Below are 221,413 nucleotides of genomic sequence, written 5' to 3' on the forward strand. Positions count from 1 at the left end.
GAAAGCCTCACCATGGTGGCGGCGCAGGTGATGGGCAACCACACCACCGTGACGGTGGCGGGCGCGCAGGGCCACTTCGAGCTGAACGTGTTCAAGCCGGTGATCGCCTACAACGTGCTGCAATCCATCCGCCTGCTGGCGGACGGGGCGCGCTCGTTCACCGACCGCTGCGTCGCCGGCATCGAGCCGAACCGGGAGCGCATCGACGCCATCATCAACGAAAGCCTGATGCTGGTGACGGCGCTCGCGCCCGAGATCGGCTACGACAACGCCGCAAAGATCGCCAAACACGCCCACCACAACGGCACCACCCTGCTGGAGGCCGGGCTGGCGCTGGGCCTGATCACCGAGGAACGCTTCCGCGCCGTGGTGCGGCCCGAGAAGATGCTCGGCCCCTCCGGGGCGTGAGGGCGGAGCGGTGTTTGAATGAGGTTTGATTGCAGGAGGGGCTTACCCCTCCTGCACCTTCCGTTCGATTCAAAGGGGCCGTGTCCTTCAAACCAGGGGCGCGGCCCTGTTCAAATGGGTTGATCGGGATGCACCCGGTCTTTCCCGCGCACGTCCCGAAAAAGGGAGGGAGTGCAGAGGGTCCGCGACCCTCTGCAAAACAAATCCCCGTGTCCTTCCTCATCCGTTGCGGCAACGATTCCCCTTTGCGTCCGGGGCGCAGTGCTGGCACACACGGGGGCATGGAAATAGCATTGCACAGCATGACGGGCTTTGCCCGCACGAGCGGCGAGGCCGAGGGGTGGTCCTGGGCCTGGGAAGTGAAATCGGTCAACGGCCGCAGTCTGGAGGTGCGGCTGCGCCTGCCGGGTGGTTTCGAGGCGCTGGAGCCTCAGGTCCGCGCGGTGTCGCAGGCGCGGCTGGCGCGCGGTTCGGTCAATGCGGCGCTGACGGTGACGCCCGCCGCGGGCACTGGCGGCCTTTCCCTCAATCGCGATTTGCTGGACCAGTATGCGCGGGCGGCGCTGGCGCTGGCGGAAACCTACGGCCTGCCGAAGCCCGGTCCGGCGGAACTCCTGGCCCTCAGGGGCGTGGTGGAGGGGGAGCCGGCGCTGGGCGAGGAGGCACGCGCCGCGCTTCATGCCGCCATTCTGGCGGATCTGGAAAAGGCGGTTGGCGAACTGAGGGCGCACCGGGCGCTGGAGGGTGAGAAGATCGCCGCGCTGCTGGCGTCGCTCCTTGACCGGATTTCCGTTCTGCACGGCGAGGCGGAAGCGGCGTCGCGCGAGCAGCCCGCCATGATCCGCCAGCGGCTGGAGGCGCAGATCGAGAGTCTGCTCGCCGGAGACAGGCGGGTGGACCCGGACCGGCTGGCGCAGGAGGTGGCGCTGATCGCGGTGAAGGCGGACGTGCGCGAGGAGCTGGACCGGCTCAAGGCCCATGTGGAGCAGGCGCAGGCGCTTTTGCGCGCGGGCGGGCCGGTGGGCCGCAAGTTCGACTTCCTGGCGCAGGAGCTGAACCGGGAGGCGACGACCCTGTGCAACAAGTCCGCCACCGTGGAGCTGAACCGGGTCGGCCTTGACCTGAAGGCGACGATCGATCAACTCCGCGAGCAGGTTCAGAATATCGAGTAGTTTGTGGAAGGCGGAAGTCTATGCCCTCGGTGGTTTCCTCCGGCGTGCGCCGTGGTTTGATGTTTGTGCTGTCGTCTCCGTCGGGGGCGGGCAAGTCGACCCTGTCGCGCCTGCTGCTCAAGGACGACAGCAACATCGTCATGTCCGTCTCGGCGACGACCCGCCCGCCGCGCCCCGGCGAGGCGCACGGCAAGGATTACTACTTCGTCAGCCACGCCGAGTTCGACGACATGGTGCGCGACGGCGCCTTTCTCGAATGGGCGACGGTGTTCTCCAACCGCTACGGCACGCCGCGCGGCCCGGTGGAGCAGGCGCTGGCCGAAGGCCGGGACGTGCTGTTCGACATTGACTGGCAGGGCACGCAGCAGCTGGCGCAGCAGGTGCAGGGGGATCTGGTGCGGGTGTTCATCCTGCCGCCCTCCATGCAGGCGCTGGAGCACCGGCTGCGCAGCCGGGCGCAGGATTCCGACGAAGTGATCGCGGGCCGCATGGCGCGCGCGGCGGACGAGATCAGCCACTGGGCCGAGTATGACTACGTGCTGGTCAACGACGATCTGGAACGCTGCTTGTCGCAGGTGAAAACCATTCTGGCGGCGGAGCGGCTCAAGCGGGCTCGACAAATCGGCCTGGCGGAGTTTGTGAAGGGTATGCTCGATACCTAAATAGGCTGGGATGTCATAACCATAAGAGGCTGCTCAATGCGATCACTGATGTGGCTAGGCACTGGATTGGTGGCGGGCCTCGGGCTCGCCTGGGGCGTCACCACCGGGCCGGACGGGACAAGCAACGGGTCGGTGGCGGAAGCGCAGACCGCCCAGACGAGCGAAACCCAGACCCAGCGGGTCACGCCCACATCGACCGCGCAGGTGCAGCTTTCCTACGCGCCGGTGGTGCAGCGGGTCTCCCCCTCGGTGGTGAACATCTACACCAAGAAGGTGATCCAGCGTCAGCCGCTGATGGATGACCCCTTCTTCCGCTTCTTCTTCGGCGGACGGCAGGCCCAGCCCCGGGTGCAGAACTCGCTGGGCAGCGGCGTGATCGTGCGCTCGGACGGCCTCATCGTCACCAACCGCCACGTGGTGGGCGACGCGGACGAGATCATCGTGGTGCTGGCGGACCGGCGCGAGTTCGAGGGCAAGGTGATCCTTCAGGACCAGCGTTCGGACCTGGCGCTGGTGCAGATCGACACCAAGGGCAAGGATCTGCCGGTGATGCTGCTGGGCGACAGCGACCGGTTGCAGGTGGGCGACATCACGCTCGCCATCGGCAACCCGTTCGGCGTGGGCCAGACCGTGACGCAGGGCATCGTCTCGGCGGTGCGCTCCGGCGGCGGGCCGACCGGCTACCAGTATTACATCCAGACGGACGCGGCCATTAACCCCGGCAACTCGGGCGGCGCGCTGGTCAACCTGGCGGGCGAGCTGATCGGCATCAACACCTTCATCGCCTCGCCCACCGGCGGGTCGGTCGGCGTCGGCTTTGCCGTGCCGGTGAACATGGTCAAGTCGATCATCGGCGCGGCGGGCACCGGCAAGCTGGTGCGCCCGTGGGTCGGCGTCGAGGGTCAGGCGGTCGATTCGGATATCGCGGCGGGGCTGGGCCTCGACCGGCCGCGCGGCGTGCTGGTCAACCGGCTGAGCGCCAAGTCTCCGGCGGCGGCGGCGGGCCTGCGGGCGGGCGACGTCATCACCGCCATCGACGGCAAGGAAGTGACCGACAGCTCCGAACTTCAGTTCCGCGTCGCGACCAAGAACATCGGCTCCACGGCCATCTTCACCGTGCTGCGCGACGGCAAGGCGCAGAACATCAAGGTCAAGATGTCCCCGCCGCCGGAGGTGCCGCCGCGCAACCTGACCGTGCTGCGCGGCAATCACCTGTTCTCCGGCGTGCAGGTGGGCAACCTCTCGCCCGCCTTCGCCATGGAACTGGGCGGCGGCCTGCCGGAGCAGGGCGTGGTGATCCTCGAAATGGCGGCCAACTCCCCGGCGGCGCGGCTGGGTGTGCTCCAGCCCGGCGACATCATCGAGGCGGTCAACGGCACCGCCATCGCGACGGTGGACCAGCTGCAATCGGTGCTGTCCAAGAGCGGATCGGGTGCCATCTCCTTCCGCTTCCAGCGCGGCAACCAGCGCGGCGAATGCGCGGTGCGCCCGCCCGCCTACATCACCTGCCGCCAGTAGGGGTTTTTTTGAGGGGATTTTTTGCAGGAGGGGCCCCGTGCGCGGAGGCGCACATTCAATGGCCCCTGCGCGGAGGCGCACAAACGATCACTCCCCTCCTGGCAACCTCCCAATCGATTCAAAGGGCCGTGTTCTTCATGAAGGGCGCGGCCCTTTTTTATGGGTTCATCGGGATGCACCCGGTCTTTCCCGCGCACGTCCCGAAAAACGAAGGGAGTGCAGAGGGTCCGTGACCCTCTGCAAAAATCCCCTGAAAAAATCAAAACAGGAAAATCAGACCGTCGGTTTCTGCACGAAGCCCTTCGGCGTGATGCCGGGCGAGGGCTCAAGGGCGATGTCGGTCACCCGGGCGTGTTCCGGCCCCTGCCAGCAGCGGCGGATCATCTCGTCGACGGTGGCTTCGGGGCCGACGAACAGGGCCTCGACCGTGCCGTCCTCCCGGTTGCGGACCCAGCCGTCCAGCCCCAGTTCGGTGGCGTTGAGGACGGTCCACTTGCGGTACCACACACCCTGCACCCGGCCGGAGATGCGGGCGCGCACGGCCTTGTGCCCGGAGGGGAGGGGGTTGGCGGGAAGGGAAGAGTCTTCGGTCATGTCGCTCGCTCCCTGTTCTCGGGGGGAAGGGGCTAGGCCGCGCGCAGCAGCGCGAGAAAGCGGGCGGCGGCCAGCAGGTCGGCGCGCCGGCTCTCGCGCGCCTTTTGCGCCAGCGAGTCCTCGCCCCATTTTTCCACCTGGTAGAGTTCGTCCAGTTGCCCGGCCTCGAAGGCGGCCTCGGGGCTGATTTCCCCCTCCCGCAGCGCCAGCGCGATCACCAGCGAGCCGGTGATGGTGGTGAGGGTGTGGAGGGGTGCCAGCTCCCAGTCCGACAGGCTGTCAACGGCGCGGGCGAGGCGCTGGAGCGCATCCTCCCCCTGCCGGCGGTGCATGATGCCGGCGGTCACGGTGAGGTTGACGTCGTAGCGACGGCGGGCCCAGTCCACCAGCGGGTTCCAGGTGCGGGCCTGCCGTTCGGCAAGGTCCGTGGGCCATTCGGCGCGGTAGCAGATCAGGTCGTTCTCGCCGTAGCGGCTGATTTCCCCGACCACCGCCGCGCGCTGGGGCGAGACCCGGTCGATGGCGGTGTTGGCGTGGCGGGTGAGCGGCATGGCGGCCGGATCGATGGTGTCGGTCTGCGCGTCCCACTCCGCGGCCATGGCCTCGGCCAGCGCCCCGGCGGGCACCACCAGCACCGCCTTGGAGGGGGTGCGCACCGGCCGCCCGTCCAGATGGATCTGGAAGCCGCCCTCCGTGGGGGCGACGGAGACCTGCTTGTAGAAGCGTTTCATTGCGTCATCGAATCCTTCAGCATGAGCCGCAAGCCCCACAGGCTGAGGGCGAACATCAGCGCCACGGAGGCGACGAGCATCTTGATGCCCAGCCGCCGGGTTTCGGCCTCGCCATAGCCGATGAGCGCGCCCAGCTCCAGCCGGGCCAGCACCGTGATGGCGAGCGCGAGCAGGACAACGCTGGCGATGCCGCCAAGGGCGAGCAGAATCTTGTGGGACCGGGTCACAGGTGGTGCTCCAGCACGTCGTGCAGTTCCTCATACCGTTCGATGACGGCGACGGCGCCGGCGGCGCGCAGCTCGTCCGGGTCGTGGTAGCCCCAGGCGACGCCCACGGGCAGGACGCCGGCCGCCACGGCCATCTGGATGTCGTAGACCGTGTCGCCCACCATGGCGGTACGCTGGGGGTCGGAGGCGGTCTCCGTCATGGCCGCGTGCAGCATGGAGGGGTGCGGCTTGGAGGGGTGCCGGTCCGCCGTTTGCAGCGTCACGAAGTGGCGTTCGATGCGGTGCTCGGCAAGGCACAGCTGCAAGCCGCGATCGGACTTGCCGGTGGCGATGCCCAGAAGCGAGCCCTGCGCTTCCAGCGTCTCCAGCACCTCGCGGGTGCCGTCGAACAGGGGCTCGTGGCTCAGCCCGCCCGTCGCCCGCAACTTCTGGAAGGCGAGCTTGTACTCCTCGGCCAGCACGAGGTGCAGGTCCGGCTCGGCGTCGGGCAGGATGGCCCGCATGGCCTCCACCAGCGACAGGCCGACGATGCGCCGGGCCGCCTGGGCGCAGGGTGCCTCCAGCCCGTGCTTGTCGAAGCACAGGGCGAGGGCCTGGACGATGTTGGCCTGGCTGTCCACCAGGGTGCCGTCGCAATCAAAGACGACGAGAAGGGGATCGCGGGTCATGCGCGGCGCTGCTCTGATCTGCTCTGTCCTGCTCCGGTGTTGCTCCACGCCCGGTCGCGTCCGCCTCAGGACGGGCGGCCCTTGGGCTTCTTCAGACGCCGTGCGCCGCGGCGGCTGTTGCGCTTGGCGAACTGGCGGGCCTTGACATAATCGTCGCCGGTGCGGGCCTTGAAGGCGGTGCGCTTGTGCGGGCCCTTGCGGCTGGCGGCCAGATCGCCTGCGGCAACGCCGCTCTCCGCCAGCGGGTCGAACAGCACGTCGTCCTCGCGCGGCGGGGCGTCGTCGGCGAAGCCGAACATCTCCCAGCTGTCCCGCATGTGCTGGGCCATGGGCGCGGTGATGGAGAGCGGCTTGCCCGACGGGTGCTCGATGGTGAGCGAGCGGGCGTGCAGGTGCAGCTTGCGGCTGACGCCGCCGGTGAGGAAGGCGTCGGCCCCGCCGTATTTGGCGTCGCCCACGATGGGGCAGCCGAGTGCTTCGGCGGCGTGCACGCGGATCTGGTGGGTGCGGCCGGTGAGCGGCTCGAACTCCACCCAGGCGGCGCGGGTGCCCGCGCGCTCGATGACGCGGTAGCGGGTCTTGGCGGGCAGGCCGTTCTTCTCGTCGATGGTCATCTTCTCGCCGCCGGTGCCCGGCATCTTGGCGAGCGGGGCGACGATCAGGCCCTCGTCCGGCTGGGGGTCACCCACCACCAGCGCCCAGTACCCCTTCTTGGCGGTGCGGCCCGCGAAGGCCTTGGAGAAGAAACCGGCGGCGTTGGCGGTGCGGGCGAGCAGCAGCACGCCGGAGGTGTCCTTGTCCAGCCGGTGGACGAGGCGCGGCTTGTCCGGGCGGCCGAACTTGAGGGCGTCCAGCAGCCGGTCCACGTGGTTTTTCGTCTTGGTGCCGCCCTGCGTCGCGAGACCCGGCGGCTTGTTGATGACGATGGCGTAATCGTCCCGGTGAATGACCAGGCTCTGGGCGTATTCGATCTCGTCCGGGGTCAGCTCGACGACCGGGCGGCTCCAGACGGCGGGGCGCTCCTCCACCTCCTCGACGGGCGGAATCCGCAGCACCTGCCCGGCCGCCAGCCGGTCGCCGGGGGTCACTTTCCGGCCGTCCAGCCGCAGCGCGCCGGTGCGCGCCCAGCGGGCGACGAGGGTGAAGGACACGTCCGGCCGGTTCCGCTTGAACCAGCGGTCCACGCGGATGCCGTCGTCCTCCTCCGATACCACCGCCTCGGTTACGTTACTCATGCCCAAACCGTCCTTACCAGCCACAGCCCAAGGAAAAGCGCCAGAAGCGAGGCAAGCACCGAGCCTGCCGCGTACAGCGCCGCCGTGGAAAACTGGCCCTTTTCCAACATTAATGCGAGTTCCAGACTGTAACTCGAAAAGGTCGTGAAACCGCCGAGCACGCCCACCGCCAGAAACAGGCGCAGGGCTTCGCTGCCGCCCCGCAGGGCCAGCACCTCAGTCAGGATGCCCATCAAGAGGCCTCCTAGCACATTTGCCGCCAGTGTGCCCCATGGAAAAGCGCCTCCGGCCAACGCGAAGAACGCCTTGCCGAGGAGATAGCGGCCGGTCGCGCCGATGCCGCCGCCGAGGGCGACAAGGCCGATGGCCTGAACGGGAGAAACCAGTGTCATGCTATGCCTTTTTGCTCAAGCGACGCCGAAAATCCATCCTTCGGTGCGGGCGATTATCGGCGTGAGGCCGTCAGGCTGCCAGACGCGCGGGTCTTCCGCCAGATGACGCAACCCGGCGCTGCTGACGAGCGCATCGGCGAGATGGTTGTCCGCCCTGGTGAGCGGGCGCGCCGGGTCGGCGGGATCAGCGCCGAGCTGGCCGAGCGCGCGGTTGAGGCTGTCCCGGCTGGCAATCTTGCCGTTGGCGCGCCCGCCATGGCCGGCAAGGGCGCGGCGGATGAACAGGCGCGGGAAAATCTCCACCACCACCGGGCCCCGGGCGGGCAGGGGATCGAACGGCCAGACCGCGATGCCGCTGGCCCGCAGCCGGTGGAGCAGGCGCATACCTGCAAGGCTCGCCTTGCCCACCTGACTGCTGCCGATGCACACGAAAAGGGACGAGGGCGTGCCGAGGCCGTGGCGCCGGACCTGCGCCTCGCACCGGCGCAGGCGCGCGAAGGGGGCGCGCGCGCCGCAGGAGGCGCCGAAGTAGAAATGCGGCCGCAACGCCGTCTCGATGAGGCGGGCAGCGCCCAGGTCTTCATCGGGCGCTTCGGCGTCCACGAAGGCCCAGAAGGCGGGGGCGGTCTGGTGGGGGCAGCCCGGCAGGTAATGGCCCCGGTCCAGATATGGCGGCGCGAAGGAAAAATCGAAACCGATGAGCGCGCGGGTGCCCGCCTGCGCTGTCACGAACGCCAGCACGGCCTCGCGTGACCAGCATCCCCCGGGCGGGGCGACCCGGACGGGGGCGTCGCGGCCGGGGGCACATTCGGCAACCTCGATGGCGCGATGGCGGCGGCCCGCCGCTCCCGACCAGTCGATGGCGATGAACCTGTCGAACGCGCGTTCCCGCAAACGGCGTCTCCTATTCCGATCGCCGCTTGCGCCGCAAACCCTCCCAGTAGTCGAGCCGCTTGCGGATGTCGCGCTCGAAGCCGCGCTCGTTGGGGCGGTAGAAGTCCGGCCGGTTGGGGCCGGCCAGCGGCTCGGGGAAGAATTCCTGCCCCGAGAAGGCGTCGGGGAAGTCGTGGTCGTACTTGTAGCCCTCGTGGTAGCCCAGCTCCTTCATCAGCCTGGTCGGGGCGTTTAGGATATGCTTGGGCGGGGCGAGCGAGCCGGTCTGCTTCGCCAGCGCCAGCGCTTCGTTGAACGCGGTGTAGGCGGCGTTGGACTTGGGGGCCGTCGCCACGTAGGCGATGGCCTGGGCGAGGAACAGCCGCCCCTCCGGCCAGCCCACCCGCTCGAACGCCTGCCAGGCGGTGATCACCTGCACCATCGCCTGCGGGTCGGCCATGCCCACGTCCTCCGACGCGGCGCAGGCGAGGCGGCGGAAAATGGTCGTCGGCTCCTCGCCGCCCGCGATCATCCGCGCCGCCCAGTACATGGCGGCGTTGACGTCGCTGCCGCGCAGGGATTTGTGGAAGCAGCTGAGCAGGTTGTAGTGGCCTTCCCGGTCCTTGTCGTAAACCGGCAGGCGGCGCGCCAGAACTTCCGAGAGGGCGGCCGTATCCATGGGGCCATCGACCGGCAGGCCCAGCAGCATCTCGGCGCTGTTGAGCAGGAAGCGCCCGTCCCCGTCCGCCATGCCGACGAGCGCGGCGCGGGCCTCCGGCGTGAGCGGGAGCGGTTTCCCGGTCGCCTCCTCGGCCCGGTCGAGCAGTTTCCCGAGCGCCGTCTCGTCCAGCCGGTTCAGCACCAGCACCTGCGTGCGCGAGAGCAGCGCCGCGTTCAGCTCGAACGAGGGGTTCTCCGTTGTCGCGCCGACGAGGGTGACGGTGCCGTCCTCCACGTAGGGGAGGAAGCCGTCCTGCTGGCTGCGGTTGAAGCGGTGAATTTCGTCCACGAACAGGAGCGTGCCCTCGCCCATGCGCGCGCGCTGGCGGGCCTGGTCGAACGCCTTCTTGAGGTCGGCAACGCCCGAGAACACGGCGGAGATCTGCACGAAATGCAAATTCACCCGGTCCGCCAGCAGGCGGGCGATGGTGGTCTTGCCGGTGCCGGGCGGGCCCCACAGGATGAGGCTCGGCAGCTTGCCGCCCGCCAGCATCCGGGTGAGAGCGCCGTTGGGGCCGGTCAGATGCTCCTGTCCCACCACATCCTCAAGCGCGCGGGGGCGCAGCCGCTCCGGCAGCGGCTGGCGCTCGGCCTTCACGGCGGACTCAGGCGGCGGGCTGTTTCCAAACAGGTCGGACATGGGCCCGTTCTATCGCGCCCGGTGCCGGGGGGAAATGTCTAAAAATCGGCGGGGTGCCAGGGGGGCGGTCCCCCGGGCGAGTCCCTATGACGCTGCCGGGGCGGGGGTGTCGGCGGGCAGGTCCGGCTCGGGGGCGGGCTCGCCGGCGGCCGCGTCCTCGGGGGGACGGGCGTAGACCTCCGCCAGCAGCTGGTCGATGAGCCCGGTGACGCGGCGCAGGCGCGGGCGCTCGGCGTTCAGGATTTCGAGGAAGGCGTCGCGCTTGAAGCGCGCCACGTCCTGCGGGGAGAGGCGCACGGCGGGTGCGGCGCTGGAGAGCACGATGTCGATGAGCCGCTCGGCGGCATGCAGGCGGCCCCACAGGTAGTCGTTCTCCCGATAGGCGCGGGAGAGGAAGGCGCCGAAGGTGGCGAACTGCACGCCCTTCAGCGTGGCCTCCGGGCCGCCGTCGCGCAGCGAGGTGGCGTCGGAGGGCGACAGGCGGTCCACCTTGATGCCTTCCATTTCCTCGGCGCCCGGATCGAGCATGGGCAGGGTCACCAGATCGAAGAACGGAAAGCCGAGGAAGGCGAGCAGCACCTGGCGGCCCACCTCCGGGTCGGGCATGGCGATGACACATTCGGCCATGCGCCGGTCCACCTCCTCGTCCAGCGCCACCAGCTTGAGGGCGTCGCCCAGCGCGGTGATGGCCGTGGAGGGGTCGAGGTGCAGGCGGGAGAGGCCTTCCAGATAGTGCAGCTCAGGGGCGGTGCCGGTCTGGCGCTGCAACAGCGGCGCGAGCGCGGCGTAGAGCTGCTGCTTGGCCACGTCGAGCGCCGGGTGGCTGACGAGCCCGAGGGAGCCGTACAGTTCGTTGACGCGGCGGATGACAAAGCGCAGGCGGCGGATGCGGAACCCGAGGTCGAACCGGCGCAGGAATTGCAGCCAGGGCAGGTGCTCGCCCAGGTGCTCGCTGAAGTGCGGGCCGAATTCCCCGAGCGGCAGGATCTTCGCCTCGTGCGCCCAGTGGCGGACAAGCTGGAGCATGTCGTGCTGGGCGGTGCTGCTTCTGCGGTTGCTGAGGGTGCAGAGCAGGGCGGCGATTTCCTCCAGCGTCCGCGCCACCTTCAGCTCGGCGTAGCCCTTGTAGGTGAAGCCGGAGCGGTCCGCCAGCCGCTGCTGGGCGAGGATGCGCCACTGGGCGATGGTCTCGGGCCGGGCGCGTTTCACATTGAGGCGCTCGCCGAAGGCATCCTCGATGGCGGCGTCGATATCGGGCGTAAGGCTGTTGATGATGGCGCGCACATTGGCCTGGTGGGCGCTCAGATCCTGCAACCGCTCCAGATCGTCGCGGATCGGCTGCTGGCGCGGGATGGTGGACAGGGCGCTGACGATGGCCCCGAAGAACGAGGCCTCCTCGTCGCGGCGGGATTGCAGATCCTTCGGATAGGGCTCGATGTAGACGATGCGGCGGTCCACCTCGCGGTGGGCGGTGCGGTTCTGGAGCGCCTGGATGGCGGCGTCGAACGGCTTGTTGTTGAGCACACTGCCGTCGATGAGCGGAATGGTGGCCGGGTCGCGCCCGTCCAGCGTCCAGGTGGGGAACAGCTGCTCGATGAAGGCGGAGCGGGCCCGCCACACCTGCCCGCGCGCGGCGAGAATGCCGTCGATCTCCGCCAGCCGCGCGGGCGGAAAGGCGCCGGGAAACGAGGCGGTGGCGCGGGCGGCGAAGGCGAGGCTGGCGTTCTCGGCCAGTTTGCGCTGGCCGAGCGGATGGGTGCCGGGATCGTGGAACGAGATGACCAGCCGGTGCTCGCGCTCGTTGATGCGCGGCGGGGAGTGGAGCCGCAGCGTCTGGTTGTGGCCGTGATAGTCGGTCACGGTGACCATGAGGTCGAGCGGGTGGCCCGGGGGCAGCAGCGAGCCGGAGCGCACCCGCGTCTGGTCCATGGCTTCCAGCCCCTCGTAGAGCAGTTCGGCGAAGCCCTGGCCGGAGAAGGGCGGCTCGAACCAGCGCGAGCGCACCAGCGCCGAGAACTTGGCGTGCACTTCCTCGGCGGTGTCGGTGTCGATGGCGCTGTTCTCCGCGACGCGGCGCGCGCGCCAGCGCTCGTAGAGCCAGAGCAGCGGGCGCATGTAGGCCTTGCTCCAGGGGGTCGCCGCCTGATGGGGATCGAGCAGCCTTTCCACATCGGCGTTGCGCATCCACAGGTCGGTCAGGGGTTCGAGCGACAGGTCCTCGGCGATGGCCTTGGCGAGAAACACGCCGTTGATGCCGCCGGCGGACGCACCGGCGATCACATCCACCAGCACGCGCAGCTCCACCGTTTCGGCAAGGCGGGCGAGCAGCGCGAAATAGACCTTTTCCGTGTCCAGAACCCGGGTGTCGCGATCGAGCGCCGCGCTGCGCTGGTCCGGGGGCAGCTCCCGCGTGTCCCGCCACGCCTTGGAGGCGCGTTGCAGCTTCCAGATCTCCTTGGTGATGCCGTGCATGTAGACAGCGAGCGAGACGCCGCCGTAGCACACCAGCGCCAGCCGGAGTTCCTTTTCCTTCATGCCCTTGCCTTGCTCCTGCGCCGGCACCCTATCGGAGGTGCGGCGTCTGCGCCAGGAGCGAAAGCCGAACAGATTCATTGGTCCCCACTCCCGTCATGCCTGTGGCACGATTGGCCATGCCGGCCAAGTGTACAACCCGGCGGGAGGAAGCGGAGCAAAAAATAACCCCACCCCCCGGCCGGGAGGCCAGAGGGGCGGGGTGAAGGACGGCTTGACCGCAGCGGGGGGCTGTGGCGTTCCGCCGGAGCCATGCGGGCAGGCTTTACCGGTCTTCGTCCCGCAGCTTGGAGCCCTGACCCGGTTGGCCGGTCTGACCTGTCCGACCTGTCTGGCCGGACTGGCTGGATTGGCCGGATTGGCCGGATTGGCCGGTCTGGCCCATACGGCCGCCCTGGCCGCTCTGACCGCTCTGGCCCTGCTGGCCGGTCTGGCCGCCCTGCTGGCCGATCTGGTCACTCTGGCCGAGGCCGGACTGGTCGCCGTAGCCGCCCTGCCGGCCCTGGTCGGACTGGCTGAACTGCTGGCCGCGCTGACCGGTCTGGCTCTGCTGGTCCGCCTGATCCTGCTGGCTGAACTGGCCCTGCTGGCCGCGCTGGCTCTCCTGGCCCTGCTGCTGACCACGCTGGCCCTGTTGGCTCTGCTGGCGTCCCTGCTGATCCTGCTGCTTCTGCTGGTTTTGCTGGCTCTGCTGACGCTGGTTCTGATCCTTGCGGTCCTGAGTCATGGTCATCTCCCCTATGGGTATCCTGGGCTTCTTGAAGACGGCAGGAGTCTGCCGGCTCAAAGCCAACGGATGGGGGAGGGGCAGGTTCCTGCCCGCCCTGCGGCAGAGCCCCAGTCATTTCGGCCTGCTCAGCCCTTCCGGTCATGTGGGGTTATCGAGGCTGAACAGGCTGGCGTTTTCGTCGTAGGCGAAGATTTCGGCGTAACGGCCCCACTGGATCACCGTGTTCAGCGTGCGGGTGGCCGACACCTCATCGAGGAAATCCTGAATTTCGTCGATAAAGCGGCTGGCCGGGGCGTGATGGCTGGCCCGGTCGTCCAGCACCCGGCGGATATGGGCGGCAAGGGGCACGCAGGCCAGCAGATGCCGGGCGAAAAGCTGCTTGCGCGCGTCCACGTCGGCGGCGGCGAAGCGCCGCCCGGCGGGCAGCAGCCGGAGGTCGCCGCCTTCCAGTTCGGCGAAGCGGAAGAGTTGCAGCACCTCGGCGATCGGGAACAGCTCGTCCACCTCGTAGTGAGTCTGGTCCGCCAGTTGCGGCAGGTCCGCCGTGCCGTTGTAGGGCTCCGCCGCCAGCGCCTCGATCAGGCCGGCCATGGCGTTGGTCGAGACCCGCGGCAGCGCCATGCCGAGCCCCGCGTCGGGGAACAGCCCCTCGCGCGGCTGGCCGGGCGCGGCCCGGGCGGTCATGCGCGCATAGATGTCCTCGACCATCGCCCGGAAGGCGGGGTCCTGCCGGTTGCGCGGGCGCGGCAGATCGACCCGGATCTCCGCCACCACCCGGCCGGGGTTGGAGGAGAAGATGAGGATGCGGTCGCACATCAGCACTGCCTCCTCGATGTTGTGCGTGACGAGCAGGATCGACTTGATCGGCATCCGCCCCTCGGACCAGAGGTCGAGCAGATCGGTGCGCAGCGTCTCGGCGGTAAGCACGTCGAGGGCGGAGAAGGGCTCGTCCATCAGCAGGATGTCCGGGTCCACAACCAGGGCGCGGGCAATGCCCACCCGCTGGCGCATGCCGCCGGACAGCTCCTTGGGATAGGCGCTCTCGAAGCCGTCGAGGCCGATGAGGTCGATCGCGGCCAGCGCGCGCCGGCGCCGTTCCTCGGGCGGGACGCGCTTGGCCTCCAGCCCCACCTCCACATTCTGGAGGACGGTGAGCCACGGAAACAGCGCAAAGCTCTGGAACACCATGCTGACGGTGGTCTGGCCCTGCGGGCGTGGGAAGGAAATGCTGCCCTCGGACGGCTGCACCAGCCCGGCGATCGAGCGCAGCAGCGTCGACTTGCCCGAGCCCGAGCGGCCCAGCAGGCCGACGATCTCGTTGTCGTGGAGGGTGAGGTTGACGTCATCGAGCACGGTGAGGCCCGGGCCGCTGCCCTTGCCATAGACGTGGCGGACATGGCGGACATCGACGAGCGGCAGGGTCTGCGCAAAGACAGGCGCGAAATTGTTCATGGGGATAGTCCTTTCCCGAAGTGTCGGGGACACGGAAATCAGGGGGGGGATGTCAGTCGAGGCGGAAGCGGCGCTCGGCGTAGCGGTAGAGCGGCCGCCAGAGGGCGGCGTTGAAGCCGATGACGAAGATCGACATGACCGCGATGCCAAGCGCGACGCGCGGAAAGTCACCGTCCTCGGTCACCGTCGCGATGAAGGCGCCAAGGCCGGTTGCCTCCAGATGCGTCTTCCCCCAGGAGACCGCCTCGGCAACGATGCTCGCGTTCCAGGAGCCGCCCGAGGCGGTGATGGCGCCGGTCACGTAGTAGGGGAAGATCGCGGGCAGGCCGATCTGCCGCCACCACTGCCAGCCCCGGATGCCGAAAATGCGCCCGGCCTCCTTCAGGTCGTTGGGAAGGGCGCTCGCCCCGGCAATGACGTTGAACAGGATGTACCACTGGGTGCCGAGCACCATCAGCAGCGACAACCAGATATCGGGATCGAGATCGAAGCGGACGATGGTGAGCACGGCGAAGGGGAACAGCAGATTGGCGGGGAAGGCCGCCAGGAACTGGGCCAGCGGCTGGAGCCGTTCGGCCCAGGCGGGGCGCAGGCCGATCCAGACGCCGACCGGCACCCAGATCAGGCTGGCAATGGCCATGAGCACGGCGACCCGGACCATGGTCGCCAGCCCGAGGCCGATGACCGCCGCCACGTCGCCCCAGCCGAGGTTCTGCGCGATGAAGCGGCCGAGGAGCCAGACCGCGCCCGCACACGCGGCGAGGACGAGGCCGAGCCAGAGGCCATCGAGCAGGCGCCCGCCCGCCCCGCCGGTTGCGGCGCGGCGGCGGCGGGGCCGCTCCGGCAGCCGGATGCGGGCGAGAAGGCCGAACGGGCGCATCGCCAACGCGAGCAGCCCCTTCAGCAGGCGCGCGCGCCGGGCAATGTCATAGACCCAGGACCGGGGCTGCGTCTGGGCGGCGGACTGCTCGACCCGGAACCGGTCGGCCCAGGCGACGATGGGGCGGAAAAACAGCTGGTCGTAGCTCAGGATCACCAGCGCCATTGCCCCGACCGCCAGCGCGACCGCGCGGAAATCCTCCTGCGCGATGGCGAGGGCCAGCCACGAGCCGATCCCCGGCAGGGTGACGGTCGTGTTGCCGACGGTGATCGCCTCCGAGGCGACGACGAAAAACCAGCCGCCCGACATGGACATCATCATGTTCCAGATGAGGCCTGGCGCGGCGAAGGGCAGCTCCAGCCGGATGAAGCGCCGCCAGGCGGAAAAGCCGAACTGCTGCGAGACTTCGGCGAGGTCGGCAGGCACCGTGCGCAGCGACTGGTAGAAGCTGAAGGCCATGTTCCAGGCCTGGCTGGTGAAGATCGCGAAAATCGCCGCGCATTCAACGCCGAGCTGCTGCCCCGGGAACAGGCCCATGAACAGCGTCACGGTGAAGGTCAGAAAGCCCAGCACCGGGACGGACTGGAGAATGTCCAGCGCGGGCAGGATGATCATCTCCGCCTTGCGGCTCTTGGCCGCGAGCGTGGCCACCGTGAAGGTGAAGATCAGGGACGCGGCCAGCGCCGCGAACATGCGCAGCGTGGTGCGCAGGGCATAGTCCGGCAGGTTGGCCGGATCGAGCGTGACAGGGGATGTGTTCAGCTGAGCAAGCGGCCTTGCCATCTGCCCGGCGCCATGCATGGCCAGAACGGCCACGCCGGCGAGAAGCAGAAAAGCCACCAGATCAGCCCAAAAGGACGCGCCGCCTTCGCGCACCATGCGCGCAAGCGGACGAGCGCCCCTGGTATCTTCGAAAAAGAAGACCATGGCTCACCTCGTGTTCAGCCGCGTCGGCCGCCACGAGAGAGCCCGTTCAGGAACTAGGCCCCGCCTGGCGACGTCCGCGGCGTGTTAGATCGACTACTGTCGCTTGGCATTGGGGTTGGAGTTCCTTGTTCAAAAGTTCGCATCGTTGCCACGCAACACACGCGAAGGCCGTTCAGATGACTCCGGCCGTTTCGGATGTCAACCGGTTTCCCTGGCCAAAAAGGGCCTGAAAATTCGAAAATCGGCACGGCGGCGCAAATTTTTCCTGCCCCGAGCGGAGCCTTGCGGCAGGTCCGGCCGTTCTGGTTACGGCTGCGCCGGATTCCCGCGCGGCCCGAGGTCCTGTGCAATTCTCATGGGCGAAGGGAAGGCGGCCATGGCAAGGGTTCTGGTTCTTTATTACAGCAGCTACGGTCATGTGGAGAAAATGGCGCACGCGGTTGCCGACGGCGCGCGGGAGGCGGGCGGCACGGTCACGGTGAAGCGCGTGCCCGAGCTGGTGCCGGAGGAGGTGGCGCGCAAGGCGGGCATGAAGCTGGAGCAGGACGCGCCCGTCGCGTCGCCGCAGGAGCTGGCGGATTACGACGCCCTCATTTTCGGCGCGCCCACCCGCTATGGCGTGATGGCGAGCCAGATGCGGAATTTCATCGACCAGACCGGCGGCCTGTGGGCGCGCGGCGCGCTGAACGGCAAGGTGGGCAGCGTCTTTACCTCCACCGCCACCCAGCATGGCGGTCAGGAGAGCACCGTTCTCTCCATGCACACCACACTGCTGCATCTGGGGCTGGTGATTGTGGGCCTGCCCTATGCGTTTGCCGGGCAGATGACCATGGACGAAATCACCGGCTGTTCGCCCTACGGCGCCTCGACCATCGCGGGCGGCGACGGCAAGCGCCAGCCGAGCGAGAACGAGCTGGCGGGCGCGCGTTTCCAGGGCCGCCATGTGGCGGACATCGCCGCCAGGCTGTTTCCGGGCTGAGGCCGGAAAAGCCGGGCAAAAAGACCGGGCAGAACGCGCAAGCGCGGGAGGGTGAAGGAGCGCCGCCGCGACCCGGCGGCGCCGAGGTTTATCCTGCCTGCTCCTCGGAGGAGTCTTCCATCCCCATCTGGGGCGCGGTGTCTTCCGGGGCCAGGTTTTCCAGTTCGTCGAGCTCGTCGACATTCAGGCCGGAGGGTTGCACGATGCTTGGGATCTGGCGTGCGCCGATGGGACCAAGCGCGCGTTTGCGACCCTTGCCGCGAGCATTTTCGCTCATGATGAGTCTCCCGTTCAGGCTTGAGCGTATTGGAGGCCGGAGCGCGCACACAGGGCAGTCCTGCAAGTGCGGGCGCTCCTGCAAGTGCAACGGCATAGGCTGAGGCAGGTTCCCTCCATTCCGCGCCCGGCTCGTTCCGCCTGTCGATTATTCTGCCGGTTATGCCGGTTATGCCGGTTATTCGGCGGGCTGGGGCGCGGCGCGGCTGCCCTCGAGGGCCGTCTCGGTCTCCGGCTCGCTGGCCGCCGCCTGCGCCTCCTGCTGCTGGGCTGCCCACATGGCGGCGTAGCGGCCCTGCTTCTCCAGCAGCTCGGCGTGGGTGCCCTGCTCGGCGATGCGGCCGTCCTCCAGCACCAGAATCCGGTCCGCACTGACCACGGTGGACAGGCGGTGCGCGATGATGAGCGTGGTGCGGTTGGCGGCGGCCGCGTCGAGCGCCGTCTGGATTTCCCGCTCGGTGCGGGTGTCGAGCGCGGAGGTGGCTTCGTCCAGAATGAGGATCGGCGGATTCTTCAGCAGCGTGCGGGCGATGGCCACGCGCTGCTTCTCACCGCCCGAGAGCTTGAGGCCGCGCTCGCCCACCACCGTGTCGTAGCCGTCGGGCAGGCTGAGGATGAAGTCGTGAATCTGGGCGCGGCGGGCGGCATCCTCGATTTCCGCCTGCGTCGCGCCCGGGCGGCCATAGCCGATGTTGTAGCGGATGGTGTCGTTGAACAGCACCGTATCCTGCGGCACGATGCCGATGGCCCGGCGCAGGCTGGTCTGCGTCACGTCGCGGATGTCCTGTCCATCGACGGTCACCTGACCCGAGGTGATGTCATAGAAGCGGAACAGGATGCGGGAGATGGTGGACTTGCCCGCGCCCGAGGGGCCGACGATCGCCAGCGTGTGCCCGGCCGGCACCTCGAAGGAAATGCCGTGCAGGATGGTGCGGCGCGGCTCGTAGGCGAAGACCACGTTGTCGAAGCGGATGTGCGCCCCGACGATGGCGATGTCCTTCGCCCCCGGCTTGTCGATCACCTCCCGCGGCTGGTCGAGCAGGCCGAACATGAATTCCATGTCGACGAGGCCCTGTTTGATCTCGCGGTAGATCCAGCCCAGAATGTCGAGCGGGCGGAACACCTGCAAAAGCATGGTGTTGACCAGCACCACGTCGCCGATCGTGGCCGTGCCGTTGCCCATGCGCACAGCGACCAGCGCCATGCAGCCGAACAGGCAGAGCGAGGTGAGAAAGCCCTGGCCGATGTTGAGCAGCGCGAGCGAGGAGTCCGATTTGGTGGCGGCGTCCTCGTAGCGGCGCAGCGCCCCGTCATACTGGCGGAACTCGTGCTCCTCGTTGTTGAAGTATTTCACCGTCTCGAAATTCAGCAGGCTGTCGATGGCGCGGGCGTTGGCCTTGGTGTCCCGGTCCACCATCTCGCGGCGCAGCTTGGCGCGCCACTCCGTCACCACGGCGGTGAAGACGATGTAGGAGCCGATGGAGCCCACCGTGATCGCCACCACCTCCCAGCCGAAATTGACGCCGAAGATGACGCACACGGCAATCAGCTCGATGATGGTCGGGCCGATGTTGAACACGAGGAAATAGAGCATCTCGTCGATGCTCTTGGTGCCGCGCTCGATCGCCTTGGAGAGGCCGCCGGTGCGCCGCTCCAGATGGAAGCGCAGGGACAGCGCGTGCAGGTGGCGGAACACGTCGAGCGCCAGCCCGCGAATGGCGCGCTGGCCCACGCGCACGTAAACCGCGTCGCGCGTGTACTGGAACACGCTGGAGGCAAAGCGCACGCCCGCGTAGCCGCCGATGAGGCCGACAGCCAGCGCGATGGCCGGGCCGCCCGGCGCGGTGAGCGCGTCCGTCGCCCACTTGAAGAAGAACGGCACCACCAGCACCGTCGCCTTCGCCAGCACCATGAGAATGGCCGCGATGATGATGCGGAGCTTCAGCCCGCGGTCATGCTTCGGCCACAGGTAGGGGCCGAAACGGCGGATGGTCGTCCAGGCGCTCCTGGCGGCGGGTGTCGTGTTGAGCGTCGGGGTGGTCGGCGCGGGGGCGGTCATGAGGGCTTTGTCCTCCACACAAGCAAAAACGGCCCGGCGCGCCGGGGCATATGCCTACCAGATAGGATCTTGCGCGCGCCCGCACCAGAGGCGCCGGATTTTCAGGATCGGGGATTTTGGGATGCAGGGGTTTATTTGCAGGGGTCGCGGACCCCTGCACCCCGTTCGTTTTCTCGGGCCGTGTTTCAGGTGTTCACTGGAAACACGGCCGTTTGAAAAGCCCGTTCACCGGACCGCACCCATCAGGACGCGCACGTCCCAAAAACGAAAGGGAGGTGCAGGAGGGTCCGAGACCCTCCTGCAATTCTCCCCCTGTACGAAGGACCTACACGCAGGACGGAAACGGCCCGGCCTTGGCCAGCATGGAGGCGGCGGGCTTGCCGCGCACGTCCTCGAACCACCGGGCGGTGGCGATGGTCTGGTCGAGGTCGAGGCCGGTTGCGACGCCCGAGCGGGCCAGCAGGTAGAGCAGGTCTTCGGTTGCGATGTTGCCGGTGGCGCGCGGGGCGAACGGGCAGCCGCCCAGCCCGCCGACGCTGCTGTCCAGCACTTCGGCGCCCGCCTCGAAGGCCGCCCAGGCGTTGGCGATGCCGGTGTTGCGGGTGTTGTGGAAGTGGGCGCGCAGGCGGATGGTGCGGGGCAGCGCCTCGCGCACGCGGCTGAACAGGTCGGTTACCTGGGCGGGCACGGCGGCGCCGATGGTGTCGGCGAGGGCGATTTCGTCCGGCTCGCTGTCCGCCAGCCGCCGCACGATGTCGAGCACGCGGGCGGGCGGCACATCGCCCTCGAACGGGCAGCCGAAGGCGACGGAGACCGTCACCTGCGGCACCAGCCCTTCCTGCCGGGCGAGGCGGAGGTTGTCGGAGGCTTCGCGGATGGCCTCCTCGATGGTCTGGCCCTGGTTGCGCTGGCCGAAGCTGTCGCTGGCGACGGCGACGCACCCTGCCTCATCGACGCCGCGCCGGCCGCCCTCGCGGGTGGCGAGCGCGCGCAGCAGGCCCCGCTTGTTGAGCACGAGGCCGATGTAGCTGGTGTCCTTCCGGTCCGGCAGGGCGGCGACCACCGCTTCGGCATCGGCCATTTGCGGCACCAGCTTGGGGTGGACGAAGCTGGCCACCTCCAGCCGCCTTGCGCCGGCGTCCATCATGCGGGTGAGCAGTTCCACCTTGGTTGCGGTGGAGAACACCTCCGGCTCGTTCTGGAGGCCGTCGCGCGCGCCCACCTCGACGATGGCGACGGATTTCGGATTTGTACGCATAGGCTGATGTTGTCTCCCCATGTGGTGCGCGGGTTCCTGTCAGCCCGGTCTGCCGCCGGTGTTGCGGGCCTTATAGCGGATATGGGCCCGGTGCAGCACCCCCGCAAAAGAAAACGGCACCCGTCCGGGCGGGACGGGTGCCGTCTTGAATGACGGGTGTGCCGGTCGGGCTCAGTCGAACAGGCTCGACACCGAGGCTTCCTCGGCGATGCGGTGCACGGCCTCGGCGATCAGCGGGGCGATGGTGAGGCGGCGGATGCGCTGGGAGACGCGCACGGCCTCGGTCGCCAGGATGCTGTCGGTGATGACCAGCTCGGTCAGCTGCGAGGAGCCGACGCGGGCCACCGCGCCGCCCGAGAGCACGCCGTGGCTGACATAGGCCACCACTTCCTTCGCGCCCTTTTCCTTGAGCGCGGCGGCGGCGTTGCACAGCGTGCCGGCGGAGTCAACGATGTCGTCAACGAGGATGCAGAAGCGGTCCTTCACGTCGCCGATGATGTTCATGACCTCGGATTCGCCCGGGCGCTCGCGGCGCTTGTCGACGATGGCGAGCGGGGCGTTGTTGAGGCGCTTGGCGAGGGCGCGGGCGCGCACCACGCCGCCCACGTCCGGCGAGACCACCATCAGGTTTTCCTTGCCGAAGCGCTGGGTGATGTCGGCGGACATCACGGGCGCCGCGAACAGGTTGTCCGTCGGGATGTCGAAGAAGCCCTGGATCTGCCCGGCGTGCAGGTCGATGGTCAGCACGCGGTTGGCCCCGGCGGTGGTGATGAGGTTGGCCACCAGCTTGGCGGAGATCGGCGTGCGCGGGCCGGGCTTGCGGTCCTGCCGGGCGTAGCCGAAGTAGGGGATCACGGCGGTGATGCGGCGGGCGGAGGCGCGGCGCAGCGCATCGATGGTGATCAGCAGCTCCATGAGGTTGTCATTGGCCGGTGCCGAGGTGGACTGGATGACGAACACGTCCTCGCCGCGCACGTTCTCGTGGATCTCGACGAACACCTCCTCGTCGCTGAAGCGGCGGATGCTCGCCTTGGTGAGCGGCATGTTGAGGTAGGCCGCAATCGCCTCGGCCAGGGGAGGGTTGGAATTACCGGCTACAAGCTTCATGGGAGCCCTCTGCAGGGAAGGAGATGGGAATCGGCACGCCTCTTAACGCCGGGGGGACGTGCTGGCAATCCACGCCTCCGCCAAAGTGTCCCGCCACGCGGCCCGGCGGGGACGCAAGCGGCGGTATATCAGGCATAGATGCGAGCGCGCGCCGGTTGTTCCCGCAGCCGCGCGGGAAGGCCGGAAGGCGCGCCCGGCCGCCCCGCGGGAAGCGACTCGGGGCAGAGCCGCCGTTTTCGCGCCACCCGATCTGGTAGGTGCCGCCGGGACATTAGACTCCGGGATCGTTAACTTGGACTAATTCTTGTTCCAGATTTCGCGGGTGGGAGAGTCGGGGTCGGGTTCGCATCTCCGGGGGCCTGCATGACATCTGATGCAAGACAATCGGGCAAGGGAACATCGGGGGGACTGGTGCTGGTCCTTGCCGGTGCGGTGGCGCTCTCCGGCTGCACCGCGACACGGCAGATGGCGGACGCGGGCTTCGTCCCGCCCGAGGGCAGCTACCGCCTGGTGGTGATGCGGCCGGACGTGTCCGTCGGCCTCCTGACGGCGGGCGGCGCGTTCGAAGTGCGCGAGGACTGGAGCGAGCAGGCCCGCTCCCATCTGGTGGCCGCCCTGCGGGCGCAGCAGGCGGGCCGGGGCGGGCAGGTGACGGTGGCCGCCACCCGCGAGGAAACGGGGGCGGACCCGGCGCTGGTGGCCGATCTGGAGCGGCTTCATGCGGCGGTGGGGCAGGCAATCGCGCAGCACAAGTATCTCGGCCAGACCCTGCCGACAAAAAAGGACCGGTTCGACTGGACCCTCGGTGCCGATGCCGTCGCCTTCGGCCGGGCGAGCGGCTTCGACTATGCCCTGTTTCTCCACGCGGAAGACAGCTTCTCCAGCTCCGGCCGGGTGGCATTGCAGGCGGTCAGTTTCCTTGGCTGCATGGTGGGCGTGTGCCTGATGCCGGAGGGCGGGCGGCGCACGGCCTATGTCTCGCTGGTGGACCTGAAAACCGGGCAGGTGGTGTGGTTCAACACCCTCGCCTCGGTCGCCGGGGACATCCGCACGCCGGAGGGGGCGCGGGATCTGGTGCATGATCTGCTCGGCGGGATGAAGCCGGGCGCACAGGTTCAGGCCGCCGGCCGGGCGGCCCCGAAAAAGGCGTGACGGAGGGAGGGGCGAGTCATGGACCTCATGCACCTGACGCGGCGGCGGTTCCTTGCGGCGGGCCTGTGCGGCTGCGCCCTGTGCCGGGGCGTCCCGGCGCTGGCCGGGGCGGCGGCGGATGCCCTGCCGTCGCTGCCCTCGCTCCCCTCGCTGCCCTCGCTGGTGGGGCCGGGCTACCGGCCCGAGGATGCGGACGAGAAGGGCCTGTGGCGGATGTGCGCCCGGCTGGAGGAGGACATCGCCGCCTCCGGCCTCCTGATGCGGACGCCCGACCTCCACCGCTACACGGTCGGCGTGGTGGAGCGGCTGATGGGGCCGCAGGCGCGGGACCTGCGGGTCTATCTGGTGCACGACGCCAGCTTCAACGCCGCCATGTACCCCAACGGCATGATGCTGGTGCACAGCGGGCTGCTCGCCCGCATGCGCAACGAGGCGCAGTTCGCGGCGGTGCTCGGCCACGAAAGCGGGCATTTCGCGCGCAAGCATTCGGTTGCCGGGTGGCGCACCCTCAAGTCCAGAACCGGCGCCATGGCGTTTGTGACGGCCGGAGGGGCGGTGGCGGCGGGCGCGTCCGCCGCCCGGGGCGGGGACACCGGCAGCTGGTTCGACCTCGCCTATTCCATCAACAAGGCGCTGGTGCTTTCGGTCTATTCCTTCAGCCGCGGGCAGGAGAGCGAGGCGGACATGTATGGCCTCCACCTGCTGCACCGGGCCGGTTACACGCCGGAGGCCGCCGCGCAGGTGTGGCGGCAGCTCATCGAGGAGCGCAAGGCCTCGGCCCGGGCGCGCGACAAGCGCTACCGGGACGGCGCGGTCTCCGCCTATTCGACGCACCCGCCGAGCGACGAGCGCATGGCGGCCCTGAGCGCGGCGGCGGCGGAGATGCGCCGGGCCGGCTCAGGCGGCCCGTCCGGCGAGCACCGGTTCGACGACGGGCACCGGTTCGACGATGGGCGCGAGGCGTGGCGGCGGGCCGTCGCGCCGCACCTGTTCACGCTGCTGGCGGAGCAGGTGGGGCTGAATGATCCGGGTGCCAGCCTCTACCTGCTGAAATCGCTGGCCGAGGACGGCTGGACCGGCCTCCTGCGGTATTTCGAGGGCGAGGTCTACCGCCTGCGGGACGAAGCGGGGGATGCCGAGCGCGCCGCCAGCGCCTACGCCGCCGCTGTCGCCTGCGCGGACGCGCCCCCTGAGGCGTGGCGGGCGCACGGCTATGCCCTGCTCAAGGCCGGGCGCGGCGAGGAGGGGCGGGCGGCGCTCGCCCGCTATCTCGACAGGAAGCCGGACGCAGAGGATGTGGCCATGGTCCGCTTTTCCTTGGCGCAATGAGGGGGGCGGATCTGGTGATGAGGCCCGGATCCGGGGGTGAGGAGGGAGACCATCCGATGAAACCGCTTCGCTGTCTCGCGGTCGCGGCGGCGCTTGGCCTTGCCGCCTGCACCCCGGCCTACACGCTGGTGCCGCCCGCGCCCACCGTCGCGGCCCAGGGGGCGATCCGGGTGCATCCCGCCCGGGCGTGGAACCGCCTGCCCCGCGCGGAGGATCAGCTTCCCTGGGAGGAGAACTGGACGCAGAACGGCCCGGTGCTCGACATGATTAGCTTCATCGGCGGCCTGCCCGATGGCGAGGCCCTCATCCGCCAGCGCCGGAAGGAAAACCGCAAGGTCCCGGTGTTTCGCGCGGGCATGACGCCACCGGATCTGGTCTCGATGATCGAGAGCTATTACCGGGTCAAGGCGGGGGTGACGCTCTTCAATGTCCTGAAGGTGGAGCCCGCCGCCTTTCTCGGCGTGCCCGGCTTGCAGCTCGACTATGGCTATGTGGGCGAGGACAACGTGAAGCGCCGGGGGCGCATGCGCTTCGCCGTCATCGGCCGGAAGCTCTACCTCATGGTGCTCGAAGCCTCGGCGCTGCACTACTTCGATGCCGCCCTGCCGGACTTCGAGGCCATGGCGCGCACCGCAACCCGGGGGTAGGGCGCAGGTCTTGTGCCAGCATCCGGGCCGAAGTCCGGAGTTGTGCGGTCAGATTTGTGCGCCTCTATCCTGTTTGAGGAAAGAATATTTTGCGGTATGCTCAACTCCCGATTGTAAATTTCCCCCCCTCTCTCCCGCAAAGGAACAGAACCATGAGGTACGCCCCCTCTCTGATCGGGCCTGCGCTGCTGGCCGCAGGTCTTGCCGCATGCAGCCCGGGCGACGCCACGGCGGAGAACACCGAAGCCGCCGAGACCAGTGAGGCCGCCGAGGCCGACGCCGCCGAGGCCGCCGATACCGCGGATACCGCCGAGACGACCGAAACCGCCGACGCTGGCACGGCAACCGGCGCTGCCGACGCGGCCCCGGCCCCGACCCCGACTTCCGCTTCCGCCGTGCAGACCCTGGCGGCGCTGCCGCTCAAGCGCGGCTACTATGTGTCGAGCGACACGCCGTGCGGCGAGGCCTCCAACGCGACGGTGGTGCTGGTGCACCGCAAGGGCATCAACAGCGCCCATGCCCAGTGCGCGTACAAGGCAATCGAGCCGACCGGGCCGAACGTCTACCGCGTGCGGGAATCCTGCACCGAACTGTGGGGCAATGCGCCGCCGGAGGAGCATGAGCGCACCTTCACGCTCACGGGGGATACGGCCTTCACCGCCGTCAGCCAGAGCGACGGCTGGGTGCAGAGCGCCCGCTATTGCGCGCAGTCGGCCATGCCGCCCCTGTGGCAGGAGAACGACATCAGCGCGGAGACGGACTGACCCCTGACGTCACATCCCCCGGGAGTGCTGGATCGTCCGCCTCAGCCCGGCAGGGCGATGAGGGAGATCTGGCGGCCGTAATCCGGCTCGCCCGCGTGGGTGGTGCGGCGATAGCTGAAGAAGCGGTCCGGCTGGCTGTAGGTGTCGATGCCCAGCGCCTCGATGGCGCGCACGCCCGCCTGGGCGAGGCGCAGGGCGACGAAGCCTTCCAGATCGAACTGGTAATGGCCCTCGCGGGTGCCGCTGGAGAAGAAGTGTTCGGCCTCCTCGCAGCTTTCGGCGAAACGGCGCAGGAAGCCTTCGTCCACCTCGTAGGAGCGGCGGCTGATGCAGGGGCCGATGGCGGCGCTGATGCGCTCCCGCTGCGCGCCGAGGGACTCCATGAGCGCCACGGTTGACTCCAGCACGCCGGTCAGCGCGCCCTTCCACCCGGCATGGGCCGCGCCGATGACGCCCGCCTCCCGGTCCGCCAGCAGCACGGGCCCGCAGTCGGCGGTGAGAATGCCGAGCACGAGGCCGGGCCGGTTGGTGACGAGGCCATCCGCCTCCGGGCGGGCATCGTCGGCCCAGGCGTCGGCGAGGACGGCGCGGTTGCTGTGCACCTGATGCAGGGTGACGAGGTGCGCGCCCGGCATCACCGCCTCCGCCGCGCGGCGGCGGTTCTCGCGCACCCGCGCCGGATCGTCCGACGAGCCCAGCCCCACGTTGAGGCTGGCGAAAATGCCCTCCGAGACGCCGCCGGTGCGGCCGAGGAAGCCGTGGGGCAGGTCGCCCAGCGCGCGGGCGGTGAGGCGGTGGATCGGGGTGCGGGTGTCGGTCATGCCGGGTCCTTGCGGGGGGTATCGAGGGTGTGGCGGATCATCAGGTGCATGATGAGTTCATCATCCGCCTGCTTGCCCACCATGAACTTGTAGTCGCCGATCACCACGAAGCCATGGCGATGGTAGAAGCGCTGGGCCCGGTAGTTCTCGGAATAGACGCTGAGGAAGACATGCTCGCAGCCGCGGGCGTGGGCGCGGTCCAGCGCCCAGGCCATCAGCGTGGCGGCGACGCCGGTGCCGTGGAAGGCGTGGTCCACGTAGAGCTGGCGCAGCTCGATGGAGCGGGGCGGAATGGTGCGCAGCGGCACCGTCACCGCGCCGATCTTGCAGAAGCCGATGATCTGCCGCCCGCGCTCGGCGAGGCGGAATTCGGTGCCGGGGATCGCCATGTCCGCCAGCATGGCGGCGGGGGTGTAGACCCGGTTGAGGTAGGTGTTCAGGTCTTCCGGCTTGTAGAGGTGGGCAAAGGTGGCGGTGAAGGTGCGCCGGCCGAAGGCGGCCAGCGCCTCCGAGTCGCTGCGGTCGGCGGTGCGGTAGGTGATCTCGGGTGCGGGCAAGCTCATGCGTCAAATCCTGCGGGGGCGGGCCATTCCGGGTGGCTGAGCGACAGCACCTTGAACAACGCGCCCATCTGGTCGGAGTCGGCGAGGCGGCGGGAGGCGGACACCAGCGCCTCGGCCTTCGGCGGGTTGGCCTTGGCCAGCACGGCGGTGCGGATGTCGAGTCCCAGCGCGCGCAGGAAGCGCCCCTGGCCGGCGGGCCCCAGCACGCGCAGCCCCGCGCCCGCCCGGGCCGCCACCTGCGCGAAGTCCACATGCACGGTGAGGTCCGCGTCGCCCGGTGCCGCGAACGGGTCGGCGTAGGCGTGGGCGCGCATGGCCTGGAGCGTGTCGCCCAGGCTGTGCCGGTCGTGGCCGTAGTCGATGATGAGCGCCGCGCCGCCGTCCTGCGTCAGGCGGCGGTTGAGCAGCGCCAGCTCCTCCGCCCCGCCCAGAACCTCGAAGACGCTGCCCTCGGGCGCGGCGCGCAGCGCGGGCGGCACCAGACTGTCGAGGCGCGGCGCATCCGCCGGCACCACCGGCACGAAGCGCCCGCCCTGCCAGTCCACATGACGCTCCTGCCAGCCGAGGGTGGTTTTCACCAGCTGGCGGGCGGGCAGGGCGTCGAAGAACTCGTTGGCGACCAGCAGCAGCGGCCGGCCCTCGGGCACGTCCGCCAGCCGGTCCGCCCAGCGGGCGTGCGGCACGCGGGATTTCTGCTCGGCCCGCAGCACCGGGCTCATCTCGACAAAGGTGATGTCGAGCGCGGCGTGGAAGCCGGGCACGCGGGCGGTGGCGCGCAGCAGATCCGCCATCAGCGTGCCGCGCCCCGGGCCCAGCTCCACCAGCTGCACCGGGGCCGGGCTGCCCGCGCGCAGCCACAGGTCGGCCAGGTGAAGGCCGATCAGCTCGCCGAACACCTGGGAGATTTCGGGCGCGGTGGTGAAGTCGCCCTCCCGCCCGAACGGCACCTGCTTCATGTAGTAGCCGTGGGTCTCGTGGCCGAGGCACAGGCCCATGAAGTCGGCAACCGGCAGGGGGCCGCTTGCCCGGATCCGCGCCGCCAGAATGTCCGCGAGGCTGCCCATGCTGTCCTGCCCGCTCATGCTGCCTGGCGCTTCGGCGCGGTGACGAACAGGTACAGCCCGCCGAGGATCATGGGCACGCACAGCCACTGGCCCATGTGCAGGCCGGTCGCCTGTGCGAATTCCACCAGCTGGCTGTCCGGCTCGCGCACGAATTCCACCGCGAAGCGGAACAGGCCGTAGAACAGCAGGAACGCGCCGGTCAGGCGGCCGGGCATGCGCCGGGCCTCGGTGCGGTAGAACAGCACCAGCAGGATCACCAGCAGCACCAGCCCTTCGAGGAAGGCTTCGTAAAGCTGGCTCGGGTGGCGCGGCAGCGGGCCGCCGGTGCGGAAGATCACGCCGACGGGCGAGGTGGTCACCCGGCCCCACAGTTCGCCGTTGATGAAGTTGGCGATGCGCCCGAGCCCCAGCCCGATGGGCACGACGCAGGCGACGTAATCCGCCACGCGCAGCCAGTCGAGCCGGTGTTTCCGGCAGAACCACAGGATGGCGACGCCCACGCCGATGACGCCGCCGTGGAAGGACATGCCGCCGTCCCACAGGCGGATGATGGCGAGCGGGTCCTCGATGTAATAGGGCAGGTTGTAGAACAGCACGTAGGCCAGCCGCCCACCCGCGATGATGCCGATCGTCACCCAGGTGATGAAATCGTCGATGTGGCGGCGGGTCCAGGGGGCGCCGGGCCGGTCCGCCATGCGGGTGGCGAGCCACCAGCCGCCGAGGATTCCGGCGATGTAGGCCAGCGCGTACCAGCGCACCACCAGGGGCCCGATCTCAAACGCAACAGGGTCGATGTTGCCCAGTTCCATGGAATTTCCACCCCCCGAAATAGGTTGTCCGTGCTCCGGCCCCGCCGTTGCCGGGCCCTCCCCCTTGCCGCATATTATTTCTCAAAACAACGCATAATGAGCCGGACCAGGCGCGGGGGGAGGACGGCCCGATGCTGACGGAAGCGGACACGCTCTACGACCGGATTTGCGCGAGTCTCGCCGGGCCGGGCGGCAGGCTGGAGGTGACGGAGGTCCCCGTTCGCGGCCAGTCGCTGCCGGTTTTCAAGGCCGCGCCGCCGAACCTGCGGGATTATTTTTTCGGGCTGGGCGCGGGCCATGGCGACCTGCCGTTCATCGTCTATGGCGACGAGCGGCTGAGCTTCACCGAGACACTGGCGCTTGCCCGCCGCTACGGCGCGGCGTTCCAGTCCCGCTACCATATCGCCAAGGGCGACCGGGTGGCGCTGGCGATGCGGAACTATCCCGAATGGTGCCTCGCCTTCATGGGGCTTGTGACCATCGGCGCGATCGTGGTGCCGCTGAATGCCTGGTGGACCGGGGAGGAGCTGGCGTTCGCCCTGCGTGACAGCGGCGCGCGGCTGGTGGTGGCCGATCCCCCGCGCGCCGAGCGGGTGGCGGAGGGGCTGGCGGAGGGGCTGGCCGGAGAGCAGACTCTCTCCCGCCTGCCGGTGGCCGTCGCCCGCAGCCGGGACGCGCTGACCGACGAGCAGATGGCCGCCTGCGGCTGGGACCGGCTGGAGGATGTGCTCGCCGCCGCCCCGGACGAGCCGTTCTATCTGCCGCCGCTCGACCCGGAGGATGACGCCACCATCCTCTACACCTCCGGCTCCACCGGCACGCCCAAGGGGGCGGTCTCCACCCACCGGGCGATCCTCACGGCGCTGTTCGGGCTGGCGCTCTATGGCCTTGCCATGAACGCGATGGACGAGGGCGAGGGCATCGCCTTCCAGCGCCAGACCGCGACCCTGCTGGCGGTGCCGCTGTTCCATGCCACCGGCTGCTTTGCGGTGTGGATGACCTGCTTCATCGTCGGCCGCAAGCTGGTGATGATGCACCGCTGGGACGCGGGCGAGGCGCTGCGGGTGATCGAGGCGGAGCAGGTGACGCACCTTGTGGGCGTGCCCACCATGACGCTGGAGCTGATGGAGCACCCGGACCGGGACAAATACGATCTCAGCAGCCTGCGCGACATGGGCGCGGGCGGCGCGGCCCGCCCGGCCGAGCATGTGCGGCGGCTGAAGGAGACCTTCCCGGACAAGCGGCCCACCATCGGCTACGGCCTCACCGAGACCAACGCGCTCAGCACCGTCGGCTACCGGGAGGGATATCTGGCCAAGCCGGGCTCGGCGGGCCGGCCCATTCCCTACATCATGGAGATCCGGATCGCGGCCGACGACAGCGGCACGCCCGCCGCCCCCGGCGAGGCGGGGGAGATCTGGTGGCGCACGGCGGCGCTGGCGCGGGGCTACTGGATGAACCCGGAGGCGACGCGGGAGGCCTTCACGGCGGACGGCTGGTTCCGCTCCGGCGACATCGGCCGGTTCGACGAGGACGGCTACCTGTTCATCGTCGATCGCAAGAAGGACATCATCATCCGGGGCGGGGAGAACGTCTCCTGCCTGGAGGTGGAGGCGGTGCTGCACGGCTTCCCGGGCGTTGCGGAGGTGAGCGTGTTCGGCCTGCCCGACGCGCGCCTGGGCGAGACCGTGGGCGCGGCGGTTTACGTGCGCCCCGGCGCGGCGGTGGACGAGGCGGCGCTGCTGGCCCACGCCGCCCGGCACCTGGCGCCCTACAAGGTGCCCGCCCGGCTGTGGCTTCTTGGCAACCCTCTGCCAAGATTGGGTTCGGGCAAGATCGACAAGCCGAAACTGCGGCGCTACTATAGTGCAATCGTCAAGGCGGAAAACGCAGCGGCGTAAGACCGCGCCCGCCTTGAAATGCCTGCACCGGGTAAATACCCGCACCGGGTAATGGGGAGAATCGCCGGTCGATTTTGCAGGGGCGCCAGGCCCCTCGGAACGCTGGCGCTGTGGCCGGGGGGATCGCGCAGATGCGGACCACCCGGCCGCTGCGGCGCAAGGCCGGACAACAAGCCCCGGATCTCCGATTTCCGATTTCTGCTTTCCAATCTCCGATTCATCCGGTCGCGCATTTCAGCGCCTGTCCGTTTGCGGCCGAGTCGCGGCTGGCGGGTGCGGCGGCGGGCGGCGGGTGCGCATTTGTCCGTACACTTTGGCTGAAATCCCGCTCGACCCGTGGGGCGCGGAGGCTGCGGCCCGGAAAAAGTCTTTCCCTCCATCGGCGGCTTGACTAACGTCCGCCAGCAACCAGGCGGCGGGGCGATTCCGGGCGGCAGGGCGCGATGCCGTCAGGGGTGCCCATGCGTCATGGCTCCGCAACGGTTTGATCCAACAGGCGGGCTGATCCAACAGGTAAGTTCTCGATGGCTGACGGAAACCCGGATCTCACCACAGCGCACAACATTCCGCTTCCGCAGCCGAAAACCACGCGCCGGCGCTTTCTCATCGGCGGCGCGGCGGGCGTGGGGCTGCTCATCGGCTATCTGGCCTGGCCGCGCACCCCGCAGCTGGTGATGATGACGCGCGAGGACGAGACCGTCATCAACGCCTGGCTGAAGGTGGGGGCGGACGGCCGCGTGGTGGTGCTGGTGCCGCAGGCGGAAATGGGCCAGGGCGTCTACACCGCCCTGCCGCAGATCATCGCCGAGGAAATGGGCGCGGCGTGGGAGTCCATTTCGGTCGAGCCCGCGCCGGTGCATCCCGTCTACGCCAACAAGCTGGTGATGCAGGAAGGCACGGAGGTGCTGCCGGGCTTCGCGCGCGGCATTGCCCGCTGGGCCATGGCGGAGCTGGCCGAGCGGCTGGCCCTTCAGGTGACCGGCGGCAGCACGTCGGTACGGGCCTTCTACGAGACGTTGCGGCTGGCGGGCGCGGCGGCGCGCACCATGCTGTGCAAGGCGGCGGGCCGCCGCTGGGGCGTGGACTGGACCGAGTGCCGCGCCGAGAACAGCGCGGTGGTCCACGGCGACCGCCGGGCGAGCTTTGCCGAGCTGGCGGCGGACGCGGCGCGGGAGGAAGCGCCGGACGCGCCCGAGCTGCGCCGCGCGCGGGATTTCCGGCTCATCGGCCGCCCGGTGCCGCGCATCGACATTCCCTCCAAGGTGGACGGCACCGCCCGCTTCGGCACGGACGTGCGCCTGCCGGGCATGGTCTACGCGGCGGTGACGGCAGGGCCCCACGGCACCGCGCCGCTCATCGAGGTGGACGAGACCGTGCTGGCCGACGCCAAGGGCCTCATCAAGGTGGTGCGGCAGGAGAGCTGGGTGGCGGTGGTGGCCGACAGCTGGTGGCGCGCCCGCACCCTGCTGGACAAGCTGGAGCCGCAGTTCGACCGGTCCGAAGGCCGGGACATCGCGACGGCGGAGCTGACCGCCGCGCTCGAGTCCGCGCTCAAGGACGGCAAGGCGCACGTCTACGCCGAGAGCGGGGACGTGGACGACGCGCTCGCCAAGGCGGGCGGAGGCGGCAGCGGGGCTGGGGCCGGGGTCATCGAGCGCACCTACAGCGTGCCCTACCTCGCCCATGCCTGCATGGAGCCGATGACGGCGACCGCCCGCGTCCAGGGCGAGACGGTCGAGGTGTGGGCACCCACCCAGTCGGTCACCTGGACCCAGATGGCGGTGGCGCGGGCGCTGGGCGTCGCGCGCGAGAGCGTGACCGTCTACCCGACGCTGCTCGGCGGCGGCTTCGGCCGCAAGATCGAGGCGGACGCCGCCGTGCAGGCGGCGGTCATCGCCCGCGAGACCGGCAAGCCGGTGCAGCTGATCTGGAGCCGGGAGGAAGACCTCCGCCAGGACAAGTACCGCCCGGCGGCCCTCGCCACCCTGCGCGGCCGGGTGGGGAAGGAGGGGCGCATCGCTGCCTGGCACAGCCGCTCGGCCAGCCAGTCGGTGCAGGGCAGCGTGATGGGGCGCATCCTGCCGCTGGCGGCGCGCAGCCAGCCGGACTTCTCCTCGGTGCAGGGGGCGATCAACCTGCCCTACAGGCTGGGTGACCTCCGCATCGAACATGTGGCGGTGGAAGCGCCGGTGCCGGTGGGCTACTGGCGCTCGGTCGGCCACAGCATCAATGCCTTCTTCGTCGAGAGCTTCATGGACGAGCTGGCGGAGGCCGCGGGCATGGACCCGCTGGCGTTCCGCCTGAAGGCGCTGGATGGCAAGCCCCGCCACCGCGCCGTGCTGGAGCGGGCCGCAAGCCTTGCGGGCTACGAGACCAAACTGCCGCGCGGTCAGGCGCGGGGCATCGCGCTGCACGAGAGCTTCGGCTCCATCGTCGCCCAGGTCGCCCATGTGGAGGTGGATCTGGAGGACCGGGTGCGGGTGCGCAAGGTCACCTGCGTCATCGACTGCGGGCGGGTCATCAACCCGGATACGGTCCGGGCGCAGATGGAGGGCGGCATCCTGTTCGGCCTGTCGGCGGCGCTGTTCGGCGAGGTGACGTTCGCCGACGGCCTGTCCGAGCAGACCAATTTCGACGGCTACCCGCTGCTGACGCTGGCGGACGCGCCGGTGATCGAGGTGGACATCCTGAACCCGGGCGGGCGCGAGCCTGGCGGCGTCGGCGAGCCCGGCGTGCCGCCCGTCGCCCCGGCTGTGGTGAATGCGGTGGCCCGGGCCACCGGCACGCGGGTGCGCCGCCTGCCCATCGGCACCCAGCCGCTGTGGCCGCGCGACGTGCTGGAGGCGCTGAAGGCGGAGGCCGAGGCCGAGGCGAAGGCGCGGGCGGAGGCGGAGAAGGCCGCCGCCGAGAAGGCCGCGCGCGAGGCCGCCGCCAAACGGGAGGCCGAGAAGAAAGCCGCCGCGCAGAAGAAGCCGGCGGCCAGGGCGAAGGCGCCCGCGAAGCAGGCTTCCGGGGCAAAGAAGGGACGCTGACCCTTGCAGCCCCGGTGCAGGACATGATCCCGCAGCGGAAGGACAGGATGAGACGCCATGACTGAGCCCGTTCCCGCCCGGTATCCCGAAGGGCACCCGCGCGTGGCCCATGGCCGCGTCGGCGTGCTGCTGGTGAACCTCGGCACCCCCGACGGCACCGATCTCCGCTCGATCCGCCGCTACCTTGCCGAATTCCTGTCGGACCCGCGGGTGATCGAGATTCCGAAGGCGGTCTGGCTGCCCATCCTCCATGGCGTGATCCTGCGGCTGCGCCCGCCGAAAACGGCGGCGGCCTACGCCCGCATCTGGGACCGGGCGCACAACCAGTCCCCCTTGCGCGTCATCACCGAGGCGCAGGCGGCGGGCCTCCAGCACGCCTTCGGCGCGCAGGTGACGGTGCGCTGGGCCATGCGCTACGGCACCCCCGCCATCAAGGCGGAGCTGGAGCGGCTGAAGGCGGAAGGGTGCGACCGGGTGCTCATCGCCCCGCTCTATCCCCAGTACTCGGGCGCGACCACGGCAACGGCGGTGGACAAGGCGGGCGAGGCCCTGCGTGCCATGCGCTGGCAGCCCGCCGTGCGCTACCTGCCGCCCTACCACGACGACCCCGCCTACATCGCGGCGCTGGCCCGATCGGTGCGGGAGCATCTGGAGGGGCTGGACCATGTGCCGGAGCGGCTGGTTGCCTCCTTCCACGGGATGCCGCGCCGCACGCTCGATCTGGGCGACCCCTACCACTGCCAGTGCCACAAGACCGCCCGGCTGCTGCGGGAGGCGCTGGGCTGGCCGGAGGACCGGTTCGTCGTCACCTTCCAGTCCCGCTTCGGCAAGGCGGAGTGGCTGAAGCCCTACACCGCCGAGACCATGGCGCAGCTTGCGGGCGCGGGAGTGAAAAGCGTGGCGGTGCTGGCGCCCGGCTTTTCCGCCGACTGCATCGAGACGCTGGACGAGCTGGCCAACGAGAACCGGGAGCTGTTCCTGGGCGCGGGCGGCGAGCGGTTCACCTACATCCCCTGCCTCAACGACAGCCCGGGCGGCATGGCGCTGCTGGCGCGGCTGATCGAGCGGGAGCTGGCGGGCTGGCTCTGATCGCCTCGGGTTGCGCAAAGGGTTGTGCGAAGCGCGCGGGTCTGCACGCAAAAATCCACATGCCCCGTAATCGTCTTTAAACGCTCTCAGGGAGGTTTTTGACGATCGCGGCCAGGGGGGGGGATAGCGGCCGGGTCTGGAATCGCGCTGTACGCGCTTCTGCGGGCGATTACGGGGCATGTCCGGGCGCAGTCTCGCCCCGCTGGCGTTCGGTTCGGAAAACGGGAGCCGGAGCGTCCCTGCCGACAGCCCGGACTAATTAACCTGTATTAAAAACCGGCTGATCGGCTGGAAAAAAGGCTGCGGCGTCTGTAACAGAATCGCCGCAGCCCAGTGATGCACCTGGTTCCATGGGGAGGAAATGCCGGGTGCGAAACCCATCAAGTCATCTGCCGCCCACGGGCGGAGGAGACATGTCGTTCTTCTGCCATTTTTGAACGATCGTGCAACCGTTAATGAATGCTGCACCCGCACAATTGGCACTATTGCTAGGGGGGAGGAACGGGGCTGTCAGGTGGTGCGGTGGTAGCGCCGCGTCAGGGGCGGGCGGCGTCCGCGCCCGCCGTGCACCCGGCGGCGGCGGTGTCATGGGCCGGCACGCGCTCGACCGCGCGCCCATCGCGGCGCAGCATGTGAATGAGGCTGTCCGGCCCCGCCAGATGGCCCGCGCCCACCGCCAGGAACACATGCCCCGGCCGGGCCATGCGCTTGTCGATCCACGCCGCCCAGCGCCGGTTGCGGTCGGTGAGCAGCACCCGGGCGAGGCGCGGGGAGGCCTTCAGGGACTCGGTCATCAGCGCGCCGACGGTCTCCACGTCGCCCTGCATCCAGCCGGTCATCAGGGCGTCCGCCTCGGCGGGCAGGGTGCGCAGATCCTCGATGGAGGAGCGCAGCAGCGCCAGCTGATCCTCCTGCGGCAGGGAGGCGAGGAAGCCGAACTGCTCCTCCGGCGTCTCCAGCCCCTCAAGGCGCAGGCCCCGCCGGCGGGCGTGGTCGGTGAGCACCTTCTCCACCCCCTGGTCCGGGTCCAGCCCCAGGCCCTGAAGGCCCGCAACCGCAAGGGTGGTGGCGGCCAGCCATGGCCGCATCGACTCCAGCGCCGCGCCGGGGAGGCCCACCTGGCGCGCCGCCTCGGCGAGCTGGTCGCGCAGCGCGGGCGGCAGCTGGCTGGAGAGGGTGACGCCCTGCGGGTTGAGGCCAAGGCGCATCACCAGCGGGCGCAGCTCGGCCGGATTGTCGGGCTGCACCATTTCCAGCACCAGCGTGTCCGCCCGGGCGAAGGCGCAGGCGACGGCCCCGTGCAGCCAGCGGATGCCCGGCGGCAGCATGTGGGAGGTGCCGAAGATGTGGATGGTGGTGTCCGCATCGCGCACCACCCAGAGGGCGGGGGTGGCGACGCGGGCTTCGGGTTGCGCGGCGGCGCGGGCCGCGCTCGCCCCTGCATGGCCCCCCGCGAGCAGAACGCCCGCGATCAGGGCGCACGAGAGGCGGAGGAAACGCGAGAGGCGAGCCAAGGCGTCAGATCTTCTTCGGCAGGGTGAGGCGGTGCCTGGTCTCGAAGTCCTGCGTCAGCAGGGTGACCAGCGCGTCGGCCACCACCTCCGGCCCCTTGAGGCTTTCCGGGTCCTCGCTGGGGAAGGCGGCCTTGCGCATGGCGGTGCGGGTCGCGCCCGGGTTCACCACGGCAACGCGGATGGAGGAGATGTTGGCCACCTCGTCCGCGTAGGAATCGAGCAGAGCCTCAAGCCCCGCCTTGGAGGCCGCATAGGGCCCCCAGTAGGCGCGCGGCTCCGGCCCCACCGACGAGGACAGGCCGATGACGCGGGCGCGGTCGCTCTGGCGCAGCAGCAGGTCGAACGCGCGCAGCAGGCGGTAGGGCGCTGTCAGGTTGACCTGAATGACCTTCTCCCAGTCCTTCGGCGGCACGTGGGAGAGGGGCGAGAGCGGGCCAAGCTGGCCCGCGTTCAGCACCAGAATGTCCAGCTTGCCCCAGCGCCCGGCCACATGCTGGGCGAGGCCGTCCACCAGATCGCCGTTCATCAGGTCGAGCGGGGCGATGCTCGCCGTGCCGCCCGCCTGGTGGATGCGCTCCTCCACCTCGGCCAGCCCGCCTTCGGTGCGGGCGGTGAGGATGACGTGCGCGCCCGCCTTCGCCAGCGCCACGGCGGTTTCCGCGCCGATGCCACGGCTGGCGCCCGTCACCAGCGCCAGCCGGTTTTCAAAAGGCCGCGTCGTCAAATCACCCGCTCCGCCAGAAGGGTCAGCTGATCCGGCTGTTCGATTTCCTCGCGGTCGACGAGGCGGGTCGGGTAGTCGCCGGTGAAGCAGGCGTCGCAGTACTGCGGCGCCTCATCGACGCGCATGTCCTCGCCCACCGCCTTGTAGAGGCCGTCGATGGAGAGGAAGGCCAGGCTGTCCACCTTGATGTACTGGGCCATGCGCTCCACGTCCATCTGGGCGGCGAGCAGCTTGGAGCGCTCGGGCGTATCGACGCCGTAGAAGCAGCTGTGGCGGGTCGGCGGGCTGGCGATGCGCATGTGCACCTCGGTCGCGCCCGCTTCCTTCAGCATCTGCACGATCTTCACCGAGGTGGTGCCGCGCACGATGGAGTCGTCGATGAGCACGATGCGCTTGCCCTGGATCTGGGCGCGGTTGGCGTTGTGCTTCAGCTTCACGCCCAGGTGGCGGATGTGGTCGCCCGGCTGGATGAAGGTGCGGCCGATGTAGTGGCTGCGGATGATGCCCAGCTCGAACGGCAGGCCCGACTGCTGCGAGTAGCCGATGGCCGCCGGGGTGCCGCTGTCGGGCACCGGCACCACGATGTCGGCGTCAACGCCGCTCTCGATGGCGAGCTGCGCGCCGATCCGCTTGCGGATCTCGTAGACGCTGCGGCCGTCGGTGATGGAGTCGGGCCGGGCAAAGTAGACGTGCTCGAAGATGCACGGACGCGGGCGCGTCGGCGCGAACGGCTTGTGGGACTGGATGCCCCGCTCGGAGATGACCACCAGCTCGCCCGGCTCCAGCGAGCGCAGGAAGGTGGCGCCCACGATGTCCAGCGCGCAGGTCTCGCTGGCGACGATGTAGGCGTCGTTGAGGCGGCCCAGCACCAGCGGGCGGATGCCCAGCGGGTCGCGCACCGCGATCAGCCCCTCGGCGGTGAGGCAGATCAGGCTGTAGGCGCCCTCGATCTTGCGCAGCGCGTCGATGAAGCGGTCGAGCAGGGTGCGGTAGCTGGAGGTGGCGACCAGGTGGATGATCGTCTCGGTGTCCGAGGTGGACTGGAAGATCGAGCCCTGGCGCACCAGCTGGCGGCGCAGGGTGGTCGCGTTGGTGAGGTTGCCGTTGTGGGCGACGGCAAAGCCGCCGCTGGCCAGTTCGGCGAACAGCGGCTGCACGTTGCGCAGCGCGGTCTCGCCGGTGGTGGAGTAGCGCACATGGCCGATGGCGGTGTCGCCCGGCAGGCGCTCGATCACGTCCTGGCGGTCGAAGTTGCCCGCCACGTGGCCCATGGCCCGGTGGGTGTGGAACGCCTCACCATCGAAGGTGGTGATGCCCGCCGCCTCCTGGCCGCGGTGCTGGAGGGCGTGAAGACCCAGCGCGCAGAGCGCCGCGGCCCCTTCCGCGCCATATACGCCGAATACACCGCACTCCTCGCGGAGCTTGTCGTCGTCGAACGGATTCGTCGAATAATTGGCGAGAGACTGGCTCATCGCAGATCCCTTACAATTGGCCCGGCGGACTGGTCCGGGCAACGCAGTGGGGCGGGGCACAGACGCGCTCCGCATGCTTTAGCGGGTCTATAGCGAGCTGAATTCTGTTTGTCCTGTGCGAATTGCCGCTCCGTTCGGCTTCCAGCCCGCATAGCTGCCATGCGGCGACACTTTTTAACCCATATAAGGCGGATGACCGGGCCTGCAACGCCGCCCGCGCGGGAATGACGCGGGGGATGTGCCTCTTTGGCCGCCGGAATCGGGGTTTCCGGCGTTTGGGGGTTGTGGAGTCGGCGCGATGGCTTATCTTCAAGGAGACTGCCCAGATTGGGCGGCGAGCCGATACGGTTAAACAACGAGAGATTTCTGACATTCCGGAACATGGTCACGGGACGGGCTTGCGTAGCCGAACCCCCCTGTTTCATGACTGGAATGGCCCGTAGCGAGAAAGGATTTGCTGATGGATGTGCGCCTTGAAAAAGCCGACCTGGAGCGGCTGTTCGAACGGGGCGACAACATCATGCGCCGTCCCACCCGCGAGGAAGCGGAGGCGGCGGTGCGAACCCTGCTGCTGTGGGCCGGCGACAACCCGGACCGGGAAGGGCTGGTCGACACGCCCAAGCGCGTGGTGAAGGCCTACGAGGAGTTCTTCTGCGGCTACGACGAGGATCCGCTGGCCGTCCTCAACCGCACCTTCGAGGAGGTGGAGGGCTATGACGACATCGTCCTCCTGCGCGACATCGCCCTCGAATCGCACTGCGAGCACCACATGGTGCCGATCATCGGCAAGGCGCACGTGGCCTACCTGCCCGACCGCAAGGTGGTGGGCATCTCCAAGATCGCCCGCGTGGTCGAGATCTTCGCCAAGCGGCTGCAAACCCAGGAGACCATGACCGCCCAGATCGCCAACGCGCTGGAGGAGGGGCTCCAGCCCCGGGGCGTCGCCGTGCTCATCGACGCCAAGCACCAGTGCATGACAACGCGCGGCGTCCACAAGCCGGACGTGGCCACCATCACCACCCGCTTCACCGGCGTGTTCAAGGAAGAGCGCTACGAGCGCCGCTTCCTGGACCTGATCCGCGGCGGCTCCTGAGCCGTTCGACCCTGCAGAACAGCGCAAGGCCCGCGTCCGGCGAACCGGAGGCGGGCCTTGTCATATGGGGCCCTTGTCGTATGGCGGGCCGGGCGCGGGGCAGGCGCCCGGGCGTCCGGCGCCCCGTTACGCCGCGCGGGCGGCGGGGGCAGGCGCCCGCAGTTTCTCCGCGACCGCCAGGAAGTCATCCATGTAGGCCTGGAGGAAATCACGGGTGCTCTCGTCGGTGATGGTGCCGTCCTCGTCGATAAGGCCGGGCTTGAACGAGATGTAGGCTTCGCCGCCCATCACCAGGCTGCCGAGCACGCCGAGGATCTGGCGCAGGTGCTGCTGGCCGACGGCGGTGCCGATGGCGCCGGGGGAGGTGCCGGTGATGGCCGCCACCTTGCCGCGCCAGACGCCGCCGCGCGGCGCCGCGCGCGAGCCCCAGTCGATGGCGTTCTTGAGCACCGCCGGGATGGAGCGGTTGAACTCGGGCGTCACCACCAGGACAGCGTCGGCCTCGCTCACCTCGCGGTTGAAGCGGCGCACGGCCTCCGGCCGGTCCTGATCCGAGTCGATGTCGATGCTGTACATCGCCAGGTCGTCGATGCGGACGAAATGGGCCGCCACGCGGTTGCCGCCCAGGCGGACGAGCGCTTCGGCCAGCTTGCGGTTGAGGGAGTCGCGGCGGTTGCTGCCAACGATGACGGCGAGTTTCAGCGGGTTCATGACCAATGTTCCTTCCTGTTGATCCGGCCTGTCGGTTGGGCCTCTGAAACGGGGCTCGCCGCCGGTGGTGAGGCATTGGCGCGCTGTCCCGGTACACGATTGTAGATAGAATATGGTCCAATCAACCGATAGACGGCAGAATCTGATTTCAGTGTTCTCAAAATAGGACGATGGGAGGCCGGATGCAGGATCTGAACGATCTCTATTTCTTCGCGCAGGTCGTCGAGCACGGGGGCTTCGCCGCCGCCAGCCGGGCCACCGGCGTGCCCAAGTCCAAGCTCAGCCGCCGCATCGCCCTGCTGGAGGAGCGGCTGGGCGTGCGGCTGCTGCACCGCTCCACCCGGCGGTTCTCCGTCACCGAGGTGGGCCGGGTCTACTACCGCCACTGCCTGGCGGTGGTGTCGGAGGCGCAGACGGCGCAGGACGCGGTGGACAGCGTGCAGGCCGAGCCGCGCGGCACGGTGCGGCTGAGCTGCCCGGTGATGCTGGCGCGGGGTCCGCTCGCCCGGGTGGTGACGCGCTTCATGGCGGAGCATCCGCGCGTGCGCGTCCATGTGGAGGTGACCAACCGGCGGGTGGATGTGATCGAGGAGGGGCTGGATCTGGCCATCCGGGTGCGCCAGCCGCCGATCGAGGAAAGCGAGCTGATTCTCAAGAAGCTGGGCGTCTCGCGCGGGCTGCTGGTGGCGAGCCCGGCCCTGCTCGACCGGCTGGGGCGGCCGCAGGGCCCGGACGAGCTGGACCGCTTCGACAGCCTCGACATGGTCCGCGCCACGGGCGAGCACATCTGGCACCTGACCGGGCCGGGCGGCACGGTCCGCAAGGTGGCGTTCTCGCCCCGGCTGGAGTGCGACGAGATGGTGGTGCTGCGCCGGGCGGCGCTGGACGGGCTCGGCATCGTGCAGCTGCCGGACTGGCTCGTCGGCGACGACATCGCCGCGGGGCGGCTCGAATCGGTGCTGCCGGAGTGGAAGCACCCGGAGGGGCTGTTCCATGCGGTCTTTCCCACCCGGCGGGGGCTGGTCCCGGCGGTGCGGCTGTTCCTCGACGCCCTGGGCGAGGCCTTCCACGCGCAGGAGCTGGCGGAGATCATCCCGAAGCACGCTTGAGGCGCGCGCTGTCCCCCCTGCCTTTCTTTCGCGCCCGGCCTGCCTTCCGCATTTCCCGATTTGCTGATAGGGCAGGCGCAACCGACCGATGGAGGCTGCCCCATGTTCGCAACCAACCTGCCGACCCACGAACAGGAGGAGGGCGCGATTCTCGCCCCCCGCTTCGATGACCGGGGGCTGATTACCGCCGTCGCCACCGACGCCGAGACCGGCGAGGTGCTGATGGTGGCGCACATGAACGCCGAGGCGTTGCGGAAGACCATCGAGACCGGGCAGGCGCACTACTGGTCGCGCTCGCGCGGCGCGTTGTGGCTGAAGGGCGGCACGTCAGGCCATGTGCAGCATGTGGTGGAGCTGCGCGTCGATTGCGACCAGGACGCGGTGTGGATGAAGGTGCGGGTGGACGGGCAGGGCCAGTGCCACGTGGGCTACCCGGGCTGCTTCTACCGCGCCGTGCCGGTGGGCACCGGCCCGCTGGGGGACGCCGCCCCCGCGCTCGCGCGGGTTGCCGAGAAGTCCTACGATCCCAAGGCGGTCTACGGCGGCTAGCCCCGCATCTGCCGCCGGCCGGAGGGAGCCGTCTTGGCCGCCGTGGTTTTACCGGGCGCGGGTTTGGGCGCGCTCTGGGAGGGTGCGTTCGTTGGCGGCGCGGACTTTTCCGGCGACTTCCCTGGCGCGGGCAGCTTGATGATGAGGGAAAGGGTGCTGGGCGTCAGCGGGTCGAGGTCCAGCTCCGCCCCCAGCATGGCGAGGGACTTCTCCGTCGTGCGGCGCAGCCCGGCGTCGTCCACGATTGCCTTGCTGGCAGCGGACTTGCACTGAATCCGCAAGGCGTTGCCCACGAGGCCCACCCGCACGCTCAGCGGCTTTTCGGTCTTGAAGTGGAGTGCTGCCGTGCGCAGCACATGGGCCAGCGCCTGCCCGTCCACCGCCACCGAAAGGTCGGTCGGGATGTTCGGCTTGATGCCGCGATGGCCGGTGTCCCCGGTCATGGCCTGCACGATCAGCTTGTAGAGCGCCTTGGAATCGAACTGGCGCGGGTCGGGCGAGATCGCGCCCAGATCCAGCCCCCGCTCGTAGATCAGGAGATCGACCACCGCGGCGGCGCGGCGACTGCGCGGCGCGGCGATGGCATGGAGATTCTCGGGAGTGCTCTTCGTCATTGCCGCCCTCCGGGGATACACGCGGGTCAACTCACCGTCCCGACTGCCCGTCCTCAGACCCGCCCTTGCGAAGGGTCACGTCCATTCCCTGCCTCCCCCCGAAACAGGCCCACGCAACAGGCCCATAAAACAGGATGGGGCAAGGTTGCTACTGCAAGCAGGTTCGCGGGTCAATTCACTCGAATTGATAATGAGGCAGGCTGCGCCAGAGAAGAAAGGCGCGGAAACCCTGTTTCGGGGGGCTTCCGCGCCTCAGCCATCGGGGGTCCAGAGTTTGGCGGCCGGCTCAGGCCTCGACCTTGGGCTTGCGCGCCTTGCCCCGGGCATTGCCCGCGGGCGGGGCGGCCGCCACAATCTCGAAGCTGAGCTTGCCGTCCTTCAGCCGGACGCGCACCTCGCCGCCCTTGGCGAGCTTGCCGAACAGCAGCTCGTCCGCCAGCGGCTTCTTGATCTCCTCCTGAATGAGGCGGGACATGGGGCGCGCGCCGTAGAGCTTGTCGTAGCCGCGCTCGGTGAGCCAGGCCTTGGCCTCGTCGGTGAGCGCGATGTGGACGTTGCGCTCCGCCAGCTGCATCTCCAGCTGGAGGATGAACTTCTCGACCACGCGGGCAACCACTTCCGGCGGCAGGTAGTCGAACGGAATGATCGCATCCAGGCGGTTGCGGAATTCCGGCGCGAACAGCCGCTTGATGGCCTCCTCGTCCTCGCCTTCCCTGGTGCCGCGGCCGAAGCCGATGGCTTCCTTCGCCATTTCCGACGCGCCCGCGTTGGTGGTCATGATGAGCACCACGTTGCGGAAGTCCACGGTCTTGCCGTGGTGGTCGGTCAGCTTGCCGTTGTCCATCACCTGGAGAAGGATGTTGAACAGGTCCGGGTGGGCCTTCTCGATCTCGTCGAGCAGCAGCACGCAGTGCGGATGCTGGTCCACCGCGTCGGTGAGCTGGCCGCCCTGGTCGAAGCCCACATAGCCCGGAGGCGCGCCGATGAGGCGGCTGACCGAGTGGCGCTCCATATACTCGGACATGTCGAAGCGGATCAGCTCGATGCCCATGAGCGCGGCGAGCTGGCGGGCCACTTCCGTCTTGCCGACGCCGGTGGGGCCGGAGAACAGGTAGGAGCCGATGGGCTTGTTGGGCTCGCGCAGCCCGGCGCGGGCCAGCTTGATGGCCGTGGCCAGGGCCTCGATGGCCTTGTCCTGCCCGAACACCACCCGCTTCAGGTCTTCCTGGAGGTTGGCGAGGGTCTTCTTGTCGTCGGTGGAGACCGACTTGGGCGGGATGCGGGCGATCTTGGCGACCACCGCCTCGATTTCCTTCACGCCCACCACCTTCTTGCGCTTGGGCGCGGGCACCAGCATCTGCGAGGCACCGGCCTCGTCGATCACGTCGATGGCCTTGTCCGGCAGCTTGCGGTCGGTGATGTAGCGGGCGGAGAGGTCCACCGCCGCCTTGATGGCCTCGGCGGTGTACTTCACCCGGTGGTGGCTCTCGAAATAGGGCTTGAGGCCCATCATGATCTTGACCGTATCCTCCGGCGACGGCTCGTTCACGTCGATCTTCTGGAAGCGGCGCAGCAGCGCCCGGTCCTTCTCGAAGTGGCTGCGGAACTCCTTGTAGGTGGTGGAGCCGATGCAGCGGATCGTGCCGGAGGAGAGGGCGGGCTTGAGCAGGTTGGAGGCGTCCATCGCCCCGCCCGAGGTCGCGCCCGCGCCGATGACGGTGTGGATCTCGTCAATGAACAGGATGGCGTGGGGCATGGCCTCCAGCTCGGAGACCACCGCCTTCAGCCGTTCCTCGAAGTCGCCGCGATAGCGGGTGCCCGCCAGCAGCGCGCCCATGTCGAGCGCGTAGATGACAGCCTCCTGCAACACGTCGGGCACGTCGCCCTCGACGATCTTGCGGGCAAGGCCCTCGGCGATGGCGGTCTTGCCCACGCCCGGGTCGCCCACATAGAGCGGGTTGTTCTTGGAGCGGCGGCAGAGAATCTGGATGGTGCGCTCCACCTCGGCGGCGCGGCCGATGAGCGGGTCGATCTTGCCCGTGCGCGCCTTCTCGTTGAGGTTGACGCAGAACTGCTTCAGCGCCGAGTCCGACGCCTTCTGCTGCTTCTGCCCCTTGCCGGCCTTCGGATCCTCGGCGGCGCTTTCCTCCTGCGCCCCGCGCACCCGGCGCGGCTCGGTCATGCCCTGCACCTTGGCGATGCCGTGGGAGATGAACGAGACGGCGTCCAGCCGGGTCATGTCCTGCTGCTGGAGGAAGTAGACCGCATGGCTCTCCCGCTCCGAGAACAGGGCCACGAGCACGTTGGCGCCCGTCACCTCCTCCCGGCCGGAGGACTGCACATGCAGGATCGCCCGCTGCACCACCCGCTGGAAACCGGCGGTGGGTGTGGGGTCGAGCGGCTCCTCCGAGCGGAGCGAATCAAGCTCGGTGTCCAGGTAGTGGGCTACCTGCTGGCTGAGGTCGTCGAGGTCTACCCCGCAGGCGCGCATCACGGCGGCGGCGTCGCGGTCATCCACCAGCGCCATGAGCAGGTGCTCGAGGGTGGCGTATTCATGACGGCGGCTGCCGGCTTCCGCCAGCGCCTTGTGCAGGGTCTGTTCGAGCTGTTTAGAGAACGACGGCATTCATTCACTCCCGCTGGATCACCGCGGGTAACGCGCCGATCCGCTATCCTTCAAAAGATCGGTCGAGTCCGGCCTGCAATCAAGAGGTGCGACACGCAACGGCTGGAAAACCGCGATGAAACCAGCCTGGACAGAGGACCAGCCGTGCCCGTGCCCCGTTTGGAGAGGCGGTGGCGCGGCTATTCGTGCGTACAACCATTGCTCAAGGGCCGCCGTCGGGCGCCTGTCCGGCGCCCTTGCGGCTGCTGCCCGCCCCTGCGGGGAGGGCGACTCGAGGTGCGCATCGGGGCGCGGCGGGCCGACTCGCGGCCGTGATGTTCGCCGGGGGCGGTGCAGGGGGAGGCGGCGTCGCCGCGCGGCGCTCAGGCCTTCTCCAGCGTGCACTGGAGCGGGTGCTGGTGCTTGCGGGCGAAATCGATGACCTGGTTCACCTTGGTCTCGGCCACCTCGTAGGTGAAGATTCCGCACACTCCCACGCCGCGCTGGTGCACGTGCATCATGATGCGGGTGGCGTCTTCCGCCGACATGCGGAAGAAGCGCTGGAGGACGTGGACGACGAACTCCATGGGGGTATAGTCGTCGTTCAGCATCAAGACCTTGTACATGGACGGCTTGCGGGTCCGGGTCTTGGTCTGGGCGATGACGCCGGTCCCGATCTGGCCGTCGTCCTCATGGTCCCGGTCGGAATCCGGGCCCATGTGGATCAGTCCTGCCTGGGTCCAGTCTGCTACCATCATGCCTCTCACGTCGCGCATTTACCGAGGGCGGAATGCTCCGGCTGCTGGCGGTCCAGCGGCCTCGGCCCCATACCCTTTCTCCTTTTGATTCTAAAGATAGTCCACCGGGGGCAGCATCGGAAGAGGGTTGCCCGGCGAACCGCCCCGGCCCCCGGCCGGCAACGTCAACCGGCAACGTCAACCGGGGGGGGCGGCGGGGTCCGCGCCATAGATGGCGCTTCCGCCGCCCGATTCCAGAGGCCGGGGGAGTAATGGTTGTACGCGCGCGAGGGTCGCGTGAGGTGAGGGGCGCGCCGGGGTCAGGCGGCGCGGGGGGCGGCCGGTTCCGCGGCGCGGCTCGCCTGCTCGAAGGCGGTGGCCCAGCGGTTGGCCAGCGGCTCGGTCACGTCGCTGGCGATCTTGAGGCCGAGTTCGGTCGCCCGCGAGGCTTCCGTCACCATCAGGTCGAACTGCTCCTTGAGCACCGCCTGCTGCCGGTCGGCGAAGGTCTTGGGGTCGGCGGCGTCGGCAAGGCGGCGCGCGGCCTCGCTCGAGTGGGCCATGGCCCGCTCGGAGGCATCCGCCGCCGCGCGGGAGAGGTCGCCGAAGCCGCGAATGGCGGCGCGGCCGGACTCGAGAAACGCCGTCATGTTCTCCTGCGACATGCGGGTCATGGCGGCCAACTGCTGGAAGGCGGACTCCATGCGGGGCTGCCACTGCTCCGCCACCGCCTCGAAGCTGGAGGCGAGGGTCTCACCGAAGGTGGGTCGGTTCGCGTTGTTCATCGTGCCTGCTCCTTTGCAGATCGGGGCGCAGATTGGGGGCGTCCGGCCGGGGGAGGTCCGCCGGGTTCGAACTCACGCCTGGGGGGCGGGACGCAACGCACGCCACAGACCACGACGCCGACAAATGCTGCATTGCAACATAAGTTGGCAGATAGGTGATTCGACGGGCCGTTTCAAGTCTGTTGTGCGGTGCAGCAAATTATTCGGAAAAGGCTTGCCGCCAAACGGAAGGGCCGCGCCCTGCGGGAGGACGCGGCCCTGTCGGTTATCGGCTGTGGCGGCCGGGGCGGATCAGTGCCCCGGGGGCCAGGCTCAGTGGTTCGCTTCCACCGGCGTGATGCCGCTGGCGGCGAGCTGGTCGGTGATGGTCTGCTTCAGCCGCTCGAGCGCCTCGGGGCTTGTGGCCTCGGCGCGGGCCACCAGCACCGCCTGGGTGTTGGAGGCGCGCAGCAGCCACCAGCCGTCGGGCGTGGTGACGCGGGCGCCGTCGGTCTCGTTGACGGTGGCGCCTTCCGCGCGCAGCCGCTCCAGCACCTCGGCCACCACGGCGAACTTGCGCTCCTCCGGGCAGGCGAAGCGCATCTCCGGCGTGTTGATCATGGCGGGCATTGCGCTCTTGAGCGCGGTCAGGCTGCCGCCCAGATGGTGCACCGCCTGGATGAGGCGCACGCTGGCGTAGAGCGCGTCGTCGAAGCCGTAGTAGTCGTGGGCGAAGAACACATGGCCGCTCATCTCGCCCGCCAGCGGGCTGCCCACCTCCTTCATCTTGGCCTTGATGAGCGAGTGGCCGGTCTTCCACATCAGCGGCGTGCCGCCCAGTTCGGCCACGCGGTCGAACAGCGCCTTGCTGGCCTTCACGTCGGCGATGATGGTGGCCCCCGGCACCGCCTTCAGCACGTCCTCCGCCAGGATGGCGAGGAGCTGGTCGCCCCAGACGATGCGGCCCTCGCCGTCGATCGCGCCGATGCGGTCGCCGTCGCCGTCGAAGGCGAGGCCGAAGTCCAGCGTCTCGCGCGCCACCGCCGCCCGCAGGTCGGCGAGGTTGGCCTCGACGGTCGGGTCCGGGTGGTGGTTGGGGAAGGTGCCGTCCACCCGGGTGTGCAGCAGCACGTGGCGGCCGGGCAGGCGCTTGGCCAGCTTCTCCACCACCGGCCCGGCCGCGCCGTTGCCCGCGTCCCAGGCGATGTTGTAGGCGCCGCCGGAGAAATTCTGCACCAGCCGGTCAACGTACTGGTCCATGATGTCGATCTGCTCGGAGGTGCCGGCGTCGGTCTCCCAGTCCCCCGCCTCGGCCATGCGGCCCAGGTCCTGGATGTCCGGGCCGAAGAAGGGCGCGTGGCCCAGCATCATCTTGAAGCCGTTGTAGTTGGGCGGGTTGTGCGAGCCGGTCACCTGCACGCCGCCGTCCGCCTTCAGTGCGTGGACGGCGTAGTAGAGCATGGGCGTCGGCCCCAGCCCGATGCGGATCACGTCGACGCCCGCCGAGGTGAGGCCATCCACCAGCGCCGCCTCCAGCATGGGCGAGGAGAGGCGGCCGTCGTAGCCGACCACCACGCGGCTGCCCCCGTTGCGGCGCACGCGGGTGCCGAAGCCCCGGCCGAGCGCCCGGGCGTCGTCCTCGGTCAGGGTTTCGCCGATGATGCCGCGCACGTCGTATTCGCGCAGGGTGGTGGGGTGAAAGCGGTGAGCCATGAACCACGTCTCCAGCAAAAGAACAGGATAAAGCCGTCAGGAAAGGGCGTTACAGGCGATCCGTCTTGCGCAGCAGGATGTCCCGCGCCTGGTTGATCTTGGCGGCCAGATAGTCGCTGCCGCCGCGATCCGGGTGAACCAGCCGCATGAGGCGCTTGTGCGCCGCCAGAATGGCGTCCCTGTCCGCGCCGGGCTCAAGGCCCAGAATCGCATAGGCCTCCTCCTCGCCGGTGACCGGAGCGCGCTGGCCGGGGGCGCTGCGCGGCCCCGCGCCGGGCTGGCCGCCGGCCGCCCCGATCCGGTCGATCATTCCCTTGATCCAACGATACCGCCCATATAGGGCCAGCGCGCCCGTTGCAAAGGCGGCGGCCCCCGGAAGCTGGCCCCGGACCAGCAGCCAGACCGCAACCAGCAGGCAGAGAACCGCCAGTAGCCCGAGGCCGGTCCAGCGCAGGTTGCGCGGCGCGGTGTTCAGCCCCCACCGGCCCACGGCCCACAGCAGGACAAGGACGAGCAGGCCCAGCAGCAGCCAGGGCACGGCGCGGCCTTAGGCCAGCGCGGCAGCGGGCGCCGCCGAATCGGCGGCCGCGTCCGCCGGGGCCGCCTCCGGCCCGGTGGCGGTGCCCCCGGTGGCGGTCGCGATCCGGTTGCCCTCCGCGTCGAACATGGGCAGCTTCAGCTCCAGGAGCAGGTCGCGCACCTCCTGACGGGCGGCCACCTGGCTCATGGTCATGCTGCCCTCGGTCTTGGTGACGTTGCGCAGGTCGAGCAGCGTCAGGCCCTTGGGGAACAGCTCGCGGAAGATCACACGCTCGGAGAGACCCGGCGCCAGCCGGAAGCCGATGCGCTTGGACAGCTCCGCCAGCGCGCCCGCCACGCGGCGCATGTTGCGCGCTTCCAGATGGGACATGCGGTTGCGCAGCACCACCCAGTCGATGGAGCCGCCGTCGCGCTTGGCGCGGGCCTTGCGCGACTGCCACACCAGTTCGGAATAGAAGCTGGGGCGGGTCACCTTGTGGGTGTCCGCATCCACCTGGCCGAGCAGGTCGAAGTCGATGAAGCTGTCGTTCATCGGGGTGATGAGCGTGTCGGCGTGGGAGTGGGCCACGCGGGAGAGCACGCTGTCGCGGCCCGGGCAGTCGATGACGATCACGTCCTTGGTCTCGGCCCACGCCGCCAGCTGGGCCTCCAGCTTGGCCCGGTCCTCCTCCTCCGTCGAGTCCTGCATGACGACGGTTTCGGGCTCCACCAGCTTGAGGCCGTGCTTCCTGTTGTAGTTGGCCCGGTTCTCCAGATAGCGGGCAAAGCTGCGCTGGCGGCCGTCGAGGTCGATCGCGCCGACGCTGAGACCGGCGTAAAGCAGGGCAACGGCAATGTGGACGGCGGTGGTCGATTTGCCCGATCCGCCCTTCTCATTGCCCAGAACGATGATGTGCGCGCGCGTTGCCATGAATATTTGTCCTGTACGAACCTACTTGATTTGACCGCTGTTTGTGCCGACACAGCGGACGGAGTCAATGACAGGCCGGGAGTCGAACCAGCCATGCACGGGTTGAAGATCGTCCGCACCGTGGCGGACCTGCGCGAGACGGTAAACGACTGGCGCAAGGCCGGGCTGCGGATTGCGCTGGTGCCCACCATGGGAGCGCTGCATCAGGGTCATCTCTCCCTCGTTGAGGCCGCCAGGGCCCGGGCCGATCGCGTTGTAGCAAGTATCTTCGTCAATCCGAAGCAGTTCGGAGTTAACGAAGACTTAAGCCGCTATCCGCGCCAGGAAGCGCGCGATGCCGAGCTGCTGGACGGCGCCGGCTGCCACCTGCTGTTCGCGCCGACCGTGGAGGAAATGTACCCGGCCGGATTCGCCACCTCCATCAGCGTCACGGGCGTGTCGGAGGGTCTGTGCGGCGCCGCGCGCCCGGGCCACTTCGACGGCGTGGCGCTGGTCGTCACCAAGCTGCTCAACATGGCGCGGCCGGACATCGCCATCTTCGGCGAGAAGGATTATCAGCAGCTCGCCGTCATCCGCCGGTTCGTCGAGGACCTGAACATCGGCGTCGAGATCATCGGCGCGCCCATCGTGCGCGAGGCGGACGGCCTCGCCATGTCCTCCCGCAACGTCTACCTGAGCGAGGCCGAGCGGGCCATCGCCAGCGCCCTGCCGAAGACGCTCACCCGCGTGCGCGACCAGATCGCGGGCGGCGCGGACGTGGCCTCGGCACTGGCCGACGGCGTGCGGGACCTGCTGGCCGCGGGCTTCGCCTCGGTGGATTACCTGGAGCTGCGCGACGCCCGCACCCTTGAGCCCCTGCAGACGCTGGACCGGGAGGCGCGGCTGTTCGTGGCGGCCCGCGTCGGCACCACCCGCCTGATCGACAACCTGCCGGTGCGGCCGCTCTGAGCGGCCCCGCCGGGCCGGAATATCCACACTATTGTGGCAATCCGTCTTGGGGTGAAGGCGGATGCAGGTTATGCTGCGCCGTTAACCATTTATTTTTAACCATACTGAGAAAAAGGGGGCGGGCGCGGCGGTAACGCCGCCGCCGAGTTGTGTGGCGTCCGGTTGCCAAACCAACACGCAGCTTTGGAGACGTGCAATGCCAGGGATGAATCCATCCGCCATTGCCAGCCCTGCGGCCGCCTCCGCCCGTTCGCCCGAATCCACGCGCAGCGGGACGGTGGAGCGTCTGCTGGCCGCCGCACGGCGCGGCGAGGCGCAGGCCTATTACGATCTGGGCACAGCCTATGCGCTGGGAGAGGGTGTGGACATCGACCTTGTCGAGGCGCACCGCTGGTACAATCTGGCCGCGCTGGCCGGCATCCGGGGCGCGCTCGATGAGCGGGCCGCGCTGGCGGCGGACATGAGCCCCGCCGAAATCGCCGAGGCCCAGCGCCGCGCGCGGGAATGGCTGGCGGCCATCGGGAACTAGGGGCCCTTCGGGAACCAGGGTCTATCTGGAACCAGTCCCCGCGACCCTCAATCGTGGTCGCCTTCGTCCTCACCCTCACCCGCGCTGCCGCCGCCCAGCGGGCCGCGCCGGAAGGGGGTGAAGTGGCCGAGGTATTCCATGCCCGCCGCCACCGCCCGGCGCTCCTGTTCGAGGAAGTTGGCCACGGCGCGGCGGAAGGCGGGATGGCGGATCCAGTGGGCGGAGAAGGTGGTGGTCGGCTCGTAGCCGCGCGCCAGCTTGTGCTCGCCCTGTGCGCCCGCCTCGACGCGCGCCAGGCCCCGGTCGATGGCCCACGCGATGGCCTGGTAGTAGCAGACCTCGAAGTGCAGGCAGCCGTGATGCTCGGTCGCGCCCCAGTAGCGGCCGTAGAGCGTGTCCTGCCCGATGAGATTGAGCGCCCCCGCGACCGGCTTGCCCGCGCGGAAGGCCAGCACCAGCAGCACCTTGTCCGCCATGGTCCCGGCGAGGCGCGCAAAGGCGTCCCGGGTGAGGTAGGGGCGGCCCCACTTGCGTGCGCCGGTGTGCTGATAGAACCGCCACATGGCGTCCCAGTGCGCCTCCTCCAGTTCCGGCCCGGTGAGGCAGCGGATCTCCAGCCCGCTGGCGAGGGCGGTCTGCCGCTCCTTGCGGATGGCCTTGCGCTTGCGGGAGGCGAGCTGGTCGAGAAAATCCTGGAAGTCGCGGTAGCCCCGGTTCTGCCAGTGGAACTGCTGGTCGGTGCGGATGAGCCAGCCCGCCGCCTCGAACACCGGCACCTGCCCGGGCGCGATGAAGGTGGCGTGGGCGGAGGACAGCCCCGCCGCCTCCACCGCGTCGGCCGCGGCGTCCAGCAGCGCCGGTCCCGCCTGCGGGTCCGCCAGCAGCAGGCGCGGCCCCGGCACCGGCGTGAACGGCACGGCGATCTGCAGCTTGGGGTAATAGTCGCCCCCGGCGCGCTCGAAGGCGTCGGCCCAGCTGTGGTCGAACACATATTCGCCAAAGCTGTGGGACTTGAGATAGGCGGGCAGGATGCCGGCGATCTCCCCGCCGGCCGTGCGCGCCACCAGATGCCGGGGCGTCCAGCCGGTCTCGGCGCTGGCGCTGCCGCTCTCCTCCAGCGCGCGGAAGAAATCGTGATGCACCGTGGGGTTGGCGTCGCCCGCGCAGGCCTGCCAGTCGCGCGCCGGAATGGCGGAGACGCTGGCGGCCACCTCCAGTTTCAGCGCGCCCATACCCTCCCGCTCCCGGCTTCCGGCCTAGGGCCGGGCAGCGGCGACCGGCTGGCGCGCCGGGCGCGGCTGCGCCGGTGCGGCGGCCGGGATGGGGTGTTCCTCGAAGTCCTGGATGATGTTGTCGGCGTGGCACCGGGCGGCGGCCGCTTCCTCCGCCGTCCGCACGGAACAGGCCAGCACCGGCATGGACTGGCGGCGCAGCGTCTGCGCGAAATCGGACGGCAGGGCCCGGTGATCGAAGACGCAGAAATCGGGGTGGGCGCGGCGGAGCAGGACAGTGCGCCACAGGGTGGTGCGCTGCCACCAGGGCGTCCGCTTCGCACCTTCGAGGACGAGAAGGCCCCGGGCCACCCGGCGGGCGTGTTCGCCGAACCAGGCGACGACGCGCGGGTTGGGCGAGAGGATGCCGAGAGGGCCGCCGTAGCCCTCCAGCGCGCGGCGGATGGCGAAGCACAGCGGCAGCGGGTCCTTCTGGGGCGCGCGGCTGGCGTCGATGAGCACGGGCGTGCGCCCGGCGATTTCCGGCAGCAGGCAGGAGAGCGACATGATCGTGCTGTTCGAGCCTCCAAGCTTCTGCCCCTGCAACCGGGCCGAGCCGTACTGGTGGACGTGCCCGCGCAGGGTCGTCAGGCGGTCGAGGGTGTCTTCCCCGAACACGATGGCGTCGCCATCGAAGGTCAGCTGCGCTTCCAGCACCACGCCGCAGCCGGCCTTGATGGCCTGCTCGATCGCTTCAAGGGAATGGCTCACCGCGCCGGTCTTCCCGGCCAGTCCGCCGCGCACGAACGGTTGAGCCCTGAGCCACAACGCAAACTGCTGGGACAGCCTCTGTCTTGTCATCTCGCCTTGCAGACCATCCATACGCCTTTGCCGGTCCTGCGCATGGACCGGCCTTACGCTTCTGCCGGTCCGGTGGCCCCGCCGCCGGGGGAGACGGCGGGGCCCGCCGGGTCAGTCAATCATTACCGTCACGCAATTTCTACCATTGCGTCGATCTCGACGGGAACATTGAACGGCAGGGAATTGGTGCCGACGGCCGTGCGGGCGTGCTTGCCCTTCTCGCCGAACACCGCGACCATCAGGTCGGAGGCGCCGTTCACCACCTTCGGCTGATCGACGAAAGTGTCCACGCAGTTGACGAAACCGCCGAGGCGCACCACGCGGACCACCCGCTCCAGATCGCCGCCCAGCGCGGCCTTCATCTGGGCGATGAGGTTGAGTGCGCACAGCCGTGCGGCCTCGGTCGCCTGCTCGACGGTGACGGTGTCGCCCACCTTGCCGTGGACCGCAATACCCTCCGGGCCGAGCGGAAGCTGGCCCGCGATCACCAGCAGATTGCCGCTGATGACATAGGGCACGTAGTTTGCCGCCGGCGCCGCCGGGGTCGGCAGGGTCAGTCCAAGTTCGCTCAGCCGTTGCTCAACGCTCATTCCATCCTCCGATAAGAAGTTATGTTCCCCGTCTATAGGGGAATTCAGGGGCCGTGGGCCAGCAGATGTGGCGGCGAACCGTCGGACGCCCGTCTGAGGAGGGGGAGCGCTTGAACGGGGGGCGGGTTCACGGCGCCCGTGTGTGTTCTCCCGCTCCGCTTCCGCGCGTGTTCTCCCGCTCCGCTTCCGTGCTTCAGGCCCCGCGCGTCACCCGCGGCGCTCGGGCTTGCGGCCGGCGGGGTCGCGCGGCGCCGGGGTGCTGAGCCCGATCACCTTGCCGCCGAATCGCGCCCGCACCTGATCCAGCGCCGACTCGAGCTTCAGCCGCCGGTCGTCGGCCGGCGCGCCGAAGTCGAAGCCGAGGTCCGGCGCTTCCTCCGGCGGCGGGCAGAGGGTGACGCCCAGCCCCACCAGACGGAAACGGCGGCCGTCCGCTTCGGTTGCGAGGAGCGGCAGGGCGATGTCCAGCAGGTCGCGGGCGGTCTGGGTGGGCCGGGCGAGGCGGCGCGAGCGGGTGATGGTCTGGAAGGCCGCCGTCTTCAGCTTCACCACCACCGAGGCGGCGGCCAGCTTCTCGGCGCGCAACTGGCGGGCGACCGTGTCGGCGGCCTCGCGCAGGTGCCGCTCCAGCACGGCGCGGTCGGAGACGTCCGTCGCCAGGGTGGTCTCGGAGGAGAGGCTCTTGCGCTCGCGGCTCGGCGTGACGGGCCGGTTGTCCTCCCCCAGGGCGAGGCGGCGCAGGCGCATGCCGTCCTCCCCGGCCGCGCGCAAAAGCTGGTCGAGCGGCAGGGTCTGGATATCGCGGATGAGGCGGATGCCGTGGCGGGCGAGCCGCGCCTGGGTCGCGAGCCCCACGCCCCAGATGCGCGAGACCGGCAGCGGCGCGAGCACGTCCCTGGCGTCCGCCCGGCCGATCACGGAGAAGCCGCGCGGCTTGTCCATGTCCGAGGCGAGCTTGGCCAGGAACTTGTTGTAGCTGAGCCCGACGGAGATGGTGATGCCCAGCTCCGCCTCCACCTCGCGGGCAAGCCGCATGAGCACGCGGGCAGGCGAGGCCCCGTGCAGCCGCTCGGTGCCGGTGAGGTCGAGGAAGGCCTCGTCGATGGAGAGCGGCTCGACCAGCGGCGTCAGCGCCTCCATCTTCGCCCGCAACTGGCGCGAGACCGCCTTGTAGCGGGCCATGTCCGGCGGCAGCACCACCGCCTCGGGGCAGAGCTTGCGGGCCTGGAACATGGGCATGGCCGAGCGCACGCCATGGATGCGGGCGATGTAGCAGGCGGTGGAGACGACGCCGCGCCCGCCGGTGCCGCCCACGATCACCGGCTTGTCCCTGAGCGCCGGGTTGTCCCGCTTCTCCACCGCCGCGAAGAAGGCGTCGCAGTCGATGTGGGCGATGGCGAGCTGGTCCAGCTCCGGGTGGCTGACAAGGCGCGGGCTGCCGCAGGCGGGGCAGGCGGGCGGCGCGCCCCGGGCGTCCGGCGTCCGGGGCGGGGTCTCTTTCAGGCAGTCCCGGCAGACGAGCGGTACCATGGCGCGCGCCTCACCGTGCGGGGTCAGCGGGCCAGCGCCTCGAGCGCATAGGGCAGCGCCTTCTCCCAGCTGTCGAAGCGGGCGTGGGCGTGCGGACATGCGGGCGCGAGGGCCTGAAGGCGGGGGTCGGAGACGAAGTGCAGCCGGTGCACATCGGGCGCGGTGTTCGCCACCGATTCGTGGTGCAGTGCCAGATCATCGACGAACAGCCAGGGGCCGGAGCAGCGCTCGGCCAGCGCCTTCACCGCCTTGCCCTTGGAGCCGCGGTTGGAGACCACCGGATAGGGCATGCCGATGCTTGCCAGCATCTTCTCCCGCCGCTCGCGGTGTTCCTCGGCGATGTTGGTGAGGATCACCACGTCCGCCACCTCGCTGATGGCGCGCAGTGCCTCCGGCGCGCCGGGCAGGGCGGGCGCCGACTCCAGCTCGGCCTCGAAGAAGTCGAACAGAAGCTGCCACACCGCCGCCTTGTCCGGCACCGCGCCGGTTTCGATGTGGCGGATGTTCCCGGCGAAGGAGAAGCTCTCGAACGAGAGGGCATAGCCCTGACGGCCAAGCCAGGCCTCGAACGGCCCCACGAACTGGAGCAGGACTTCATCGCAGTCGCAGATGAGGAGCGGACGGGGCATGGGCACGCAACTTTCCTGGTCTGAGGTCTCGGGTCCCGGGTCTTTTCGGGGAAGGCGCGGCGCGTCAGCCCGCCACGGGGCCGGCCCCGAGGGTGGCGGCGGCTTCCGCGATCTCTTGTGGCGCAATCCCGGCCCGTTGTGCAACCAGGATTAGGGAGGGCTCGTGGTCCAGCAGGAATCCGAGCGCGGCGGCGAGGGTGCCGTGCTCCGTCAGGCTGGCGCGCAGGCCGTCCGCATCGAGTCCGGTGAGCGCCAGGAAGCGCGGACCCAGATCCGGGTCGCCCGCGATTTCGATGATGCAGCGCAATGCGACCACTTCGGCAGCGTCTATTTTCTCGACCGTCATGGGGAATCGCTCTTAGTGACTAATCCTTAATCCTGCTATGGTTACAATCAACACAGAGTCTCCGTGCGCCGCCAGCCGCACAAGCGGGACCGACAGGGATCGAGAGGATGGCCGTGTCAAAAACCATACTCGTCGTTGAAGACAATGAGTTGAACATGAAGCTCTTCTGCGACCTGCTCGAAGCACACAACTTCGCAACGATCCGGACCCGCGACGGCAAGATGGTGGTGGACCTGGCGCGCCAGCACAAACCGGACCTCATCCTTATGGACATTCAGCTGCCGGAAGTCTCCGGTCTTGAAGTGACCCGCTGGCTGAAGAGCGATGAGGAGCTGAAGCATATCCCGGTCATCGCCGTGACCGCCTTCGCCATGAAGGGGGACGAGGAGCGCATCCGCGAGGGCGGGTGCGAGGCCTACATCGCCAAGCCCATTTCCGTGCAGCGTTTCATCGAGACCGTGCGCCAGTTCGCCTGAGACGGCCCGCCGCCGCTTCGCCGCCATGCCCACCCGCCGCCGGGTAAATCCCGCTCCGCGCATCGACTTGCGCGCTCGCGCGTTGAGCCTGCGCAAGCAGCTTCGTTCGGCTTTTCCCTGACGTGCCTGTCGAGATCCACGCGTGGCGTCACACCGCGCGGGGGCGCCTGCTTGAATCCGTACAAGTTTCATTGCAGGAATGGTTTCATGTCTGAAAAACTCCAGTTTTCGTCGATTGTTGAACGAAGCCTTGCCGTTCTGGGCCGCAACCTGACCGGCGTGGCCTTGGTGTCCGTGCTGCTGGTGGGTCTGCCGAGCATGTTGCTCAGCGCCCAGTTGCCCATGCCCGGGCAGCAGCCCGCCAGCCTGACCGGCTTCGTCCTGTTCCTGTTCCTGCTGTTGACCGGGCAGAACCTGCTGGCGGGGATGATGCTCTATCCCGCCTTCCGCCACCAGCTCGGGCTGGCGCCCCCGGCGCTCGGCCTCCTGTTCAGCTACGGAGCGCAGCTCGCCTTCCAGGCAATCGCCACGGCGCTGGCGCTGGCGGCTGCCGTCGGCCTTGGCATGTTGCTGTTCGTGCTGCCGGGGCTGATTTTCGCGCTGGTGTTCTTCGTCGCCATGCCCGCGGCCATTGTCGAGCGGCTGCCGGCGCTGGAGGCGCTCAAGCGCAGCGTCCAGCTCACCGAGGGCCACCGCTGGACCATCCTCGGCTACATGGTGATCCTGTGGATCGTCTCCCTGCTCATCGGCTGGGCCGCCGGGCTGGTGTTCAGCATCTTCGGGCTGGCCGAGGTGGCGGCGGTCATCGTCTCCAGCCTGATCTATGCCTTCTCCGCCATCGTCACCAGCCTGGTCTACCACGACCTGCGCCGCCTCAAGGAAGGCACGACCGCCGAGGACATGGTGCGCACCCTCATGCAGGGCGCGGGCAACTAGAACCGCCCCGGTTGCGGCCGCCGCAAAAGGCGCAGAGAATGGGGCGGCGGGGCCCGGGAAATTGGGGCGCCAGGGAGAGTTCAATGGGTCGCTTGCTGCTTGTCGTCGTGATGCTGGGCCTGCTGGCGGTTGCCGGTGTGTTCGTCGTTGTCAGCTGGCAGGCGATGGGCACGGTGGAAATGTCCGGCGTCGGCATCGGGGCGCTGATCGCGGGCGTGGTGCTCTCCCTCGTGGTCGGCGGCGGGCTGATGGCGCTGGTGTTCTACTCCGCGCGCCGGGGCTACGACGACGCGGCCCACAGCGACCGGCCCCGCCCCGCACACCGCCGGGACACGCCGCGCGACTGAGCGCGCGCCCGTCGCGCCTGCCATGACCGCTCCCGCTATTCCGCGGCGGCCTGCTGCTGGACCACCGCGTCCGCCAGCCGCCCCACCAGTTCGGCGCGGTGGTGGAATTCCGCCTCGTAGGTGCCCGCGCCTTCGGTCAGCGAGCGCAGCTCGATGATGAGGTCGTGCATTTCCGACTGGGGAATGTGCGCCTCGACCGTATCCCAGCCGGGCCAGCCGGGGCGCGCGTCGAAGCCGAGGATCTGGCCGCGCCGGGTGGAGACCACCTGATTGGCCTTGGCGGTGTAGAGCGAGGGCACGTGCAGCCGGACGAGGAGCACCGGCTCCAGCAGCACCGGCGCGCACTGGGGCAGGACTTCCTGCATGGCCATGCGGCCCGCGATCTGGAACGCCATGTCGGACGAGTCCACCGTGTGGAACTTGCCGTCCACCAGCGTCACCCCCACGTCCACCACCGGAAAGCCGAGCGGGCCGCGCTTCAGCCCCTCGCGCGCGCCTTCCTCGACAGCGGGGATGTACTGGCGCGGAATGGCCCCGCCGGTGATCGTCTCGCTGAACTGGAAGCCGGAGCCCGGCGGCAGCGGGCGCACCTCGACGGTCACGTCCGCGAACTGGCCGTGGCCGCCCGACTGCTTCTTGTGCCGCGCATGGTGGCGCACGCCCTTGCGGATGGTCTCGCGGTAGGGCGTCTGCGGCCGCCGGGTCTGGACCGTGAGGCCGTAGCGGGACTTGAGCCGGTCGATGGCGACATTGAGGTGCATCTCGCCCTGGCCGCGCAGCACCAGCTCGCCCGTCTCCGGGTCGTGGCCGAAGGTGAGGGAGGGGTCTTCCTCCGCCAGCCGGGCGAGGGCGGCTGTCAGCTTCACCTCGTCGCCCCGGTTGGCGGCGGCGAGCGCCAGGCTGTAGACGGGCGCGAGCAGGGGCGGGCGCGGCACGGCGGGCTCGCCCAGCGTGTCCCCGGTGTGCAGCCCCTCCAGCTTGCCGATGCCGACGAAATCCCCCGCCTGCGCCCCCGCCAGTTTCTCGGGCGTCGTGCCGCCCAGCCGGAACACGCCGCCCAGCTTCTGGCTGCCCACCACGTCGCCTTCCCGGAGGCCGCCGCGCAGCACCCGGCAGGCGGAGATCTTGCCCGCGTGCGGGGTGTGGAAGGTTTTCAGCGCCAGCGCCAGCGGCCCGCCCTCGGGCGCGACGCCAAGGCGCGCCTGCGTCGCAGCAAAGGCGGGCAGCTCGTGGCGCAGGGCCTTGAGGAAGCGGCGGGTGCCTTCGTCCAGCGCGGCGGCGGTGAGGAACACGGGCACGATCTTGCCCTGCTGCACGTCCAGCGCCAGATCGCGGAATACCGTGTCGCGGGAGGGCTCGATGTTGTCGAGCAGCTCCTCCATCAGGCTGTCGTCGAAGTCCGCCAGCTTTTCGAGGAGTTCGGTGCGGTCATGCAGGTAGCGCTCGCGCACCGTGTCCGGGATCTCCGCCACCTCCGAGGGCTGGCCGGGCCGGTAGATGTGGGCGCGCCCGGCGGCCAGATCGACAAAGCCGGTGATCTGCCCGTTCTCCCGCAGCGGAATGTGGCGCAGCAGCACGGGCACGGCGGAGACCTGGGTCAGCGCGTCGCTGGCGGCGCGGATGGAGCCCGCCGCCTTGTCGATCTTGTTGAACACCACGAAGTGGGGCAGCCCCAGGGTCTGGACGGCCTGGAACACCGGCGAGAGCGCGTGGATGCGGGCCGGGTCCGGCTCGGCGACGATCACGGCGGCATCGACCCCCGGCAGGATGCCGAGCGTCTCCTGAAAGAACTCGATGGAGCCCGGGCAGTCCAGAAACACGTAGCGCTCGCCCAGGTACGTCGCCTCGGCGATGTTGACCTCGACGCCCATGCTCCGGGCCCGGGCCTCGGGCGAGGAGTCGCCATGGAGGCGCCCGGCCGCGCCGCTGCCGCCGGTCTTGCGGGCCAGGCTTCCGCACGCAACGAGAATGCTCTCCAGCAGGGATGTCTTTCCCGACTGGTACGGGCCAACCAGCGCAACGACGCGTACTTCCCCCGTGCCGAACGAAGCCATAGTCTTCTCCCCTCGTGGACAGCACCCATGGCGCATCAGGGTCGGATTGCCGGCGCCACGGGGATGCGTGGCCTCATTTCCCAAGAGTATAGCGCGACGGCAGGGGGGTGGCGAATCAGGCCGCCGCAGACGGGGGCAGAGCCACCGGATCAGGGGGTGTCAGGGGCGCACCCATGGCGTGCGGGCGAGCCAGCGCCACAGCCACTCCAGCGGGCCGGTGCGGCGGTAGTGGAGGTAGAGGCCGCTCAGGGTCATCTGCACCGGCCAGAGGGCAAGGGCGAGCAGCAGCAGCCCCGCCCAGCCGAGGCTGGCGAACAGGCCGAACCCGAAGCCGGAGAACAGCAGGAACTGCCCGATCACCGTCTGGCCGATGTAGTTGGTCAGCGCCATGCGCCCGACCCAGGCCAGCGGCTCGAACCGGCGCGCGCCGTCCGGGTGGCGGGCGACCCGGGTCCAGATCAGGTAGAACAGCCCCACATGGCCGAGGGTGACGGCGCAGCGGCCGATCTGGTAGCCGGGCGAAAGGGCGGCGGGCCCGGCGAGGAAGTGCGACGCCATGGCCTGATGGGACAGCCAGATCCGCAGCGGCACGCCAATGCCATAGCCTGCCAGCGCCAGCAGCAGGTAGGTCCGTTGCGAGGCGCGGCCCTGAAGCACCTGCATCCGGGCAAGACCCGCGCCGATGAACATCATGCCCAGCGCGTCCGCCACCCACCAGATGACCAGCGGCGTCAGGTTCCACTCCGTCGCCAGCGGCACCAGATAGCGGGCGTTGTCCATGTAGCTGCCGAGGCGCGCCTGCCGCTCCTCGGCGAGGAAGGCGCGGAACCGGTCCGCCTGGTCGCCCGCCGTCAGGGTGGGCTGGGCATCGCCCAGCAGGAATGCCGCGCTCATGAAGGCCGCCAGCATGAAGATGAAGATCAGCCCCGTGCCGATGAGGTGGCGGGGCGGCCAGTCCCGCATGGGATAGAGGGCGCAGGCGGCGAGCCCGTAGATGAACAGGATGTCCCCCGGCCACAGCAGCATATAGGCATGGACCAGCCCGAAGACCGCCAGCCAGAAGGCGCGGCGGTAATAGAGCAGGGCGATCTCCCCCGCCGTGAGGTCCGGGTCGTCTTCCAGCCGCTGGAGGTAAAGGACGAAGCTGGCCCCGAACAGCAGTGAGAGCAGGCCCCGCATGGTGCCCTCGACGAACAGGGACTGGAGCCACCAGGCCAGCCGGTCGAACACGGTCCAGCCGAGGAGCGGCGGATATTCCTCGCCGCGCAGGGAGCCGCCCATGCCGATGATGTTGACGAGGAAAATGCCGAGGATCGCAAGGCCGCGCAGCGCGTCCATGCCCTGGTACCGCTTCGCTGTGCCGGCCATTCCCTCTCCGCGGTTGCGCCTTGCCAGCGGTCTACGTTAGGGCAACTGGCGTAGGGCGCAAGTCGTAGGTGCAGGGAGGGGGCGCGGTCTACAGTGTCCGCAGGTCCGTGCGGTAGGTCTGCGCCAGCGCGGCGTAGTGGGCGGTGCCCAGGCGGTGGCGCTCGATTTCCTCCCGCGTCAGGTCGCGCACGTATTTGGCCGGGCGGCCGGCCCACATCTGCCCGGCGGGGATGCGCTTGCCCGGCGTGAGCAGCGCGCCGGCGGCCAGCATGGCGCCCGGCTCGATCACGCAGCCGTCCATCACCGTCGCGCCGAGGCCGACGAAGCAGCCGTCCTGCAACTCGCAGCCGTGGATCATGGCCATGTGGCCGATGAGCACGTCGTTGCCGATGGTGGTGCCGTGGGTCTTGCGGCTCACGTGCACCACCGTGCCGTCCTGGATGTTGGTGCGCGCGCCGATGCGGATGAAGTTGACGTCGCCGCGCAGCACGCAGTTGAACCAGACGGAGGAGCCGGGGCCGATCTCCACGTCGCCGATCACCTGCGCGCCGGGGGCGATGAACACATCCTCGGCGATGCGGGGCGTGAGGGTGCCCAGGGCATGGACCGGCATGACGGCGCCTCCCGTTCGATCAGGGGAACAGCGGGGCCTGTTCCAGCCCCATGGTTTCCGGCAGGCCGAACATCACGTTGAAGTTCTGGATGGCCTGACCGGACGAGCCCTTCACCAGATTGTCGATGGCCGAGACCACGATGGCGCGGCCCGGAATCCGGTCGGGGAACACGTTGATGACGCAGTGATTGGAGCCGCGCACCATGCGGGTGGCCGGGGCCACGCCCTTGGGCAGCACATGGACGAACGGCTCGTCGGCGTAGCGCTGGGCGAGGGCCTCGCGCAGCGAGTCCGCGCTCTGGCCGTCCGTCAGCTCGACGGTGATGGTCTCCAGCTCGCCCCGGTTGATGGGCACAAGGTGCGGCGTGAAGCTGATGTAAAGCGGCTCGCCCGCCGCCTTGCCCAGCTCCTGCTCGATCTCCGGCATGTGGCGGTGGTGGCCCAGGCCGTAAGGGTGCATGGCCTCGGCCACTTCCGCGAACAGGTTGGCCTCCTTGAGGCTGCGGCCCGCGCCCGAGACGCCGGAGAGCGCGTTGATGGTGATGTTGCGCGGAGTGATCAGCCGGTTCTGCAGCAGCGGGATCAGCGCCAGCAGGGCGGCGGTCGGGTAGCAGCCGGGGCAGGCGACAAGGCGCGCGGACCTGAGCTGCTCGCGGGCGTGCTCGGTGAGGCCGTAGACCGCCTCGCCCTGCAACTCCAGCGCCGCGTGCGGGTTGCCGTACCACTGCTCGTAGGTGGCCGGGTCGCGCAGGCGGAAGTCGGCGGAAAGATCGATCACCTTGGGCGGATTCGGCCCCTCGAAGATCTGCCGGATGATCTGCTGGCTGGTGGCGTGCGGCAGGCAGCCGAACACGGCGTCCACCTGGCTGAAGTCGATGGACTCGGCCGTCACCAGATCGGGCAGCGGATAGGCCTTGAAGTGCGGCCACACCGCATCGACCGCCTGCCCGGCCTTGCGCTCGCCCGAGAGGGCAACGATTTCCATCTGCGGGTGCAGAAGGGCAAGGCGGATCAGGTCCGCGCCGGTGTAGCCGGAAGCGCCCAGCACTGCGATCTTCAGCTTGGTCATTTGGCCGATCTTTCCACAAACAGACTGATACGGAAAAACGGCGGGCACAGTATGTCCGCCGTGACCGGGGTGCAAGCTGTCACTCTGTCAGGCACGGCAAAGAGCGGCTTCGGAAAAGAGCCGCCCCGGAGAAGACCTGCCCCGGAGAAGACCCGTTCCGGCAGGGCCGCCTCAGGCCAGGTTGCCTCAGGCCAGGTTGCGTCAGGCCAGGTTGCCTCAGGCCAGGTTGTTGGGCAGCTCGTTGATCGCCTCCTCCAGCTCCAGGAAGGAGGGGGCGTGTTCGCTCGGGGTGTTGCGGCGGCCGATCTCCACGGCCACCTGCGGCGCCAGCCCCTGAAGGTGGGCGATGATGACGGTCTTGGCCAGCCGCAGGAACTGGCTTTCCGCCTCCAGCACCTGCCGCAGACGCTCGGCGATCGGCCCGACGATGCAGTAGGAGAGCAGCACGCCAAGGAAGGTGCCGACCAGCGCGCCGCCGATCATCGCGCCGAGGATCTCGGTGGGCTGGTCGATGGAGCCCATGGTCTTCACCACGCCGAGCACGGCGGCGACGATACCGATGGCGGGCAGGCCGTCGGCCATGATCTGCAACGCGTGCTGGGCCTGGTGCTCCTCCTCGTGGTGCTTCTCCAGATCCTTCTCCATGGCGTCCTCCACCTGGTGCGGATCGTCGAAGTTCATGGTCATCATGCGCAGGTAGTCGCAGATGAACGCCACCAGATGGTGGTCGGCGAGAAGGCGCGGGAACTGCTGGAAGATCTTGGATTCCTCGGGGCGCTCGATGTGCGATTCGATGGCGACCACGCCCTTGGTGCGGACGGTCCTGATGAGCAGGAACAGGAGGCACAGCAGGTCCTGATAGTCCTGCTTCTGCCACTTCTCGCCCTTGAATGCCCGGCCGATGCCCTGGCCCGCTTTCTTGAGCACGGTCTTGGAGTTGGCGACGATGAACGCACCCAGCGCGCCGCCCGCCACCGCCATCAGCTCGTGCGGGGCCGCGTGCAGGATGATTTCCATCTTGCCCCCGGCGAGGATGAACGAGCCGAAGACGCAGACAAAGACAACGACCAGACCGATGATAATGAACATGGCGCACGGGGACCCAAGTGGTTAACCGCGGCCATTGTGGTCGCCTATGCTTAAAGCGAAGTTACCAATGACGCCGTTCTGTCCGGCGGCGAGGGGCGCGGGGCGTATGGGCGCGAAGCGGCGGGAGTGTTCCCGGAAACCGGGAAGACGCTCTCCCGCCGTCCTGCGACAGCCTGATTGTTGTGTCTGGCAGGTGCAACGGCTGATTCCGATGCGGCACCGACCTGCCCGACATTTGCTTCCTGCTGGAGCACTGGCGTGCCCACCGTGGGGGAGGGACACGCCAGTGTGGTCCAGTTTATCTCCCAAGCTCGATCTTGATCGTAATCCTGATGCGGCTTAGGATCAGGACCAGAAGGATGTAGGCTGTCATTCCAGTATCCTTCTGGAAATTGCGGGGCCAACTCCCGCCAGTCACCGGGTCGCTGCGTGCGGCCCGGTGTTTTATTTTCTCCAGCGGAATGTTCGGAATCAAAGAAAATCAGCCAATTTCAATGAATTAATTGGCTGATTTTATTGAGAAATCCGGTTTGAATTCTTCGGAATTCTTCTGGGGCGCATGGGCGCAGACGCCGCCTGGGCGGGGCCAGCGGTTCCGCCAGCCCCGATGCCCCGATGCGCCGATGCACCGGTGCACCAATGCTCCGATGCGAAAGGCCGTGCCCTATTCTTCTTCTTCCGTCGCCTTCTCGCCCAGGCTCTTCAGCCACTTGCCGAGGGCGAACGGATTGAGCGCGCCGCGCGGCTTCTCCGCATTGGTGCCGACGGGCGCGTCGTCATTGGCCTTCATCACCCGGTTGGCGCGGGCCACGGGCGAATCCTGCGCCGGATCGACCGGGCGCGTCACGGTTTCGCCCGGCACGCGGTAGCGCTGCTGCGGGTCGCGCTCGGCGCAGACCACGATCTCGTCGCCGATGGTCAGGCTGCCGTTGGGGGCGGAACAGGCGCGGCGCACCTCGTCGGGCGTGATCGCCTGCCGGATGCGGCGCTGGTACTGCTCCGTCGCCGGGGCCGCCTGTGCGGTGGTGGTCTGTGCGGTGGCGTTCTGCGCGGCGGCGCTCGCCTGCGTCTGCGCCTGCGCCGCGTTGGCCTGTACCGGCTCGGCCTGTGCGGACTCGGCCTGTGCTGGTTCAGTCTGGGCCGCCGCGGGCGCTATCCCGGCGGCAAGGCCCAGCGCGGCCACGAGGGCGAGGGCAGGGGCGGGAAGGGCAAGGTGATACGACATAGGGCTCATCTCCACCCGTGTTGTTTAGCACCCAGGGGACGGGCCGCAAATGGCGGAAGCGTCAGATCCGCCATTTGCGGCAATGGTGTTGCCCCTTGGGAACCTTCCCGCCGGAGCGCCCCGATCAAGAGGTGAGGTGAGGGCTCAGTTGTACTTGACCGAGCAGCCGTAGGGCTTGGTGGCGCTGTCCGCCACCGGCTGGCCGGCCTTCACGCTGGCAAGGGCGGCGGTGACGTAGTTCTTCGCGGTCTTGATATCGTCCGGGTTGGCGGTCGGCTTGTCGTCGATCGCGCCCATGTAGACGAGCGTCCCCTTGGGATCGATCACGAACATGTGGGGCGTGGTCTTGGCCTCGTAGAGCCGGCCGACCTTGCCGTCCGTGTCGAGCAGGTAGGCGCTGGGCGCGGCCTTCTGGGCGGCCAGCAGATCCTTGGCGGCCTGCGGGGTGAGATGACCCTGCTTGCCCTCGGCGGAGGTGTTGATGGTGAGCCAGACGACGCCGTCGCTGGTGGCGGACTTCTGCAGGGCCTGCATGTTGCCGCTGTCGTAGTGCTTCTTCACGAACGGGCACTCGGGGTTGTGCCACTCCAGCACCACCGTCTTGCCCTTGTAGTCGGACAGGGCATGGGTCTTGCCGTTGATGTCGGTGGCGGTGAAGGCCGGGGCGGGCGCGCCGACCTTGGGCGCGGCGAACGCCGGGGCACTGATGGCGATGGTGACCGCAAGTGCGGAAAGCAGCGTCTTGGGCTTCATGCGTAAGCTCCCTGGGAAACAGCTTGGGACAAAGGGCTGAAAACGGAACGCCCGGAAACGCAACGGAACACGGGGACGAAGCGGGCCGTGGCCCGCGCCGTCAGGCGACAGTCTCGATCAGGAGCGAAGGTGTCAGGATCTGCGGCAGCACCTGCGGCTGATCCCGATCCGCCCCCTTGGGGAAAAACAGATAAAGCGGAACGCCGTCCCGGCCATAGCGGCGCAGCACGGCGGCGATGGTGTCGTCGCGGCGGGTCCAGTCGCCCACCAGCACCGCAACGCCCGCCTCGCGGAACGCCTCGGCCACCTGCGGCCGCTCCAGCGCCGCCCGCTCGTTCAGCTTGCAGGTCACGCACCAGTCGGCGGTGAAGTAGACGAAGGTGGGCGTGCCGCTGGCGAGCAGCGTGTCGAGCGCCGCGTCCGAGAACGGCTCCGCCGTCAGCGTGCCCGAGGCAAGGCGCGTGCCCGCGTTCTCCCCCGCCGCCGCATCCGCGCTGCCGAGGCGCGGCGCGGCCAGGCCGCCGGTCACGCCGATCAGCAGCGCCGCCAGCGCCCAGCCGAGGCGCATGGGGCGGCCGGTCTCCTGCGCGCGGCCCACCAGCCACAGGGCGAGCGCCATCAGGAGGGCAACGGCCAGGCCCGCCACCATGGCATCAAGCCCCACCTGCCGCCCGACGATCCAGAACAGCCACAGGGCGGTGGCGAACATGGGGAAGGCGAGCACGCGGCGGAAGGTGTCCATCCACGCGCCGGGGCGGGGCAGCAGCCGGCGCAGGGGCGCCACATAGCCCAGCGCCAGGAAGGGCAGCGCCATGCCGAGGCCGAGCGCCAGGTAGATCGCCATGCCGAGCGCGGGCGGCAGGGCGAGCGTTGCCCCGAGTGCGGCGGCCATGAACGGGGCGGTGCAGGGGGTGGCGACCAGCACGGCGAGCGCGCCGGTCCAGAACGCGCCCTTGGCGCCGCCGCTGGAGGCCAGGCTCTGCCCCGCGCCCGCAAGGCGGGTGGTGATCTCGAACACCCCGGCGAGGTTGAGGCCGATGGCGACCATCAGCAGGGCGAGCAGGGCCACCATGCGCGGGTCCTGCAAATGGAAGGCCCAGCCCACCGCCTCGCCGCCCGCGCGCAGGGCGAGCAGCAGGCCGCCGAGCAGGCCCATGGTGAGGAGCACGCCGCCGGTGTAGGCCAGCGCCTCCTGACGTGCGCCGCGCGCGGACTCGCCCGCGCGGGCAAGGCTCAGCGCCTTGAGGCTGAGGATGGGGAACACGCAGGGCATCAGGTTGAGGAGAAGGCCGCCCAGCAGCGCCGAGCCGAGGGCGAGCGGCAGGCTGATCGCGCCCGGGGCAGCGCTGCCGTCGGCGCCCGCCCCGCCGGCGCCGGTGCCGGCGGTGCCGCCATGGCCGTCGCCGAGGCCGCCGCTGGTGATCACCTTGCCGGGGGGAAGCAGCGCGGGCAGCTCCACATCCCGCTCGCCGGTGATGAAAAAGGCGTCCGGCTTCGGCGCGCCCGCCAGCTTCACGGTGAGAATGCCGGAGAGGGTCGCCGCGTCCGGCTTGTAGCCCGCTTTGGTGGTGAGGCGCAGGGTGCCGTTCATCACCATGGCGTCCTGCGTCGCGGTGTAGCTGATGAGTCCGTCCTCGACCGGGTAGAACAGCACCTGCTCGATGCCCGTCTCCGGCAGCGCCCAGGGCATCTCCAGCGTGAAGCGGTCGTCCAGCGTGTTGAAGCGCACCGGCCAGTCGACCGGCGTCGGCATGGCCGCACGCGCCCTGGCGAAAAGATCGCGGTTGGCCGGGTCGATCGCGCCGTCGCCCACCGGGAGGGTGAGCTTCAGCTCCGCATCCTCCGGCACGCACTGCTGGTCGTCGCACACCAGCCAGGCGGCCCTGGCGGTGATCGGCACCGTGCTGCCGGGCGCAAGGTCAGCCGGCGGCGTCAGCGTCACCAGCAGGGTCGAGGGCCCCTCGTAGCCGAAGTTCACCAGCTCGCCGCCGAAAGGCAGGCGGCCGGGCGTCGGATATTCCAGATCGCCCGCCGAGAAGCCCGGCGGCAGATCCCACGTCACCGTGGTCTCCATGCCGCTGTCACCCGGGTTCTTCCAGTAGGTGTGCCACTTCTCCTGCGGCGTCATGGTGAGCGCCAGCGTCAGCGGCTTGCCTGGCGCGACCGAGGCCGTCTCGGCCACCAGCCCCACGGTGGTGTGGGGGCGCTGGACCGGATTGGCCAGCACCGGGCTCAGGGCGGCGACGACAATCGCCGCGGCAAGGGAGACTGTTTTCAGCATGGCAAGAGAATAGGCAGAATTCTGCAAAGACGAAAGTCCGCCCCGGGTTGTTACGCCGGCTTCATCTACTTCTGCTGTCGATTCGGCGCATGGAGGGGCTGCGGCCCTCCGGCAAAAGCCCCGCCCCAAAAAGAAAAGGGCGCGGCCCGAAGGCCACGCCCTTTCCCGGAATGCAAACAGGCTTTCGCCTGAGCCGCGCTTAGCGCTTCGAGAACTGGAAGCTGCGGCGGGCGCCGGCCCGGCCGTACTTCTTGCGCTCGACGACGCGGGCGTCGCGGGTCAGGAAGCCGGCCGCCTTGATCGGGCCGCGCAGGGCCGGCTCGTAGCGGGTCAGCGCCTGGGCGATGCCGTGCTTCACGGCACCGGCCTGACCGGACAGACCGCCGCCGGTGACGGTGGCGATCACGTCGTACTGGCCGACGCGGTCAGCGACCTGGAACGGCTGGTTGATCACCAGACGCAGGGTCGGACGGGCGAAGTAGACTTCCTGGTCGCGGCCGTTGATGGTGATCTTGCCGGTGCCCGGCTTCACCCACACGCGGGCCACGGCGTTCTTGCGCTTGCCGGTGGCGTAGGCGCGGCCGTAGGCGTCGATCTGCGGTTCGCGAATCGGAGCGGCAGTGGCTTCGCCGTTGCCAGCGCCGAGGGACTTCAGATCCTCAAGGGTTTGCTTCTCGACCATTACGCGCCTCGCTTATTCTTGGCGTTCATCGACGCCACGTCGAGCACAACCGGGTTCTGGGCCTCGTGCGGGTGCGACGGGCCGGCATAGATGCGCAGGTTGCGCATCTGCTTGCGGCCGAGCGGGCCGCGCGGAACCATGCGCTCCACGGCCTTCTCGAGAACGCGCTCGGGGAAGCGGCCGCCGAGCGCCTTGTCAGCGCGCAGCTCCTTGATGCCGCCGGCGTAGCCGGTGTGGCGGTAGTAGAACTTCTGCGTCAGCTTGCGGCCGGTGAACTTCACCTTTTCCGCATTGATGACGATGACGTTATCGCCGCAGTCCACGTGGGGCGTGTAGCTGGGCTTGTGCTTGCCGCGCAGGTGGTTGGCGATGATCGCAGCCAGACGGCCCACAACGAGACCGTCAGCGTCGATCAGCAGCCACTTCTTTTCCACCTCCGCCGGTTTGGCGACGTAGGTCTTCATGGTGTGCCTCGGTGCTCACATAATCGATGGCAACGGATGGAATCCGTCGCTGAACCGGGTGCTAATTGGGGGAGGCCGCGCGCAAAGTCAAGGATAAAGCGGGTTTAGGCGGTGTGGTAAAATAATACCACAGCGGGTGGAAGGGCCCCCGCCGCCGGGCTGGCCGGCAGGCGGGGGTGGTTCCTTACCAGGTCACGCCCAGGCGGGCGTAGAGGTAGCGGCCGTTGAAGCCGAAGGGCGAATAGAACGGGAAGGCCGTCACGCCTGAGGTGTTGAGGTCGGCCGGGTAGGCCCGGGGGTAGGTGTCGAACAGGTTGTCCGCGCCCACCGCCAGCGTGACCCGCTCGTCGAAGCGGTAGCGGGCTTCCAGATCCACCACCGTCTTGCGGCCGGTCCAGTGGTCCGAGGCTTCCGTCGAGCCCGGCTGGAGCACGTTGCCGTAGTGGGTGGCGCGCAGCGTCACGCCCAGCGCGTCGAGGGTCCAGTCGATGCTGCCCACGATCTTGGAGCGGGGCGTGCCCTTCTCCAGCGTCAGGATGCGGTTGCGGGCGAACAGCGTCGGCGCCGGGTCGAGCGTGGCGGTGGAAGTGGGCACCTTCTTCACGTCGATGTCGTTGAAGTTGGCGGCCAGCGTGAAGTCGAACGTGCCGGCGGCGGGCGTTGCGTGCCGGTAGCGGGCGACGATATCGACGCCGGTCGTCTCCGTGGTGATGCCGTTGATGAAGAAGCGGGCCGCCTGCACGCCGAAGGGGGCGAGGATGTCCGCCACCTGCTGGCTGAAGCTCGCCTGGATGTTCTCCGAGAGCGCGAGCTGGTCGCGGATGCGGATGTGGTAGGCGTCCACCGTCAGCTCGAAGCCGCCCGCGTGGTAGACGAGGCCCAGCGAGACGTTGGTGCTCTTCTCCGGGTCAAGCTCCTTCCCGCCGAGCGCCACGGCCACCGGGCTGGTGGCGGGGTAGGTGCCGGTCTCCAGAATGTCCGGCGTCACCACCACCGAGGCGGTGGAGGTGAAATAGCTCTGCTGGAGCGAGGGCGCGCGGAAGCCCGTGGAGACCGTGCCGCGCAGGGCGAAGGCGTCGGTGACGTCGTAGCGGGCGGAGAGCTTGGCGGTGGCCGTCTCGCCGAAGTCGGAGTAGCTCTCGCCGCGCACCGCCGCGCCGATGGTGAAGCGGTCGGCCAGCCGCGCCTCCACGTCCAGATAGGCCGAGACGTTGTCGCGGTGCTTGTTCACCTCGTTGGAGGGCTGGAAGCCGATGAACCCTTGCGCGCCGCCGGTCAGCGAGGTGTTCCCGCCGAGCGGCCCGCGGTTGTAGGACTCGGGCTGGCCCGCCTTGATCTCGAAGCCTTCCCGCCGGTACTCGACGCCCGCCGCCACCGTGACGGTGCCGTTGGTGATGTCGAACTCCCGCGCCGTGTCCAGACCCGCCACGAACTGGTCGTAGATCAGCGCGCCGTCATAGAAGCGGGTGGGGGAGTCGGCGCCGTAGGTGGAGTTGAGCGAATTCAGGGTGCGGAAGGCGAGGCGGTTGCGGCCGTAGCTGAGGTTGAGGTCCGTCCGCCACGCGCCGATGTCGCCGCGCAGGCCGCCCGCCAGCGTCAGATCCCTGGACCTGACGTTGATGAGCGGCAGGAAGCCGTCCGGGTAGATTTCCGGCACGTTGTTCACGTTGCTCGGCACGCGCGGGAAGGCGGCGCTGGTGCTGTCGCGGTACTGGTAGCCGCCCCAGCCGTAGAGCTCCCAGGTGTCGGAGACCGGCGCGGCAGCGTTGACGTAGACCGTGCCCTGCTCCACGTCCGGGTCGCCGAAGCGCGAGCGCACCTTCTGCGGCGTGACCCGCGGGTCCACGTCGCCCCGGCTGGTCGGGTTGCGGTTCACATATTCGCCGGTGATGGTGAGGAAGCCCTCGGCGCCCAGCGCGAAGCCCTGCCAGGCCGAGACGTTCCAGGTCTCGCCATCCCGTTCCTTCCGGCTGCTGCGGGCGGCGTCCACCGTCGTCACATACTGGCCGTAGCTGACCGTCGCGCCGCCGCCCTCGCGCGCCTCGCGCAGGCGCAGGTTGACCACGCCCGCAATGGCGTCGGAGCCGTACTGGGCCGAGGCGCCGTCGCGCAGCACCTCCACCTGCTCGATGGCCGCCGTCGGAATGGTGTTCAGGTCCACCGCCGCCGAGCCGCGCCCCACCGAGCCGTTCACGTTGAGAAGGGCGGAGGTGTGGCCGCGCACGCCGTTGATGAGCACCAGCGTCTGGTCGGGCGAGAGGCCGCGCAGCGTGGCCGGACGGATGGAGTCCGTGCCGTCCACGGCCGAGGGGCGCGGAAAGACGATGGAGGGCGCAACGGTTGAAAGCGCCTCCGCCAGTTCCGGGCTGGCCTGGTTGCGCAGGGCCTCGCCACCCAGCACATCGACGGGCGAGACCGCATCCAGCCGGGTCCGCCCCTGAACGCGGGTGCCGGTGACGATGATCTGGTCGGCGTTGACGGTAGCCGTGTTCGCCTGCTCCCCGGTTGTCTCCTTCTGCTGGGCAACAGCGCCCGCCAGCGGCACGGCGGCGAAAACGGTGGCGAGCAATCCGGCTTTCCTGATTGAAGTCATGAAGTCGTCCCCTCTGAGGATTGCACACACGTGGCCGCGCGGGGGGTGCCCCGCGCCGCGCACGACCCCGGCAACGCAACAGCGGCGGAGCGGCCATGGCCAGCCCATGCGACCGGCAGCCCTTCGCTCCGGTTACAGTCTTTTAAGACTACCGAAACGATAGGGTTGGTGGCGAGAAACTTTTTCTGAAGTGTGGCCCAGCCCGGCTTGCAGGTGAGGATGACGGCCGGCTAGCGCTCGTCGGCGCTCCAGGCGTGGCGCTTGAGGATCTCCAGCGGGATCAGCAGGAGCGTGGCCTCGTTGGTGGCCTCCAGAACCAGCGGCGGGGCGACGCCCGCCTGCAGCGCCTCCACCCAGCGCAGGGCGCACAGGCACCAGCGGTCGCCCGGCTTCAGGCCGTTGAAGTCGTACTCGGGGCGCGGGGTGGAGAGGTCGTTGCCCCGCTTCCTGCTGAAGGCGAGGAAGTCCTCGGTCATCACCGCGCAGACCAGATGCAGCCCGGTGTCCTCCGGCCCGGTGTTGCAGCAGCCGTCGCGGTAGAAGCCGGTCATGGGATCGAAGGAGCAGGCGGTCAGCCGCCCGCCCAGCACGTTGCGCGGCGCGCCGTGCCGTTCAACCGGATCGTCGAAGGCCATGGCGCCTCCTTTTCTAGTCCCGGGTTTCGGTTCTCACCCAGTCCAGATAGGGAGGAAATCCGCCGATAACAGGCCATGCGACGATGCAGGGCGTCTCATAGGGGTGGGACTGGCGGATGCGCGCGACGAGCGCGTCCAGCCGGTCGGCGGTGGTCTTGAGGAGGGCGGCAGTCTCCGGGTCGCGCTCCACCCGGCCTTCCCAGGTGTAGATGGAGGTGAGGCCGGGGAACAGGTTGGCGCAGGCGATCAGCCGCTCGCGCACCAGGTCCGTGACCAGATCGTCGGCGGCAAAGCCCGCGGGGAAGGTCACGTAGACGCTGACGAGGTCGGTGTCGCCGGGGGTGTCCCCGCCAGCGGTCCTGGCGGAACGCGCGGCCTCAAGCGGTTCGGTCTCTGCGGGCGGTTCCTGCGCCATGCCCGTTCCGTCTCCTTCGCCAGAGCGTTTAGGCCACCCGCCGGACGTCGCGGCCCCGGTGGGCGTAGAACAGGGCCGCGGCCAGCAGGATCACCGCGCCGCCCTGGTGGGCGACGCCCAGCACGATCGGCACCGCGTGCACGATGGTGAGGATGCCGAGGGTGATCTGGAAGGCCAGCGCGATGCCGAACAGGGTGGCGCGGGCCTTCATGCCCTCGATGCCGGTGCGGAAGCCGTCCGCGATCCACAGCACGCCGACGATGGCCAGCGCATAGGCGATGCAGCGGTGCACGAACTGCACCACAATGCCATTTTCGGTGAAGTTCAGCCAGCCCAGCGCGGCGTCCCACAGGGTCTCCGGCATGAAGCTGTCGCCCATCAGCGGCCAGGTGTTGTAGGCAAAGCCCGCGTTGAGCCCGGCGACGAACGCCCCCATGACGATCTGAAGCGTGAGCAGCACGAAGAACGGCACGGCCCAGCGGCTGGCGACGGGCGGCGCGGGCGGGCGGTTGCGGTCGGCGATCAGGTTGAGCGCGGTCCACAGCAGCCCGGAGAAGATGATGAGCGCCACCCCCAGGTGGGTGGCCAGCCGGTAATGGCTCACGTCCGTGCGTTCGGTGAGGCCCGAGGAGACCATCCACCAGCCGATCGCCCCTTGCAGGCCGCCCAGCAGCAGCAGCCCGAACAGGCGCTTTTTGTAGCCCTCGGGGATGCGGCGGCGCACCAGGAACCAGAGGAAGGGAAGGGCATAGGCAAGGCCGATCAGGCGGCCGAGCAGGCGGTGCCCCCACTCCCACCAGTAGATGTTCTTGAAGTCCTCCAGCGACATCCAGGCGTGTTCGAGCTGGTACTCGGGGATCTTCTTGTAGGCCTCGAACTCGGCCTGCCAGTCCGCGTCCGTCAGCGGCGGGATCGCACCGGCGATGGGCTTCCACTCGACGATGGACAGGCCCGACTCGGTCAGGCGGGTCGCGCCGCCCACCACCACCATCAGGAACACAAGGCTGGCCACCATCAGCAGCCAGGTTGCAATTGCGGTGCGGCTGGTACGCGCGGAGGCGTCCGGGGCCGTCTCGATCGGCAGGGTCTCGCTCATGCGCTGTCACCTAGGCGGAACCGCCAGCCGAGCCAAGCCCCTGCGACATAAGGGCGTATCGGGGCGGGCGGAAAAACGGGCCCGCCGAAGGATCGTTGGCGCACCCCGCCTTTCGGGGGGGGGGGGAGGGATGGCGTCAAGTGCGGTCCCACGCAAATTATTTCGGCGACGGGGCTTGTCGGCGGGATGGTGTTATAATATCTCATGGCTCAGCGAAGGAGACCCACCCATGGCCAGGCCTGACTGGTTGGATTTTTCGGCGATCGGCATGTCCGGTCTGTGCCTTGTGCACTGCCTGGCCAGCGGCCTGTTCGTCGCCAGCCTGTCCGCGGTCAGCCTGTCGGCGGTGACGGCCAGCCACGCGTTCCACCTCTACGCCCTGTTCGCCGCCGTTCCGCTGGCGGCGTGGGCGCTGGGGCGGGGCTGGCGGCGCCAGCGCCGGGCGGCCCCGCTGGTGCTGGGCGCGGTTGGCCTTGCGCTCATGACCATCGGCGTGCTGCCCAGCCTCGCGGGCGTGGTGGAGACCATCCTCACCGTGACGGGCGTGACGGTGCTGGCGCTGGGTCATTTTCTCAACTGGCGCGGCCGGCAGGGCGGCGAGGATGCGGCGCCCTGCAGCCATGCGGAAGCCGGCCCTGCGGAAGCCGCTGCCGCCTGCGCATGCCTTCCCGCCGCACGGGCCGCGGGCGCACGGCGCCCGGCGGCACAGCTTTCCGCCGCGCGGCTCAAGGACGCGGCCTGAGCATAGGCCGCCACTCCCTGCGGAGATTGCGGCACGGCCCCATCCAAGGTAATGGATGGGATGAGGTTATCTTATGGCGCACGAGCATCATGTCCATTGCGAGCACGGGGAACATGTAACCCCGGAGGCGCGGCTGGCAGCCGCCGAGGCAGCGCTGGAGCGTCAGGGCGAGCAGTGGACGCCGCTGCGGCAGTCGGTCTACGAAGTGCTCGCCAGCTTCGAGCAGCCCGCCAGCGCCTACGACATCGCCGAGCGGGTGTCGGGCCGGGAAGGGCGGCGCATCGCCCCCAACACCGTGTACCGCATTCTCGACCTGTTCGTGGCGACCAACCTGGCCAAGCGCATCGAGAGCCGCAACGCCTTCCTGGTCTGCGACCACCCGGACCACGTGCACGACTGCATCTTTCTGGTGTGCGGCGTGTGCGGCACCACCACCCACATCGACGACGACGGCATCGCGGGCGAGCTGCGCAACGCCGCCCGCGCGCACGGCTTCATGCCGGAGCAGCCGGTCATCGAGGTGAAGGGCCGGTGCGGCGCCTGCGCGCGCGACTGACGCGGCCTGCACTGACACAGGCTGCACTGACGCAGACTGCGGGCGCCCGCCCGGCGCGTTTGTCCCTGTATCGCCATCCCCGGCCGGGCTGTCCCTCGGTGATCCGTGATTGATCGCAGTCCACTGGCCAGCCGCGCCCGGCTGGGTTAGGGGACGGGGAGACGGACAACAGACAAGACAACAGAGACCGGGAACGGGGGGTAGCAGGCGGATGGAGCGCGCATTCGAGCATCTGATGGACTATCCCTGGGTGGAGCGGCTGATCGATCTGGGCCTTGGCATCGCGGCCGCCCTCCTCATCCTGCTGATCGGCTGGTACGTCTCGGGCTGGATGAGCCGCCGGGCCCGGGTGCTGCTGACCGAGCGCATCCGCCTCGACGACACGGTGGCGCTGTTTCTCTCCGCCGTGGTGCGCTACGGCGTTCTCGTGCTGGTCATCGTCATGGCGCTGCCCAAGTTCGGCGTCGAGCCCACCAGCATTCTGGCCGTGCTGGGCGCGGCGGGCCTGGCCATTGGCCTTGCGCTCCAGAACACCCTCTCCAACATCGCGGCGGGCATCATGCTGGTGTTTCTGCGCCCGATGCGGGTGGGCGAGACCGTAGAGGTGGGCGGCGTCACCGGCACGGTCGTTGCCATCGGCCTGTTCACCACCGAGCTGCGCCGCTTCGACGGCCTTTACGTCTCCATGCCCAATTCGCAGATCTGGTCCTCGCAGGTGCTCAACTTCAGCCGCAACGCCACGCGCCGGGTGGAGGTGAAGGTGGGCGTCGCCTACGACGCCGATCTGGAGCAGGCCCGGGGCCTGCTGCTGGAGACGGCGCGGTCCCTGCCGGGCGTGCTGACGAGCCCCGCGCCGGAGGTGGTGATCACCGCGCTCGGCGAGAGCAGCGTCGATATGAGCGTGCGCGTCTGGGTGCCGGCGGGGGACTACACCATGCGCTGGTCCCAGCTGAACCGCGCCGTGAAGGAGGTGCTGGCGCGGAACGGCATCGAGATTCCCTTCCCGCAGCAGGTGATGCATCTGGCGGGCGGCGCGGCGGCGCTGGCGGGCGACGGCGGGGAGGCGCCCGATGCCGCGCCGGAGGGCAAGGGGGCGTGATGGCGGATAAGCCGTTTTGCGCCCTGTAAAATTCGCTTCATGGCATTATATCCAGCGCAGCACAGCCCGTCGCGAGGGAGCAGAATCAGCGCTGTTCATTCGACATGAGGGCTATTCCCCGTTATGAGGAAGCCATGATTCCTTATCCGAAGTGGAGTTTCGTGTGACCCAGCGTCCGCACACGCCCCTGCTCGATGAGGTTCGGCTGCCTGCCGATCTTCGCCGTCTGCCGCTCGACCAGCTTCCCCGGCTGGCCGAGGAGGTGCGGCAGGAGGTGATCCACGTGGTCAGCCAGACCGGCGGCCATCTCGGGGCCGGGCTCGGCGTGGTCGAGCTGACGGTGGCGTTGCACTATGTGTTCAACACGCCCGACGACAAGCTGATCTGGGACGTGGGTCACCAGGCCTATCCGCACAAGATCCTCACCGGCCGGCGCGACCGCATGGCCACCCTGCGTCAGGGCGGCGGCCTGTCCGGCTTCACCAAGCGCGCGGAGAGCGAGTACGACCCGTTCGGCGCGGCCCACTCGTCCACCTCCATCTCGGCGGCGCTGGGCTTCGCCATTGCCAACAAGCTCTCGGGCGCGCCGGGCAAGGCCATTGCCGTCATCGGCGACGGCGCCATGTCGGCGGGCATGGCCTACGAGGCCATGAACAACGCCGCGCAGGCGGGCAACCGGCTCATCGTCATCCTCAACGACAACGACATGTCCATCGCCCCGCCGGTGGGCGGCCTGTCGGCGTACCTCGCCCGGCTGCTGTCCTCGGGCTCCTACATGTCGATCCGCGACATCGGCCGGGCGCTGGCGAAGCGTCTGCCGCGCCCGCTGTTCAAGGCGGCGCAGCGGGCGGAAGAATTCGCCCGTGGCATGGCGACCGGCGGCACCCTGTTCGAGGAGCTGGGCTTCTACTACGTCGGCCCCATCGACGGGCATAACCTCGAACATCTGGTGCCCATCCTCGAGAACGTGCGCGACGCCAAGGACGGGCCGATTCTTGTCCATGTGGTCACCAAGAAGGGCAAGGGCTACGCCCCGGCCGAGGAAAGCGCCGACAAGTATCACGGCGTCTCCCGGTTCGATGTGATCACCGGCGCGCAGGTGAAGTCCCAGTCCAAGGCCCCGCAGTACACCAAGGTATTCGCGGGCGCGCTGGTGGAGGAGGCGAAGCGGGACGACAAGGTGGTCGCCATCACCGCCGCCATGCCCTCCGGCACCGGGCTCGACATCTTCGCCAAGCACTTCCCCGACCGCATGTTCGACGTGGGCATTGCCGAGCAGCACGCGGTCACCTTCGCGGCGGGCCTTGCGGCGCAGGGCTACCGGCCGTTCGCGGCAATCTATTCCACCTTCCTCCAGCGCGCCTACGACCAGGTGGTGCACGACGTGGCGATCCAGAATCTGCCCGTGCGCTTCGCCATCGACCGCGCGGGGCTGGTGGGCGCGGACGGCCCGACCCACGCGGGCTCGTTCGACATCACCTATCTCGCCTCGCTGCCCAACATGGTGGTGATGGCCGCCGCTGACGAGGCGGAACTGGTGCACATGGTTCACACCATGGCGCTGCATGACGACGGCCCCATCGCCTGCCGCTATCCGCGCGGCGAGGGCGTGGGCGTCCCGCTGCCGGAGACGCCGCAGCGGCTGGAAATCGGCAAGGGCCGCATCGTGCGCGAGGGCTCCAAGATCGCCATTCTCTCGCTGGGCGCGCGTCTGGCCGAGGCGCTGAAGGCGGCGGACGAGCTGGCGGCCAAGGGCCTGCCGGCCACCGTGGCGGACATGCGCTTCGCCAAGCCGCTGGACGTGGCGCTCATCCGCAAGCTGGCGCTGAGCCATGAGGTGCTGCTGACGGTGGAGGAAGGCTCGGTCGGCGGCTTCGGCGCGCACGTGCTGACCCTGCTTTCCGACGAGGGGCTGCTGGATGCGGGGCTGAAGATCCGCACCCTGCGCCTGCCGGACGTCTTCCAGGATCAGGACAAGCCGGAGAAGATGTACGACGAGGCGCGTCTCAACGCGCCGCACGTCGTCGAGGCCGCGCTCTCCGCCCTGCGCCACAACGCGCCGGTAACGCTGCCGGATTCGGCAACCGCATGAGACCGGGCGCGTGAGCCGAAAAATACGGGTTGATCAGGCGTTGGTGGAACGCGGGCTGGTGGAAAGCCGGTCCCGCGCGCAGGCGCTCATCATGGCGGGCGTGGTCTTTGCCGGCGAGCGCAAGATCACCAAGGCGGGCGATACCATCACCGAGGACACCGGCCTTGAGGTGCGCGGCCGCGACCACCCGTGGGTGAGCCGGGGCGGCCTCAAGCTCGATCATGCGCTGGCCCATTTCGGCTGGGACATCACCGGCGCTGTCGTCATCGACGTCGGCGCCTCCACCGGCGGCTTTACGGATGTGGCCCTGACGCGCGGCGCGGCGAAGGTCTATGCGGTGGACGTGGGCCACGGCCAGCTCGCCTGGAAGCTGCGGCAGGACGAACGGGTGGTGGTGCTGGAGAAAACCAACGCCCGGCACCTGACGGCGGAGATCATCCCCGAGCCCGCGGACCTGGTGGTGTGCGACGCCAGCTTCATCGGCCTCAAGACCGTGCTGCCCGCCGCCATGGGGCTGACCCGGCCGAACGCCCGCCTCATCGCGCTCATCAAGCCCCAGTTCGAGGTGGGCAAGGAGCGGGTGGGCAAGGGCGGCGTGGTGCGCGATCCCGCGCTGCACGCCGAGGTCTGCGCCGAGATCGAGGCGTGGATGAACGAACAGCCCGGCTGGCATGTGGTGGGCCTCACCCAGAGCCCCATCCTTGGCCCCGAGGGAAATGTGGAATTCCTGATCGCTGCGGAAAGACAGGCGTGACCCAGGCTGTTGCTTATCGGCTGACCGTGACCCATCTGGGCGCGCAGGGCGACGGCGTTGCGCCGAACCCGGGCGCGTCGAAACCCGTCTATGTGCCGGGCGGCGTCCCCGGCGACACGGTCGAGGTGGACGCGAAGGGCCAGGTGGTCCAGCTCATCCCCGGCCCCAACCGGGCCGAGCCGCCCTGCCGGCACTTCGGGGCGTGCGGCGGCTGCACGCTCCAGCATGTGGCCCCCGCCCTCTATCACGACTGGCTGCGGGACCGGGTGCTGATGGCCCTCGGCCAGCATGACATCACCCTGCCGCCGGAGAGTATCGCCGCGCCCCATGTGAGCCCGCCGCAGACCCGCCGCCGCGCCACCTTCCGCGCCGTGCGCCGGGGCAGCCGGGTGGAGCTTGGCTTCAATGTGGAGCGCGCCCACCGGCTCGTGGATCTGGAGGAGTGCCACATCCTGAACCCGGCGCTGTTCCGCCTGCTCGCGCCGTTGCGGGCGCTGCTCGCCCGCGAGCTGACGGACGGCCACGCCGCCAGCGTGCAGATGACGCTCACCGACTCCGGGGTCGATCTGACGCTCGGCGGCCTCAAGCGCCGGGGTCTGGCGCAGGACGAGCTGCTCGCCGGGTTTGCCGGGGAGAACGACCTCGCCCGCATCAGCATCGACACCGGCCTTGGCGTTGACGTCATTCTGGAGCGCCGCCCGCCGCTGATCCATTTCGGCGGGGTGCCGGTGCGCCTGCCGGTCGGCGCCTTCCTGCAAGCGACGCCCGATGGCGAGGCGGCATTGCAGGCGGCGGTGCTGGAGTCGGTCGGCAAGGCAAAAGAGGTGGCGGACCTGTTCGCCGGGCTCGGCACCTTCGCCCTGCCGCTGTCCGCCACCGCCCGCGTGCTGGCGTCGGATGCGGGCAAGGTGAGCCTTGAGAGCCTGCAACGCGCCGCCAACGAGGCGCAGCGGCCGGTGAAGATCGAGCACCGCGACCTGTTCCGGCGCCCGCTGACGGCGCTTGAGCTGAAGCGGTTCCAGGCGGTGGTGTTCGACCCGCCGCGCGCCGGGGCGCAGGCCCAGTGCGCGGAGCTGGCCAGGTCCGCCGTGCCGGTGGTGGTGGCGGTGTCCTGCAACCCCAACACCTTTGCCCGCGACGCGCGTTTACTGCTCGACGGTGGCTATCGGCTGGAGCGCCTGTGGCCGGTGGGCCAGTTCCTCTGGTCCGCCCATGTCGAACTGGTCGCCCGCTTCACGCGGGCCTGACCGGCGGCGGCACGGCGCTTCGGCCCCGGCAGCAAGGGGACGAACGCAATGCCATGGACGATGCTGCGGTTGGAGAAGGCGCGCACCAGCGATCAGCCCGAGGGCGACCCCACCCATGCCTATATTGTCCACGTGGCCGTGACGGCCGATGGCAGCCTCGACGAGGAAGCCATGGCGGCCGAGCCGCGCCGCGCCACCGTCGCCCGCTACAAGGCGGGGGAGGAAGACTGCCACGGCTGGCTCACCCGCATGAAGGACCGCGCCTGGGGCTTCTCCTACACGGCGGGCGAGGACGACGACGAGCCGATCGTCCACCTGGAATTTCACCGGCTGCACGTGGGCGATTATGTGACCATCACCGACCACACCACCGGCGAGGCGCTGCCGTTCCGCATCGTCACCGTCCGGCCGCAGGGCTGAGGGTCCGGCCCGGATCGCCCGGGCTCCAGAAAATCCGAAGCGGCTGAAATAATTTATTTAAATTCTACTGCGATCTTGTCCCTGAAGGCCGAAAAACGCGGGGGGACAGGAAGGTTTTACGAGCAAACATTGCTGGTAAATACCTTCCTGTTTTTTGGAAATACGCGGGGTACATCCAGCGTTCAGGTTCATTTTGTTAGACAAATAAAAAAGACTTGCGGCCCCGAAACTGTCGGGAACGCGCGTCTCGCGGCTTGCTGCCGTGGATATTTTTGGTGCGGTGGGGGTGCCCATGTGGCGGAAGTTCCGGTCCTCGATGACGTCCATTGTCCAGATGGGCTCCCGCGCACTTGTCCGTCCGTTCGCGAAGGAGCAGCAGCCGGCGGCCTGCCGGCGGGATGTGCCGCTCGACCGGGCGCAGATCATCGAGAGCCTGGGGGTCGATCCGCAGGATACGCCGCAGGATTCCTGGATTTCCATCGTTCACAACGCCGCCAACAGCCCCGCGCTGCGCCCGGAGCGGCTGGAGGCCATGCTGCGCGCCCGGCGCGACCAGAACGCGGGCCGCAAACGGGCGGGCCAGCGGTTCTGACGGCCCCCGTCCTCTCCCGACGCTCTTCTGCCCTGACCGGCCCCGCATTTTCCTGTTTTTTCCGGCGTCAGCTCTGCTGAGTACCAGTTCTTTTGTGCGCTGATCCGGTCCAGAGTGCCCGCGACTCAAAAAGAGAAACCGCGGGGGAGTTGCTTTGCGATGAGGGGGGAAGTCGGCGGACCAATGGTCCGGCGGCCGCGTCGGCGCGGGAGATCGCCGCGGCAATTGTCCAAAAGCGAGGCCATGCGTGCCCTGGCGCTGGAGACGACCATCCAGTGCCTGGCGGACCGGCCCTATTCGGAGGTGTCGCTGGCGGCCATCGCCCAGCGGGGCAACCTGTCGCGCGGCGGGGTGCAGTATCACTTCCCGACGCGGCTGGCGCTGCTCAAGGCGGCCATCGAATATCTGCACGAGCGCCGGCTGGAGACGTTCCGCCACGATCTGGCCAGCTGTCCGCCGGGCGCGGACCTGCTCGACCATATGGTGGACATCTCCTGGAAGCGCATGGGGGAGCGCCATTTCCGCGCCTATCAGGAACTGGTGCTGGCGGCGCGCGGCGAGCCGGAGCTGGCGGCGGTGCTGCAGGCCTGCCACCGCTCGTACATGCGGGCGTGGCAGGAGATCGCCCGGTCGGTGTTCGGCTGGGATGTCACCCGGCCGGCCGTCGCCAAGGCGGGCATCATTGGCCACTTCCTGCTGGATGGCATGGCCTTCGGCCGCATTGGCGGACGCCTCTCCGAGGCGGAGGTGGAGGATCTTCTCGGCTACGTGAAGGCGATCCTGCGGGAAGCGACCCGGGGCGCGGCCAGCCACTGACACGGCCCCCGGGCGTTGCCGCCATGCGTTCTGCGTTCTGAACGCAGGAGAGGGGAGCGTCATGACGGGCGCGACAGGCGGGAAGACGGACCCGGAGGCGGGCGGCATCGGCATCCCCGGCTTTTTCGCGGGGCTGCCCCGCCAGTTCCCCGGCAGCGAGGCGGACACGCTGGCGGCGCTCGGGCAGTTGCCCTCGCTGCCGCCGTCGGCCTGCGTCGCCGAATTCGCCTGCGGCACCGGCGCGGCGACGCTGGCGCTGGCGGCGCGGCTGGAGGCGCCCGTGCTGGCGCTGGATCCGTCGGCGGACTTTCTCGCGCGGCTGCGGCAGCGGGCGGCGGCGCGCGGCCTTGGCGATCGCATCGAACCGGTGGTCGGGGACCTGGCCAATCCGCCCGTGCCCGATGGCTTCCTCGACCTGCTGTGGTGCGAGGGCGCGGCCTACATCCTCGGCTTCGATGCGGCGCTGGTGCGCTGGCGCGCGTGCCTGCGGCCCACCGGCTTTGCGGTGGTATCCGAATGTTCGTGGCTGGTGCCCAACCCCGGCCTTCAGGCGCGCACCTTCTGGTATGCTGCCTATCCCGCCATGCGCACGGTGCTGGAGAACATCGAGCGGGCGGAAGGCGCGGGCTATGAGCTGCTCGCCACCCATATCCTGCCGCCCGACCGCTGGGCCGCCTGGGCTGACAGTCTGGAGGGGCGGCTCGACGCCCTGGCGGCGCGCGGCGAGACGCTGGACCCCGCGTTTGTGCGCGCGCTTGCCCGCGAAATCGCGCTCTACCGCAACACCGGCGAGGAATTCAGCGCCGTCTACTACGTGCTGGCCCGCAAATAGACCCCGGCGGCGGTCGCAACCGTGGCCGCTTTGGCGTATGATGCCGGAATTCGACAGGCGGGCCGGCGAGGGGGTGGCATATGGCAGGGCAGCTTGCGGAACAGGCCGCGCAGGTGGAGATCGAGGAGATGCTGCGCCAGCTGCTGGCCGAGGAGCATCCCCACCTCGGGGAGCTGGCCCCGTCCACCCGTCTGGTGAGCGAGGCAGGGCTGACGCTGGCGGAGCTGGACGAGATCTATTTCACCGCGCTTGACCGGCTCGGCCGCCGTCCGCCGCTGGACGACGGCGAGGTGCGCGCCCTCATCAACCTGAACGACCCCAACCTTGTGGAGCTGAGCCGCCATGTGGCGCTCAACTGCCCGGTGATGTCACCCGAGGAGCGGGAGGCGGCCACGCGGCCCGACCCGGGCGTCACCACCCAGGGCGCGACCGGGCTGGAGGAGCGTCCCCCGCGCTGGGGCATGGCGGTGCTCCTCGGCGTTGCGGCGGTGTCGGTGATCGTCGCCATCGGCTGGCTGCTGATGGACGGCTGAGCGCTGCCGGGCGCCCCCGCGCTTCCGCAAAAAAGAACGGGGCAAAAAAATGAACGGGGCAAAAAAGAACGGGGCGCCGTCTCCAGCGCCCCGTCTTTCGGTCTGGCCCCGCGCCCTGGCGCACGGCCGTGATCCTTGTGCCTGTTCTTACTTGTCGAACAGCTTGCCCCAGGCGCGCTTGGCGCGGGTCTTCCACGCACCACGGTGGTAGGCGTCCGACGCCAGCAGCGGCATGACCGAGGTGGCCTCGGCATAGACCATCTGCTCCAGCGCGGTGTCCACCTTGCCCCAGGAAGCGGCTTCCTTGAGGGTCGAGGACGAGCAGGCGCCGTCGCGCACGTCGGCGACGGTGATCTGCACCGCGTACTTGTGCATCTCCACATCCTCGTGGCCCAGGATCTCGGCGCACACCACCGTGTCCTGGATGAAGTTCTTCGGCACGCCGCCGCCGATCATGAGCAGGCCGGTGGTGCCCGCCTTGATCTTGATGTCGGTCAGCTCGCGGAAGTCGGCGACCGCGTCGATCATCAGGTAGGGCTTGCCCGCCTTCATGCGCTCCACCTGGTGCTTCACCAGGCCGAAGCCGGCCGAGGAGTCGACGAACGCCGGGCAGAAGATGGGCACGTCATGCTCGAAGGCCAGCTTGACCAGCGAGTTTTCCTTCTTGCCGTGCTCGGAGAGGTAGCGACCCATTTCGCGGATGAAGGCGCGCGACGAATAGGCCTTCGGCTCCAGCGATTCGGCGATCTTGAAGATGGTGTGGTCGCAGTCCTGGAGCTGCTCCTCGTCGATGTAGGTGTCGTAGATGCGGTCGATGTAGAGCGAGCGCAGGGTGTTGTCGTCGGGCACTTCCAGCGCCTGGTAGTGCTTGTGGCCGAGGCCCTCGAAGAAGTCCATGTCGACGATCGAGGCGCCGGTGGCGACGATGCCGTCCACCATGTTGTTGCGCACCAGCTCGGCATAGAGGTCCATGCAGCCGCCGGCGGAGGTGGAACCGGCGATCACGAGGAAGATGGTGCAGTCCTTGTCTTCCAGCATCGTGTTGTAGATGCGGGTGGCCCGCGCCAGATCGCGCGAGGTGAAGGACATGTTGGCCATCTGGTCGATGATCGGGCGCGCATCGAACGACTTGATGTCGATGTGCTTCACTTCCTTCGAGAGAAGCTCGGCCTTGCGCTTGTCGTTGACGAGGGGCGTGGTCATGGAACTGCGTCTCCATCCTGAGCAACGCGCCGGGAGGCCGAGCCGCGTCGGCCCTGGCGGCTGATGAGGAAAAACCGGCGGCGGCTTGACGGGCTTCAACCGCCGCCGGGAACTGTCGGCTCTTTATATAGAGCGGATCTGGTGCGCCTTTTACTCTGCGGTCTTGGCAAAGTTGAGGGCCAGCTGCGCCTCGTCCTCGGCATCGCTGCCGTAGGCTGTGAACATGGGCGCATCCAGGACTTCCTGGGTCTTGTCGGACCGGAAGCCGTTGAAGTCGGTGCGCAGGGCCGCGCCATAGGCGCCCAGCATACCGATCTCGATGTAGTCGCCCGGGCGGACATCCGCCGGCAGCTCGAACGGACCCTTCATGAAGTCCATGTCGTCGCAGGTCGGGCCGTAGAAGCTGAACTCCGCGGTCTTGGTCTGCGACGGGGTCTCCCGCAGCAGGCGGACCGGGAAGCGCCAGTTCACGTGCGCGGCGTCGAACAGCGAGCCGTAGGAGCCGTCATTGATGAACAGCACATCGCCCGAGCGCTTCTCGACGCGCACCACCACGCTGGAATACTCCGCGCTCAGCGCGCGGCCCGGCTCGCACCACAGCTCCGCCGAGTAGGAAATCGGCAGCTCCTCGAACTGGGCCTTGATCGTCTCGAAGTAGGCCTCCAGCGGCGGCGGCACCATGCCCGGGTAGATGGACGGGAAACCGCCGCCCACGTCCACCACGTCCACGGTCACGCCCGCCTGCACGATCGCGGTCTTGGCGATCGCCAGCGCGTCGGCATAGGCCTGCGGCGACATGGACTGGCTGCCCACGTGGAAGCACACACCCAGCGAGTCGGCGACCTGACGGGTCGCCAGCAGCAGGGCCGGGGCCTCCTCGGCGCTGACGCCGAACTTGGACGCCAGCGACAGCTTGGAATGACCCGAGGACACCCGCAGGCGCACGCACAGCGTCAGATCCGTGGCGTGGCCGGTGGCCTCCATGATCTTCTCCAGCTCTTCAAGGCAGTCGAGCGAGAAGGTGCGAACGCCATGCTCGTGATAGGCCTCGGCAATGGCCTCGGCGGGCTTCACGGGATGCATGTAGCACAGGGTGGCGTCCGGCAGCATGGCGCGCACCCGGCGGACCTCGGCGATCGAGGCCACGTCGAAGTGATTGACGCCATTCTCCCACAGAACCTGGATGAGTTCGGGAGACGGATTCGCCTTCACCGCATAGAGCACCTTGCCCGGAAACTTCTGGGAGAAGAAACGGGCTGCCCTGGCGGCGGCGTGCGGACGGATGCAGGTGACCGGAGAAACCGGACGAAGGGTAGTCGCTACCCCCAGCGCGCTATGGTCGTTGCGCATCTCATGGGACCTCCAACGGGCGGTTGACACCAATGCTGCCTTGCGGTTGGAAGTCCCCATGGGGCAGCGGCGCTTCACATAGGGTCTAAGGGGCCCCTTGTAAAGAGTTTTGTATCAAAAAAATGTAGCCGCCGGAGGCGGTATTTCTCCTTAATTAACATGGAGTTAGCCATGAATCGGGCGGTTGGCGGCGTTGAGTTTTGCGATGGTCCGGGCCTTGCCGACGTCCGCCTGGCTGCCGGGCGGCTGCGCGGGCGGGTCGTGCGCACCCCGCTCATCGAAAATCCGGCCCTCAACGCGGCGGTTGGCGGCCGCCTTTTTCTCAAGGCGGAGACGCTTCAGGAGACCGGGTCCTTCAAGCTGCGCGGGGCGTTCAACCGCTTGTTGCAGCTGGACGACTCGCAGCGGCGCGCGGGCGTTGCCGCCTTTTCCTCGGGCAACCATGCCCAGGGGGTGGCGCGGGCGGCGCAGGCGCTGGGCATTCCGGCCGTGATCGTGATGCCGGCGGATGCGCCCGCGCTGAAGGTGGCGCGCACGCAAGGCTATGGCGCGGAGGTGATCTTCTACGACCGCACCACGGAAAGCCGGGAGGAGATCGCCGCCCGACTCGCCGCGGAGCGGGGCGCGGTGGTGGTGCCCTCGTTCGATGATCCGCACATCATCGCCGGGCAGGGCACGGCCGGGCTGGAGGCGGCGGAGGATCTGGCGGCGCTGGGCGTCGCGCCCGATCTGTTCGTCTCCAACTGCGGCGGCGGCGGGCTGGCCTCGGGCTGCACCCTGGCGCTGCGGGACGCCTTCCCCGGCATCGAGGTGATTCTGGTGGAGCCGGAGCACTACGACGACGCGGGCCGGTCGCTGGCGGCGGGCGAGCGCCTGTCCATCGCGGGCTATGCGCCCACCCTGTGCGACGCGCTGCAAACGCCGATGATCGGCGCGCTCACCTTCCCGATTCTGCGGGCGGCGGGGGCGCGGGGCGTTGCCGTCAGCGATGCGGAGGTGCAGCGGGCCGTCGCCTTTGCCTTCCGGGAGCTGAAGCTGGTGGTAGAGCCGGGCGGCGCGGCGGCGCTGGCGGCGGTGCTGGCGGGCAAGGTGCCGGTTGCGGGCCGCACGGCGGTGCTCACCCTCTCGGGCGGCAACGTGGACGCCGAGACCTTCGCCCGCTGCCTTGAGGCCTGATCGGGCGGCCGGTTGCGGAGCGGCGGCGAACCGTGGAGCAGCGGCCGGGGCGATGGATCTAACCCCTCGCATTAAAGGTTAAGCACTCACATGCGGGGAGAGTCCCCTGCGTTGCCCGGGCCGAAGGTTCTCGCGCCCGGGCGTGCTGGCGGCCGCGCTCCGGTCGTCTCAAGTGTTTTTCCCAGATCAGGAGTAAGACCGATGAAGCCCATCCTCACCAGCATGCTTGTGTTCGGCCTCGCCCTTTCCTCTGCCGCCGCGCTGGCCCAGGCGCAGCAAGGACGCTCCGGCGACGAGATGAAGTTTCCCCTGACCAAGGCCGAGCACGCCAAGAAGGGGGCCGAGATGTTCGGCAAGTGGGACACGAACGGCGACGGCACCATCACCCGCGAGGAATTCACGGCGGCCCATGACGCCAAGTTCACAAAGATGGACACCAACAACGACGGCACGGTGAGCGCCGAGGAGCATCGCGCGGCGATGCAGGAGAAGAAGTCGAAATAGCGCCGCTGGCAGCGGCGCCGCCCCCTCCGGCGCTCGGGTGGCGGCACGGAATTGTAAGTCGTTTGCTTACATCAGCGTCTGCATGTTGCGTCGATGCGCACCGCCCGCCAGCCGCCCGGCTTGGCGGGCGGTCAGGCGTCATCGCGCCACTCACGCGTCGTAGCGGATTTCCAGTACTTCCAGCTCGACCGTGCCGCGCGGCGTCATCAGCGTGACCACGTCGCCGACGCGGGCCTTCATCAGCGCCCGCGCCACCGGCGAGACCCAGCTCACATGGCCCCGGGCCGTGTCCACCTCGTCCTGCCCCACGATCTTGATGGTGCGCTCCACGTCGGCGTCGTCCACGTAGGTGACGGTTGCGCCGAAGAACACCTGATCCTTGCGGGGCTGCTGGGCGGGGTCCACCACCACAGCCGATTCCAGCCGCTTGGCGAGGTAGCGCAGGCGGCGGTCGATCTCGCGCAGGCGCTTCTTGCCGTAGAGGTAGTCGCCATTCTCCGAGCGGTCGCCATTGCCCGCGGCCCAGGAGACCGTCTCCACCAGCTTGGGGCGCTCCACCTTCAGCAGGTGTTCACGCTCCTCCGTGAGGGCGCGCCAGCCTTCGGGTGTCATGTAGTTCTTGCCGCCGGGAGGAGGGGGCGGCAGCGCCTCCTCGTCCTCGTCGTCGCGTTCCTTGACGAATGCCTTGCTCATGCCTGTCTGGTTAAGCGTTTCCGCGCGGAATGGGAACAGGGTTCGGCGAAGGAGCCGCCCGGCCGGGCGGGGACTCAGCCGCCCGGCCTTGTCTTCCGGCCTCAGCCGCCGATCCCTGCGGCGCTCTCCGTCCCGTCGGTCAGGCCGAGGTGGCGGGAGAGCAGGCCCATCTGCGGCGTGGCCCGCAGCTCGGCTTCCTGCTTGCCGCCAGCCGGGCCGGCCGCCAGCTGCGTGCCCGACCGCTGGTTCAGCGTGGCGTAGATGACCGCGTTCTCCAGCACCCGCTGCACATAGTTGCGGGTTTCGCTGAACGGGATCTGCTCGATCCAGTCGATCACGTCCACGTTCGGCTGGCGCGGGTCGCCGAAGCGGGTCAGCCACTTGTTCACGTTGCCGGGGCCGGCGTTGTAGGCGGCCACCGCCAGCACGTGGCTGCCGTTGTAGAGGTTGATCATCCGCTGGAGGTAGGAGGCACCGAGGCGGATGTTGTAGGCGTTCTCGTGCAAACGGCTCTGGGCGTAGGGCAGGCCCAGCCGTCCCGCCACCTCCTTGGCCGTGCCCGGCATCAGCTGCATCAGCCCGCGCGCCCCGGCGGGGCTGACGGCGTTGGGGTTGAACAGGCTCTCCTGCCGGGCGACGGCGTGGATCATCACCCCCATTTCCGCCACCTCCACCGGCACCTCCACCTGCGGGAAGCTGGCGTAGTGCAGGGAGATGCCCTTGCCGCGCGCGTTCTTGGCCAGCGCTACCGCCACGTCGATGCGGCCCATGGCGCGCGCCTGGTCGAGAATGAGGCGAAGCTGGCCGGGGGTGGTGGCCTGATCGGCCGCGTGCCGCAGGAAGATGGCCTGGATGCCCGGCTGGCTCAGCTGGTTCAGCATCTGCGCCGCCAGCAGCGCCCGGTTGGCCTGCACGGCGGCCGAGTCCGCGGCGGTGAAGGCGGGCGGGGTCATGTCGAGCCGGACCGGCGGCTGGCCCAGCTTCTCCTGCGAGAGGATGCCGTAGAAATAGTCCGATTCCCGCGCGGCGGTTTCATACCACTGGCGCGCAAGCTCGGGCTTCTTCATGGCCTCGGCGGCCCGGCCGGACCAGTAGGCGGCGCGGCTCTGGGTGATGGGCGTCTTGCCGACGGCGCGCACGTTCTCGAAATGCCGCAGCGCCGTCTCCGGCTTGTCGAGCACCCGCAGCGCCAGCCAGCCGGCCCGCCACTCCACGTCCGTGTAGGCGATGCGGTCCGCCAGCGGGGCGTCGGCCAGTTTCTCGGCCGAATCGGTCATGCGGTGCTTGGCCAGCAGGTCGTAGGCCAGCTTGGTGTTGCCCTGCCCGCGCGCCCAGTCGGAGAGGGCCAGCAGCTCCTGCGCCCATTTGGTGCGGTTCTCCACCGAGCGGGGGCTGGCGTCCGCCGCCAGCAGGATCTCGGCGGCGTTGGCCGGCAGCTCCTGCTTCAGGCGCAGCCAGCGGGCGCGGTCATAGGCGAGGCCCGTTTCCAGCTTGAGCGCGTCCGGCACCGCCTGCACCAGGCTCGGCGAGCGCGGGTCGCGGGTTTGCAGGGCGATGCGCGCCGTCGCCCACGCCTGCCGGTCCGGGTCGAGCAGGGCGACCATGCGGCGGGCGGCGGTGATCTGCCCGTTCCACAGCTGGCGGTTGGTCCGCTCGATGTGGTCGTCGTGCTTCAGCGCCTCGCCGAACTGGCGCAGCAGGTCCAGCTCCTGGTCGCCGTTGAGGCCGCCGCTCAGCCACGCCTCGCGGGCAAGGGCGTTCGCCTTGTCCTTCTGGCCGATGGCCGCCAGCGCCTCGGCGTGGCGCAGCTTGCCGATGGCGGTGAGGGCGGGGAAGCGGCCGAAATAGTCGATCCGCTCCGGGAAGGGGGTGTCCGGCGTCATCGCCTGCTCGGCGCTGGTGCGGAAGCGGCTCTCCTGCGGCCAGCCGGGGTTGGCCTTGAGGAACCGGGCGAGGTCCTCATAGCTTGCGGTGTTCAGGTTCTGGCGCAGCTGGTTCCAGGTCACCAGCGATTCGGCCAGCGGGTGCACCAGGTTCTGCGGGGTTGGCGCCAGCGGCGCATTGCGGCCGGAGGCCGCCAGACGCGGCGCGTACCAGTTGATCTGCTCCGCGCTCAGCGTCGCGGGGGATGCGGCCGCTGCGGAGGTGGGGGTGACGGGCGCCGCCGCGGACGCGGACGACGCCAGGGTCGGCTGCGCCGGCAGCAGGGTGGCTGCCAGCGTCGCCAGCATCATGAAAGACTTGCCCTGATCGATCCGATTCAACACGCCGGGATTGCCTCTGTCGTTTGTTTGGTTCAAATGGGTGGCCGCACACGGGGGTGTCCGTTCAGGCACGTTACCCATCGCTGATAACGAGGATAGCATCAATGATCCGAGGGTCCATTCCTGCCCTTGTCACGCCGTTCCGTGACGGCGCTGTGGACGAGCCGACTCTGCGCGCCCTGATTGAGTGGCAGATCACGGCCGGCAGCCATGGACTCGTGCCGGTGGGCACCACAGGTGAGTCGGCCACTCTGAGCCACGCCGAGCATCAGCGCGTGACCGAAATCACCATCGAGGTGGCGGCCGGGCGGGTGCCGGTCATTGCGGGGTGCGGCTCCAACTCGACGCAGGAGGCGATCAGCCTCATCCGCCACGCGGAGAAGGCCGGCGCCGATGCGGCGCTGGTGGTCTGCCCCTACTACAACAAGCCGAACCAGGAAGGTCTGTACCGGCACTTCAAGGCGCTGGCCGAAGCCAGCGACCTGCCGATCATCATCTACAACATTCCCGGCCGCTCGGTGATCGACATGACGCCCGAGACCATGGGCCGCCTCGCCGAGATCAAGACCATCATCGGCGTGAAGGACGCCACCGGCAACATCGCCCGGGTGAGCCAGCAGCGCATCACCTGCGGCAAGGAGTTCATCCAGCTCTCCGGCAACGACGAGACCGCGCTGGCCTTCAACGCCTCCGGCGGCCGGGGCTGCATCTCGGTTGCGGCCAACGTGGCGCCCGAGCTGTGCGCCCGGTTCCAGGAGGCCACCCTCGCGGGCGACTACGCAACGGCGCTGGAACTGAACGACAAGCTGTTCCCGCTGCACATGGCGCTGTTCTCCGACGCCTCCCCGGGGCCGACCAAGTACGCCCTGTGGAAGCTCGGGCGCATCGCCAGCCCCGAGGTGCGCCTGCCGATGACCGAGCCGTCGGAGGCCGCCCGCGCCAGGGTGGACGCGGCGCTGGCGCACGCCGGCCTGCTCTGAGCGGGCACGTCCCGGCCTCGCTGCTCCTGCCCTTGCCCTTGCCTTCCGGGCGCGGGATGCTCTACCCATGCCCGCCCGACCCCGGTCCGCGCGGAACCGCACGCCCCGCGCGCCGTCCGGGCATGACCGCAAGCCGATGAAGGACGAGATCGCTCTATGGCCCGCCCGCACCTCTCCAAACCGCTGACCAAGCGGAAGGTGGTCGCCGAGAACCGGAAGGCGCGCTTCGAGTATTTCATCGAGGACACCTTCGAGGCCGGCATCGCCCTTCAGGGCACGGAGGTGAAGAGCCTGCGCTTCGGCGAGGGCAACATCACCGAGAGCTACGCGGAGGTGAAGGACGGCGAGGTGTGGCTCATCAACGCCAACATCCCCGAATACGCCTTCGGCAACCGGGAGAATCACCAGCCGCGCCGGCCGCGCAAGCTGCTGCTGCACGGGCGCGAGATCAACAAGCTGCACGGGGCGGTCAACCGTCAGGGCATGACGCTGGTGCCGCTCAGCATCTACTTCAACGACCGGGGCCGGGCGAAGGTGGAGCTGGCGCTGGCGAAGGGCAAGAAGCTGCACGACAAGCGCGAGACCGCCAAGGAGCGCGACTGGCAGCGCGACAAGGCCCGCCTGCTCCGCGACCGGGGCTAGCGGGCGCGGCGACCGGCGAGTCGCGCCTTCCGCCCGGAGAGGGCGCGGCGCGGGGATGCCCCCGGTCCGCAGCGCCACGTCGTACAGCGCCGGCGCGGCATCGTCGCCGAAGGCAGCGCCAAGGCCGGACGAGTCGCCCAGCGCGCCGCCGACGCGGCTGTCGCCTTCCGGGTAGGGCTCGCCCTCGTCCAGATACGGGGCGCTCAGATACCGGGCGCCAGATGCGGCATGGGAGCGGATGAGGCCCGCCGCCATGCCCGCAAGGGCTGCCACCACCAGCAGCAGCACGGCCAGCAGCACCAGCGTTGCCGGTGAGCCCGGGTCGGTCAGGCGCGGGGCGGGCGCGTGGCCCGGGGTCTTGCCCGGCCAGTCCTGCCTCCGCAGCACGGTTTCCCGGTATTCCGGTTCCCGGCGCAGTGTTTCCCGGTACTCCGGTTCCCGGCGCTCCGGCTCCCGGCGCTCCGGTCTCCCCTGAGCCTTCTCCCGGTCTGCCGTCTCCCGCTGCGGCTTATCCTTCAGTGTGAACACCCCGAAGGCCTCCCGTCCCGTTCTTCCTTTGTGTTCTTATAATGATTTTTGGTTAATATTTATATATTAAAATTAGCCAGTCCGGTTACCGGTCGGGGCAGGGCACCGGGTGCGGGCCGCCGTGGCGGCAGGAAGGGGCGCGCGCCATCTGGTCTTTGCGCCCCGGCGGCCTTATCTCGCAAAGGGTGTGCGGCATTCGACGGCTTGCGCAGCCGAGGCAGGGAAAACTCATGTCCGACGACGGCCAGAAGAAGGAAAAGCTCATCCGCTCCAAGGAGCAGTGGGCGCGGGAAGGGCGGCTGCTCACCGGCAAGGCCGGGGACCGCGAGCGGGACCGGCTCCCGCCCGGGCAGCGGCTGGTGACGACCTGGCCCGTGCTCGATCTTGGCATCCAGCCCCACATCCCGACGGACAAGTGGACGCTCACCATCGACGGTCTGGTGGAGAATCCGGTGGTGTGGCGCTGGGATGACTTCATGGCCCAGCCGCAGGTGGAGGACGTGTCGGACATTCACTGCGTCACCCAGTGGTCGCGCTACGACAACCGCTGGAATGGCGTCTCCACCCGGCACATCCTCGCGGTGGTGCGGCCCCTGCCGGAGGTGCGCCACGTCATCCTGCACAGCTACGACGGCTACACCACCAACGTGACGCTGGAGCATTTCTCGGACGAGGATTGCCTTGTCGCCCACACCCACGACGGCCAGCTCATCTCCCGCGAGCATGGCGGCCCGGCGCGGCTGGTGATCCCGAAGTTCTATTTCTGGAAATCCGCCAAGTGGATCCGGCGCATCGAGTTCTCGGACGTGGACAAGCCCGGGTTCTGGGAGGTGCGCGGCTACCACAACGAGGGCGACCCCTGGAACGAGGATCGCTACTCCTCCTGATCCGGCCTGATCCCGTCTGATCCGGTTCGTGACGGGGGGCTTGCGACAGGGCGAAGGCTGGGCGCGGCGAGGCACGGGCCGCGCCGTGCTCCGACCTTGCTCGCAGCAAGGGGCGGGTCTACCGTTTCGCCCCTGTCGGCCGTGGTTCGCCCTCGTGACCATTGCGGGGCAAGGCGGCCGGTTTCTATTGTCGTTTGCAGGTCAATCGAGACACGTGGCGGCATCCAGAGCGCCGGAGAGCCGGCCGATGTGCGTTCGCCACAGCATCCTTCACGGGGGAATGAATGATCCGATTCCGCTTCTTCACCCTGGCCAGCACCCTGGCCCTGGGGCTCGGCCTTGCCGGCCCGGCGCTGGCGGAGAGCCAGCCCGCCTTCGGCACCTTCGGCTTCGACACGGCCGGGATGGACACCAGCGTCAGGCCGGGTGACGACTTCTATACCTACGCCAACGGCGGCTGGCTCAAGAGCACGCCGATCCCGGAGGACAAGTCGAACTACGGCATGTTCACCGTGCTGGCCGACCAGGCGGAGGCGCAGATCCGGGCGATCATCGAGGAACTGGCGGCCTCCCGGGCCGAGCCGGGGTCCGAAAGCTGGAAGATCGGCACCCTCTATGCCGACTTCATGAACGAGGCGGCGATCGAGCAGGCCGGGCTTGCGCCCGCCCGGCCGGAGCTGGACCGCATCAACGCCATTGCCAGCCAGCAGGATCTGGCGGCGGCCTTTGCCCGCATGGCCACGCTCTCGGTGAACCAGCCGTTCGAGATGTACGTGGGCCAGGACCGCAAGGCGCCGGACGTTTACGTGCCCTACCTTGGCCAGGGTGGCCTCGGCCTTCCCGACCGCGACTATTACCTCGACGACAACCCCAACTTCGCGGCGGTGCGCGAGAAGTACAAGCAGCACATCGCCAACATGTTCAGGCTGGCGGGCGTCGCCGAGGCTGACGCCATGGCGAAGGCGGAGGCGATCTACGCCGTGGAAGAAGCCATGGCCCGGGTCCACTGGTCGCGCGGCGACAGCCGCGACCGCGACAAGACCTACAACAAGCGCACGCTGGCGCAGCTTCAGGCCGAGGCGCCGGGCTTCGACTGGGCGACGTTCCTGTCGGCCATGCGGCTGGACAACCAGCCCGCGTTCCTCGTCGCCCAGCCCAGCGCCTTCACCGGAATGGCGGCGATCATCGCCAGAACCCCGCTGCAGACCTGGAAGGATTACCTCACCTTCCATTACCTCAGCGGCTATGCGGGCGTGCTGCCCAAGGCGTTCGTCGAGGAGGATTTCGACTTCTCCGGCCGCACCCTGTCCGGCATTCCCGAGCTGAAGGCGCGGTGGAAGCGCGGCGTCGATCTGGTGGAATCGGCGCTCGGCGAGGCGGTTGGCAAGCTCTACGTCCAGCGCCACTTCCCGCCCGAGGCCAAGGCGGCGGCCGACCGGCTGGTGCAGAACGTGATTCTCGCCTACGGCCAGCGCATCGACCAGCTGGACTGGATGTCGCCGGAGACCAAGGCCAAGGCCCGCGAGAAGCTCGCCAAGTTCAACCCGAAGATCGGCTACCCCTCCAAATGGCGGGATTACACCAACTTCGAGGTGAAGCCGGGCGATGTGCTGGGCAATGCCCAGCGGGCGTCCGAGTTCGAGTTCTGGCGGAACGTGAACAAGCTCGGCAAGCCGGTGGACCGGGACGAGTGGTTCATGACCCCGCAGACGGTCAACGCCTACTACTACTCCACCAACAACGAGATCGTGTTCCCGGCCGCCATTCTGCAACCGCCGTTCTTCGATCCGAACGCGGATGACGCGGTGAACTACGGCGGCATCGGCGCGGTCATCGGCCACGAACTGGGCCACGGCTTCGACGACCAGGGCTCGAAGGTCAACGGCGACGGCGTCGAGATGAACTGGTGGACCGATCAGGACCGCACCCGGTTCGACGCGCTCGGCAATGGCCTGTCCGCCCAGTACGAGACCTACTGCCCGTTCCCGGGCGAGTGCGTGCGCGGCAAGCTCACCCTCGGCGAGAACCTGGGCGACCTTGGCGGCCTCTCGGTCGCTCATGCGGCCTACAAGCTGTCGCTGGGCGGCAAGGACGCGCCCGTCATCGACGGCACCACGGGCGACCAGCGCTTCTTCCTCGGCTGGGCGCAGGTGTGGCGCCGGGCCTACCGCGACGCCGAGCTGCGCCGCCGTCTGGTCACCGACCCGCACTCCCCGTCGCAGTACCGCACCAACGGCATCGTGCGGAACATGGACGCCTGGTACAAGGCGTTCAACATCGACAAGGACGCCGGGCTGTACCTGCCGCCGGAGCAGCGCATCCGCATCTGGTAAGGCGGGCGGGCGACACCACAACCGGGAAGGGGCGGCTTCGGCCGCCCCTTTTTTTGGCCCTTTCTGTCTGGCCCTTCCTGTTTTTCCGGTCTGTTACGGTCCCGCTTGCATGGACTGCGACATTGTAGTAGTACTGCGACGGAAACGGAGATTCGCGATGCCTGACACCCCTGATCTTTCCAGAGCGGAATACGACGTTCTGCGCGTACTCTGGCGTCTGCGTGAGGCCAGTGTGCGGGAGGTGCATGACCAGCTCGCGCCCGATACCGGCTGGGCCTACACCACCACCAAGACCGTGATGGACCGCATGGCGGCCAAGGGCCTTCTCGCCCGCGACAACCAGCATGGCGCGTTTGTCTATCGCCCGCTGGTCTCCCGTGCGGCGGGTCTGGCCCGTTTTGTCCGCTTCTTCGCCGACCGGGTGGTGGAGCGGGATCTGGGCGCCGTTCTCGGGCTTTTCCGCAACAGCGAGGCCCTCAGCGCCGAGGAGCTGGCGGAGCTGGAGCGTCTGGTTCAGGCAGAGGATGAGGATACGGCCGGCAAGGCCGAGGCAGAGGGGAATCGGTGATGGACAGCAGCAGCCTTTCGGCCGTGTTCGGCCTGTCCGGCAGCATGCTGGACTTTCTTGCCCGCCAGTCGCTCTATGCGGCGGCCGTGGCGGTCGTGGTGTGGACGGTTCTGGCGGCGGTGAAGCCGCGTCATCCCATGTTGCATCTGGCGCTGTGGTGGCTGGTGCTCGCCCGGCTTGTGCTGCCGGCGGACTTCTCCACCTCCTGGAGCCTGCGCGCCACGGCGGAGACCGTGCTGGCGCAGGTGGTCTGGCCGGCGGGCGAGCCCCGCGTCAAGGTGCCGGGCAGTGAGGATCTGGCGCCGGTTGCCTCGCCGCTGCCTGTCGAAGTGGCGGCCGGGGAGGGCACTGCCGGGGCGGCCCTGCCGGAGACGGTCGTTGCGTCCTCGTCCTTCGATGCTGCCGAGCTGCTGCCGCTGGGGTTGTTCCTGTTCTGGCTGGGCGGCGCGGCGGCCATGTCCATTCTGCTGGTGCGGGCGGAGCGCTCGGCGCGCCATGCCATCCGCATGGCCGAACCGGTGGATGCGCCCCTGCTGCGCCAGCTGGCGGACGCCTGGGCGCAGCGGTTCCGGATTTCGCGCCGCGTGCGGGTACTGGTGACGCAGGAGGCGACCGCGCCGTTCACGGCGGGGCTGTTCCGCCCGGTGATCGTGCTGCCGCGCACCCTGCTTGACCGGCTGGACGCAGTCGAGATGAGCGCCGTCATCGGCCACGAGATGTCCCACATCCGCTCCTACGACGTGGCCTGGCGTATGCTGGAGCGGGTGCTGCTGGTGGTGTTCTTCTTCCACCCGATGGTGTGGATGGCTGTGCGCCGCATCGACACGGCGCGGGAGGCGGCCTGCGACGTGGCGGCGGCGAACAGCGGCATGGTTGCCCGCAACTCCTACGCCAAGGGTCTGCTGGCGGCGCTCAAGGCCTTCCGCATCGAGCCGGAGATGGCGTTTGCCCGCACCCTCAGCATTCAGGGCGGCACCAGCGATGGCCTCAAGACCCGTCTCATCTGGCTGAAGGGGGAGACCGCCATGTCCACCCCCGCCAAGATGATGGGCGCCGTTGGCGTCGTGGGGCTTGGCCTGCTGGTCCTGCCGATGGCCGAGGCCCGTCAGGCCGTGCCGACCCTCGACGCGCTGGAAACCGCGTCCCTGCCTGCGGCGGTGCAGACGGCGGAAGCCCCGCGGGTCCCCGCTGCGCCGCGCGCGCCGCAGGCCCCGGCCGCGCCGCAGGTTGCGGTGGCGCCCGAGGCTCCGGCCGTGCCTGAAGTGCCCGCCGTGCCCGCCGTGCCCGAGGTTCCTCCGGTGCCCGCGCCCGTGAACGTATGGTCTCCCGCGTTCGCGCAGAGCATCCAGCGCACGGTGGACGCCAGCCTGAAGACCGAGGCCGCCGCCCGTGAGACCGAGCGGAAGATCACCGCCAAGCTCGCCGGGCTGGACGAGAAGATTGCACGCACGGTGGAAAGCGCCATGGCGGATGCCGAGCGCGCGCGCCGCACGGGCTTTGCCTATGCGCGGAGCGGCGATTACGTGGTGTCCACCGATGCGGACAAAGGCGGCTACAGCGCCTCCGTTGCAGCGGACGAGTTCGCGCTCGCCCTGGCGGTCGATGCCGAGACGATCCGCCGGCACTCCCTGGCCGAGGTGGTCAACCGCCTGCGCACCACTGCGCGTCAGATGCGGGCGAACCCCCGCCAGTTCGACCCGGACGACATGGGCGCGTTCGTCCTGCGCACCGATGATGGCATCACCATCAAGGTCGCGGGGGCGATCGACAAGGCGGCCGATGCGCTCGAAGAGCGGATCAACGTGATGGAGCGTGAGCGCGGCGGCCGTCGCTGACAGTCCCCTCGTGGCGCGGGCCGCGCCGCGCCAGCCTCACTCCGCCAGCCTTTTTCCGCCAAACTCACTCCGGCGGTGTAAACCGCATCAGGGCCGCCTCGTCCGCTTCCAGCTGTTCGAGGCGGTCCGCTTCCTTTCGGGCGTTCTCGATGAAGCGGGCGGCGGCGATGTCCAGCGTCTTGAAGTCGGCGAAGGCGTCGGCCAGCTTGTCCTGAAGCGCGTCGATCTCGGCCTGGAGCTTCGCCATGTCCCGCTCTACCTGTTGCCGCGCCAGCCGCTGGCGGCCAAGGTACGCGCCGAAGTCGGCCACGCCGATCAGCGCTTCGGTTGCATCCTGCTGCGCTTCCGCGGCGATCTCGGCGTCGATGCCCCGGAGCTTGCCTTCGAGCGCATCAAGCCTGGCGTAGAGCGCGCCGATCTCGCGGCGCAGCTCGTCCAGCTCGTTCTTCTTCAGGCGCAGGCCGGCGTCGTAGGGCGTTTTCATCTAGCGGTTCCGCCTCAGGCGAGAATCTGGGCCAGTTGCTGGAAGCTCTCGGCCGCGCGGGTGTGCTCGCCCTTGCGCTGGTTGAGGAAGGCCTCGATCTTCGGGGCGTAGTTCAGCGCCGCGTCCACCTCCGGGTTGGAGCCGCGCCGGTAGGCCCCGAGTCGGATCATCTCCTCCATGTCCGCATAGACCGAAAGGTGCGCCTTGGCCGCGCGCATGAGCCGGTTTTCCTCGTCCGAATGGGCACCCGGCAGGGTGCGGGAGACGGACTTCAGCACGTTGATCGCCGGATAGCGCCCGCGCTCGGCGATGGCGCGCTGCATGACGATGTGTCCGTCCAGAATGCCGCGCACGGCGTCCGCCACCGGCTCGTTGTGGTCGTCGCCGTCCACCAGCACGGTGAACAGGCCGGTGATGGCGCCGCCGTTGCCGGTGCCGGGCCCGGCCCGCTCCAGCAGCTTGGGCAGCTCGGCGAACACGGTCGGCGTATAGCCCTTGGAGGCGGGCGGCTCGCCGGAGGCCAGGCCGATCTCGCGCTGGGCCATGGCGAAGCGGGTGACCGAGTCCATCATGCACAGCACATGCTGGCCCTGGTCGCGGAAATGCTCCGCCAGCGCGAAGGTGAGGTAGGCCGCCTGGCGGCGCATCAGCGCGGGCTCGTCGGAGGTGGCCACCACCACGATGGACCGGGCGAGACCCTCGGGGCCCAGATCATCCTCAAGGAATTCCTGCACCTCGCGGCCGCGCTCGCCGATGAGGCCGATGATGGCCACGTCGCAGTCCGTATAGCGGGCCAGCATGGAGAGCAGCACCGACTTGCCCACGCCCGAGCCCGCGAAGATGCCGAGGCGCTGCCCCTTGCAGCACGGGGCGAACACATCGAGCGCGCGCACGCCGAGGTCGATCTTGCCGCCCACCCGGTCGCGCGCATGGGCGGCAGGCGGCTTGCCGCGCACCTGGCGGGGCAGGGGGCCGCGCGGCAGCGGGCCCTTGCCGTCCACCGGCTCGCCCAGACCGTTGATCACCCGGCCCAGCCACGCCTGGGTGGGGCGCACCTCCGCCTCGCTCGCCAACACATAGGCCTTGCTGCCGACGCCAACGCCGTCCAGCGCGCCATAGGGCAGGCACAGCGCCCGGCTGTCGCGAAAGCCCACCACCTCGGCCTGGATGATGCCGCCGTCGCGCCGTTGCAGACCCAGCCGCGCGCCGACGGCGGCGGCCTGTCCGATGCCCGACACTTCCACCATCAGACCCCGAACGGCAGCGAGCCGCCCGTAGGCATCGCCTCGGGAGACGGATTTCAGTTCTTCGGCCAACGACTGGAAATACATGCGCACACGCCCCTGTGAAGGTTAAGCCATGGTCACCAAACAGGCTTAAGGAAGGGTGAATCCCGTCCCCGCAATGAATTGAGTGGGGAAAATTATTTTTCTAGCTGAGGTTGCGTTTAAGACAGTTGCCATTCATAAAGATTAACGGCATTAATATTTCAGTAACCGGTTCTGTTAATATTGCTTACCGGGTTTGGTGAAGAATTTTGCGTCAACCGATCTAGGGGGCTTGGAATAGGGGGACGATCATGCGGGTACTCTTGATAGAGGATGATGCCTCTACCGCCAAAAGCGTTGAACTGATGCTGAATGCAGAAGGCTTCAACGTTTACACCACCGATCTGGGCGAAGAAGGCCTCGATCTGGGCAAGCTGTACGATTACGACATCATCCTGCTGGACCTGCACCTGCCGGATATGCACGGCTATGACGTGCTGAAGAAGCTGCGCATGGCCAAGGTCTCGACGCCGATCCTGATTCTCTCTGGCCTCAGCGAGCCGGACACCAAGGTCAAGGGGCTGGGCTTCGGTGCGGACGACTATGTGACCAAGCCCTTCCACAAGGAAGAGCTGATCGCCCGCATCCATGCGGTGGTGCGCCGCTCCAAGGGGCACTCCCAGTCGGTCATCCGCACGGGCAAGCTTGCGGTCAACCTTGACACCAAGACGGTGGAGGTCAACGGCCAGCGCGTGCATCTCACCGGCAAGGAATACGCCATGCTGGAGCTGCTGTCCCTGCGCAAGGGGACCACGCTCACCAAGGAGATGTTCCTCAACCATCTCTATGGCGGCATGGACGAGCCGGAGCTGAAGATCATCGACGTGTTCATCTGCAAGCTGCGCAAGAAGCTGGCGGCCGCCTGCGGCGGCGAGAACTACATCGAGACGGTCTGGGGCCGCGGCTACGTGCTGCGTGATCCGGATGCGGAGGCCATTCCGCCGCGCGCGGCCATCGGCCAGTAACCCGTGAAAGGCTGAAGGCCCAGGTGACGGGGGCCCGGAAAACGGGCGAACGCTCCCGGGCCAGCCACGCCTTCGGTTGCGGCGGTGCTACCGTTCCAGACGGTGGCGAAAGACCAGTGTTCCCGACATTCCCCCTGCCTCGACGGCGGCGGTGAAATCCCGGGTGGCGCTGCGCTGAAGCGCCACATCCAGCGGCTGTTCCGTTTCCACGGCAAGGTTCAGAAAGCGCGGCGTCACCCTGCCGCGCAGCCGCAGCGGGCCGAGCGCGTCGAACTCCACCTCAACGGCAAAGCATACCTCCTGTCCCGCTCCGTCGCGCCGGGTGCCGGGCGCGTCCTCCTCCTCCCGGCGCACGGGCTGCCAGACCAGCATGGTCAGCGGCATCGGGCCGTGCGGCGTTTGCAGGGTCATGACGAGCGGCAGGGCGTCGGGCGCGGAATCCGCTGCCCCGCGCGCAATGGTCGGTGCGGCTGTTGCCGCTCTCACCAGATCGGCGGCGCGGGCGGGGGGCGGCGGTGCGGGCGGCAGCGCGGCGTTTGCCTCGACAGGAACATCCGCGAGGCTGCCCCGCGTCCTTGCCATGCTGGCGTGCGACGTCACGTCGAAGCCCCTGCGCCCCAGCGCCTGCATGACCGCCAGCACCAGCGCTTCGCCCGGATCAAGCGGCGCGGCAGGGCTGCGGATGGCCTCGGGCGTGATGGTCACGCCAGCGCCCGGCATCGGCACGCCCGGCGCGGGAGGCAGAGCAGGAGACGTTGGCGCGGCCACCTCCGGCGCGTCGGCGTCCGCGCCGCTTGCGGAGGCAGGCGTGGCGGGAGCGGCGGGCCGGGCAGGGCCTTCCGCGCTGACCCCGGTGTTGTGCGGCGTAGGCGTCGCGGCCAGCAGGGCGTCCCGGCCGCGCGTGACCAGCAGGATCAGTTGGGTGCCGGGCTCGGGCCGGGGCAGGTGGGCAGGCAGATCAATCGTCAGCACGGCACCACCGGCCGCGAGCCGCATCGTCTGGCGCGGCTCCGCCCCCGGAGCAGCCGGGCCGGGCTGGGCCCCTGCATCCCTTTCCGGTCCGTGAGGGCGCACATTCCCCTCCTGCACCTGCGCGCGCACCCCAAGAGGGGTGGCGTTGCCGGCCGCTGCCGTTTGGGCGGTCGACTCCGGCACAGGGGGGAGAGCGGATGAGAGCTCAGGGGTCTTTCCGCCCGCCTCCGTGGAGAAGGCAGCGCCGGGCGCGGGGCTCCCTTGCGCACCTGCGGGCTGGGCTGGCGCTCCATCGCTGCCCGCGCCACCACCGGAAATGGGTGTGGCAGGGGCCGGGCTGGTCCCTGGCGCCCGAGGTGCGGCAGGGGGCGCGGCGGCAGCAGCGCCAGACCCGGTGTTACCAGCGGCGGGCGAGGGTGCGTCCGGCGGCAGCACGACGGCGGTGACGAGTCGGCCATTGGCGGCAAGACGGGCCAGCGGCGACTCCGGGGCAGGTTGCGTCAGCGGCGTCACCTCGCCCGGTTCCGCCACCGCCAGCACGCTGACAGCAGCGGCTGCCGGGGGCCTGCCGGGCGACTCGACGCGCAAGGCGAGCACCGGCGCATCGAGCAGGATTGTCAGGGCTTGGGCGGCCGCCCTGTCGGCGGGCAGCGGCGCGGCTGTCTCTCCCCCGGGGGCGAGCCCGGCGATGGGGCCCGAGGCAACAGGCGGCAGGCCCACACCGGGCCCGGGCCGGACACTCTGGCCGGGCGCGAGTGGAGTCGGGCCGGACTGCGACAGGCCGGGAGAGGTGTTCGCAGCGGGGGCGGTGGGAGGCCGCAGGTCCGGGGTCTCGGCAAGGGCACCGCGCCCGCGCAGCGGCAGGGGGTCGCCCGGGAACAGGCTGGGCAGCGGCAGCTCCTCCAGCGCCGGTGCAGGCGGCATCGGCGGCAGCGGCGCGGCCCTTGGGGGAAGCGGCGGCGCGGCAGAGGGCGGGGCGGCAGAGGGCGGGGCGTTCTCCGGCGGTAGCGGCGGCACTGCCCGGTCGGGCAGGGCGACAAGCGCCAGCCGCACCGGCCGGGGCGGGTCAAGCGCCGTGCCGTCAACCGCCACCAGCAGGGCGGCAATGGCGCGGTCAGCGCGGGTGAGCACGACGGAGAGTTCGCTCTCCGCCGGCAGGTCCGGTGCGGGATCGACGACAAACCCGCCCTCCGGTGTCTCCAGCCAGGCATGGGGGCGCAGGGCGGGCGGAAAGCGCAGGGCCCCGCGCAACTCCTGCCCCACCTTGAGGCCCGCCAGCGTCGCGGCCAGGGCAACGGCGGGCTCGGCGCCGCTGGAGGTTGCGGGGCGGCCTGCCGTCTCCGGCGCGGCGGCTGGCGACGGCGCAAGCGCGCTGGCGTGGCCGGCGCTGCCGGTGTCGCGGGTGCCTGCCCCCTGCGCGCCGGTTCCGTGCGCCCCTGCGGGTTGCTGGACCGGCGCTGCGCCGCCGACCGCGCCCGCCTTCGTCATGGCGTCAGTCCTTCGCGATCCGGGCGGCGAGCGCTTCGATGTCCTGCGCGGCGGGGCTGTCCGGGTAACGGGCCAGCAGCGACATCTGGGCGCGGATGCTGTCCTTCACCTTGTTGTCGCGCCGGATGATGCCGGCGAGCGGCGGGGTGAACTTGAGGAAGTTGGCGCAGGCGCGGGAGATGGTCTCGTAGGTCTGCTCGCCCTCGCGGCGGCCTTGCGCCTGGTTGATGACGATGCGGATATCCGCCGACGGGTCGCGCAGGCGCCGCAGCTTGATGAAGGCGTAGGCGTCGGTGATGGAGGTGGGCTCGGGCGTCACCACCACGAGGCAGCGGCCGCCGTGGCTGGAGAGAATGGCCACCGGCTGCTCGATGCCCGCGCCGAGGTCGAGGAGCACGTGGTCATAGGCGCCCGCCGCCTGCACGAGGTTCTGCCGCAGGCCGATGAGCGCATCGCGCCCGAGACCGGCCAGCGTGCCCGCGCCCGACCGTCCCGCCACCACATCGAACCCGGCCGTGCGGGCCGCATCGTCCTCGTAGCGGCACAGTGCTTCCGTCAGCTTCAGGCGGCCGGAGAGAATGTCGGAGGTGTCCGCCTCCGGCGAAAGGCCGAGCTGGATGTCCACGTTGGCAAGGCCCAGGTCGCCGTCGAACAGCATGACCTTGCGGCCCATGCGCGCCAGTGCGTGCGACAGACTGATGGCCAGCCAGGTCTTGCCCACACCGCCCTTGCCGGAGGCGATGGTGATGAGGCGCTTCTCGTTGGGATGGGGCAGAGGACGCAATTGGGAAACCGGGGCGGTCATGAGGCGGCCTTTTCTTGCACAATACGGGCAATGTGATTGGGGTCGGGTTTGTCGAGGAGATATTCCGCCAGCGCCATGGGGCTGGCGGGCTGAATGAGGTCGGCCAGATACGGGCTGGCGGAGAAACCGGCCAGCGCGAGGCGCGAGCGGATCGGCGCCGTGAGCGTGGCCGCGAGGCGGCGGCTGGCGTCGAGCCGGGTGACGATCATGCGCCGCACGCCGAGCGAGGCGAAGATCTCCGCCATCTCGGCCGCTTCCAGCGCGTCGGCGCCCGCCGCCATCACCCAGACGGGCTCGGCGCCCGAGCGCTTGACCGCGTAGGCCAGCAGCTCGATGTCGGCGAGGGCGTAGGGGTTGATCCCCATGCTGTCGATGACGGTGAAGCCTTCATAGAGGGGCGTCAGCAGCCGCTCCAGGTGGGCGGCGTCGTCGGCGCAGGCCATCTCCACCTCCGCCGGGCCGCAGAAGGCGCGCAGCTGCTCCACCGCGCCCGCCGCCTTGCTGTCCAGCGTGATGACCCGGGCCGGCCGGTCCTGCCCGCGCGCTTCCACCGCGAGACGCACGGCGGCCAGCGTCTTGCCCTGGCCCGGCGCGCCCAGCAGCAGCAGCGGGCGGTTGGAGGCAACGTCGATCGGCATCACCTTCACCTGATCGTCGATCGCCATGGCGAAGGCTTCCGCCATGTCGCAGTCCGGCCGCGCGGCGGCGCTGGTTTGCAGCCGGGTGGACAGCGGCGAGGGGATGCCGTGATAGCGCAGCACCGCCGCCAGATGCGCAGCGTCGAACGGCTGGAACGGCCGGGTGACGACGGGGTCGGGCGCGTCGATCGGCTCGGGCTCGGGGCGATGCTCGATCGCGGCGGTTATGCGCACGAGCCCGGAGCGCTTGTCATGGTCGATGTTGACGATGACCGCATCGTCCCCCAGCTCGGCGCGGACTTTCTCCCTCGCCTGCTCGACGGTCTTGCCGGTGTAGATCTTTAGACGCACGGTTCGATCAAGCCCTCTTGTCCGCCCCCACTGTGGCGCACCATGGCAAACGAGACGTTAACGCCCTGAAACTTTCGCGCATGTTCCATCGGGTCAGATGCTGCCTACGGCGCGAATCTTCGCCTTGGGGTGAATTTCGTTCTGGCTGAGCACCACCGTGGCCGGCCGGAACCGCTCGACGATCGAGCGCACGTAGGGGCGAATGCCGGGCGAGGTGAGGAGGCACGGCAACTCGCCCCGGCCCGCCTGCTGCTCGAAGGCATCGCGCACGGCGGCGATGAACTCCTGCAAATGGGTGGGGGCCATGGCCAGCTGCTTTTCCTCGCCCGGGCCGGTGAGGCTCTCGGCGAATCGCTGCTCCCACAGCGGCGAGAGGGTAAGCAGGGAGATCACGCCGTTGCGCGCGTTGGCCGCGCAGATCTGGCGGGCGAGGCGGGCGCGCACATGCTCGGTGATCATGACGAGGCTCTGGGTATAGCCCACCGCCTCGGCGATGCCTTCCAGAATGGTCGGCAGGTCGCGGATCGAGACCTGCTCGCCCAGCAGGTTCTGGAGCACCCGCTGCACGCCCGAGAGCGCAATGCGGTTGGGAATGAGGTCGGCGATGAGCTTCTGGTTCTCCTGGCCCAGCTCGTCCAGCAGCTTCTGGGTCTCGGCGTAGGAGAGCAGCTCGGGGATGTTGTCCTTGATCGCCTCGGTCAGGTGGGTGGTGATGACGGTCGGGGCATCCACCACCGTGTAGCCGCGGAAGTTGGCCTCGTCGCGCAGGCCCTTGTCCACCCACAGGGCGGGCAGGCCGAAGGCGGGCTCGCGCGTGTCCTCGCCCGGCAGGTCGACGCGCTCGCCGCTCGGGTGCATCACCAGCAGCATGCCCGGGCGCAGGTCGCCCCGGCCCACCTCGGTTTCCTTGATGAAGATCGCGTAGGTGTTGGGCGGCAGCGCCATGTTGTCGAGGATACGCACCGACGGCATGATGAAGCCGAAATCGGTCGCCAGCTGGCGGCGCAGCGCCTTGATCTGGTCGGTCAGGCGATGGCCCGACGAATTGTCGTTGACCAGCGAGAGCAGGCCGTAGCCCAGCTCCAGCCGGATCTGGTCCATGGCGAGCGCGGCGGTGATCGGCTCCTCGGCGGGCGTGGCCTTGGCCAGTTCCTCGGCGGCCCTGGCCTCCTCGGCCTTGATGACGGCGTCCTTCTGCTTCTTCATCAGCGCCCAGGCGGCATAGCCGGTCAGCCCGGAGAGAATGGCGAAGGGCAGGAACGGCAGGCCGGGCAGGAAGGCGATGCAGGCGAGCAGGCCCGAGACCACGGCCAGCGCCTTGGGATAGTTGGTGAGCTGGCCGATCAGCGCTTCGTCGGTGCGGCCCGCGACACCGCCCTTGGTGACGAGCAGACCGGCGGCGGTCGAGACCACCAGCGCCGGGATCTGCGAGACCAGACCATCGCCGATGGTCAGGACCGTATAGGTGTGGAAGGCCGTGCCGAAATCCACGCCGTGGATGCCGACGCCCACGATGAGGCCAACGACGATGTTGATGCCGGTGATGAGCAGGCCCGCCACCGCGTCGCCGCGCACGAACTTGCTGGCACCGTCCATCGCGCCGAAAAAGCCGCTCTCGGCCTCGATTTCCTTGCGCCGCGCCTTGGCCTGCGTCTCGTCGATGAGGCCCGAGGAGAGGTCCGCGTCGATCGCCATCTGCTTGCCGGGCATGGCGTCCAGGCTGAAGCGGGCGGCCACTTCCGCGATGCGCCCCGCGCCCTTGGTGATGACGACGAAGTTGATGACGAGGAGGATGAGGAACAGCGTGATGCCGATGACGGCGTCGCCGCCCATGATGAACGAGCCGAAGGCCTGGACGATGCCGCCCGCCGCGTGGGTGCCCTCATGGCCGTGGGCGAGGATCAGGCGGGTGGTGGCGATGTTCAGGCCGAGCCGGAACATGGTGACCACCAGCAGGATCGTCGGGAAGGACGAAAGCTGAAGCGGCTTCTCGATGAACAGCGTCGTCATCAGGATGAGGACGGCGAGGGTGATCGAGAGCGCCAGCCCCATGTCCAGAAGCCAGGTGGGCAGGGGCAGGATCAGCATCAGCACGATGGCGAGGATGCCCACCGCCATCGCGATGTCCTGCGACGGCGTGATCCGGTTCAGCAGGCCCGCAAGGCCGCCGCCCGTTGCCGCCGCGGGCTTTTCCGTGGTTGCATCCGCCATGACTGTCCGCCGGTTCCTGTTTCTCTGGTTTGCTGTCTATCGCAGGCGGGGCCTGGCCCCTCCTGCAACAAACCGCCTCAGCCCGTGGCCCGCTCGCCCAGCCCCGGCGACGGGATGGCAATGCCCGCCGAGGCGTATTCGTTCAGCTTGTTGCGGAGCGTGCGGATGGAGATGCCGAGAATGTTGGCGGCATGGGTCCGGTTGCCGAGGCAGTGCTTCAGCGTGTCGATGATGAGGTCGCGCTCCACGTCGGCGACCGTGCGGCCCACCAGCGTCGCGGTACCGCCGGCGCCCGCGGCCGTGGCGGCGGGGGCGCTGCCTGCCTCGCCCTCGGCCGCCGGGTTCGGGCTGACGGCAGGCGCGGCCGGGCGGGTGCCGTCCGGCAGCACGATGGCGTCGGAGGTGATGGTGTCGCCCGTGGCCAGCAGCACGGCGCGGTGCAGGGTGTTCTCCAGCTCGCGCACGTTGCCCGGCCAGCTGTGGGCGAGCAGGGCGCGCAGCGCGGACTCGTCCAGCGGGCGGAAGGGCAGGTTGTTGTGCTCGGCGAACTTCTGGGCGAAGTGCTCGGAGAGCACCTTGATGTCGGCCGGGCGCTCGCGCAGCGGCGGCAGCTTCACGTTGACCACGTTCAGGCGGAACATGAGGTCCTCGCGGAACGTGCCCTTCTTCACCTCCTCCGCCAGATTGCGGTTGGAGGTGGCGAGAATGCGGATGTTCACCGGCACCGGCTGGCTGCCGCCGACGCGGTCGATCTGCCGCTCCTGAATGGCGCGCAGCAGCTTGGCCTGAAGCCGGATGTCCATTTCGGAAATTTCGTCGAGCAGCAGCGTGCCGCCGTTGGCTTCCTCGAACTTGCCGACCCGCCGGGCGATGGCGCCCGTGAACGCACCCTTCTCGTGGCCGAACAGTTCGGACTCCAGCAGGTTCTCGGGAATGGCGGCGCAGTTCACCGCCACGAACGGCTTGTCCGCCCGGTTCGACTTGCGGTGGATGTAGCGGGCGATGACTTCCTTACCCGTGCCGCTCTCGCCGGTGATGAGAATGGAGGCGTCGGAGGGGGCGATCTGGTCCACCAGGGTGATGACGCGGCCCATGGCCGGGTCGCGGAAGATCAGCTGGTGCCCGTCCTCGGCCACAGCCTGGATGACGGCCGCGATCAGTTCGGCCTCCGGCGGCAGGGGGACATATTCCTTCGCGCCTGCGCGGATGGCGGTGACGGCGGCGCGCGCATCCGTGCCGATGCCGCAGGCAACCACGTCCGTCGAAATGCGCTCGGTGCGGATCTGCTCGATGAAGGCGGCCACATCCAGCGCCACGTCGATCATGATGAGGTCGGCACCCTTGGCGCGCACCTGCTCAAGACCGGTCTCGACATCGGGGGCATGGACGACCTTGGCCCCGGCATCCATCGCCATGCGCGACGCGGCAGCCAGTTGACCGTTCAATTGCCCAACCATCAGCAGACGCATGATGTTAACTCCCTCAATATCCTGCCGCGCGTTCTACGCGGCGCGAACATGCTGCGCTTCGGGCAGAAGCGCGTTCAGTTGCGATTCCAGATGCATCGGATGCTCGCCGCGCCCGAGGGCGGCGATGCAGGTGATGCACAAGGCATGAAAATTCCGCTCGGCGGCCACGTGGGACTCGATGCGGGCGGCCAGCGGCAGCAGCACCACATGGGCGAGCACCGCGCCATAAAGCGTCGTCAGCAGCGCGACCGCCATGCCGGGGCCGAGCGCGGACGGCTCGTCCAGCTTGCCCAGCATGTCCACAAGGCCGATGAGCGTGCCGATGAGGCCCAGCGCCGGTGCGACGTCCGCCGCCCGCTGGACCAGCTGGGCCAGACGCAGGCGGCTGGCTGCCAGCCGGTCGGCCTCGGCGTTGAGCAGCTTCTCCACCGCTTCGGTGGAGAGCCCGTCCCGCATCAGGTCGATGCCCCGGCGCAGGAAGGGGATGTCCTTGAGGCCGCGCCGGACATTTTGCAGGCACGCCGGGCCTTCCTTGCGGAAGCGCCAGGCCAGGTCCAGCATCTTCCGGGCCGCCTCGCCCTGGGACCGGGCCGGCGCGTGCAGCATGGCGCGGGCGTTGTCCCGCAGTTGCCGCCATTCGCCGCGCCGCACGCCCGCCGCCGTCACCGTGACGGTGCCCGCCACCACGAGAAGGGCGGACGCGCCGCTCACATAGGCGGCCGGCTCTCCGCCAACGGAGATGGCCACCGCAATGAGCGCGAGGGACGCAACGAAAAAGGCGAGGCCCTGGATCATGAACGGTCCGTCTTGATGATTTCCGTCATGGTGACGCCCAGATGCTCGTCCACCAGCACCACCTCGCCGCGGGCGACCAGGCGGTTGTTCACGTAGATGTCGATGGCTTCGCCCACGCGCCGGTCCAGCTCCACGATCGCGCCGGGCGCGAGCTTCAGGAGCTGGCTCACCTCAAGCGCCGTCTTGCCGAGCACGGCCTGAACCGTCACCGGCACATCGAACACCGCTTCCAGCTCCGCGGCGGAGTGGGTCTCCGGCTCGTCCACCGGCGCATGGCGGCGGATCTCTTCGGGGGACAGGGTGGCGTTGGACAGGTCGTCCAGCGTCACCGGGTTCGTCGGTTCTTCGGGATTGGCCATTACGCGGTTCCTTCAGATCCGCTGGAGCCGTGAGGCGCGGCAGCGCCCTGCTCCAGAGCGGCAATGAATGCTTCGGCCTTCTCGCGCACCTGGGCGAGCCGGTGTTCGGCGCGCACCTCGATGCCGCCGTCAGGCCATTCGATCAGACAGTCGCCCGGCTGGAGCGTCGCTTCAGCCAGAAAGATGAGGCGTCCCTGAAAGCCGTAGGTGGCCGCCAGGGATTCGATGCGGGACTTCACGGCGTCGAGCTGGCTGTCCGCCACGCGGATGACGAGGCGCGGCTCGAGGCTGTGTTCCTCGAAAACCTGCTGGACGAAGCGGTCGAGCAGCTCATGCGGGCGGCGCTGGATTTCGAGGCCCGCCATGGCCTCCGCCATGGGCACGATCAGCCCGGCCGCCTCGGCCACCAGCTCGCGCTTCACCCGCTCGACATCGGCGACAACCGCGCCGATCCGGGAGGCCAGGGTCTGGAGGCAGGCCAGCGTCGCCGCTTCCAGCTCCTGCTTGGCCTGGGCGTAGCCCTCCTCGTACCCTTGCGCGTGCGCGGCGGTGCGGGCCGCGTTCAGCTCCTCGCGGAACTGCGCCTCGGCCTTGGCCTTGGCCTCGCTCGCGCCGCCATCGAAGGCGCTGTCGAAGGTGAAGGGGACAATCTTCATGGAACGCGCCTTTTAGTAGACCAGCTCGTCTTCGCCCTTGGGGTCGGAGAGGAGAATTTCGCCAGCGTCCGCCAGGCTTTTGGCGACGTTGACCATGTACTGCTGCGCCTCGTCCACGTCGCGCAGGCGCACCGGGCCCATGGCCTCCATGTCCTCGCGCAGGATCTTGGCGGCGCGCTCCGACATGTTGCTGAAGAACAGCTCGCGCAGCTTGTCCGACGTGCCCTTGAGGGCGAGCGCCAGACGGTCCTTCTCCACGTTGCGCAGCAGGGTCTGCACGCCGCCCGCATCGAGCCGTCCCAGGTCCTCGAAGGTGAACATGAGGGCGCGGATCTTCTCGGCGGAGTCGCGGTTGCGCTCCTCCAGCGCGGTGAGGAAGCGGTCTTCCGCCTGCCGGTCGAGGTAGTTGAAAATCTCGGCGATGGTTTCGTGGCTGTCGCGGCGGGTGGTGCGCGCGAGGTTGCTCATGAACTCGACGCGCAGAGTCTGCTCCACCTTGTCCAGCACTTCCTTCTGCACCGCCTCCATGCGGAGCATGCGCATCACCACTTCCATGGCGAAGTCCTCGGGCAGGGAGGAGAGGACGCGGGCCGCATGGTCCGGGCGGATTTTCTGGAGCACCACGGCAACGGTCTGCGGGTATTCGTTCTTGAGGTACGAGGCCAGCACCTGCTCGTTCACGTTGCCGAGCTTGTCCCACATGGTGCGGCCTGCCGGACCACGGATTTCCTCCATGATCTGCTGCACCCGGTCCTTCGGCAGCACGGCGGAGAGCACGCGCTCGGTGGTCTCGTAGGAACCGTAGAGCGTGCCGATCGAGGACACCTGCGCGGCAAAGTGGATGAACAGCTTCTCGACGGTCGCCGCCTTGATCGTGCCAAGCTGCGACATGGCGGCGGAGAGATCCTTGACCTCGTCGTCGGTCAGCTGTTCCCAGATGGCCTTGCCGTGTTCCTGCCCCAGGGCGAGCATGAAGGTCGCTGCCTTCTCCATCCCGCTCATGCGGCTGATTTCTTCCATGTCAACTGCGGCCACGGTTCAGATCCTCAGCTGTGCATCCATTGACGGATAATTGCGACGGCTTCATTGGGATTGCGCTCGATGACATCGCCCACCTTCTTCAGCGCCGACGTCTTCAGGCGGCCCTCGATCTGGGCGACGTCGATCTCGGCTTCGATGGGAATGCCGATGTCCTTGCCCCGCGAGGCCTGGATCAGGCGGATGGCTTCCTCGTCGCCGGCGGCGGCGCGCTCGATCAGCTCCCGCGGGAGGACATCGCCTTCGACGGGCGGCGCCAGCGCCAGCCGTTCCTCCGGCGCCTGAAGCTGTGCGGCCTGCGGCTCGGCGGCGGCGGTTTTGACGGCGGCGCCCAGCGTCTTCAGCATGGGACGCAGCACGAAGAAGAAGCCGAGCAGACCGAGCACGCCGATGATGGCGATCTCCGCCAGGCGCATCGCCGTATCCGACTCCAGGATCTGCGGCAGGAAGCCTTCGTCCGTGCCGAGCGCGTCGTCGGTCTGGGCGAAGCGCAGGTTCTCGACCACCACGCTGTCGCCGCGGTTTTCGTCATAGCCGATGGCGTTTTCCACCAGGCGGCGGAACTGCTCCAGCTCCTCGGCCGTGCGCGGACGATAGACCTTCTCGCCGTTTTCGGACGGCGTGTAGATGCCGTCCACCATCACCGCGACCGACAGCCGCTTGATGGCCCCGGCGTTGCGCATCGTCGTCGTGCGGGTGCGGGAGTTCTGGTATTCGATCTGCTCCGAGATTTCGTTGGCGGTGCTGCTGGAGGTGTTGCCCGGCTGCTGGGCCTGCGCCTCGGCCTCCGGCAGGTTGTTGGCCACGGTCACGCCGTTGTTGGTCTGGGTATCCGTGCTCTGCTGGCCGTTCTCGACCGTCGTCGTGCGCGCCACCACCTGGCGATCGGGATCATAGATTTCCGATTCCTGACGCACCGTCTCCAGATCCAGTTCGGCGGCGACTTCGGCGCGCACCTTGCCGGGGCCGACGATGCGCTCCAGCATGGTCTCCACGTCCGTCCGCAGGCGATTCTCGATCGTGGTACGGCGTTCCTCGAGCGTTGCGGCGAAGCCGGTGACATCGTCGGTGCTGGAGCGGGCCAGCAGGGTTCCGTTCTGGTCAACGATGGAAATGTGGCCGGGCTCCAGATCGGGCACGGCGGCGGAGACCAGATCGCGGATCGCCATCACCTGGCTCGGGGACAGGCGGGTGCGGGTCTTGAGCGTGATGGCGGCGGAGGGTTTGCGTTGCTCCCGTTCGAACAGCGCGCGCTCGGGAATGGAGAGGTGCACGCGCGCCTTCTGCACGGCGCTGAGGCTGGTGATGGAGCGGGCGAGTTCGCCCTCGATGGCGCGGATGCGGTTGACGTTCTGCAGGAACGCCGTGGTGCCGAACGGGTCCTGGTTGTCGAGCAGCTCATAGCCGATGGGGCCGGAGATCTGCTCGGCCGCCAGATTCATGCGCAGCTCCGGCAGGCGGTTGACCGGGGCCATGACGCCGGTGCCGTCGGGCGTCAGCTTGAAGGGCACGTCGAGGGCGCGGAGTTTCTCGGTCACGGCCTGAGCCTGGGCCGGCTCGAGATCCGTGAACAGCAGGCCCATGTCCGGTCGCGATGCCCGCATGGACAGGAAGATGAGGCCGGTGACAATCAGAAGCGCCGTCCCGCCCATGATGGCGAGGCGCTTCACGCCCAGCGCGGCAATCAGGTTCTTGAGGTTTTCCACTGCCCCGTCCTTCGTCATGCAGACCTGCGACCGGCTGCACGCCGTGCCGATCATGACGAAGGCAAGCTAGGGGGTGGTTGGTGAATAAGAAGTAAATGACCGGGAAAATTTTGCCGGGTTGGCGCGGGGGATAATCCGCAGGCGCAACCCGGCGAGGGAAGGCGGCCCGGAAGCACGGGGAGCGCCTCCGGGCCGACGTTCGGGATTGATCAGCTTCGCGCTTCCACGGACCGGTATTGCTGAACCCGGGTGACGCGCAGGCCCGGCATGCCGTTGCGTTCGATCGAGCGCTGCCAGGAAAGATACTCTTCCACGGAGAGGCTGTACCGCGCACAGGCCTCTTCCATCGTCAGCAAGCCACCTTTGACGGCTGCAACCACTTCCGCTTTCCGCCGGACAACCCACCGGGTCGTGTCCGGCGGTGGGAGATTATCGAGCGTCAGTGGCTCGCCAAGCGGGCCGATCACCGCTTGGGGGCGGAACTTCTGATTTTCGATCATCGTTCTCTAACTCCACTCCGCACCAGCTCCAGTTCTGCCAGCTTATGATGCCGCCCCTAACGAACACCTAAGCGACGCGGTAAATGGTTCGCCCATCCGGGTGAAAGTTGGACTAAGGGAGAGGGTTAACGTCGCCTTAACGTTTTGACGTGTCCGGCGACGTCACCCTCCCGTCGTGATCTCCCTGTTACCGCTTGAGCTGGTTCAGCTCGGTCAGCATCTCGTCGGCGGTGGTGATGATGCGGGCCGAGGCCGAGTAGGCGCGCTGGGTGGTGATGAGCTTGGTGAACTCCTCGGCCAGGTCGACCGTCGAGGCTTCCAGCGTCTTGGGCGAGATCTGGCCCGCGCCGCCGGTGCCCGAGCTCACCAGCTCGAAGTTGCCCGAATAGTCGGTGCGGGCGTAGGCGTTGCCCTGCACGGACATCAGCCCTTCCGGGTTCTGGAAGGTGGCGATCGGCAGCTTGTAGACCGCGCGGGTGAGGCCGTTGTCGAACAGCGCGGTCACCACGCCGTCCTTGCCCACCGACACGCCGGTCACGTTGCCGAACACCGCACCGTCGATGGCGGAGGAGATCATGGTCGAGGTGCTGTCGAACTGGGTCAGACCGTCGGCCTGGCCGTCGCTGCCGAAGTTGAAGGTGATCGGGGAGGCTGCCGCACCGTTGGTCCAGTTGAAGTTGATCGGGTCGAACAGGGCGGCCGTGGAGTTGCCCATGTCCAGGCTGCCGTCTTCATTGAAGGCAATGGTGCCCGAGCTGACCAGCGGGCCGCCAGTGATCTCGCCGGGAGTGCCGTGAATTTCGACGCTCCATTCATTCACGCCGGTCTTCAGGAAGCTCATCGTGATGTTGTGGGCCGACCCCTGCGAGTCATAGACCTTGATGGTCTTGGAGAAGTGCGGCTCGATCGCACCGCTGGCCAGCTGGCCCGGGTTGGCCGGGTCATAGGCCGGTGTGCCGGCATAGATTTCCTGGCTTGATTGCAGGTTGGCGCGGATCTTGGCGTTGGTGGTCGCCTCGGCGGTGCCGGTCAGCGCGGCGATGTTGATCGGCGAGAGCACGTTCACGTCGCCGTTGTCCATGTACTTGCCGTTGGAGTCCAGCGGCCAGCCCATCAGGTACATGCCGGCGGTGTTCTGGAGGTAGCCGCGGTCATCGGGGCGGAAGGAGCCGGCACGGGTGAAGTAGACGTCCTTGCTGTTCATGTCCGGGCGCACGACGAAGAAGCCGTTGCCGTCGATGGCAAGGTCGGTCGCCGAGGTGGACGTCTGCAGCAGGCCCTGCGCGCCGATCAGCGAGCGGGCACGCGCCTGCACGCCGCCCGGCGAGTAGGAGCCGTAGGTGGAGCTTTCCGTCACCAGCGTCATGAACTCGGCATCGGCGGCCTTGTAGCCGATGGTGTTCACGTTGGTGATGTTGTCGGAGATGATGCCCAGCGCGCTCGAGTTGGCGGCGAGGCCCGAGGTTCCCGAATAAAGCGCAGCGTACAAGCTCATCGTGGTTCTCCTGCGAGTGTTTTTCTGTGCGTGTCTTGCGTCCGGTGCGGACGCGGCCTCATGCGGTGTGTGTGGTGTTGGACTATGCGTTGTTCACTTTGGTCACCTGGTCCATGCGGACCCGGGATCCGTTGACGATCAGGACGGGTGATCCGTTCTGCATCTCGATGCGCTCCACCGTGCCGGTCAGGGTGACGGTGGAGGTGATTTCCCTGCCGTTGGCGTCGGTCGCCTTCACGGAGAGGGTGTAGGTCTCGCCCTTGGCGGCGTCGCCAAAGGTGCCATCGCCGTTCCAGTTGAAGCTGTGCGAACCCGGCAGTGCGCTGCCCGTCGTCTCGTGGATGACCTTGCCCGTGCTGTCCTTGACGGTCAGCTTGACGTTGGTCGCGTCGGGCCCGATCTCGTACTGCCAGGACGCCTTGTCCCCGTCGAAGACGGCCTGCTGCGTGGTGGCGGTCACGGTCTTGCCCAGGTAACCGGCGACGGAGGTCAGACTGTTGGCGGCGGACTGGCTCTTGACGATGGCCACGCGGTCGACGCTCACCGGCATGCCACCCACCACCAGCACCGGCTCGCCGTTGGCGACCTCGACGCTGGTCACGGTGTCGCGCACGTAGATGTCGTTGGCGATGTCCGCGCCGTCCTGGGTCTTGGCAGTCACCTGAAGGGTGTAGAAGCCCTCGGGCAGCACGTTGCCGTCGGAGTCCCGGCCGTTCCAGACGAAGCTGTGCTCGCCCGCGCCCGTTTCGCCGGTGCCGGCATAGACCGTCTTGCCCGTGGCATCGGTGACGACGATGTTGACCGAGTCCGCCTGGGCTTCGAGGCTGTAGATCCAGTGCACGCCCTCGCCGCTGTGATAGGCCATGTCGCTGAGGGCGGTGACTTCCTTGCCGATGTAGCTGGTGGCCGTGTTCAGCCCCTGCGTCTGGAACATGCTGATGAGCTTTTCCAGATTGGCGTTCTGCTGGATGGCCTGCTCCACGTTGGAATACTGCACTAGCTGATTGGTGAACTCGGAGCTGTCCATCGGCTCCAGCGGATCCTGGTGCTGGAGCTGCGTGGTCAGCAGCGTCAGGAACGTGTCGAAGTTGCTCGAGAGGGTGGCGGCGGAATTTGCCGTCTTCTGCGATGTCGTGGACGACTGGGCGAGCGAGCCAAGAGAGCTAAGGGCAGACATGTGTCACCTCAAATCGAAAGATCGAGCAGGCCGGCTGCACTGCGGCGGCTGGGGCGCGGCGTGTGGTCGGCTTCGGGGGCGGTCAGGGACGCCTCCTGGGTCCGGCCCGGGAAGGCGCGGTCGTGGGAGGCGCCCGCGAACTGCTGCTGGCCCTGTCCATCCTGCTGGCGCAGGCTGAAGTTGAGGCCGCCGCTGTCCAGTTTCAGGCCGGCATCCTGAAGCGCCCGCTCCAGCACCTGGCTGTCGCGCCGCAGCAGATCGAAGGTGGAAGCGTTGTCCGCCTGAATGGAGACGACCGCCTTGCCATCCTTGCCGATGTCCAGCTTCACCTCGACGCGTCCCAGATCGGCCGGATCGAGCCGGAGCGTGAACTCGGTGGCCTCGGTGTTCACGTGGCGGCTGATGGCCATGCCGACCGCGTCGGGCACCTGATGGGGCGCTGCCACCCGAACATGCACCGCCGGGTGCGGCTGGGCCGTCTGGGCGTTGGCGGCGGAGGCATGAGCGGCAGGCTGCGCGGCAACCGGCTGCACACCCTCGGGCGCGCCCGTCTGGGGTGCCGCCTGCCCGGCAGGCTTCTCGGTCGTCAGGGCGGCGGTGCGATCGGCCGGAGCGGGCTGAGCGTTGCTGCTTCCGGCCGTGTCCGCCTGGGGCTGGGCGAGCGGAGCGTCATCCGACAGGCGCTGGGCGGAGTGGCTGCGCGCACCGTCCGTGGCCGGTTGGTCCTTCGCGAACAGCGGGTGCGGCGTCTGGCCCTCCGGCTTGGCGGCTTCGGGCGTCGCAACCTGAGCGGCGGAGACGGACGTTGCGGCGTCGGCCTTCACCGCCGGGGTGTCGACCGTCTTCCGGGCCGGTTCCGCGCGACCTGCGGCAGGCGCCAGCGCGGCAAGGGTTGCCGGATCGGCCGCCGCCGGGGCCATCAGCGGTTCCGCGGCGGTTTGAGCTTGAGCGGCAGGTGCCGGAGCCATCGTCATCGCCGCCATCGCCGCCGACCGGTCAGCGGTCGCGGCGGTCTGGGCGGCGGTGGCGGCTTCGTTCTGGACCGGCTGCGCCTCGGTCACCGGGGCTGCGGGCGCAGGAGCTGTCTGGGCCGGGGCCGGACGGGCCGGCGTGATCGGGGCAGCGTCCGGCGTCGCCGGAGCGGACAGGGCGCTGTTGGACGCGGGCGCCTCGGGTTCCGCCGGGGCAGCGGCCGGGAAGGCGGCCATGGCGAGCACAGCGGGTTCCGCCGGCGTCTCGGCGGCTGGCTGCCCGGCGTCGGCGACGGCCGTCAGATCCGGGGTGCGGGACGGCTCCAGGCCATGAACGGCAGGCCCGTTCGGCTGGGGAAGAAGTTGCCCGGTTGCAAGGGCGGGCCGATCCCCGGCCGTCTCTTGCCCGGCTTCATCCTGCCCGGGTTCATCCTGCCCGGTCTCGACCGGGTTGGCCGCATCCTGAAGCGTGGCGTGCCTGGGCGCGGTGGGCGCAAGGGCCAGCTTGGGCTGCGGCTCCAGCGCCGGGGCGTCACCGGCGGAGGGCTGCGGCTGCGCCTCGGCGGCTTTCGTCACGCCGCCAGAGACCGCCGCAGGCTGCGCGGCCGGTGTGGCTTCCCCGGAATCGGTGCCAGCCTCGGGAACAGGCACGGATTGGGGCGCGGGTGCCGGGGCGGGGGAAAGGGAGGCCATCACGGTTGCAAGGCCGGTGGACTCGCCGAGCGCGACCGGCAGATCGCCGTTGATGGCGAGGGCGAGCTTCAGGCGCTGCACGGCAGAGCCTTCCGGCTGCCCGGCAAACTGGACCTGCGCCGGCGTGACCATGCCCTCCGTCGGCAGGAGCGGCTCCCCGCCGGTGCTGGCCCGGTCCGATGCCTCGGCCAGCAGGGCCGCGAACGCTCCGTCCGTGCCGGACGGCTGTCCGGCAGCGTCCGGCGCCGCCTGGGGCGTCGCGCCTGTGCTGGCAAGGAAGATGGGCAGAAACCCGGCCATGCTTTCTCCGTTTCGTGCGTTTCCCGCAGAGAGAAGCAAATGTCGGGCCAACTTTTGTTTTTCTGTTGATTCAATGGGTTATGTCTTGCATGGCGTCTGCTGGCGGCGGGCAGACAGCGCACATCGCCCGGCAAGCTTGGCACGGTTGGGCGAAAATTGCCGGGCCTGCCCTTGTGGACAGGCGGCGCCCGCGCTAGGTCACGGCGATGACCAATTCGCTCGGATTTGAAAAGCCGGAAGCCGAAACCCGCGTCGTCGTTGCCATGTCGGGCGGGGTGGATTCCTCCGTCGTGGCCGCCCTGCTCAAGAGCCAGGGCTATGACGTGGTGGGCATCACCCTCCAGCTTTACGATCATGGCAAGGCAGTGGGGCGCACGGGCGCTTGCTGCGCGGGCACGGACATTCACGATGCCCGCCGTGTGGCCGACCGTATCGGCATTCCCCACTATGTGCTGGATTATGAGAGCCGCTTCCGCCAGTCGGTGATGGATGACTTTGCCGACAGCTATCTGCGCGGCGAGACGCCCATCCCTTGCGTGCAGTGCAACAGGGAAGTGAAGTTCCGGGATCTGCTGGAGACCGCCCGCGACCTCGGGGCGGACTGCCTCGCCACCGGCCATTATGTGCGCCGTCTCGGCACGCTGGACGCGCCGGAGCTGCATATGGCGGTCGATCCGGCGCGGGATCAGAGCTACTTCCTGTTCTCGACGCCGCGCGAGGCGCTGGCCTACCTGCGTTTCCCGCTCGGGGGCATGCACAAGCCGGACGTGCGCGCGCTGGCCGAGCAGTTCGGCCTCGCCGTGGCCAGCAAGCCGGACAGCCAGGACATCTGCTTCGTCCCGTCCGGCAAGTACGTGGATGTGGTGGAGAAGCTGCGCCCCGGCGCGATCGAGCCCGGCGAGATCGTGCACATCGACGGCCGGGTGCTGGGCACGCACAAGGGCATCATTCATTACACGGTCGGCCAGCGGAAGGGGCTGGAGATCGGCGGGCTGGCCGAGCCGGTCTATGTGGTCAAGCTCGACCCGGCGGCGAAGCGCGTCATCGTGGGCCCGCGCGAGGCGCTGCTGACGGCGTCCCTGACCCTGCGGGATGTGAACTGGCTGGGCGGCGACATCCCCGAGGACGGCGTCCCGATGATGGTGCGGGTGCGCTCCACCAGCCGCCCGGTTGCGGCCCGCTATCTGCCGGTGCCCCATCCCCATGTGGTGTTCGACACGCCGGAGGCCGGCGTCTCGCCCGGCCAGGCGTGCGTGTTCTACAGCGGCGAGCGCGTACTGGGCGGCGGCTGGATCAGCGGCACGACGCCCGCCCATCCGCTGATGGCGGGCGCGGCTTCGGGCGCGGCGTCCGGTGCTGCCAACGCGCTTTCCCGAAAGGCTGAACGAAGCGCTTGACGGCATGTCATGATGGCCTTATAGCGACGGCCTCACCGGTGAGTGGCGGAGTAGCTCAGCTGGTTAGAGCAGCGGAATCATAATCCGCGTGTCGGGGGTTCAAGTCCCTCCTCCGCTACCAAACCGCTTTCAAAAGGCTGCCCTCGGGCGGCCTTTTTGCGTTTGGGCGGGCTGCACCGAAGCGCTGCTGCGCGGATCGCACCTTTTTGTCCGCGTAATTCATCTTGCAGACAGTTAAGCCTCTTTAAGTTCCGGGGATGACGCCGTTTTCCCGGCTCTGCTTCGAATCAGGCGGGGCGGCGGCAGAGTTGATGATGGAGATGTTTTTTATGAAGCCTGTTTCCCTCCTGATCGCGGCGGTGATCAGCTCGGTGAGCCTGTCTGCCTGCGCGAGCAACGATTATGGATATCGCGGGGAGCGTCCCGGCTATGGCAAGCACCATGAAGACAGCCGGTATCGCAATCACGGCAAAGGCAAGCCCCAGCCCGGGAAGGCGAAGAAGCGCAAGAAGATGACGGACAAGGACGTCATCTACCGGGACCGGAACGGGCGCTACTACTGCAAGAAGGATGACGGGACCACCGGCACCATCGTCGGCGCCATCGGCGGCGGCGTGCTCGGCAACGTCATCGCGCCGGGCGGGTCCAAGACGCTGGGCACCATTCTCGGCGCCGGCGTGGGCGCGCTGGCGGGCCGCGCCATCGATCGCGGTGATATCCACTGCGAGTAATGCGACGCTGAACCGGCGATGCGGGGGCGCACGCGCGCTCCCGCATCGCGTGCTTCGGAATCAGCGGACCGCCTGAAGCACTTTGCGCCAGAGGGGCGAAATGACCTTCGCGCTGACCGGGATCAGCAGCGCCCCGAGAGCGAGACCGAACAGGCCATCGCACAGGGCGGTGACCGTCCAGCCGGTCAGGCCGGAGAGCGAGGCGGGCACGGCGCTCGCTGCCCCTTCGGCGAGATGATGAATGGAGACGTAGGGCTCGTGCAGGCCAAGGCCATGCAGGGAATGCACGAAGATGCTGCCGCCGACCCACAACATTGCCGCCGTGCCGATGGCGGACAGCAGCCACAACAGCTTGGGCACGCCCTTCACCATGACCCTCCCGAACCGGCGCGTTGCCCGCAACCGGCCCTTGCGGGCCATGAGAACGCCAAGGTCGTCCAGCTTCACGACGAGGGCGACCACCCCGTAGACCCCGGCAGTAATCAGGACACCGACGATCGCGAGGGTGATCAGTCGGGTCCAGAGCGACGGGCTCTCGATGGTCGAGAGCGCGATGGTCATGATCTCCGCCGACAGGATGAAGTCGGTCTTGATCGCGCCGACGACCCGTTCCCGCTCCAGCTCCGTGGGATCGCGGGCCGATTGGGCCTCGGCAGCCTCGGGGTCATGGGGCGCCAGGGAATGCCAGACCTTCTCCGCCCCCTCGAAGCAGAGGTACGCGCCGCCCACCAGCAGCAGCAGGGTTATGGCGGCGGGCAGAAACAGGCTGAGGCCGATGAGCACCGGCAGCAGCAGGGCCTTGTTCCTGAGGCTCCCCAGCGCGATGTGCCAGATCATGGGCAGCTCGCGGGCCGCCTTCAGCCCCGTCACGTATTTGGGGGTGACCGCCGTGTCGTCGATGACAACGCCGATGGCCTTCTGGCCTGCCTTGCCCGCTTGCGCGGCGACATCGTCCACCGACGCGGCCGCCAGCTTGGCAATGGCTGCCACGTCGTCCAGCAGGGCAAGCAGTCCACTCATGACGGTATCCTATACGGCCCCGGGCGGTTGCGTACAGGGAATAAGGCGAGATCGGCCGCAAGGTCTCCCCGGCGGTGTTGCGTCATGACCGCCTGCCCTGGTCCTCGCGGGCGCTGGCGGCGTCCTTCAGCCGGGTGAGAAAGGCGAGGAGGGCTTCCTCGGGATCCTCGGACTGTTCACCCAGCACCGTGATGCCCCACTGTTCGAGCACAGCGGCCTGCACCGGGTTGGGCCGGTGTGCGAACAGGAAGGAGCGGGGGCGGTCCTTCTCGCGGCCGGAGGCGCGCCAGGTCTTCCAGAGCCGGTGCAGCAGCAGGCGGATGTTGAGATCCGACATGCTGTAGCCGATGAAGAGCAGCGTGCGCCCCAGCGTGTCGGACCGGAACTTGATGTCGAGGGGGGAGTCGAATTCCAGCCGGTCGAAATAGTCGGTTTCGGCCAGAACCAGGGACTGGTCGTCCGAGAAGTCCCCGTGAAACTTGACGATCTGCGGCAGCCCGTCGGTGGCGCGCACCATGTCGCGCACGCTGGTGATCTTGACGAACTCCCGGCCATGCAGGCGGTAGGCGACCTCCAGATTGTTGTCGTAGTTGGTGGTGTAGATGATGGGGAACTCGAGGCCGACGATCAGGTCGTGAATTCGGGACTTGCGCACCTTCGCTTCGGAGACGCTCCAGGTGCGGTCCATCCAGCTGCGCAGCGGGCCGATGCTGCCTTGCTGCAAGCGGTAGTATTCGGCGAGGGCCTGGTAGGTGACGTCCCCCCGGTCGCAGTCCTCCGGCAGATCCAGTTCGGCGCGCATGTATTTGATAAGCTCCGCCCAGGAGGGCAAACCGACGCTCATGGACAGGCCAGCCCCGGCAAAAAGAATGACGCGGCGCGCCCGTGTGGCGGCGACGAGCTCTTCAAAGGCCGATGCGGCCTGATATCGAGTCTCTTCATGCACGCTTGTGAGAAAGCGTGCGGGGCCCGGCTGTTCCCCGGGGGGTGGCGTTGCGGCGTCTCGCCCTTTCCTTTCGGAAGCCCGTTTCGCCTTTGATCAGTTGACCGGCCAGATTTGCGGCCAGTGACGCTCCGAAGGGCGCAACGGGTCTTGGCATTGGAGGGACTGTTCCTGTAACCTCCGCCCATTCTGGACAAGGGCAGGTTGTCATGGGACTGGGCAGGGTGCGGCCGGTGGCGGGCCGCAACAGCGAAGTCAGGCCGAGTGGCGTGCGTCGAGTGTTGGGCTGGTCGCTGGCGCTGGCAGCGTTCGCGGCAACCGGCATGCAGACCGCCGCGCCCGCCGTTGCCGGAGCAGCCGAACAGCCGCCCCGCCTCGTTGCCCTCAACTCCGGCCAGCCCCGGCCCGAGGATGATCCCCGCATCGTCGCCTTTGACAACTACATCCGGGAGAAGGTCGCGGAGGGCTCGTTCGTCGGCATTGCGGTTGCGATTGTCGACAATGGCCGCCTGTCGCTGGTCCGCGGGTATGGCCGGCGCAGTCTGAACGACGGCGGCAAGGTGGACGACCAGACCGTTTTCCGCATCGCCTCGCTCTCCAAGGGGTTTGCCGCCAGCCTGACCGGCCTCATGGTCAAGGAGCACTATGTGGACTGGTCAACGCCGGTCCGGCAGGTGCTGCCGAATGTGTCGCTGGGCGCGGCCCGCAACAATGTCACCGTGGGCGATCTGCTGAGCCACCGGGTCGGGTTGCCGCACAATGCCTTCGACGATCTGCTGGAGGCGGGTCTGCCGCCCGAGCAGATCGTGAACCGTCTGGCGACGTTGCCGGTCTCCTGCGCGCCGGGCAGCTGCTACGGTTACCAGAACGTCGCCTTCAACCTGCTGGCGCCGGTGCTGGAAGCGCGCACGGGCCAGTCCTACGCCGATCTGGTCCAGCAGCGCCTGTTCACGCCGCTGGCCATGCACCGGGCGTCCATAGGCATGGAGGGGCTGAAGCGGGACGAAAACTGGGCCCGTCCCCATGTGAGGATTGGCAAGGCGCAGTGGCGGGAGGTCACGGTCAAGGAGCCGTACTACGGCGTGCCTGCGGCTGCGGGCGTCAATGCTTCCGCCCGCGACATGGCGAAATGGCTCATGGCCCATCTCGGCATGGCCCCCCAGACCCTGCCTGCGGACGTGCTGGAGACGATCCACAAGCCCCGGGTGACCACACCCAAGGAACTGTACCGGGGACGCGCCCGGTATGAGGGCTTGCAGTCGGCGCGCTATGGCTACGGCTGGCGGGTCTACGACATCAACGGGGTCGAGGTGGTCTGGCATGCCGGGGCCGTGCAGGGGTATGTGGCCCAGATTGCCTTCGTGCCGGAGCGCAAGTCGGGCATCGTCCTCCTGACCAACGGCTATTCCCAGGACTTCCCCACCTTGTTGCCGGCCTATCTTGAGACCTTCATCGACGGCATCAAGACGCGCGGGCTGGTGCTGAACGGCTTCCCGAAGAAGGACAAGGCCGTATCGACCCTGGCCTCGCACACGGGGGCTGCGAGCGAGCAGCCCGGTCCGGGCGGCGAATAGGCCGCGCCTCCGGGCGCAGGTCACTTTTCTCGGCCCCTGACCCGGCGGCCAAGCGTTCTATATTCCAAAAGAGAAGCCGCCAGTGCCTCTGGCAGCCAGCGTTTTTGCATGCCTTCGGGTGCGGAGCGTGAAGACCCGCACGTGAAGATGTTTTTATTTCTCTGCATCGCTCGGGTTTCCGACCGATGCCGCAATTAACGGAGAACGGCCGCGTGCGATCCCTGCCCCCAGCCCGAAAAGCCTATGTTGTTCTCAAGCCGACGCTTCTCTATCGCGCTGTCGGGCGACGCTGGAGCAACGTTTACGTGGATGAAGCGCTCAAGCCGACCGCACCCGATCAGGCCGCTCACCGGTTGGCGGAACCGGTCTACGTCCGCATCGAGGCGCAGCCGGGCGAGCAATTGCAGGACCGGGTCGGCGGGCTCATTCTGGTGAGCGAGGATGGCACCTGGTTCTCCGTGCGTCTGGCCGAGCCCCGGCCGCGGGAGATGGCGACAGCCTTCTGTCATGCGGAAGTGGCGGGCGATGACGACCGCGCGCGGCTGGACGCGCTGGTGGCGGATGGCTTTCTGGAGGAGGCGAAACCCCGGCGGTTGCGCGGCGGCGTCAACCGCCTTTCGCTGCCATTGCTGGAGGACGGTCACCCTCTCATCGTGGACGCGAAAGCGCTCGAAAAAATGGCCTGAGGCCGGTCACGGCGCGGGCCTGCGCCGCAGTGCGTGGGAAACCGGCGAATTTTCCAGCGCTTGCAGCAAGGCCCGCTCCAGATCCTCCTGAACGTAGGGCTTGTTCAGCACCGGTGCATCCGCATCAAAATCCGGCAGGGACGGCGTGTCGAAACCGGTTGCCAGGATATAGGGGATGTTCCGCTCTTGCAGCACACTGGCGACGGACCCGCTGGTCTGGCCGCCCAGTTTCACATCCAGCACCGCCACATCGAAGGTTTCTCTCTGTGCCAGCGCGATCGCTTCGTCCAGCCGCGCGGCCGGGCCGATGATTTTCACGTCCAGAGTGGCCAGCATGTCCTCCACAAGCATGGCGACGAGTGGCTCATCCTCGACCAGAAGAACGGTCTTTCCCTGCAATCCACCCATGCCCAATCCCATCTCGGGTTGTGAGAGGCACGCAAGCGAACGGGCCCCGTCCGCCATGCGAACAGTTCAATTTCAATCATAAATTTTAATGCGTCAATTGTAAGAGGGCTGTCCGCAGGTTCTGCCCGCGCGGCAAAAGTCGAGATCGCCGTCTCCGACGCACTGCCAAGTCTCGCCGTTCCGGACAGAAGGGCGGTGCAACTACCAGATATTTTTTCGCATCAGCTGCGATTGAGCCGCTGGGCGAGCAGGGATTTGGCGCGATCGGCGCGTTGTCGTTCTTCCTGCGAAATCTGATCGAAAAAGCGGGCAAGGTCACTGTCGCCGGACTCTTCGGCATCGGCGGCGTAGACCTCGTACATTTCGGCACCCTGGAGGGCGTGATAGAGCACGCTGACCAGATCGTAGGTGCTGTCGCTTGTGCCGGTATCCTGCTGCCCGCCAGCCATAATCAGCCTCCCTGTCTCATGGTTTGCCCGGATATCGGGCCGAGGGAACGATGCTGGAGCAACGACGGGCACTAGCGGGAGTTCCGGGCCCCCGCCGGTTTGCGTGGCGTCCGCGCAGGATCAGGTCTCAGGCGATGGTCACGCCGCCATCCACCACGATGGTCTGGCCGGTCATGAAGGATGAGGCGGGTGCCGCCAGGAAAACGGCCGCTCCGGCGATCTCGTCGGGTTGGCCGATGCGCCGCAGCGGGGTGTTGGCCGTGGCGGCGCGCAGGGTCTCCGGGTTTTCCCAGAGCGCGCGGGCGAAGTCGGTCTGGACCAGTCCCGGGGCGATGCAGTTGACGCGCACATTATGGGGGCCGAATTCCACGGCGAGGTTGCGGGCAAGCTGGAAGTCCGCCGCCTTCGAGATGTTGTAGGCGCCGATGATGGGCGACCCCTTGAGGCCGCCGATCGAGGACACGAGAATGATCGAGCCGTCCCGGCGCTCCACCATCTGCGGCGCGATCATGGAAATCAGCCAGTGGCTGGCGATGACGTTGTTCTCGAGGATCTTGCGGAGCTGCTCGTCGGAGATGCCCGCCATCGGGCCGTAGTAGGGGTTGGAGGCGGCATTGCAGACCAGAATGTCCACCTTGCCGAAGGCCCGGTTTGCGCTGTCCGCCAGGCGTTGGAGATCCTCCTTGGAGGAGATGTTGGCCGGCACCGCAATCGCCCGGCCCTCGCCGTGTGTCTGATTGATGTGCGCCGCGGCCGCTTCGCAGGCTTCGGCCTTGCGGGAGGAGATGACCACCTGCGCGCCGTGCTCGGCCAGCCGCTCGGCAATGGCCCGGCCGATGCCGCGCGAGGAGCCGGTGATGATCGCAGTCTTGCCCGTCAGGTCGAAGAGGTTCATGGCGGTGCCCCACTCGTCTGGATGGAAAACGCAACGCGAGAAACCGGATCAACAGCTCAGCAGGAGTATTGCGGGGGCCCGGTGAAAGACAACAGCCCTTGGCGCATCCCCCCAATGTTCTGTTGGGGGGGATCGGCCGCGACCGGGGCAGATCGGGCGGACCGGGGCAGCGTTACTTCAGGGGCGTGGTGACGGCCATTTCCGCGCGCGCGGGCGCTTTTTCGGGCACGCGCCCGGCCTCCTCCTGACCCGTCTCGATTTTCTCGTCTGCTTCCTGGTGGTCGGCGGAATCGGCGGATCGGGGTGTTTCCTGCCTCTCGGCGGCGTCGGGGTGATAGGCCAGCTCGACAATGATCGGGAAGTGGTCGGAGCCCAGTTTGCGCCCCAGCTGGAGATGGTTCAGCAAAAATCGCCGGTCGTGAAAAACATGGTCGAGAGGCCAGCGTGCATACCAGCGTCTGGCATCGAAGGTCGAATAGAGTCCGCGGCCAATCCGTGGATCGAGCAGTCCGCTGACCCGCTGAAACAGCCGTGTGGTGCGTGACCAGGCCACATCGTTCATGTCGCCGCAGACAATGACCGGATAGGGACTGCGGACGGACTCTCTTGCGACGAGCAGAATTTCCGCATCCCGCTCATAGGCGTGCGTGCCAACAACGGGCGGCTCGGGGTGCAGACAGTACAGTTCGACAAGCTGGCCGGAACGCAGCCGGATCAGGGCCTTGATCGAGGGCACGCCCTTGGTCACCAGCTCCCGCACCGTGACGTTCACCACCTCCAGGCGTGAGAACAGGAGCATGCCATAGGTGTTCTCCTGAGGGCGCAACACCTTCTGGGGATAGCGATGCGCCATGGCCGCCAGGTGACGGCTCCACCAGTCGTCTGCTTCCAGAATCAGCACCACGTCTGGATTGAAGACGGAGATGTTCCGATAGAGGCCGTGGATGTTGCGGTTGTGCTGCAACACGTTGGCGATGAGCAGCCGGATGCGTTGATCGGGGTCGCCGCCCCGGACCGCCGACTCAACCTGAAGACGGCGCAGCGGCGTGTAGGGGAAAATCCACCACATCTGCCAGCAGAGAGCCAGCAGGGTGACACCCAGCACCGCCTTTGCGGCGAGGCTCTCGGGCCAGAGCGCAATCTGCGCCGCAGCGCACAGGGCAAGCAGCAGCGCCAGTTGCTGGCGGGGGAAATCCCAGATGCGGACCCACCAGAGCCCGCTCGGGAGAAGAGGGAGGGCGGTCAGGCCAACCAGAAACAGGGAGAATGCAGCGACCACAGCGCTCAGCATGGCAGTACCCAACCCTTTGCGTAGGGCCAGCCACCAAGGGGCTGTCCGGACGATCTCATACTGGGAACGAATGGCAGGCAGCTTGGTGTCCCCCGGGGTCTGAAAAACGAACCTGCGGAAAAGAGAGCAGAAATCGTTTCGCATCCGCCGGTATTGCAGAGGGGTTAGACAATTGATTTGCCGCCCCGGGTGTAGCACACGGTTCCGAGCTGCAAGGCGAACCGCCACTTGGGAGGCTAAGGAATGTTCAATACGTTGGAGGCCCAGCCTGCGGATGCGTTGCTGGGCCTGATCAAGTTGTTTGCGGAAGACATCCGCCCCTTCAAACTCGACCTGGGTGTGGGCGTTTACAAGGACGAGGCGGGCCGCACGCCGATTTTCGCTGCGGTGAAGGCCGCCGAGCGCCGGCTGCTGGAAGAACAGGACACCAAGGCCTACCTGGGGCCGGCGGGCGATATTCGCTTCCTTGACCTGCTGGGCGGTCTCGTCTTCGGGGACGGCTGGGCGGCGCAGGCGGGCCGGACTGCCTCCATCCAGACCCCCGGCGGTTCGGGCGCGCTGCGCATCGGCGCCGAGCTGCTGCGGGACGTGGTCCCCAGCCGCCGCATCTGGGTCGGGCTGCCGACCTGGCCGAACCACGCGCCCATCTTCCGCGCGGCCGGGCTGGACGTGAAGACCTACCCCTTCTTCGATGTCGCCAGCCAGTCACTTCAGTTCGATCAGTTGATGGCGGCGCTGGAAACCGCCGAGCGGGGCGATGCCGTTCTCCTGCATGGCTGCTGCCATAACCCGACCGGCGCCGATCTCTCGCCGGAGCGGTGGCAGGCGGTTGCGGACGTTCTGGAGGCCCGTGGCCTCCTGCCGTTCGTCGATCTGGCCTATCACGGCCTAGGCGATGGGCTGGAGGCGGATCTGTACGGCGTCCGCCTGCTGTCTGCCCGCCTTGGCGGTGTTCTGGTGGCTGTCTCGTGCTCCAAGAACTTCGGCCTGTATCGGGACCGGATCGGGGCGCTTTATGTGGTCACCGGCGCGGATGAGACAGCGGCCATCACCGCCTCCCACCTGGCCAGCCATGCCCGCACCGCCTATTCCATGCCGCCCGATCACGGCGCGGCCGTGGTGCGGATCATTCTGGGCGATGCGGAACTGGCCCGTTCATGGCGGGAAGAGCTGGATGCAGTGCAGAAGCGCATTGCCGAGATCCGGGCAGCGCTTGCGGCCCATGGCCGGGCCGGGCCGGTGGACCTGACCGCCGTGGGCGGGCAGAAGGGCATGTTCTCGACCCTTTCCCTGACCCGGGATCAGGTGAGGACGCTCCGGGCCGAGCGGGCGGTGTACATGGCCGATTCCGGCCGCATCAATGTGGCCGGCCTGCGCCTTGCCGATATCGAGGCGTTCGTGGCGGCGCTGCGCTCGCTCTAGGTTGCGGTGTTTGACGGGCAGGGGGCACGGTCCGCGCGCCCTGTCCGGCTGCCGTCAGCGCGGTGAGAGCACGTTGCTAACGGGGAAGCGGATCTCCCAGTGAAAGGTGCCGTCCGGCGCGTAGGTGGAGGAGACTTCGCCGCGCAATCCCCGGGGGGTGAGCCGCTCCAGAATGTCCCGCGAGAAGGACTTGCGCTCTCCAACCCTCTCCGGCACCGGGCCGCCGTTCTCCTGCCAAACCAGACGATAGCCGGGGCTGCCGTCCTTGAGGGCGCCGGTCTCCCACCTGATTTCAAGGCGGCCTTCGGGCCGGGTCAGGGCCCCCTGAGCGCCCGCCTTGACCGCCAGCTCATGCAGGGCGAGTGCGAGCGTCTGGACCGCGGCGGGGCGCAGCCGTAGCGGCGGGCCTGACCATGTCGCGCGCGAGGCGTCGTTGCCAAGCGCATGGTTGAGCTGGGTGCGAATGAGGTCCGGCAGGGTCACCCCCTCCCAGTCCTCCCGCACCAGAAGGTCATAGGCGAGGGCAACCGATTGCAGGCGGGCGGTGAACGGCTCGATGGCGGCGGGCGGCACATTGAGCGTCTTGGCGCTCATCCGCACCACGCTCTGGATCACCGCGAGCATGTTCTTGGCCCGGTGCGTGGTCTCCTGAAGCAGGGCGCGGCAGTGTGCTTCCGCCCGGCGGAAGCGGGTCACGTCGAACAGGCAGCCGATGGCGCCGCGCTCACCATCCGCGAATACGCCGGGCTGGATCGTCAGCTCATACCAGCGCGGGGTGCCTTCGCGGTCGTCCAGCCGGAAGTTGGTCGCGACCGCCTCGTTGCGCGCAAGAGCGGTGCGCAGCGCCTCGGTGACCCGTTCCCGCAGCAGCGGCGAAAGGGCCGATACAGAAGCCCCGGGAGCGCTGTTGGCGATCCCGTTCTCGCCGCTACCGGAGACTTCGCCAAGGGGAGTCGTCCAGCGCACCGAGAGGTTGGCCGCGTGCGCGAAAACGGCAGCGCCCGTGCCTCTCAGCGCGTCCTCGAGGCTGAGCGCCCCGCCGGGCCCGGCGCGGAGCGGGAGGGCAGGGGGCGCGCCGGCGAGCTGCCGCGTCCCACCCCCGGGTCCGGCAAAAGGCACCACCCCGGCGAGGGCGGGCCGGAGCGCCAGGGTGGAGAGGATGGCGGACAGGCCCGCCGCACACTGAAGCCGGAACATCAGCAGGCTGCCGGTCTGCACAAGGTCAAGCTCGGACATCGCAAGGCCGCATCCGCTCAACAGGGCAATACAGCCGAAAAAGACGCAGACGAATTTCCAGCCTGTCCGGCCATGCTGCATCGCCACGATGACGATTGCCAGCAGTGTCAGGAGAAAGCCCACGAGAATGAGAATGTCTCCGGAGACCGCCGTCTCCGGCCTGACGTGCCATAGATCCGCGGTCGTTGCGAACATGGTCGCTGGCAGACTGATGAGATCGACTGCGCCAGCCGCTGCATTCAGAACACTGCCCTGCGCGACCATGGTCCGTCCTCCCCCTCGCCTCTAGTCAGGACAATGCAGGAAGGCGCGCACGTTCGCCTCTGCATGAGTTCAGGGGAGATAGTGCTTTTGTGGTGTTACCAATGCAACCGCAAAGCTGCACCTTGTACCAAAATGGCAAAAGACACGGTATTCAGGCCTGTTGGATCAGCGGAATATATTACTTTCTGGCCTTTCGGAGCGTGAAGGTATAATCCTGAGACAGGGCAGGCATAGCTGTTGAGGTTGTTCAACAAATGCCTGACAGTGTTGTGGTTGATTACCCCGTGCCCGTTGTTCGGCCGATCGTATCCTTGTGTCCGAAACGGCTTTGCTTTGAATATCTTAGCTCACTTTTGAAACCTTTCTGGTTATCAAACGTTACACGCGAGCGGGGTCTTTTCGTCCTTCACGGACAAGGCCGAGATAAACCAGGCCAAGAAGAAGCGAAGAGGGACATGTCAATAGCCAGGGAAATTCAGGTTCACCTGCCCCATTTGCGGCGCTATGCGCGCGCTTTGCTGGGCACTCAGGCGGCTGGTGACGCTTTTGTCCGGGCCTGTTTGGAAGTCATTCTCGAAGACTCCAGCATGTTTCGGCGTCCGAACGAGATGCGGATCACGCTGTACCGCCTGTTTCAGACCATTCTGTCGTCCACGTTCATGCAGATTGGGGATCGGTCTGTCGTAAACGGCAGCAGCGAGGTGCTTCCGCCGCTTTACCGCTCGACCGAGATGTCTCTCGATTCCCGCCAGGCTCTGTTGCTGACCACCCTTGAGGGCTTCAGCTACGAGGAAGCGGCGCGGATCATGGACCGCGACGAACGCGATATCGAGGAACTGGTCGAAGCGGCGCTGACCGAGATCGACCAGCGCTCGGCACTCCGGGTTCTGATCATCGAGGATGAGCCCATCATTTCGATGGATCTGGAAAATCTCATCGAGGAACTGGGGCATACCGTGGTGGGCGTTGCCTCGACCCACGCCGAGGCGGTGGAGCTGGCGCAGTCAGGCTACCCGGAGCTGATCCTGGCCGACATCCAGCTGGCCGATGGCAGCTCGGGCTTGGAGGCGGCAACGGAGATCCTCAAGCAGTTCAACGTGCCGGTGATTTTCGTGACCGCCTTCCCGGAACGGCTGCTGACGGGTGACCGCCCCGAGCCGGCCTTTCTCATCACCAAGCCGTTTGACCGGCGCGTGGTCAAGGCAACCATCGGTCAGGCGATCGACGTGTCCTGACAGGGGACGGATCGGACAAGCGAGCAGCAAAAGGGGAGTCTGGCGGCGACGCCGGACTCCCGGTCCGTTTTGGGGATCTGCGACCCAGGTCGGTCAGTCCTCGGTCGCCGTCCTCAGCCCTTGGCGGGTGGTGTGCCGTCCGAACCCGATCGAGAAAACCCAATGAAATCCTGAGCCAACAAGTGTCGGGAGCGGAACCAACGCCGGGACGGAGTGTTGTCTTCCAGGCCTATGAACCGGGAGACGGCATATGCTTTATTGGGCAGCCGCTTTTTTTGTCATTGCGTTGATTGCGGCGCTGTTCGGATTCTCCGGCATAGCGGTTGCGTCCGTCGGCATTGCAAAGATCATCTTTTTTGTTTTCCTGGTTCTGTTCCTCATCAGCCTGGTGCTCGCACTGTTCAACCGCAAGCCGCCCGCAGTCTGAGCGCGGCCTGAGGCCTTTCGGCCAAGAGGATGACAGGAAGAGATGACAGGAGGACAGGCCGGGGCCGCATCAATTGCCCTGCCAGGAAGTTGCGATGCCAGCCGCGTGCCTGTCCGTCACCCCCGGCCCGGTAGGGCCTTGCTGCCTGTGAGCAGCGGGACGTCTGTCAACAGCGGTCGATCGAGCAGTCGGTCGATCAAGCCGCTTACCGAGAGGATGCACGATTGCCGGAGTACCGGCTCTCGATCACCTCAACCTCGTTGAGGATGGCATCCGCCGTTTCCGTGTCGGCCGTATCATCGTGGCCCATGCGGCTACAGATGTTGCCGCTCTCGATCAGGGACGCCAGCGCTGCGCGTGCGCGCGCCACGCGGCTTTTGACAGTGCCGATCGCAACGCCGCAGATCTGGGCAACCTCCTCGTAGGACAGGCCGCCGGCGCCCACCAGGATCAGGGCTTCGCGTTGCTGTTCGGGAAGAATCTGGAGCGCCCGGTGCAGGTCGCCAAGTTCGAGGTTGCCGTCCTGACTGGCGGAGATCACCAGAACGCGTGCGGCGCGCTCCTCGTCCCAGTCGCTGGTGAAGCGGCGGCGACGCATCTGGGAGATGTAGCTGTTGCGAAGGATCATGAAGGTCCATGCCTTCATGGATGTTCCAGGCTCAAACCGGTCCCGCGATGCCCATGCCTTGGTCAGGGCATCCTGCACCAGATCGTCGGCCGCGTCCCGCTGGCCTGTCAGGCTTCGCGCGAAGGCGCGGAGGTGGGGCAGGACCGAGATAAGCTCCGATTTGAAATCGAATTTAGGCGCCGGCTCGGAGCTGGATGCCATCGTGTCACCTGCTACTATTGTCCTGAACCGCTCTTTTCGGCCTCCTCGAGGCGGCCGAGCAAAGCGGTGAATTCTTCAGGGATGGGTTCATTCAGCACGTCGTCGTACACAGCGCGCAAGCTCTGCGTGACCCGGTTTACCAGACCTGAAGTGGAGGTATATTTCGAGGACCGGGACGCCCAGTAGGCACCCGTTCCTTCGACCTTTTTGATCTTTTGACCCCGCCCTTCCATACTGAGCACTTGCCGTCCAACCCGCCGTGATCCAATCGTTGGTTTAACGTGTCCCTTGGACTTTGGTTCCATTGCCGTTCATCCGTGTGTTGAATATTGAAGCATATTCCGCTGCGTGTGCCCTGGTCCATCCCGTCAGAAGGAAGCCATGACCCCCGGAATCCCTGTCGCAGTTCTCAGAGTCGCAGTCCTCAGATCCCCGACGAGCCGCGGGCCCGAAACCGGATCTCCCAGAGCGTGTCGCCTTGCTCCCGGCCCTGGTGGTCAAGCTGCTTGCGCAGCACGTTGATGAGCTTCCGGCTGACATCCTCGATGTCATCGAACTCCTGCGGCGAAATGGTTTCAATGCCGGTGAGCTTCATCGAGACGAGCCCGTTCGCCCGTTCCGTGGTCAGACGGAGCGTGGGCGTGAGCGGCTCATCGATGCCGATATGGTTTAGGGCACGCACCCATTCGCAGACCAGCAGGGCAAGCGGGACCGCCTGGTCGATGGGAAGCTCGCAGGAGGCGGCGTCCAGCTTCAGCGAGCGCACCAGCAGGGAGGCATTGTCCTGATTCCGCAGCCGGTCCAGCAGGTCGGAAAGGCTGCTGGTGAAGTCGATCATGTCCGTGCGGAGCCCTTCGTAGAAGCGCCGGTGGACGATGGAGATGGCCAGCACCCGCTGGATCAGGTTGTTGAGCTGGGAGATCTCCTCCGCACGATTGGCGGCCCGGGCCTCCAGGTTCAGAAGGCCGAGGATGATCTGCATGTTGTTGTTGACGCGGTGGTGCAGCTCGCGCCGCAGCGCCCGCTCCCGCACGGCGGCGTGGACGAGGTTCTGGTTGATCTCGGAGAACGAGCCGGCCATGCGGTTGAAGGAGACGGCGAGGGAGCGAATTTCCCGGGCGGCGTGCGCCTGCGGCCGCGCCCGGACGGAGAGGTTGCCGTTGGCGTAGGCGAGGAAGGTTTTCTCCAGGCTCGCAACGGGCCGGGTCACGAAATGGTGGAACAGCCACCACACCGCCCCCAGCATGAGCAGCAGCATGAGCAGCGAGCCGGCAATGCCGCTCAGCAGCACAAAGAGCGCCATGTCCCGCACGGAGGCGATTGGTGCGGCGGCGACCAGCAGCATCTGGGACTCGCCCAGTTTGCGCACGATGTAGAGCCGCTCCTTGCCATCGCGGGCCACCAGCGACGAGGCACCGGATTTGTCCGCCAGCGGCAGCACCTCCTGGCGGGGCAGCCATTGGACGTTGGCCGGATCGTCGCCGGCGAGGGTGAGGTAATTGCCGTCGGTGTCGATGAGCGCAATGCTCGTGTCTCCGGGGAGGGCCAGATCCTGCGTTGCCTCGGTGAAGGCGAGGGTGTCGAGGGCGGCGATCAGCTGGCCGCTGGTTTCTCCGTTTTCCCCGGTTTTCCAGGGAACGGAGACGAGGCCGATGGCGCGCTGCTGGGGGGTGCGGCCGGGCACCAGACTGACGAGGCTGGAGGACTGGCGAAAGGCAAACCGCTCGGACGAAATTTCCACCGAGAGGTCGTTTCCATAGCGGCAGATGGTCTGCCCCAGCGCATCGATGGCCTGAAAGCCGATCAGATGGGGCAACATGCGGATGTCGTCGCTGTTGCCCGGGCGGCACTGGGTGGTGTTGGTGTCTGAATCGAGGCGCAGCCCGACGTTGCCTCCGATCCCTTGCAACAGAAACCGGGTCTCCTCCAGCAGCAGCTTCTCGCGCGCCGAGATGACTTCCGAGGCCAGCAGCACGGTGTGCTCAAGCTGGTTCCGATAGGTCACGTAAGCCTGGTTGGCGTTGTACAGGGACAGGAGCAGATAGGGCGCCAGCGACAGGGCAAGCAGAAAGGTCAGCTGTTCACGGAAGCCGACGGATCGCAGCGGCGCGCGCAGCCGCAGAAGGCGGCCAAGGCCCGGTCCGCGACGGGCGGGCCGGGCTTGTTTCCTGCGCGCAAGATTGAGGGAGGTTGTCAACAGCCTGCCGCTCCCATGCCCTTTGATATGCAGTCTAAGGCACAGCAGGCCTTAAGAGAATGTGTATATTGTCGTGGTTGGAGTCGTCTGAAATCCGGGTTCGACGGGCGCTTGCTTGCCGATCTGGCGTCGCCTTCGACCTGCCGGGGCTTGCCTGCAAGGGGCAGACCGATAGGCGAGGATTGCCTCCGTGTGTCCTGTCTTGTCATACGGACCATCACCGGCCAACCGCACTCCATCACCCTCATCCTGCAAAATTCCTGGCTGCGCGGATTGTTCCGCCAAGTCTCGATTGCGCGACACTCTGGCGCAGCTTGCCGAAGCGCGCGCCAGACGGGAACGCGGGCGGACGTGTGGCGTTAGCCGGTCAAGCGGTGGCGTTTTTTCTGCCGGAAAAGCACGGCCACCAGAACGACGACCAGAATGACGACCATAACGACAAGGAGCCGTCCCGTGATCCCCAACGAACCGACCCACACCGCCACGGTGCAAGCCGTTGATACCGGCATCGACCAGGCCATGATCGGCCGTCTGGCAGATGCGCTCTGCCGGGCGGTGGCCGACACGTTCAGCCTGTATCTGAAGACCCTCGGGACGCACTGGAATATTGTCGGCCCCAACTTTTACGGCATCCATAAACTCACGGAACAACAGTACGAGGATCTGGACGAGGCGATCGATGCTCTTGCCGAGCGTATTCGCGGCCTTGGCTATCCCGTCCCTGCCGGATTTGCCGAGTTCAGGCAGTTCAGCATTGTTGAGGTGGAAAGCACCATCAAGTCCTCCGAGGAGATGCTGACGGCCCTCATCGCCGACAACGAGGCGCTGGCCAAGCGCTTCCGCGAATTCTCCAACGCGGCGGCGGACGCGCAGGACAAGTTCACCGAGGACATGCTGATCGGCCGTATCGGCGCTCATGAAAAAAATGCCTGGATGCTGAAAGCCCTGCTGGCCTGAAGCGGCACCGGCGCATCCGCACATGGCGGTTGGAGGGGGCGGTTGGAGGGGGCGCCTGGAGGGATGGGCACCTGCCCGGAGCCCACCTGCCCAGACCCCCCAGACCCCCCAGACCCCGGGGCCGGGTTCTATTTCATGCGGCCTTCATCCTCGTCTTCCTCCTCGTCGTCCTCATCGTCATCGTCCAGATCGCCGTCGTCGTAGCCGTTCTTTTCCTCGTCCGATTCATCCAGGATACCGACCGCATCATCCTCTTCGTCCTCATCCTCCGTGTCTTCGTCCTCGTCGGCGGAGGAGGGGTTGATAACCGTCTCCGCAAGATGGGTGAGAAGCTCGTCGCTGGCATAGACCGTGTCGAGATCGGTCGAGAGGGTTTGCGCGTCGGCGGGCAGGGCGAGGGCTTCTGCGAGGGCGCGGGCCGTTCCGTATCCGGCGATGCAGTAATGGGCCATGCGCTGGACCTGGGCGATGATGACCACATCACGGGCGGCATCGGTCAGCGGTTTTTCCAGCGTTTCCTCCCGTGCCTGTTCGGCAAGGCCAACCATGGCCCTGCTCTGGTCGATCGGGCCCTCTTCCACACCGTGCCGGGTCAGCAGATCGCGAATGGTGCGGTTGCGGGCTTCAAGACGCATGGTGATCCGTTTCAGGAGTTCGCCTAAGCGACGGTTGCCGGCCGCATCCACCATTTCGGATACAACCTCGAACATCTGCTCGTTCGCACTCCAGATATCCTTGAGCTCGTCAAGGTAGACATCGAGGAGGGTGTTGTCTTCCATGGCACTGTGTCCTTGAGCATGTGCCGGGGCGGAGACAGCCGCCCCGGCACGCTCAGTCAGGGATCGCCGTTTGCCAGCGTTACTTCCGCTCGCTCGTGCTCCGGCCCGACGCGCTGGAGGACCGGTCGGAGCCGGTCGCGCTGCTCGAGGTGCGGGAGCCGCTGGCGCTGCGGCTGGTGCCCGACGCGCTGGCGTTCTCGCTGCCGGTATCCGTATCATCACCCAGGCCGCGCGACCCGGTCGGGTCCGACGACATGCCGCTTGCACTGCTGCCGGACATGGCACTGCTTCCCATGCCCGTCATGCCGGAGGAGGAGCTGCTGCCGGACATGCTGCTGCGTTCGCTTTCGCTGCCCGATGTCCCCATCGTGCCGGGGGAGCGGCTGCGCCGCCACTCATCGAACTCCGAGCTGAAGCGCTTCTGGCGCTCCCGGCGCCACTCCTCGTAATCCTGATCGAAGGCTTTCAGCTGGCTCTCGCGCCACTGGTAATAGTCCTCGTCCACATGGGCGCGCGGCGTCTGCTGACCGCCGTAGCCTGCCTGCGAGCCGCCATAGCTGCTCTGGCCCTGCCCCGAGTAGCTGCTGCCCTGACCCATGCCCATGGGATGGCTCTGGCCGCCGTAGGCGCTGCCCTGACCATAGCTCTGGGCACCCTGACCGCCGAAGCCGCTTGAGCCGCTGTAGCTGCCGCCCATGCCCATGTGGCCGCCCTGGCTGCCATAGCCCTGTTCCTGGCTGCCGGGGTGGCTGCCCATGTAGCCGGGGCTGTAGCCGCCGTAGCTTTGGCTCTGCCAGTTCTGGCCAGTGCCGAGGCCGCCGTAGCCGTAGCCGCCCTGACCGGCGCTGCTGCCGCTGTAGCCGCCCTGACCGTAGCTGCCCTGACCGTAGCCGCCCATGCTGGGGCCGCCACCGCCAAAGGTGTGGCCGCTGTAGCTCTGGCCGCCGTAGCCCATGCCGCCGCTATAGCCTTGCCCGCCATAGCCCTGGTTGCTCTGGCCCATGCCGCCATAGCCGCCGGTGCCATAGCCCTGGCTGGCGTAGCCTTGGCCGCCCTGGCCGAAGCTGCCATAGCCGCTTTGGTAGCCCTGGTTCTGGTCGCCCTGACCAAAGCTGCCATAGCCGCTCTGATAGCCCTGACTGCCGCTGCCGATGCCCTGGGTGGCGTAGCTCTGGCCCAGCGCCCCATAGCTCTGGCTCTGGCCGCCATAGCCGCTCTGGGTGCCGTAGCCGCCTGTGCCGCCTGTGCCGCCATAGCCCGGGCTGCCGAGGTTCTGGCCGCCCTGACCCATGCCGCCGTAGGACTGGCTGCCGTAACCGCCATAGCCCTGCTGGCTGCCGTAAAGCTGCCCCTGACCGCCATAGCCGGACTGCGCACCCTGCCCATAGCTTTGGCCGGCGCCGGCCGGATACTGTCCCTGCCCGAACTGGCTCTGCCCGAACTGGGAGCCGCTTTCACCCGAGGTGCCGCCGCCATAGAGGCCGCCGGTGGACTGGCCATAGCCGCTCATGCCGGTCTGCCCGTAGCTGCCTGCGGCCTGACCATAGCCACCCATGCCGCCGCCCATGGCTCCGCCGCTGCCCATGCCGCGGCCGGACGAATAGCCCTCGTCGCGGCCCGCCTGGTTGAACTGGCCGGGTTCCGTCTGCGCGCCGAGATCGTGCCGTTCGCGGTGGCTGTAGCCGCCCTGAGACCCGCCGCTGTGGCCAAGGCCCGAAGGGCTCTGGGTTTCCTGGCTGGAGCTTAATTCGCCCTGCCCGTAGGTTCCCTGCTGGCCGTGGGTCTGGTTCGTCGAGGTGGACCCGGGCGTGCGGTGCTCGTCAGATTTTTGTCCGCCGAATTGATCTCGCTGGTTCATGTTCTTCTCCTGGTGGCTGTCGAGAGGATTGGGGGAAGCGCCAAATTCACGCAGCGGGTGGAAGCTGAATGTCAGCGCCTTGTGCCCGCCTGCGGACAAAACGACTGGAGCCTCCCTGCCGCTCCACCCGTTGGCGGCGGACCGTTAAAAAGCCCGCACGGGCGCGGGGGCGCTCGGATCGCGGGGAGGCGGCGCTACGGTGTGGTCGTTGCTGCCGAGGCGACAGGCGCGTCCGCCAGCGGAGACGCGATCGCCGACGCTGCTGCCTTGGCGGCGACGCTGGCGGCGCGATCCACATAACCGGGCGAGGGCCGGGCGGTCTGGGCGGCGGGACGGGCGGCCTCCTGACGGCCGGCCTGCTGAAGGCGCAGCCGTGCCACCAGAGGTTCCAGACATTGCAGCTCGCCCCGCAACTGATCGAGGGTCAGGCAGCGCCGCTCCAGTTCCGGGCTTGCTGCCTCGATCCCTTGCCAGGCCTGGCCAAAGCCGGGAGCCGCCCACAGATCCTTCAGCCGGGTCGGGATGATTTTCAGCGTCTGCGACCAGCCGGCCGGCAACGGCGCAGGCCAGATCGCCCGCAAGGAGCGCCGCCATTCCGCGCGCTTGCAGGCCATGGCGACAGGTTCCAGCAGCGGGTCACACGGCAGGCTCGGGTCACCGGCCCGGGCCCTGAGGGTGGCGGCCATGCCGCCGTCCGCGTGGCCGCTCAGCCGGCTTGAGGTGAAGGCCTCAACGTCGCGGGGAAATCGCACCCTGGCGTCGATGCGCTCGAGCGCGGCGATGAAGGCCCGGTCCTCTCCGCAGGGCACGGGCGGAATGCCGCCGCACGTCCGGTAGGCCTCCAGCGTTGCGGCAAGGCTGGCGCCGAGGGTGATCGTGTGGTTCGGCCAGGGGTCATGCGGTCTTGGATCGAGAAGCGCGTAAAGCTCCGCGAGCAGGTCCTCGTAATGGCATTCCAGATCGGTTCTGTCCTTCAGGGCGTCCGGCCATTCGGCTTTTTCCGCCGGATTGTGGCGGACGAAACCACTGACCGCATCCGCGCCGTTGGCGATGTGCAAGCGGGTCATTGCGAGCCAGTCCTCCGCCACGATCGCATCCGCATCGGTGGTGAGCACGATGCCATGCGGGGCGGTCAACTGCGCCGCGGCGTCCATTGCCAGTTTGCGGGCCATGCCTGCGTGAGCCAGACTTTTCGGCAACGCGATGTCGGAAAAATAGACATCGCGCCTCAGGCTCGATGCGAGCGCGTGCAGGACAGCCAGCGTTCCGTCCGTGCAGTTGTTGAGCAACAAGACGATTGCAAAATCATCCGTGGGGTCGATCTGACGATCGAGCAGTCTCAGGCTGCGGGCAATGTAACATTCTTCATTGTGGACGGGAACGCCAATCACCGCAGAATATCTGGACTGGTCCGTCTGCCCGGCGGCTTTCGCCAGTTCAATGAGAGGCATGGACAACTCATCCTTGTACAGGGAGCGGGAGGCGCATGACGGCCCTTTTGGTGATCCAAACGCGAGAATTTAGCCACGGTTCCTTCGCCAGAACGGTACGTCACGAACCTCAACCGGGCTCGGGCATCGGGAAACAGGCCCAAGAACAAGGGCGCAGGAACAAGGGAGACGCCGTCGCGCTTTCCTCGCTGCCGGATGACAGGCAGGCGGTGGCCGCCGTGTCCCGCTCCGGCCGGGGAGAAAATTCCGATGCGCGCACTCTGGGAGGGGTATCTGAAACTGTCCCTGGTGTCCTGTGCCGTCGAGGTGCATGGCCTGCTGCGCCCGTCCGAGCGCGTCTCCTTCAACACGTTGAACCGCAAAACCGGAAACCGGGTGCGCAGGCTTTACATCGACGCCGAAACCGGCGCGCCCGTTGACCCCGAGGAGCAGGTCAAGGGCTACGAAATTGCCGAGGGCGATTTCGTGGTGCTGGAGGAGGAAGATCTGGACTCGATCGCGCTGGAGGCGACGCGCGTCATTGACATCCACAGCTTCTGCCGGCCGGAGGATGTGGACCCGCTTTATCTCGACACGCCCTATGCTCTCGTGCCTGAACCGGGCGCAGGCGAGGAGGCGTTTGCGCTGATCCGCGACGCCATGGATGCCAGCGGCATGGCGGGTCTGGGCAGCATTGTCCTCCACCGGCGCGAGCGGCCCGTTCTGTTGCAGCCCCGCGCCGGTATCCTGCTGATGACCGCTCTGCGCTTCAACTACGAAGTGCGGGACATTGGCGAGATCGCCGGAACCGTCACGCCGATTTCGGCCGAGCCCGAGATGGTGGCGCTCGCCAGTCATATCATTCAGACGCGCGCGTCGCCGTTCGAGCCCGAGACCTTCACCGACCGCTACGAGGAAGCGCTGCTCGATCTCATCAAGGCGAAGGAAGCGGGGCGTCATCCTGCGCGGCCCGCGCTCAGCCTGCCCGCCAATGTGGTGGATCTGTACGAGGCCTTGCGCCAGAGCCTTGCCACCTCGGGCGGCGGGGAGAAACGGGGTGGCTCTCAGGCAAAAAGGGCAGGGGATGTCAGGCGCGGCACCGCAAGCCGCAAGAGCCCGCCCCGCCAGCGGGCGTCACGCCGCAAGGCGTGAGCGTGCGAAAGAAAGGGCTGCATGGTGCCTGAGGCGTCCCGATACGCGCTCTCCAGCCCCGGCCGGGTGCTCTGGCCGGATGCGGGCCTGACCAAGCAGGATCTGCTCGATTACTACGCCTGCGTCTGGCCCCGGATGAAGCCGCACGTGGTCGGCCGGCCGCTTGCCCTGCTGCGCTGCCCGGGCGGCATTGGCGGCGAGTGCTTTTTCCAGAAACATGTCGCCCAGACGCTGCCGGAAGGCCTGCGCACCGTCACGCTCGATGAAGCCAACACGCTTGCGCCCGTGATCGATGACTTTGCCGGGCTTGCCGGGCTCGTCCAGTTGAGCGTGATTGAAATCCATCCCTGGTCCGCGCTTGCCGAGGATATCGAGCATGCCGATCAACTGATTTTCGATCTTGACCCCGCGCCGTCCGTCGCATGGGGCAACGTCATCGACGCCGCCTTTCTCATCCGCGCGGCGCTGGAGGCCGCAGGGCTTGTCGCCTTCGCAAAGACATCCGGCGGGAAGGGCCTTCATATTGTCGCACCGCTTGATCGGACGGCCCGCTGGGATGACGTGCGGGAGTGGGCCCATGCCTTTGCCAAACGTCTTGCGGAAGAGGCCCCGGACCGGCTCACGGCCCATTCCTCAATGGAACGGCGCCGGGGCCGAATTTTTATCGACTACCTGCGCAATGGTCGCGGCACCACCTCCATCGCCTCCTACTGCCCGCGTGCGCGGGCGGGGGCTCCCGTAGCAACGCCCGTGGCATGGCGCGAAGTGGAGGATGGCATAAGGCCCGACGCTTTCACCCTTCCGTCCTTGCGCGAACGCCTCGTATCCGGTTCGCGCGACCCCTGGGAGACATTCGAAGAGGCTCGCGGGCCCCTGCCGCGCGGATGAGTGCCAAGGCAGGCGTCACGAAGTTCTATTTGGCCGGAATGATGGAGATCTCGCCATTGGATTCGAGAATGGCGAAGCGGATCTCGTCCAGCCGTTCGAGACCGTGTTTCAGGCGGGCGGATTCCATGATGTCGGCAAGATCGACCCGCGACCGGCGCATGGCTTCCACCCGGCATTCGCCTTCCGCAATCAGGACGGTCGGGACGCCCTGAATGTAAGCGTCGATCCGGCGGAATTTCAGGCGCAGCAGGGACAGCCCCACGTCGAGCGTGACGAGGGTGACAAAAACGAGGAGCGCATTGGTGAAGGAATAGTCATTGCGGATCAGCGCCTGCTGGACGGATTCACTGATAACCAGCAAGACCACCATATCAAAGTTCGTGATGTTGCCGAGGCTGCGCCGTCCGGCAATGCGAAACACGATCAGAAGCGCAACATAAATGGCGATCGTGTTGAGCACCGCAGTCATAACCGTCCCTCATGGCAAGACCAGTGGATGGTGGGTGGGCAGCACCTGCGCGTTGACAACGGGGGAGAAGTCGAGCCACCCGATGCGGCTCGCCCGCACCGTCAGCCGGATCCGTGCGTGGGCGCGAGGTGCCAGAAACAGAAAGGTCTGGCCGCGCTGCGTGGCATAGGCGGCAAGTGGCGCAGGCTGGATGTCAGCGATCTCGACGGCGTCCATGTATCGCGCGGGAAGCGTGAGTCTGGCCCGGCCGGCGGATGAGGGAATATCGAACACGATGTCGGTGTCCGCCTGTCGCCGGAGGACGGCGTCATAGCGGACTGTCGCGCCGCCCTGCCGGGTCTCCGTTCTCGACAGAGGGCCGCCGCCAAGAAGGCCGAGAGTCCCGGCAATGGTCACGGTCAGCAGCACCCACCACCCGACCCGCTGGACGCGCCATGTGGTCCGCTGGATCGGCTCCAGGCGGCGCAGTTCGGCAATGGTGCGCGGCGCTTCAAGAATGGGGTCTGTTGTCATTGCGATGCGGAACGCCGCAGCAACTGGGCTGTTCCGCAGCGCGGAGCACGGCGTGCCGACAGGTTGCCAAGGCGGTTCTGAACCCGGAGCAACAAACAATCCGGGCAATAAAACGAAAAGTGCCCCGCCTCGTGGGAGCCGGAGCACTTCAGGGAGAGTCGATGTCGCGCCGGGCCGCTTAGCGGGGCTGGGTTTCCGGCGTCGTTGTGGTTGTTGTCGTGGTTGTGGAATCTGGCGTGGTCGTTGTTGCTGCGTCGGGCCTTGCCCGCTCCACGTCGGCCTGTTCCTCAAGCGTATCAGCCTGCTGCTCCGCTTGCTCGCGAACCTGATCAGCCTGGCTCTCCAGCGTCTCAGCCTGCATTTCCGACTGATCCGTCGTGGTCTGGTCCATTGTTGTGCCAGTATCGGTGCCGGCCTGCTGGTTTGCACCCTGATCACAGGCGGCAACGAGCATCAGCGCAACAATAGAACTCAGCGGGATGAGAGTTTTTCCCATAACAGCCTCCAGAAGGTTAACCGCAGCTAAAACATTCTCTTGGAGAAAAAGTTCCCCTGGAATGGGGTTTTGCGGCGTGGGTGGGTTTTGTAAAAACCTAATTATTTCCGTAACTTATTCCGTTCAGTTGGCGTTCATCCTGGTCTGCGGAATGGCCTGTGCCGGCCTGACCGGAATTCCGCCTGCAATCGCTGCAACTTAGGGTCGCGCACCATCATTTGTTCAGGCTGCGGGCACGCTGCAGAAATTCATCGATTTTTATGTCGAGAAGTCCCGGAGCAGCAGAATTGAATCCTGTTTGCTTTTCATCCGGGGGCGGTGCATTTATTTTTACTGGCAATATTCACTGCGTCATGGCTTCGATCTGTTTCAGATGTCCCTGGAGAACAGGCAGGGTTTCCTCGGCAAACTGACGCAGGCGCTGGTCCGTGCCGGACTTCGCGTAGGATTGATAAAGCTGAACCGCCATCTGGTGGGCTTCCAGCTGTGCCTGTGCGTAGAGCTGATCAAACGCACCGCCGCTGGCGCTTGCCAGCGACTCCAGCTGGCGCTGCTGGCGCGGCTCCAGCTGCACCTGGGTGGTCCTGGGATGGCCCAGGTCCGAGGCCAGTTTGGCCAGACGCTGGTCAGCGGTGGTGTGGTCCTTGATCATCATGCGGCCGAAGGACTTGAGGGAGGGCTGGGTTGCCTTTTCCTCGGCCATCTGGCTGCTTTCCACCTCGAAGCGGTTGCCGGCACGGGCCTTCTCGATGAACGTGGCCGCCGAGACCGGGGCTGTGCCGTTGCTCAAATCGGCCGGTGTGGCGCCGGACGCCGGTGGCCCCGGTGATGTCGGGGTTGCCGTGGTACCGGGTGCCTGTCCGCCCGACTGTGCCAGGGCAAGGCTCTGGTGTTCTCCTCCAGAACCCTGACCGGCAGCCGCCTGCCATGCTGGCGCGAGGCATGCGGCAATGACTGCAATGCTCGTGACCCATTTCATCATGTAGGCCCTCTCTTCTTGAACACGATGCCAAAAGGGCCGCAGTCGGCTGCCGGTACAGAGGTGTCATCCCTTACTGTGTGCGGATTTCGACACGCCGGTTCTGCGGTTCGCGAACGCCGTCCGCCGTCTGCACAAGCGGCCGGCTCTCACCGAACGCCTGGACGGAGATGTTGTTCGCCGGGATGCCCTGCCGCTGCAGATAATTGCGAACGGCTTCGGCACGCCGTTTGGACAGACCCTCATTGTACTGGTCCGTGCCGGCGCGGTCCGCGTGGCCTTCCACCTGAATGCTCGGGTTGCCACCCTGGCGGAACTTCTCCACGGCCTGTTGCAGAATGCTGGTGGCCTCCGGCGTCAGCCGTGCGGAGTCAAACTCGAAGAACACCATGAGCGGCGCCTCGACAGGCGGCGGCGGAGGAGGCGGCGGAGGAGGCGGCGGCGGGGGAGGCGGCGGCGGTGCGGGCTCCGGCGCGGGCGGCGGCGGTGCGGGCTCCGGCGCGGGTTCCTGAGCGCCGCCCAGTTTCATGCGGGCGCCGATCAGGAACATGTGGGTCTTGAACTTGCCTTTGACGTCGCCGTTCTCGGGAACGAAGTCGAGCTTGGTCGTTTGGAGGTAGCGGTAATCCGCTGTCAGATCGACCCGGTCGCTGAGCGGCATGCTGAGGCCGCCAATGGCCTGCCACATGAATTCCTTGTCCGCCTTGTCCAGCAGCGGGGCGGCCGCATCGGTGGCGGCAACGTTCTTCATCGAGACCATGCCGTAACCGGCACCGCCACCGGCGGAGAAGGTGAAGCCCCGGAATTCGACGATGTCGAACAGGACGTTGAACATGGCGTTGTAAAGTTTCGTCTTGCCGTCGGGGCTGTCATAGACCCCCGGCGGGGAAGCGCGGCCGGGGTCGGCAATCCAGAGAGAGTCGACCTTCGACTGATGATATCCGATCTCGGCTTCCAGGCGGATCCGCCCCATGTCATAGCCAACGTTGCCCAGCACGGCCCAGCCCAGCTTGGGGTCGACCCTGTAGGCAAAATTGCCGTTGTCATCCCGGTCGAAATCAGCATCGAGGGGACGGGTAAGGCCGCCCTTGATGCCATAATACCACGTGGGACTTGCCGCCCCGTCCTGCGCGAGCGCGGGTGCGGAGACACCGGCCAAGGCCACGATACTCGTTGTCGCAAGAACAAATTTCCGCATCTTGGTTTCCTCAAGACATGTGGAATGGGGAAGACACGCCTGTGCAACAAAAGCGGTCAGTGCGTGGGGTTCAACGATCCATGATTTTGGATGTTCCGGGGGTCGGTTGCTTCATCCTGTTATTGTTTTTTCAAAAAATAATGAGATTTTTGAATGGTATAGCGCTGAAGTTCCGGGGAAAACGCGCTTCCGGTGCTGGCCGGGAAGTCCGGCGCGAACGCGGCTTGACGGCCTGAAACACATTTTCCGACAACGGCTGTGACATATTTGCCGCAGGGGTTTTGCGCACGCGGTTGCACTGGCGGTCAGGCAACAACCGTCACGTAAGCGATGATGAAGCCGACAATGACGAGGGCGATCCCCGTGAACAGTACATAGCGCTGCACGCCGAGGATCCGGCCCTGGCTCGCCTGGGTGGCGGGGATCCCGGGCTCCGCGTCCTTCCTGGGGTTGCCGGTTCGGTGCGGCTCGTCATATTCCGGCGCACGGGTCATGGCCAACGTTCCTTGCAATTGAGAAAAGGGCAAGCCGCTGCATGGCGATGGCAACGCCGATCGGGGAACAGCGATGCGACACCGGAGGGAACGCCGGTCAAGGAAGAGGGGTTCCGTTTTTCCGCCGGGTGCTCCTTCAGGGAAACGCTCCGGCGGCCTGCCCTTTTTGATTTGCGAAAGAACGGAAAAGCGGCGGGTCGGACTCTAGAAAATACGGAGGATCGAGCGCCACACCAGCCTGCGCACCGCGGGGCTTCTGGCGAAAACGATCCCGGCGACAACCGCGATGCCCAGCGTTGGCACCGGGAAGCGGCGAATGAAGTTGCTGGCCGTGCTCATGACGCTCAGGCCGCCGAGCATTCCCTGATCTTCGGCCGTATCGGTTTTCTGCTCGGCGAGCTGCCGTTCAACCAGCCGGGAGCGGATGAACTGCACCAACGCCAGAACGCCGATGATCGAGAGGAAGATCAGCAGCGCGGCCATGATCCATGAGGCGGTCACCACGCCCGTCTCGGCGGCAATTGTGCGGTACAGGGCCGAGAAGATCAGCCCTATACCCACAAGTCCCAGAACGATGGCGATGACAAGGCCGGCAATGGCGATGCTGATGGACGTCCAGATGCGTCTGGTCATGTGCGTCCCGCGCGGATCAGCGACGTATCAGCATGCCGAGGAGAAACCCGATGCCGGCGGCAATGGCGATGCTTGCGATGGGTCGTTCCTCGACCTGATGGCTGACCCGCTCCAGCCCCTCGCGGCTGGCGCTGCGGGTGGTATCCATCATGCGGCGCGCGGCGTCGCCGAGGGTCTCGGCGGCAGCGGTCATGTTGCGACGGAGCTCCGCCCCGGTGGCGCCGGCCAGATTGGCCGCATCTTCCTTGAGGCGGGCGGCGTGGGCGGCCATGTCGCCGCCTTCCGGTAGGGTGTCCCGAGTTGCCATGAAGAGCTCCTGCACTGTTGAGCGATTAAATTCTGTCGTTGTTAGAACGCGATGAACGATTGACCGGTTCCCGCTCCGTTTGCGGACCAGGAACTGGGGAGGGGGGCACTCGTTGGTCGGAAATTCGCGCGGCACCCGGTCTGCGATCCGCCGTGCCGTTGCTCTGTTCACTCTGACCGACCAAGGGAGAACCAACATGCGGTGTCCCCTGCTTGTTGTATCGGCGGCCTGCATCCTTGCGGGTGCTCCGGCCGCCATGGCGCAGGTCGCTGTGGAAACCATTGCCCCGCCGCCAGGCGCCGGGGGCGGCCTCCGTCAGGAGGCGCCGCTGCCGGAAAATCCTGCCCCGGGGGATGCCCGGGATTATCAGGGGCCGGCAGAAACGCAGCCCGGCATGTCGGACTCGCTTCCCGGCATTCCGGCGACGCCGCCCGGCGCGGTCGAGACGCCGTCGCGTCCTCCGGTGCAGGACCCGGCCGATGTCGCGCCGTCAGCCGGCGCGCCTGCACTGGCGGATCAGGAGACGGTCAGCGCCTATCTGGAGAAGGAAGGCAGCGCGCGCCGCGATCTGGTGGGCCGGCCCGTGGCCACCCCGTCGGGCGAGATCGTGGGCAAGATCTCGGAGTTCGTCGTCAGGAGCGGTGTCGATTATGCCCACCTGTCCCTCCAGCGCACGGCGGACAGCGCGCCGCGCGAGGTGGTGGTGTCGCTGGACAGGCTGCACGTGGCCAGCGGCAGTGAGGCGGTCCTGATCGATGTGAAGGATCGGCGGGAGCTGGAGGATCTGCCCCGCTACGATCCGGGCAATTTCCAGACCGTGCGCTGAGGCAGTTGAGGCAGATGCGCGCCGAGCCGGATGTGCGCTGACTCAGCGTCTCAAGATCATTTCGGACAAAAAAAGATCCCGGCCGCGACTGTAATGGGGCGGGTCGTGCGCGCGGCCGGGAAGGGGGGTCTGCAAGGGCTCAAAGGCAGGATGTCGTCCTTGCAGAGACCACAACGCCCACCTGCATAGGTGGTTCCCGCTTGAATCAGCTTTTTGGTGAGTTGCCGGAGGGCCAATCAACTCCTGCGGTTCATCAGGCTTCGGGGGACGGGAAGCGCCGGTGGCGGCGCAAGACGGGAGCTGCACGCACGAAGCCAGGCAGGGCCGCTCTGGTGAAACGGCCCTGCCTGGTGTTGCGTCCGGCCAGCAGGCATCTGCTGGCGTCTGATGGGGCGGCGGGGGCTTGTGAAGCAGCCTGTCCGGCAAAGGCGGCAGGGAAGAACCCTTATGCGCCCGATCGATGTGTCCGATCGTGTGTGGGCCCGATCGCGGAGACGAGACGTCAGCGCTGCTTCTGGCTGCCACCCTTCTGGCTTTGCTGGCCACCGCCATGGCTCGCTTCGCCGCCCTTGCGTCCGGCTTCCGCTGCGCGCTGGCGATCGTTGGCGAAGTTGCCGCCACTGGCCTGGCCTCCCTTGCGGCCGGCTTCGGAGGCGCGTCCCGGATCGTTGGCAAAGTTGCCGCCGCTGGCCTGGCCGCCCTTGCGTCCGGCTTCCGCTGCGAGCTGCGGGTCTTGCGAGAAGCTCCGCTTCTCGGGAGGCACGCTCTGACCGCCCTTGCTGGCGATTTCACGCTGCTTTTGCTGATCCATGGAGGCAAAGCCGCGATTGGACGTGCCACGGTCTTTGTTCTCGGCCATCGTCATTCTCCCTACTGGATCGGCACGTATGGTGCCGATGCCCTAACAACGAGGGCAAACCTTGCGCAGTTCCCTTTTTCCCCTGTTCCCCGGCCGAGGGCCGGCGGCTGGAAACCCAATGAATCCGCCGCTTCCAGCGGAAGGACCTGCTGGCGTCGAGATGTGCGCTCCTGGATTTCAGGTGAAACCGGACAACCGGGGCGGCGTTAGGCACTGGGTACAGCCAAGGAGACGGATCATGCAGGACAGACGCACAGACATCGAGGCCATCAACGATCTCATCGAGACACTGATCGACAGCGTGAACGGCTATGAAGAGGCCGCCGATGTCGCCAAGGATCCGTCGATCAAGGCGAGCTTCCATCAGCTTGCCCAGGAACGGCGCTCAATCGTGCGGGACTTCCAGAGCCGGGTTTCCATGCGCGGCGGCGAGCCGGAGGAATCGGGTTCGTTTTCGGCGGCGGCCCACCGCAGCTTCATGAACCTGCGCTCGCTGTTCCAGAGCGACACGAAGGCGGCGATTGCGGAGGTGGAGCGGGGAGAGAACATCCTGCGCGAGCATTTCGAGACCGTGCTGACGAACGACCGGCTGGATCCGGAGATGCGGACGTTCATCAACAGCGTCTATGACCGGATCCGCCTGGATCACTCCCGGTGGGACTCGGTGAAGCGGGCTCTTGAGGCTGCGTCCTGAGTCTGTCGCGCCCCATACGAACCGGCCCCGTCCCCGGCTCAGGAGTGTTTCCTGTCCGGGGGCGGGGCTGCTTTCTTTCCCGGCGTGCGAAGTCAGGCCGTCTGGCGCGCGCGCATGGCCTCGCACCAGGCGCGGAGCCGTTCGGCCTGTTCCGGCAGCAGTTCGTCTTTGGCGCCGCCGGTCAATTTCCCGTCCCTCAGCAGGACGTCCGGGGACTGCCCCTCGCAATTGCCCAGATTGGGCCGGTGAATGCGGTAGCCGAGCAGATCCTGAATCTCGGGCGCGAAGGCGCGCGCCACGTCCGGCGGATAGACGAGGAAATTGTTCTCGTAGGATTTGATCCAGCCGAGGCTGTAGCTGACGACCAGCCCCTCGCGCGGCGCTGCGGTGCGGTTCGCCCCGCCGCAGTGGAGGGTCGAGCCCAGATAGACCAGCGCGTCGCCCGGATCGGCGGCCACAGCGATTGACTCTTCCATCGGCAGGACGGCTTCGCCCTGGCGCCTGTGGCTGCCCGGCCAGAGGACGGTGCCGCCGTTCTCCGGCGTGAAGGGGGTGAGCGGCCAGATGACGTTGATCTGGTACTCGATCTCCCCCTTTGGGCCGCCATGCCACATGTCCTGATCGCGGTGCGGCACCTGCATCGGCTGACCCGGATGCAGCACGATCACCTGTGTCAGGTTCAGCTGCACCCAGTCGCAGTAGGCACCGAGTGCGGCGTCCGCCAGCCTCAGGATCGCGGGATGGGTCGCCAGCGCGTGACTGGTGCGGGACTTGTTGAGAACGGCGCCAACCCGCACCGTCTGCCAGCCATAGAAGTCGCCCTCGCAGAACGGAGTCCGTTCGAGGTACGGGGCCAGTTCCGTGCGGAGGGCGTCAATCGTCGCCTCGGGCACCGCATCGCGCAGGATGGTGTAACCCTGCCCGAGAAGCTCTTGTGCGGGGTCGGCAGGGGCCGGGCCGGATTGAACCGGGCCAGATTGAACCGGGCCGGCGTGCATGGTGCCGGATGGCGCTGTCAGGGGAGAGTCCAGTGTCATGTCAGGCAGCCTTTTGCGGACGGGGCGGACAGGTCTGGAGCACGGGTTCGAAGTGCCGGAACTGGGTCCGCAGGTTGTGCAGCGTGTTGGCGGTCAGCCTGAGCCGCATGGCGGCGACCTGTTGTCCGTCTTCCAGTGTGGGCAGGCCGAGCGGCCGGATGTCCCAGTCGTAGCTGAGGAGGCGCGCGAGAAACTTGGCGTGGGTGACAAACACCAGCTCGTTGATTCCCCACAGCGTGCAGAATTCCAGAATGCCGAGGGCAAGGCGCCGCCGGGCCCGCAGCACCACGGCTTCATCGGCCGTCTGGAGCACCGGATTGTACAGCAGGCGGGAGACCTCGAAGACGTTCGGCCCGCGCGGCCAGTCCGCCGCGCACAGGTGGGAGAACAGGCTGTCCATCATGTGCGGCCCGGTGGTCGGCAGGAGCCGCAGGCTGCTGATGACCGCACCGGTGTCCGGGTCCTGGTCGAACAGGTAGTAGGCGTCCGGCGTGTCGAACTGGTCGATTTCCAGGCCGTTCTGGTGCGTCAGCGACCATTTGAAGAAGTCGATGAAAACCTGTTTCCGCAGACGATGCATCTGCTCGACCGCGTCGGCAAAGCGTGCGCGGCCTTGCCAGTTGATGACATGGACCATGGCTGATCCCCTCCGATGGCGCAAAACTGCCGGAAGGATCGCCAGTGCCTGCCCGCCGGTCGATACCGCTGGTCAGGGGTATTGCCCGCGGCAAGCCCGCCCCATGCCGGGGGGCTCAGGAGGGGGCGGTTGGCGTGGTCGGCGGCAACCCGGCCGGAGAGGCGAGCGGGAGGCCGCTGCCTTGCAGAATATCGGCAAAGGCCAGCTCCCCGTCGAACAGGGCGCGCACCACCGCCTCCACCCGGGAGGAGACGCCGTAGCGGTGCTTGGCGAGTTCGATGTGCATGTGAACGGTCTGCTGGCTGAGCGCCAGCAATTGCCCGATGGACCAGTCCGACTTGCCGCGTGCCGCAAGCGCAAGGCACTGGCGCTGGCGGTCGGTCAGGTGCACCGCATGGGCCGGTCGCTGCGCTGCCCGCCCGGTCAGCTTGAGCGCCGCATCGAACGCGTAGACGCCGATGTAATGGGCGGCCGGAAAGCAGGCCGGGTCCACCGCGCCGGCGTCATAGGCGAATGAGCAGGAACCGGAGATATGGCCGGGCACGTGGATGGGCACCGTGTAGCCATGGGTCAGGCCGACGGCGCGCGCCTCTTCCAGGATAAGCTGCTGGCGCCGGGTCAGCTCGATATGGCGGGGAATGTCGTCCCAGACGAAGGGGAGGGCCAGCCGCTGGGCCGTGAGCAGGACCGGATCGTCGGCGAAGTAGCGGTGCCTGGCGGCGTGCGCCTTCCAGTCAGACGGGTAGTTGATGATCTTGACCGTCCCCTGGGGCGGTGCCAGCAGGTCGACATGGCTGACGATGGCGTAGTGGCGGAAGCCGAACTCCTGCAACACCTGCGCGATGAGCCGCTCAAGGTCCTGCTCCGTGCGGGCAGCCCGGACATCCTCAAGAAACCCGCAGATCCGCGCGTAGTAGTCCATGCCCATCTCCTGTCGCAAGGCGGGCGGACCGGTCGATCCGACCGGCCCGCCTGCATCTGTCCCAGCGGTGGGTTAATATAAAATAACTAGTCCTAATATCTTGCTAATATATCAGGCGACGCGGCGGCGGCGGATTTCGCTGGCGCCCCAGATGAACAGGAGGGCGACCAGCAGCCCCAGCCAGAAGCGGGGGCTGGAGGCGGCCTCGGTTGCCATCTGGCCGACCGGGCGCAGCAGGTCGCGGGACATGCTGGAGGCGGTGTGGGTGGTGGAGCCGATCGAGGTGTCGAAGTGCAGCATGGCGCCGCCGATGCGCGAGCCGATTTCCCGCCACAGCCAGCTGCCCTGGCGGGTGGTCAGCAGTTCGATCACGCCGATGGCGACCGGCGGAACGGTAACGTAGAGCAGCGGCGACCGGGGTGCCCAGGCCGAGGCGAGCATGATCCAGCCGTACACCGGCGCGGCCCACAGCACGTAGTACACTGCCAGGGTGACGTAGAGCGCCAGGGTGGAGCCGATCACGGACGGGTTGATGACGGTTTTCCATTCCGGCGTGGCGCTGAGCGAGCCGGTGAGGCCATGGATGAGCATCCCGATCGCGGAGACGGCGAGGCCAACCAGCCCGGCCAGGAAGATCGTGCCGAAGGTGGCGGAGACGAACTTGGCGAAGGCCACCTTGAGGTCGCTGACCGGCATGGACTTCCAGAACAGCACCGAGCGGTCGGCGCGTTCGTTGTGCAGGCTGCCCACCATCTGGAAGTAGCTGACAATGGCGGCGACGATCATCAGCATGCCGATGGCGAAGTAGTTGGAGGCGAAGGCCAGCGTTTGCAGGGCCGGGCCGAGCTTTTCGTCACCGACTTCATCGCGCAGCACGCGCTGGGCGTCGTCGACCGTGCGGATGTCGATGCCCGTATTGTCTTTCGCGACGCTGATGATCATGGAGCCTTCATGGAACATGCCCGCGATCAGCAGGATCAGGATGAGGGCGGCCAGGATCATGGGCGTCCACAACTGTCCGCCGCGGTGCTCGAGGTGTTCCGATTTCAGAAGGGCCAGGAAGGCTTTCACGCGACCTCTCCTTTCGGCTGGACAATGGCGACGAACAGATCGGCCAGCGCCACGCGGCGCGGCTCGCCGAGGGCAGCCAGCGCGTCGTATGGCACGGAGTCGTAGACATAGCTGGTGCGGCCGATGGAGCGGCGGGAATAGATCGGCTTCAGCGCCTCGGCTTCGGTGCGCCGGCTGTCCGGCACGTCCACGGCGGTGAAGCGCTCGCCCAGCTCGTCGATGCTGGCATCCAGCACCACCTCGCCCTCACGGATCATCATGACGTGGGTGAGGACGTGCTCGATCTCCTCCACCTGGTGGGTGGTGACGATGATGGAGCGGGTCTCGTCGAAGAAGTCGCTGAGGATGGCGTCATAGAAGCTGCGCCGGTTGATGAGGTCGAGGCCGAGGGTCGGCTCGTCCAGCACCAGCAGCCGGGCATCGATGGACAGGACGATGGCCAGGTGCAACTGGACGATCATGCCCTTCGACAGCTCGCTCACCCGTGCCGTTGGCCGCACGTTGGTGCGGGCCAGCCGCTCCTCCGCCTTGCGGCGGTCGAAACGCGGGTGAATGCCCTCGACGATGTCGATCAGGTCCTTCACGCGGATCCAGCGGGGCAGGGTCGCCACATCGGCGATGTAGCTGACATCGTGCATCAGGCGGGCGCGGTCCTCGAGGGGCGTGCGACCCATCACCTGAAGCGAGCCTTCGTGGCTGATCAGGCCGAGCAGTGCGTTGACCAGCGTGCTCTTGCCGGCCCCGTTCGGCCCGATGATGCCGACAATGCGGCCGGGCGGAATGGCAAAACTTGTCGGCTTCAGCGCCTGGACCTGGCCGTAGCGCTTGGCCAACCCGTTTGCTTGCACAATCATTCTTCACCCCCTTGCGCGCTTTCGGCGCCAAGCAAATCCTCCAGCGACAGTCCGAGGCGGCGAATGCGCGCGGCGATCTCCGGCCATTCCCTGGAGAGAAAGTTGTCCCGCTCCGCCGCCTGGAGTTGCCGCTGTGCTCCCGGCACCACGAACAGGCCGAGGCCGCGCCGGGGTTCGGCAACGCCCGCCTGCTGAAGTTCCTGGTAAGCCTTCGAGACGGTCAGCGGATTGACCTGTAGATCGACGGCGACGGTCCTTACGCTGGGAAGGGCCTCACCCTCCTTGAAGCTGCCATCCAGAATACCGTCGATGATCCGGTCCCGGATCTGACGGTATATGGGTTGGTCTTCGCGCCAGTTTTGAGTCATGGCCGTGCGTTTCCTGTGTGATCTGGTGTACTATGGTGGTAACACACCAGACTGTCAAGCCCTCGGCTCATGACTGTAATGCATTGACCAGGAGGCCGATGCCAATGGCCATCAGGGCGAAGAAATAAGCGCCTGTGATAATGGCGGATTTGATGAATGTCTTGATCCACCCCTGCTGATACATGCGCTTCAGGGCGATCAGGAAATGGAGGCTGAAGCCGATCCAGAGGGCGAACAGCAGCCATCCGCCGGGTACGAGGCCGCGGCTTACCCACACCAGCACCACGGCAAGCAGCAGGCCGATGAAGAAGAAGGTGTGGATGTTGAGGGCAAACACCAGATGCTCGGCCAGGTATCGCTTGCGGCGCAGATACATCAGCCACAGCAGCACGGCCATCACCGGCACGGCCATCAGCATGAAGCGGCTGAGGGACTTGCCGATCATCTCGTTGGAGAGGCGCGGGTTCCGGGCGAGGGCATTGATGCCGGTCACGAAGCTGGAGGCAAACTCCTTGCTGACTTCGTCATCCGAGGCGAAGTCGATGATGCCCTTGTCCATGGCCGGGTCGGTCGATGTGTCTGGCGCGATGGACAGCACCTCGAGGGACAGGTTGGGAATGTTCACTTCCCCCCGGGCAGAGGAGGTGGCGACGGGGCCGCCGTCCTGCCGGACGAGGCGCAGCAGGGCCACGTCGCTCAGCGAAAGGGTGATCACCAGAATGAGCGAGGTGAAGATGAACAGACGAATCGGCGGCACGTAGCGGGCCTGGCGGCCATCGGCCCAGTCCGCCGTCATTTCCCCCGGGTGTAGGAACAGGGAGCGCAGGGTGCGCCACAGACGCCCGTCGAAGTGGACCACGGAGTGCAGGAAATCCTCGGCGATCTCCCAGAACGGGCGGTGGAGATGCTCCGCCTTCTGGCCGCATGCTGCGCAGTAGGGGCCGGTCAGGGTCGCGGCACAGTTGCGGCAGGTCGCCGATGGCTCCTCGTGTGACATTGTTGTCGCCCCTTCATTTCTCGACTAAGCCATAGCGCGACGACGTGCAGATGCAACGACCAGAAACGAAGGGATATGAGGGGATGAGGCAGGCCATCTTCTATACCATGCTGGCAGGCGGACTGTTGGCGAGTGCGAGCGCGTCTGCGCAGATCGAAGGGTTCAAGGCCTGTGCCTCGATCGCCGACGGCGAGAAGCGGCTGGCCTGCTACGATGCGGCGCTCGCCGCTTCCGATGCGGATGCCGCCCGGCGTCTGGCGGAACAGCGCCGCGCCGCCGAGCTGGCCGCCGCCCAGGCGGCCGCGGAGGCCAAGGCCCGTCAGGAGCAGGAACGCCTTGCCGCCTTCGGTGCGGAGAGCACGCGCAAGGGCGAGGCAGCCCGCGAGGATGCGATCAAGCAGATCAGCGCCACCATCACCAACATCGCCAGCGGCGTGAATGGCATGGTCATCACCCTCGATAACGGTCAGGTCTGGCGTCAGACAGAGTCGCAGGTGCTGCCGCCGGTGCGGGAGGGCGACACGGTGACGATTCGCCGGGGCCTGCTGGGCAGCTACCGCATGACCTTCGACCGTCAGCAGCGCACCATCGCCGTCAAGCGCGTCAGCTGACAGGCGTGCGGCGCGCGCAGAACCGGAAGCGAAAACAGTCTGAAACAGTCTGAGCGCTGGTGCCCGGCACGGGGTGCCAGCGCTGTTTTTTTGGCGGATTCCTGCCCGTCCCGCCCACGGCGAGGCCCATTGATGCCCGCCTAGCCGCCTGAAACACAACGCCAATTCGCCGGCGCTTTCCACATATACCCTTGACTGTGGAATGGTGTGTTATGTACGTAGTACAGCATATCAGTCATGCAGTTTGAGGGGATCATGCGAAAGCTCAGCACACTTGCCGCGACCGGCGCCGCCGTTCTGGCGCTTGCGGCCTGTGCGCCCTCGCTTCAGGAGCCGCCGCGCACGGCCGAACTGGCCGTGCCGGGCCAGTTTCAGGCGATTGCCGCAGGGGAGGCAGGGGACTTTGCCGATACGGACTGGGTGGAGAGCTTCGGCTCACCGACCCTGACGGCGCTCGTAAGGGAGGCTCTGGAGCACAACCGAGACTTGCGCGCCGCGAGCGCGCGGGTCGCGCAGGCGCGGGCGCGGGCCCGTATTTCCGGGGCCGACCTCTGGCCCCAGATCGGCCTTGAGGCAGAGACGGTTCAGAGCCGCACCGGGCTGGGGAGCGGCGGCGACTCGGATGCCACCTATCGGGTGGGTCTGGGCGTGACGTGGGAGGCGGACCTCTGGGGCCGCCTTGCCTCGCAGCAGCGCAGCGCAGCGCTGACTGCCGAGGCCGCGGCGCAGGACTATGCGGCGGCGCGCCTGTCCCTCGCCGGGCAGGTGGCCGAAGGGTGGTTCTCGCTCATTGTCGCCCAGCAGCAGTTCGATCTGGCGACGCGGACGGTGGAAACCTACGCCCGCTCCGAGCAGATCGTGCGCGAGCGGCACCGGATCGGGATGGCGACGGACCTCGACCTCAGCCTTGCCGTCTCCAACCGCCAGTCTGCCGAGGCGCTGCTGCGCCAGCGCGAACAGCAGCTGCGCGAGGCGCGCCGGCAGCTTGAAGTGCTGCTGGGCCGTTACCCGGCGGCGGAGCTGGCGGGCGGCGATGTGCTCCCGGCCCTGCCCGAGCGGCCCGGCACGGGGGTTCCCGCCGAGGTGCTGGCCCGCCGGCCGGACCTTCAGGCGCAGTTCTCCCGCCTGATGGCCAGCCGCTATGGCGTGGCGGCGGCCCAGCGGGCGCTGCTGCCCCGGCTGACCCTGACCGGGTCGATCGGCGACAGCGGCACCAGCCTGTCCGACGCGCTCGACTTCAAGCAGGTTCTGGCGACCATCATCGGCAACCTGACCCAGCCCCTGTTCCAGGGCGGGCGGCTCCGGGCCAACGTGGACCTCAGCCGCGCGCAGGAGGACGAGGCGGTCCAGAGCTATGCGCAGACCGTGCTGAAGGCCATGCGCGAGGTGGAAGATGCGCTCGGAGCCGAGACCCTGCTCGGGTCGCGGGAGGCGGCGCTCGAGGAAGCGGCGCGACAGGCGGCCGCCGCCGAGCGTCTGGCCGAGGTGCAGTACACCACCGGCCTTACCAACCTTCTCACTCTTCTTGATTCCCAACGCCGCAATCTCGAGGCGCAGAGCCAGCTGCTCGACGTGCGCCAGGTCCGCATGAACAACCGCGTGCGCCTGCATGTGGCCCTTGGCGGATCGGTCCAACCGGCCGTGGCAGCGGGCCAGGAGTAATTCCCATGATCGACACCAACAAGATCCGGTTTTCCAGAAAATCCATCGCCCTCGGCCTGCTCGGCGTTGGCCTTCTCGGCGGCATCGTCGCCTTCACGGCGATGTCTGGCGGCGCTGACGCGCAGGCCAGCAAGGGCAAGGACGCGCAGGCCGAGGCCGATGGCACGGCGCCGCGCGTAACCGTGCTGGTGCCCAGTGCCTCGCAATATGTTGCGCGGGTGAAGGTGACCGGCACCATCTCCGCCCAGTACGACCTGCCGATCAGCGTCGAAGGGGAGGGCGGCCGCATCGACACCGTGCTGGTGGAGGCGGGCGACCGGGTGAAGAAGGGTCAGGTTCTGGCCCGCATTAATGCGGACGTGCTGCGCCCGCAGGTTCACCAGCTGGCGGCGGCGCTGGAGGAAGCCAGGGCCCAGGCGCGGCTGCTGGTCTCGGAATACGAGCGCGTCAAGACGGTGTCGGACAGCGGCGTCGTCTCCCGCGAGGATATCGATCGCCGGGCGTCGGCCGCCGATCAGGCTGTCGCCCGCGCCAAGGTGGCCGAGGCGCGGCTGCGCGAGGCCGAGGCCCGGCTGGCCCGCACCGAGATCCGCTCCCCGTCGGATGGCGTCGTGCTGGCGCGCACCGTCGAGGTGGGGCAGACCGTGGCGCCGGGCAATGTGCTGTTCCGCGTCGCCAAGGACGGCAAGGTGGAGCTGCGCGGCGAGGTGGCCGAGCAGGACATGCCGGGTCTTGCCGTGGGGCAGAAGGCGATTGTGCAGATCACCGGCGTCGATCGGACCTTCGAGGGCAAGGTGTGGCTGCTTGGCCCCACCATCGATCCGGCCAGCCGTCTCGGCACGGTGCGGATTGCGCTTGAGGCTGACCCGCTGCTGCGGCCGGGTGCGTTTGCCCACGGCTACGTGCTGACGGGCGAGGCGAGGAAGCCCGTGCTGCCCCATTCGGCGCTCCAGTCCGACAAGCAGGGGTCTTTTGTCTATGTGGTCGGCCCGGACAACAAGGTGATCCGCCGCAACGTGCGGATCGGGACCGCGACCGAGAAGGGCGTGGTGATCGAGGAAGGCCTCGACGGCAAGGAACGGGTGGTGGCCCTGGCCGGTGCCTTCCTGCGCGAGGGTGAAGTGATCGCCCCCATCATGCAGCGGGCGAGCTGAGGAGGTCTCCCATGAAAAACATTTCCGCCTGGGCGATCCGCAATCCGATCCCTCCGATCGTCCTGTTCATCATTCTCACGGTCATGGGTCTGATCGCCTTTCTGCGGCTGCCCATCAACAACATGCCTGATGTCGCCTTTCCCGGCGTGCAGGTGACGATCAGCCAGCCCGGCGCGTCGCCCACGGAAATGGAGACGCAGGTGACGCAGATCGTCGAAGGCGCGATCGCCAGCGTCGGCAGCATTCACAGCCTGACCTCCCGCACCGTCGAGGGCGCGGCCCACATCATCGTGGAGTTCCAGATCGGCACGCCCATCGACCGGGCGGTCAACGACGTGCGCGACGCGCTGACGCGGGTGCGCTCGGAGCTGCCCGAGGATATTCTGGAGCCCGATGTGCAGCGTCTCAACGTGGAGGGCGGGGCGCTCGCCTACCTCACCGTCAGCACCACCGACATGACGCCGGAGGAGCTGAGCTGGTTCGTGGACAGCACCATCGCCAAGCGCCTCCTCACGCTGGACGGCGTGGCGCAGGTGCAGCGCATCGGCGGCGTCTCCCGCGAGATCCGCATTGATCTGGAGCCCGCCCGGCTTCAGGCCATGGGCCTGTCGGCAGCGGAAGTGAACCGGCAGCTGCGGATGCTCAACCTCGATGCGCCGGGCGGCCGCACGGAAGTGGGCGGCGCGGAGCAGTCGGTGCGCGTGCTGGGCGGCGCGAAGACCGCCGAGCAACTGGCCGAGACCCGCATCATCGCACCGGGCGGCAAGGTGGTGCGCCTCAAGGACATCGCGCAGGTGCGCGACGGCGTGGGCGAGCTGCGCAGCCTGACCCGCAACAATGGCAAGATCGTCACCGCCTTTGGCGTGAGCCGCGCCCGGGGCTCGTCGGACGTGGCCGTCTATGAGGTGATGCACAAGGAGCTGGCCAAGATCCAGCAGGAAAACCCGAAGGTGAAGATCGAGGAGTTCTTCACCACCGTCAATTACACCAAGGCCAACTACAACTCGGCCCTGTGGGCGCTGGTCGAAGGCTCGATCCTGGCGGTCGTGGTGGTGTTCTGCTTCCTGCGGGACTGGCGGGCGACCTTCATCTCGGCGCTGGCCATTCCCCTGTCGGCCATTCCCACCTTCCTCATCATGAACATGCTGGGCTTCACGCTCAACCAGGTGTCCCTCCTGGCGCTGTCGCTGGTGGCGGGCATCCTGGTGGACGACGCCATCGTGGAGATCGAGAACATCGTGCGCCACATGCGCATGGGCAAGTCGCCGTTCCGGGCGGCCATGGACGCGGCGGACGAGATCGGCCTCGCGGTGGTCGCCACCACCATGTCCATCGTGGTGGTGTTCCTGCCGGTGGGTCTGATGAGCGGCGTGACCGGCGAGCTGTTCAAGGAGTTCGGCATCACGGTCGCGGTGGCGGTGTTCATGTCGCTGCTGGTGGCGCGCCTCATCACGCCGCTGATTGCCGCCTACTTCCTGAAGCCGTCCGACGCGCCGAAGGGCCATGGCCACGCCAACGGTCCGATGATGCACAAGTATCTGGACGTGCTGCGCTGGTCGCTGCGGCATCGCTGGCTCACGCTGGGCGGCGGTGCGGCGTTCTTCGTCCTCTCCATCTTCATCGCCACCCAGATGTCGGTCAGCTACATGCCGCCGATCGACGACGTGGTCTCTGTCGTCAATATCGAGCTGCCGCCGGGCTCGCGTCTGGAAGACACGGCCCGCGTCTCCGCCGAGGCGGGCCGCATCGTGAAGCAGCACCCGGAAGTGGTCAGCATCTTCGAGATCCTGGGCGAGGACGCGGGCGACCTGCGCAAGGCCAGCCTGTTCATCACCCTGACCCCGGGCAACAAGCGCGATCAGACGCAGAAGGAGATCGAGCAGGAGCTGGCGCCCAAGCTCGCCGCCATTCCAGACGCCCGCATCAACTTCCAGAGCCAGAGCGGCGGCTTCGGGCGCGACATCTCGGTGGTGATCGGCGGTGACGACCCGGTGCTGCTGGAGAAGACCGCGCACCAGATCGTCGAGGAAATGCGCGCCCTGCCCAGCCTGCATGATCCGCGCATCAACGGCGACCTGCAGCGCCCGGAGATCATCATCAAGCCGCGCTTCGACCTGGCGGCGGAGATGGGCGTGTCGGTCTCGGCGCTGAGCCAGACCGTGCGCATCGCCACCATGGGCGACGTGCCGCAGAATCTGGCCAAGTTCTCGCTGTCGGACCGTCAGGTGCCGATCCGGGTGAGCCTGGCCGAGGGCGCGCGCACGGACATGACGACGCTGGAGAACCTGCCGGTGCCGACCAATGACGGCCGCTGGGTGCCGCTGAAGTCGGTGGCGGACATCAGCTTCGGCCAGGGTCCGACCTCCATCCGCCGCTTCAACCAGAGCCGCCGCGTGGTCATCGAGGCGGACGTGAAGGGCGTGCCGCAGGGCGTGGCGCTGGAGCATGTGAAGAACCTGCCGACGCTGAAGAACCTGCCGCAGGGCGTGCGCCGCATCCTTGCGGGCAACGACGAGTTCCAGCAGGAGATGATGAACAACTTCATCACCGCCCTGGCGACCGGCATCATGCTGGTGCTGGCCGTGATGGTGCTGCTCTACAAGCGCGCCTTCCAGCCCTTCGTGAACCTGGGCTCGCTGCTGCTGGCCCCGGGCGGCGCGTTCATTGCCCTCATCCTCTGCGGGTTCGAGATCACCATGCCGGTGTTCATCGGCATCCTCATGCTCTTCGGCATCGTCGCCAAGAACTCCATTCTGCTGGTGGACTTCGCCATCGAGGAGATCCGCCTCGGCAAGGACCGGGCGACGGCGCTGATCGAGGCCGGCCACAAGCGCGCCCAGCCGATCGTGATGACCACCATCGCCATGATCGCGGGCATGCTGCCGATCGCCATCGGCCTTGGCGCGGATACCTCCTTCCGCGCGCCCATGGCGGTGTCGGTGATCGGCGGCCTCATCAGCTCGACCGTGCTGACGCTGGTGATCGTGCCGGCCGCCTTCACGGTGGTGGACGACATCGAGAAGTGGCTGGGCCGCAGGCTGGGCGGGCTGCTGGCGACCCGGCCCGGCGATATCAGCACGATTGGGGACGGCAGGGGCGAGGACGGCAGGGACGCTGCCGTGAGCGCCGAGCCCCGGCCGATGACGGCCGCAGCCGAATAGCTGGCGACCGCTTTACGGCAACCTGGGCAGGCGAGGCCACCGGCTTCGCCTGCTTTTTCTTTTGTTCGTTTGCGGCGCTGTTCTGTTTGGCGTCCCGCCTCAGGCGGCGGGGGACCACACCGTCATGATGGAGTCGAGGTCCGGGCGGGGGCGCTCCTCCGGCGGGCGGCTGCTGGTGCCGATGAAGACGAAACCGGCGATCCGGTCGCCCGGCGCGCCGCCCAGCAGATGCAGGACCGGGTCCGAGAAGGCGGGCCAGGAGGTCAGCCAGTTGGCGTGATAGCCGAGCGCATGGGCGGCCAGCAGCAGGTTCTGGCAGACGGCCCCGGCGGACAGCTCCTGCTCCCAGAGCGGGATGGGCACGTCCCGGCGCGGGCGGCTGAGAACGGCGACGAGCACGGGGGCCTGATGGGCGAACTGGCGGGCGCCGGCCAGATCCACCTCCGACGCCTCCGGCTTGTCCGCCTTGAGCGCGGCGACGAGTCCCTCGGCGAAGGCGTCCCGCTGCCCCTTCGGGATGACGATGAAGTGCCACGGGGCGAGCTTGCCATGATCGGGCACGCGCACGCCGGCGGTGAGGATCTGGCGCAGCTCCGCCTCGCCCGGGCCGGGCTCGACCAGGTCCCGCGCCTTGGCGGAGCGGCGGGTGAGCAGCAGGCTCATGGCGGAGGTGCGATCGTTCAGAACGGTCATGAACAGGCCTTCCCGGGGCAGAACTTGGAACTCAGGCCTGCACAGCTAGCATGTGCAGGCGGTGCGTCAACCTGCTGTCCATCGTGGCCAGGGAGCGCTTTATCGCAACGCTTGTGGTTCATCTTCTGTTCATCTGCTCAGTTACGCCGCCAGCGAATTCCAAGGGGCAATTGGGGGGGAGAGGTCCTAACGTGTTCGGCCCGACGACCGACAGTATTGTCGAGCTACCACTGGCTTTATAGGTTGAGCCATTCGCCCCAGGGCGACGGAGCCTAACCAACGGGCGGTTCGACAACCTCAGGGAGATCCCAATGACAACAGAGGGCGGCGCTGCTGCTTCCCGAGCGGGCACATGGCTTGGCCACCCGCGACAGCTTCTCGTCTGCTTTACCACGGAGATGTGGGAGCGCTTCGGCTACTACGGCATGAGGGCCATCCTCATCCTGTACCTGACCAAGCACTTCCTGTTCGACGATCGCCAGGCGGCGGGCATCTACGCCAGCTACACGGCGCTCGTGTACCTGACTCCGCTGATCGGCGGCATGATCGCCGACCGGTTCCTTGGCTCGCGCGGTGCGGTCAAGTTCGGCGCCATCCTGATGATGATGGGGTACTTCGGACTGGCCTTCGGCGGACCGCAAACCAAACAGTTTCTCGAATATGACACCGGTCGCTATGAGATCCAGATTGTCAATGTGGGCAACGACCGGACCGAGCAATACGTCACCATCGATGGCGAGCGTATGCGTCTGGTGCCCGGCACGCAGGGCAGCGTCATCCTGAGGAGCGCCGGGGACGCGGACGGCGCCGCGGCCAGGGAAACCGTTCTGCCGAGCGGCAGCTTCAGCCTGCCGGTCGAGCGCAACCAGGTCTTCCTCTACCTGATGTATCTGTCGCTCTCGCTTGTCATCATCGGCAACGGCTTCTTCAAGCCGAACATCTCGACCGTGGTGGGCGATCTCTACGAGCCCCAGGACAAGCGGCGCGAAAGCGGCTTCTACATCTTCTACATCGGCATCAACGTCGGCTCGGTTCTGGGCCAGATCCTGCTGCCCAACCTGCGCCAGAACTTCGGCTTCGACGTGGCCTTCGCCGCGGCGGGCGTCGGCATGACCATCGCCTGGGCCGTTGCCACCTTCAACGACCGCATCATGGCGGGCTATGGCGAGCCGCCCAATCCGCAGGCGCTGACCAGGAAGCTGTTCGCCGGCCTCAATCTGCGCTGGACCATCTACGTGCTGGCCTTCGCGGCGCTGGTGCCGGCGTGGATTCTGGTGCAGCAGAACGAGCTGGTGGGCATCCTGCTCGCCACCTTCGGCTTCGGCTCCTACATCGCCATGATCCTCTACGCGGTGCTCAAGTGCGGCACCGTGGAGCGCAACCGCATGATCGTCGCGGTGGTGCTCAGCATGTCCACCATCGTGTTCTGGTCGCTGTTCGAGCAGGCGGGCACCACCCTGACCCTGTTCGCTGACCGCAATACGGACCGCGAGGTGTTCGGCTGGGTCATGCCCGCCGACCAGGTGCAGTTCTTCAACGCCCTGTTCGTCGTCACCCTGGCGCCGGTGTTCGCCCTGTTCTGGACGGCCCTGCAGAAGCGCGGTCTGGAGCCCTCCACCCCGGTGAAGTTCTCGCTGGGTCTGGTGCAGGTGGGCCTCGGCTTCCTGCTGCTGGTCTGGGCCATGAAGACCGCCGACGGCAACGGCCAGGTGGCGCTCATCTGGCTTGCGGCGGCCTACCTGCTGCACACCATGGGCGAGCTGTGCCTGTCGCCCGTGGGCCTGTCCATGATCACCAAGCTGTCGGCGCCGCGCGTCGTCGGCCTGATGATGGGCATGTGGTTCTTGTCGACCTCGCTCGGCCAATATGTCGTTGGCCTCATCAGTGAGCGCGCCGCCGTTGAGTCTGTCGGTGGCGTCGTCAACCCGCATGAATCCCTGGCGATCTATGCCCAGACCTTCAACGAGGTGGGTCTGTTCGCTGTCGGCTTCGGGGTGTTCATGCTGGTCATCTCGCCGCTGCTCAAGCGCGGTATGCATGGAGTAAACTGAGACGATGAAGCACATTCTATTGACGATGAGTGCGCTGATCGCGCTCGGCGCCTGCGCCACCACCGGTCAAACCGGTGGCGGCCAGGCGGCGGCCGCGAGCAAGGCCGGGGCAAGCGCTGCGGCTGAGGGCAAGGTGGTGCGGATCAACCAGGATCCGTTCCCCTCGACCTACAAGGCGTATCCCAGCGTGACCACACTCATCCGGGGGGCAACGATTCTGGACGGCAAGGGCGGCCAGATCGAGAATGGCGAAATCCTGATGCAGGGCGGCAAGATCGTCGCGGTCGGCCAGACCGTTGACGCGCCCGCCGATGCGCTGGTCATCGACGGCCGAGGCAAGTGGGTGACGCCGGGCGTCATCGACGCGCACAGCCACATGGGCGACTATCCGGCGCCGGAAGTCCAGGCCCATGCCGACGGCAACGAGATCACCGGTCCGGTGACCTCCGAAGTCTGGGCCGAGCATGGCGTGTGGCCGCAGGATCCCCAGTTCACCCGCGCCCTGGCGGCGGGTGTGACCACGGTGCAGATCCTGCCCGGTTCCGCCAACCTGTTCGGCGGCCGCTCCGTGACGCTGAAGCTGGTCCCTGCGCGCACCATGCAGGGCATGAAGTTCCCCGGCGCGCCCTATGGCCTGAAGATGGCCTGCGGCGAGAACCCGAAGCGCGTCTATGGCGGCAAGGGCCGCATGCCGGGCAGCCGCATGGGCAACATCGCGCTGGACCGCCAGACCTGGGCCAAGGCGCAGGAATACAAGCGCAAGTGGGACGCCTACTACGAGAAGGTGGAGAAGGGCGAGAAGGCGGACGCACCGTCCCGCGATCTTCAGCTCGAAACCCTCGCGGGCGTGCTCTCGGGCGACATTCTCGTCCACAACCACTGCTACCGCGCGGACGAGATGGCCAACGTGATCGATATGTCGAAGGAGTTCGGCTACAAGGTCACCGCCTTCCATCACGCGGTCGAGGGCTACAAGATCGCCGATCTGCTGGCCAAGGAAAACATCTGCGCGGCCATGTGGGCCGACTGGTGGGGCTTCAAGATGGAAGGCTACGACGGCATCAAGGAGAACATCCCCTTCATGCATGCCGCCGGCGGCTGCGCCATCGTGCACTCGGATGACCCGAACGGCGTGCAGCGCCTCAATCAGGAAGCCGCCAAGGCCCTGGGCGCGGGCCGCCGCGTCGGCATCAACATCTCCGAGGCCGAGGCCTGGCAGTGGCTGAGCCTCAACCCGGCCAAGGCGCTCGGCATCGCCGACAAGACTGGCAGCCTGGAGTCCGGCAAGATGGCGGACGTGGTGCTGTGGAACGGGGATCCGTTCAGCGCCTACTCCCGCGCCGAGAAGGTGTGGATCGACGGCGCCCTGCTGTTCGATGCCAACAATCCGAAGATGCGCCCGGTCTCTGACTTTGAACTGGGTCAGCCCGGCGAAGGAGACGCGAAATGATGCGGGCGGCTGTAATTGCCCTGGCCCTGGCCGGCGGTGCGACCGCGGTCCAGGCTGAAACCATTGCCATCGTGGGCGGCACGGTGCACACCGTGGCGAACCCGCAACCCATCGAGAATGGCACGGTCGTGATCCGCGACGGCAAGATCGTCGCGGTCGGCCAGAACGTGCAGGTTCCCGCTGACGCCCGCGTCATCGACGCGCAGGGCAAGCAGGTCACGCCGGGTCTGTTCAACGCCTTCACGGCGCTGGGCCTGGCGGACGTGGGAGCGGTGCGCGAAAGCAACGACATCCGCACCAGCGCCTCCAGCTACACGGCCTCGCTCGACGTGAGCTACGCCATCAACCCGAAGGCGGTGCCGATTGCGGTGACGCGCGTCGAGGGCGTGACCCGCGCCGTGGTGTCGCCGCAGCCGAGCCAGACGGTGTTCGGCGGTCAGGGCGCCCTCATCCAGCTGGGGGATGCGGCTGACCTGGTGTTCAAGCCGCGCGCCTTCCAGTTCGTGGCGCTCGGCGAGCACGGCGGCGAGGTGGGCGGCGGCTCGCGTCCGGCGGCCTACGCCCAGTTCATCAACGCCCTCAAGGAAGCGCGCGACCTCTCCAAGGCGAACTTCGTCGCCACCGGGGGCGGGCGGGCGCCGGTCTATAACCGGGTGGATCTGGAAGCCCTGCGGCCGGTGCTGAACGGCGAGATGCCGGTGCTGGTGTGGGCCGAGCGCGCCGTGGACATCCGCAACGTGATCGGTCTGCGCAAGGAGTTCCCGAAGCTCCAGATCGTCATCCTCGGTGCGTCCGAGGGCTGGATGGTCGCCAGCGAGCTGGCGGCGGCCCGCATTCCGGTCATCGTCAATGCGCTCCAGAACCTGCCGACCACGTTCGAGCAGCTGGGCTCCACCATGAACAACGTGGGCCGCATGGCGGCCGCGGGCGTCACGGTGGCGCTGGGCACGATGGCGCGCGATGAGGCGCACCAGGCCCGTCTGGTGGTGCAGGATGCGGCCAACCTGGTGGGTCAGTCGCGCGTTCCGGGCGGCACCGGCCTCAACTGGGAGGACGCCCTGAAGACCGTGACGCTCAACCCGGCCCGGATCTTCGGCGTGGACAAGCAGCTCGGCACGCTGGAGCCCGGCAAGACGGCCGACGTTGTGGTGTGGAGCGGCGATCCGTTCGACCTGCGCCAGGCGCCGACCAACGTGCTCATCGCGGGCAAGGAAGTGAAGCTGGAGTCGCGGCAGACCAAGCTGCGGGACCGCTACCTGAGCGTGCTCCGGGGTGAGGCGAACCTGCCGCCGCAATACAACTACTGAGGATGGCGCACGCCCGCAGGGTGCGGGCAAGGTCTTCTGAACGAACCGGAGGCGGCAAGCGTTTGGAAGACGGAAGGCACTCCGGGACGATCGGCGGTTTGCGGCGGTCGCCCTGGCAGCGCCGGCCACGGGAGGGGACAGGTATGACGCAGCTGGTCATGGCTTTGCTTGCGTTCGTGGGGAGCCACTTCCTCCTGTCCCACCCCTTGCGCCAGCCCCTGATCCGGGCGGCGGGGCAGCGGGGCTTCCTCGGGATCTACACCCTGGTCGCCTTCGGAACCCTGGCCTGGGTCATCCTGGCCTACAGCAAGGCGCCGGTGGTTTACCTTTGGGAACCACCGGCGTTTTCGCATCCGCTGGCCGCCGTTCTGATGCTGGTGGCGCTGGTGCTGTTCGTCGGCTCCCTCCTCCAGCCCAGTCCCGCCAGTGTGCGGATGGACGGCCCCCACGGCGAAGCAGCCGCACCCCCGTCGCGCCTTGGCGAGGCGCCCCGGGGTGTTGTTGCCATCACCCGCCATCCCATGATGTGGGCCTTCGCCCTGTGGGCATTCAGCCATGCCCTTGCCAACGGGGATGCGGCGACGGTGTTCCTGTGCCTTGGCATCGGCATCCTCGCGCTTGTCGGCGCGGCGTTGCAGGACCGCCGCAAGGCCGTCGAATTCGGCCCGGCCTGGCAGGGTTTCGCCGCGGCAACCGCCTATTTGCCCTTCGCCGCCCAGCTCAGCGGCCGCCTCTCCTGGCGCAGTGCCTGGCCGGGCTGGCTGGTGACGGTGGGCGGGATCTCCCTGTTCGTGGTGCTCCTCTACTTCCATGAGGTGCTGTTCGGCGTGAAGGTGTTCGCCCCCTGAGCCAGCGTGCGGACCGCCGGCCGGCGCCGCTTCCGCCGGGGTCACTGTCGGATTCGTTTACACTTCTGCAAAAGTTCCTTCGTAAACCTTTGAGCGGTCAACAAAAATGAGTTGGCCGGGAAATTGCTTGCCCTTCGGGCCAATGGCGCGGGAGCCGAGGAAAGGGCTTGCATGCAAAGGACGTTGCAGGGTGTAAAAGCGTCTGGCGCCGGCCAAGGGAGCGGTGAGGTCCCGGTGGCGGGGCGTCGCCAAACAGTGTGTGCCCTCTATTTGGAGCGGGGGGGGCTTCCGGTTTGAAGGCGCGTGGTTGCGGCGTTGAGGCGGCGGGCGTGGCCCTGTCCGCCGGTTGGTGACGGATAGAAGCGAGACCATTTCCATGGGAACCACAGCCGAGGTCATACCGGCCCAGCCGCAGGCGGCCGAACCCGCTAGCCGTTCGGGCACGTTTCAGCAGCACATTCACATCTTCCGGGCCGTTGCCATCTGCCTGATCGTGGGCGCGCACTCGGTGCCCAGTTTTGACTGGAAGAGCGCGCCAATGGCCGGTGAGCTGATCGACTCCTTCTGCAACCAGGCGTCGATCTACTTCTTCTTCATCGCCGGCTACCTGTTCCAGTTCCTCTCTCCCCGGTTCAGCTACGGGCGCTACCTGACGCAGAAGTTCAAGACGGTGCTGCTGCCCTATTTCCTGGTTTCCATTCCGGCGATCATCATCTCGGTGTGGTTCATCCCGCAGGAGGGCATGTGGCGCTGGTTCTACGGCCTGCCCGCCTGGCAGCAGATCGGCCTGTTCTACCTGACCGGCAAGCATCTTGAGCCGCTCTGGTTCGTGCCCACAATCACCCTGTTCTATCTGGCCGCGCCGCTGCTGCTGGCGCTGGACCGCAGGCCGGTGCTCTACTGGATCTTGCCGCTGCTGGTGGCGCTGTCCGTCACCCTGGGGCGCGACGGGCCGTGGGGGCCGGTCAACAAGGCGGTATACCTTCTGCCGGCCTATCTCTACGGCATGGCGTTCAGCCATTTCCGCAAGGAAGGCGAGCGGCTCGGGCAGATGCTGCTGGTGCCCCTGCTGGCGGTCGCCGTCGCCTGTTACGTGATGCTGGTCGTGGCACCGCCCGCGCGCGGGGATTTGCAGATGCTGTTCAAGCTCGCCATGTGTCCCGTGCTGATCGTCCTGTTCAAGGCGCTGGTGGACAGAATCGGCTCGCGGCTCGACTACGTGGCCCATGTGAGCTTCGGCATCTTTTTCGTCCATGCCTATTTCATCTCCGCTTTCCGCCTGTTGTGGACGAAGGCGGCGGGCAAGGAATGGGCGGGTGAAGCGTCCACGGCCCTGTTCCCGCCGAGCGTGCTGCTGTTCCTGCTGCACGCATTGATGGTGCTGGCGGTGTCCGTTGCCATCATCTGGGGGGTGCAGAAGGTCTTCCCGCGTCACAGCCGTCAGCTGGTTGGCGCATAAGTCAAGGAAATAAAAGGTCTAATGCGGGGCGATCCGGCTTGTATGCGGAGCGCCCTCTGCATAACATTTGATGCTGTCCTGTTGCCGTCATCGTGATGCATTCGGGACGGCAGGAGTTTTTCAGGAGGGGGTATGACGGTCTGGAGTTTTCTTCAGCGGCGTCATTTTTCGCGACTTCCAACCATCTCGCACGTGCCAAGGGTGGAGAACCCGCCGTGGGAGGTGTTCAACACCTATTTCGTCCAGCGGGCCGCTCCCGTCATCATCACGGGCAGTCCGCTGTTCAGCGGCCGCAACCTGACGCTCGATGACCTCACCCGGCCGGGCCCGGGTGACATTCCCGTCAGTGTGCGCAGCGGCAACTACCTGAACATCAAGGAACGGCGGTATGAGGAGATGCCGCTGTCCCGCTATATCGAGGAGCACATCCGCCCCTGGGAGCAAGGAGCGGCGACGGCGGCGGACGGGTCCGCGCTGCCCCACTACTCCGGCAACACGCCGTTGACCTGGGAGCAGTTCGAGGCCCTGGGCCTCAAGGCGCCGCAATGCTTCGATGGGCAGAAGTTCGATGCGCCGCGCCTGTGGTTCGGGCCGAAGGGGTCGGCCACCCCGCTGCATTACGACAGCCGGGACAACCTCATCTGCCAGTACATCGGGCGCAAGCACTTCATCCTGTTCGCGCCCAGCCAGATTCCCTGGCTCTACATGCGCGACTACAGTCCGGCGTGGAGCAGCATCAGCGATCCGCGCAAGGTGGACCTGAACAAGTTCCCGCTGTTCGCCCGGGCGAAGGCTGTCGAGGTGACGCTGAACGCCGGTGAGATGCTCTATCTGCCCGAGCACTGGGCGCACTTCGTGCTCAACGTCGAGACCTCGATGATGGTCAACTTCTGGCCGGAGATGACGCCCGCACAGGAGCGCAAGACCAAGCTGAAGAAAGACCTCTACCAGCTGAAGCTGAAGTTCGCGAGCTGAGGGGCGGGGCGGCATCTGCCGCCGCGCTCCCGCCGCATCCTCCGGCAAACTGGCGCGCTTGAAGATGTTCAGGCGGCGTCGGGAAGCGACGCGCGCGCCGGGGCGCGGCGTCCTTGCGCTATCCTTGCGCTAACCCTTTGTCCCGAGATCCCGATGACGGAAGACGCAACATGCTGCGTGGTGCCCACGGTCGGACTCGAACCGACACGACCCTCGCGGATCGAGGGATTTTAAGTCCCTTGCGTCTACCATTTCGCCACGTGGGCAGCCGGTTACGGCTGAATTGGCGAAAACTTATAGAGTGGGGAGAACGGGAAGGGAAGCCGGGGCGTGAGATTACGCCACGCCCCGGCCGGGGGCTTACGCGGGGGCGTAAGACGGAGAGGAGAGGCAAGGCCCGCGCCATCGGGCAGGCACTGCCGCTCCAGATCAGGGGCCGCTCCAGGCATCAGCGTCGGATGGGCAGCGTCGGACGGAAGGGAGAGGGGGGCTCGTGAATCCCGTCCGACGTCCGGCCTGTCGCCCAGGGGGCTATTGCCTTGGGGTTGGGCGGCCTAGTTGTTGGTGGCGGCGAGGACGCCGGCCAGCGCGGCCGCGCCCAGGCCGATGCCCAGCAGGACTTCGCCGGTGTTGTTCTTGTCGCGGCGCTCGTAATAGTGGTGATGGTGGTGACGGTCGTAGCCACGGTCCCTCACGTAGACCACCCGGGGCGGCGGGGCGTGATGGTGGCGCTCCTTCACATAGACCACCTTGCGCGGCGGCGGAGCATGGTGATGGCGGTCACGACGATCGATCACCACGACGCGCTCAGGCTTGTGCCCGTGCCGGCGGTGGTCTCCAGCGAACGCCGGGGCGGCCGCGCCCAGCGCGATGCTGGCAGTAACGACGGCGGCGACAACTGTTCTGAGGCTACGCATGGGAAAGACCTCCAATTAACTGTTGCCCTCATTTAATGGTTGGCCGGCTGAACCGAGGCTGAACGGTCCCTGGCTGTGAAAACGTCTTGGACAGAGGGCGCGCAAGCGGGCGCCCGCCGCTGTTTGCGGCAAGAAACGAGAGGCGTCGGAAAGCGGTGGGAAACCGGGAAATTCCGGCGGGTTCGGGGGCTAGATCTCGCCGTCCACCGGGCTCAGGCCCATCTCGGCCAAACCCTTGAGAATGGTCTCGGCGGCCGCGTTCATCGCTTCCGGGTCGGTGGAGCGGATCACGAAGTTCGCGTTGGGCTCACCATTGCGCCAGAACGGGTAGCTGCCCACCTGCACGCCGGGGAAGGCCGCCTCGGTGGAGCGCAGCAGGTCCGCGACGGTGCTCTCGCCCACCTTCGCGCCGATGGTGCGGGACAGCACGGGCTTGCCGCCCTTGAGGCGGCCTTCCAGCGCCTGGAGCATGGCGCGGGCAACGCCCGGCACGCCCGCGAGGATGTAGACGTTGCCGATGCGGATGCCGGGCGCGGCGCTCAGTTCGTTGGGGATCAGCTCCGCCCCTTCCGGCACCCGGGCCATGCGCAGGCGGGCGTCCGTCAGGGTGCCGCCATAGTAGGCGCGCAGCATCTCCTCCGCTTCCGGGTGGATGACGACGGAGACGCCGAACGCCCGGGCGATGGCGTCGATGGTGATGTCGTCGTGGGTGGGGCCGATGCCGCCGGTGGTGAACACATAGTCATGCCGCGCCCGGCAGGCGTTCACCGCCTCCACGATCTCGGCTTCCACATCCGGCACCACGCGGGCGTGGGCGAGGCGGATTCCCTGGACATTGAGCCACTTGGCAAGGTAGGCGAGGTTCGCATCCTGGGTGCGGCCGGAGAGAATCTCATCGCCGATAATGACAAGGGCGGCGGTGTAGATGCGATCGGGCGAGGTCATGGCTCAGGTTTAATGGAAAAGCCTGGCGTTGGGGAGGCTGAAAAAGCTCATGCGTTTCGAAGAGATGCTGGTTCCGGCCAAGCTCGTGCGGCGCTACAAGCGGTTCCTGGCCGATGTGGAACTGGAGACCGGCGAAGTGGTCACCGCCCACTGCGCCAATTCGGGCTCGATGATGGGGCTGGCCGTGCCCGGCAGCCGGGTGTGGCTTTCCCCCAACCGCAATCCCAAGGCCAAGCTGGCCTGGCGCTGGGAGGCGGAGGAATGCGGGGACTGCCTCGTCGGCATCAACACCAGCCACCCCAACCGCATCGTGGAGGATGCCGTCCGGGCCGGGCAGATCCCCGAGCTGGCGGGGTATGAGTCCGTGCGCCGCGAGGTGCCCTACGGCCGGAACAGCCGCATCGACCTGCTGCTGGAGGGCGGTCGGGGCACCTGCTTCGTCGAGGTGAAGAACGTGACCCTGCGGCGCGAGGGGCGGGCGGAATTCCCCGACTCGGTGACGGCGCGCGGCACCAAGCATCTGGCGGAGCTGGCCGAGCAGGTGGCGGCGGGCCACCGGGCGGTGATGCTCTATCTCATCCAGCGCAACGACTGCGACTGTTTTGCCGTCGCGGCGGACATCGACCCGGCCTATGCGGAGATGCTGGCCAAGGCCCGGGCGGCGGGCGTCGAGGCCTACGCCTATGCCTGCGTCGTCACGCCCGAGGAGATCCGGCTGCATGGCGCGGTGCCGGTGGCGCTCTAGACCGGTGGTGCTCTGGGGCGCCCCCTTACCAGAACAGGTGAAACGGCTGGCCTTGCCGATTGGTTGATCCGACCTCAAGGGACTTGCAGGACGGCGGCAGAGGGGCGAAGGAGAGGTTTATGAATACGGACATCGATATCGATACGGACGAGGAAGTGGACGAGTACGCCCCGGCTTCCTCCATTCGCATTCACCGTCCCGAGGATTTCGAGGGCATGCGCGCGGCCGGGCGGCTGGCGGCGGAGGTTCTGGACTACCTCACCCCCATGGTGAAGCCGAACGTGCTGACCGACGACCTCGACCGGGCGGCCTACGAGTTCATCATCGCCCGCGGCGGCGTGCCCGCGCCGCTGTTCTACCGGGGCTTCCCCAAGTCCATCTGCATCTCGGCCAACCATGTGGTCTGCCACGGCATCCCCGGCGCCAAGCGGCTGAAGGACGGGGACATCGTCAACATCGACGTGACGGTGATCCTGAACGGCTGGCACGGCGACACCAGCCGCATGTTCCTCGTCGGCAACGTGCCCCTGAAGGCGCGCAAGCTGGTGGAGGTCACCTACGAGTGCCTGATGCGCGGCATCGAGATGGCGAAGCCAGGCAACACGCTGGGCGACATCGGCCACGTGATCCAGACCTACGCGGAGTCCCAGCGCTACTCGGTGGTGCGGGATTTCTGCGGCCACGGCATCGGCCGGGTGTTCCATGAAGCGCCCAATGTCATCCATGTCGGCAAGCCGGGCACCGGCCCGGTGCTGAAGCCGGGGATGTTCTTCACCATCGAGCCGATGATCAATCTCGGCAAGCCGGACGTGAAGGTGCTGGATGATGGCTGGACCGCGGTGACGCGGGACCGCTCGCTCTCCGCCCAGTTCGAGCACATGATCGGCATCACCGAGACCGGGTGCGAGATCTTCACCCTTTCGCCGGCGGGGCTCAACGCACCGCCGTATGATGTCTGAGGCGGATGATCCGGGGTATGGCGTCGGTCATCGCCAGCGGCTGCGCGAGCGGCTGCTGACCGGCGGAGCCGACGCCTTCCACGATCACGAACTGCTGGAATACATCCTCGCGCTGGGCATCCCGCGCCGGGATACCAAGCCGCTGGCCAAGTGGCTCATCGCCACCTTCGGCAGCTATTCCTCCGTCCTCGCCGCCGAGCCGGATGTGCTGCGGGCGGCGGGCCTCAGCGAGGCGGCGGTGGCGGCGATCAAGTTTGTCGAGGCCTCCGCCGTGCGCATGAAGCAGGCGGCGGTGCACAAGCAGCCGGTGCTCTCCAGCTGGCAGTCGCTTCTCGACTATCTCCACGTGGACATGGCCCACGGCATCCGCGAGCGCTTCCGGGTGCTGTTTCTCAACAGCCGCAACATGATCATCCGCGATGACGTGATGTCCCACGGCACGGTGAGCCACGCCGCCGTCTATGTGCGCGAGATCATGAAGCGGGCGCTCGATATCGGCGCGACCGGGCTCATTCTGGCCCACAACCACCCCTCGGGCGATCCGGCGCCCTCGCAGGATGATATCCGCATGACCAGGGAGATCGCCGAGACGGCCCGCCGCCTCGGCATCACGGTGCACGATCACGTGATCGTGGGCAAAAGCGGGTTCAAGAGCTTCAAGACGCTTGGTTTGTTGTGACGGGGCGGAAGCGGCGGCCTCAGGCCGCCGCCGGAAGGGCTCCGTCCGCAAGGATGTCATCCGCGTCCTGCTGCGGCCGCCGCAGGTGGCGGGAGGCCGCCAGCCCCCCGATACCGGCCCACAGCGAGAAGACCAGCACGGCGAGCAGGGTGCTGTCGAGGCCACGGCCCACCTCGTCGGCATATGGCGACGGGACAAAGCGGGTCCAGGTCATCGAAATGAAGTGCAGACAGCACACGGCCACGACCATCAGCAGGCCGGAGGCCGGAACCCGCCAGCGCGAGCGGAAGCAGACGAGGGTCGCCATGGCACCCGCAGCGATCGCGCAGCCCGCTCCGATGGCGATCAGCGTGGACGGCGTGTCCAGGATCATCCAGCGCTCGGAGCGAATGGCGAACATGCCGAGCAGGTGCATTTCCGCAATGCCGAGGCCGCAGTACGCGCCGCCGAGGGCGTAGGACACGACGGAATTGTAGTAGGCGCTGAGATAGAGGCCGCAACCGACGGTCATCAGCGAGATGCCGGCCGAAAGGGCGGTGATTCCCGGGTTGTAACGCACCGGCGAGCCCGTGTCGTAGGCCAGGATCGCCACAAAATGGGTGGCCCAGACGCCGATGGCGCAGACGGCAATGGCGGCCATGAGGCGGCCGGCGTCCGCCTCGCGGCCCAGGTCACGGCACCCGCTGAGCAGGGTCATGGTCAGAAGGCTCGACACCAGACAGATGACGGCCGCCACCACGACGAGTTTCAGGTCATGCTGGTAGGCCAGACAGTCGATGATCGCGTTCATTGTGAATCTGCTCCCCCCGTTTCAGCAGAGTCCACCGATGGACCGGCAGGGAGTCAGTTACCGTCTGAAAACGTTAATTATTGATGAATATATTGTAAAAAGAGCCGCAAAAACAGGGGGGGCTGGAAAAGTTATGGCGAGAATTATGACTGTTGTACGAGAAATGATTTTAAGTAAAAATTATTGCCAGTCCAGTATTAATGGTTACCGGTAGAAATCTTTTTTGCACTGCTTCGAGCGCCCTTGAGGCGGGCGTTATTCGTCGTCTTCCTCGATGGGTTCGGCGTCTGCGGGGAAGGGGCGGGGCTCGTAGCCGGCTTCGACGAAATAAAGTCCATCGGGCGGCGCGTTGAAACCGAGCGCGGCGCGGTCGCGGGCGTGAAGCGCGTTTTCGAGATCGCGCGCGGTCCACTTGCCTTCGCCCACCAGCTTGAGGCAGCCGACCATGGAGCGCACCTGATGGTGCAGGAAGGAGCGCGCCTCCGCCTCGATCACGACTTCCTCGCCGTGGCGGGAGACGTCCAGCCGGTCCAGCGTCTTGAGCGGGGAGGCGGACTGGCAATGGACCGAGCGGAAGGTGGTGAAGTCGTGCCGGCCGACGAGGATTTGCGCGGCCTCGTGCATGGCCTCGTGGTCCAGCGGCACGGCCACCTGCCAGGCGAGGCCCTTGTCGAAGGTGAGCGGCGCGCGGCGGTTGATGATGCGATAGCGATAGCGGCGGCGGGTGGCGGAGAAGCGGGCGTGAAACTCGGGCTCCGCGATCTCGCATGCCAGCACGGCGACCGGGTCGGGGCGCAGGCGGGCGTTCAGCGCCTCCCGCAGCTTGAAGGGCGTGAACGGCTTCTCGATATCCACATGCGCGGTCATGCCGAGCGCGTGCACGCCCGCGTCCGTCCGCCCGGCGGCGACGACCTGGGCCTCCTCCTGGGTGACCTTGTAGACGGCCTCTTCCAGCGCGCCCTGCACCGAGGGGCCATGGTCCTGAAATTGCCAGCCCATGAACGGGCGGCCATCGAACTCGACAAGCAGGCGGAAACGGGTCATGGCGCGCTGCCTTAGCCGAAGCGCGCGCCCGAGGGAATGGGAAAGCCGCGCAGGAAGGTCTCCAGATCCAGCGCCTGCTTGCCCGCCCGCTGGAGCACCAGCGGACGCAGCGCGCCCTCGCCGGTCTGAATGGCGAGGCGGTCGTCGGTCACCGTGCCGGGCGCGGCGCCCGGTTTGCCGGGGGCGACCTCGGCCTTCAGGATCTTGATGCGCTCGCCCTCGTATTCGGCATAGGCGCCGGGGAAGGGGACCAGCGCCCGCACCTTGCGCTCAAGGGCGGCGGCGGGTTGGGCGAAGTCCAGCTTCGCCTCCGCCTTGTCGATCTTGGAGGCGTAGGTGACGCCCTCGGCGGGTTGGGGCTCGGGCGTGAGGGAGGGCAGCGTCTCCAGCGCCTCGACGATCATCTCCGCGCCCATGGCGGCGAGCCGGTCGTGCAGCTCGGGGGTGGTCTCGTCCGCCCCGATGGGCGTTGCCCGCTTCAGCAGCATCGCGCCGGTGTCGAGCCCTGCGTCCATTTGCATGATGGTGATGCCGGTTTCCGCGTCGCCCGCCTCGATGGCGCGGTGGATGGGGGCGGCACCCCGCCAGCGCGGCAGCAGGGAGGCGTGGATGTTGAGGCAGCCGAACTTCGGCGCGTCCAGCACCTCCTGCGGCAGGATGAGGCCATAGGCCGCCACCACCGCCACGTCGAGATCGAGCGCGCGGAAGGCCTCCAGCTCCGCCTGCTGCCCGCGCAGCTTCAGGGGATGGCGCACCTCGATCCCCAGCGCCTCCGCCCGCTGGTGCACCGGCGTCGGCGTCAGCGACTTGCCCCGGTTCGCCGGGCGCGGCGGCTGGGTGTAGACGCACACGATCTCGTGGCCGGCCGCATGAAGGGCATCGAGCGCGGCAACGGCAAAATCCGGCGTTCCCATGAAGGCAAGGCGCATGGCGGGTCGTTCCTCGTGAGTGATGCGCCTTCGGTCCGGCGCGGTCGGGCTGTCTGTGGGGTTGTTTCCCTGTCGGGCTATCTAAAGGCTTTTGTTTTCTTTTTGCAGGGGTCTTGGACCCCTGCACCCCTTCGTATGGCACGCCGCGCCCGTCATCACGCGCACGTCCCCTTCGTTTTCAAAAGGGAATTGGGCCGTGTTTCCCGTGCGCGCCGGAAACGCGGCCCGGCAAAACGCAGGGAGGTGCAGGAGGGGTAAGCCCCTCCTGCAAAAGAAATGGGTCTGTTCAGGCCCCCGTTTCGTGGCTCAGCGGGGTGAGGCGCAGCTGGGTGATCTGGTTGCGGCGGCGTTCCAGCACGTCGAAGCGCAGGCCGTAGAAGGTGAAGCTCTGGCCCTTCACCGGGATGACGCGGGCGGCGCTGATGAGCAGCCCGGCGATGGTGGTGGCCTCGTGTTCGGGCAGGTCCCAGCCGAAGCGGCGGTTGAGGTCGCGGATGGTGACGGTGCCTTCCATGGTCAGGCTGCCGTCGTCGTGCAGGGTGACGCCCGGCGGCAGCGGGCGGTCCTTGTCGTCGGTGATGTCGCCCAGCACCTGCGCCAGGATGTCGGCCAGCGTGATGAGGCCCTGGAGGCTGCCGTATTCATCGACGACGAGGGCGAACTGGGAGCGGCGGGCGATGAAGGCCTTGAGCTGCTCGCGCAAGGAGGTGGTGTTGGGCACGAACCACGGCGGGCTCAGCAGCTTGCCGATGACGAGGGTGGCGGGGGTGGCCCCGCGCTTGGCCAGCGCCCGCAGCAGATTCTTGCTGTGGAGGACGCCGATGATGTTGTCCGGGTCGTCGCGGTAGACCGGCAGGCGGGTATGGCGCGAGCGCACGACCTGCCGCACCACCTGTTCGGGCGGCGTGGCGATGTCGATCATCTCCATGGCGCGGCGATGGACCATCACGTCATCGACGAGGGTCTCGTCCAGGTCGATCATGCCTTCGAGGCGGCGGATGGCCTCGCCCGCGCCTGTGTCGCCCTCGCCGTGGAGGCGGGAGACCGGGCGGCTGACGAGGCGGGCCAGCCCGTCGGCGAGCGGCCCCAGCGGCCGGGCGCAGACATCGAGCACCGGCGCGAGCATGAGCGCCAGCGGCTCGGGGCGGACCGGCGCGATGGCGCGCGGCAGCACCTCGGCGAACAGGAACAGCAGTACCGTGACGCTGAGCGCCGCATAGAGGATGGCGAAGGGGCCGAAGCTGTCCACCAGCGCGAAGGTGGCGAGCGCGGCGGCGAAGGTGTTGAGCAGCACCGCGCCCAGTATGGCGGCGCGGTTGAGCCGGTCGCGCTGGCCCAGCAGCTTCTCGGCCCGCTGGGCGCGGCGGTTGCCCTCCCGCGCCAGACGCAGAATGCGGGCCGGGGAGGCGCCTGCAAGGCTCATCCCCGCCGTCTCCAGCACGGCGGAGAGCAGGATCAGCGCGAAGGCGGTGCCAAGGGCGGCGGTGTCTGCCAGGGTCATGGCGGCGCTCTACCGTGGAACCGCGCGTCCGCTCAGGCGGAGGGACGGTTGAGCAGGGCTTTCACCTGCTCCATGTCCACACCGCGTTCGAGGTAGGACTGGCCGATGCCGCGCGCGAGGATGAAGGTGAGGCGTCCCGCCTCCATCTTCTTGTCCTGCGCCATGTGGGCAACCAGCGTCTCGCCCATGCCGTCGAGCCCCACCTGCTTGAGCGTGGTCGGCAGGCCGACCGAATCGAGATGGCGGCGCACCCGCTCCAGATCCTCCGGCGGGCAGAGCCCCATCTCGACGGAGAGTTCGAACGCCAGCACCATGCCGAGCGCCACGCCCTCGCCGTGGAGCAGGTCGCCGCTGTAGCCCTTCTCCGCCTCCAGCGCGTGGCCGAAGGTGTGGCCGAGGTTGAGGAGGGCCCGGGTGCCCTTGGTCTCGAACTCGTCCGCCTCCACCACGGCGGCCTTGGCGCGGCAGCTGACGGCGATGGCGTGGGCCCGCTTGACCGGGTCGCCCGCCAGCACGTCCTTGCCGTTCTCCTCCAGCCAGGCGAAGAAGCCGGCGTCGTTGATGAGGCCGTATTTGACGATTTCCGCATAGCCTGCCAGCAGCTCGCGGCGCGGCAGGGTGTCGATGATGTCCGTGTCGATGAGCACCAGTTTGGGCTGGTGGAACGCGCCGATCAGGTTCTTGCCCTGGGGCGTGTTGATGCCGGTCTTGCCGCCGACGGACGAATCCACCTGCGAGAGCAGGGTGGTCGGGATCTGCACGAACGGGCAGCCGCGGCGCAGGATGGCGGCGGCGAAGCCCACCAGGTCGCCGATCACCCCGCCGCCCAGCGCGACGACGGCGTCCTTGCGCTCGATGCCCAGCTCCAGCAGCTGCCCGGCGAGCCATTCCAGATGCGGGAAGGATTTGGACGCCTCGCCCGCCGGCAGCACCACCGGCTCGGCCTCGATGCCCGCCCCGGCGCAGGAGTCCAGCAGGCGCTGGAGGTGAAGCTCGGCCACGTTCTCGTCGGTGACGATGACCGTGCGCTTGCGCGGCAGCAGCGGGGCTAGGTGCGCGCCCGCCTCGTCCAGCAGCTCCTCGCCGATGAGGATGGGATAGCTGCGCTCTCCGAGGTTGATGTCGATGCGGGTGCGGGCGGGACCGTTCGGGCTGGAGACGGTATCGGTCATTTGGTCAGGTATCCCTGGCGGTGAAGGGCGGTGATGATGGCATCGACCGCCGCGTCGTGCGGGCCGCGCCCGCTGCGGATGTGAATGGGCGCCTTGGCGTAGTAGGGCGAGCGCGTGCCGGCGAGACGGGTGAGAATCTCCTTCGGGTCGCCCGTGCGCAGCAGGGGCCGCGTGTTGCGGCGCGAGGTGCGTTCGACCAGAATGTCGATGTCCGCGTCGATCCACACGGCGATGGACTGTTCGAGGATGAGCTGGCGGGTCTCATCCTGCACGAACGCGCCGCCGCCCGTGGCGATCACCTTCACGCTGCCGTCCAGCAGGCGGCGGATGACGCGTCGCTCGCCGTCGCGGAAGGTTTCTTCCCCGTAACGCTCAAAGATCTCCGTAATGGTCAGCCCGGCGGCGCGCTCGATTTCCTCGTCCGCGTCAACGAACGGCAGGTTGAGGCGGCTGGCCAGACGCCGGCCGATGGTCGACTTGCCCACGCCCATCAGCCCCACAAGGACGATGGGCTTGGCCAGCAGGCCACGACGGCGCGGTGGCTGGGTCTTTCTTCGCGGGGGATAGGTCTTCGCCAAGCTGCGTCAACTTTCACTTTTGGTCATGGGTCAGCATCGCTATACACACGGGAGAGGCGGACGGCCAAGCCCGGCCGCGCACAGAACCGGCCTTCGGCCGCCGCAAAGGCGAAAAATCGGAAGGCCACGGTCAAGCGTCATTGCGTCGTCAGGGTGTTCGAACGACGTGTCGCACAAAGGTAAGGGTATCATGGGGCGAATATTGTCGATCCTTCTGGGCCTGTTGCTCCTGATCGTGATTGGCGCAACCGTCTATTTCGGCGTCGCCGACATGCCGCCGCCGCAGGAGCGGGTCGAGAAGGTCATTCCGAATGAGAACCTTGGGGCTTAAGGCCACCGTTTCCGCCCTTGCAGTTCTGGTAACGGCGCTGGCCGCGGGCGGGTCCGTCCCGCCTGTCGCCGCGCAGCAGACGGCGCCCGCGCCGCCGTCCAGCGCGCCCAAATCGCTGCTGCCGGCGGGCACCTTCGCGCCGCCGCCGCCGCCACCGGTGGCGGAACCCGCACCGGCGCCCGAATCCGCGCCCGCAGGCGAGGCGCAGTCCGGCAGCGGGGAGACGCCCGAGGCCGGGGACGGGGCGCTGGCGGCGCCGGAGGCCGTGCCGCCCGAGCCGTCCCTGCCGCGGAGCCGGGGCGTGACCCTTCTCACGGCATCCGACCGGATCGGCGTGCACGGTCCGGCGACGGGCGGGTTCGACGAGACCCTGTGGGCGGGGTCGAGCGGGCCGTTCCTGCGGGATTTCATGAAGGGGCAGTCCGCCCCCACCGCGTCGCGCTGGGCCCATGTGCTGCTGCGCCGCGCGCTGCTGTCGCGCACGCCGACGCCGCAAGGCGTGCTGCCCTCCAACTTCGTGGCCGAGCGGGCCCATCTGCTGCTGCGGATGGGCGAGGCCGAGGGCGCGCGCCGTCTGGTGGCGCAGGTGCCGGTGACCAGCTTCACCCGCCGCATGTTCGATGTGGCCCCGCAGGCCCACCTGGCGGCGGGGGACGTGGCGGGGCTGTGCCCGATGGTGCAGACGGGCATTACGGTCTCCGCCGATCCGGTGTGGCCGCTGGCCTCCGCCGTGTGCGCCGCCTTGCAGGGCGATGACGCGGGCGCGGCGCTGACGCTGGACCGGGAGCGCGAGAACCACACCGCCAAGGCGTTCGACATTCAGCTCGCCGAGGTGGTGGCGACCACCCTTGCCGGCGGCGACCGGGGCGTGAACGCGGTCTGGCCGCAGAACATGCGCCTGACCACCTACCGCCTTGCCATGGCGCTGGCGGGCGGCGTCGAGGTGCCGCGCCAGCGTCTGGAGGGCGCCAACGCGGCGGTGAAGGGCTGGCTGGTGCGGCTCGGCGCGGCGCCGCTGGCGGCGCGGCTGGAGGCGGCCCCCACGGCGGCCGTGAACGGGGCGCTGCCGGCGCGGGAGCTGGTCGACCTGTGGTCGCTTCAGGCCTCCCTGCTGGACGAGACGGCGATCCGGGCGCTGCCGGTGGGCAAGCTCCGCACCGCCTATTCGGCCAGGACGCCCGAGGCGCGGCTGGCCGCCATGCGCGAGCTGTGGGCCTCGGCCCGCACGCCGCAGGAGCGGGCCGCCATGCTGCTGGTGACGGCCGATGCCGCGCGGCGGCTGCCGGTGACCGCGTCTCTCCTTGAGGCCGCGCCCGAGCTGGGCCGCGCGCTCTTGCTGGCGGGCGAGGTCAAGGCCGCCCGGGCCTGGTACGATCTGGCCCGGCGCGAGGCGCGGAATCGCAATCCCAAGGCGGGCTCGGCGCTGATGGGGCTGTGGCCGCTGGTGGCGGCCGCCGACCAGGGCGTGCCCCGCTCGGGCGACCTGTTCACGCTGTGGGACGACATGCAGGATGGCGAGCGGGCCGAGCGCAAGCGGCGCCGCCAGCTGGCGGGCGCGGCGCTCTCGGGGCTCGGTCTCGTGCCGGTGGCGGATCTGCCGCGTTCGGCGCGGGTGGAGCCGGAGGCGAACGCCTATGTCCAGCGGCTGCGCGAGGCAGCGCAGTCCCGGCGCCGGGGCGAGGTCATCCTGCTGAGCGCGGCGGGCCTCGGCAAGGACGCCGCCGGGGTGCGGCCCGACTATCTCCACGAGATCACGCGGGCGCTGACCGCCGTCGGGCTGCGGCGGGAGGCGGGGCTGATCGCCGCCGAGATCCTGATTCGCAACGGAGCCTGAAGCGGGCGATGAGCGACCGCCGCCTCACCGACCCTGCCGCGATCGGCCTGTTCATCGACATGCTGGCCTCGGAGAAGGGCGCGGCCCGCAACACGCTGGCCGCCTACGAGCGCGACCTGCGCCTCGTCAGCGAAGCGCTGAACGGAGGGCTGCTGACAGCGGGGCCGGACGACCTGCGGGCGTGGCTGGCCGGGCAGGCGGGGCTGGCGCGCGCGTCCGTCTCGCGCAAGCTGTCGTGCCTCAGGCAGTTCTTCCTGTTCGCCTTCCGCGAGGGGTGGCGGCGGGACAACCCGGCGGCGGACCTGCTGGCACCCGCCCCGGCGCAGCGGCTCCCCAAATCTCTCAGCCGGGACGAGGTGGACCGTCTGTTCGAGGCGGCCCGGGCCCGGCTGGAGCGCGCGCCCGTGCCCGCCAACCTGCGGCTGGTGGCGCTGATGGAGCTGCTCTACGGCTCCGGCCTGCGCGCAACCGAGCTGGTGAGCCTGCCGCGCAACGCCATTGCGCCGGGCAAGCCCTACATCATCCTCAAGGGCAAGGGCGGCAAGGAGCGGTTGGTGCCGCTCTCCGGCCGGGCGCTGGCGGCCGTGGAAGCCTGGCGCGCCCATGTGCCGGAGGAGGCGCGGTATCTGTTCCCCTCCGGCGGCAAGGCCGGGCACCTCACGCGCGTTCGTTTGTTTCAACTGGTTCGGGAGCTGGGGCTGGAGGCCGGTGTGCCGCCCGAGCGCCTGTCTCCCCACGTGCTGCGGCACGCCTTTGCGACCCATTTGCTTGACAACGGTGCGGATTTGCGTGCCTTACAGCAGATGCTCGGCCATGCCGATATCGCTACAACGCAGATCTACACCCATGTGGCGGAGACGCGTCTGGTTGAGCTGGTTAACGAGAAGCACCCGCTTGCTAATATGCCGAGCCCGGTTGACGGGCGGAAGCGTCGTGGCTAGCGTCGCCCGCTTCTGACAAGAGTTATTGACCGGAACATGGTGACTTTCCTCGACTTTGAACGCCCCATTGCCGAGCTGGAGGCGAAGATTGCCGAACTTCAGGCCGGTGCCGCCGGACGTGTGGACATCGGCGCTGAGATCAGCAAGCTGCAGGCCAAGGTCGACAAGCTGCTGAAGACCACCTACGCCAACCTCACGCCCTGGCAGAAGGCGATGGTGGCGCGGCACCCCAACCGTCCGCACTTCCGCGACATCGTGGCGGAGTTGATCGACGATTTCACGCCGCTGGCGGGCGATCGCGCCTTTGCGGAGGATTGCGCCATCATCGGCGGCATGGGCCGGTTCCGGGGCCAGTCGGTCATGGTCATCGGCCATGAGAAGGGCAACGACACCGCCTCGCGCATCAAGCACAACTTCGGCATGGCCAAGCCCGAGGGCTACCGCAAGGCCATCCGTCTGATGCAGATGGCGGACCGCTTCGGCCTGCCCATCATCACCCTCGTCGATACGCCGGGCGCGTTCCCGGGCGTGCAGGCGGAGGAGCGCGGCCAGGCCGAGGCCATTGCCCGCTCCACCGAGGCCTGCCTCAACGTGGAGGTGCCGCTGGTCTCCTGCATCGTCGGCGAGGGCGGCTCGGGCGGCGCGATCGCGCTGGCCGCGGCCAACCGGGTGCTGATGATGGAGCACGCCATCTACGCCGTGATCTCGCCCGAGGGCTGCGCCTCCATCCTGTGGCGCACCGCCGACAAGGCCGCCGAGGCCGCCGAGGCGATGAAGCTGACGGCGCAGGATCTGGCGACGCTGGGCGTGATCGACGGCATCGTGCCCGAGCCGCTGGGCGGAGCGCACCGCGATCCCAAGACCGCCATCCGCAATCTGGGCAATGTGCTGGAGCGGGAGCTGAATCAGCTGGCGGGCCTCAGCCGCAGCGAGGTCAAGGCCGACCGGCGCGAGAAGTTTCTCGCCATCGGCCGCGCAGGGCTCTGAGCCGCAGGACAGGCCGGGCGCAGCGCGGCCTGCCGCGCCCGGTTTTGCGCCAGCGCAGCCTGGCCTGAGGGCCTGCCCGCACACCAGACGGGGCGCTTGGCCTTCTCATTCGTTCTATTTCCTGCATAATTCAGGACATATTCCTCGCCGGGTCCGGCTGCGGTGGCAGTGCGACCCGGCGCGGGAAGGACGGTGTTCAGATGGGAAAGGTCACGATGGCACGGTCGAAGGGAATCCTGGCAGCGGTTGCGGTATCGGTGCTGCTGGGCAGCTGCTCAACCACGCCGGCGGGAAGTTCCGCCTTCACCCCCTTCATGTCGCGCTCTCAGGAAGCGGCGATCGGTCAGTCGGAGCATCCCAAGCTGCTCGCCGAGTTCGGCGGCGCCTACAATGACGACAAGGCCGCCGGATATGTGGCGATGGTCGGCGGGCGCGTGCTCCAGAACTCGGAGACGCCGAACGATCCCTTCACCTTCACCCTGCTCGACTCCAACATCGTCAACGCCTTCGCCCTGCCCGGGGGCTATGTCTACATCTCCCGCCAGCTGCTGGCGCTGATGAACGACGAGGCGGAGCTGGCCTCGGTGCTGGGTCACGAGGTGGGCCACATCACCGACCGGCACACCGCCAAGCGCTACAACACCCAGATGCTGGGCGGGCTCGGCAGCGTTCTGGTGGCCGTGCTCACCGGCTCGGGCCAGCTGGCGCAGCTGGCGGGGCAGGCGGCGCAGGCCTACACCCTGTCCTACTCCCGCGATCAGGAATTCAAGGCCGACACGCTCGGCATCCGCTACATCAGCCGTGCGGGCTACGACCCGTTCGCGGCCGCCGACATGCTCTCCACCCTCGACGCGCAGGACAAGCTGGAGGCGCTGATCGCCGGCCGCACCGCCGAGGATACCACCCCCAACTGGGCGCGCACCCACCCGGTGACCGCCGACCGCGTGGCGCGGGCGACCCAACTGGCGACGCAGACCGGCATTCCGAAGGGTCAGCAATCGCGCAACCGCGAGGCGTTCCTTGCCGCCATCGACGGCCTGGTGGTGGACGACAGCGCCGAGCAGGGCTTCGTGCGCGGCCGCACTTTTGCCCACCCCAAGCTGAAGCTCACCTTCACCGTGCCGGAAGGCTTCAGCCTGCAGAACAGCTCGCGGGCGGTCATGGCCAATGGGCCGGGGTCGGTGCAGGTGATGTTCTCGGGCGGCCCGCTCGCCAGCGGGCAGGGGCTGGATGCCTACCTGCGCGAGGTGTGGACCAGCCTCACCGAGAATCAGGCCGGGGCCGCGCCGCAGGCGAAGTTCGGCCAGATGAACGGCATGGACACCGCCACCATGGCGACCCGCCTCAACACCAACAGCGGCGTCCTTGACGTGAGCCTCGTTGCCTTCAAGTGGTCGCCCTCCCAGGCCTACCACTTCGTCATGGTCTCGCCCGCCTATGCCAGCAGCCAGGCGGCGGCCCAGTCCATCGCCCAGACCCAGCGTAATCTCCAGACCATGCTCCAGTCCTTCCGCCGCCTGAGCGACGCGGAGGCGGCGAAGTACAAGGAGCGGCGGATCAAGGTGGTTACCGTGGCGCAGGGCGACACGGCCGCGAAGCTGGCCGAGCGCATGGCCTACGACGACCACAAGCTGGAGCGCTTCCTCATGCTGAACGGCTTCCAGAACGCCAGCGAGGTGAAGGCGGGCGCGAAGGTGAAGCTGATCGTCTACGCGTCCTGAGGCGGCGCCGCGCTCAGGCAGCAGGCCGGGCAGCGGGGCTGGCGGCGGTCAGGCCCGCCAGCGCCCGCGCGCGCGGGAAGGGGTGGTCCGAAACGCCCAGGGCGCTGACAACGCGCCCCGACAGCCACCAGATGGGCAGCACCAGCACCAGCGAGACCATGCCGTCGATGGCATAGTGCCAGCCGAGGTGCACCGAGCCGATCCAGATGGTGAAGGCGAACAGGCTGAGCGCCAGCCCCAGCTTGCGGCCAAGGGAGAAGCCCGCGCAGGCCATCAGGATCGAGCTGGCCACGTGCAGCGACGGCATGGCGGAGATGCCCGAGCCGATGGTGGTGGAGGCCGCCTGGTAGTCGCTCCACAGCTCCTTCTGGACCTCGAGCGTCATCAGGCCGGTCGGCACGATCTGCTCCCGCACGATGGCGTCGAGGGCATGGAGCCGCTCCATCAGCGGCGCGAAGGGATCGGGCACGCCCGGCAGCACGAGGCCGTAGAAGCAGGGCCCGGCGGACGACAGGGCCATGGCTGCCGCCGAGCCCAGCAGCATCCAGGTGAGGCAGAAGGCGAGCAGATAGCGGGCGCGCAGCGTCCGGCAGTCCGTCCGCAGTGCGGCGTAGATCACGCTGATCCACATGAGGAAGAACCAGCAGGTGTAGGCCCACTGGAGCAGCCAGGTGGCGATGGGGCCTCCGAACACCGCATGGGTCAGCTGCCACGGGTCCGTGCCGAAGATCAGGCGATCGATGTCGGCAAAGAGCGTATCGTAGGCGAAGGGCTTGATCAGCGGGATGGCCGATTTCAGCGCGGTGAAGCTGTTGAGCAGCAGCGTCAGCACGACGAGCGGCACGAGGCGCATTATCAGCTGGTCGGGCGGGAGGATGTGGGCGCGGATGTCCGCCGCCATTTCCATCAGCGGGCGGGCCGGGCGGCGCACCAGCACCAGATGGAGGGCGTAGGTGAGGAAGATCATCACGCCCGCCAGCCCCCAGGTGAACAGCACCAGGTAGCCGTAGCTGGGCATGAACACGTCCGCCTCGCGCCCGAAGGGGCGAAGGGTCGCGGTGGCGATCCCCGCGTAGATCAGCACCAGCCCCAGCAGAAGGGTGGCGACGCGGAACTCCTGACGCAGCGATTTCATAGCGGGACGCCCCTGATCATCCTGCCGGAAAGGAAAACGGCGGCCGAAGGGGCCGCCGTTCGCTGGATCCTCTCGGATCACTTACTGTTTATTCAGGCTTGGCGTTTTCCAGCTCGGACGAAACCGTGGTCAGCTTCGACTTGAGCTGGGTGCCAACAGCCGACAGAGCGCCGATGCAGACGACAGCGATGAGCGCGGCAATCAGGCCATACTCGATGGCGGTGGCGCCCCTCTCGTCGCGGGCAAGCTTACGCAGCGTGGTGCGAATGAACGACATAATCCGTCTCCTTGCGGCCGCCACGCCTGTGGCGGGTCAATGAAGCCTTTCCCGAGGCCAACGATGGCCTTTTACCCTCGCAGGAGTTTCAAACTTGTTAATGGAGACCATTACCGGTCTCATTAATCATAAAAGCCCCGGAAATCGGAACAGAATATGCCCCCTGCGCCCGGCATCCGGCGCGGCGACGGGCGGGCGAATCCGGGGCGGGGGACCAGGCGGGATTCGGGGCGTTTTTGCGGTCGCGGGTGCCGCGACCGGCGATTCACTTGAGATAGCTGGAGACGATGCTGAACACGCGGGACGGATGGCCGCCGATGGAGGAGAAAACGCCGGCGACCGCCACCGCGATCAGGCTCGCGACGAGGCAGTATTCCGCGAGGGTTCCGCCGAGGCGGTTGCGCATGAGGCGCGACAGGAATCGGGAAATGTGCGGCATCGGCGCCTCCTGCCTTTCAGAGTGCGGGGAGCCTGCCACGGGGGCGTTAAGAAAGATTGAGGGGTTATCGTGAATCGCAGGAAAGGATTATGGGGGGATCGCCGGGCCTTATCGCCGCAGGCGTGCCGAGACATATCGACAGCGCACAGCGTCTGTGAAACCTAGGGCGCCGCAACCGAATGAAATGGCTCGATTTCCATGCTCAGCACACCGACCGACCGCGAGACCTTTGACGAATGCCCGGCGCCTCCGGGCCTGTCCGATACCGGCAAGCCGATCGTGACAGTGGTTGCCGCCGCGCTCATCGACGCGGACGGACGGGTGCTGGTGGCCCAGCGGCCCGAGGGCAAGTCCATGGCCGGGCTGTGGGAGTTTCCGGGCGGCAAGGTGGATGCGGGCGAGAAGCCGGAGGCCGCGCTGGTGCGCGAGCTGCACGAGGAGCTGGGCATCGACACCACCGCCTCGTGCCTGGCGCCGCTCACCTTCGCCAGCCACCCCTACGAGGATTTCCACCTGCTGATGCTGCTCTACGCCTGCCGCAAGTGGCGGGGCACGGTGCAGCCGCAGGAGAACCAGGCGGTGCGCTGGGTGCGAATCAGCGAGCTGTACAGCCTGCCCATGCCCCCGGCGGACATCCCCCTTGTCGGCATGCTGGCAAGCCTGCTGTAGGGGGCAGGGGCCTACCTGTTCCGTGGCTTTGCCCCTACCAATCCTGCGGTTTGTTAATAGGTTGCCCATCCGGGCCTACGAGCGGGTTCGGAAACTGGGCTTTGGCCAAGTATCGGTCGATGTGGCGGACATACGTTGCAACGTTCCGCAGGCTTTCCGCAGGTTTGCTGACGGGCGACAGGAGCGTGATGGGTAACTTCGCCTCCTGCGCAACGATGCGTATTGGCTCCCGCAGGTCAGTGTCGTTGGTGATGACCGCAGCGTGCTGGAAGGCGCCCGCAAAGGCATCTCTAACCAGATGCGCCCCCAGGTTCACGTCTGAGCCCTTCTCCTCGATCTTCACCACGCGGGCGAAGCGGGGCATGGGATCTGGTTCCGTTAAACAGGAAGGCTGGAAGTCTATAGGTTGACAGAGATACATATACTTCTCTGTTACCTGAAAGCTTCCATAATGAATTTTCAGAGTGGGCGTCGTTGATAGGGCTTTTAAATAGGAATTTTGATCTTTTGCTGCTTCCGGATCAATCTTTCCGGAAACGCGCGCTGTATAGTAATTTATCTGTAGTATATCTTGATTTCGCGGGAGGGCCGCTTGGCATAATGCCCGAATGTCAAGCCACTTGTGCTTCGTTTTCTTTAGGGCTCGATGGTAGAGATTGAATCCATCGACATAAATTATTGTTTTCATATTGGGCAAATGCCTTGAAATGCAAAAGGCCGCTGCGCCGGAACGCAACGACCTTTTGAGCCTGCGGCACGCCGCAGGTCGGTTACTGGCAATCTGACTCAGGCGGACTGTCGTGTCAACCCGAGGGTGATTGTCCACCCTTCACTGGTTCTTTTCCTTCACGCCCAGCGCATCGGCGAGGTTGGCCTTGGCGGAGCCGGGGCGCAGGGGCTTGGGCTGGCCGGGGCCGGGGGCCCAGCCTTGCAGCGAGATCAGCTCGACCGTCGCGGGAATGCGCCCGTTGTCCTGCCCGAAGCGCTCGGCGTAGAGCGCGGCGGCGCGCAGCAGCACGTCGCGGCGCAGGAAGGCGCGGGGGCGGCCCTCCAGCGCGTTGGTCTCGCCCATGGCGCGCAGCTCGGCCAGCAGCTTGAGCGGATCGGCGTAGGTGACGGTGAAGTGGTCGCTGTCCGCCACCGGCAGGGCGAAGCGCGCCCGCTGGAGGAGGGCGCCGGCGTCGCGCACCTCGATCATGGGCGCAACGCGGGGCGCGACGCGGCCGGTCACTTCCTCCTCGGCATCGAGGAGGGCGCGGCGCAGCTCGTAGAGCGTGCCGCCGCCGGGGAAGGCGGCGAGGAACAGCCCGTCGGGTGTCAGCGCCCGGTTGATCTGGATGAGCGCCCCCGGCAAGTCGTTGGTCCAGTGCAGCAGGCCGGCCGAGACGATGAGATCGAACGATTCGTCCCGGAAGGGCAGGAAGTCCGCATCGCAGGCGACCGCCTCCGGCCGGGCAAGGCCGCGCAGCCAGGCCTCCGCCGGGTCGGCGTAGACGATCACGGCGTCGGGGAAGCGGGCGGCCAGCGCCTGCCCCAGCCGCCCGTCGTGACTGCCGAGGTCGAGGATGCGGGTGAAGCGGCGGTTGATCAGCTGGAGCCGGTCCAGCAGATCCTCGACCATCAGGTTCTTGATGAAGTCAACGAACGTGCCCGGCCGCGCGGCGCGCTGGCGCTGGCGGCGGACCTGGCGGCGGTCGAACATCTCGATCGGGGCGGGAGCGGAAGTGGGGGGCTTGGTCATGTTCGACCATATGGCGCGCTGACGCGCCCGGGCCAAGGGGATAAAGTGCCTGCTGCCATGCTCCGCCTCGCTGCCACCCCCGCCGCTGCGCCTGCCGCCGCCGCTTCTGCGCTGGCGCGGCTGCGTGCCGCCGCCCAACGGCTGGTGGATCTGGTGCTGCCGCCGCGCTGCCTCGGCTGCGGGCAGGTGGTGGCGGCGGAGGGCACCTTCTGCCCCGCCTGCTGGGGCAGCTTGCGCTTTCTGGGCGAGGGGGAGGGGTGCGATGTCTGCGGCGCGCCGGTGGCGGGTCTCGAGATCCGGTTTCCGGGGTGGAAATGCCCGGCGTGCCTTGCCAGCCCGCCGCCGTTTGCCCGGGCGCGGGCGGCGTTTCTCTACGACGGGGCGGCGCGGGAGGCGATTCTGGCGTTCAAGCATGCCGACCGGCCGGACCATGCCCGCGTGCTCGGGCGGCACATGGCGCGGGCGGCCTCCGGCCTCCTCGCCGAGCCGGAGGCCGTGCTGGTGCCGGTGCCGCTGCACCGCTGGCGGCTGTGGCGGCGCGGCTACAACCAGGCGGCGCTGCTGGCGCGGGCCCTGGCGCGGGAGACCAGCCGTCCGTGGCTGCCGGACGCGTTGGTGCGGGTGCGCGCCGCCCCGCCCCAGCAGGGGCTGAGCCGGGCGCAGCGGCGGCGCAACCTGCGCGGCGCGTTCCGGGTGACGGCGGCGGGCAGGCGGCGCATCGCGGGCCGGGTGGTGGTGCTGGTCGATGACGTGATGACCACCGGCTCGACGGCGCGGCAGTGCAGCCGGGTGCTGCTGGCGGCCGGCGCGGCGGAGGTGCGGGTCGCGGCGCTGGCGCGGGTCGGCGCGGGGGCAGAGTTCTGAGCCAGAGTTCCGGGCCAGAGTTCCGGGCCAGAGTTCTGGGCCAGAGTCCTGAGGCGAGATGAGACCCAGCTTCCGGGGCGATGCCGCCCTGTCGCGCGGTCTTGCGGCACGGCGGGCCCCTCTCCATATTGGCCACGATGTCAGTAATGATGGCGTATTAGTTCCGAAAGGAGTGCCCTGTGGCGACTGTCGAGATCTACACCGCGGACTACTGCCCCTATTGCCATAGGGCCAAGCATCTGCTGAGAGCCAAGAACGTGGCGTTCGAGGAGATCGACGTGACGGTGGACCCGGAGGGGCGCGCGGTCATGCGCGAGCGGGCGGGCGGCCGCACCACCGTGCCGCAGATCTTCATCAACGGCCAGCATGTGGGCGGCTGCGACGACCTCCACGCGCTGGATGACGCGGGCAAGCTTGATGCGCTGCTGGCAGGATAAGGGCGCGGCATGACCAACACCACTTCGACGCCCGCGACCTCCTTGACGCTGGGCCTGCTTCAGATGACGTCCAGCATCCACCCCGAGGAGAACCTGGCGGCGCTGGAGGCCGGCGTGCGCGACTTGGCGGCGCGCGGCGCGCGGTTCGTGCTGACGCCGGAGATGACGGGCATCCTCGACGGCAACAGCGCGCGGCTGCGCGGCAATGCCCGGCCCGAGCATGCGGACGAGACGCTGGCGTTGGCCCGCAGGCTGGCGGCGGAGCTGGGGGTGTGGCTGCTGCTCGGCTCGCAGGCGGTGGTGACGGACGACGAAGACGCCGACGGCCGCCTCGCCAACCGCGCGTTCCTGATCGACGCCGCCGGGCAGGTGACGGCGCGCTACGACAAGATCCACCTGTTCGACGTGGATCTGCCCTCGGGCGAGCGCTACCGCGAATCCGCCAGCTATCGGCCGGGCCGCAACGCGGTGGTGGCGGCGACGCCGTGGGGGCGTCTGGGCCTTGCCATCTGTTACGACGTGCGCTTCCCCCATCTGTTCCGAACGCTGGCCAAGGCCGGGGCGCAGATGATTGCGGTGCCGGCGGCCTTCACCCGCACCACGGGCGAGGCCCACTGGCACACCCTGCTGCGCGCCCGCGCCATCGAGACCGGATGCTTCATTCTGGCCCCGGCCCAGACCGGCCTGCACAAGGACGGCCGCACCACCTTCGGCCATTCGCTGGTGGTGGCGCCGTGGGGTGAAATTCTGGCGGACGGCGGCGAGGAGGCCGGCGGCATCCTTGCCGAGATCGATCTGGCGCACGTGGAGGCGGCGCGGTCGCGCATTCCGGCTTTGGAGCACGATCGCGCGTTTGATTTGGTCGAGGTGGGCAACACATGATCGTCTACGATCTCAAGTGCGGCAACGGCCACGTGTTCGAGGCGTGGTTCGGTTCATCGTCGGACTTTGATCAGCAGAAGAAACGGGGCCTGCTGGAGTGCCCCCTGTGCGGCGACGGTTCCATCGAGAAGGCGGTCATGGCGCCGGCCGTGGCGACCAGGTCCAACCAGAAGCCGGAGGCGTCCGGCAGCCGTCCGGCGGGCGCGCCCGGCGCCCACTCCCCGGCGGAGGTCAAGGAAATGCTCGCCCGCCTGGCCGAGATGCAGCGCAAGATCGAGGACACCTTCGATTACGTGGGCGATGTGTTCGCCGAGGAGGCTCGGCGGATCCATTTTGGCGAAACCGAGGAACGGCCGATCTACGGAGAAGTTAATCTCGCGGAGGCCAAGGAACTGAAGGACGAGGGCATCGACATCATGCCCTTGCCGTTCCCGAGCAGGCGCCGACGCCTGAACACCTGAGGGATCGTCCTTCCGCCGGCCTTGTCGTGGGCGTTCAGTCCCAATGCGCTGCCGGGCGATCCCGAGGGATGCCCGGCCCTGATCACAGAGCGCTGATCACAGAGCGCGGATCACAGAGCCGGGAGCGTGAAGATGACGGACGACCTGACGGAGTTCTCGCGTCGCAAGTTCCTCGGAGCGACGGCCGCGGCGGGAGCGGTCGGCCTGATGCCGGCCTGGGTTCTGGCCCAGGCGGCGGCCCCGGACATCGTCGTGACCCTGAGGACCGAGGCGGGCCAGACCCTGACCGCCCGCGCCGCCGAGGGCAAGCCCTGGCCCGCGCCGTTCAACGGCCAGACCCGCTGGGAGCTGACCCGGCCGATTGGGCCGGAGAAGATCTGGATCAGCTTCGGGCGCGATGCGGACGGCCGGGTGGACGTGTGGTTCTATCTGGCGTTCAGCACCCAGAGCAACAGCGTGGTCGTGCCCCTGGCCACCACCATCGCGGTGGACGGCAAGCCGGTGAACCTGTGGGGGCAGGGGCCGAACGTGACGGTGCGCGCGGTGCGCTCCACCCTGTGGCGCTGGCAGTCCCGGCCGCGCAAGTGGCAGTTCGAGCGGATTCCCGATCTCGTCAACCGCAACGTCCTCCTGCGCCATTCCTCCAGCGGCCTGTCCCAGGCCCGCAACCAGACCCAGGCCTATCTGGCGGCCCTCGGCCCCGGCGTGCCCTTCACCTCCGTCACCGGGCAGGTGGGCGGCACCATGGTCGGCGACTTCATGCGCGGCGCCTCCTCCGGCGGCGAGCGGGAGACCATCGGGCTCATCCACGAGAAGCACGCCCGCGTGATCGAGGAAGTGCTGGCGGGGAACATGGCCTATGCCCAGCGCAGCGAGGCGTCCCTCCAGCTGATTCAGGAGCTGATCGGCCAGTACCCCGGCTATTTCTTCTTCCATGTGGACTCGGGCAAGGTGCTCGACCCCAGCGATTCGGGGCAGATGGGCAAGGTCTGCTGGCACCGCAACGCCCAGGCGGCCGTGCCTGCCCGCTACATTCCCCAGGCGGGAACGAACAACTACAAGTACGGTGAGGGCACGGCCTCGTGGGACATCGCCCACCCGCACAATCACCATTTCCTGCCCTATCTGCTGACCGATGATCCCTACTACCTGCTGATGGCGCAGATGAACGCGACGGCCGCCATCGGCTACGGCACGGCGCGGTTCCGCATGCCGGGCTATCAGGGCGTGGTGATCGAGGAGGAGCGCGGCCTGTGGTGGGGCCTGCGCCAGCTGTTCTGGGCGGAGGTGCTGACGCCCGCCAGCGGCGTGCCCCAGCCGTTCCTGCCGCGGTCCTACTTCACCAAGGCCATCGACCAGACCTTCACCTATGTGCAGTCCAGCTACGACAGCAACTCCTACCAGGACCTGATCCAGCGCTTCTGGGGCAACGCCCAGGTGGTCTCCACCGAGACCAAATACTGGGGCTACTCGCCGTTCATGAACGACTACGGCCACGAGGTGCTGTTGTGGATGTATCTGGCGGGGCGCCCCATCCCGCAGGCGCTGATGCTGTGGAAGTTCCAGAACCTGTTCAACCGCATCCTGCTGTGGGGGGACTACGTCACCTCCTATATCGGCATCGTGCCGGGCATCAACGCGATCGTCGCGCCCAAGACCGGAACGGCGCTGCCCTACAACAGCCTGGACACCTACCACCAGTGGGTGACGGCGCAGCGCAAGGCCGCCGGGCTGTCGGAGCTGAGCCGCACCAACCCCAGGATCAACTTCAGCGGCTCGCTGCACCGGGACTGGCACATCGTCCATGGCCTCCTCAACCTGCTGAAGCCCGCGCGCGCCAAGGGTCTGCCCGTGCGCTTCGACCCCGCCGAGCGGCTGGCCGCGCTGATGGCCACCACCATCGACACCCGCACCGGCAAGCCGGTGGTCTTTCCGGTGGGCGCGACCTTCTTCGCCAAGCAGGGGTTCCGCTACTGACAGGGAAAGGCGCGCGGGGCGACCGGGCGGGCGCGCCATGCTCCCAGCGCGCCAAGCTCCCTGCGCGCCATGCTCCTTTCGCGCCATCCTCCTTGCGCATGGTGCCATTTCGTGCAAAATCCCCGGCCACTGCAAAGGCATTGCCGCATGGCCCCGTAGCTCAGCCGGATAGAGCGACGGTTTCCTAAACCGCAGGTCGCAGGTTCGAGTCCTGCCGGGGTCACCACTGCCGCCACAGGCACGACAGCTTTCCGCCTTCCCCCCTTGCCATCCTTTGTCCCAGGTCCAGCATGTCTCCCGAAGGCCGTATGGGGACAGGACAAGAGGAGGATGCATGCCCAGGAACCCGGATCACCGCCAGGCGGCATTCCTTCTGTTTCTGGCGCTGGCCGTCGTGTCGGCGGGCAACAACGCGCTTGCCTCCGTGCTGCCGGCAATCGGGCGGGAGATCGGCATCGGCGACGTGCTCATCGCCATGGTCTTCTCGCTGTCCGCCGTGCTGTGGTCCGTCTCCTCGCCGTTCTGGGCGCGCCAGTCGGACCGCTACGGCCGCAAGAACCTGGTGCTGCTCGGGATGCTCGGGTTCATGGTGTCGGGAACGGCCTTCGGGCTCGTGGTGCTGGCGGGCCTCCAGAGCTGGCTGACGCCGCTGGCCACCATCATCGGCTTCGTCCTCACCCGGGGGTTGTTCGGCCTCATGGGCTCGGCCTCGACGCCGGCCGCGCAGGCCTACATCGCCGCCAACACCTCGCGGGAGGAGCGCACCGGCGCGCTGGCGACGCTCAGCTCCGCCTTCGGCCTTGGCACCATCATCGGCCCGGCGGCGGCGCCGTTCTTCATCCTGCCGTTCGTGGGGCTGGCGGGCCCGATCTTCGTCTTCGTGGCGGCGGCGGGCGTGACCCTGGTCATCGTCCATCGCCTGCTGCCGGCGGACCCGCCGCTGGAGCCGGCGCGGCCGGCCGAGGCGGCCCTGCCCCGGCCGCGCAGCGCCATTCTCGACGCCCGGGTGCGGCCCTACATGATCTACGGGTTTGTCACCGGCAGCGTGCAGGCGGCGGTGGCCCAGTCCCTCGGCTTTTTCGTCATCGACCTGTCCGGCCAGCCTCCGGCGGAGGCGCAGCAGTACATCGGCGTTGCCATGATGGCGGGCGCGGCGGCCATGCTGCTGGCCCAGTGGGGGCTGATCCGCATGTTGCGGATGCGCCCGCCCGCGCTGATGCGCCGGGGCGCGGCGCTGGCGACCGCCGGATGCCTGATCCTCGCCGCCTCGAACAGCTTCGCGACGCTGGTGACGGGATTTGCGCTCGCCTGCCTCGGGTTCGGCTTCACCCGGCCCGGCTTCACCGCCGCCGCGTCGCTGGCCGTGCCGCTGGAGGAGCAGGGGCGCATCGCCGGGGCCGTCGCGGCGATCAACGGTGCCTGTTTCATTTTCGGCCCGGCCATTGGCGTCAGCCTCTACCAGCTGGGGCAGCCGGTGCCCTACCTGCTGGGCGCGCTGCTGATGGCCCTGATGGGCGCCTATGCCCTGTCGCGGCGGATGCGCGGCGCCACCTTCGATATCCTCCCGCCGAAACCGGACGCCGGGGACAGCCCGCGCCCCTGAACGCGGCTCACTCGCGCATGATGAGCGTGTCCTGCGGCACCCGGGCGGCAAGGGTGAGGGCGGTGCTGCCGATCGCGGCCTGAAGAATCCCGCCGGACCCGTCCGTCGTCAGCACCAGCAGGTCCGCGGCGGTTTCGGCAAGCGTCTTGCTCACCACCTGCGCCACCTCGCCATAGTCCAGCACGCTCCGGATCCGCTGGCGGATGTCGTCGGTCAGGTCGGGGTGGGCGAGCATCGCCTCCAGCCGCAGCACGGCCTGCTCGCACACCTGCCCCCGGGCGTCCTCGGTGTCGAGCCACGGGCCGTAGGGCACCTGATAGGCATGGACCAGCTGGATGGCCGCTTCCGGGAACATCCGGGCGGCGCGGACCAGCGCCGTGCGGGAGGCCTCGGAGAGGTCCGTCGCGAACAGCAGGTTGCGATAGACGCCGCGCGGGCGCTGCTTGACCACCAGCACCGGCACATGCGCGTGGCGGACGATGTGATCCACCGCCGTGCCCAGCACGAAATCGCCCAGTGCGTTGAAGCGGGCAACGCCGGTGACGATGAGCCCGCTGCCGCTCACCTGGGCGGTGGCGGCGATGGTGGCGGGAACCGGGCCGGTCGGGAGCAGGATCTCCGCATCCATCAGCGGATCGGCGAGGGTCTCCCGCACTTCCGAGGCGTCGGGCTGACGCGCAGCGTTCCGGGCCGACTTCTCGTCGAGCACATGGATGATTCGCAGCGGCGCGCCCCAGTGGGCGGCGAGCTGGGCGGCCCGGTCCACCGCGCGGTCGCAGCGGGGACTGAGGTCGGTGGCGACCAGGACCGAAAAACTTTCAGAGGGCATGACGGCGAGGGCCTCCTTCGTAACGGGCGCAGAACGAGCGGCAGAATAAGAGGCGCTGCCGCAGGGTTCAACGGATCGCCCCTGCGGCAGATTCGCCGCCGTCTCCTGCCTGACATGGTGGCATGAGACGCATAAGACAACGCCCGGGTCAGGAGGCCCGGGCGCGTCACCATGTGCAAATCTGCCGGAAGCCGTCAGAACGGCAGCTTCATGCCCGGCGGCAGGGGCAGGCCCTGGGTCAGCTTGCTCATTTCCTCCTGCGCCCGGGCGTCGGCCTTGGCGCGCGAATCGTTGATGGCGGCGGCCACCAGATCCTCCAGCACCTCGCGCTCGGCCGGGTCGATCAGCGACGGGTCGATGGAGACGCGCACGATCTTGCCCTTGGCGGTGGAGACCACCTTCACCAGACCCGCGCCCGACTGGCCCTCCACCTCGATGGTGTCGAGCCGGGCCTGCGCTTCGGCCATCTTGGCCTGCATGTTCTGCGCGGCCTTCATGATCTCCTGGATGTTCATCGCTGAGCACTCCTCAAACTGTTGGGCGCGGCGGGGTCGAGACCCGCGCCGGGGTCGGCCGTGTCGGCCTCCAGAATGTTGATCAGTTCCGCGCCGGGGAAAGTCTCCATCGCGGCGCGCACCAGCGGATCCGCCAGCACCTCGGCGCGAATGGCCTCGGCGCGGGCCACTTCCTGCTCGCGCAGGGTCATCTCGCCGGGCGCCTGGCTCAGGCTCACCAGCCAGCGGGTGCCGGTCCAGGCCTCCAGGCACTGCATCATGCGTTGCAGCAGGTCGCGCGGGGCGCGATCGGTCAGCCGCAGCTCCACCTTGCCGGGAGCGTAGGAGACCAGATGCACGTCATCCCGCAGCGCCTTGCCCAGAAGCAGCTCGCGGCGCGATTCGAACAGGCGCACCAGCCCCTCGAAGTCCGCCGGGGCGGCCTCATGGGGCGGCGGCGCGATCTTGGCGGCCGGGTGGTGCAGCACGTCTGCGCTCGGTGGCGCACTCGGTGGCGCACTCGGCGGCGCGCTCGCAGGCGCGCTGGCGGCGCAGGATTCGGGCGCCGCCTCCAGCCGGGCGGCCGGCGCCGATGCCCCGGCGGCCGGCGCGCGCGCGCCGCTGCCCACCGCGATCGATTCGCCGTTCTCCAGCTTTTTCAGAAGGTCGAGCGGGTCCGGCATACCGGCGGCGTGGATGACGCGCAGCACGGCCATTTCCGCCGCCTGAATGGGCGAGGGCGCGTTCTGCACTTCCTGCAGGCCCTTGAGCAGCAACTGCCACAGCCGGTGCAGCGCGCCGAAGCCGAGCGTCTCCACCCAGCCCAGCGCCCGCTGGCGCTCCGCCTCGGCCAGCCCGTCGGTGTGCTCCTCCGGCGCCAGCTTCAGGCGGGTGAGCGCGTGGACCATCTCCAGCAGGTCCTGCACGATCGTCGCCGGGTCCGCTCCCGCCTCGTACTGGCGGCGCAGGTTGGCGAGGGCCGGCTTGGGCTGGCCCTCCAGAATGTGCTGCATCAGGTCGGCAATGAGGGCGCGGTCGGCAAGGCCGATCATGTCCCGCACCGCCGCCGTCGTCACCGTGCCGCCGCCGTGGGCGATGGCCTGGTCGAGAATGGAAAGACCGTCGCGCACCGAGCCCTCGGCAGCGCGGGCGATGATGGTCAGCGCCTCCGGCTCGGCCGTCGCGCCCTCCTTCTCCACGATGGACTGGAAGTGGGCGGCAAGCACATCGGTCGGGATGCGCTTGAGGTCGAAGCGCTGGCAGCGCGACAGCACCGTGACCGGGACCTTGCGAATCTCGGTGGTGGCGAAGATGAACTTCACATGCGCCGGCGGCTCTTCCAGCGTCTTGAGCAGCGCGTTGAACGCTGCCTTCGACAGCATGTGAACTTCGTCGATGATGTAGACCTTGTAGCGCGCCGAGACGGCGGCGTAGCGCACCGCGTCGATGATCTCGCGCACGTCGTCGATGCCGGTGCGGGAAGCCGCGTCCATCTCCACCACGTCGATGTGGCGGGATTCGCTGATCGCGCGGCAGGGCTCGCATTGGCCGCAGGGCGAAATGGTGGGGCCGCCGGTGCCGTCCGGCCCGACGCAGTTCAGCGCCTTGGCGATGAGGCGGGCGGTCGAGGTCTTGCCGACGCCGCGCACGCCGGTGAGCAGGAAGGCATGGGCAAGACGGCCGGTCTCGATGGCATTGGCCAGCGTCCGCACCATGGCATCCTGGCCGATGAGAGCCTCGAATGTGGAGGGGCGGTATTTCCGCGCGAGAACGCGGTATGCCTCGGGCGCGGTGGTGTCAGTCATTCCCTGGCCAGTCTGGTTTTGGGTGGGAGCCGGGAACGACCCAGACCGGAATCGTTACGGCTGCTTCCTTCCGGACCTGACCGGGTTGGCGAGCGGCCTGCCCGCCCCGACTCCCAGACCCCGTTATCCACGAATTTCCGTCGAGCGCAACAGGCGCTTGCACAAATCTCGCCGGAAGGGGCACTGTGCAGGCCGAAACCAGAGGTTTTCCAAGCATGAGTGCCGACCCGTTCCTCGCCCCCATCCCCGCGTCCAGCCTTGGCTTTACCGGAAGCAGCTTCGACCGCACCGACGAATTGCGCCGCGACCCCGCCTGGGTGGAGGCCATGCGGCGGCGGCCGGATGCGGCGTGGCTCCTGTTCGAGGACCTGAAGCCCTTCCTCACGGTGGCCGACGGCACGCCGGACCTGCTGTGGCTGCCGGGCAGCGCGGTCGAGCCGCTGCTCGCCCCCGGGGGCGACTGGGCCTTCCTGGGGCTGGACGAGAACGGCGCACCCCGCTTCGCCGCCAACCTTGGCTCAGGCGCCGCCGCGCCCGGCGCCGCCGCCGAGCCGTGGGAGCTGCGCCCCGCCGCCATCGCCATGGGCGGCGACGCCCGCACCGCCGTGCTCGGCCAGGCGCGCTCGCTGCTGGCCTGGCACGGGCGGCACCGCTTCTGCGCCAACTGCGGCAGCCCGACCGCCATCGCCAAGGCCGGCTACGGCCGCCTGTGCGAGAACGCCGCCTGCGCCGCCGAACACTTCCCCCGCGTCGACCCGGTGGTCATCATGCTGGTGGTGGCGGGCGAGAACTGCCTCGTCGGCCGCCAGCCGCACTTCGCCCCGGGCATGTACTCCGCCCTCGCCGGATTCGTGGAACCGGGGGAAAGCCTCGAGGAAGCCGTGCGCCGCGAGGTGTGGGAAGAAGCAGGCCTGCGCGTCGGGCGCGTGCGCTACGTCGCCAGCCAGCCCTGGCCCTTCCCCTCCAGCCTCATGGTCGGCTGCTTCGCCGAAGCACTGGGGCGCGACATCCGAATCGACGAAACCGAACTGGAAGACGCCCGCTGGTTCACCCGCGCCGACGTGCGCGCCGCCCTCCGGGACGAAGGGCCCTTCAACTGCCCGCCACCCATCGCCATCGCCCGCCACCTGCTGGAAACCTGGGCGGCACTGGGGGGATGAGGGCTATTACGGGATTGAATTTTTTTTGTTTGCAGAGGGTCGCGGACCCTCTGCACTCCCTTTCGTTTTGCGGCCGTGTTTCAGGCACGCACTGGAGATTGGGGGCGGGGCAAAAGTTGAGATGGGAAAGGGGCGCGCCCGTGTCTCGCGTTTCTGCGCACCTCCCGGCCGTACCAGAACACGCCTCGCCAGTTGCCAGACGCGGCCCGATCAATCCCCCTTTTTCAGAGGACTCCTCCGGTCCTGCCGGACACGGCCCGAAAAACGAATGGGAGGTTGCAGGAGGGGTAAGCCCCTCCTGCAAATCAAGACACTGAAATTTCAAGAAAAAATCAGCGACAGCTTAATCGCCTGAGGGCGTGTCCAGCGCGTCCGGGTGCTGGCGGGTGAGGGCCTGCGGGTAGGTTCCGAAGATGCGCAGGCGTTTGGAGTGGAACTCCAGTTCCTCGAGGGCGCGTTGCACGGCCGGGTCGTCGGGCGAGCCTTCGAAGTCGGCGAAGAATTCGCTGGCGGTGAAGGTGCCCTGCTGCTGGTAGCTTTCCAGCTTGGTGATGTTGATGCCGTTGGTGGCGAAGCCGCCCAGCGCCTTGTAGAGCGCGGCCGGGATGTTGCGGACTTCGAAGAAGATGGTGGTCATCACCGCGCCGTTGGCGGGATTCGGCTTCAGCGGTTCGCGGGCCAGCACCACGAAGCGGGTGGTGTTGTGGGCCACGTCCTCGATGCCCTCGACCAGGGTGTCGAGGTCATAGATCTGCGCGGCGAAGCTGGAGGCGATGGCGGCCATGTCCGGCTCGCGCCGTTCGGCGACGAGGGCGGCTGCGCCTGCGGTATCGGCGAAGGGCACCTGGCTGATGCTGCGCGCCGCGCACCATTTGCGGGTCTGGCTCAGCGCCTGGGTGTGGCTGTAGGCGCGGCGGATATCTTCCAGCTTTGCGCCTTTGACCGCGAGCAGGCTGTGGCGCACCCGCAGGAAGTGTTCGCCCACGATGTGCAGGTTGGAGGCGGGCAGCAGGAAGTGAATCTCGGCAACCCGGCCCGCGTAGCTGTTCTCGATGGGAATGACCGCGTGGTTTGCCTTGCCGGACTCCACCGCCTCGAACGCCTCGTCGAAGGTGAAGCAGGGCAGGGCCAGCCCCTCGGGGAACACCTGCTTTGTGGCGAGGTGGGAATAGGCGCCCGGCGCGCCCTGAAAGGCGACGGCCTGCGCGGGCCGTTCGGCGGCCGCGGCGGTCATGCGCGAGACCATCTCGCGCGCGGGTTCGGGGTAGATCTGCATAGACCGTGGGTTATGTAGGCCGCGCAAACCACCGTCAAGGGCGGGTTTGCCATGCTTTTTCAAGCTTCAAGCGGGACAGGGAGGGTTGCGACGGATTGCGCCTTGCTTCGGATAAAAGGCGCAACTATGGTGCGCCCCGAAATTTGGGGGTCCGCTGGAGGACAAGCGTGGACGGTTTTGAGTGGAATAAGTATGCAGCTGGGGGCTTGCTGGCTGCCATCAGCATCCTGGTTGTGATCATCGTAACCGGTGAGGTTTACAAGCCGCATGTGCCCGAGGAGCGGGCCTACGCGATTCAGGGCGTCGAGGCTGCATCCGCCGAGGGCGGGGCCGCCGCCGAGCAGGGTCCGTCGATTGCCGAGCTGCTTCAGACCGCATCGGCCGAGAAGGGCGCGACTGTCTTCAAGAAGTGCGCCACCTGCCATACCATCGAGCCGGGCGGCCCGAACAAGACCGGCCCGAATCTCTACGGCATTCTGGGTTCGTCCCATGCGCACGCGGCCGGCTTCGGCTACTCCGATGCGCTGGCGGCGAAGAAGGGCGAGCCCTGGACCTGGGAAGCCATGGATGCCTGGCTGAGCAACCCGCGTGCCGCCATTCCGGGGAACAAGATGTCGTTCGCCGGTCTGGGCAAGGCCGAGGAGCGCGCCAACCTGCTGGCCTTCCTCAACCAGAACAGCGCCAAGCCGCTGCCGCTTCCCGAACCGCCGGCGAAGCAGGAAACCGCCGAGGCTCCGGCCGAAGGCGCGGCTGCGGACGCCGCGGGCGAGAACGCCGAGGACGGCGCTGCTGCTGCCGCTCCGAACGGCGACTCCAGCGGCCAGTAAGCCAGGAGTCTCCGCGCGGCGCACGCCGGGCAGACAGAGACAGGAAAGGGGCGGCCCGGGTGTCCGGGTCGCCCTTTTCCTTTTTTGGTGTCCGGAAAGTCCGTGGCTGGCCCTCAATCTTGCGGCGAATCAGCCGCGCGCCGATTTCCTGAAACACGAAATCGACGATACGGGGGTTTAAACGACCTCTGAGAGGTTTTTACCTGTCTTGGCTAGTCAGGTAGCAGCCGTCCCCGGAATCGCGCTGTAGGGGGCTTCTACGGGCGATTACGGGCCATGCCGGGGGTTGGCCGCGTCCTGTCCGGGGCCGGTCGCGACATCAGCCGAGCCGGCGCACGCACAGAATCGGCGTGTCCGTTGTCGGCTTGAGGCGGGCGACCACATCCGCCAGCGGCTCGATCACCGTCGCCATCCAGTAGGCGTTGGCGTGGATGAGGCGGGTCTCGTCCGCCATCAGGCCCACATGGCCGGGGAAGAACACGATGTCGCCGCGCCGCAGCGCGCCCCACGCGCTCTCCGGCACCGGCTCGCCCAGCGCCTGCTGCTGGTCGCTGTCGCGCGGGCAGTCGTGGCCGCAGGCCATCAGCGCGATCTGCACCAGCCCCGAGCAGTCGATGCCCGCCCGGGTGCGCCCGCCCCACAGGTAGGGCGTGCCGACCAGGCTTTCGGCCACCTGTGCCGGGTCCGCCGCCCAGTCGCCCAGCGGCCGCACGTGGCGGCGGTGGATGAAGCCGCTGCCGTCCGCAAGGGCGAGGAAGGTGTCGTCGTGGTCCGCAAGGCTGAGCCGCGCGCCCAGGGGCGCGGTCAGGTGCAGCGCGGTCTTGATGCTGGGGCCGGAGAACACCAGCCCCTGCGGCGCGCTGACCCAGTGGGTAGGCGCGTCCCGCGCGGGGTGGGTGGGCGCGTCCCGCGCGGGGGTGCCGGCAAGGCTGTCGGTCTCGATGTAGCCGACGTAGCGGTCGTGCCCGCAGTAGCCCCAGGCCCAGACTTCCCCGATCTCCAGCACGTGGAACGTCTCGCCCAGCAGCAACTGGGACACTTGCTCCGCCTGCCGGTCGGGCGCGCGGCGCACCGCCGCCGCCGGCACACAGCACCGGGCCGGTGTGGGCTCCACGTAGCTGTGCGCCGCCATCCGGCCGTAGAGCCGGATGTCCGCCAGATCGGGCCGCCAGGCCTCGACCCGGGGGTCGAAGGCGTCGGTGGGGCGATCGAGGTGCGCCTGCCTATTCGAGAGAGGGTCGCAGGCCTTGTCCGGCCTGGGTCTCTCGCGGCTGGTTGGCATGGGCGCGCGAGGCTGTGATCCGTTCCGCATATTCGCGAAGGAATGCATGACCCGCCTCGGTTCTTTCAACAAATATATTGCGCAGGTCGGATTCATCCTTCTGGCGGCGGACATAGCCGATCGCCCCAAGGGTGTTGAGCGCGCGGGTGACAACGGGCTTGGAAACCTTGAGTCGGGCTGCAAGGCCCCGAACCGTGTGCGGACCGTCCATCAGGTAGACGATCAGCAGAATGGCCATCTGCCGGTTGGTCAGATCGGGCTGGTCGGACTGCACGAAACTGATCAAGGTATGCATCCATTCCCGAAGCGGCGCCATCATTGCGTCGTCGCTTTCAAAGCCAGGGGCCATGAGCATCTCCCTTCAAGCTGCCCACGGGGGTGGGGCAGGCATTCCGTTAAAGTCCCTCAACAAAACGCTGGCGGCATTAATCGGCTCCCTGCATCGAAGAAAAAATCCGCAGAAAACCTCGAAAAAACGACACAGGCCGTAAAACGTCAGGCGTATCGTGACGCTAACAACGCCCAGACGGCCCGGAGGATCATTGCTTCGCCGCCTTTTGGCCGCCCCGGCCGGTTGGAGCCGGTCCAGGCGTAAAGGTCGAAGTGCGCCCAGGAGGTTTGAGAGGGAACAAAACGCTGGAGAAACAGGGCGGCCGTGATGGCCCCCGCAAAGCCGCCTTCGCCCGCGTTGTTGATGTCGGCAACGGGCGAGGCGATCATCTCGCGGTAGGGCTCCCACAGCGGGAGACGCCACAGCGGGTCCGAGACCTGCGCGGCGCAGCGGGCCAGGTCCGCCGCCAGCGCGTCATCGGGCGTGAACAGGGCGGGCAGCTCGGGGCCCAGCGCCACGCGCGCCGCGCCGGTGAGCGTGGCGAAGTCCAGCAGCAGGTCGGGCTGGTCCTCCCCGGCGAGCGCCAGCGCGTCGCACAGGATGAGGCGGCCCTCCGCGTCCGTGTTGCCCACCTCGACCGACAGGCCCTTGCGGGTGCGCAGGATGTCGCCGGGGCGGAAGGCGTTGCCGGAGATGGCGTTCTCCACCGTCGGGATGATGAGCCGCAGCCGCACGGGCAGGCCCGCCTCCATCACCAGCCGGGCGAGCGCCAGGGCATGGGCCGCGCCGCCCATGTCCTTCTTCATCAGCAGCATGGCGGAGGAGGGCTTGATGTCGAGCCCGCCGGTGTCGAACGTGACGCCCTTGCCGACGAGGGTGAGCTTCGGGTGCGTCTCGTCCCCCCACGTCACGTCGAGGAGGCGCGGCGGCTGGTTTGAGGCCCGGCCGACCGCATGGACGGCGGGGAAGTTCTCCGCCAGCAGGTCATCGCCCACGATCTCGCGCACGCTGGCCCCGAACGGCTCGACAGCCGTGCGCACCGCCTGCGCCACCGCCGCCGGGCCCATGTCGCTGGCGGGGGTGTTGACCAGATCGCGCACCAGCGCGATGGCCTCGGCCAGACGCAGGCTCTCCGCAACCGGCGCGCCGTCCGGCACCACGAGCACGCGCGGCTCGAAGCCGCTGCGCTCGGACTTGTAGCGGTCGAACCGGTAGTGGGCGAGCATCCAGCCGATGAGGGACTGGCCGAGGGTCTCGACCGGCGCTTCCAGCGCATAGCGCCCGGCGGGCAGGCGGGCCGCGGCGGCCGCGAGGCACCACGGGCCAAGCTGGCCGGCCTGCTTCACCGCCACCACCGCGCCCGCGGGGCTGCCATCACTGCCCGGCAGCAGCAACACCTCGCCCGCCTTGGGCCGGAAGCCGCTGGCCTCGATCCAGCCGCGCGCCGGTGCGTCCAGCCCGTCGCGCCAGGCGGGGAACGTGGCTTCATCCACCACCCGGAGAGGGATCGCTTCCTGTTGGCTGCCGCTGACGACCAAATCCTGAAACATGAGCGAACTCCTCTCGATTGCCGCGAGGACCGGTCCGGGGGGTGATCCGGGGGCGGACCCGTCAGGCGGCTGTTACGGGTACGCCATAGAGATCGTATTCGTCCGCGTCTTCTACAAGGACCTTCAGGACATCGCCCACCTTGTAGCCGTGGGCGTCGCGCAGATGCACCTGACCGTCGATCTCGGGCGCGTCGGCCTTCGAGCGGCCGGAGGCGCCGCCCTCGTCATCCGCCTCGTCGATGATCATCTCGATGGTGGTGCCGATCCTGGCTTCCAGCTTGGCGGAGGAGATCCGCTGCTGGTGCGCCATGAACCGCTCCCAGCGCTCCTGCTTCACCTCCTCGGGGACCGCGCCCGGCAGGTCGTTGGCGGCCGCGCCCGCCACCGCCTCGTACTTGAAGCAGCCGACACGGTCGAGCTGGGCCTCGGAGAGCCAGTCGAGCAGGTAGTCGATGTCGTCCTCCGTCTCGCCGGGGAAGCCGACGATGAAGGTGGAGCGCAGGGTGATGTCCGGGCAGATGTCCCGCCAGCGCTTGATGCGGTCGAGCACCTTGTCGGTGTTGGCCGGGCGGCGCATGGCCTTCAGCACCGAGGGCGAGGCATGCTGGAAGGGAATGTCGAGGTAGGGCAGGATCTTGCCCTCCGCCATCAGCGGGATCACCTCGTCCACGTGCGGGTAGGGGTAGACGTAGTGCAGACGCACCCACGCGCCCAGCTCGCCCAGTTCGCGGGCGAGGTCGGTCATGTGCGCGCGCACCTCCCGGCCCTTCCAGGGGCTGGTCGCGTGGCGCAGGTCAAGGCCGTAGGCGGAGGTGTCCTGGCTGATGACCAGCAGCTCCTTCGAGCCCGCCGCCACCAGCTTCTCCGCCTCGCGCAGCACGGCGTTGACCGGACGCGACACCAGATCGCCGCGAATGGAGGGAATGATGCAGAAGGTGCAGCGGTGGTTGCAGCCTTCGGAAATCTTCAGATAGCTGTAGTGGCGCGGGGTCAGCTTGATGCCCTGCTCGGGCACCAGATCCACATACTTGCCGAGGGAGGGCGAGACCACCTCGTGCACCGCGCTCACCACCTCCTCGTACTGCTGCGGGCCGGTGATGGCGAGCACGTCCGGGAAGCGCTCGCGGATCATCTCCGCCTCCTTGCCGAGGCAGCCGGTGACGATGACCTTGCCGTTCTCGCTGATCGCCTCGCCGATGGCCTCCAACGATTCCGCCTTGGCGCTGTCGAGGAAGCCGCAGGTGTTCACCAGCACCACGTCCGCCCCGTCGTAATCGGGGCTGATCTGGTAGCCGTCGGAGCGCAGCTTGGTCAGGATCCGTTCGGAGTCGACCAGCGCCTTCGGACAGCCTAGAGAGACGAGACCGACCTTCGGCGGCGTCGGCAGGGACTTGGGTGCGGACATGCAAAAAGCCTTAAATCGGGCAGGGCGCGGCACGGCGCGCCGGCAAGGGCAACAATCTGGGCGGTCCTATAGCCGCAACGGCCCCCGCGCGCCAGAGGGTCGCGGCGGGGTGACGCGGGCCGAAGTCGAGCGCTGCGTGCTCCATATCGACGCCCATGTCATCGTGCTGAACAAGCCGGCGGGGCTTGCCGTGCATCGCGGCCCGAAGACGCCCGAGAGCCTGGAGGACTGGCTGCCGCTGCTCACCTTCGGTTTCAAGCGCCTGCCCCAGCCCGCCCACCGGCTGGACCGGGACACCAGCGGCTGCCTGGTGCTCGGCCGCCACCCCAAGGCCATCCGCCAGCTCGGCGGCCTGTTCGCCGACCGGGCGGTGCGGAAAACCTACTGGGCCGTGGTCGAGGGCCATCTGCCGGTGAAGGAAGGGGTGATCGAAGCGCCGCTGCGCAAGATCTCCAGCAAGGCGGCGGGCTGGCGCATGATCGCCGCCGCCGACGGCGACCCCGCCGTCACCCGCTACCGCGTGCTGGGGGAAAGCCAGCGCCGCTCCTGGGTCGAGCTGATCCCCGAGACGGGGCGCACCCACCAGCTGCGCGTGCACTGCGCCACCCTCGGCCACCCCATCGCCGGGGACCGGCAGTATGGCGAGGGCGTCACCACCGGGGCCTCGCTCATGCTCCATGCCCGCGAGATCACGCTGCACCTGGGCGGCTCCGGCCAGCCGATCCGCGTCGCCGCCCCGCCGCCGCCCGGCATGGCCGAGGCGCTGAAGGCGTGCGGGTGGGACGGAGACGACAGCCCCGGGGCATAGGTCTCAAAGCAAAAGGGGCGCCCCGAAGGACGCCCCCTGATCCGTCCGGATCGGTGCGCCGTTACGCGCGGCGGCGGCGCAGGCCCGCACCGGCGGCGGCGAGGCCCAAGCCCAGCAGGGCCAGGGTGCCCGGCTCCGGCACTTCCTCAACCGGCACGCCGATGTACTCGGCGGTCACGTAGATGCGGCTGGTGAGCGTGCTCATCACGTTCTCGGCGGTCCAGATGCTGAGCTTTTCGCCGTTCTCGGTGACGGCCAGCACGTCGGACAGCTGATCGAACGCGATGGTGAAGGTGTACACCCAGTCCTCAATCGTCTCGGTGAACGACAGGGAGCTGAGGTCCAGCGTGAAGCGGTCAGGGCAGGACTGGACGCTGCCGCTCACCGAGCTGCCCCAGCTGCTGTAGCCCTCGCAGTTCGACGTGGCGATATCGACGGTCCGGTTAAAGCCAACGAGGTTCGGAATGATCCAGACCCACTGGTTCGTGGTGTTCGGCGTCTCGCGGAACTCGATGTCGAAGGTGCGGACGACCGGGATGTTGATGCCCGCCGGGTTCACCGAGTCGATGTTGATCGTGGTGGTCAGCTTGGTGCTCGCCAGCGTCCGGCCGGTCACCTCGTAGTTGCCGTGGTAGAAGCTGGCGCCCAGAACGCCGGTGGCGTCATCGGTCATGAGGCCGGTCTGGGTGAAGGTGGCGTCGGCCGCCAGGAAGCTCTGGTTCGAGCCGCCGCCCCAGCGGATCACATTGTAGCTGCCGCCCGCGCCCTGACCGTTGGGCAGCTGGCTCTGGTTGTTCTGGAACTGGGGCGTCGGACCGCCGGTGCCTTCCCACGTGGTGTTGGACGGGCTCCAGGTGTTGGTCACGCTGAACGACCATTCGGTGATCTTGGCGGCATTGGCCATCGGAGCGGCGACCAGGGCAGCGCCGAGAACGGCGGCGGAAACGAAGGATTTCATCTTGAGCATCTGGCTGTCTCTCGGTTTGGTTGGTTGGGCTAACGAAACGCGGTTCGTCGATCGCCGGGAATTAATGCAGCTATCGTGCCAGATGCGGAATGTGCCGGATATCCAACGTTTACGATGGTTAACGGCCGTGGGGCCCGAAAATACGTTGTAAAATATCCCGACAGTAAAAAGGGTTAACCGAAAGGGTTGAGAGGATTGTGTGGATATGGTGAATTTCGCCAGGGCCGGAGCCCGCCTTTCCGACGGGCCCGGCATGGCGCGGAGGGCACGCCAGCGGCCCTAGAGAACCTTGAGGATCTGCTCGAACACCGCCTCGAACATCCCGGCGGTGAGGCGGCCGGTGTTGGTGTTGTACCGGGAGCAGTGGTAGCTGTCGAACAGCAGCACGCCCGAGGGCAGCTTGTGCATGGCGCCGTGGGCGAAGCGGTACTTGGGCAGCTTGCCGCCCGCCGCCTTGATGGCCGACTGGTGGGCGATGGTGCCCAGCGCCAGCATCACCTTCAGGTTGGGCAGCCGCGCGATCTGGTTTTCGAGGAAGGGGCGGCAGGTGTGAATCTCGGCCGGAGTCGGCTTGTTCTCCGGCGGCACGCAGCGCACCGCATTGGCGATGAAGGCGTTGCGCAGGGTCAGGCCATCGTCCGCCCGCTCCAGATATTCGCCCTCGGCCAGGCCGAACTTGAGCAGCGTCGCGTAGAGCAGGTCGCCCGCATAGTCGCCGGTGAAGGGGCGGCCGGTGGTGTTCGCCCCGTGCAGGCCCGGCGCCAGGCCGACAATGAGCAGTTGCGCGTTCGGATCGCCCCAGCCGGGCACGGGCCCGTTGAAGCCGTGGGGAATGCGCTGGCGATTGAGCGCCCGGAACTCTGCCAAACGCGGGCAAAGGGGGCAATCGTGCGACGGTTCGGTGAGGTTGAGCTTGTCGGTCATGGCAGAGTGGAATAGGGGGCGTTGGTCATGGAGACAACCGTTCTCATCGCCATCGGCTCGAACCGCCGCCATCGCCACCTCGGCACGCCCGCCCGGGTGGTGCGCGCGGCCGTCCGTGCCATGGCCGGGGCCGGCATTCGCATCGAAGCCGTCTCCCGCCTGTATCACACCGCGCCGCTCGGCCCGCCCCAACCATCTTATGTGAACGCTGCCGTGCGCGCCCGCACCAGCCTGCCGCCCGAGCAGCTGCTGGCGCAATTGAAGCGGCTGGAGCGCGCCTTCGGCCCCAAGGGCAAGATCCAGTGGGGCCCGCGCGTGCTCGACCTCGACATCATCGGCTACGGCCAGGCCATCGTGCCCGGGCGCCTCGGCTGGCGTCACGGCCACGGCCTTGCGGTGCCGCACCGCTGCGCCCACAAGCGCGCCTTCGTGCTGCGCCCGCTGGCGGACGTCGCGCCCGAGTGGCGGCACCCGGTCTTGAACCTGACCGTGCGCCAGCTCGCCGCGCGGGTGGGCGACGCCCGCTCGATCCGCGCCGTCGAGCCGAGCCGCACGCTGCCCGGCACGCTGACGGTTGACGTGGTGCCGCTCGGGCGCAAGGAAGAACGGCCGCCGGCGCGCAGCCGCCTGGAGACGGGCCGGCCGGCGACGGACCATCAGGCCGGCGGGCCTCCGCGTCCCGCCTGGACGGTGGATCGGGACAAGCAGGCCGCCGCCTGAGCGCGGGCCGGCACCGGCAACAGCGACCGGAGACAGCAGGGGACCGAACACGATGCGCTATGTGGTTGATCTGGGAGAGCGGCCGTCCGCCGCCATTGCGGGAACCGAGGCCCGGTTTCCGGTGCGCCGCATTTTCTGCGTGGCCCGCAACTACGCCGAACACGCCCGCGAGATGGGCTACGACCCGGACCGGGAGCCGCCGTTCTTCTTCACCAAGCCGGCCGACGCGCTGGTGGAGGATGGCTGCGACGTGCCCTATCCGCCGCGCACCCAGAACCTGCACCACGAGGTGGAGCTGGTGGTGGCCATCGGCAAGGGCGGGCGCGACATCCCCGTGGCCGGGGCGGAGGGGCATATCTACGGCTATGCGGTCGGCAACGACCTGACCCGCCGCGACCTCCAGCATCTGGCGAAGAAGGACGGCCGCCCGTGGGACACCGCCAAGGGCTTCGACTTCTCCGCCCCCATGGGGCCGATCCACCGGGTGGACGAGGTGGGCCATCCGCGCGCGGGCCGCATCTGGCTGACGGTCAACGGCGAGACCCGGCAGGACGGCGACCTCGCCGCCATGATCTGGTCGGTGCCGGAGGTGATCGCCGAGCTGTCCACCCTCTACGCGCTGAAGGCGGGCGACCTCATCTTCACCGGCACGCCCGCGGGCGTGGGTGCGGTGGTGCCGGGCGACGAGATCGCATGCGGCATCGACGGACTGGGCACGCTGACCAACCGCATCGCCTGAGCGCCCGGATCCGAGAACCGGGCCCCCTTGAAAGCGACGCCCCGCCGTGCCCGAGGCGGGGTTTCGTTTGTTTCCCGAAAGGGATGCCGGTTTTTACTTTTCTTACGCCGTCGGAATGCTAAGTCTGGCGCCATGCACACAGAATTCGCCCTGACGCTTTCCTGTCCCGACCGGCCCGGCATCGTGGCCGCCGTTGCCACCTTCCTGTTCGAGAACCGCTGCAACATTCTGGACGCGCAGCAGTTCGACGATCTGGAGAGCGGTCGCTTCTTCATGCGGGTGCTGTTCGCCCCGACGGGTGAGGACGCCTCTCTCGACGGCCTGAAGGAAGGCTTCGCAAAGGTGGCCGACTCGTTCGGCATGACCTGGACCCTGCGCGACCGCAGCGAGCGGCGGCGGGTGATGATCCTGGTCTCCAGGTTCGACCACTGCCTTGCGGACCTGCTCTACCGCTGGCGCTCGGGCGAGTTGCAGATGGACATCTCAGCCATCGTCGCCAACCATCCGATCGAGACCTACGCCCACCTCGACTTCCGGGGCATCCCCTTCCACTACCTGCCGGTCACCCGCGAGACGAAGCTGGAGCAGGAGGCGGAGCTGTGGAAGCTGATCCAGTCCACCAAAACCGATCTGGTGGTGCTGGCCCGCTACATGCAGGTGCTCTCCGACGGCCTCGCCGCCAAGCTCACCGGGCGCTGCATCAACATTCACCACTCCTTCCTGCCCAGCTTCAAGGGGGCCAAGCCCTACCATCAGGCGCACATGCGCGGCGTGAAGCTGATCGGCGCGACGGCGCACTACGTGACCTCCGACCTCGACGAGGGGCCGATCATCGAGCAGGACGTGGAGCGCATCACCCACAGCGACGGCGCCGAGGATCTGGTGCGCAAGGGGCGGGACATCGAGCGCCGCGTGCTCGCCCGCGCCGTGCGCTATCACCTGGAAGACCGGGTGATGCTCAACGGCCGCAAGACGGTGGTGTTCTCGGCCTGATCCTCCGCGCGGGGGCGCGGTGCCTGCTCAGGGCGCCAGTTCCGCGAAGCGCGTGGCCAGATCGTCGTCGGGCGCGTGGGTGAGGTCCTTGTCGATCTCGGCGACGATGGTGCTGCGGGCCAGCTCGCTGAGCGCGGCGCGGATGTCGCCCAGCGTCTTGGGCGCGGCAATCAGCACCAGCCGGTTGAAGTGCCTCGCCTGGGCGCTGCGGTTGAGGAAATCGGCCAGCTCCACCGCGAATTCCTGCTTCAGCTGGCGGCGCGGGTCCGGCCCCGGCTGGATGGAATGGAAGGTGGCGCTGTCGGCCGGGGCGCTGCCGCGGCCGAGGCCTTCGTTGTCGATGTCGATGCTGAGCAGCTCGCTGTTGATCCACTGGTAGGGGAACACGTCCTCCACCCGGATGCGCGGCGTTCGCAGCCGCCGCACAATGCGGGCGCGCTGACCGTCGGCGATGACAAACCACGTCTCGGGCTGCTTCATGACCTTCTCCCTTGCTCCGGTGTGTCCCGCAGTGACTGGCGGCGCGCGGCCGGAGAGGGGCGGCGCCGTCAGGGAAGGCAACGATCGACGCCGGTCTTGGTGGCAGGGCGGGCGCGGCGTGCGTCGGACCTGCCGGCGTGCCGGCCGTTCGGTCTACTCGGCCGGGTGGGACCCGAGGGCGAGCGCGGCGGCGGCCGCGCCGGGGCGTGTTGCATCAGCGGGCCGGAGAACTTCATCGAACGCCGCGGAGTCGCCGCCGATGACATCGGCCAGCGTGGTGGCGTCGAGAATGCGGGCGGTTTCGTCGCGCACCACCGCCATGACCCGGTTGATGGCGCAGGCGGTCTCGTCCTTGCAGTCCTCGCAGCGGCGGTAGGCGGTGCGGGAGACACACGGCACCAGCGCCAGCGGGCCGTCGGTGAGGCGGATGACCTCGCCGAAGGTGATGTCCTCGGGCGGGCGGGCGAGGCGGTAGCCGCCGCGCTTGCCGCGCAGGCTCTGCACCAGATTCTGCCGCTTCAGCTCGACAAGGATGATTTCCAGGAACTTGCGGGGAATTTCCTCGGACTCGGCAAGGCTGGCAATCTGCACCGGCTCGCCGTCGGCTGCCCGGGCAAGCCGGACCAGAGCCTTCAGAGCGTAGCGAGAGCGTTGCGATAACACGAGTACAACCTTGGTTTCCGAATGATCCCCGGAGCGACTCGGGAAGATTCCAGTGTGCGCCCGGAGTAGCCGCGCCGGGCGGCCACGTCAATGAAACGCATGTCCCGGCAAACAGCGCATCGCCGGAGGGGGGCTGCCCGGTCCGGCGAATCCCGCACCGGGCAGCCTGTTCGTGCCTCGTGGTCTGCCTGATCCGCCGGATCAGTCGGCGGTCAGATCCACCGGGATGCCCGGCTGGCGCTTGGACGTGCGGATCACAAGCGACGTCTTCACGCTGGCCACATTGGGCGCCGGGGTGAGCTTGGAGGTGAGGAAGCGCTGGAAGGCCTGAAGGTCGGTCGAGACGATCTTCAGCACGAAGTCGATCTCGCCGTTCAGCATGTAGCACTCCCGAATTTCGGGCAGGTCTTCCACATGCTTTTCAAACGCTTGCAGGTCCGCTTCCGCCTGGCTCTTCAGACTGACAAGGGCAAACACGATGATGCTGTAGCCCAGCGCATCCGGGTCCAGATCCGCATGGTACCCCTTGATGACTCCCGAGGTCTCCAGGGTCCGGACACGCCGCAGGCAGGGCGGGGCGGTGATCCCGGCCCGGTTGGCCAACTCGACGTTGGTCATCCGCCCGTCCTCCTGCAGATTGCTCAAGATCCGCCGATCAACAGCATCCAGCTTCACGCGCGCCACAGTTTCGCTCCGGCAATTTCCACTAATACAGAGTGGGTACAGTGCAAGAAAATGTCATGCAAGGGCTATTTAATTACTCCGTTGGGTGGCATGCGCCAAACAGCCGCGCTCAGGCGTTTTCTCCCTGATGGACGCTGCGCAGGGGTGAAGACATGGCACCGCCGGACGCCGCCTTGCGGGAGATTCTCGCCCTCGCCAACTACGCCGCCGGGCCGGTGGCGAACGACGTCTTTCTGCTGGTGGCGGACTATCTGATGGAGGGGCGGGCGCTGCCGGGCGACCCGGATTACCGGGCGGCGCTGGCCCTGCTGCGGCAGTTGCGGCCCGCCGTGAGCGCCGCCGCCAAGGCGCGGCTGGCGACCCGGCTCTATGGCCGGGTGCACGGGCGCATCGATCTGCTGCTGCTTCTGCTGGACGAGCCCGAGCCGCTGTGGGCGCCGCTGCTTGGCGCTCTCCGGCTGGACCCGCCGGACTGGCTGGCACTGGCGGAGCGGGCGCCCCGGCAGGCGCGGGCGCGCCTTGCCGAACGGCTCCGGGCGGCGGCGGGGCGGTCGGCCCCGGATGCGGGCGGGGAGCGCGCGGTGTTCCCGCCGCACCGGCCGGTCGATGCGGTGATCCGGGCGCACGGCGCGCAGGCGGGCAGGCGCGGGGTCGCCCTGAGACGAGAGGTTGCGCCGGGGCTGGCGCCGAGGATTGGCGACGCACGCGGTCTGGAAGCGGCCCTGCTGCGACTCGGCGAGGCGGCGTGCGCGGCGGCGCGGGCGGGGGAGACGCTGCGGCTCGGCGTCCACCCGGCGGGCGGCGGCGGCCTTGCCTACACCCTGACGCGGCCGCCGGGCCTCTCCCCGGGGCGCTCCGGTGGCCTCCGGTCGGCGGAGGGACTGGCGATGCGGGCGGGCGCCGCGCTGGTGGCGACGGCCGGCCGCCTGGTGCTCTACCTGAACCCGCCGCTCGCCCTGCCGCCCCGGCTGGTGGCGGGCACCGCCGCCGGGCGGGGCGGACCCAAACAATAACTTGCACAAGGGCGAGAAGAAGGGGTGTCGTAAAAACCGCCCCGGCTGCTTATATGTGCGAAAATTTCACGTCCAACGGGCGTGTAACGGAACGAGAGCCGAGGATTACATGAACGAGACCATTTCCACCCGCGTGCTTATTCTGGGGTCGGGCCCGGCGGGCCTGACGGCGGCCATCTATGCGGCCCGGGCGGCGCTGGAGCCGGTGCTGGTGTCGGGCATCCAGCCGGGCGGCCAGCTGACCATCACCACCGAGGTGGAAAACTTCCCCGGCTTTGCCGATCCCATCCAGGGGCCGTGGCTGATGGAGCAGATGCAGGCGCAGGCGAAGAACGTGGGCGCCACCATCGTCTCCGAGCACATCATCGACGTGGATCTCTCCCAGCGGCCGTTCCGCCTGACCGGCGACTCCGGCACCGTGTTCCTGGCCGAGACGCTCATCATCTGCACCGGCGCGCAAGCCCGCTGGCTGGGCCTGCCGAGCGAGCAGAAGTTCCAGGGCTTTGGCGTGTCCGCCTGCGCCACCTGCGACGGCTTCTTCTACCGCAACAAGGAAGTGGTCGTGGTCGGCGGCGGCAACACCGCCGTCGAGGAAGCCCTGTTCCTCACCAACTTTGCCTCCAAGGTGCGTCTGGTCCACCGCCGCGACTCGCTCCGGGCGGACAAGACCAACCAGCAGCGCCTGCTCAGCCACCCCAAGGTGGAGGTGATCTGGGACAGCGTGGTCGAGGAGGTGCTGGGCACCGACGAGCCGCTGGGCGTGACCGGTGTGCGCCTGAAGAACGTCAAGACCGGCGAGACCAGCGAGATCGCCACCGACGGCCTGTTCATCGCCATCGGCCATGATCCGGCCACCAGCCTGTTCAAGGGCAAGCTGGACATGGACGAGGAAGGCTACATCCTCACCCGCCCGGACTCGACCGCCACCTCGGTGCCGGGCGTGTTCGCCGCGGGCGACGTGAAGGACAAGGTCTACCGTCAGGCCGTCACCGCTGCGGGCATGGGCTGCATGGCGGCGCTGGAGGCCGAGCGGTTCCTCGCCCACCAGACGGAGCCCGCCCTGGCGGCCGAATAAGGCCGCAGGGGGCAGGGGCGCGCGGGCAGGGGCGGCCCGGATTTGGTCAGCATCGGTCAGGTATCGAGCGTAGCGAGCGGGGGCGGGGCATGGACTGGGAGAAGCTGAGGCTCTTTCACATCGTGGCGGAAGCCGGCAGCTTTACCGAGGCCGCCAAGCGGCTGCACCAGAGCCAGCCCGCCCTCTCGCGCCAGATCCAGGCGCTGGAGGCGACGCTCGGCGCGGCGCTGTTCCACCGCCACGCCCGGGGCCTCGCCCTCACCCACGAGGGCGAGCAGCTGCTGGAGGCCGCCCGGCTGGTGGCCGAGCGCATCGATTCGGTGGAGCGGTCGATCCAGGCCACCCGCACCCGGCCCTCGGGCGAGCTGCGGGTGACGACCACCGTCAGCTTCGGCTCCACCTGGCTCATCAAGCACATGCGGGACTTTCTGGAAACCTACCCGGATATCCGCATCAACCTGCTGCTCTCGGACGACGACATCGACCTGTCCACCCGGCAGGCGGACGTGGCTCTGCGCTTCCACGAGCCCAAGCAGTCGGACCTCATCCAGAAGCATCTGGCGGACACGCGCTATTTCATCTGCGCCTCGCCCGCCTATCTGGAGAAGTACGGCACGCCCCAGACGGTGGAGGAGCTGGATCACCACCGGCTGGTGGTCTACGGCTCCTTCGCGCCCGAGCCGATCCGCGACGTGAACTGGATTCTCAGCGTCGGCCGCTCGGCGGGGCGGCGCACGCCGATCCTCTCGGTCAACAACATCTATGCGCTCACGCAAGCCATCGAGGACGGCATCGGCATCGGCACCCTGCCGGCCTATCTGCTGCACGCCTCGGACCGGCTGGTGCCGGTGCTGCCGGAGCTGGTCGGACCGCGTTTCCCCATCTACTTCGTTTATCCGCGCGAGCTGAAGCGCTCGATCCGCGTCGCCGTGCTGCGCGACTTCCTCGCCAGCCGCGCAACCCAGGAATCGCTGGGCGGCTGAGCCCCGCGCGGACGCGCAAGGCGCCCCGTCCTCAACAGAAGTCAGAAATCAGGAGAAAAGAGAAGGGGAGCGGCGGCAGCTGCCCCCCGGCGCTGCCGTATGCCGCAATTTTTTAGGGCTCCCCCAAGGCCTATGCAAAAAACGCATGGCTCTATTGCGGAATGATGCTCTACCGGAGAGAGCTCCAAAACCGCATATAGATCGCGTGTTGCATTGCAGCGACGCGTTCGGAGCTCCTCTCCTCCCCCCTTGAGGTTCCGAACCAGATCCGACAGGTCCTCCCCCCTCTCGGATCTTCCCGCTCCATCTCCCCCCGATGGAGCGTCCCTATGCTGACTAGGCCGGGCTTTCATGCCCGGCCTTTTTTTTGTCCGCGGCAGATTGGCGCAATCTTGGCAGGCGCGCAAGCATCAGAATGCAGAAAATCGCGCCATAGAGCAGGGGCTCCGGCTGGTTTCCCTTCACCAGCAGCCAGAAATGCAGCACGCCCAGCGCGCCGGTCAGGTAGACCAGCCGGTGAAGCCGCTGCCAGCGGCGCGCGCCGAGCCGGCGAATCGCCCGGGCGGTGGAGGTGAGGGCAAGCGGCAGCATGAGAACGAGCGCGCTCATGCCGAGCGTGATGTACCAGCGCTTCAGGATGTCCGCCCAGAGCTCGGCCACCGAGAACGCCCGGTCCAGCCCGAAGTAGAGCAGCAGATGGAGGACGGCGTAGGTGAAGGCATAAAGGCCGCACATGCGCCGGACGGCAACGAGCGTCGGCAGGCGCAGGAGCGTCGCCAGCGGGCTCACCGTCAGGGTCAGCAGCAGGCAGCGCAGCGCCCATTGCCCGGTGTGGTGGATGGAGGCCTCGACCGGATTGACGCCGAGGCCGCCGCCGCCCTCCGCCAGCAGGCGGACCCATTGCAGCGCCAGCCATGCCAGCGGCAGCGCGAGCGCGACAAAGGTGGCGGGCTTCAGCACCAGACGAATCCGGCGCGCGGTGGCGGGACGTGTCACGGGCG

The 221,413-nt window shown here is 67.9% G+C and carries 213 protein-coding genes, 3 tRNA genes, 1 other RNA gene and 1 pseudogene (1 of these 218 running past the window's edge); 88 read left to right on the forward strand and 130 right to left on the reverse strand.

All coding sequences use genetic code 11. The annotated features are described in order from the left end of the window. The 4 genes from fumC to ACSJJU_RS11425 form a co-directional block, all read left to right on the forward strand. Positions 1-408, forward strand: the 3' portion of a protein-coding gene (gene fumC / locus ACSJJU_RS11410) for a class II fumarate hydratase (protein WP_435915598.1). Its footprint begins 990 nt before the window's first position; the window shows 408 of its 1,398 coding nt (coding positions 991-1,398); its start codon lies beyond the left edge, outside the window; its stop codon occupies positions 406-408. Positions 409-710: 302 nt separating this feature from the next. Next, positions 711-1,580, forward strand: coding sequence for a YicC/YloC family endoribonuclease (locus tag ACSJJU_RS11415; protein WP_435915599.1), 870 nt, complete (start codon positions 711-713; stop codon positions 1,578-1,580). 20 nt (positions 1,581-1,600) lie between these two features. Continuing rightward, entirely contained in the window at positions 1,601-2,242 is a 642-nt protein-coding gene (gene gmk / locus ACSJJU_RS11420; RefSeq protein WP_435915601.1) for a guanylate kinase, read from the forward strand. 36 nt (positions 2,243-2,278) lie between these two features. Continuing rightward, entirely contained in the window at positions 2,279-3,760 is a 1,482-nt protein-coding gene (locus ACSJJU_RS11425) for a Do family serine endopeptidase (RefSeq protein ID WP_435915603.1), read from the forward strand. A gap of 273 nt (positions 3,761-4,033) precedes the next feature. Here ACSJJU_RS11425 and ACSJJU_RS11430 read toward each other — a convergent pair whose 3' ends face one another. The 12 genes from ACSJJU_RS11430 to ACSJJU_RS11485 form a co-directional block, all read right to left on the reverse strand. Next, on the reverse strand, positions 4,034-4,354 hold the full coding sequence (locus ACSJJU_RS11430) for an acylphosphatase (protein WP_435915604.1): 321 nt from the start codon (positions 4,352-4,354) through the stop codon (positions 4,034-4,036). Between the two features lie 32 nt (positions 4,355-4,386). Further along, complete coding sequence (locus ACSJJU_RS11435) at positions 4,387-5,085, reverse strand: ATP12 family chaperone protein (RefSeq protein ID WP_435915606.1); 699 nt, start codon at positions 5,083-5,085, stop codon at positions 4,387-4,389. Further along, positions 5,082-5,312 carry a hypothetical protein gene (locus ACSJJU_RS11440; protein ID WP_435915608.1) on the reverse strand — a complete coding sequence of 77 codons (231 nt, stop codon included), beginning with the start codon at positions 5,310-5,312 and terminating at the stop codon, positions 5,082-5,084. The genes ACSJJU_RS11435 and ACSJJU_RS11440 overlap by 4 nt, the downstream gene beginning before the upstream one ends. Continuing rightward, positions 5,309-5,980 carry an HAD-IA family hydrolase gene (locus ACSJJU_RS11445; protein ID WP_435915609.1) on the reverse strand — a complete coding sequence of 224 codons (672 nt, stop codon included), beginning with the start codon at positions 5,978-5,980 and terminating at the stop codon, positions 5,309-5,311. Before ACSJJU_RS11445 ends, ACSJJU_RS11440 begins: the two co-directional genes overlap by 4 nt. 65 nt (positions 5,981-6,045) lie before the next feature. Then, positions 6,046-7,215, reverse strand: a complete 1,170-nt coding sequence (locus ACSJJU_RS11450; protein WP_435915610.1) for an RluA family pseudouridine synthase — start codon at positions 7,213-7,215, stop codon at positions 6,046-6,048. Further along, a complete protein-coding gene (crcB, locus tag ACSJJU_RS11455) occupies positions 7,212-7,607 on the reverse strand; it encodes a fluoride efflux transporter CrcB (protein WP_435915611.1) in 396 nt (131 codons plus the stop codon). Before crcB ends, ACSJJU_RS11450 begins: the two co-directional genes overlap by 4 nt. A 15-nt stretch (positions 7,608-7,622) precedes the next feature. Beyond that, entirely contained in the window at positions 7,623-8,501 is an 879-nt protein-coding gene (locus ACSJJU_RS11460; RefSeq protein WP_435915612.1) for a hypothetical protein, read from the reverse strand. 10 nt (positions 8,502-8,511) lie between these two features. Then, entirely contained in the window at positions 8,512-9,840 is a 1,329-nt protein-coding gene (locus tag ACSJJU_RS11465) for a replication-associated recombination protein A (protein ID WP_435915613.1), read from the reverse strand. Between the two features lie 84 nt (positions 9,841-9,924). Beyond that, entirely contained in the window at positions 9,925-12,375 is a 2,451-nt protein-coding gene (locus ACSJJU_RS11470; protein WP_435915614.1) for a patatin-like protein, read from the reverse strand. A 262-nt stretch (positions 12,376-12,637) separates the two neighbouring features. After that, positions 12,638-13,099 carry a hypothetical protein gene (locus ACSJJU_RS11475; RefSeq protein ID WP_435915615.1) on the reverse strand — a complete coding sequence of 154 codons (462 nt, stop codon included), beginning with the start codon at positions 13,097-13,099 and terminating at the stop codon, positions 12,638-12,640. 141 nt (positions 13,100-13,240) lie between these two features. After that, on the reverse strand, positions 13,241-14,554 hold the full coding sequence (locus ACSJJU_RS11480; protein WP_435915616.1) for an ABC transporter ATP-binding protein: 1,314 nt from the start codon (positions 14,552-14,554) through the stop codon (positions 13,241-13,243). A 52-nt stretch (positions 14,555-14,606) separates the two neighbouring features. Further along, positions 14,607-16,313, reverse strand: a complete 1,707-nt coding sequence (locus tag ACSJJU_RS11485) for an ABC transporter permease (protein ID WP_435915900.1) — start codon at positions 16,311-16,313, stop codon at positions 14,607-14,609. Positions 16,314-16,737: 424 nt separating this feature from the next. Between ACSJJU_RS11485 and wrbA the strand changes: the two genes are divergently transcribed. After that, positions 16,738-17,340 carry an NAD(P)H:quinone oxidoreductase gene (gene wrbA / locus ACSJJU_RS11490; protein ID WP_435915617.1) on the forward strand — a complete coding sequence of 201 codons (603 nt, stop codon included), beginning with the start codon at positions 16,738-16,740 and terminating at the stop codon, positions 17,338-17,340. A gap of 88 nt (positions 17,341-17,428) precedes the next feature. On the opposite strand, the gene ACSJJU_RS11495 is transcribed toward wrbA, so the two are convergent. From ACSJJU_RS11495 to ACSJJU_RS11510, 4 genes are all read right to left on the reverse strand, one after another. Next, positions 17,429-17,617 (reverse strand): hypothetical protein, encoded by a 189-nt coding sequence (locus tag ACSJJU_RS11495; RefSeq protein WP_435915618.1) that lies wholly within the window; start codon positions 17,615-17,617, stop codon positions 17,429-17,431. Between the two features lie 177 nt (positions 17,618-17,794). After that, positions 17,795-19,675, reverse strand: a complete 1,881-nt coding sequence (locus ACSJJU_RS11500) for an ABCB family ABC transporter ATP-binding protein/permease (protein ID WP_435915619.1) — start codon at positions 19,673-19,675, stop codon at positions 17,795-17,797. Between the two features lie 325 nt (positions 19,676-20,000). After that, on the reverse strand, positions 20,001-20,933 hold the full coding sequence (locus ACSJJU_RS11505; protein WP_435915620.1) for a hydroxymethylglutaryl-CoA lyase: 933 nt from the start codon (positions 20,931-20,933) through the stop codon (positions 20,001-20,003). Positions 20,934-21,104: 171 nt separating this feature from the next. Next, positions 21,105-22,040, reverse strand: a complete 936-nt coding sequence (locus ACSJJU_RS11510) for a ribose-phosphate pyrophosphokinase (RefSeq protein ID WP_435915622.1) — start codon at positions 22,038-22,040, stop codon at positions 21,105-21,107. 363 nt (positions 22,041-22,403) lie between these two features. Between ACSJJU_RS11510 and ACSJJU_RS11515 the strand changes: the two genes are divergently transcribed. The 4 genes from ACSJJU_RS11515 to ACSJJU_RS11530 all read left to right on the forward strand — a co-directional run bounded on the left by ACSJJU_RS11515 (position 22,404) and on the right by ACSJJU_RS11530 (position 25,932). Further along, the gene (locus ACSJJU_RS11515; RefSeq protein ID WP_435915624.1) at positions 22,404-23,192 is read left to right on the forward strand and encodes a hypothetical protein; all 789 of its coding nucleotides are present in this window, start codon (positions 22,404-22,406) and stop codon (positions 23,190-23,192) included. Between the two features lie 18 nt (positions 23,193-23,210). Beyond that, positions 23,211-24,521 (forward strand): M48 family metallopeptidase, encoded by a 1,311-nt coding sequence (locus ACSJJU_RS11520; protein WP_435915625.1) that lies wholly within the window; start codon positions 23,211-23,213, stop codon positions 24,519-24,521. Positions 24,522-24,577: 56 nt separating this feature from the next. After that, positions 24,578-25,168, forward strand: a complete 591-nt coding sequence (locus ACSJJU_RS11525; protein WP_435915626.1) for a hypothetical protein — start codon at positions 24,578-24,580, stop codon at positions 25,166-25,168. A 152-nt stretch (positions 25,169-25,320) separates the two neighbouring features. After that, on the forward strand, positions 25,321-25,932 hold the full coding sequence (locus ACSJJU_RS11530; protein WP_435915627.1) for a hypothetical protein: 612 nt from the start codon (positions 25,321-25,323) through the stop codon (positions 25,930-25,932). A gap of 41 nt (positions 25,933-25,973) precedes the next feature. On the opposite strand, the gene pgeF is transcribed toward ACSJJU_RS11530, so the two are convergent. The 4 genes from pgeF to lgt are packed head-to-tail and all read right to left on the reverse strand — an operon-like array spanning position 25,974 to position 29,189. After that, positions 25,974-26,753 carry a peptidoglycan editing factor PgeF gene (pgeF, locus tag ACSJJU_RS11535; protein WP_435915628.1) on the reverse strand — a complete coding sequence of 260 codons (780 nt, stop codon included), beginning with the start codon at positions 26,751-26,753 and terminating at the stop codon, positions 25,974-25,976. After that, the gene (locus ACSJJU_RS11540; RefSeq protein WP_435915629.1) at positions 26,750-27,316 is read right to left on the reverse strand and encodes an N-acetyltransferase family protein; all 567 of its coding nucleotides are present in this window, start codon (positions 27,314-27,316) and stop codon (positions 26,750-26,752) included. Before ACSJJU_RS11540 ends, pgeF begins: the two co-directional genes overlap by 4 nt. Then, positions 27,313-28,398, reverse strand: coding sequence for a class I SAM-dependent methyltransferase (locus ACSJJU_RS11545; protein WP_435915630.1), 1,086 nt, complete (start codon positions 28,396-28,398; stop codon positions 27,313-27,315). The genes ACSJJU_RS11540 and ACSJJU_RS11545 overlap by 4 nt, the downstream gene beginning before the upstream one ends. Next, positions 28,395-29,189, reverse strand: a complete 795-nt coding sequence (lgt, locus tag ACSJJU_RS11550; protein ID WP_435915631.1) for a prolipoprotein diacylglyceryl transferase — start codon at positions 29,187-29,189, stop codon at positions 28,395-28,397. The genes ACSJJU_RS11545 and lgt overlap by 4 nt, the downstream gene beginning before the upstream one ends. A gap of 131 nt (positions 29,190-29,320) precedes the next feature. Between lgt and ACSJJU_RS11555 the strand changes: the two genes are divergently transcribed. From ACSJJU_RS11555 to hemH, 3 genes are all read left to right on the forward strand, one after another. Continuing rightward, positions 29,321-31,090, forward strand: coding sequence for a class I adenylate-forming enzyme family protein (locus ACSJJU_RS11555; protein WP_435915632.1), 1,770 nt, complete (start codon positions 29,321-29,323; stop codon positions 31,088-31,090). A 524-nt stretch (positions 31,091-31,614) separates the two neighbouring features. After that, positions 31,615-34,122, forward strand: a complete 2,508-nt coding sequence (locus tag ACSJJU_RS11560) for a molybdopterin cofactor-binding domain-containing protein (protein ID WP_435915633.1) — start codon at positions 31,615-31,617, stop codon at positions 34,120-34,122. A gap of 57 nt (positions 34,123-34,179) precedes the next feature. Further along, the gene (gene hemH, locus ACSJJU_RS11565) at positions 34,180-35,211 is read left to right on the forward strand and encodes a ferrochelatase (RefSeq protein ID WP_435915634.1); all 1,032 of its coding nucleotides are present in this window, start codon (positions 34,180-34,182) and stop codon (positions 35,209-35,211) included. 536 nt (positions 35,212-35,747) lie between these two features. Here the strand turns inward: hemH and ACSJJU_RS11570 are convergent. Genes ACSJJU_RS11570 through purF form a run of 3 tightly spaced genes read right to left on the reverse strand, consistent with a single transcriptional unit; the run spans position 35,748 to position 38,921 of the window. Further along, on the reverse strand, positions 35,748-36,725 hold the full coding sequence (locus tag ACSJJU_RS11570) for a TraB/GumN family protein (protein WP_435915635.1): 978 nt from the start codon (positions 36,723-36,725) through the stop codon (positions 35,748-35,750). Positions 36,726-36,729: 4 nt separating this feature from the next. Beyond that, positions 36,730-37,449: an SDR family NAD(P)-dependent oxidoreductase gene (locus ACSJJU_RS11575; protein WP_435915637.1), complete on the reverse strand. Its 720-nt coding sequence runs from the start codon at positions 37,447-37,449 to the stop codon at positions 36,730-36,732. Next, a complete protein-coding gene (purF, locus tag ACSJJU_RS11580; RefSeq protein ID WP_435915638.1) occupies positions 37,446-38,921 on the reverse strand; it encodes an amidophosphoribosyltransferase in 1,476 nt (491 codons plus the stop codon). The genes ACSJJU_RS11575 and purF overlap by 4 nt, the downstream gene beginning before the upstream one ends. Positions 38,922-39,381: 460 nt before the next feature. On the opposite strand from purF, the gene folE reads away from it, so the two are divergent. Further along, entirely contained in the window at positions 39,382-40,014 is a 633-nt protein-coding gene (folE, locus tag ACSJJU_RS11585) for a GTP cyclohydrolase I FolE (RefSeq protein ID WP_435915640.1), read from the forward strand. Positions 40,015-40,140: 126 nt separating this feature from the next. Here folE and ACSJJU_RS11590 read toward each other — a convergent pair whose 3' ends face one another. Continuing rightward, complete coding sequence (locus ACSJJU_RS11590; RefSeq protein WP_435915642.1) at positions 40,141-40,725, reverse strand: NADPH-dependent FMN reductase; 585 nt, start codon at positions 40,723-40,725, stop codon at positions 40,141-40,143. 182 nt (positions 40,726-40,907) lie between these two features. Between ACSJJU_RS11590 and ACSJJU_RS11595 the strand changes: the two genes are divergently transcribed. Continuing rightward, entirely contained in the window at positions 40,908-41,834 is a 927-nt protein-coding gene (locus tag ACSJJU_RS11595; RefSeq protein ID WP_435915643.1) for a LysR substrate-binding domain-containing protein, read from the forward strand. Between the two features lie 102 nt (positions 41,835-41,936). Beyond that, positions 41,937-42,383: a phosphoribosyl-AMP cyclohydrolase gene (gene hisI, locus ACSJJU_RS11600; RefSeq protein WP_435915644.1), complete on the forward strand. Its 447-nt coding sequence runs from the start codon at positions 41,937-41,939 to the stop codon at positions 42,381-42,383. On the opposite strand, the gene ACSJJU_RS11605 is transcribed toward hisI, so the two are convergent. The 7 genes from ACSJJU_RS11605 to ACSJJU_RS11635 form a co-directional block, all read right to left on the reverse strand. Beyond that, entirely contained in the window at positions 42,380-42,997 is a 618-nt protein-coding gene (locus ACSJJU_RS11605) for a hypothetical protein (RefSeq protein WP_435915646.1), read from the reverse strand. The genes hisI and ACSJJU_RS11605 overlap by 4 nt on opposite strands. Before the next feature lie 286 nt (positions 42,998-43,283). Further along, positions 43,284-45,623: an ATP-dependent Clp protease ATP-binding subunit ClpA gene (gene clpA / locus ACSJJU_RS11610; protein ID WP_435915648.1), complete on the reverse strand. Its 2,340-nt coding sequence runs from the start codon at positions 45,621-45,623 to the stop codon at positions 43,284-43,286. 362 nt (positions 45,624-45,985) lie between these two features. After that, entirely contained in the window at positions 45,986-46,360 is a 375-nt protein-coding gene (gene clpS, locus ACSJJU_RS11615; protein WP_435915650.1) for an ATP-dependent Clp protease adapter ClpS, read from the reverse strand. Positions 46,361-46,659: 299 nt separating this feature from the next. Then, entirely contained in the window at positions 46,660-47,124 is a 465-nt protein-coding gene (gene phaP / locus ACSJJU_RS11620) for a TIGR01841 family phasin (RefSeq protein WP_435915651.1), read from the reverse strand. 312 nt (positions 47,125-47,436) lie between these two features. Then, positions 47,437-48,816: a phosphoglucomutase/phosphomannomutase PgmG gene (gene pgmG, locus ACSJJU_RS11625; protein WP_435915652.1), complete on the reverse strand. Its 1,380-nt coding sequence runs from the start codon at positions 48,814-48,816 to the stop codon at positions 47,437-47,439. A gap of 49 nt (positions 48,817-48,865) precedes the next feature. Next, positions 48,866-49,354 (reverse strand): DnaJ domain-containing protein, encoded by a 489-nt coding sequence (locus ACSJJU_RS11630; protein WP_435915653.1) that lies wholly within the window; start codon positions 49,352-49,354, stop codon positions 48,866-48,868. A gap of 9 nt (positions 49,355-49,363) precedes the next feature. Further along, a complete protein-coding gene (locus ACSJJU_RS11635; RefSeq protein ID WP_435915655.1) occupies positions 49,364-50,266 on the reverse strand; it encodes a division plane positioning ATPase MipZ in 903 nt (300 codons plus the stop codon). Between the two features lie 102 nt (positions 50,267-50,368). Between ACSJJU_RS11635 and panC the strand changes: the two genes are divergently transcribed. Together panC and ACSJJU_RS11645 are read left to right on the forward strand one after the other, a co-directional pair. Next, positions 50,369-51,214, forward strand: coding sequence for a pantoate--beta-alanine ligase (gene panC, locus ACSJJU_RS11640; protein ID WP_435915901.1), 846 nt, complete (start codon positions 50,369-50,371; stop codon positions 51,212-51,214). A gap of 196 nt (positions 51,215-51,410) precedes the next feature. Continuing rightward, entirely contained in the window at positions 51,411-51,743 is a 333-nt protein-coding gene (locus ACSJJU_RS11645; protein ID WP_435915656.1) for a hypothetical protein, read from the forward strand. Between the two features lie 47 nt (positions 51,744-51,790). Here ACSJJU_RS11645 and ACSJJU_RS11650 read toward each other — a convergent pair whose 3' ends face one another. The 6 genes from ACSJJU_RS11650 to ACSJJU_RS11675 all read right to left on the reverse strand — a co-directional run bounded on the left by ACSJJU_RS11650 (position 51,791) and on the right by ACSJJU_RS11675 (position 56,910). Further along, on the reverse strand, positions 51,791-52,975 hold the full coding sequence (locus ACSJJU_RS11650; protein WP_435915658.1) for a GNAT family N-acetyltransferase: 1,185 nt from the start codon (positions 52,973-52,975) through the stop codon (positions 51,791-51,793). Between the two features lie 24 nt (positions 52,976-52,999). Beyond that, positions 53,000-53,815 carry a glycerophosphodiester phosphodiesterase family protein gene (locus ACSJJU_RS11655; protein WP_435915659.1) on the reverse strand — a complete coding sequence of 272 codons (816 nt, stop codon included), beginning with the start codon at positions 53,813-53,815 and terminating at the stop codon, positions 53,000-53,002. Positions 53,816-53,943: 128 nt separating this feature from the next. Then, complete coding sequence (locus tag ACSJJU_RS11660; protein WP_435915660.1) at positions 53,944-54,405, reverse strand: RidA family protein; 462 nt, start codon at positions 54,403-54,405, stop codon at positions 53,944-53,946. Positions 54,406-54,612: 207 nt separating this feature from the next. Beyond that, positions 54,613-55,935, reverse strand: a complete 1,323-nt coding sequence (locus tag ACSJJU_RS11665; protein ID WP_435915661.1) for a DNA polymerase IV — start codon at positions 55,933-55,935, stop codon at positions 54,613-54,615. A 23-nt stretch (positions 55,936-55,958) separates the two neighbouring features. After that, positions 55,959-56,564 (reverse strand): HAD family hydrolase, encoded by a 606-nt coding sequence (locus tag ACSJJU_RS11670; RefSeq protein ID WP_435915663.1) that lies wholly within the window; start codon positions 56,562-56,564, stop codon positions 55,959-55,961. A gap of 64 nt (positions 56,565-56,628) precedes the next feature. Beyond that, on the reverse strand, positions 56,629-56,910 hold the full coding sequence (locus tag ACSJJU_RS11675; RefSeq protein ID WP_435915664.1) for a DUF3572 family protein: 282 nt from the start codon (positions 56,908-56,910) through the stop codon (positions 56,629-56,631). Positions 56,911-57,023: 113 nt separating this feature from the next. On the opposite strand from ACSJJU_RS11675, the gene ACSJJU_RS11680 reads away from it, so the two are divergent. The 3 genes from ACSJJU_RS11680 (at position 57,024) to ACSJJU_RS11690 (ending at position 58,669) form a co-directional block, all read left to right on the forward strand. Continuing rightward, on the forward strand, positions 57,024-57,386 hold the full coding sequence (locus tag ACSJJU_RS11680) for a response regulator (protein WP_435915902.1): 363 nt from the start codon (positions 57,024-57,026) through the stop codon (positions 57,384-57,386). Positions 57,387-57,593: 207 nt separating this feature from the next. Continuing rightward, positions 57,594-58,322, forward strand: a complete 729-nt coding sequence (locus tag ACSJJU_RS11685; RefSeq protein WP_435915665.1) for a hypothetical protein — start codon at positions 57,594-57,596, stop codon at positions 58,320-58,322. An 83-nt stretch (positions 58,323-58,405) separates the two neighbouring features. Beyond that, the gene (locus ACSJJU_RS11690) at positions 58,406-58,669 is read left to right on the forward strand and encodes a hypothetical protein (protein WP_435915666.1); all 264 of its coding nucleotides are present in this window, start codon (positions 58,406-58,408) and stop codon (positions 58,667-58,669) included. 35 nt (positions 58,670-58,704) lie between these two features. Here the strand turns inward: ACSJJU_RS11690 and ACSJJU_RS11695 are convergent, their stop codons facing one another. From ACSJJU_RS11695 to ACSJJU_RS11760, 14 genes are all read right to left on the reverse strand, one after another. Beyond that, a complete protein-coding gene (locus ACSJJU_RS11695) occupies positions 58,705-60,723 on the reverse strand; it encodes an elongation factor G (RefSeq protein ID WP_435915667.1) in 2,019 nt (672 codons plus the stop codon). A gap of 159 nt (positions 60,724-60,882) precedes the next feature. After that, the gene (locus tag ACSJJU_RS11700; RefSeq protein ID WP_435915668.1) at positions 60,883-62,091 is read right to left on the reverse strand and encodes a DUF418 domain-containing protein; all 1,209 of its coding nucleotides are present in this window, start codon (positions 62,089-62,091) and stop codon (positions 60,883-60,885) included. Between the two features lie 88 nt (positions 62,092-62,179). Further along, positions 62,180-62,704, reverse strand: a complete 525-nt coding sequence (locus ACSJJU_RS11705; protein WP_435915669.1) for a gamma carbonic anhydrase family protein — start codon at positions 62,702-62,704, stop codon at positions 62,180-62,182. A gap of 19 nt (positions 62,705-62,723) precedes the next feature. Next, the gene (gene argC, locus ACSJJU_RS11710; protein WP_435915670.1) at positions 62,724-63,773 is read right to left on the reverse strand and encodes an N-acetyl-gamma-glutamyl-phosphate reductase; all 1,050 of its coding nucleotides are present in this window, start codon (positions 63,771-63,773) and stop codon (positions 62,724-62,726) included. Between the two features lie 216 nt (positions 63,774-63,989). Beyond that, the gene (motA, locus tag ACSJJU_RS11715; protein WP_435915671.1) at positions 63,990-64,862 is read right to left on the reverse strand and encodes a flagellar motor stator protein MotA; all 873 of its coding nucleotides are present in this window, start codon (positions 64,860-64,862) and stop codon (positions 63,990-63,992) included. A gap of 664 nt (positions 64,863-65,526) precedes the next feature. Continuing rightward, complete coding sequence (locus ACSJJU_RS11720; RefSeq protein ID WP_435915672.1) at positions 65,527-66,087, reverse strand: hypothetical protein; 561 nt, start codon at positions 66,085-66,087, stop codon at positions 65,527-65,529. 144 nt (positions 66,088-66,231) lie between these two features. Further along, positions 66,232-66,840: a thioredoxin family protein gene (locus ACSJJU_RS11725; RefSeq protein WP_435915673.1), complete on the reverse strand. Its 609-nt coding sequence runs from the start codon at positions 66,838-66,840 to the stop codon at positions 66,232-66,234. Positions 66,841-66,940: 100 nt separating this feature from the next. Then, positions 66,941-69,121 (reverse strand): protein-disulfide reductase DsbD family protein, encoded by a 2,181-nt coding sequence (locus ACSJJU_RS11730; protein ID WP_435915674.1) that lies wholly within the window; start codon positions 69,119-69,121, stop codon positions 66,941-66,943. A gap of 199 nt (positions 69,122-69,320) precedes the next feature. Beyond that, positions 69,321-69,803 (reverse strand): 30S ribosomal protein S9, encoded by a 483-nt coding sequence (rpsI, locus tag ACSJJU_RS11735; RefSeq protein WP_435915675.1) that lies wholly within the window; start codon positions 69,801-69,803, stop codon positions 69,321-69,323. Further along, positions 69,803-70,267: a 50S ribosomal protein L13 gene (rplM, locus tag ACSJJU_RS11740; protein WP_435915677.1), complete on the reverse strand. Its 465-nt coding sequence runs from the start codon at positions 70,265-70,267 to the stop codon at positions 69,803-69,805. Before rplM ends, rpsI begins: the two co-directional genes overlap by 1 nt. Positions 70,268-70,451: 184 nt before the next feature. Next, positions 70,452-72,860: a TonB-dependent receptor plug domain-containing protein gene (locus ACSJJU_RS11745; protein ID WP_435915678.1), complete on the reverse strand. Its 2,409-nt coding sequence runs from the start codon at positions 72,858-72,860 to the stop codon at positions 70,452-70,454. Between the two features lie 230 nt (positions 72,861-73,090). Continuing rightward, positions 73,091-73,495: a DUF2237 family protein gene (locus ACSJJU_RS11750; protein WP_435915680.1), complete on the reverse strand. Its 405-nt coding sequence runs from the start codon at positions 73,493-73,495 to the stop codon at positions 73,091-73,093. 13 nt (positions 73,496-73,508) lie between these two features. Then, a complete protein-coding gene (cutA, locus tag ACSJJU_RS11755) occupies positions 73,509-73,910 on the reverse strand; it encodes a divalent-cation tolerance protein CutA (protein WP_435915681.1) in 402 nt (133 codons plus the stop codon). A gap of 28 nt (positions 73,911-73,938) precedes the next feature. Next, complete coding sequence (locus ACSJJU_RS11760; RefSeq protein WP_435915682.1) at positions 73,939-75,006, reverse strand: COX15/CtaA family protein; 1,068 nt, start codon at positions 75,004-75,006, stop codon at positions 73,939-73,941. A gap of 229 nt (positions 75,007-75,235) precedes the next feature. On the opposite strand from ACSJJU_RS11760, the gene ACSJJU_RS11765 reads away from it, so the two are divergent. From ACSJJU_RS11765 to ACSJJU_RS11815, 11 genes are all read left to right on the forward strand, one after another. Further along, positions 75,236-75,748, forward strand: a complete 513-nt coding sequence (locus ACSJJU_RS11765; protein ID WP_435915683.1) for a MerC domain-containing protein — start codon at positions 75,236-75,238, stop codon at positions 75,746-75,748. Between the two features lie 73 nt (positions 75,749-75,821). Next, a complete protein-coding gene (locus ACSJJU_RS11770) occupies positions 75,822-76,304 on the forward strand; it encodes a Fur family transcriptional regulator (protein WP_435915684.1) in 483 nt (160 codons plus the stop codon). Positions 76,305-76,515: 211 nt separating this feature from the next. Beyond that, positions 76,516-77,403 (forward strand): mechanosensitive ion channel family protein, encoded by an 888-nt coding sequence (locus ACSJJU_RS11775; RefSeq protein WP_435915685.1) that lies wholly within the window; start codon positions 76,516-76,518, stop codon positions 77,401-77,403. A 163-nt stretch (positions 77,404-77,566) separates the two neighbouring features. Further along, positions 77,567-79,495: a 1-deoxy-D-xylulose-5-phosphate synthase gene (gene dxs, locus ACSJJU_RS11780; protein WP_435915687.1), complete on the forward strand. Its 1,929-nt coding sequence runs from the start codon at positions 77,567-77,569 to the stop codon at positions 79,493-79,495. A 10-nt stretch (positions 79,496-79,505) separates the two neighbouring features. Beyond that, entirely contained in the window at positions 79,506-80,249 is a 744-nt protein-coding gene (locus tag ACSJJU_RS11785) for a TlyA family RNA methyltransferase (protein ID WP_435915688.1), read from the forward strand. Further along, entirely contained in the window at positions 80,246-81,496 is a 1,251-nt protein-coding gene (locus ACSJJU_RS11790) for a class I SAM-dependent RNA methyltransferase (RefSeq protein WP_435915689.1), read from the forward strand. Before ACSJJU_RS11785 ends, ACSJJU_RS11790 begins: the two co-directional genes overlap by 4 nt. A 48-nt stretch (positions 81,497-81,544) precedes the next feature. Then, positions 81,545-81,916, forward strand: coding sequence for a hypothetical protein (locus ACSJJU_RS11795; protein WP_435915690.1), 372 nt, complete (start codon positions 81,545-81,547; stop codon positions 81,914-81,916). 316 nt (positions 81,917-82,232) lie between these two features. Further along, positions 82,233-82,508 carry a hypothetical protein gene (locus tag ACSJJU_RS11800; RefSeq protein ID WP_435915691.1) on the forward strand — a complete coding sequence of 92 codons (276 nt, stop codon included), beginning with the start codon at positions 82,233-82,235 and terminating at the stop codon, positions 82,506-82,508. 243 nt (positions 82,509-82,751) lie between these two features. Beyond that, a complete protein-coding gene (locus tag ACSJJU_RS11805) occupies positions 82,752-83,324 on the forward strand; it encodes a TetR/AcrR family transcriptional regulator (protein ID WP_435915692.1) in 573 nt (190 codons plus the stop codon). 61 nt (positions 83,325-83,385) lie between these two features. After that, entirely contained in the window at positions 83,386-84,156 is a 771-nt protein-coding gene (locus ACSJJU_RS11810) for a methyltransferase domain-containing protein (protein WP_435915693.1), read from the forward strand. Between the two features lie 80 nt (positions 84,157-84,236). Then, a complete protein-coding gene (locus ACSJJU_RS11815) occupies positions 84,237-84,689 on the forward strand; it encodes a hypothetical protein (RefSeq protein ID WP_435915694.1) in 453 nt (150 codons plus the stop codon). Between the two features lie 147 nt (positions 84,690-84,836). Here ACSJJU_RS11815 and ACSJJU_RS11820 read toward each other — a convergent pair whose 3' ends face one another. Next, positions 84,837-85,892 carry a 1,9-bis(guanidino)-5-aza-nonane synthase gene (locus ACSJJU_RS11820; RefSeq protein WP_435915695.1) on the reverse strand — a complete coding sequence of 352 codons (1,056 nt, stop codon included), beginning with the start codon at positions 85,890-85,892 and terminating at the stop codon, positions 84,837-84,839. 150 nt (positions 85,893-86,042) lie between these two features. Next, positions 86,043-87,242, reverse strand: coding sequence for a type III PLP-dependent enzyme (locus ACSJJU_RS11825; RefSeq protein ID WP_435915697.1), 1,200 nt, complete (start codon positions 87,240-87,242; stop codon positions 86,043-86,045). 171 nt (positions 87,243-87,413) lie between these two features. Here ACSJJU_RS11825 and ACSJJU_RS11830 point away from each other — a divergent pair, with 171 nt between their 5' ends. Together ACSJJU_RS11830 and ACSJJU_RS11835 are read left to right on the forward strand one after the other, a co-directional pair. Beyond that, positions 87,414-88,418, forward strand: a complete 1,005-nt coding sequence (locus ACSJJU_RS11830) for a threonine ammonia-lyase (RefSeq protein WP_435915699.1) — start codon at positions 87,414-87,416, stop codon at positions 88,416-88,418. A gap of 201 nt (positions 88,419-88,619) precedes the next feature. Next, entirely contained in the window at positions 88,620-88,922 is a 303-nt protein-coding gene (locus ACSJJU_RS11835) for a hypothetical protein (protein ID WP_435915700.1), read from the forward strand. 150 nt (positions 88,923-89,072) lie between these two features. Here the strand turns inward: ACSJJU_RS11835 and greB are convergent, their stop codons facing one another. Both greB and ACSJJU_RS11845 read right to left on the reverse strand, forming a co-directional pair. Then, a complete protein-coding gene (gene greB, locus ACSJJU_RS11840) occupies positions 89,073-89,534 on the reverse strand; it encodes a transcription elongation factor GreB (protein ID WP_435915903.1) in 462 nt (153 codons plus the stop codon). Between the two features lie 182 nt (positions 89,535-89,716). After that, positions 89,717-91,882 (reverse strand): transglycosylase SLT domain-containing protein, encoded by a 2,166-nt coding sequence (locus ACSJJU_RS11845; protein WP_435915701.1) that lies wholly within the window; start codon positions 91,880-91,882, stop codon positions 89,717-89,719. Between the two features lie 101 nt (positions 91,883-91,983). On the opposite strand from ACSJJU_RS11845, the gene dapA reads away from it, so the two are divergent. From dapA to ACSJJU_RS11875, 6 genes are all read left to right on the forward strand, one after another. After that, positions 91,984-92,859 carry a 4-hydroxy-tetrahydrodipicolinate synthase gene (gene dapA / locus ACSJJU_RS11850; protein WP_435915702.1) on the forward strand — a complete coding sequence of 292 codons (876 nt, stop codon included), beginning with the start codon at positions 91,984-91,986 and terminating at the stop codon, positions 92,857-92,859. Between the two features lie 156 nt (positions 92,860-93,015). Continuing rightward, on the forward strand, positions 93,016-93,501 hold the full coding sequence (smpB, locus tag ACSJJU_RS11855) for an SsrA-binding protein SmpB (protein WP_435915703.1): 486 nt from the start codon (positions 93,016-93,018) through the stop codon (positions 93,499-93,501). Positions 93,502-94,259: 758 nt separating this feature from the next. Then, positions 94,260-94,916: a sulfite oxidase-like oxidoreductase gene (locus tag ACSJJU_RS11860; protein ID WP_435915704.1), complete on the forward strand. Its 657-nt coding sequence runs from the start codon at positions 94,260-94,262 to the stop codon at positions 94,914-94,916. Between the two features lie 284 nt (positions 94,917-95,200). Next, positions 95,201-97,249 carry a M13 family metallopeptidase gene (locus ACSJJU_RS11865; RefSeq protein ID WP_435915705.1) on the forward strand — a complete coding sequence of 683 codons (2,049 nt, stop codon included), beginning with the start codon at positions 95,201-95,203 and terminating at the stop codon, positions 97,247-97,249. 157 nt (positions 97,250-97,406) lie between these two features. Then, on the forward strand, positions 97,407-97,817 hold the full coding sequence (locus ACSJJU_RS11870) for a BlaI/MecI/CopY family transcriptional regulator (RefSeq protein WP_435915706.1): 411 nt from the start codon (positions 97,407-97,409) through the stop codon (positions 97,815-97,817). Then, positions 97,817-99,652 (forward strand): M56 family metallopeptidase, encoded by a 1,836-nt coding sequence (locus ACSJJU_RS11875; RefSeq protein WP_435915707.1) that lies wholly within the window; start codon positions 97,817-97,819, stop codon positions 99,650-99,652. Before ACSJJU_RS11870 ends, ACSJJU_RS11875 begins: the two co-directional genes overlap by 1 nt. A 64-nt stretch (positions 99,653-99,716) precedes the next feature. On the opposite strand, the gene ACSJJU_RS11880 is transcribed toward ACSJJU_RS11875, so the two are convergent. Both ACSJJU_RS11880 and fliI read right to left on the reverse strand, forming a co-directional pair. Continuing rightward, on the reverse strand, positions 99,717-100,136 hold the full coding sequence (locus tag ACSJJU_RS11880; protein ID WP_435915708.1) for a flagellar export protein FliJ: 420 nt from the start codon (positions 100,134-100,136) through the stop codon (positions 99,717-99,719). A gap of 14 nt (positions 100,137-100,150) precedes the next feature. Then, the gene (gene fliI, locus ACSJJU_RS11885) at positions 100,151-101,467 is read right to left on the reverse strand and encodes a flagellar protein export ATPase FliI (protein ID WP_435915709.1); all 1,317 of its coding nucleotides are present in this window, start codon (positions 101,465-101,467) and stop codon (positions 100,151-100,153) included. Positions 101,468-101,715: 248 nt separating this feature from the next. Here fliI and ctrA point away from each other — a divergent pair, with 248 nt between their 5' ends. Further along, positions 101,716-102,429, forward strand: coding sequence for a response regulator transcription factor CtrA (ctrA, locus tag ACSJJU_RS11890; RefSeq protein WP_435915711.1), 714 nt, complete (start codon positions 101,716-101,718; stop codon positions 102,427-102,429). Between the two features lie 87 nt (positions 102,430-102,516). Here ctrA and ACSJJU_RS11895 read toward each other — a convergent pair whose 3' ends face one another. The 14 genes from ACSJJU_RS11895 to ACSJJU_RS11960 all read right to left on the reverse strand — a co-directional run bounded on the left by ACSJJU_RS11895 (position 102,517) and on the right by ACSJJU_RS11960 (position 120,053). Further along, on the reverse strand, positions 102,517-104,889 hold the full coding sequence (locus tag ACSJJU_RS11895) for a hypothetical protein (protein ID WP_435915712.1): 2,373 nt from the start codon (positions 104,887-104,889) through the stop codon (positions 102,517-102,519). A 4-nt stretch (positions 104,890-104,893) separates the two neighbouring features. Continuing rightward, on the reverse strand, positions 104,894-105,694 hold the full coding sequence (locus ACSJJU_RS11900; RefSeq protein WP_435915713.1) for a MinD/ParA family protein: 801 nt from the start codon (positions 105,692-105,694) through the stop codon (positions 104,894-104,896). Then, on the reverse strand, positions 105,691-106,683 hold the full coding sequence (locus ACSJJU_RS11905) for a hypothetical protein (RefSeq protein WP_435915714.1): 993 nt from the start codon (positions 106,681-106,683) through the stop codon (positions 105,691-105,693). Before ACSJJU_RS11905 ends, ACSJJU_RS11900 begins: the two co-directional genes overlap by 4 nt. Positions 106,684-106,776: 93 nt before the next feature. After that, positions 106,777-108,894: a flagellar biosynthesis protein FlhA gene (gene flhA / locus ACSJJU_RS11910; protein WP_435915716.1), complete on the reverse strand. Its 2,118-nt coding sequence runs from the start codon at positions 108,892-108,894 to the stop codon at positions 106,777-106,779. A 77-nt stretch (positions 108,895-108,971) separates the two neighbouring features. Further along, positions 108,972-110,363 carry a sigma-54-dependent transcriptional regulator FlbD gene (gene flbD, locus ACSJJU_RS11915; RefSeq protein WP_435915718.1) on the reverse strand — a complete coding sequence of 464 codons (1,392 nt, stop codon included), beginning with the start codon at positions 110,361-110,363 and terminating at the stop codon, positions 108,972-108,974. 33 nt (positions 110,364-110,396) lie between these two features. Then, entirely contained in the window at positions 110,397-111,158 is a 762-nt protein-coding gene (locus tag ACSJJU_RS11920) for a motility protein A (RefSeq protein ID WP_435915719.1), read from the reverse strand. Then, a complete protein-coding gene (gene fliN / locus ACSJJU_RS11925) occupies positions 111,155-111,517 on the reverse strand; it encodes a flagellar motor switch protein FliN (protein ID WP_435915720.1) in 363 nt (120 codons plus the stop codon). The genes ACSJJU_RS11920 and fliN overlap by 4 nt, the downstream gene beginning before the upstream one ends. Beyond that, a complete protein-coding gene (locus tag ACSJJU_RS11930) occupies positions 111,517-112,173 on the reverse strand; it encodes a FliH/SctL family protein (protein WP_435915721.1) in 657 nt (218 codons plus the stop codon). Before ACSJJU_RS11930 ends, fliN begins: the two co-directional genes overlap by 1 nt. A 12-nt stretch (positions 112,174-112,185) precedes the next feature. Beyond that, entirely contained in the window at positions 112,186-113,208 is a 1,023-nt protein-coding gene (gene fliG / locus ACSJJU_RS11935) for a flagellar motor switch protein FliG (RefSeq protein WP_435915722.1), read from the reverse strand. 11 nt (positions 113,209-113,219) lie between these two features. Continuing rightward, the gene (gene fliF, locus ACSJJU_RS11940) at positions 113,220-114,917 is read right to left on the reverse strand and encodes a flagellar basal-body MS-ring/collar protein FliF (protein WP_435915723.1); all 1,698 of its coding nucleotides are present in this window, start codon (positions 114,915-114,917) and stop codon (positions 113,220-113,222) included. Between the two features lie 209 nt (positions 114,918-115,126). Then, positions 115,127-115,417 (reverse strand): CtrA inhibitor SciP, encoded by a 291-nt coding sequence (gene sciP / locus ACSJJU_RS11945; protein ID WP_435915724.1) that lies wholly within the window; start codon positions 115,415-115,417, stop codon positions 115,127-115,129. 187 nt (positions 115,418-115,604) lie between these two features. Then, positions 115,605-116,912: a flagellar hook protein FlgE gene (gene flgE, locus ACSJJU_RS11950; RefSeq protein WP_435915725.1), complete on the reverse strand. Its 1,308-nt coding sequence runs from the start codon at positions 116,910-116,912 to the stop codon at positions 115,605-115,607. A gap of 82 nt (positions 116,913-116,994) precedes the next feature. Further along, positions 116,995-118,089 (reverse strand): FlgD immunoglobulin-like domain containing protein, encoded by a 1,095-nt coding sequence (locus ACSJJU_RS11955; RefSeq protein ID WP_435915726.1) that lies wholly within the window; start codon positions 118,087-118,089, stop codon positions 116,995-116,997. An 8-nt stretch (positions 118,090-118,097) separates the two neighbouring features. Next, entirely contained in the window at positions 118,098-120,053 is a 1,956-nt protein-coding gene (locus tag ACSJJU_RS11960; protein WP_435915727.1) for a flagellar hook-length control protein FliK, read from the reverse strand. A 206-nt stretch (positions 120,054-120,259) separates the two neighbouring features. Between ACSJJU_RS11960 and mnmA the strand changes: the two genes are divergently transcribed. The 3 genes from mnmA to ACSJJU_RS11975 all read left to right on the forward strand — a co-directional run bounded on the left by mnmA (position 120,260) and on the right by ACSJJU_RS11975 (position 122,181). Continuing rightward, entirely contained in the window at positions 120,260-121,450 is a 1,191-nt protein-coding gene (gene mnmA, locus ACSJJU_RS11965; protein ID WP_435915728.1) for a tRNA 2-thiouridine(34) synthase MnmA, read from the forward strand. 44 nt (positions 121,451-121,494) lie between these two features. Beyond that, a tRNA-Met gene (locus ACSJJU_RS11970) sits at positions 121,495-121,571 on the forward strand. A 208-nt stretch (positions 121,572-121,779) separates the two neighbouring features. After that, a complete protein-coding gene (locus tag ACSJJU_RS11975) occupies positions 121,780-122,181 on the forward strand; it encodes a glycine zipper 2TM domain-containing protein (RefSeq protein ID WP_435915730.1) in 402 nt (133 codons plus the stop codon). 60 nt (positions 122,182-122,241) lie between these two features. On the opposite strand, the gene ACSJJU_RS11980 is transcribed toward ACSJJU_RS11975, so the two are convergent. Then, positions 122,242-123,201 (reverse strand): DUF808 domain-containing protein, encoded by a 960-nt coding sequence (locus tag ACSJJU_RS11980; protein ID WP_435915731.1) that lies wholly within the window; start codon positions 123,199-123,201, stop codon positions 122,242-122,244. Positions 123,202-123,283: 82 nt separating this feature from the next. Next, positions 123,284-124,045, reverse strand: coding sequence for an SIR2 family protein (locus tag ACSJJU_RS11985; protein ID WP_435915732.1), 762 nt, complete (start codon positions 124,043-124,045; stop codon positions 123,284-123,286). Between the two features lie 368 nt (positions 124,046-124,413). Here ACSJJU_RS11985 and ACSJJU_RS11990 point away from each other — a divergent pair, with 368 nt between their 5' ends. Both ACSJJU_RS11990 and ACSJJU_RS11995 read left to right on the forward strand, forming a co-directional pair. Beyond that, on the forward strand, positions 124,414-125,718 hold the full coding sequence (locus ACSJJU_RS11990; RefSeq protein WP_435915733.1) for a serine hydrolase domain-containing protein: 1,305 nt from the start codon (positions 124,414-124,416) through the stop codon (positions 125,716-125,718). Positions 125,719-125,930: 212 nt separating this feature from the next. Beyond that, positions 125,931-126,404 carry a hypothetical protein gene (locus ACSJJU_RS11995; protein ID WP_435915735.1) on the forward strand — a complete coding sequence of 158 codons (474 nt, stop codon included), beginning with the start codon at positions 125,931-125,933 and terminating at the stop codon, positions 126,402-126,404. A 6-nt stretch (positions 126,405-126,410) separates the two neighbouring features. Here ACSJJU_RS11995 and ACSJJU_RS12000 read toward each other — a convergent pair whose 3' ends face one another. The 4 genes from ACSJJU_RS12000 to ACSJJU_RS12015 form a co-directional block, all read right to left on the reverse strand. Next, positions 126,411-126,869 carry a response regulator gene (locus ACSJJU_RS12000; protein WP_435915736.1) on the reverse strand — a complete coding sequence of 153 codons (459 nt, stop codon included), beginning with the start codon at positions 126,867-126,869 and terminating at the stop codon, positions 126,411-126,413. Between the two features lie 164 nt (positions 126,870-127,033). Continuing rightward, on the reverse strand, positions 127,034-127,261 hold the full coding sequence (locus tag ACSJJU_RS12005) for a hypothetical protein (protein WP_435915738.1): 228 nt from the start codon (positions 127,259-127,261) through the stop codon (positions 127,034-127,036). A 127-nt stretch (positions 127,262-127,388) separates the two neighbouring features. Then, positions 127,389-128,156, reverse strand: coding sequence for an SDR family oxidoreductase (locus tag ACSJJU_RS12010; protein WP_435915740.1), 768 nt, complete (start codon positions 128,154-128,156; stop codon positions 127,389-127,391). Positions 128,157-128,328: 172 nt separating this feature from the next. Further along, the gene (locus ACSJJU_RS12015; protein ID WP_435915741.1) at positions 128,329-129,447 is read right to left on the reverse strand and encodes an endonuclease/exonuclease/phosphatase family protein; all 1,119 of its coding nucleotides are present in this window, start codon (positions 129,445-129,447) and stop codon (positions 128,329-128,331) included. Positions 129,448-129,690: 243 nt separating this feature from the next. On the opposite strand from ACSJJU_RS12015, the gene ACSJJU_RS12020 reads away from it, so the two are divergent. Beyond that, positions 129,691-130,869 carry an amino acid aminotransferase gene (locus tag ACSJJU_RS12020; protein WP_435915743.1) on the forward strand — a complete coding sequence of 393 codons (1,179 nt, stop codon included), beginning with the start codon at positions 129,691-129,693 and terminating at the stop codon, positions 130,867-130,869. A 54-nt stretch (positions 130,870-130,923) separates the two neighbouring features. Here ACSJJU_RS12020 and ACSJJU_RS12025 read toward each other — a convergent pair whose 3' ends face one another. Further along, positions 130,924-132,369: an HWE histidine kinase domain-containing protein gene (locus ACSJJU_RS12025; protein ID WP_435915745.1), complete on the reverse strand. Its 1,446-nt coding sequence runs from the start codon at positions 132,367-132,369 to the stop codon at positions 130,924-130,926. A 455-nt stretch (positions 132,370-132,824) separates the two neighbouring features. Here ACSJJU_RS12025 and ACSJJU_RS12030 point away from each other — a divergent pair, with 455 nt between their 5' ends. Together ACSJJU_RS12030 and ACSJJU_RS12035 are read left to right on the forward strand one after the other, a co-directional pair. Next, on the forward strand, positions 132,825-133,604 hold the full coding sequence (locus tag ACSJJU_RS12030; protein ID WP_435915746.1) for a response regulator: 780 nt from the start codon (positions 132,825-132,827) through the stop codon (positions 133,602-133,604). Between the two features lie 250 nt (positions 133,605-133,854). Then, entirely contained in the window at positions 133,855-134,031 is a 177-nt protein-coding gene (locus ACSJJU_RS12035) for a DUF1328 domain-containing protein (protein WP_435915747.1), read from the forward strand. 205 nt (positions 134,032-134,236) lie between these two features. Here ACSJJU_RS12035 and ACSJJU_RS12040 read toward each other — a convergent pair whose 3' ends face one another. From ACSJJU_RS12040 to ACSJJU_RS12050, 3 genes are all read right to left on the reverse strand, one after another. Next, positions 134,237-134,860 carry a sigma-70 family RNA polymerase sigma factor gene (locus ACSJJU_RS12040; protein WP_435915748.1) on the reverse strand — a complete coding sequence of 208 codons (624 nt, stop codon included), beginning with the start codon at positions 134,858-134,860 and terminating at the stop codon, positions 134,237-134,239. Between the two features lie 14 nt (positions 134,861-134,874). After that, positions 134,875-135,165, reverse strand: coding sequence for a NepR family anti-sigma factor (locus ACSJJU_RS12045; protein ID WP_435915749.1), 291 nt, complete (start codon positions 135,163-135,165; stop codon positions 134,875-134,877). 119 nt (positions 135,166-135,284) lie between these two features. After that, positions 135,285-137,057 carry a histidine kinase dimerization/phosphoacceptor domain -containing protein gene (locus tag ACSJJU_RS12050; protein ID WP_435915750.1) on the reverse strand — a complete coding sequence of 591 codons (1,773 nt, stop codon included), beginning with the start codon at positions 137,055-137,057 and terminating at the stop codon, positions 135,285-135,287. A 453-nt stretch (positions 137,058-137,510) separates the two neighbouring features. Between ACSJJU_RS12050 and ACSJJU_RS12055 the strand changes: the two genes are divergently transcribed. Continuing rightward, positions 137,511-138,014 (forward strand): Dps family protein, encoded by a 504-nt coding sequence (locus tag ACSJJU_RS12055; protein WP_435915751.1) that lies wholly within the window; start codon positions 137,511-137,513, stop codon positions 138,012-138,014. Positions 138,015-138,142: 128 nt separating this feature from the next. Here ACSJJU_RS12055 and ACSJJU_RS12060 read toward each other — a convergent pair whose 3' ends face one another. The 3 genes from ACSJJU_RS12060 to ACSJJU_RS12070 form a co-directional block, all read right to left on the reverse strand. Then, complete coding sequence (locus ACSJJU_RS12060) at positions 138,143-138,793, reverse strand: ferritin-like domain-containing protein (RefSeq protein ID WP_435915752.1); 651 nt, start codon at positions 138,791-138,793, stop codon at positions 138,143-138,145. A gap of 79 nt (positions 138,794-138,872) precedes the next feature. Continuing rightward, a complete protein-coding gene (locus ACSJJU_RS12065; RefSeq protein WP_435915753.1) occupies positions 138,873-140,651 on the reverse strand; it encodes a hypothetical protein in 1,779 nt (592 codons plus the stop codon). Between the two features lie 194 nt (positions 140,652-140,845). Then, positions 140,846-142,102 carry a glycosyltransferase gene (locus ACSJJU_RS12070; RefSeq protein ID WP_435915754.1) on the reverse strand — a complete coding sequence of 419 codons (1,257 nt, stop codon included), beginning with the start codon at positions 142,100-142,102 and terminating at the stop codon, positions 140,846-140,848. Positions 142,103-142,351: 249 nt separating this feature from the next. On the opposite strand from ACSJJU_RS12070, the gene ACSJJU_RS12075 reads away from it, so the two are divergent. Next, complete coding sequence (locus tag ACSJJU_RS12075; RefSeq protein ID WP_435915755.1) at positions 142,352-143,233, forward strand: Ku protein; 882 nt, start codon at positions 142,352-142,354, stop codon at positions 143,231-143,233. A gap of 21 nt (positions 143,234-143,254) precedes the next feature. After that, a complete protein-coding gene (gene ligD / locus ACSJJU_RS12080) occupies positions 143,255-144,121 on the forward strand; it encodes a non-homologous end-joining DNA ligase (RefSeq protein WP_435915756.1) in 867 nt (288 codons plus the stop codon). Between the two features lie 25 nt (positions 144,122-144,146). On the opposite strand, the gene ACSJJU_RS12085 is transcribed toward ligD, so the two are convergent. From ACSJJU_RS12085 to ACSJJU_RS12120, 8 genes are all read right to left on the reverse strand, one after another. Beyond that, positions 144,147-144,590 (reverse strand): DUF421 domain-containing protein, encoded by a 444-nt coding sequence (locus ACSJJU_RS12085; protein ID WP_435915757.1) that lies wholly within the window; start codon positions 144,588-144,590, stop codon positions 144,147-144,149. A 9-nt stretch (positions 144,591-144,599) separates the two neighbouring features. Further along, complete coding sequence (locus tag ACSJJU_RS12090; protein WP_435915759.1) at positions 144,600-145,103, reverse strand: hypothetical protein; 504 nt, start codon at positions 145,101-145,103, stop codon at positions 144,600-144,602. A gap of 178 nt (positions 145,104-145,281) precedes the next feature. After that, on the reverse strand, positions 145,282-145,599 hold the full coding sequence (locus ACSJJU_RS12095) for a hypothetical protein (RefSeq protein ID WP_435915760.1): 318 nt from the start codon (positions 145,597-145,599) through the stop codon (positions 145,282-145,284). A 343-nt stretch (positions 145,600-145,942) separates the two neighbouring features. Continuing rightward, positions 145,943-146,581: a DUF4142 domain-containing protein gene (locus ACSJJU_RS12100; protein WP_435915761.1), complete on the reverse strand. Its 639-nt coding sequence runs from the start codon at positions 146,579-146,581 to the stop codon at positions 145,943-145,945. Between the two features lie 70 nt (positions 146,582-146,651). Further along, positions 146,652-147,776, reverse strand: coding sequence for an OmpA family protein (locus ACSJJU_RS12105; RefSeq protein ID WP_435915762.1), 1,125 nt, complete (start codon positions 147,774-147,776; stop codon positions 146,652-146,654). Between the two features lie 305 nt (positions 147,777-148,081). Continuing rightward, on the reverse strand, positions 148,082-148,270 hold the full coding sequence (locus ACSJJU_RS12110; protein ID WP_435915763.1) for a hypothetical protein: 189 nt from the start codon (positions 148,268-148,270) through the stop codon (positions 148,082-148,084). A 204-nt stretch (positions 148,271-148,474) separates the two neighbouring features. Continuing rightward, on the reverse strand, positions 148,475-148,903 hold the full coding sequence (locus ACSJJU_RS12115; RefSeq protein WP_435915764.1) for a hypothetical protein: 429 nt from the start codon (positions 148,901-148,903) through the stop codon (positions 148,475-148,477). 16 nt (positions 148,904-148,919) lie between these two features. Then, positions 148,920-149,210 (reverse strand): glycine zipper domain-containing protein, encoded by a 291-nt coding sequence (locus tag ACSJJU_RS12120; protein ID WP_435915765.1) that lies wholly within the window; start codon positions 149,208-149,210, stop codon positions 148,920-148,922. A 394-nt stretch (positions 149,211-149,604) separates the two neighbouring features. Here ACSJJU_RS12120 and ACSJJU_RS12125 point away from each other — a divergent pair, with 394 nt between their 5' ends. Beyond that, positions 149,605-150,036, forward strand: coding sequence for a PRC-barrel domain-containing protein (locus ACSJJU_RS12125; RefSeq protein ID WP_435915767.1), 432 nt, complete (start codon positions 149,605-149,607; stop codon positions 150,034-150,036). 502 nt (positions 150,037-150,538) lie between these two features. Here ACSJJU_RS12125 and ACSJJU_RS12130 read toward each other — a convergent pair. Then, positions 150,539-150,895 carry a general stress protein gene (locus ACSJJU_RS12130; RefSeq protein ID WP_435915768.1) on the reverse strand — a complete coding sequence of 119 codons (357 nt, stop codon included), beginning with the start codon at positions 150,893-150,895 and terminating at the stop codon, positions 150,539-150,541. 238 nt (positions 150,896-151,133) lie between these two features. Between ACSJJU_RS12130 and ACSJJU_RS12135 the strand changes: the two genes are divergently transcribed. Then, a complete protein-coding gene (locus tag ACSJJU_RS12135) occupies positions 151,134-151,589 on the forward strand; it encodes a PA2169 family four-helix-bundle protein (protein ID WP_435915769.1) in 456 nt (151 codons plus the stop codon). Between the two features lie 92 nt (positions 151,590-151,681). On the opposite strand, the gene ACSJJU_RS12140 is transcribed toward ACSJJU_RS12135, so the two are convergent. From ACSJJU_RS12140 to ACSJJU_RS12170, 7 genes are all read right to left on the reverse strand, one after another. Further along, complete coding sequence (locus ACSJJU_RS12140) at positions 151,682-152,626, reverse strand: phytanoyl-CoA dioxygenase family protein (protein WP_435915771.1); 945 nt, start codon at positions 152,624-152,626, stop codon at positions 151,682-151,684. A 1-nt stretch (position 152,627) separates the two neighbouring features. Continuing rightward, positions 152,628-153,263: an acyl-homoserine-lactone synthase gene (locus ACSJJU_RS12145; protein ID WP_435915773.1), complete on the reverse strand. Its 636-nt coding sequence runs from the start codon at positions 153,261-153,263 to the stop codon at positions 152,628-152,630. Between the two features lie 115 nt (positions 153,264-153,378). Further along, positions 153,379-154,185 (reverse strand): LuxR family transcriptional regulator, encoded by an 807-nt coding sequence (locus ACSJJU_RS12150; RefSeq protein WP_435915774.1) that lies wholly within the window; start codon positions 154,183-154,185, stop codon positions 153,379-153,381. 111 nt (positions 154,186-154,296) lie between these two features. Beyond that, complete coding sequence (locus ACSJJU_RS12155) at positions 154,297-155,256, reverse strand: hypothetical protein (protein ID WP_435915775.1); 960 nt, start codon at positions 155,254-155,256, stop codon at positions 154,297-154,299. Further along, positions 155,253-156,110 (reverse strand): ABC transporter ATP-binding protein, encoded by an 858-nt coding sequence (locus tag ACSJJU_RS12160; protein ID WP_435915776.1) that lies wholly within the window; start codon positions 156,108-156,110, stop codon positions 155,253-155,255. Before ACSJJU_RS12160 ends, ACSJJU_RS12155 begins: the two co-directional genes overlap by 4 nt. Next, a complete protein-coding gene (locus ACSJJU_RS12165) occupies positions 156,107-156,478 on the reverse strand; it encodes a GntR family transcriptional regulator (protein WP_435915778.1) in 372 nt (123 codons plus the stop codon). The genes ACSJJU_RS12160 and ACSJJU_RS12165 overlap by 4 nt, the downstream gene beginning before the upstream one ends. Before the next feature lie 67 nt (positions 156,479-156,545). After that, a complete protein-coding gene (locus ACSJJU_RS12170; protein WP_435915779.1) occupies positions 156,546-157,475 on the reverse strand; it encodes a DUF3667 domain-containing protein in 930 nt (309 codons plus the stop codon). A gap of 83 nt (positions 157,476-157,558) precedes the next feature. Between ACSJJU_RS12170 and ACSJJU_RS12175 the strand changes: the two genes are divergently transcribed. The 4 genes from ACSJJU_RS12175 (at position 157,559) to ACSJJU_RS12190 (ending at position 164,063) form a co-directional block, all read left to right on the forward strand. Continuing rightward, the gene (locus tag ACSJJU_RS12175) at positions 157,559-158,086 is read left to right on the forward strand and encodes a hypothetical protein (RefSeq protein ID WP_435915780.1); all 528 of its coding nucleotides are present in this window, start codon (positions 157,559-157,561) and stop codon (positions 158,084-158,086) included. 255 nt (positions 158,087-158,341) lie between these two features. After that, positions 158,342-159,748, forward strand: coding sequence for an efflux transporter outer membrane subunit (locus ACSJJU_RS12180; protein ID WP_435915781.1), 1,407 nt, complete (start codon positions 158,342-158,344; stop codon positions 159,746-159,748). A gap of 5 nt (positions 159,749-159,753) precedes the next feature. Further along, a complete protein-coding gene (locus ACSJJU_RS12185; RefSeq protein ID WP_435915783.1) occupies positions 159,754-160,902 on the forward strand; it encodes an efflux RND transporter periplasmic adaptor subunit in 1,149 nt (382 codons plus the stop codon). An 11-nt stretch (positions 160,903-160,913) separates the two neighbouring features. After that, entirely contained in the window at positions 160,914-164,063 is a 3,150-nt protein-coding gene (locus ACSJJU_RS12190) for an efflux RND transporter permease subunit (RefSeq protein WP_435915784.1), read from the forward strand. Between the two features lie 99 nt (positions 164,064-164,162). On the opposite strand, the gene ACSJJU_RS12195 is transcribed toward ACSJJU_RS12190, so the two are convergent. Continuing rightward, positions 164,163-164,756 (reverse strand): nitroreductase family protein, encoded by a 594-nt coding sequence (locus ACSJJU_RS12195; RefSeq protein WP_435915786.1) that lies wholly within the window; start codon positions 164,754-164,756, stop codon positions 164,163-164,165. 311 nt (positions 164,757-165,067) lie between these two features. Here ACSJJU_RS12195 and ACSJJU_RS12200 point away from each other — a divergent pair, with 311 nt between their 5' ends. From ACSJJU_RS12200 to ACSJJU_RS12225, 6 genes are all read left to right on the forward strand, one after another. Beyond that, a complete protein-coding gene (locus ACSJJU_RS12200; protein ID WP_435915787.1) occupies positions 165,068-166,807 on the forward strand; it encodes a peptide MFS transporter in 1,740 nt (579 codons plus the stop codon). 4 nt (positions 166,808-166,811) lie between these two features. Next, positions 166,812-168,257 (forward strand): amidohydrolase, encoded by a 1,446-nt coding sequence (locus tag ACSJJU_RS12205; RefSeq protein ID WP_435915789.1) that lies wholly within the window; start codon positions 166,812-166,814, stop codon positions 168,255-168,257. Further along, positions 168,254-169,564, forward strand: a complete 1,311-nt coding sequence (locus ACSJJU_RS12210) for an amidohydrolase family protein (RefSeq protein ID WP_435915790.1) — start codon at positions 168,254-168,256, stop codon at positions 169,562-169,564. Before ACSJJU_RS12205 ends, ACSJJU_RS12210 begins: the two co-directional genes overlap by 4 nt. Before the next feature lie 143 nt (positions 169,565-169,707). Beyond that, entirely contained in the window at positions 169,708-170,412 is a 705-nt protein-coding gene (locus tag ACSJJU_RS12215; RefSeq protein WP_435915792.1) for an NnrU family protein, read from the forward strand. 376 nt (positions 170,413-170,788) lie between these two features. Continuing rightward, positions 170,789-171,871, forward strand: a complete 1,083-nt coding sequence (locus tag ACSJJU_RS12220) for an acyltransferase family protein (RefSeq protein ID WP_435915794.1) — start codon at positions 170,789-170,791, stop codon at positions 171,869-171,871. A gap of 192 nt (positions 171,872-172,063) precedes the next feature. Further along, complete coding sequence (locus tag ACSJJU_RS12225) at positions 172,064-172,846, forward strand: cupin-like domain-containing protein (RefSeq protein ID WP_435915796.1); 783 nt, start codon at positions 172,064-172,066, stop codon at positions 172,844-172,846. A gap of 178 nt (positions 172,847-173,024) precedes the next feature. Here the strand turns inward: ACSJJU_RS12225 and ACSJJU_RS12230 are convergent. The 3 genes from ACSJJU_RS12230 to ACSJJU_RS12240 all read right to left on the reverse strand — a co-directional run bounded on the left by ACSJJU_RS12230 (position 173,025) and on the right by ACSJJU_RS12240 (position 174,708). Continuing rightward, positions 173,025-173,112, reverse strand: a tRNA-Leu gene (locus ACSJJU_RS12230). A gap of 288 nt (positions 173,113-173,400) precedes the next feature. Next, positions 173,401-173,763 (reverse strand): hypothetical protein, encoded by a 363-nt coding sequence (locus ACSJJU_RS12235; RefSeq protein ID WP_435915797.1) that lies wholly within the window; start codon positions 173,761-173,763, stop codon positions 173,401-173,403. A 189-nt stretch (positions 173,764-173,952) separates the two neighbouring features. Beyond that, complete coding sequence (locus tag ACSJJU_RS12240) at positions 173,953-174,708, reverse strand: competence/damage-inducible protein A (RefSeq protein WP_435915798.1); 756 nt, start codon at positions 174,706-174,708, stop codon at positions 173,953-173,955. 49 nt (positions 174,709-174,757) lie between these two features. On the opposite strand from ACSJJU_RS12240, the gene sfsA reads away from it, so the two are divergent. The 3 genes from sfsA (at position 174,758) to radC (ending at position 177,091) form a co-directional block, all read left to right on the forward strand. Continuing rightward, entirely contained in the window at positions 174,758-175,453 is a 696-nt protein-coding gene (gene sfsA, locus ACSJJU_RS12245; protein WP_435915800.1) for a DNA/RNA nuclease SfsA, read from the forward strand. 119 nt (positions 175,454-175,572) lie between these two features. Further along, complete coding sequence (gene map, locus ACSJJU_RS12250) at positions 175,573-176,412, forward strand: type I methionyl aminopeptidase (RefSeq protein ID WP_435915801.1); 840 nt, start codon at positions 175,573-175,575, stop codon at positions 176,410-176,412. Beyond that, positions 176,402-177,091, forward strand: a complete 690-nt coding sequence (radC, locus tag ACSJJU_RS12255) for a RadC family protein (protein ID WP_435915802.1) — start codon at positions 176,402-176,404, stop codon at positions 177,089-177,091. Before map ends, radC begins: the two co-directional genes overlap by 11 nt. A 19-nt stretch (positions 177,092-177,110) precedes the next feature. Here radC and ACSJJU_RS12260 read toward each other — a convergent pair whose 3' ends face one another. The 6 genes from ACSJJU_RS12260 to ACSJJU_RS12285 all read right to left on the reverse strand — a co-directional run bounded on the left by ACSJJU_RS12260 (position 177,111) and on the right by ACSJJU_RS12285 (position 183,105). Continuing rightward, positions 177,111-177,881, reverse strand: a complete 771-nt coding sequence (locus ACSJJU_RS12260) for an MHYT domain-containing protein (protein ID WP_435915803.1) — start codon at positions 177,879-177,881, stop codon at positions 177,111-177,113. A gap of 255 nt (positions 177,882-178,136) precedes the next feature. Next, positions 178,137-178,925 (reverse strand): tRNA pseudouridine(38-40) synthase TruA, encoded by a 789-nt coding sequence (gene truA, locus ACSJJU_RS12265; protein ID WP_435915804.1) that lies wholly within the window; start codon positions 178,923-178,925, stop codon positions 178,137-178,139. Positions 178,926-178,936: 11 nt separating this feature from the next. After that, the gene (fmt, locus tag ACSJJU_RS12270; RefSeq protein WP_435915806.1) at positions 178,937-179,854 is read right to left on the reverse strand and encodes a methionyl-tRNA formyltransferase; all 918 of its coding nucleotides are present in this window, start codon (positions 179,852-179,854) and stop codon (positions 178,937-178,939) included. A 286-nt stretch (positions 179,855-180,140) separates the two neighbouring features. After that, positions 180,141-181,355 (reverse strand): HlyC/CorC family transporter, encoded by a 1,215-nt coding sequence (locus ACSJJU_RS12275; RefSeq protein WP_435915808.1) that lies wholly within the window; start codon positions 181,353-181,355, stop codon positions 180,141-180,143. 32 nt (positions 181,356-181,387) lie between these two features. Then, complete coding sequence (gene aroB, locus ACSJJU_RS12280) at positions 181,388-182,527, reverse strand: 3-dehydroquinate synthase (RefSeq protein WP_435915809.1); 1,140 nt, start codon at positions 182,525-182,527, stop codon at positions 181,388-181,390. Continuing rightward, on the reverse strand, positions 182,524-183,105 hold the full coding sequence (locus tag ACSJJU_RS12285; protein WP_435915810.1) for a shikimate kinase: 582 nt from the start codon (positions 183,103-183,105) through the stop codon (positions 182,524-182,526). Before ACSJJU_RS12285 ends, aroB begins: the two co-directional genes overlap by 4 nt. A gap of 190 nt (positions 183,106-183,295) precedes the next feature. On the opposite strand from ACSJJU_RS12285, the gene ACSJJU_RS12290 reads away from it, so the two are divergent. The 5 genes from ACSJJU_RS12290 (at position 183,296) to ACSJJU_RS12310 (ending at position 188,919) form a co-directional block, all read left to right on the forward strand. Next, positions 183,296-183,436, forward strand: coding sequence for a hypothetical protein (locus tag ACSJJU_RS12290; protein WP_435915811.1), 141 nt, complete (start codon positions 183,296-183,298; stop codon positions 183,434-183,436). Continuing rightward, a complete protein-coding gene (locus tag ACSJJU_RS12295; protein ID WP_435915813.1) occupies positions 183,417-185,270 on the forward strand; it encodes a hypothetical protein in 1,854 nt (617 codons plus the stop codon). The genes ACSJJU_RS12290 and ACSJJU_RS12295 overlap by 20 nt, the downstream gene beginning before the upstream one ends. 8 nt (positions 185,271-185,278) lie before the next feature. Continuing rightward, on the forward strand, positions 185,279-186,211 hold the full coding sequence (locus ACSJJU_RS12300) for a tyrosine recombinase (RefSeq protein WP_435915815.1): 933 nt from the start codon (positions 185,279-185,281) through the stop codon (positions 186,209-186,211). 36 nt (positions 186,212-186,247) lie between these two features. Further along, positions 186,248-187,198, forward strand: coding sequence for an acetyl-CoA carboxylase carboxyltransferase subunit alpha (locus tag ACSJJU_RS12305; protein WP_435915816.1), 951 nt, complete (start codon positions 186,248-186,250; stop codon positions 187,196-187,198). Positions 187,199-187,413: 215 nt separating this feature from the next. After that, positions 187,414-188,919: a M48 family metalloprotease gene (locus ACSJJU_RS12310; protein WP_435915817.1), complete on the forward strand. Its 1,506-nt coding sequence runs from the start codon at positions 187,414-187,416 to the stop codon at positions 188,917-188,919. A 13-nt stretch (positions 188,920-188,932) separates the two neighbouring features. On the opposite strand, the gene ACSJJU_RS12315 is transcribed toward ACSJJU_RS12310, so the two are convergent. From ACSJJU_RS12315 to ACSJJU_RS12325, 3 genes are all read right to left on the reverse strand, one after another. Further along, on the reverse strand, positions 188,933-190,054 hold the full coding sequence (locus ACSJJU_RS12315; RefSeq protein WP_435915818.1) for a phosphatase PAP2 family protein: 1,122 nt from the start codon (positions 190,052-190,054) through the stop codon (positions 188,933-188,935). Positions 190,055-190,142: 88 nt separating this feature from the next. After that, complete coding sequence (locus ACSJJU_RS12320; RefSeq protein ID WP_435915819.1) at positions 190,143-190,331, reverse strand: Flp family type IVb pilin; 189 nt, start codon at positions 190,329-190,331, stop codon at positions 190,143-190,145. Positions 190,332-190,596: 265 nt separating this feature from the next. Beyond that, positions 190,597-190,770, reverse strand: a complete 174-nt coding sequence (locus ACSJJU_RS12325) for a Flp family type IVb pilin (protein WP_435915820.1) — start codon at positions 190,768-190,770, stop codon at positions 190,597-190,599. Between the two features lie 198 nt (positions 190,771-190,968). Here ACSJJU_RS12325 and ACSJJU_RS12330 point away from each other — a divergent pair, with 198 nt between their 5' ends. Continuing rightward, on the forward strand, positions 190,969-191,439 hold the full coding sequence (locus ACSJJU_RS12330) for a (deoxy)nucleoside triphosphate pyrophosphohydrolase (protein ID WP_435915821.1): 471 nt from the start codon (positions 190,969-190,971) through the stop codon (positions 191,437-191,439). Between the two features lie 34 nt (positions 191,440-191,473). On the opposite strand, the gene ACSJJU_RS12335 is transcribed toward ACSJJU_RS12330, so the two are convergent. After that, a complete protein-coding gene (locus tag ACSJJU_RS12335) occupies positions 191,474-192,127 on the reverse strand; it encodes an NYN domain-containing protein (RefSeq protein ID WP_435915822.1) in 654 nt (217 codons plus the stop codon). A 141-nt stretch (positions 192,128-192,268) separates the two neighbouring features. Continuing rightward, the gene (locus tag ACSJJU_RS12340; protein ID WP_435915824.1) at positions 192,269-193,180 is read right to left on the reverse strand and encodes a methyltransferase domain-containing protein; all 912 of its coding nucleotides are present in this window, start codon (positions 193,178-193,180) and stop codon (positions 192,269-192,271) included. Positions 193,181-193,237: 57 nt separating this feature from the next. On the opposite strand from ACSJJU_RS12340, the gene ACSJJU_RS12345 reads away from it, so the two are divergent. The 7 genes from ACSJJU_RS12345 to ACSJJU_RS12375 all read left to right on the forward strand — a co-directional run bounded on the left by ACSJJU_RS12345 (position 193,238) and on the right by ACSJJU_RS12375 (position 199,404). Next, positions 193,238-194,044, forward strand: a complete 807-nt coding sequence (locus ACSJJU_RS12345) for a double zinc ribbon domain-containing protein (protein ID WP_435915826.1) — start codon at positions 193,238-193,240, stop codon at positions 194,042-194,044. Between the two features lie 179 nt (positions 194,045-194,223). Further along, entirely contained in the window at positions 194,224-194,481 is a 258-nt protein-coding gene (grxC, locus tag ACSJJU_RS12350) for a glutaredoxin 3 (RefSeq protein WP_435915827.1), read from the forward strand. Between the two features lie 9 nt (positions 194,482-194,490). Continuing rightward, a complete protein-coding gene (locus tag ACSJJU_RS12355; RefSeq protein ID WP_435915829.1) occupies positions 194,491-195,363 on the forward strand; it encodes a carbon-nitrogen hydrolase family protein in 873 nt (290 codons plus the stop codon). Then, a complete protein-coding gene (locus ACSJJU_RS12360) occupies positions 195,360-195,824 on the forward strand; it encodes a DUF1178 family protein (RefSeq protein WP_435915831.1) in 465 nt (154 codons plus the stop codon). Before ACSJJU_RS12355 ends, ACSJJU_RS12360 begins: the two co-directional genes overlap by 4 nt. Positions 195,825-195,956: 132 nt before the next feature. Beyond that, the gene (locus tag ACSJJU_RS12365) at positions 195,957-197,801 is read left to right on the forward strand and encodes a twin-arginine translocation signal domain-containing protein (protein ID WP_435915833.1); all 1,845 of its coding nucleotides are present in this window, start codon (positions 195,957-195,959) and stop codon (positions 197,799-197,801) included. Positions 197,802-197,950: 149 nt separating this feature from the next. Then, positions 197,951-198,027 (forward strand) — tRNA-Arg (locus ACSJJU_RS12370). A 108-nt stretch (positions 198,028-198,135) separates the two neighbouring features. After that, positions 198,136-199,404 carry an MFS transporter gene (locus ACSJJU_RS12375; RefSeq protein WP_435915835.1) on the forward strand — a complete coding sequence of 423 codons (1,269 nt, stop codon included), beginning with the start codon at positions 198,136-198,138 and terminating at the stop codon, positions 199,402-199,404. A 7-nt stretch (positions 199,405-199,411) separates the two neighbouring features. Here ACSJJU_RS12375 and ACSJJU_RS12380 read toward each other — a convergent pair whose 3' ends face one another. The 4 genes and pseudogenes from ACSJJU_RS12380 to ffs all read right to left on the reverse strand — a co-directional run bounded on the left by ACSJJU_RS12380 (position 199,412) and on the right by ffs (position 202,648). Then, positions 199,412-200,233, reverse strand: coding sequence for a universal stress protein (locus tag ACSJJU_RS12380; RefSeq protein ID WP_435915836.1), 822 nt, complete (start codon positions 200,231-200,233; stop codon positions 199,412-199,414). 194 nt (positions 200,234-200,427) lie between these two features. After that, positions 200,428-200,748: a YbaB/EbfC family nucleoid-associated protein gene (locus ACSJJU_RS12385; protein ID WP_435915837.1), complete on the reverse strand. Its 321-nt coding sequence runs from the start codon at positions 200,746-200,748 to the stop codon at positions 200,428-200,430. Continuing rightward, positions 200,745-202,541 (reverse strand): annotated as a pseudogene (locus ACSJJU_RS12390) (DNA polymerase III subunit gamma/tau); the annotation flags it as partial. The gene ACSJJU_RS12385 and the pseudogene ACSJJU_RS12390, both read right to left, overlap by 4 nt. An 11-nt stretch (positions 202,542-202,552) precedes the next feature. Next, positions 202,553-202,648: signal recognition particle sRNA small type (gene ffs / locus ACSJJU_RS12395), an RNA gene on the reverse strand. Positions 202,649-202,747: 99 nt separating this feature from the next. Between ffs and nudC the strand changes: the two genes are divergently transcribed. Beyond that, positions 202,748-203,692 carry an NAD(+) diphosphatase gene (gene nudC / locus ACSJJU_RS12400; protein WP_435915838.1) on the forward strand — a complete coding sequence of 315 codons (945 nt, stop codon included), beginning with the start codon at positions 202,748-202,750 and terminating at the stop codon, positions 203,690-203,692. Positions 203,693-204,035: 343 nt separating this feature from the next. On the opposite strand, the gene ACSJJU_RS12405 is transcribed toward nudC, so the two are convergent. Continuing rightward, the gene (locus ACSJJU_RS12405; RefSeq protein WP_435915839.1) at positions 204,036-204,968 is read right to left on the reverse strand and encodes a prephenate dehydratase; all 933 of its coding nucleotides are present in this window, start codon (positions 204,966-204,968) and stop codon (positions 204,036-204,038) included. Between the two features lie 233 nt (positions 204,969-205,201). On the opposite strand from ACSJJU_RS12405, the gene ACSJJU_RS12410 reads away from it, so the two are divergent. Then, positions 205,202-205,795 (forward strand): c-type cytochrome, encoded by a 594-nt coding sequence (locus ACSJJU_RS12410; protein WP_435915840.1) that lies wholly within the window; start codon positions 205,202-205,204, stop codon positions 205,793-205,795. 319 nt (positions 205,796-206,114) lie between these two features. On the opposite strand, the gene ACSJJU_RS12415 is transcribed toward ACSJJU_RS12410, so the two are convergent. From ACSJJU_RS12415 to rimO, 4 genes are all read right to left on the reverse strand, one after another. Continuing rightward, complete coding sequence (locus ACSJJU_RS12415; RefSeq protein ID WP_435915841.1) at positions 206,115-207,077, reverse strand: NlpC/P60 family protein; 963 nt, start codon at positions 207,075-207,077, stop codon at positions 206,115-206,117. Then, positions 207,019-207,426, reverse strand: coding sequence for a MarR family winged helix-turn-helix transcriptional regulator (locus tag ACSJJU_RS12420; RefSeq protein ID WP_435915842.1), 408 nt, complete (start codon positions 207,424-207,426; stop codon positions 207,019-207,021). Before ACSJJU_RS12420 ends, ACSJJU_RS12415 begins: the two co-directional genes overlap by 59 nt. 146 nt (positions 207,427-207,572) lie before the next feature. Then, positions 207,573-208,958, reverse strand: coding sequence for a leucyl aminopeptidase family protein (locus ACSJJU_RS12425; RefSeq protein WP_435915843.1), 1,386 nt, complete (start codon positions 208,956-208,958; stop codon positions 207,573-207,575). Between the two features lie 61 nt (positions 208,959-209,019). Next, entirely contained in the window at positions 209,020-210,363 is a 1,344-nt protein-coding gene (gene rimO / locus ACSJJU_RS12430) for a 30S ribosomal protein S12 methylthiotransferase RimO (RefSeq protein WP_435915844.1), read from the reverse strand. A gap of 109 nt (positions 210,364-210,472) precedes the next feature. On the opposite strand from rimO, the gene ACSJJU_RS12435 reads away from it, so the two are divergent. Then, positions 210,473-211,171 carry an RluA family pseudouridine synthase gene (locus ACSJJU_RS12435; RefSeq protein WP_435915845.1) on the forward strand — a complete coding sequence of 233 codons (699 nt, stop codon included), beginning with the start codon at positions 210,473-210,475 and terminating at the stop codon, positions 211,169-211,171. A gap of 61 nt (positions 211,172-211,232) precedes the next feature. Here ACSJJU_RS12435 and ACSJJU_RS12440 read toward each other — a convergent pair whose 3' ends face one another. Continuing rightward, a complete protein-coding gene (locus tag ACSJJU_RS12440) occupies positions 211,233-212,129 on the reverse strand; it encodes a THxN family PEP-CTERM protein (protein ID WP_435915846.1) in 897 nt (298 codons plus the stop codon). A 288-nt stretch (positions 212,130-212,417) separates the two neighbouring features. Then, the gene (locus tag ACSJJU_RS12445; RefSeq protein WP_435915848.1) at positions 212,418-213,062 is read right to left on the reverse strand and encodes a uracil-DNA glycosylase; all 645 of its coding nucleotides are present in this window, start codon (positions 213,060-213,062) and stop codon (positions 212,418-212,420) included. A gap of 27 nt (positions 213,063-213,089) precedes the next feature. Between ACSJJU_RS12445 and folK the strand changes: the two genes are divergently transcribed. The 3 genes from folK to purU all read left to right on the forward strand — a co-directional run bounded on the left by folK (position 213,090) and on the right by purU (position 215,514). Continuing rightward, positions 213,090-213,782, forward strand: a complete 693-nt coding sequence (gene folK, locus ACSJJU_RS12450; RefSeq protein ID WP_435915849.1) for a 2-amino-4-hydroxy-6-hydroxymethyldihydropteridine diphosphokinase — start codon at positions 213,090-213,092, stop codon at positions 213,780-213,782. Between the two features lie 52 nt (positions 213,783-213,834). Further along, positions 213,835-214,521 (forward strand): fumarylacetoacetate hydrolase family protein, encoded by a 687-nt coding sequence (locus ACSJJU_RS12455; RefSeq protein ID WP_435915850.1) that lies wholly within the window; start codon positions 213,835-213,837, stop codon positions 214,519-214,521. Positions 214,522-214,653: 132 nt separating this feature from the next. Next, positions 214,654-215,514 carry a formyltetrahydrofolate deformylase gene (gene purU, locus ACSJJU_RS12460; RefSeq protein WP_435915851.1) on the forward strand — a complete coding sequence of 287 codons (861 nt, stop codon included), beginning with the start codon at positions 214,654-214,656 and terminating at the stop codon, positions 215,512-215,514. Positions 215,515-215,541: 27 nt separating this feature from the next. Here purU and ACSJJU_RS12465 read toward each other — a convergent pair whose 3' ends face one another. From ACSJJU_RS12465 to ACSJJU_RS12475, 3 genes are all read right to left on the reverse strand, one after another. After that, positions 215,542-215,994 carry a host attachment protein gene (locus tag ACSJJU_RS12465; protein ID WP_435915853.1) on the reverse strand — a complete coding sequence of 151 codons (453 nt, stop codon included), beginning with the start codon at positions 215,992-215,994 and terminating at the stop codon, positions 215,542-215,544. Between the two features lie 153 nt (positions 215,995-216,147). Further along, positions 216,148-216,657, reverse strand: a complete 510-nt coding sequence (locus ACSJJU_RS12470; RefSeq protein ID WP_435915854.1) for an RrF2 family transcriptional regulator — start codon at positions 216,655-216,657, stop codon at positions 216,148-216,150. A 201-nt stretch (positions 216,658-216,858) separates the two neighbouring features. Next, complete coding sequence (locus ACSJJU_RS12475) at positions 216,859-217,332, reverse strand: Lrp/AsnC family transcriptional regulator (protein WP_435915904.1); 474 nt, start codon at positions 217,330-217,332, stop codon at positions 216,859-216,861. Positions 217,333-217,493: 161 nt separating this feature from the next. On the opposite strand from ACSJJU_RS12475, the gene ACSJJU_RS12480 reads away from it, so the two are divergent. The 3 genes from ACSJJU_RS12480 to ACSJJU_RS12490 all read left to right on the forward strand — a co-directional run bounded on the left by ACSJJU_RS12480 (position 217,494) and on the right by ACSJJU_RS12490 (position 220,412). Next, positions 217,494-218,354: a hypothetical protein gene (locus tag ACSJJU_RS12480; RefSeq protein ID WP_435915855.1), complete on the forward strand. Its 861-nt coding sequence runs from the start codon at positions 217,494-217,496 to the stop codon at positions 218,352-218,354. A gap of 109 nt (positions 218,355-218,463) precedes the next feature. Beyond that, positions 218,464-219,429, forward strand: coding sequence for a thioredoxin-disulfide reductase (gene trxB, locus ACSJJU_RS12485; protein WP_435915856.1), 966 nt, complete (start codon positions 218,464-218,466; stop codon positions 219,427-219,429). A gap of 89 nt (positions 219,430-219,518) precedes the next feature. Next, complete coding sequence (locus tag ACSJJU_RS12490) at positions 219,519-220,412, forward strand: LysR family transcriptional regulator (protein ID WP_435915858.1); 894 nt, start codon at positions 219,519-219,521, stop codon at positions 220,410-220,412. A gap of 336 nt (positions 220,413-220,748) precedes the next feature. Here ACSJJU_RS12490 and ACSJJU_RS12495 read toward each other — a convergent pair whose 3' ends face one another. Next, complete coding sequence (locus ACSJJU_RS12495) at positions 220,749-221,408, reverse strand: sulfite oxidase heme-binding subunit YedZ (protein ID WP_435915859.1); 660 nt, start codon at positions 221,406-221,408, stop codon at positions 220,749-220,751. Positions 221,409-221,413 lie beyond the last annotated feature (5 nt).

Origin of the sequence: Pedomonas sp. V897 (assembly GCF_051304405.1) — a bacterium.
GTDB lineage: Bacteria > Pseudomonadota > Alphaproteobacteria > Sphingomonadales > Sphingomonadaceae > Pedomonas.

Bases quoted from the DNA above. Each gene is read 5' to 3' on its own strand.
- ACSJJU_RS11415 (WP_435915599.1), top strand. From the start codon at position 711: ATGACGGGCTTTGCCCGCACGAGCGGCGAGGCCGAGGGGTGGTCCTGG.
- gmk (WP_435915601.1), top strand. From the start codon at position 1,601: ATGCCCTCGGTGGTTTCCTCCGGCGTGCGCCGTGGTTTGATGTTTGTG.
- ACSJJU_RS11425 (WP_435915603.1), top strand. From the start codon at position 2,279: ATGCGATCACTGATGTGGCTAGGCACTGGATTGGTGGCGGGCCTCGGG.
- ACSJJU_RS11430 (WP_435915604.1), bottom strand. From the start codon at position 4,354: ATGACCGAAGACTCTTCCCTTCCCGCCAACCCCCTCCCCTCCGGGCAC.
- ACSJJU_RS11435 (WP_435915606.1), bottom strand. From the start codon at position 5,085: ATGAAACGCTTCTACAAGCAGGTCTCCGTCGCCCCCACGGAGGGCGGC.
- ACSJJU_RS11445 (WP_435915609.1), bottom strand. From the start codon at position 5,980: ATGACCCGCGATCCCCTTCTCGTCGTCTTTGATTGCGACGGCACCCTG.
- ACSJJU_RS11450 (WP_435915610.1), bottom strand. From the start codon at position 7,215: ATGAGTAACGTAACCGAGGCGGTGGTATCGGAGGAGGACGACGGCATC.
- crcB (WP_435915611.1), bottom strand. From the start codon at position 7,607: ATGACACTGGTTTCTCCCGTTCAGGCCATCGGCCTTGTCGCCCTCGGC.
- ACSJJU_RS11465 (WP_435915613.1), bottom strand. From the start codon at position 9,840: ATGTCCGACCTGTTTGGAAACAGCCCGCCGCCTGAGTCCGCCGTGAAG.
- ACSJJU_RS11470 (WP_435915614.1), bottom strand. From the start codon at position 12,375: ATGAAGGAAAAGGAACTCCGGCTGGCGCTGGTGTGCTACGGCGGCGTC.
- ACSJJU_RS11475 (WP_435915615.1), bottom strand. From the start codon at position 13,099: ATGACTCAGGACCGCAAGGATCAGAACCAGCGTCAGCAGAGCCAGCAA.
- ACSJJU_RS11480 (WP_435915616.1), bottom strand. From the start codon at position 14,554: ATGAACAATTTCGCGCCTGTCTTTGCGCAGACCCTGCCGCTCGTCGAT.
- ACSJJU_RS11485 (WP_435915900.1), bottom strand. From the start codon at position 16,313: ATGGTGCGCGAAGGCGGCGCGTCCTTTTGGGCTGATCTGGTGGCTTTT.
- wrbA (WP_435915617.1), top strand. From the start codon at position 16,738: ATGGCAAGGGTTCTGGTTCTTTATTACAGCAGCTACGGTCATGTGGAG.
- ACSJJU_RS11495 (WP_435915618.1), bottom strand. From the start codon at position 17,617: ATGAGCGAAAATGCTCGCGGCAAGGGTCGCAAACGCGCGCTTGGTCCC.
- ACSJJU_RS11500 (WP_435915619.1), bottom strand. From the start codon at position 19,675: ATGACCGCCCCCGCGCCGACCACCCCGACGCTCAACACGACACCCGCC.
- ACSJJU_RS11505 (WP_435915620.1), bottom strand. From the start codon at position 20,933: ATGCGTACAAATCCGAAATCCGTCGCCATCGTCGAGGTGGGCGCGCGC.
- ACSJJU_RS11510 (WP_435915622.1), bottom strand. From the start codon at position 22,040: ATGAAGCTTGTAGCCGGTAATTCCAACCCTCCCCTGGCCGAGGCGATT.
- ACSJJU_RS11515 (WP_435915624.1), top strand. From the start codon at position 22,404: ATGACATCTGATGCAAGACAATCGGGCAAGGGAACATCGGGGGGACTG.
- ACSJJU_RS11520 (WP_435915625.1), top strand. From the start codon at position 23,211: ATGGACCTCATGCACCTGACGCGGCGGCGGTTCCTTGCGGCGGGCCTG.
- ACSJJU_RS11525 (WP_435915626.1), top strand. From the start codon at position 24,578: ATGAAACCGCTTCGCTGTCTCGCGGTCGCGGCGGCGCTTGGCCTTGCC.
- ACSJJU_RS11530 (WP_435915627.1), top strand. From the start codon at position 25,321: ATGAGGTACGCCCCCTCTCTGATCGGGCCTGCGCTGCTGGCCGCAGGT.
- pgeF (WP_435915628.1), bottom strand. From the start codon at position 26,753: ATGACCGACACCCGCACCCCGATCCACCGCCTCACCGCCCGCGCGCTG.
- ACSJJU_RS11540 (WP_435915629.1), bottom strand. From the start codon at position 27,316: ATGAGCTTGCCCGCACCCGAGATCACCTACCGCACCGCCGACCGCAGC.
- ACSJJU_RS11545 (WP_435915630.1), bottom strand. From the start codon at position 28,398: ATGAGCGGGCAGGACAGCATGGGCAGCCTCGCGGACATTCTGGCGGCG.
- lgt (WP_435915631.1), bottom strand. From the start codon at position 29,189: ATGGAACTGGGCAACATCGACCCTGTTGCGTTTGAGATCGGGCCCCTG.
- ACSJJU_RS11555 (WP_435915632.1), top strand. From the start codon at position 29,321: ATGCTGACGGAAGCGGACACGCTCTACGACCGGATTTGCGCGAGTCTC.
- ACSJJU_RS11560 (WP_435915633.1), top strand. From the start codon at position 31,615: ATGGCTGACGGAAACCCGGATCTCACCACAGCGCACAACATTCCGCTT.
- hemH (WP_435915634.1), top strand. From the start codon at position 34,180: ATGACTGAGCCCGTTCCCGCCCGGTATCCCGAAGGGCACCCGCGCGTG.
- purF (WP_435915638.1), bottom strand. From the start codon at position 38,921: ATGAGCCAGTCTCTCGCCAATTATTCGACGAATCCGTTCGACGACGAC.
- folE (WP_435915640.1), top strand. From the start codon at position 39,382: ATGGATGTGCGCCTTGAAAAAGCCGACCTGGAGCGGCTGTTCGAACGG.
- ACSJJU_RS11590 (WP_435915642.1), bottom strand. From the start codon at position 40,725: ATGAACCCGCTGAAACTCGCCGTCATCGTTGGCAGCAACCGCCGCGAC.
- ACSJJU_RS11595 (WP_435915643.1), top strand. From the start codon at position 40,908: ATGCAGGATCTGAACGATCTCTATTTCTTCGCGCAGGTCGTCGAGCAC.
- hisI (WP_435915644.1), top strand. From the start codon at position 41,937: ATGTTCGCAACCAACCTGCCGACCCACGAACAGGAGGAGGGCGCGATT.
- ACSJJU_RS11605 (WP_435915646.1), bottom strand. From the start codon at position 42,997: ATGACGAAGAGCACTCCCGAGAATCTCCATGCCATCGCCGCGCCGCGC.
- clpA (WP_435915648.1), bottom strand. From the start codon at position 45,623: ATGCCGTCGTTCTCTAAACAGCTCGAACAGACCCTGCACAAGGCGCTG.
- clpS (WP_435915650.1), bottom strand. From the start codon at position 46,360: ATGATGGTAGCAGACTGGACCCAGGCAGGACTGATCCACATGGGCCCG.
- phaP (WP_435915651.1), bottom strand. From the start codon at position 47,124: ATGAACAACGCGAACCGACCCACCTTCGGTGAGACCCTCGCCTCCAGC.
- pgmG (WP_435915652.1), bottom strand. From the start codon at position 48,816: ATGGCTCACCGCTTTCACCCCACCACCCTGCGCGAATACGACGTGCGC.
- ACSJJU_RS11635 (WP_435915655.1), bottom strand. From the start codon at position 50,266: ATGGCAACGCGCGCGCACATCATCGTTCTGGGCAATGAGAAGGGCGGA.
- ACSJJU_RS11645 (WP_435915656.1), top strand. From the start codon at position 51,411: ATGCCAGGGATGAATCCATCCGCCATTGCCAGCCCTGCGGCCGCCTCC.
- ACSJJU_RS11650 (WP_435915658.1), bottom strand. From the start codon at position 52,975: ATGGGCGCGCTGAAACTGGAGGTGGCCGCCAGCGTCTCCGCCATTCCG.
- ACSJJU_RS11655 (WP_435915659.1), bottom strand. From the start codon at position 53,815: ATGACAAGACAGAGGCTGTCCCAGCAGTTTGCGTTGTGGCTCAGGGCT.
- ACSJJU_RS11660 (WP_435915660.1), bottom strand. From the start codon at position 54,405: ATGAGCGTTGAGCAACGGCTGAGCGAACTTGGACTGACCCTGCCGACC.
- ACSJJU_RS11665 (WP_435915661.1), bottom strand. From the start codon at position 55,935: ATGGTACCGCTCGTCTGCCGGGACTGCCTGAAAGAGACCCCGCCCCGG.
- ACSJJU_RS11670 (WP_435915663.1), bottom strand. From the start codon at position 56,564: ATGCCCCGTCCGCTCCTCATCTGCGACTGCGATGAAGTCCTGCTCCAG.
- ACSJJU_RS11675 (WP_435915664.1), bottom strand. From the start codon at position 56,910: ATGACGGTCGAGAAAATAGACGCTGCCGAAGTGGTCGCATTGCGCTGC.
- ACSJJU_RS11685 (WP_435915665.1), top strand. From the start codon at position 57,594: ATGTCTGAAAAACTCCAGTTTTCGTCGATTGTTGAACGAAGCCTTGCC.
- ACSJJU_RS11690 (WP_435915666.1), top strand. From the start codon at position 58,406: ATGGGTCGCTTGCTGCTTGTCGTCGTGATGCTGGGCCTGCTGGCGGTT.
- ACSJJU_RS11695 (WP_435915667.1), bottom strand. From the start codon at position 60,723: ATGGCTTCGTTCGGCACGGGGGAAGTACGCGTCGTTGCGCTGGTTGGC.
- ACSJJU_RS11700 (WP_435915668.1), bottom strand. From the start codon at position 62,091: ATGGCCGGCACAGCGAAGCGGTACCAGGGCATGGACGCGCTGCGCGGC.
- ACSJJU_RS11705 (WP_435915669.1), bottom strand. From the start codon at position 62,704: ATGCCGGTCCATGCCCTGGGCACCCTCACGCCCCGCATCGCCGAGGAT.
- argC (WP_435915670.1), bottom strand. From the start codon at position 63,773: ATGACCAAGCTGAAGATCGCAGTGCTGGGCGCTTCCGGCTACACCGGC.
- motA (WP_435915671.1), bottom strand. From the start codon at position 64,862: ATGTTCATTATCATCGGTCTGGTCGTTGTCTTTGTCTGCGTCTTCGGC.
- ACSJJU_RS11720 (WP_435915672.1), bottom strand. From the start codon at position 66,087: ATGTCGTATCACCTTGCCCTTCCCGCCCCTGCCCTCGCCCTCGTGGCC.
- ACSJJU_RS11725 (WP_435915673.1), bottom strand. From the start codon at position 66,840: ATGAAGCCCAAGACGCTGCTTTCCGCACTTGCGGTCACCATCGCCATC.
- ACSJJU_RS11730 (WP_435915674.1), bottom strand. From the start codon at position 69,121: ATGCTGAAAACAGTCTCCCTTGCCGCGGCGATTGTCGTCGCCGCCCTG.
- rpsI (WP_435915675.1), bottom strand. From the start codon at position 69,803: ATGGTCGAGAAGCAAACCCTTGAGGATCTGAAGTCCCTCGGCGCTGGC.
- rplM (WP_435915677.1), bottom strand. From the start codon at position 70,267: ATGAAGACCTACGTCGCCAAACCGGCGGAGGTGGAAAAGAAGTGGCTG.
- ACSJJU_RS11745 (WP_435915678.1), bottom strand. From the start codon at position 72,860: ATGACTTCAATCAGGAAAGCCGGATTGCTCGCCACCGTTTTCGCCGCC.
- ACSJJU_RS11750 (WP_435915680.1), bottom strand. From the start codon at position 73,495: ATGGCCTTCGACGATCCGGTTGAACGGCACGGCGCGCCGCGCAACGTG.
- cutA (WP_435915681.1), bottom strand. From the start codon at position 73,910: ATGGCGCAGGAACCGCCCGCAGAGACCGAACCGCTTGAGGCCGCGCGT.
- ACSJJU_RS11760 (WP_435915682.1), bottom strand. From the start codon at position 75,006: ATGAGCGAGACCCTGCCGATCGAGACGGCCCCGGACGCCTCCGCGCGT.
- ACSJJU_RS11765 (WP_435915683.1), top strand. From the start codon at position 75,236: ATGGCCAGGCCTGACTGGTTGGATTTTTCGGCGATCGGCATGTCCGGT.
- ACSJJU_RS11770 (WP_435915684.1), top strand. From the start codon at position 75,822: ATGGCGCACGAGCATCATGTCCATTGCGAGCACGGGGAACATGTAACC.
- ACSJJU_RS11775 (WP_435915685.1), top strand. From the start codon at position 76,516: ATGGAGCGCGCATTCGAGCATCTGATGGACTATCCCTGGGTGGAGCGG.
- ACSJJU_RS11795 (WP_435915690.1), top strand. From the start codon at position 81,545: ATGCCATGGACGATGCTGCGGTTGGAGAAGGCGCGCACCAGCGATCAG.
- ACSJJU_RS11800 (WP_435915691.1), top strand. From the start codon at position 82,233: ATGACGTCCATTGTCCAGATGGGCTCCCGCGCACTTGTCCGTCCGTTC.
- ACSJJU_RS11805 (WP_435915692.1), top strand. From the start codon at position 82,752: ATGCGTGCCCTGGCGCTGGAGACGACCATCCAGTGCCTGGCGGACCGG.
- ACSJJU_RS11810 (WP_435915693.1), top strand. From the start codon at position 83,386: ATGACGGGCGCGACAGGCGGGAAGACGGACCCGGAGGCGGGCGGCATC.
- ACSJJU_RS11815 (WP_435915694.1), top strand. From the start codon at position 84,237: ATGGCAGGGCAGCTTGCGGAACAGGCCGCGCAGGTGGAGATCGAGGAG.
- ACSJJU_RS11820 (WP_435915695.1), bottom strand. From the start codon at position 85,892: ATGACCACGCCCCTCGTCAACGACAAGCGCAAGGCCGAGCTTCTCTCG.
- ACSJJU_RS11825 (WP_435915697.1), bottom strand. From the start codon at position 87,242: ATGCGCAACGACCATAGCGCGCTGGGGGTAGCGACTACCCTTCGTCCG.
- ACSJJU_RS11830 (WP_435915699.1), top strand. From the start codon at position 87,414: ATGAATCGGGCGGTTGGCGGCGTTGAGTTTTGCGATGGTCCGGGCCTT.
- ACSJJU_RS11835 (WP_435915700.1), top strand. From the start codon at position 88,620: ATGAAGCCCATCCTCACCAGCATGCTTGTGTTCGGCCTCGCCCTTTCC.
- greB (WP_435915903.1), bottom strand. From the start codon at position 89,534: ATGACACCCGAAGGCTGGCGCGCCCTCACGGAGGAGCGTGAACACCTG.
- dapA (WP_435915702.1), top strand. From the start codon at position 91,984: ATGATCCGAGGGTCCATTCCTGCCCTTGTCACGCCGTTCCGTGACGGC.
- smpB (WP_435915703.1), top strand. From the start codon at position 93,016: ATGGCCCGCCCGCACCTCTCCAAACCGCTGACCAAGCGGAAGGTGGTC.
- ACSJJU_RS11860 (WP_435915704.1), top strand. From the start codon at position 94,260: ATGTCCGACGACGGCCAGAAGAAGGAAAAGCTCATCCGCTCCAAGGAG.
- ACSJJU_RS11865 (WP_435915705.1), top strand. From the start codon at position 95,201: ATGATCCGATTCCGCTTCTTCACCCTGGCCAGCACCCTGGCCCTGGGG.
- ACSJJU_RS11870 (WP_435915706.1), top strand. From the start codon at position 97,407: ATGCCTGACACCCCTGATCTTTCCAGAGCGGAATACGACGTTCTGCGC.
- ACSJJU_RS11875 (WP_435915707.1), top strand. From the start codon at position 97,817: ATGGACAGCAGCAGCCTTTCGGCCGTGTTCGGCCTGTCCGGCAGCATG.
- ACSJJU_RS11880 (WP_435915708.1), bottom strand. From the start codon at position 100,136: ATGAAAACGCCCTACGACGCCGGCCTGCGCCTGAAGAAGAACGAGCTG.
- fliI (WP_435915709.1), bottom strand. From the start codon at position 101,467: ATGTATTTCCAGTCGTTGGCCGAAGAACTGAAATCCGTCTCCCGAGGC.
- ctrA (WP_435915711.1), top strand. From the start codon at position 101,716: ATGCGGGTACTCTTGATAGAGGATGATGCCTCTACCGCCAAAAGCGTT.
- ACSJJU_RS11895 (WP_435915712.1), bottom strand. From the start codon at position 104,889: ATGACGAAGGCGGGCGCGGTCGGCGGCGCAGCGCCGGTCCAGCAACCC.
- ACSJJU_RS11900 (WP_435915713.1), bottom strand. From the start codon at position 105,694: ATGACCGCCCCGGTTTCCCAATTGCGTCCTCTGCCCCATCCCAACGAG.
- flhA (WP_435915716.1), bottom strand. From the start codon at position 108,894: ATGGCGGATGCAACCACGGAAAAGCCCGCGGCGGCAACGGGCGGCGGC.
- flbD (WP_435915718.1), bottom strand. From the start codon at position 110,363: ATGCGTCTGCTGATGGTTGGGCAATTGAACGGTCAACTGGCTGCCGCG.
- ACSJJU_RS11920 (WP_435915719.1), bottom strand. From the start codon at position 111,158: ATGATCCAGGGCCTCGCCTTTTTCGTTGCGTCCCTCGCGCTCATTGCG.
- fliN (WP_435915720.1), bottom strand. From the start codon at position 111,517: ATGGCCAATCCCGAAGAACCGACGAACCCGGTGACGCTGGACGACCTG.
- ACSJJU_RS11930 (WP_435915721.1), bottom strand. From the start codon at position 112,173: ATGAAGATTGTCCCCTTCACCTTCGACAGCGCCTTCGATGGCGGCGCG.
- sciP (WP_435915724.1), bottom strand. From the start codon at position 115,417: ATGATCGAAAATCAGAAGTTCCGCCCCCAAGCGGTGATCGGCCCGCTT.
- flgE (WP_435915725.1), bottom strand. From the start codon at position 116,912: ATGAGCTTGTACGCTGCGCTTTATTCGGGAACCTCGGGCCTCGCCGCC.
- ACSJJU_RS11955 (WP_435915726.1), bottom strand. From the start codon at position 118,089: ATGTCTGCCCTTAGCTCTCTTGGCTCGCTCGCCCAGTCGTCCACGACA.
- ACSJJU_RS11960 (WP_435915727.1), bottom strand. From the start codon at position 120,053: ATGGCCGGGTTTCTGCCCATCTTCCTTGCCAGCACAGGCGCGACGCCC.
- mnmA (WP_435915728.1), top strand. From the start codon at position 120,260: ATGACCAATTCGCTCGGATTTGAAAAGCCGGAAGCCGAAACCCGCGTC.
- ACSJJU_RS11975 (WP_435915730.1), top strand. From the start codon at position 121,780: ATGAAGCCTGTTTCCCTCCTGATCGCGGCGGTGATCAGCTCGGTGAGC.
- ACSJJU_RS11980 (WP_435915731.1), bottom strand. From the start codon at position 123,201: ATGAGTGGACTGCTTGCCCTGCTGGACGACGTGGCAGCCATTGCCAAG.
- ACSJJU_RS11985 (WP_435915732.1), bottom strand. From the start codon at position 124,045: ATGAGCGTCGGTTTGCCCTCCTGGGCGGAGCTTATCAAATACATGCGC.
- ACSJJU_RS12000 (WP_435915736.1), bottom strand. From the start codon at position 126,869: ATGGCGGACGGGGCCCGTTCGCTTGCGTGCCTCTCACAACCCGAGATG.
- ACSJJU_RS12005 (WP_435915738.1), bottom strand. From the start codon at position 127,261: ATGGCTGGCGGGCAGCAGGATACCGGCACAAGCGACAGCACCTACGAT.
- ACSJJU_RS12010 (WP_435915740.1), bottom strand. From the start codon at position 128,156: ATGAACCTCTTCGACCTGACGGGCAAGACTGCGATCATCACCGGCTCC.
- ACSJJU_RS12015 (WP_435915741.1), bottom strand. From the start codon at position 129,447: ATGCTGAGCGCTGTGGTCGCTGCATTCTCCCTGTTTCTGGTTGGCCTG.
- ACSJJU_RS12020 (WP_435915743.1), top strand. From the start codon at position 129,691: ATGTTCAATACGTTGGAGGCCCAGCCTGCGGATGCGTTGCTGGGCCTG.
- ACSJJU_RS12025 (WP_435915745.1), bottom strand. From the start codon at position 132,369: ATGGTCGCGCAGGGCAGTGTTCTGAATGCAGCGGCTGGCGCAGTCGAT.
- ACSJJU_RS12030 (WP_435915746.1), top strand. From the start codon at position 132,825: ATGTCAATAGCCAGGGAAATTCAGGTTCACCTGCCCCATTTGCGGCGC.
- ACSJJU_RS12035 (WP_435915747.1), top strand. From the start codon at position 133,855: ATGCTTTATTGGGCAGCCGCTTTTTTTGTCATTGCGTTGATTGCGGCG.
- ACSJJU_RS12040 (WP_435915748.1), bottom strand. From the start codon at position 134,860: ATGGCATCCAGCTCCGAGCCGGCGCCTAAATTCGATTTCAAATCGGAG.
- ACSJJU_RS12045 (WP_435915749.1), bottom strand. From the start codon at position 135,165: ATGGAACCAAAGTCCAAGGGACACGTTAAACCAACGATTGGATCACGG.
- ACSJJU_RS12060 (WP_435915752.1), bottom strand. From the start codon at position 138,793: ATGGAAGACAACACCCTCCTCGATGTCTACCTTGACGAGCTCAAGGAT.
- ACSJJU_RS12065 (WP_435915753.1), bottom strand. From the start codon at position 140,651: ATGAACCAGCGAGATCAATTCGGCGGACAAAAATCTGACGAGCACCGC.
- ACSJJU_RS12070 (WP_435915754.1), bottom strand. From the start codon at position 142,102: ATGCCTCTCATTGAACTGGCGAAAGCCGCCGGGCAGACGGACCAGTCC.
- ACSJJU_RS12075 (WP_435915755.1), top strand. From the start codon at position 142,352: ATGCGCGCACTCTGGGAGGGGTATCTGAAACTGTCCCTGGTGTCCTGT.
- ligD (WP_435915756.1), top strand. From the start codon at position 143,255: ATGGTGCCTGAGGCGTCCCGATACGCGCTCTCCAGCCCCGGCCGGGTG.
- ACSJJU_RS12085 (WP_435915757.1), bottom strand. From the start codon at position 144,590: ATGACTGCGGTGCTCAACACGATCGCCATTTATGTTGCGCTTCTGATC.
- ACSJJU_RS12090 (WP_435915759.1), bottom strand. From the start codon at position 145,103: ATGACAACAGACCCCATTCTTGAAGCGCCGCGCACCATTGCCGAACTG.
- ACSJJU_RS12095 (WP_435915760.1), bottom strand. From the start codon at position 145,599: ATGGGAAAAACTCTCATCCCGCTGAGTTCTATTGTTGCGCTGATGCTC.
- ACSJJU_RS12100 (WP_435915761.1), bottom strand. From the start codon at position 146,581: ATGATGAAATGGGTCACGAGCATTGCAGTCATTGCCGCATGCCTCGCG.
- ACSJJU_RS12105 (WP_435915762.1), bottom strand. From the start codon at position 147,776: ATGCGGAAATTTGTTCTTGCGACAACGAGTATCGTGGCCTTGGCCGGT.
- ACSJJU_RS12110 (WP_435915763.1), bottom strand. From the start codon at position 148,270: ATGACCCGTGCGCCGGAATATGACGAGCCGCACCGAACCGGCAACCCC.
- ACSJJU_RS12115 (WP_435915764.1), bottom strand. From the start codon at position 148,903: ATGACCAGACGCATCTGGACGTCCATCAGCATCGCCATTGCCGGCCTT.
- ACSJJU_RS12120 (WP_435915765.1), bottom strand. From the start codon at position 149,210: ATGGCAACTCGGGACACCCTACCGGAAGGCGGCGACATGGCCGCCCAC.
- ACSJJU_RS12125 (WP_435915767.1), top strand. From the start codon at position 149,605: ATGTCGGACTCGCTTCCCGGCATTCCGGCGACGCCGCCCGGCGCGGTC.
- ACSJJU_RS12130 (WP_435915768.1), bottom strand. From the start codon at position 150,895: ATGGCCGAGAACAAAGACCGTGGCACGTCCAATCGCGGCTTTGCCTCC.
- ACSJJU_RS12135 (WP_435915769.1), top strand. From the start codon at position 151,134: ATGCAGGACAGACGCACAGACATCGAGGCCATCAACGATCTCATCGAG.
- ACSJJU_RS12140 (WP_435915771.1), bottom strand. From the start codon at position 152,626: ATGACACTGGACTCTCCCCTGACAGCGCCATCCGGCACCATGCACGCC.
- ACSJJU_RS12145 (WP_435915773.1), bottom strand. From the start codon at position 153,263: ATGGTCCATGTCATCAACTGGCAAGGCCGCGCACGCTTTGCCGACGCG.
- ACSJJU_RS12150 (WP_435915774.1), bottom strand. From the start codon at position 154,185: ATGGACTACTACGCGCGGATCTGCGGGTTTCTTGAGGATGTCCGGGCT.
- ACSJJU_RS12160 (WP_435915776.1), bottom strand. From the start codon at position 156,110: ATGATTGTGCAAGCAAACGGGTTGGCCAAGCGCTACGGCCAGGTCCAG.
- ACSJJU_RS12165 (WP_435915778.1), bottom strand. From the start codon at position 156,478: ATGACTCAAAACTGGCGCGAAGACCAACCCATATACCGTCAGATCCGG.
- ACSJJU_RS12170 (WP_435915779.1), bottom strand. From the start codon at position 157,475: ATGTCACACGAGGAGCCATCGGCGACCTGCCGCAACTGTGCCGCGACC.
- ACSJJU_RS12175 (WP_435915780.1), top strand. From the start codon at position 157,559: ATGAGGCAGGCCATCTTCTATACCATGCTGGCAGGCGGACTGTTGGCG.
- ACSJJU_RS12180 (WP_435915781.1), top strand. From the start codon at position 158,342: ATGCGAAAGCTCAGCACACTTGCCGCGACCGGCGCCGCCGTTCTGGCG.
- ACSJJU_RS12185 (WP_435915783.1), top strand. From the start codon at position 159,754: ATGATCGACACCAACAAGATCCGGTTTTCCAGAAAATCCATCGCCCTC.
- ACSJJU_RS12190 (WP_435915784.1), top strand. From the start codon at position 160,914: ATGAAAAACATTTCCGCCTGGGCGATCCGCAATCCGATCCCTCCGATC.
- ACSJJU_RS12195 (WP_435915786.1), bottom strand. From the start codon at position 164,756: ATGACCGTTCTGAACGATCGCACCTCCGCCATGAGCCTGCTGCTCACC.
- ACSJJU_RS12200 (WP_435915787.1), top strand. From the start codon at position 165,068: ATGACAACAGAGGGCGGCGCTGCTGCTTCCCGAGCGGGCACATGGCTT.
- ACSJJU_RS12205 (WP_435915789.1), top strand. From the start codon at position 166,812: ATGAAGCACATTCTATTGACGATGAGTGCGCTGATCGCGCTCGGCGCC.
- ACSJJU_RS12210 (WP_435915790.1), top strand. From the start codon at position 168,254: ATGATGCGGGCGGCTGTAATTGCCCTGGCCCTGGCCGGCGGTGCGACC.
- ACSJJU_RS12215 (WP_435915792.1), top strand. From the start codon at position 169,708: ATGACGCAGCTGGTCATGGCTTTGCTTGCGTTCGTGGGGAGCCACTTC.
- ACSJJU_RS12220 (WP_435915794.1), top strand. From the start codon at position 170,789: ATGGGAACCACAGCCGAGGTCATACCGGCCCAGCCGCAGGCGGCCGAA.
- ACSJJU_RS12235 (WP_435915797.1), bottom strand. From the start codon at position 173,763: ATGCGTAGCCTCAGAACAGTTGTCGCCGCCGTCGTTACTGCCAGCATC.
- ACSJJU_RS12240 (WP_435915798.1), bottom strand. From the start codon at position 174,708: ATGACCTCGCCCGATCGCATCTACACCGCCGCCCTTGTCATTATCGGC.
- sfsA (WP_435915800.1), top strand. From the start codon at position 174,758: ATGCGTTTCGAAGAGATGCTGGTTCCGGCCAAGCTCGTGCGGCGCTAC.
- map (WP_435915801.1), top strand. From the start codon at position 175,573: ATGAATACGGACATCGATATCGATACGGACGAGGAAGTGGACGAGTAC.
- radC (WP_435915802.1), top strand. From the start codon at position 176,402: ATGATGTCTGAGGCGGATGATCCGGGGTATGGCGTCGGTCATCGCCAG.
- ACSJJU_RS12260 (WP_435915803.1), bottom strand. From the start codon at position 177,881: ATGAACGCGATCATCGACTGTCTGGCCTACCAGCATGACCTGAAACTC.
- truA (WP_435915804.1), bottom strand. From the start codon at position 178,925: ATGACCCGTTTCCGCCTGCTTGTCGAGTTCGATGGCCGCCCGTTCATG.
- fmt (WP_435915806.1), bottom strand. From the start codon at position 179,854: ATGCGCCTTGCCTTCATGGGAACGCCGGATTTTGCCGTTGCCGCGCTC.
- ACSJJU_RS12275 (WP_435915808.1), bottom strand. From the start codon at position 181,355: ATGACCCTGGCAGACACCGCCGCCCTTGGCACCGCCTTCGCGCTGATC.
- aroB (WP_435915809.1), bottom strand. From the start codon at position 182,527: ATGACCGATACCGTCTCCAGCCCGAACGGTCCCGCCCGCACCCGCATC.
- ACSJJU_RS12290 (WP_435915811.1), top strand. From the start codon at position 183,296: ATGGGGCGAATATTGTCGATCCTTCTGGGCCTGTTGCTCCTGATCGTG.
- ACSJJU_RS12295 (WP_435915813.1), top strand. From the start codon at position 183,417: ATGAGAACCTTGGGGCTTAAGGCCACCGTTTCCGCCCTTGCAGTTCTG.
- ACSJJU_RS12300 (WP_435915815.1), top strand. From the start codon at position 185,279: ATGAGCGACCGCCGCCTCACCGACCCTGCCGCGATCGGCCTGTTCATC.
- ACSJJU_RS12305 (WP_435915816.1), top strand. From the start codon at position 186,248: ATGGTGACTTTCCTCGACTTTGAACGCCCCATTGCCGAGCTGGAGGCG.
- ACSJJU_RS12310 (WP_435915817.1), top strand. From the start codon at position 187,414: ATGGCACGGTCGAAGGGAATCCTGGCAGCGGTTGCGGTATCGGTGCTG.
- ACSJJU_RS12315 (WP_435915818.1), bottom strand. From the start codon at position 190,054: ATGAAATCGCTGCGTCAGGAGTTCCGCGTCGCCACCCTTCTGCTGGGG.
- ACSJJU_RS12320 (WP_435915819.1), bottom strand. From the start codon at position 190,331: ATGTCGTTCATTCGCACCACGCTGCGTAAGCTTGCCCGCGACGAGAGG.
- ACSJJU_RS12325 (WP_435915820.1), bottom strand. From the start codon at position 190,770: ATGCCGCACATTTCCCGATTCCTGTCGCGCCTCATGCGCAACCGCCTC.
- ACSJJU_RS12330 (WP_435915821.1), top strand. From the start codon at position 190,969: ATGCTCAGCACACCGACCGACCGCGAGACCTTTGACGAATGCCCGGCG.
- ACSJJU_RS12335 (WP_435915822.1), bottom strand. From the start codon at position 192,127: ATGAAAACAATAATTTATGTCGATGGATTCAATCTCTACCATCGAGCC.
- ACSJJU_RS12340 (WP_435915824.1), bottom strand. From the start codon at position 193,180: ATGACCAAGCCCCCCACTTCCGCTCCCGCCCCGATCGAGATGTTCGAC.
- ACSJJU_RS12345 (WP_435915826.1), top strand. From the start codon at position 193,238: ATGCTCCGCCTCGCTGCCACCCCCGCCGCTGCGCCTGCCGCCGCCGCT.
- ACSJJU_RS12355 (WP_435915829.1), top strand. From the start codon at position 194,491: ATGACCAACACCACTTCGACGCCCGCGACCTCCTTGACGCTGGGCCTG.
- ACSJJU_RS12360 (WP_435915831.1), top strand. From the start codon at position 195,360: ATGATCGTCTACGATCTCAAGTGCGGCAACGGCCACGTGTTCGAGGCG.
- ACSJJU_RS12365 (WP_435915833.1), top strand. From the start codon at position 195,957: ATGACGGACGACCTGACGGAGTTCTCGCGTCGCAAGTTCCTCGGAGCG.
- ACSJJU_RS12375 (WP_435915835.1), top strand. From the start codon at position 198,136: ATGCCCAGGAACCCGGATCACCGCCAGGCGGCATTCCTTCTGTTTCTG.
- ACSJJU_RS12380 (WP_435915836.1), bottom strand. From the start codon at position 200,233: ATGCCCTCTGAAAGTTTTTCGGTCCTGGTCGCCACCGACCTCAGTCCC.
- ACSJJU_RS12385 (WP_435915837.1), bottom strand. From the start codon at position 200,748: ATGAACATCCAGGAGATCATGAAGGCCGCGCAGAACATGCAGGCCAAG.
- nudC (WP_435915838.1), top strand. From the start codon at position 202,748: ATGAGTGCCGACCCGTTCCTCGCCCCCATCCCCGCGTCCAGCCTTGGC.
- ACSJJU_RS12405 (WP_435915839.1), bottom strand. From the start codon at position 204,968: ATGCAGATCTACCCCGAACCCGCGCGCGAGATGGTCTCGCGCATGACC.
- ACSJJU_RS12415 (WP_435915841.1), bottom strand. From the start codon at position 207,077: ATGCCAACCAGCCGCGAGAGACCCAGGCCGGACAAGGCCTGCGACCCT.
- ACSJJU_RS12420 (WP_435915842.1), bottom strand. From the start codon at position 207,426: ATGGCCCCTGGCTTTGAAAGCGACGACGCAATGATGGCGCCGCTTCGG.
- ACSJJU_RS12425 (WP_435915843.1), bottom strand. From the start codon at position 208,958: ATGTTTCAGGATTTGGTCGTCAGCGGCAGCCAACAGGAAGCGATCCCT.
- rimO (WP_435915844.1), bottom strand. From the start codon at position 210,363: ATGTCCGCACCCAAGTCCCTGCCGACGCCGCCGAAGGTCGGTCTCGTC.
- ACSJJU_RS12440 (WP_435915846.1), bottom strand. From the start codon at position 212,129: ATGAAATCCTTCGTTTCCGCCGCCGTTCTCGGCGCTGCCCTGGTCGCC.
- ACSJJU_RS12445 (WP_435915848.1), bottom strand. From the start codon at position 213,062: ATGACCGACAAGCTCAACCTCACCGAACCGTCGCACGATTGCCCCCTT.
- folK (WP_435915849.1), top strand. From the start codon at position 213,090: ATGGAGACAACCGTTCTCATCGCCATCGGCTCGAACCGCCGCCATCGC.
- ACSJJU_RS12455 (WP_435915850.1), top strand. From the start codon at position 213,835: ATGCGCTATGTGGTTGATCTGGGAGAGCGGCCGTCCGCCGCCATTGCG.
- purU (WP_435915851.1), top strand. From the start codon at position 214,654: ATGCACACAGAATTCGCCCTGACGCTTTCCTGTCCCGACCGGCCCGGC.
- ACSJJU_RS12465 (WP_435915853.1), bottom strand. From the start codon at position 215,994: ATGAAGCAGCCCGAGACGTGGTTTGTCATCGCCGACGGTCAGCGCGCC.
- ACSJJU_RS12480 (WP_435915855.1), top strand. From the start codon at position 217,494: ATGGCACCGCCGGACGCCGCCTTGCGGGAGATTCTCGCCCTCGCCAAC.
- trxB (WP_435915856.1), top strand. From the start codon at position 218,464: ATGAACGAGACCATTTCCACCCGCGTGCTTATTCTGGGGTCGGGCCCG.
- ACSJJU_RS12490 (WP_435915858.1), top strand. From the start codon at position 219,519: ATGGACTGGGAGAAGCTGAGGCTCTTTCACATCGTGGCGGAAGCCGGC.